General features: G+C 71.9%; 148 protein-coding genes, 11 tRNA genes, 1 other RNA gene, 3 pseudogenes and 2 riboswitches (1 of these 165 only partly in view). Of the genes and pseudogenes, 66 read left to right on the top strand and 97 right to left on the bottom strand.

The window, feature by feature from the left end:
- Positions 1-471: 471 nt before the first annotated feature.
- Positions 472-1,026, bottom strand: coding sequence for a MarR family winged helix-turn-helix transcriptional regulator (locus tag OHT52_RS15880; RefSeq protein WP_328720788.1), 555 nt, complete (start codon positions 1,024-1,026; stop codon positions 472-474).
- A 155-nt stretch (positions 1,027-1,181) separates the two neighbouring features.
- Between OHT52_RS15880 and OHT52_RS15875 the strand changes: the two genes are divergently transcribed.
- Complete coding sequence (locus tag OHT52_RS15875; protein ID WP_328723759.1) at positions 1,182-2,516, top strand: MFS transporter; 1,335 nt, start codon at positions 1,182-1,184, stop codon at positions 2,514-2,516.
- Between the two features lie 32 nt (positions 2,517-2,548).
- Here OHT52_RS15875 and OHT52_RS15870 read toward each other — a convergent pair whose 3' ends face one another.
- Positions 2,549-4,282, bottom strand: coding sequence for an ATP-binding SpoIIE family protein phosphatase (locus OHT52_RS15870; protein ID WP_328720787.1), 1,734 nt, complete (start codon positions 4,280-4,282; stop codon positions 2,549-2,551).
- A gap of 577 nt (positions 4,283-4,859) precedes the next feature.
- Positions 4,860-6,308, bottom strand: coding sequence for an NAD(P)/FAD-dependent oxidoreductase (locus OHT52_RS15865; protein WP_328720786.1), 1,449 nt, complete (start codon positions 6,306-6,308; stop codon positions 4,860-4,862).
- Positions 6,309-6,650: 342 nt separating this feature from the next.
- On the opposite strand from OHT52_RS15865, the gene OHT52_RS15860 reads away from it, so the two are divergent.
- A complete protein-coding gene (locus OHT52_RS15860) occupies positions 6,651-7,535 on the top strand; it encodes a TetR/AcrR family transcriptional regulator (RefSeq protein ID WP_328720785.1) in 885 nt (294 codons plus the stop codon).
- 299 nt (positions 7,536-7,834) lie between these two features.
- On the top strand, positions 7,835-10,165 hold the full coding sequence (locus OHT52_RS15855; RefSeq protein WP_443046588.1) for a sigma-70 family RNA polymerase sigma factor: 2,331 nt from the start codon (positions 7,835-7,837) through the stop codon (positions 10,163-10,165).
- 341 nt (positions 10,166-10,506) lie between these two features.
- On the opposite strand, the gene OHT52_RS15850 is transcribed toward OHT52_RS15855, so the two are convergent.
- Positions 10,507-12,639 carry an asparagine synthase-related protein gene (locus tag OHT52_RS15850; protein ID WP_328720783.1) on the bottom strand — a complete coding sequence of 711 codons (2,133 nt, stop codon included), beginning with the start codon at positions 12,637-12,639 and terminating at the stop codon, positions 10,507-10,509.
- Positions 12,640-14,017: 1,378 nt separating this feature from the next.
- Between OHT52_RS15850 and OHT52_RS15845 the strand changes: the two genes are divergently transcribed.
- The 4 genes from OHT52_RS15845 (at position 14,018) to OHT52_RS15830 (ending at position 19,704) form a co-directional block, all read left to right on the top strand.
- A complete protein-coding gene (locus OHT52_RS15845; protein ID WP_328720782.1) occupies positions 14,018-15,559 on the top strand; it encodes a sporulation protein in 1,542 nt (513 codons plus the stop codon).
- 109 nt (positions 15,560-15,668) lie between these two features.
- The gene (locus OHT52_RS15840; protein ID WP_328720781.1) at positions 15,669-17,039 is read left to right on the top strand and encodes an FAD-dependent oxidoreductase; all 1,371 of its coding nucleotides are present in this window, start codon (positions 15,669-15,671) and stop codon (positions 17,037-17,039) included.
- Entirely contained in the window at positions 17,032-17,946 is a 915-nt protein-coding gene (trmB, locus tag OHT52_RS15835; RefSeq protein ID WP_328720780.1) for a tRNA (guanosine(46)-N7)-methyltransferase TrmB, read from the top strand. The genes OHT52_RS15840 and trmB overlap by 8 nt, the downstream gene beginning before the upstream one ends.
- 156 nt (positions 17,947-18,102) lie before the next feature.
- A complete protein-coding gene (locus tag OHT52_RS15830; RefSeq protein WP_328720779.1) occupies positions 18,103-19,704 on the top strand; it encodes a PrsW family intramembrane metalloprotease in 1,602 nt (533 codons plus the stop codon).
- A gap of 9 nt (positions 19,705-19,713) precedes the next feature.
- Here OHT52_RS15830 and OHT52_RS15825 read toward each other — a convergent pair whose 3' ends face one another.
- The 4 genes from OHT52_RS15825 to OHT52_RS15810 form a co-directional block, all read right to left on the bottom strand.
- Complete coding sequence (locus tag OHT52_RS15825) at positions 19,714-20,661, bottom strand: aldo/keto reductase (RefSeq protein WP_328720778.1); 948 nt, start codon at positions 20,659-20,661, stop codon at positions 19,714-19,716.
- Between the two features lie 337 nt (positions 20,662-20,998).
- Entirely contained in the window at positions 20,999-22,054 is a 1,056-nt protein-coding gene (locus tag OHT52_RS15820; protein ID WP_328720777.1) for a M23 family metallopeptidase, read from the bottom strand.
- 11 nt (positions 22,055-22,065) lie between these two features.
- A riboswitch (cyclic di-AMP (ydaO/yuaA leader) is annotated at positions 22,066-22,218 on the bottom strand.
- Positions 22,219-22,534: 316 nt separating this feature from the next.
- Entirely contained in the window at positions 22,535-23,692 is a 1,158-nt protein-coding gene (locus OHT52_RS15815) for a PP2C family protein-serine/threonine phosphatase (protein ID WP_328720776.1), read from the bottom strand.
- 503 nt (positions 23,693-24,195) lie between these two features.
- Positions 24,196-24,269: transfer RNA gene (locus OHT52_RS15810), tRNA-Met, on the bottom strand.
- Positions 24,270-24,722: 453 nt separating this feature from the next.
- Between OHT52_RS15810 and OHT52_RS15805 the strand changes: the two genes are divergently transcribed.
- Positions 24,723-25,139 carry a hypothetical protein gene (locus OHT52_RS15805; protein ID WP_328720775.1) on the top strand — a complete coding sequence of 139 codons (417 nt, stop codon included), beginning with the start codon at positions 24,723-24,725 and terminating at the stop codon, positions 25,137-25,139.
- A gap of 351 nt (positions 25,140-25,490) precedes the next feature.
- Here the strand turns inward: OHT52_RS15805 and OHT52_RS15800 are convergent, their stop codons facing one another.
- Positions 25,491-26,252 (bottom strand): GntR family transcriptional regulator, encoded by a 762-nt coding sequence (locus OHT52_RS15800; protein ID WP_328720774.1) that lies wholly within the window; start codon positions 26,250-26,252, stop codon positions 25,491-25,493.
- Positions 26,253-26,359: 107 nt separating this feature from the next.
- Here OHT52_RS15800 and OHT52_RS15795 point away from each other — a divergent pair, with 107 nt between their 5' ends.
- The gene (locus OHT52_RS15795) at positions 26,360-26,773 is read left to right on the top strand and encodes a hypothetical protein (RefSeq protein WP_328720773.1); all 414 of its coding nucleotides are present in this window, start codon (positions 26,360-26,362) and stop codon (positions 26,771-26,773) included.
- A gap of 428 nt (positions 26,774-27,201) precedes the next feature.
- On the opposite strand, the gene OHT52_RS15790 is transcribed toward OHT52_RS15795, so the two are convergent.
- The 7 genes from OHT52_RS15790 to OHT52_RS15755 all read right to left on the bottom strand — a co-directional run bounded on the left by OHT52_RS15790 (position 27,202) and on the right by OHT52_RS15755 (position 32,784).
- Positions 27,202-27,456 carry a hypothetical protein gene (locus OHT52_RS15790; protein ID WP_328720772.1) on the bottom strand — a complete coding sequence of 85 codons (255 nt, stop codon included), beginning with the start codon at positions 27,454-27,456 and terminating at the stop codon, positions 27,202-27,204.
- A 304-nt stretch (positions 27,457-27,760) separates the two neighbouring features.
- Positions 27,761-27,834 (bottom strand) — tRNA-Lys (locus tag OHT52_RS15785).
- A 339-nt stretch (positions 27,835-28,173) separates the two neighbouring features.
- Positions 28,174-30,468 (bottom strand): DEAD/DEAH box helicase, encoded by a 2,295-nt coding sequence (locus OHT52_RS15780; protein WP_328720771.1) that lies wholly within the window; start codon positions 30,466-30,468, stop codon positions 28,174-28,176.
- A 322-nt stretch (positions 30,469-30,790) separates the two neighbouring features.
- Positions 30,791-31,312: a hypothetical protein gene (locus OHT52_RS15775; protein ID WP_328720770.1), complete on the bottom strand. Its 522-nt coding sequence runs from the start codon at positions 31,310-31,312 to the stop codon at positions 30,791-30,793.
- Positions 31,313-31,406: 94 nt separating this feature from the next.
- Positions 31,407-31,787 (bottom strand): fluoride efflux transporter FluC, encoded by a 381-nt coding sequence (locus tag OHT52_RS15770; protein WP_328720769.1) that lies wholly within the window; start codon positions 31,785-31,787, stop codon positions 31,407-31,409.
- A complete protein-coding gene (locus OHT52_RS31490; RefSeq protein WP_443046587.1) occupies positions 31,784-32,437 on the bottom strand; it encodes a FluC/FEX family fluoride channel in 654 nt (217 codons plus the stop codon). Before OHT52_RS31490 ends, OHT52_RS15770 begins: the two co-directional genes overlap by 4 nt.
- Positions 32,434-32,784, bottom strand: a complete 351-nt coding sequence (locus tag OHT52_RS15755) for a metallopeptidase family protein (protein WP_328723758.1) — start codon at positions 32,782-32,784, stop codon at positions 32,434-32,436. The genes OHT52_RS31490 and OHT52_RS15755 overlap by 4 nt, the downstream gene beginning before the upstream one ends.
- 163 nt (positions 32,785-32,947) lie before the next feature.
- Between OHT52_RS15755 and OHT52_RS15750 the strand changes: the two genes are divergently transcribed.
- The 4 genes from OHT52_RS15750 (at position 32,948) to OHT52_RS15735 (ending at position 34,912) form a co-directional block, all read left to right on the top strand.
- A complete protein-coding gene (locus OHT52_RS15750) occupies positions 32,948-34,528 on the top strand; it encodes a metallophosphoesterase family protein (RefSeq protein WP_443046586.1) in 1,581 nt (526 codons plus the stop codon).
- 102 nt (positions 34,529-34,630) lie between these two features.
- Positions 34,631-34,703 (top strand) — tRNA-Glu (locus OHT52_RS15745).
- Between the two features lie 38 nt (positions 34,704-34,741).
- Positions 34,742-34,816 (top strand) — tRNA-Asp (locus OHT52_RS15740).
- Between the two features lie 22 nt (positions 34,817-34,838).
- Positions 34,839-34,912: transfer RNA gene (locus tag OHT52_RS15735), tRNA-Phe, on the top strand.
- A gap of 59 nt (positions 34,913-34,971) precedes the next feature.
- Here OHT52_RS15735 and OHT52_RS15730 read toward each other — a convergent pair.
- Positions 34,972-35,742 carry a DsbA family protein gene (locus OHT52_RS15730; protein ID WP_328720767.1) on the bottom strand — a complete coding sequence of 257 codons (771 nt, stop codon included), beginning with the start codon at positions 35,740-35,742 and terminating at the stop codon, positions 34,972-34,974.
- 403 nt (positions 35,743-36,145) lie between these two features.
- On the opposite strand from OHT52_RS15730, the gene hrpA reads away from it, so the two are divergent.
- Positions 36,146-40,078, top strand: coding sequence for an ATP-dependent RNA helicase HrpA (gene hrpA / locus OHT52_RS15725; protein ID WP_328720766.1), 3,933 nt, complete (start codon positions 36,146-36,148; stop codon positions 40,076-40,078).
- Positions 40,079-40,274: 196 nt separating this feature from the next.
- Positions 40,275-40,349: transfer RNA gene (locus tag OHT52_RS15720), tRNA-Asp, on the top strand.
- A gap of 1,334 nt (positions 40,350-41,683) precedes the next feature.
- Here the strand turns inward: OHT52_RS15720 and bldC are convergent.
- Positions 41,684-41,890 carry a developmental transcriptional regulator BldC gene (gene bldC, locus OHT52_RS15715; protein ID WP_003949541.1) on the bottom strand — a complete coding sequence of 69 codons (207 nt, stop codon included), beginning with the start codon at positions 41,888-41,890 and terminating at the stop codon, positions 41,684-41,686.
- A gap of 991 nt (positions 41,891-42,881) precedes the next feature.
- Positions 42,882-43,727, bottom strand: a complete 846-nt coding sequence (locus tag OHT52_RS15710) for a hypothetical protein (protein ID WP_328720765.1) — start codon at positions 43,725-43,727, stop codon at positions 42,882-42,884.
- 173 nt (positions 43,728-43,900) lie between these two features.
- On the opposite strand from OHT52_RS15710, the gene OHT52_RS15705 reads away from it, so the two are divergent.
- Entirely contained in the window at positions 43,901-45,019 is a 1,119-nt protein-coding gene (locus OHT52_RS15705) for a Leu/Phe/Val dehydrogenase (protein ID WP_328720764.1), read from the top strand.
- 314 nt (positions 45,020-45,333) lie between these two features.
- Positions 45,334-45,585 carry a DUF3073 domain-containing protein gene (locus OHT52_RS15700; protein ID WP_328720763.1) on the top strand — a complete coding sequence of 84 codons (252 nt, stop codon included), beginning with the start codon at positions 45,334-45,336 and terminating at the stop codon, positions 45,583-45,585.
- A 260-nt stretch (positions 45,586-45,845) separates the two neighbouring features.
- Here the strand turns inward: OHT52_RS15700 and purM are convergent, their stop codons facing one another.
- Together purM and purF are read right to left on the bottom strand one after the other, a co-directional pair.
- Positions 45,846-46,919: a phosphoribosylformylglycinamidine cyclo-ligase gene (gene purM / locus OHT52_RS15695; RefSeq protein ID WP_328720762.1), complete on the bottom strand. Its 1,074-nt coding sequence runs from the start codon at positions 46,917-46,919 to the stop codon at positions 45,846-45,848.
- A 57-nt stretch (positions 46,920-46,976) separates the two neighbouring features.
- Positions 46,977-48,503, bottom strand: a complete 1,527-nt coding sequence (gene purF, locus OHT52_RS15690; RefSeq protein ID WP_328720761.1) for an amidophosphoribosyltransferase — start codon at positions 48,501-48,503, stop codon at positions 46,977-46,979.
- Positions 48,504-48,969: 466 nt separating this feature from the next.
- Between purF and OHT52_RS31485 the strand changes: the two genes are divergently transcribed.
- The gene (locus OHT52_RS31485) at positions 48,970-49,062 is read left to right on the top strand and encodes a putative leader peptide (protein ID WP_327269069.1); all 93 of its coding nucleotides are present in this window, start codon (positions 48,970-48,972) and stop codon (positions 49,060-49,062) included.
- 299 nt (positions 49,063-49,361) lie between these two features.
- Positions 49,362-50,822 (top strand): sulfatase family protein, encoded by a 1,461-nt coding sequence (locus tag OHT52_RS15685; RefSeq protein ID WP_328720760.1) that lies wholly within the window; start codon positions 49,362-49,364, stop codon positions 50,820-50,822.
- Between the two features lie 96 nt (positions 50,823-50,918).
- Here OHT52_RS15685 and OHT52_RS15680 read toward each other — a convergent pair whose 3' ends face one another.
- The 4 genes from OHT52_RS15680 to purS all read right to left on the bottom strand — a co-directional run bounded on the left by OHT52_RS15680 (position 50,919) and on the right by purS (position 55,199).
- Complete coding sequence (locus OHT52_RS15680) at positions 50,919-51,719, bottom strand: maleylpyruvate isomerase family mycothiol-dependent enzyme (RefSeq protein WP_328720759.1); 801 nt, start codon at positions 51,717-51,719, stop codon at positions 50,919-50,921.
- 296 nt (positions 51,720-52,015) lie between these two features.
- Complete coding sequence (purL, locus tag OHT52_RS15675; RefSeq protein ID WP_328720758.1) at positions 52,016-54,265, bottom strand: phosphoribosylformylglycinamidine synthase subunit PurL; 2,250 nt, start codon at positions 54,263-54,265, stop codon at positions 52,016-52,018.
- Positions 54,262-54,942: a phosphoribosylformylglycinamidine synthase subunit PurQ gene (gene purQ, locus OHT52_RS15670; RefSeq protein WP_266706269.1), complete on the bottom strand. Its 681-nt coding sequence runs from the start codon at positions 54,940-54,942 to the stop codon at positions 54,262-54,264. The genes purL and purQ overlap by 4 nt, the downstream gene beginning before the upstream one ends.
- Complete coding sequence (gene purS / locus OHT52_RS15665; protein WP_266706271.1) at positions 54,939-55,199, bottom strand: phosphoribosylformylglycinamidine synthase subunit PurS; 261 nt, start codon at positions 55,197-55,199, stop codon at positions 54,939-54,941. The genes purQ and purS overlap by 4 nt, the downstream gene beginning before the upstream one ends.
- Before the next feature lie 517 nt (positions 55,200-55,716).
- Here purS and OHT52_RS15660 point away from each other — a divergent pair.
- From OHT52_RS15660 to OHT52_RS15625, 8 genes are all read left to right on the top strand, one after another.
- On the top strand, positions 55,717-56,052 hold the full coding sequence (locus tag OHT52_RS15660; RefSeq protein WP_328720757.1) for a histone-like nucleoid-structuring protein Lsr2: 336 nt from the start codon (positions 55,717-55,719) through the stop codon (positions 56,050-56,052).
- 177 nt (positions 56,053-56,229) lie between these two features.
- Positions 56,230-56,301, top strand: a tRNA-Gly gene (locus OHT52_RS15655).
- A gap of 79 nt (positions 56,302-56,380) precedes the next feature.
- Positions 56,381-56,456, top strand: a tRNA-Gly gene (locus OHT52_RS15650).
- Between the two features lie 217 nt (positions 56,457-56,673).
- The gene (locus OHT52_RS15645) at positions 56,674-57,681 is read left to right on the top strand and encodes an ABC transporter ATP-binding protein (protein ID WP_328720756.1); all 1,008 of its coding nucleotides are present in this window, start codon (positions 56,674-56,676) and stop codon (positions 57,679-57,681) included.
- Positions 57,678-58,517, top strand: coding sequence for an ABC transporter permease (locus OHT52_RS15640; RefSeq protein ID WP_328720755.1), 840 nt, complete (start codon positions 57,678-57,680; stop codon positions 58,515-58,517). The genes OHT52_RS15645 and OHT52_RS15640 overlap by 4 nt, the downstream gene beginning before the upstream one ends.
- The gene (locus tag OHT52_RS15635) at positions 58,499-59,869 is read left to right on the top strand and encodes a sensor histidine kinase (RefSeq protein ID WP_328720754.1); all 1,371 of its coding nucleotides are present in this window, start codon (positions 58,499-58,501) and stop codon (positions 59,867-59,869) included. The genes OHT52_RS15640 and OHT52_RS15635 overlap by 19 nt, the downstream gene beginning before the upstream one ends.
- Before the next feature lie 17 nt (positions 59,870-59,886).
- Entirely contained in the window at positions 59,887-60,510 is a 624-nt protein-coding gene (locus OHT52_RS15630) for a response regulator transcription factor (RefSeq protein WP_328723757.1), read from the top strand.
- A 23-nt stretch (positions 60,511-60,533) separates the two neighbouring features.
- Positions 60,534-60,609, top strand: a tRNA-Gly gene (locus OHT52_RS15625).
- Between the two features lie 193 nt (positions 60,610-60,802).
- On the opposite strand, the gene OHT52_RS15620 is transcribed toward OHT52_RS15625, so the two are convergent.
- The 6 genes from OHT52_RS15620 to ffs form a co-directional block, all read right to left on the bottom strand.
- On the bottom strand, positions 60,803-61,717 hold the full coding sequence (locus OHT52_RS15620; RefSeq protein WP_328720753.1) for a phosphoribosylaminoimidazolesuccinocarboxamide synthase: 915 nt from the start codon (positions 61,715-61,717) through the stop codon (positions 60,803-60,805).
- A gap of 185 nt (positions 61,718-61,902) precedes the next feature.
- Positions 61,903-63,360 carry a N,N-dimethylformamidase beta subunit family domain-containing protein gene (locus OHT52_RS15615; RefSeq protein WP_328720752.1) on the bottom strand — a complete coding sequence of 486 codons (1,458 nt, stop codon included), beginning with the start codon at positions 63,358-63,360 and terminating at the stop codon, positions 61,903-61,905.
- A gap of 501 nt (positions 63,361-63,861) precedes the next feature.
- On the bottom strand, positions 63,862-65,778 hold the full coding sequence (locus OHT52_RS15610; protein ID WP_328720751.1) for a hypothetical protein: 1,917 nt from the start codon (positions 65,776-65,778) through the stop codon (positions 63,862-63,864).
- A 466-nt stretch (positions 65,779-66,244) separates the two neighbouring features.
- Positions 66,245-67,504 (bottom strand): phosphoribosylamine--glycine ligase, encoded by a 1,260-nt coding sequence (gene purD, locus OHT52_RS15605; RefSeq protein ID WP_328720750.1) that lies wholly within the window; start codon positions 67,502-67,504, stop codon positions 66,245-66,247.
- Between the two features lie 166 nt (positions 67,505-67,670).
- On the bottom strand, positions 67,671-69,980 hold the full coding sequence (locus tag OHT52_RS15600) for a DNA polymerase III subunit gamma and tau (protein ID WP_328720749.1): 2,310 nt from the start codon (positions 69,978-69,980) through the stop codon (positions 67,671-67,673).
- Between the two features lie 215 nt (positions 69,981-70,195).
- Positions 70,196-70,290, bottom strand: an RNA gene (ffs, locus tag OHT52_RS15595) — signal recognition particle sRNA small type.
- 143 nt (positions 70,291-70,433) lie between these two features.
- Here ffs and OHT52_RS15590 point away from each other — a divergent pair.
- From OHT52_RS15590 to OHT52_RS15580, 3 genes are all read left to right on the top strand, one after another.
- Positions 70,434-70,521: transfer RNA gene (locus OHT52_RS15590), tRNA-Ser, on the top strand.
- A 303-nt stretch (positions 70,522-70,824) separates the two neighbouring features.
- The gene (locus OHT52_RS15585) at positions 70,825-72,501 is read left to right on the top strand and encodes an Eco57I restriction-modification methylase domain-containing protein (protein WP_328720748.1); all 1,677 of its coding nucleotides are present in this window, start codon (positions 70,825-70,827) and stop codon (positions 72,499-72,501) included.
- An 11-nt stretch (positions 72,502-72,512) separates the two neighbouring features.
- Positions 72,513-73,238 (top strand): PaeR7I family type II restriction endonuclease, encoded by a 726-nt coding sequence (locus tag OHT52_RS15580; protein WP_328720747.1) that lies wholly within the window; start codon positions 72,513-72,515, stop codon positions 73,236-73,238.
- Positions 73,239-73,483: 245 nt separating this feature from the next.
- Here the strand turns inward: OHT52_RS15580 and OHT52_RS15575 are convergent, their stop codons facing one another.
- The 3 genes from OHT52_RS15575 to OHT52_RS15565 are packed head-to-tail and all read right to left on the bottom strand — an operon-like array spanning position 73,484 to position 76,003.
- A complete protein-coding gene (locus OHT52_RS15575; protein WP_328720746.1) occupies positions 73,484-74,278 on the bottom strand; it encodes a WbqC family protein in 795 nt (264 codons plus the stop codon).
- Complete coding sequence (locus tag OHT52_RS15570) at positions 74,220-74,888, bottom strand: YdcF family protein (RefSeq protein WP_328720745.1); 669 nt, start codon at positions 74,886-74,888, stop codon at positions 74,220-74,222. Before OHT52_RS15570 ends, OHT52_RS15575 begins: the two co-directional genes overlap by 59 nt.
- A gap of 14 nt (positions 74,889-74,902) precedes the next feature.
- Positions 74,903-76,003: a helix-turn-helix domain-containing protein gene (locus OHT52_RS15565; protein WP_328720744.1), complete on the bottom strand. Its 1,101-nt coding sequence runs from the start codon at positions 76,001-76,003 to the stop codon at positions 74,903-74,905.
- 152 nt (positions 76,004-76,155) lie between these two features.
- On the opposite strand from OHT52_RS15565, the gene OHT52_RS15560 reads away from it, so the two are divergent.
- Genes OHT52_RS15560 through OHT52_RS15540 form a run of 5 tightly spaced genes read left to right on the top strand, consistent with a single transcriptional unit; the run spans position 76,156 to position 79,183 of the window.
- Positions 76,156-76,584 (top strand): hypothetical protein, encoded by a 429-nt coding sequence (locus OHT52_RS15560; RefSeq protein WP_328720743.1) that lies wholly within the window; start codon positions 76,156-76,158, stop codon positions 76,582-76,584.
- Positions 76,585-76,592: 8 nt separating this feature from the next.
- A complete protein-coding gene (locus OHT52_RS15555) occupies positions 76,593-76,994 on the top strand; it encodes an ATP-binding protein (RefSeq protein ID WP_328723756.1) in 402 nt (133 codons plus the stop codon).
- Complete coding sequence (locus OHT52_RS15550; protein WP_328720742.1) at positions 76,991-77,461, top strand: hypothetical protein; 471 nt, start codon at positions 76,991-76,993, stop codon at positions 77,459-77,461. Before OHT52_RS15555 ends, OHT52_RS15550 begins: the two co-directional genes overlap by 4 nt.
- Positions 77,462-77,513: 52 nt before the next feature.
- Positions 77,514-78,635 carry an adenosylhomocysteinase gene (locus tag OHT52_RS15545; RefSeq protein ID WP_328720741.1) on the top strand — a complete coding sequence of 374 codons (1,122 nt, stop codon included), beginning with the start codon at positions 77,514-77,516 and terminating at the stop codon, positions 78,633-78,635.
- 5 nt (positions 78,636-78,640) lie between these two features.
- Entirely contained in the window at positions 78,641-79,183 is a 543-nt protein-coding gene (locus OHT52_RS15540; RefSeq protein ID WP_328720740.1) for an NUDIX hydrolase, read from the top strand.
- Between the two features lie 101 nt (positions 79,184-79,284).
- Here OHT52_RS15540 and OHT52_RS15535 read toward each other — a convergent pair whose 3' ends face one another.
- From OHT52_RS15535 to OHT52_RS15520, 4 genes and pseudogenes are all read right to left on the bottom strand, one after another.
- Positions 79,285-81,054: a hypothetical protein gene (locus OHT52_RS15535; protein WP_328720739.1), complete on the bottom strand. Its 1,770-nt coding sequence runs from the start codon at positions 81,052-81,054 to the stop codon at positions 79,285-79,287.
- A 75-nt stretch (positions 81,055-81,129) separates the two neighbouring features.
- A complete protein-coding gene (locus OHT52_RS15530) occupies positions 81,130-82,479 on the bottom strand; it encodes a PIN-like domain-containing protein (protein ID WP_328720738.1) in 1,350 nt (449 codons plus the stop codon).
- Positions 82,480-82,878: 399 nt separating this feature from the next.
- A pseudogene (locus OHT52_RS15525) lies at positions 82,879-83,301 on the bottom strand (site-specific integrase); the annotation flags it as partial.
- Between the two features lie 89 nt (positions 83,302-83,390).
- Complete coding sequence (locus OHT52_RS15520; protein WP_328720737.1) at positions 83,391-84,719, bottom strand: GNAT family N-acetyltransferase; 1,329 nt, start codon at positions 84,717-84,719, stop codon at positions 83,391-83,393.
- Positions 84,720-84,874: 155 nt separating this feature from the next.
- On the opposite strand from OHT52_RS15520, the pseudogene OHT52_RS31480 reads away from it, so the two are divergent.
- A pseudogene (locus tag OHT52_RS31480) lies at positions 84,875-85,276 on the top strand (phosphorothioated DNA-binding restriction endonuclease); the annotation flags it as partial.
- A gap of 362 nt (positions 85,277-85,638) precedes the next feature.
- Positions 85,639-86,064: a PIN domain-containing protein gene (locus OHT52_RS15510; RefSeq protein WP_328720735.1), complete on the top strand. Its 426-nt coding sequence runs from the start codon at positions 85,639-85,641 to the stop codon at positions 86,062-86,064.
- Between the two features lie 486 nt (positions 86,065-86,550).
- Here the strand turns inward: OHT52_RS15510 and OHT52_RS15505 are convergent, their stop codons facing one another.
- Complete coding sequence (locus OHT52_RS15505) at positions 86,551-86,682, bottom strand: hypothetical protein (RefSeq protein ID WP_328720734.1); 132 nt, start codon at positions 86,680-86,682, stop codon at positions 86,551-86,553.
- A gap of 821 nt (positions 86,683-87,503) precedes the next feature.
- On the opposite strand from OHT52_RS15505, the gene OHT52_RS15500 reads away from it, so the two are divergent.
- Positions 87,504-89,480: a type I restriction-modification system subunit M/S gene (locus OHT52_RS15500; RefSeq protein WP_328720733.1), complete on the top strand. Its 1,977-nt coding sequence runs from the start codon at positions 87,504-87,506 to the stop codon at positions 89,478-89,480.
- 150 nt (positions 89,481-89,630) lie between these two features.
- The gene (locus tag OHT52_RS15495) at positions 89,631-89,810 is read left to right on the top strand and encodes a hypothetical protein (protein ID WP_328720732.1); all 180 of its coding nucleotides are present in this window, start codon (positions 89,631-89,633) and stop codon (positions 89,808-89,810) included.
- A gap of 200 nt (positions 89,811-90,010) precedes the next feature.
- Here the strand turns inward: OHT52_RS15495 and OHT52_RS15490 are convergent.
- Together OHT52_RS15490 and OHT52_RS15485 are read right to left on the bottom strand one after the other, a co-directional pair.
- Positions 90,011-90,256, bottom strand: a pseudogene (locus OHT52_RS15490) (YdcF family protein); the annotation flags it as partial.
- 58 nt (positions 90,257-90,314) lie between these two features.
- Positions 90,315-92,252: an AfsR/SARP family transcriptional regulator gene (locus OHT52_RS15485; RefSeq protein ID WP_328720731.1), complete on the bottom strand. Its 1,938-nt coding sequence runs from the start codon at positions 92,250-92,252 to the stop codon at positions 90,315-90,317.
- A gap of 160 nt (positions 92,253-92,412) precedes the next feature.
- On the opposite strand from OHT52_RS15485, the gene OHT52_RS15480 reads away from it, so the two are divergent.
- The 3 genes from OHT52_RS15480 to OHT52_RS15470 all read left to right on the top strand — a co-directional run bounded on the left by OHT52_RS15480 (position 92,413) and on the right by OHT52_RS15470 (position 95,239).
- Entirely contained in the window at positions 92,413-93,387 is a 975-nt protein-coding gene (locus tag OHT52_RS15480) for a UbiA family prenyltransferase (RefSeq protein ID WP_328720730.1), read from the top strand.
- 128 nt (positions 93,388-93,515) lie between these two features.
- Positions 93,516-94,595: a sensor histidine kinase gene (locus tag OHT52_RS15475; RefSeq protein ID WP_328720729.1), complete on the top strand. Its 1,080-nt coding sequence runs from the start codon at positions 93,516-93,518 to the stop codon at positions 94,593-94,595.
- Positions 94,592-95,239: a response regulator transcription factor gene (locus OHT52_RS15470; protein ID WP_328720728.1), complete on the top strand. Its 648-nt coding sequence runs from the start codon at positions 94,592-94,594 to the stop codon at positions 95,237-95,239. Before OHT52_RS15475 ends, OHT52_RS15470 begins: the two co-directional genes overlap by 4 nt.
- Here OHT52_RS15470 and OHT52_RS15465 read toward each other — a convergent pair.
- The 20 genes from OHT52_RS15465 to OHT52_RS15370 form a co-directional block, all read right to left on the bottom strand.
- Positions 95,233-96,960, bottom strand: coding sequence for a DHA2 family efflux MFS transporter permease subunit (locus OHT52_RS15465; protein ID WP_328720727.1), 1,728 nt, complete (start codon positions 96,958-96,960; stop codon positions 95,233-95,235). The genes OHT52_RS15470 and OHT52_RS15465 overlap by 7 nt on opposite strands.
- 328 nt (positions 96,961-97,288) lie before the next feature.
- The gene (locus OHT52_RS15460; RefSeq protein WP_328720726.1) at positions 97,289-98,440 is read right to left on the bottom strand and encodes a hypothetical protein; all 1,152 of its coding nucleotides are present in this window, start codon (positions 98,438-98,440) and stop codon (positions 97,289-97,291) included.
- The gene (locus OHT52_RS15455) at positions 98,437-99,096 is read right to left on the bottom strand and encodes a hypothetical protein (protein WP_328720725.1); all 660 of its coding nucleotides are present in this window, start codon (positions 99,094-99,096) and stop codon (positions 98,437-98,439) included. Before OHT52_RS15455 ends, OHT52_RS15460 begins: the two co-directional genes overlap by 4 nt.
- Entirely contained in the window at positions 99,096-101,411 is a 2,316-nt protein-coding gene (locus OHT52_RS15450; RefSeq protein ID WP_328720724.1) for a beta-ketoacyl-[acyl-carrier-protein] synthase family protein, read from the bottom strand. Before OHT52_RS15450 ends, OHT52_RS15455 begins: the two co-directional genes overlap by 1 nt.
- 11 nt (positions 101,412-101,422) lie before the next feature.
- Positions 101,423-102,466, bottom strand: a complete 1,044-nt coding sequence (locus OHT52_RS15445; protein ID WP_328720723.1) for an aminomethyl transferase family protein — start codon at positions 102,464-102,466, stop codon at positions 101,423-101,425.
- A gap of 30 nt (positions 102,467-102,496) precedes the next feature.
- On the bottom strand, positions 102,497-104,464 hold the full coding sequence (locus tag OHT52_RS15440) for a GNAT family N-acetyltransferase (protein ID WP_328720722.1): 1,968 nt from the start codon (positions 104,462-104,464) through the stop codon (positions 102,497-102,499).
- Between the two features lie 66 nt (positions 104,465-104,530).
- Positions 104,531-105,052 (bottom strand): 3-hydroxyacyl-ACP dehydratase FabZ, encoded by a 522-nt coding sequence (fabZ, locus tag OHT52_RS15435; protein WP_328720721.1) that lies wholly within the window; start codon positions 105,050-105,052, stop codon positions 104,531-104,533.
- Positions 105,049-105,345, bottom strand: a complete 297-nt coding sequence (locus tag OHT52_RS15430; protein ID WP_327176689.1) for an acyl carrier protein — start codon at positions 105,343-105,345, stop codon at positions 105,049-105,051. Before OHT52_RS15430 ends, fabZ begins: the two co-directional genes overlap by 4 nt.
- 34 nt (positions 105,346-105,379) lie before the next feature.
- Positions 105,380-106,132, bottom strand: a complete 753-nt coding sequence (locus tag OHT52_RS15425; RefSeq protein WP_328720720.1) for an SDR family oxidoreductase — start codon at positions 106,130-106,132, stop codon at positions 105,380-105,382.
- On the bottom strand, positions 106,129-107,157 hold the full coding sequence (gene sbnB / locus OHT52_RS15420) for a 2,3-diaminopropionate biosynthesis protein SbnB (protein ID WP_328720719.1): 1,029 nt from the start codon (positions 107,155-107,157) through the stop codon (positions 106,129-106,131). The genes OHT52_RS15425 and sbnB overlap by 4 nt, the downstream gene beginning before the upstream one ends.
- Positions 107,158-107,234: 77 nt before the next feature.
- On the bottom strand, positions 107,235-108,248 hold the full coding sequence (gene sbnA, locus OHT52_RS15415; RefSeq protein WP_328720718.1) for a 2,3-diaminopropionate biosynthesis protein SbnA: 1,014 nt from the start codon (positions 108,246-108,248) through the stop codon (positions 107,235-107,237).
- Positions 108,245-110,548, bottom strand: a complete 2,304-nt coding sequence (locus tag OHT52_RS15410) for a lantibiotic dehydratase (RefSeq protein WP_328720717.1) — start codon at positions 110,546-110,548, stop codon at positions 108,245-108,247. Before OHT52_RS15410 ends, sbnA begins: the two co-directional genes overlap by 4 nt.
- Positions 110,545-111,777, bottom strand: a complete 1,233-nt coding sequence (locus OHT52_RS15405; RefSeq protein ID WP_328720716.1) for an aminotransferase-like domain-containing protein — start codon at positions 111,775-111,777, stop codon at positions 110,545-110,547. The genes OHT52_RS15410 and OHT52_RS15405 overlap by 4 nt, the downstream gene beginning before the upstream one ends.
- 5 nt (positions 111,778-111,782) lie before the next feature.
- Positions 111,783-112,037, bottom strand: a complete 255-nt coding sequence (locus tag OHT52_RS15400) for an acyl carrier protein (RefSeq protein ID WP_328720715.1) — start codon at positions 112,035-112,037, stop codon at positions 111,783-111,785.
- Positions 112,018-113,562, bottom strand: a complete 1,545-nt coding sequence (locus tag OHT52_RS15395; protein WP_328720714.1) for a class I adenylate-forming enzyme family protein — start codon at positions 113,560-113,562, stop codon at positions 112,018-112,020. The genes OHT52_RS15400 and OHT52_RS15395 overlap by 20 nt, the downstream gene beginning before the upstream one ends.
- Complete coding sequence (locus tag OHT52_RS15390; protein ID WP_328720713.1) at positions 113,549-114,499, bottom strand: ACP S-malonyltransferase; 951 nt, start codon at positions 114,497-114,499, stop codon at positions 113,549-113,551. Before OHT52_RS15390 ends, OHT52_RS15395 begins: the two co-directional genes overlap by 14 nt.
- A gap of 117 nt (positions 114,500-114,616) precedes the next feature.
- The gene (locus OHT52_RS15385; protein WP_328720712.1) at positions 114,617-115,408 is read right to left on the bottom strand and encodes an ABC transporter permease; all 792 of its coding nucleotides are present in this window, start codon (positions 115,406-115,408) and stop codon (positions 114,617-114,619) included.
- On the bottom strand, positions 115,405-116,361 hold the full coding sequence (locus tag OHT52_RS15380) for an ABC transporter ATP-binding protein (RefSeq protein ID WP_328720711.1): 957 nt from the start codon (positions 116,359-116,361) through the stop codon (positions 115,405-115,407). The genes OHT52_RS15385 and OHT52_RS15380 overlap by 4 nt, the downstream gene beginning before the upstream one ends.
- Before the next feature lie 216 nt (positions 116,362-116,577).
- Positions 116,578-118,314 (bottom strand): ricin-type beta-trefoil lectin domain protein, encoded by a 1,737-nt coding sequence (locus OHT52_RS15375; RefSeq protein WP_328720710.1) that lies wholly within the window; start codon positions 118,312-118,314, stop codon positions 116,578-116,580.
- A gap of 342 nt (positions 118,315-118,656) precedes the next feature.
- On the bottom strand, positions 118,657-125,547 hold the full coding sequence (locus OHT52_RS15370; protein ID WP_443046582.1) for a glycoside hydrolase domain-containing protein: 6,891 nt from the start codon (positions 125,545-125,547) through the stop codon (positions 118,657-118,659).
- A gap of 584 nt (positions 125,548-126,131) precedes the next feature.
- Here OHT52_RS15370 and OHT52_RS15365 point away from each other — a divergent pair.
- Entirely contained in the window at positions 126,132-126,725 is a 594-nt protein-coding gene (locus OHT52_RS15365) for a hypothetical protein (protein WP_328720709.1), read from the top strand.
- A gap of 180 nt (positions 126,726-126,905) precedes the next feature.
- Here the strand turns inward: OHT52_RS15365 and OHT52_RS15360 are convergent, their stop codons facing one another.
- From OHT52_RS15360 to OHT52_RS15345, 4 genes are all read right to left on the bottom strand, one after another.
- Positions 126,906-127,118 carry a DUF4287 domain-containing protein gene (locus tag OHT52_RS15360; RefSeq protein ID WP_328720708.1) on the bottom strand — a complete coding sequence of 71 codons (213 nt, stop codon included), beginning with the start codon at positions 127,116-127,118 and terminating at the stop codon, positions 126,906-126,908.
- A gap of 134 nt (positions 127,119-127,252) precedes the next feature.
- A complete protein-coding gene (locus OHT52_RS15355) occupies positions 127,253-128,707 on the bottom strand; it encodes a glycoside hydrolase family 76 protein (protein ID WP_328720707.1) in 1,455 nt (484 codons plus the stop codon).
- Positions 128,708-128,876: 169 nt separating this feature from the next.
- Positions 128,877-130,412 carry an alpha/beta fold hydrolase gene (locus OHT52_RS15350; RefSeq protein ID WP_328720706.1) on the bottom strand — a complete coding sequence of 512 codons (1,536 nt, stop codon included), beginning with the start codon at positions 130,410-130,412 and terminating at the stop codon, positions 128,877-128,879.
- 127 nt (positions 130,413-130,539) lie between these two features.
- Positions 130,540-131,661 carry a hypothetical protein gene (locus OHT52_RS15345; RefSeq protein ID WP_328720705.1) on the bottom strand — a complete coding sequence of 374 codons (1,122 nt, stop codon included), beginning with the start codon at positions 131,659-131,661 and terminating at the stop codon, positions 130,540-130,542.
- Between the two features lie 184 nt (positions 131,662-131,845).
- On the opposite strand from OHT52_RS15345, the gene OHT52_RS15340 reads away from it, so the two are divergent.
- Positions 131,846-132,631 carry a VOC family protein gene (locus OHT52_RS15340; RefSeq protein WP_328720704.1) on the top strand — a complete coding sequence of 262 codons (786 nt, stop codon included), beginning with the start codon at positions 131,846-131,848 and terminating at the stop codon, positions 132,629-132,631.
- Between the two features lie 33 nt (positions 132,632-132,664).
- Here the strand turns inward: OHT52_RS15340 and cobN are convergent, their stop codons facing one another.
- The gene (gene cobN, locus OHT52_RS15335) at positions 132,665-136,273 is read right to left on the bottom strand and encodes a cobaltochelatase subunit CobN (protein WP_328720703.1); all 3,609 of its coding nucleotides are present in this window, start codon (positions 136,271-136,273) and stop codon (positions 132,665-132,667) included.
- Between the two features lie 47 nt (positions 136,274-136,320).
- Positions 136,321-136,437: riboswitch (cobalamin riboswitch) on the bottom strand.
- A gap of 177 nt (positions 136,438-136,614) precedes the next feature.
- Between cobN and cobG the strand changes: the two genes are divergently transcribed.
- The 3 genes from cobG to OHT52_RS15320 all read left to right on the top strand — a co-directional run bounded on the left by cobG (position 136,615) and on the right by OHT52_RS15320 (position 140,222).
- Complete coding sequence (cobG, locus tag OHT52_RS15330; protein ID WP_328720702.1) at positions 136,615-137,937, top strand: precorrin-3B synthase; 1,323 nt, start codon at positions 136,615-136,617, stop codon at positions 137,935-137,937.
- Between the two features lie 99 nt (positions 137,938-138,036).
- Entirely contained in the window at positions 138,037-138,663 is a 627-nt protein-coding gene (locus OHT52_RS15325; RefSeq protein WP_328720701.1) for a precorrin-8X methylmutase, read from the top strand.
- Positions 138,664-138,710: 47 nt separating this feature from the next.
- A complete protein-coding gene (locus OHT52_RS15320) occupies positions 138,711-140,222 on the top strand; it encodes a precorrin-2 C(20)-methyltransferase (protein WP_328723754.1) in 1,512 nt (503 codons plus the stop codon).
- An 84-nt stretch (positions 140,223-140,306) separates the two neighbouring features.
- Here OHT52_RS15320 and OHT52_RS15315 read toward each other — a convergent pair whose 3' ends face one another.
- Positions 140,307-141,116 (bottom strand): cobalt-precorrin-6A reductase, encoded by an 810-nt coding sequence (locus OHT52_RS15315; RefSeq protein ID WP_328720700.1) that lies wholly within the window; start codon positions 141,114-141,116, stop codon positions 140,307-140,309.
- A gap of 14 nt (positions 141,117-141,130) precedes the next feature.
- On the opposite strand from OHT52_RS15315, the gene OHT52_RS15310 reads away from it, so the two are divergent.
- Complete coding sequence (locus tag OHT52_RS15310) at positions 141,131-142,249, top strand: cobalt-precorrin-5B (C(1))-methyltransferase (protein ID WP_328720699.1); 1,119 nt, start codon at positions 141,131-141,133, stop codon at positions 142,247-142,249.
- 18 nt (positions 142,250-142,267) lie between these two features.
- Here the strand turns inward: OHT52_RS15310 and cobM are convergent, their stop codons facing one another.
- Together cobM and cbiE are read right to left on the bottom strand one after the other, a co-directional pair.
- On the bottom strand, positions 142,268-143,017 hold the full coding sequence (cobM, locus tag OHT52_RS15305; protein WP_328720698.1) for a precorrin-4 C(11)-methyltransferase: 750 nt from the start codon (positions 143,015-143,017) through the stop codon (positions 142,268-142,270).
- The gene (cbiE, locus tag OHT52_RS15300; protein ID WP_328723753.1) at positions 143,014-144,237 is read right to left on the bottom strand and encodes a precorrin-6y C5,15-methyltransferase (decarboxylating) subunit CbiE; all 1,224 of its coding nucleotides are present in this window, start codon (positions 144,235-144,237) and stop codon (positions 143,014-143,016) included. Before cbiE ends, cobM begins: the two co-directional genes overlap by 4 nt.
- 264 nt (positions 144,238-144,501) lie before the next feature.
- Between cbiE and OHT52_RS15295 the strand changes: the two genes are divergently transcribed.
- The 5 genes from OHT52_RS15295 to OHT52_RS15275 all read left to right on the top strand — a co-directional run bounded on the left by OHT52_RS15295 (position 144,502) and on the right by OHT52_RS15275 (position 148,653).
- Complete coding sequence (locus tag OHT52_RS15295) at positions 144,502-144,933, top strand: YciI family protein (protein ID WP_328720697.1); 432 nt, start codon at positions 144,502-144,504, stop codon at positions 144,931-144,933.
- 69 nt (positions 144,934-145,002) lie between these two features.
- Positions 145,003-145,725: an HhH-GPD-type base excision DNA repair protein gene (locus tag OHT52_RS15290; protein WP_328720696.1), complete on the top strand. Its 723-nt coding sequence runs from the start codon at positions 145,003-145,005 to the stop codon at positions 145,723-145,725.
- Positions 145,722-147,266 (top strand): M28 family peptidase, encoded by a 1,545-nt coding sequence (locus OHT52_RS15285; protein ID WP_328720695.1) that lies wholly within the window; start codon positions 145,722-145,724, stop codon positions 147,264-147,266. Before OHT52_RS15290 ends, OHT52_RS15285 begins: the two co-directional genes overlap by 4 nt.
- A gap of 310 nt (positions 147,267-147,576) precedes the next feature.
- On the top strand, positions 147,577-147,873 hold the full coding sequence (locus tag OHT52_RS15280) for a type II toxin-antitoxin system VapB family antitoxin (protein WP_266706381.1): 297 nt from the start codon (positions 147,577-147,579) through the stop codon (positions 147,871-147,873).
- 180 nt (positions 147,874-148,053) lie between these two features.
- Positions 148,054-148,653, top strand: coding sequence for a LytR C-terminal domain-containing protein (locus OHT52_RS15275; RefSeq protein WP_328723752.1), 600 nt, complete (start codon positions 148,054-148,056; stop codon positions 148,651-148,653).
- Between the two features lie 188 nt (positions 148,654-148,841).
- Here OHT52_RS15275 and upp read toward each other — a convergent pair whose 3' ends face one another.
- Entirely contained in the window at positions 148,842-149,477 is a 636-nt protein-coding gene (upp, locus tag OHT52_RS15270) for a uracil phosphoribosyltransferase (protein WP_328720694.1), read from the bottom strand.
- 150 nt (positions 149,478-149,627) lie between these two features.
- Between upp and OHT52_RS15265 the strand changes: the two genes are divergently transcribed.
- From OHT52_RS15265 to OHT52_RS15250, 4 genes are all read left to right on the top strand, one after another.
- Positions 149,628-149,882: a hypothetical protein gene (locus tag OHT52_RS15265; protein ID WP_328720693.1), complete on the top strand. Its 255-nt coding sequence runs from the start codon at positions 149,628-149,630 to the stop codon at positions 149,880-149,882.
- Between the two features lie 217 nt (positions 149,883-150,099).
- A complete protein-coding gene (locus OHT52_RS15260) occupies positions 150,100-150,669 on the top strand; it encodes a tRNA adenosine deaminase-associated protein (protein WP_328720692.1) in 570 nt (189 codons plus the stop codon).
- 111 nt (positions 150,670-150,780) lie between these two features.
- Positions 150,781-151,224, top strand: coding sequence for a tRNA adenosine(34) deaminase TadA (gene tadA, locus OHT52_RS15255; RefSeq protein ID WP_328723750.1), 444 nt, complete (start codon positions 150,781-150,783; stop codon positions 151,222-151,224).
- 31 nt (positions 151,225-151,255) lie between these two features.
- A tRNA-Ser gene (locus tag OHT52_RS15250) sits at positions 151,256-151,340 on the top strand.
- A gap of 139 nt (positions 151,341-151,479) precedes the next feature.
- On the opposite strand, the gene OHT52_RS15245 is transcribed toward OHT52_RS15250, so the two are convergent.
- The 25 genes from OHT52_RS15245 to OHT52_RS15125 all read right to left on the bottom strand — a co-directional run bounded on the left by OHT52_RS15245 (position 151,480) and on the right by OHT52_RS15125 (position 178,157).
- Positions 151,480-152,958, bottom strand: a complete 1,479-nt coding sequence (locus tag OHT52_RS15245) for an aldehyde dehydrogenase family protein (protein ID WP_328720691.1) — start codon at positions 152,956-152,958, stop codon at positions 151,480-151,482.
- Between the two features lie 24 nt (positions 152,959-152,982).
- On the bottom strand, positions 152,983-153,876 hold the full coding sequence (locus tag OHT52_RS15240; protein ID WP_328720690.1) for an isocitrate lyase/phosphoenolpyruvate mutase family protein: 894 nt from the start codon (positions 153,874-153,876) through the stop codon (positions 152,983-152,985).
- Positions 153,877-153,956: 80 nt separating this feature from the next.
- Positions 153,957-154,541 carry a thiamine pyrophosphate-dependent enzyme gene (locus OHT52_RS15235; protein ID WP_328720689.1) on the bottom strand — a complete coding sequence of 195 codons (585 nt, stop codon included), beginning with the start codon at positions 154,539-154,541 and terminating at the stop codon, positions 153,957-153,959.
- On the bottom strand, positions 154,541-155,065 hold the full coding sequence (locus tag OHT52_RS15230; RefSeq protein ID WP_328720688.1) for a thiamine pyrophosphate-binding protein: 525 nt from the start codon (positions 155,063-155,065) through the stop codon (positions 154,541-154,543). Before OHT52_RS15230 ends, OHT52_RS15235 begins: the two co-directional genes overlap by 1 nt.
- A 22-nt stretch (positions 155,066-155,087) precedes the next feature.
- The gene (locus OHT52_RS15225) at positions 155,088-156,410 is read right to left on the bottom strand and encodes an ATP-grasp domain-containing protein (RefSeq protein ID WP_328720687.1); all 1,323 of its coding nucleotides are present in this window, start codon (positions 156,408-156,410) and stop codon (positions 155,088-155,090) included.
- The gene (locus tag OHT52_RS15220) at positions 156,407-157,444 is read right to left on the bottom strand and encodes a hypothetical protein (protein ID WP_328720686.1); all 1,038 of its coding nucleotides are present in this window, start codon (positions 157,442-157,444) and stop codon (positions 156,407-156,409) included. Before OHT52_RS15220 ends, OHT52_RS15225 begins: the two co-directional genes overlap by 4 nt.
- A 50-nt stretch (positions 157,445-157,494) precedes the next feature.
- A complete protein-coding gene (locus OHT52_RS15215) occupies positions 157,495-158,352 on the bottom strand; it encodes a TauD/TfdA family dioxygenase (RefSeq protein WP_328720685.1) in 858 nt (285 codons plus the stop codon).
- Positions 158,353-158,397: 45 nt separating this feature from the next.
- Positions 158,398-158,799 (bottom strand): hypothetical protein, encoded by a 402-nt coding sequence (locus tag OHT52_RS15210; protein WP_328720684.1) that lies wholly within the window; start codon positions 158,797-158,799, stop codon positions 158,398-158,400.
- Positions 158,796-160,151 (bottom strand): cation:proton antiporter, encoded by a 1,356-nt coding sequence (locus tag OHT52_RS15205; protein WP_328720683.1) that lies wholly within the window; start codon positions 160,149-160,151, stop codon positions 158,796-158,798. The genes OHT52_RS15210 and OHT52_RS15205 overlap by 4 nt, the downstream gene beginning before the upstream one ends.
- Positions 160,144-161,445, bottom strand: a complete 1,302-nt coding sequence (locus OHT52_RS15200; RefSeq protein ID WP_328720682.1) for a sulfate adenylyltransferase subunit 1 — start codon at positions 161,443-161,445, stop codon at positions 160,144-160,146. Before OHT52_RS15200 ends, OHT52_RS15205 begins: the two co-directional genes overlap by 8 nt.
- The gene (cysD, locus tag OHT52_RS15195) at positions 161,446-162,366 is read right to left on the bottom strand and encodes a sulfate adenylyltransferase subunit CysD (RefSeq protein ID WP_328720681.1); all 921 of its coding nucleotides are present in this window, start codon (positions 162,364-162,366) and stop codon (positions 161,446-161,448) included. It abuts the gene before it with no gap.
- A gap of 91 nt (positions 162,367-162,457) precedes the next feature.
- The gene (locus OHT52_RS15190) at positions 162,458-164,488 is read right to left on the bottom strand and encodes an inositol monophosphatase family protein (RefSeq protein WP_328720680.1); all 2,031 of its coding nucleotides are present in this window, start codon (positions 164,486-164,488) and stop codon (positions 162,458-162,460) included.
- Positions 164,454-165,722: an MFS transporter gene (locus OHT52_RS15185; protein ID WP_328720679.1), complete on the bottom strand. Its 1,269-nt coding sequence runs from the start codon at positions 165,720-165,722 to the stop codon at positions 164,454-164,456. The genes OHT52_RS15190 and OHT52_RS15185 overlap by 35 nt, the downstream gene beginning before the upstream one ends.
- 170 nt (positions 165,723-165,892) lie before the next feature.
- Positions 165,893-166,939, bottom strand: a complete 1,047-nt coding sequence (gene pyrB / locus OHT52_RS15180) for an aspartate carbamoyltransferase (RefSeq protein WP_328720678.1) — start codon at positions 166,937-166,939, stop codon at positions 165,893-165,895.
- Between the two features lie 297 nt (positions 166,940-167,236).
- On the bottom strand, positions 167,237-167,482 hold the full coding sequence (locus OHT52_RS15175; RefSeq protein WP_328720677.1) for a hypothetical protein: 246 nt from the start codon (positions 167,480-167,482) through the stop codon (positions 167,237-167,239).
- A gap of 60 nt (positions 167,483-167,542) precedes the next feature.
- Positions 167,543-168,415 (bottom strand): TauD/TfdA family dioxygenase, encoded by an 873-nt coding sequence (locus tag OHT52_RS15170; protein ID WP_328720676.1) that lies wholly within the window; start codon positions 168,413-168,415, stop codon positions 167,543-167,545.
- Positions 168,416-168,493: 78 nt separating this feature from the next.
- Positions 168,494-169,759 (bottom strand): hypothetical protein, encoded by a 1,266-nt coding sequence (locus OHT52_RS15165; protein WP_328720675.1) that lies wholly within the window; start codon positions 169,757-169,759, stop codon positions 168,494-168,496.
- A complete protein-coding gene (locus OHT52_RS15160) occupies positions 169,734-171,674 on the bottom strand; it encodes an alpha/beta hydrolase family protein (RefSeq protein ID WP_328720674.1) in 1,941 nt (646 codons plus the stop codon). The genes OHT52_RS15165 and OHT52_RS15160 overlap by 26 nt, the downstream gene beginning before the upstream one ends.
- A gap of 14 nt (positions 171,675-171,688) precedes the next feature.
- Positions 171,689-172,711 (bottom strand): pyridoxal phosphate-dependent aminotransferase, encoded by a 1,023-nt coding sequence (locus OHT52_RS15155; RefSeq protein WP_328720673.1) that lies wholly within the window; start codon positions 172,709-172,711, stop codon positions 171,689-171,691.
- Between the two features lie 44 nt (positions 172,712-172,755).
- Positions 172,756-173,997 carry a hypothetical protein gene (locus tag OHT52_RS15150; RefSeq protein ID WP_328720672.1) on the bottom strand — a complete coding sequence of 414 codons (1,242 nt, stop codon included), beginning with the start codon at positions 173,995-173,997 and terminating at the stop codon, positions 172,756-172,758.
- A gap of 377 nt (positions 173,998-174,374) precedes the next feature.
- On the bottom strand, positions 174,375-175,193 hold the full coding sequence (locus OHT52_RS15145; RefSeq protein ID WP_328720671.1) for a hypothetical protein: 819 nt from the start codon (positions 175,191-175,193) through the stop codon (positions 174,375-174,377).
- Positions 175,194-175,391: 198 nt separating this feature from the next.
- A complete protein-coding gene (locus tag OHT52_RS15140) occupies positions 175,392-175,547 on the bottom strand; it encodes a hypothetical protein (RefSeq protein ID WP_328720670.1) in 156 nt (51 codons plus the stop codon).
- Positions 175,548-175,723: 176 nt separating this feature from the next.
- Complete coding sequence (locus OHT52_RS15135; protein ID WP_328720669.1) at positions 175,724-176,068, bottom strand: hypothetical protein; 345 nt, start codon at positions 176,066-176,068, stop codon at positions 175,724-175,726.
- 90 nt (positions 176,069-176,158) lie between these two features.
- Positions 176,159-177,193, bottom strand: a complete 1,035-nt coding sequence (locus OHT52_RS15130) for a LuxR C-terminal-related transcriptional regulator (RefSeq protein WP_328720668.1) — start codon at positions 177,191-177,193, stop codon at positions 176,159-176,161.
- A gap of 184 nt (positions 177,194-177,377) precedes the next feature.
- Positions 177,378-178,157 (bottom strand): NUDIX domain-containing protein, encoded by a 780-nt coding sequence (locus tag OHT52_RS15125; protein WP_328720667.1) that lies wholly within the window; start codon positions 178,155-178,157, stop codon positions 177,378-177,380.
- A gap of 496 nt (positions 178,158-178,653) precedes the next feature.
- Here OHT52_RS15125 and OHT52_RS15120 point away from each other — a divergent pair, with 496 nt between their 5' ends.
- The 4 genes from OHT52_RS15120 (at position 178,654) to OHT52_RS15105 (ending at position 181,486) form a co-directional block, all read left to right on the top strand.
- Positions 178,654-178,818 (top strand): hypothetical protein, encoded by a 165-nt coding sequence (locus OHT52_RS15120; protein ID WP_266706389.1) that lies wholly within the window; start codon positions 178,654-178,656, stop codon positions 178,816-178,818.
- Positions 178,819-178,829: 11 nt separating this feature from the next.
- A complete protein-coding gene (locus tag OHT52_RS15115; RefSeq protein WP_328720666.1) occupies positions 178,830-179,123 on the top strand; it encodes a Dabb family protein in 294 nt (97 codons plus the stop codon).
- 394 nt (positions 179,124-179,517) lie between these two features.
- The gene (locus OHT52_RS15110) at positions 179,518-180,396 is read left to right on the top strand and encodes an RNA polymerase sigma factor SigF (protein WP_328720665.1); all 879 of its coding nucleotides are present in this window, start codon (positions 179,518-179,520) and stop codon (positions 180,394-180,396) included.
- A 235-nt stretch (positions 180,397-180,631) separates the two neighbouring features.
- Complete coding sequence (locus OHT52_RS15105; protein WP_266706395.1) at positions 180,632-181,486, top strand: RNA polymerase sigma factor SigF; 855 nt, start codon at positions 180,632-180,634, stop codon at positions 181,484-181,486.
- A gap of 270 nt (positions 181,487-181,756) precedes the next feature.
- Here the strand turns inward: OHT52_RS15105 and OHT52_RS15100 are convergent, their stop codons facing one another.
- Complete coding sequence (locus OHT52_RS15100) at positions 181,757-181,972, bottom strand: hypothetical protein (protein ID WP_328720664.1); 216 nt, start codon at positions 181,970-181,972, stop codon at positions 181,757-181,759.
- Positions 181,973-182,285: 313 nt separating this feature from the next.
- Between OHT52_RS15100 and OHT52_RS15095 the strand changes: the two genes are divergently transcribed.
- The 5 genes from OHT52_RS15095 (at position 182,286) to OHT52_RS15075 (ending at position 187,948) form a co-directional block, all read left to right on the top strand.
- Positions 182,286-182,807, top strand: a complete 522-nt coding sequence (locus OHT52_RS15095) for a MarR family winged helix-turn-helix transcriptional regulator (RefSeq protein WP_328720663.1) — start codon at positions 182,286-182,288, stop codon at positions 182,805-182,807.
- Positions 182,808-182,889: 82 nt separating this feature from the next.
- The gene (locus tag OHT52_RS15090; RefSeq protein ID WP_328720662.1) at positions 182,890-185,358 is read left to right on the top strand and encodes an MFS transporter; all 2,469 of its coding nucleotides are present in this window, start codon (positions 182,890-182,892) and stop codon (positions 185,356-185,358) included.
- Positions 185,359-185,529: 171 nt separating this feature from the next.
- Positions 185,530-186,345, top strand: a complete 816-nt coding sequence (locus OHT52_RS15085) for a YceI family protein (RefSeq protein WP_328720661.1) — start codon at positions 185,530-185,532, stop codon at positions 186,343-186,345.
- A 133-nt stretch (positions 186,346-186,478) separates the two neighbouring features.
- Positions 186,479-186,955, top strand: coding sequence for a PPOX class F420-dependent oxidoreductase (locus tag OHT52_RS15080; RefSeq protein ID WP_328720660.1), 477 nt, complete (start codon positions 186,479-186,481; stop codon positions 186,953-186,955).
- Positions 186,956-186,988: 33 nt separating this feature from the next.
- Positions 186,989-187,948: an NAD(P)-dependent oxidoreductase gene (locus tag OHT52_RS15075; RefSeq protein WP_328723749.1), complete on the top strand. Its 960-nt coding sequence runs from the start codon at positions 186,989-186,991 to the stop codon at positions 187,946-187,948.
- Positions 187,949-187,970: 22 nt separating this feature from the next.
- Here OHT52_RS15075 and OHT52_RS15070 read toward each other — a convergent pair whose 3' ends face one another.
- Positions 187,971-188,147 carry the 3' portion of a hypothetical protein gene (locus tag OHT52_RS15070; protein ID WP_328720659.1) on the bottom strand. It continues 42 nt past the right edge of the window, so 177 of the gene's 219 nt are visible here — the last part of the coding sequence; its start codon lies beyond the right edge, outside the window — the gene reads right to left on this strand; it ends in the stop codon at positions 187,971-187,973.

Raw genomic sequence — 188,147 nt, 5'->3', positions numbered from 1 at the left:
TCCCGTTTCACCGGGGCCCTCCGGGCGCTTCCCTTCGTTCTTGCGTTTCCGACTCTATCAGACTCTTATCGGTCCGATTCCCGGTCGAAGCGGGTCAAGCGATTTTCGCTTTCCAGTTCTTCGCTTTCGCGTTTCCCTTTCCGGCGAGTCCGACTCTATCAGATCCTTTCGGGCCTGATTCCCAGTCAGTGGGGCTTGTCGTTGCGGCTGTTGGGCCGTTCCGACGTCTCAAACTCTAGCGGTTCTTCCCGGCGACTCATAATCGAGCCTTCGAAATGAATTCCGGCATGCCGAAATTATCCCGAGTGGGGTTCGTGCAGAGTTTGTTTGCCGCTGTCCGCGGCCGGATCGGCTGCCCCGGAACCATCGGGCTCCGTGACAACTCGGAGAACTTTACGGATCGGGGAGTGCGGTGTCAACCCTGGCTGGTGGCACGCCTGCGGCTCGGCGCAGGCACGGGCCCTGGTGCGTTCAGGAGAGGTCGGTGAGCCGGCCGTCCGCGTCCGGCTGCGCTTCCTCCACCCGGCGCAGCAGCCGGAACAGCAGCTCGCTGAGGACTCCGCGTTCGTCGCCGGAGAGGTCCTGGAGAACGTCCTCCTCGAAGACGGTGGCCATGCGCATCGCTTCCAGCCACTTCGCACGGCCCTCGTCGGTGACCTCCACGATCACGCGCACCCGGTTGCTCTCGTCCCGGTCGCGAGTGACGAGGCCCTCGGCCGCCATGCGGTCGATTCGGTGCGTCATGGCCGCGGGGGTGAGCCCGAGGCGCTTCGCGAGTTCGCCGGGGCCGAGGCGGTAGGGGCTGCCGGCGAGCACGAGGGTCTTCAGAACCTCCCACTCGGCGTTGCTGATGCCCAGGGCCGCGAGTTGTCTGCCGTAGGCGACGTTCATCCGGCGGTTGAGCCGCCCCAGGGCCGATACGACCTGCTCGACCTGCGGATCCAGGTCGCTGTATTCGCGCTGGTACGCCGCGATCTGCTCGTCGAGGCTCGGCTCGTCGGGATCCAGCTCCGTGGTTTCGGACATGCCGGGCAGTATCGCACGCGACTCCATACCCTTCGAAGTCCTTCGAGGTTCATTGTTGAAGTTCTAACTTTAGTGTTAAAGTCTTCGGGTCTATGTAGTTCGGGGGCGCACTGTGCTGCCCCGTGATCATGGGGTAGGTGAGTGTGACCAGGGAGATGGGCGCAGCGCTGCGGAGGATTCAGCTGGGGAGCGCGCTGAGCGCGTTCGGCACCGGGTTCACCGTTCCGTATCTGTACGTCTATGTGGCGCAGGTACGCGGTCTGGGCGCCGGTACGGCGGGAGTCGTGCTGGCGGTCTTCGCCATGGCGGCGCTGGTCGTCCTGCCGTTCACCGGGCGGGTCATCGACCGGCGCGGTCCGCTGCCGGTGCTCATGGCTGCCTCGGTCGTCGCGTCCGTCGGCGTGGCGTCGCTCGGCTTCGCGAGCGGGGTGGTGACGGCGGTGCTGTCGGCCGCCGTGCTCGGCGCGGGTGCCGCCGTCATGCAGCCCGCGCTCGCCACCCTGCTCGTCCGTTCCTCCACCAGCACGACCCGTACCCGGGCCTTCGCCATGCAGTTCTTCCTGCAGAACCTGGGCATGGGCATCGGCGGACTGGTCGGCGGGCAGATCGTCGACACGGACCGGCCGGGGACGTTCACCCTGCTGTTCGTGGTCGAGGCCGTGATGTTCCTGGTGCTCGGTGCCGTCGTGAGCACCGTGCGGCTTCCCCACGCTCCCGCCGTTTCGCGATCCGTGGCCGGAGTCCGTACCCCCGCGGGCGGACAGCGCGCACAGGGTGGCCAAGGCGCTCGGGGCGGGCTGCGGACGATGCTCTCGCACCGGGCCATGGTCCAGCTCTGCGTCCTGGGCTTCGTGGTGTTCTTCGCCTGCTACGGCCAGTTCGAGTCCGGGCTCGCGGCATACGGCACCGAGGCCGCCGGCATCGAGCCGTCCACGTTGGGGCTCGCGCTGGCCGCCAACACCGCCGCCATCGTCGTCGCGCAGTTCGTCGTCCTGCGGTTGGTGGAGCGGCGCAAGCGCAGCCGGGTGATCGCCGGAGTCGGCCTGGTCTGGGCCTTCGCCTGGGTCGTGGCGGGTTACGCGGGCCTCGGACACGGCAGCCAGACGATGGCGACGGCCGCGATGATCTCGACGTACGCCCTCTTCGGGCTCGGCGAGTCGATGCTGGCGCCGACCGTCGCCCCGCTCGTCGCCGATCTGGCGCCCGAGTCGATGGTCGGTCAGTACAACTCGGTGTTCGCCCTGTGCAAGCAGTTCGCGCTCGCTCTCGGACCTGCGGTCGGCGGTCCGATGGGGGCCTCGCTGCACGCCCCGTACATCCTGACGTTCGTCCTGGTGTCGCTGGGGATCACGGTGCTGGCGCTGCGGCTGGGCCGGCGGCTCACCCCCGTGCAGGACCAGCCCTCGCTCGCCGCCGTGCCCTCACGGGTGGTCGCGGTGTCCGTGCCGGAGGCGGCGGTACCCCTCCCGGTGCCCGCCCCGACCGTCTGATCGACGCGGGTCCGCGCCCCCGGACGGCCGCGTCAGCGGGGCAGCGCGAACTCGCACCACACCGCCTTGCCCCCGCCCGGAGTGCGGCGGCTCCCCCAGGAGGTGGCGACCGCCGCGACGATCGCGATGCCGCGCCCCGACTCGTCCCCGGGCTCCGCCCTCCGGCGGCGCGGCAGATGGTCGTCCCCGTCCGTCACCTCGATGATCAGCCGCCGGTCGGTGCGCCGGAGTCCCAGGCGCGTGGGCGGGGTGCCGTGCTGGAGCGAGTTGGCGACCAGCTCGCTCGCCGCGAGCACACCGCGGTCGCGCAGCTCGTCCGGGAAACGCCAGGAGGTCAGCACCCCGGTGGCGAAGGCGCGGGCGCGCGGTGCCGCCTCCACGCCGCCGAGCAGATCGAGCGAGGCGTTGTGGAACAGCTCCGCGTCCGCCCCCTTGCGGGCGGGGTGCTGGACCACCAGGACCGCCACGTCGTCGTCGTGCTCGGCGGTCACTCCGAGGGAGCGGATCAGCCGGTCGCAGACGACCTGCGGGGAACCCTTCGCACCGGACAGCGCCCGGCCGAGCGCGGCCACGCCCTCGTCGATGTCCTCGCTGCGGCGCTCCACCAGGCCGTCCGTGTAGAGGACGGCCGTCGAACCGGGCGGCAGCGCGATCGTGCCGGAGGTGTGGATCCAGCCGCCGGTGCCGAGCGGCGGGCCGGTCGGGTCCTCGGCGACGCGCACCGTCCCGTCCTCGTCGCACACCAGGATCGGCAGGTGACCGGCCGAGGCGAACACGAGGTGGCCCTCGTTGGGGTCGTGCACCGCGTAGACGCAGGTCGCGATCTGGGTGGCGTCGATCTCGGCGGCCAGGCCGTCGAGGAGCTGGAGCACCTCGTGCGGGGGCAGGTCGAGGCGGGCGTACGCGCGCACGGCCGTACGCAGCTGGCCCATGACGGCGGCGGCACGGACTCCGCGGCCCATCACGTCGCCGATGACCAGGGCGGTCCGGCCGGCGCCCAGGGTGATGACGTCGTACCAGTCCCCGCCGACCGCCGCGTCGGTGCCGCCGGGCTGGTAGGTGGCGGCGATCCGCAGGTCGTCCGGCTGCTCCAGCTCCTGCGGGAGCAGCGAGCGCTGGAGGGTGACGGCCATCTCACGGTGGCGGCGTTCGCTGGTGCGGAGCCGTTCGGCCGCCTCGGCGTGGTCGGTGACGTCGGCGGCGTGCACCAGGACGCCGCCCTCGCTCGGCGTCCCGCGGTCCGGTGCCGGACCGCCGTCGGTGCCGGTCTCCCAGGGGGCGACGGGGGTGCAGGTCACGGTGTACGAGCCGCCGCCGAGGGTGCGGCGCGACTTGACCGTACGCGGGGTGCCGCTGCGCAGGACCTGGTCCATCAGGGGCAGTACGCTCAACTCGGCCAGCTCCGGCATGGCCTCGGCCGCGGGCGCTCCGCACGGCCGGGGGCCGAAGGCCGTCTCGTAGGCGGCGTTGACGTACGCGACCCGGTGGTCGGGTCCTTGGAACAGTGCCACGGGCGCGGGAAGCCGGCCGAGGATCTCGCGGGCGGGCAGGTCGTCGAGGACCGGAACCGTGCCGGGGGTGCCGCCCGGCGTCTGCGGGCCGGCGGCAGCGGGCTCGTCGGTCGTCTGCGGGACGGCCGCGGGCGCGGCGGGAGACTCCGCCTGTGCGTACTCGGCCCGGGCAGCGGGGACGGAACCGCGGTCGTCCCGGGCGGCGGCGCGACGCTGCGTTCCGGGAAGACGGGCGCTCCAGCGCGTGAAGTTCACGTATTTCTGCCTCGTGTGTCGGTCTGGTCCGCTCGGGCTGGCTGCTTCTGCTGCATCTTCTGCGTCGTGGCACCGCGTCCGCCACGTCGTCCGCTCGCCTCGTGGCGCTCGGTCCGGTCCGCCGCCTCGGCTTCCGCGTCCCTCGCCGGTGCCGGGGGCGGGGCGCGGCCCGGGGAAACTCCGGCTCGGCCTCCGCGTGCTGCCGGTGCGACGTCGCCGTGCACCGGTGACCGCGCCGGCGCCCGCCGGGGGGCGGGGTCGACGTTCACCTCTGGCCGCGGGCGATCGGGTCACTCTGTGCAGATGCGGACGTACCTATGGTCACACGTCCAGTGTGACGGAGCGTACTGACAGTCGTCATTCGGCCGTCGGTACGGGCCCGGGGCACCTCCGTGCGTCCGGGGCCTCCGGACGGGGTGGCACAGGTGCCCGCCCCAGGGCTTCCGGGGCTGAGCGGGGCGGCCGGCCCGGGTTCGTACCGTGACGGTAGGACGGTGGTACGACATCGGTACGAAGGGATCTCGTGCCTCCGCGGAAGGGGACGTGGACGGCGGGCGGCTCGTACGGGGAGGGGCGGTCAGCCCGGCGGCTCCTCCGGCTCGGGGGACTCGTCGCCGGTACCCGGGTGCCGACGGGGAGGCGGGGTGCGGTGGGGGCCGGAGCCCCCGGCCGCCAGCTCGAACTCGGCGCGGGGGTGTTCCAGCGAGCCGAGCGAGACGATCTCGCGGGTGAAGAGTCCGGACAGGATCCATTCGGCGAGAACGCGCGCCTTCCGGTTGAACGTCGGTACGCGGCTGAGGTGGTAGGCCCGGTGCATCAACCAGGCGGGGTAGCCCTTCAGTCTCCGGCCGAAGACGTGGGCGACTCCCTTGTGCAGGCCGAGGGAGGCGACCGAGCCGGCGTACGCGTGCCGGTAGTCGGTGAGCGGACGCCCTTCGAGGGACGCGACGACGTTGCCCGCCAGGACCTTCGCCTGACGGACGGCGTGCTGGGCGTTGGGCGCGGTCACGGCGCCCGGTTCCGGGGCCGTCGGATCGGGGACGGCCGCCGCGTCGCCCGCCGCCCAGGCGTGCCGGGTTCCGGCGATCCGCAGGTCGGCGGTGCAGCGCAGCCTGCCGCGTTCGGTCACCGGGAAACCGGTTGCGGCGACGAGCGGCGCGGGCTTCACCCCGGCCGTCCAGACGAGCGTGCGGGTCGGGAAGCGGGAGCCGTCGCTCAGTACGGCGACGCGGTCCTCGCAGGAGTCCAGACGGGTTTCCAGCCGTACGTCGACATTGCGTCCGCGCAACTCGCGCACCGCGTACGCGCCCATGGCCTCACCGACCTCCGGGAGAATGCGCCCGGTCGCCTCGACGAGAATCCATCTCAGGTCGTCGGGCCGGATGTTGTGGTAGTACCGCGCGGCGTAGCGGGCCATGTCCTCCAGTTCGGCGAGTGCTTCCACGCCGGCGTAGCCCCCGCCGACGAAGACGAAGGTGAGAGCCGCGTCGCGGAGGGCGGGATCACGGGTGGCCGAGGCGATGTCCATCTGCTCGATGACGTGGTTGCGCAGCTTGATGGCCTCCTCCACCGTCCTGAAACCGATCCCGGACTCGGCGAGTCCGGGGATCGGAAGAGTCCGCGCGACGGAGCCGGGGGCGAGGACCAACTCGTCGTACCGCATCTCCACCGCCCCGTCTCCGGGTCCGCCGGTGGTGAGGGTACTCACGGTGGCGGTCCGGTTCGCATGGTCGATGCGGTGGACCTCCCCGACGACGACGCGGCACAGGCCGAGGACCCTGCGGAGGGGGACGACGACGTGCCGGGGCGAAATCGACCCGGCCGCCGCTTCGGGGAGAAACGGCTGATACGTCATATAGGGATCGGGCGTGACGACCAGGATCTCGACCTCGCCGCTCCTCAGCCCGCTCTTCAGCTTCCGCTGGAGGCGCAGCGCCGTGTACATCCCGACATAGCCTCCGCCGACGACGAGAATGCGCGCACCCGGCCTGCTGCCGGGGGCCGTTCCCCGGGATTCTGGAGCCATCACCACCCCATGACGCAACGGAGTCGCGGGTTTGTCCACAGGCCCTGCAAATTGTGTGACCGGGAAGCTCCGGCGCGCGGACTCACTACCCGTCAGGAATGTCGGGGTAGCCCCGCAGGTCAGGCGGCGAGGAGGGGGGCGCGCGCATGGGCGGAAACAGGAATCAACGGGTCCTTGCTCCGATCGAGGGGCGCTCCGTGCGGAACTGCCCCTTCTGAATTGCCCCCCGCTCAACTATGTTCGTAGCCGATCGGGGTGGGGGATGGGGTAGTTCGGCACTCCTCGCTCCGGTTCACATGGTGGGGAAGTCTCCGGGGGGAGACGTCATAACCGGGGGAAGTCATGCACATTCAGGATTCGCATGGGCAGGTTGCCGTCTCGACCGAGGCCGTCGCGCGGCTGAACACGCCGGGAGGGCTCGCCGTGGTCGAGTCGTCCCGCCCGATCGGGGGAACGGACTCGCTCAGGCCGGCGGGGGCCATCGCGTCGGACGGTTCTTCCACGGGACCGGCCGCCGGCTCCGTGGACGCGTCGGCTCGTTCGGCGCCGCTGCGCGTGGACGCGCAGCGGAATCTGGAGCACGTCCTGCGCGCGGCACGGGAGGTCTTCGGTGAGCTGGGGTACGGCGCTCCGATGGAGGACGTGGCCCGTCGGGCACGGGTAGGGGTGGGGACCGTCTACCGACGGTTCCCCAGCAAGGACGTACTGGTACGCCGAATAGCCGAGGCCGAGACGGCCCGGCTGACGGAGCAGGCGCGCGCCGCGCTCGGCCAGGAGGACGAGGCCTGGTCCGCGCTCTCCCGTTTCCTCCGGACGTCGGTGGCGTCCGGTGCGGGAAGGCTGCTGCCGCCGCAGGTGCTGCGCGTCGAGGCCTCCTCGCGGGGCGATGAGGGCCTCCGCACCGCCGGAGACGGCGTGGACGGGACGTGGGTGCCTCAGCAGCGGCAGGGCGCGACCCCGGCGGACCTCCGTCTGGCACCGCTGCGGACGGGCGCGCAGGAGGCCGAGGAGCACGCGGGCACGGGCGAGTTGCTCGAGGTCGTGGGCCTACTCGTCGAGCGCGCTCGGGAATCCGGCGAGCTGCGCCCCGACGTGACGGTGGCAGACGTGCTGTTGGTGATCGCCACCTCCGCACCCTCGCTGCCGGACTCGGCCCAGCAAGCCGCCGCGTCGGCACGGCTGCTGGACATCCTGCTGGAAGGACTGCGTTCGCGTCCCGCCGCATGAGGTCGTGAGGGGCGCGGGTGGGCTGTCGAGGGCTGCCCGCGCTCCGGGAGGGGTGGGCCGGACCGGCCGGCAGCCGGAGCACCTCAGCCGTCCGAAGGCCGTGGGCGATCGGCCGAAGGCGGGCGGGGCGTCGGGCGGTGGGCCGCAAGCGTGCCCCTCCCGTTCGGATGACCTCTCGCGCTCTCATTCGGTCAAGCACCCCGGACGAGTGGAAGGTGGGCCTGAACCTGCGCGCGGCGCAGGGGGCTTGTGGCAGTGTTGCCCGGAATCGGGTTCACGGCAGGTACGGGGGCTCCGCGATGAGCGGTGACGGCACACGGGAAGAGCCGCGCGACGGCGTCTCGACCGAGGGCGGCACCGCGGAAGGCACGGTCCCCCCGCCACACGGGGCACAGGTGCCCCCGCAGGGTGGCGCGGACAGGCCCTCCCGCACCAGGGCGCCCGGCAGCGGATCGGACGGCCCGCACCCGGCCCTGGCCGGCACACCCGGCTCCGGCACACCCGACGGCACGGATACGCCCGGCCCCGATTCGCCGGGCGGCGCGGATGCGCCGGATTCCGAGCGGCCCGTCGCGGATACGCCCGGCGGCGCGGAGGCGCGGGAGGGATCGGGACGGGAAGCCCCGGGACGAGCGGAGGAACGGGGCGTACGGGAGGTTCGGGACGTGCGGGAGGCCCGGGGCGTCCCGAACCCGCGGGAGCCCGGCGAGGGGACTCCGGCAGGGAGCGGGGGCGGCACGGTGCTGCCGGGTCCCTGGTCCGTCCCTCCGCAGCGCACGGGACGAGGGGCCTCGACCGGCCCCGCCGTCTCGGACGCCGAGCTGATCAGGGGTATGCGGTCCGGTGACGACCGGGCGTACGAAGAGCTGTTCCGGCGCCACTCGGGCGCCGTCCGACGTTACGCGCGCTCCTGCTGCCGGGACGCGCACACCGCGGACGACCTGACGGCCGAGGTGTTCACCCGGACCCTCCAGGCGGTACGCGGCGGAAAGGGGCCCGAAGAAGCCGTCCGCGCCTACCTGATGACCGCGGTCCGCCATGTCGCCGCCGCCTGGACCAAGAGCGCGAAGCGCGAGCATCTGGTCGACGACTTCGCGGTGTTCGCCGCAGGGGCGACCCGTACCTCCGACTTGTCCGACGACGACACCCTCGACCTGGGCGCCGACGTCCGCGCAATGCACGAAGCCGAACAGTCCATGGCCCTGCAGGCGTTCCGCAGCCTGCCGGAGCGCTGGCAGGCCGTGCTCTGGCACACCACCGTGGAGGAGGAGTCGCCGAGCGAGGTCGCCCCGCTCTTCGGGTTGTCCGCCAACGCCACGGCGGTGCTGGCGGGAAGAGCCCGTGAGGGACTGAAGCAGGCCTACCTCCAGGCACACGTCAGCCAGGCCTTGGTGGCGGGCGGTGACTGCGCGCGGTACGCCGACCGGCTCGGGGCGTACGCCCGGGGCGGTCTGCGGACGCGGGCGGAGCGCGGACTCCGCAAGCATCTGGACGAATGCGCCAAATGCCGCGTGGCTGCGGGAGAGTTGCAGCAGGTCAACGCGGGGATTCCCGCACTGCTCCCGATCGCGGTCATCGGCTGGTTCGCCGCCGCGTACTCGCTCAAGGCGGCAGGAGTCGTGGCGGGCGGCACGCTGGGGGTGGCCGGAGCCGGGGCGGCTGCCGCCGCGACCGGCACCACCACGGGCACCACCACGGGCACGGCCGCAGGCGCTGCCGCGGGCACGGGTTCGGCGGGCGGCGCCGCGGCGGGTGGGTCCGGCGGCGGGTCCGCGGCCGGAGGCGCTGCGGCGGAAGGGCTGGGCGCCCCCGTCAAGGTGGGGATCGCGGCCACGGTGGCCATCGCGGCGGCTGCCGGACTGGTGTGGGCGCTGGCCGGCGACGACCGGCCGGAGCCGGTGGCCAAGCCTCCGGCGGCGGCGGCCTCGGTCCCGTCCGCCGCGCCCTCGCCCGAGCCGCCGGCTCCGATGCCGCCCCCTCCCGCGCCGACGCCGCCCGTCACGCCAGAACCGTCCCGGCCGGCCACTCCGAGGCCCTCGCCCTCCCCGTCCGTACCGGAACCGTCCGCGCCGAAGCCCTCGGCCGCACCCACCCCGTCCGCTCCCGCGCCCTCGTCCCCGCCCGCCGAGGAGGCTCCCGCCCCGAGCCCCGCGCCCCCGCCGGCCGAGGAGCCCGCGCCGCAGTCTCCCGCCCCCTCGGTATACCGGTTCAGCGAGCTGCGCTACGACATCACGGGCGACGGCTCCGGTCCCACGGTGCGACTCTCCGGCAGCAGCCCGCTCTGGCAGCGCCGGGGCCTGTCGATCGCCTCCACCCCGTACGCGCACGGCGTGACGGTGGGCGGCCGGTCCTCGGTCGTCGTCCGGCTGGACGGACGCTGCACGCGGTACGAGGCGATGGCCGGCATCGACGATCTGGCCCTCGGCCTGGGCGCCGTGCGCTTCTCCGTGGTCGGAGGCGAGGGCGAAGTGCTGTGGGCCTCCGGGATCGTGCGGGCGGGCTCCCCCGCCGTACCGGTGAGCGTTCCGCTGGACGGGCGGACGACGGTGCGCCTGGTCGTCGAGCCCGCAGGGCCGCTCGGCGGGGCGACGATGGCCGACTGGGCCGATTCCCGGTTCACCTGCGGGTAGCGGTGTCCGCTGGAACCCGCACCTCGCACCCCACCTCGCGCTTCCGGCCGCTGGAAGGCGGATGATCTTGCCTGGGTCACCCGGACCATCCCGAATCGCCAGTAAATTCCAATCGCCATGAACCGGTGCGAGCCGGGCGGGATCGCAAGATCTTCAGGGCACTTCCAGGGCATGTGCCGAAAGTCCCGCCTGTCCGGCGACGGCCGGCACGCACGCTCGCCGCGTGGTCGGGGCCGCCCCGACACATCCGGTATCGGGGCGACCCTCCACCGTGCGATCGCACGCACCGGACGCCGCCGGGCCCGCCCTCCGGGCGGACGGCGCTGCTTTCGCCACGCGCTTCAAGCCTGGAGCGAGCGGCGGCCGACCGGGAGAACGCCCCCGGCGACGGCCCGGCTGCGCGGTGCGGCCGTACCGGTCCAGCAGGTACCCCGGCGGCCCATCAGGCGTCGGAGCCAGAGTTCCGTGGAGGCGAGGTCCGCGAGCCCGTCGAGCGGCAGCGGTTCCCCGTCGGCGGCCGCGCGCAACGCCTTGCGGACCACGCGCGCCTCGATCAGGCCGGCGTCGGCGAGCAACGGGGCGTCGAACAGCTCCAGCAACTCGGGCAACGCCAGCCGGAGTCCGGTGCGGGTCGCCTCCGTCGACCGGGCCAGCGAGGGGGCGCCCCAGCCGGTGGGCAGTTCGTGGATGCCGGCACCCGACAGGACCCGGCGCAGAATCGCGGCGCGCGCCCCCGGCTGGACCCGGAGCGACTCGGGCAGGGCCCGGGCCGCCCGCACGACCTGGTTGTCGAGGAAGGGGGCGTGCAGCCGCTGGCTGCGGATGTCGGCGGCCTGCTCCAGGATGCGGTGGCCTGCGGCGACCCGGGCGAGGGCCGCACCCGCCCGGGCCTGACCCGGGCGCTGCGCCGTGGTGGGGCGGATCGCCGCCTCCTGGAGCCGGACCGCCACCTGGGCGAGCGCCTCCCCGGTGAGCCAGCGCGCGGCGGGCCCGGGCCGGGACCAGGTGAGGGCGGCCAGTGAGGCATCGGCGGGGGTGCCGCCGCTACCGGGACCGACGGGGTACCGGTTGGCTTCGGGCAGCACCCCGGCGGCCGTCTCCAGGCCGCTGCGGTAGGAGGTGCGGGCCAGCCGACGGGCGGCGCGGTAGACCGCCAGCGGTACGAACATCGCGTGCGCGGAGGCGCCTTCGGCCCGGGTGAGTGCCGCGACGGGTCTCAGCAGGTCGCGCCGGCGGCGGTCCATCAGGAGGTCTGCCAGGCGGGCCGGGTGGGCGTCGAGCACCTGCCGGGCTCCGTAGCCGACCAGGTGGTCCGCGCTGCCGGCGGCGAGGCGGCGGCGGTGGCGTTCGGCGACGACGAGGGAGGGCGCGGGCTCGTCGGTGATCACACCGTTCTCCACCGAGAGGTCCGCGTACGGGAGAGCCTCCTCACCCGCGGGGACCACCACGTGGTGCAGGCGCGGGTTGGCGGCGATGGCGCGAGCGCGGGCGAGTTCGTCCTCGTCGCCGCGGGTGGTGAGGTCGTTGAAGGTGACGGCGAGGAGCCGCTCCCCCGCGCCGGTGCCGTGTCCCAGGACCGTACCGGGGAGGCCGGGCAGACCGGCTGCGAGCAGGGCGAGGGTCGCGGAGGCGCTGCCACCGGAGAGGTCGGCCCCGATGCCGGGGACCGGCCCCCGGCCACGGGCCGCGCGGCGGTCGGCGGGCCCCATGCCGGGGACGGGCCCGGGGTCCTGCGGCCCGACCTCCGGGGCGTGGCGCGGCGCGGTGAGCCGGGCGCGTACGGCCTCGACGAGGGCGTCCCGTACGCCCTCCACCGCGTGCACCGGGTCGGCCTGCGGGGCGGCGACGGCGAGAGAGGCGACGGGTTCGTAGCCGGTGATCTCGCGGGAACCCTCGCGGAGGATGAGCGCGTGGCCGGGCGGGACGCGCTTCACACCGGCGTACGGAGTCCCGTCGCCCAGGGCCTCCGGGGTGTCGGGGCAGGCGAGCAGGGCGGCCAGGTGGCCGATGTCGAGCTGGGCCTCGATCAGGTCGGCGAGCGGCAGTGCGGCGGTGGCGTAGGCGGTGCCTCCGGCCCAGGGGGTGTGGAAGACCGGGCGGGCTCCGGCCAGGTCACCGGTGACGGTGATGCGCCGTCCTGTCTGCACGACGACCGTGTAACTGCCCGGCCAGGCCGTGAGATGGCGCAGCGCGCCGCCGCGCGCGGAGAGGAGTCCGACGCGGAGCTGCTCGTCGGTCGCCCCGCAGCAACCGAGTACCGCGAGCCGGGTGGTGGGCGCGCCGACCGTGGTCGCGGCGTCGATGAGGCGGATCTCGTCGGGGCGCCAGTCGCCGACCGCCCACAGCGGATCGGGGTCGCCCCACAGGAGTTGGGAGCCCACCGGATGGACCGTGCGCCCCTCGCCGCCCGCACCGACCGCACCCACCGTGCCGAAGCTCGCGGCGATACTGCTCCACCCCACCAACCAACGCATCGCCGCCTCCACAGGCTGTGGACTGACGGCGCACATGGTCCGCTGGAACGCCGCTGCGGGACATGCTGCCACGACTGCGGCGGCAGGGAGGGGGTACGCGCGGCGCACGCCGGAAGAGCATGCGCCCCTGGCACGAGCCGGAAGGCCTGTACACGGCCGGGCCGCTCAACGGAACTGACCCTTCCGGTTGTTGGGCCGATCCGGTCACGGGGAGGTCGGAAGGACCTGGGCCGGAAGGGCCTGGGCCGGGACCGCCGCCCGCACGCCCCCACGACACACTCGCACGCCCACTGCCCGCACGCCCACCGCCCCCACGACCCGCCCGCACGCCCCCGCGTCCGCACGCCTCCCACGCCTCAACGCCCCGGCGCGGCGCCGAGGGCCCGCGAAGCATCACGCCGACACCCGCCGACCCACGACCACCCGGCGCCACCGTCGCCACTGTCACCCGCGACCACCCGACCGCTACCCCCGCCGCCGCCCGCCCCGCCGACGGCGCAGGGGGAGCCGACGGCACCGACGGCGCCCCGGCGCCCGACGGGGCGCCCGCACCACCGCCACGCCCCTTCCACGGGCCCCGCCCCACCCCACCCGCGACCCCGCCCGCGGCCCCACCCCGGTCCTCGCGGAGGTCCGCCGCCGGGGCGCCGGGAGGACTCGGCCGACGCACCATCAGACATATTCAAGCCACCGGAGGAGCGCTCTCGCGGTGGTTTCCAACGGATCAGCGACCGTCGACATCCGGCCATTCTTCGGCCGCGCACCATCGGCGCACCGCCGCCCCCGCCCCGCGTCCACCGCCTCGCCCCGCCGTTCCGCGGGCCGGTCCCGTGCGCGAGCCGGGCGCACGCCCCCGGGCCGTCCACGCGCGTGCCGCGCCCCGCCGCCCGCCCCGCAGGGCCCCGGCCGGCGCTCGGCCCGGGAGATGGCACGCACCTCCCGGGCCGGTCCGCCGCCCGCGGGGAATGGGGCGGCAGGGTCCCCCAGCCCGCCGAGTCCAGTGCGGCGGGCCGACCCACGCACGCTCCATGGAAGCGCTTCGACACCGGCCCGACGAGAGCGCACGGCCGGGCGCACAGCCACACGGCCGGGGCACATCGGACACCTTCCGCCGCCCCCTCCGGCCCTCCGGACGACCCCCGCACGACGCCCGGCGCGGACCACAATCCCGCCATCCGAACCCATGCCCCTTAACGGTAGGGATGCGGAGAACTACGCTGGGTTTACCGATGGTCTCAGCACGGCGGCATATTCCTCGGGGTTCGGCCACCTGCGTGTGCGCCCGGCCGAGGAGGTCCCGCCGCGAGGAGAACACGGCACGAATGCCGCGCACCGCCTCCGGTGACGCGGCGGCTGTCTGTGTGTCGAGGGGTGGCGCATGTCCAGGGAGCAACGCGGGCCGAACGAGAAGCTCGGCACGGTTCTCGCCCTCGCGGGAATCAGCAACGCCGGGCTCGCCCGGCGGGTCAACGACCTCGGAGCACAGCGCGGGCTGACACTTCGCTACGACAAGACCTCGGTGGCCCGTTGGGTCGCCAAGGGCATGGTGCCGCAGGGCGCGGCGCCGCATCTCATCGCCGCCGCGATCGGGGCCAAGCTGGGCCGGCCGGTCCCGCTGCACGAGATCGGCCTCGCCGACGCCGACCCGGCGCCGGAGGTGGGGCTCGCCTTCCCGCGCGACGTGGCGGAGGCGGTGCACTCCGCCACGGAGCTGTACCGCCTGGACCTCGCGGGCCGCCGCGGCGGCAACGGCATCTGGCAGTCGCTGGCGGGATCCTTCTCGGTCAGCGCCTACGCGACGCCCGCCTCGCGCTGGCTGATAACCCCCGCCGACCCCTCGGTCGCCCGGGACTCCGCCGCCGCGCGGACCGCGCTCCTCGCCGGTCCTGGGACGGTACGCCCGGCGCCCGCGGGTCCGGCGCAGAACGCTCTCGTGCTGCCCGCCGGACATGGCACGGTCCCCGTGCAGCCGGGACCCGAGTCCGTGGCCGACGCCTCGCCGCTCCGGGTCGGGCACAGCGACGTCGCCAAACTGCGCGAGGCCGCCCAGGACGCGCGCCGCTGGGACTCCAAGTACGGCGGCGGAGACTGGCGTTCGTCGATGGTCCCGGAGTGCTTACGCGTCGACGCCGCACCCCTGCTGCTCGGTTCGTACAGCGACGAGGTGGGCCGTGCGCTGTTCGGCGCATCGGCCGAACTGACGCGGCTGGCCGGGTGGATGGCCTTCGACACCGGTCAGCAGGAGGCCGCCCAGCGCTACTACATCCAGGCGTTGCGGCTCGCCCGGGCCGCCGCCGACGTCCCGCTCGGCGGGTACGTCCTGGCCTCGATGTCGCTCCAGGCGACCTACCGGGGATTCGCCGACGAGGGGGTCGACCTCGCGCAAGCGGCGGTCGAGCGCAACCGGGGCCTGGCCACGGCCCGGACGATGAGCTTCTTCCGGCTGGTGGAGGCGCGCGCCCACGCCAAGGCGGGGGACGCCCCGGCGGCCGGGGCCGCGCTGCGGGGCGCGGAGAGCTGGCTGGAGCGGTCGCGGCCGGGGGACTCCGATCCCTCGTGGCTCGGCTTCTACTCGTACGACCGGTTCGCCGCCGACGCCGCGGAGTGCTACCGCGACCTCAAGGCACCTCGCCAGGTGCGCAGGTTCACCGAGCTCGCGCTGTCGAAGCCCACCGAGGAGTTCGTCCGCTCGCACGGCCTGCGGCTGGTCGTCTCCGCGGTGGCGGAGCTGGAGTCGGGGAACCTCGACGCCGCGTGCGCCGCCGGCACCCGCGCGGTGGAGGTCGCGGGGCGGATCTCCTCCGCCCGGACCACCGAGTACGTCCGCGATCTGCTGCACCGCCTCGAACCGTACGGGGACGAGCCACGCGTCGCCGAGCTGCGCGAGCGGGCCCGGCCGCTGCTGGTGGCGCCCGCCTGACGCCGCCCTCGCGCCCCGCCCGCCGGAACACGCGCCACGTCCCCGCCCCGTCCGGGGTTTGATCCGGTTGTCAGCGGGTCAGTGCACTATCGGGGTGGGAGGTGGCGTGATGAGGACGCACGCGGACTACGACTGCGACGTGCTGGTGATCGGCGGCGGGATCGTCGGTCTGTCGACGGCGTACGCGCTCACGCGCGCGGCGCCGGGGACCCGGGTCACGGTCCTGGAGGAGGCGCGGAACCCCTGCGACCACCTCGCGGGGCCGGGTGGCGGGCTGATCCACAGCGGTGTCCATCACCGCCGGAGTTCCCTCACGGCCCGGTTCGCCGCGCGCGGCGGCGGCGAGATGACCGACTTCTGCGCGCGGCACGGCATCGCCCACGCCGTCTCCGGCAAGCTGATCGTGGCGACGGACCGCTCCGAGCTCCCCCGGCTGCACGCCCTCGCGCAGCGCGGCCGGGAACACGGGCTGCCGGTGTGCGAGCTGGGCCCCGCGCAGATCGCCGAGTACGAGCCCCGGGTGCGCGGACAAGCGGCGATCCGGGTCTCCACCACCGGGGTCTGCGACGCGGCCGGGGTCCTCGCCGCGCTGACGCGCGAGGTCACCGCGGCCGGCTCGGTCGTACGGTGCGCGGCACGGGTGACCGCCGTGGACCGGCGGCCCTGGGGCGTCGCGGCCCGCACGGCGGACGGGACGGTGGTCCGCGCCAGGGCCCTGGTCAACGCCGCGGGCCCGGGGAGCGACCGGGTGGCGCGGCTCGCGGGCGACGAGCCCGGAGTACGCGTCGTGCCCGTCCGGGACATCTACTACGAGCTGCGCAGGCCGGAGCTGGTCAGCGCGGTGGTCCACCCGGTGCCGGCCGCCGGGCACCCGTTCCTCGGGGCACAGCTGATCCGGGGCCTCGTACGGTCCGTCGACGGGACCGTCCACGTGGGGCCGGTCGGCGCGAGCCCGTCCGGGCGGGCCGAACCCGTGCTCCACCCCGGAGGTCTGCTCTCCGCGCTGGCCCGGCCCGTCTCCCGGCGGACCGCGCGTCGGCAGGAGGCGTACGTACAGGACGGGGCGCGCCTCGTCCGGGCCGGTGCGGTCCCGCCGCCGGAACTGACCGGGCCTGTCGCGCGGACCGCGCCCGGAGAGCGGGCGGGACGGGCCGGGCGGTCGGAGCAGGCCGGACGGGCCGGAGCGACGGGGGCGGCGGTCACAGCCGCCCTCCGGCGGCTGCTGCCCGAGGTGACCGAGGACGACCTGCGCCCGGCTCCCGCCCGGGTGCGGGCCCAGGCGGTGCACGGCGACGGCACACCGGTCGAGGACTTCCTGATCCGCGAGGCCCCGCACACCGTGCACGTGCTCCACACCCCTGCGGACGCCGCGCTCGCCACGGCGCTGCCGGTGGGGCGGGAGATCGCCCGGCGGGTCCTCGCCCTCGCTTCGGGAGCGGGGTGGAGGCCGCCCGCCGTAGAATCGGGGCATTGTGTCTGAGCAGCCCCTGAACCCCAGCACGGAGCCCGGCGCGCACGCCGGGACCGCCGAGGCCCCCGCCACGAACGCCGAGGCGACCGCGGCCGCGGGCACCACCGAGGCGACGGCCGACGTGGACGCCGCGGAAGCCGCCGACGCCGCCGCCCGACGGGCCGCCTCCTTCGACCGGCAGCGCCGGTTGCGCCAGGAGCCGCGCTTCCCCGGTGGACCCGCCGCCGATCCGGCCGGCTCGCACCACGAGCGCCGCATCCGCAGTTTCCAGCCGCGCCGCAGCCGGGTCACGATCGGCCAGCAGGACGCCCTCGAACGCCTCTGGCCGCGGTGGGGCTTCGACATCGACGGTCTGCGCGTCCTGGACCTCGACCAGATGTTCGGCGGACTGCCGGTCGTGCTGGAGATCGGTTTCGGCATGGGCGAGGCGACCGCGCAGATGGCGGCGGACGACCCGGCCACGGGCATCCTCGCCGTCGACGTGCACACCCCGGGCCAGGGCAATCTCCTCCGCCTCGCCGACCAGGCGGGCTCGACCAACGTGCGGGTCGCCAACGGCGACGCGATCATCCTGCTCCGCGAGATGCTGAAGCCACAGGCGCTGGACGGGCTTCGGGTGTACTTCCCCGACCCGTGGCCCAAGAGCCGCCACCACAAGCGCCGTCTGATCCAGCCGGACTTCCTGGACCTGGTGTCGGACCGCATGAAGCCGGGCGCGGTGATCCACTGCGCGACCGACTGGGAGCCGTACGCGGAGCAGATGCTGGAGGTGCTCACCGCGCACCCCCGGTTCGAGAACACCCGGGCGGACGGCGGTTACGCGCCGCGTCCCGCGTTCCGGCCGCTGACCCGCTTCGAGGGACAGGGCCTGGACAAGGGGCACGTCGTCCACGACCTGCTCTTCACCAGGATCTGAGAGGTCCGGCGGACAGGATTCCGGCGAACGGGACGTCCGACGGAGCCGCACGGCTCCCATCGGCTCCCGGCGGCATCGGCCCTGCGGCCTGTCGACGACGTGGGCCGCCCGGGAACCGCCTGGTCAGTTGTCGGTCCCGCTCGTTAGGGTCGGGACATGTCCGCCGGGTCCGAGCAGCACCGACATCCGCAACCCGTCGTCCCCGTGCTCGAAGAGCGACGGCTCGGCGAGATCCTGGGCGCCGTCCCGGAGCGCGCCCACTGGCGCTACCGCCCGCGCCGGGTGGGGCTGGTGTGGCGCAGCAAGGCGTTCCGCGCGGGCGCGGTGATCGTCACGCTGGCCATCTGCGGGCTGCTCATCCTGGCTCTGGTGCGTGAGGAGACCGGCACCGAGGGGTTCCTCGTCGGTCTGGGGCTCGCGGTGCTGCCGGTGCCGCTCCTGATGGCCGCGTTCCGCTGGCTGGACCGGGTCGAACCGGCGCCCTGGCGGAATCTGCTGTTCGCCTTCGCCTGGGGTTCGTGCGCGGCGGCGCTGGTCGCGATCGTCGCGAACTCCTTCGCGACGTACTGGATCGCGAATCTCTCGGCGGACCCGGCGGGCGCCGACACCCTGGGGGCCACGGTCGTCGCGCCGATCGTCGAGGAGAGCGCGAAGGGCGCCGCCGTGCTGATGCTCTTCCTGTTCCGCAGACGGGAGTTCAACGGGGTCGTCGACGGGATCGTGGCGGCCGGCTTCACCGCGACCGGCTTCGCGTTCAGCGAGAACATCCTCTACCTCGGCAGCGCCTTCGGTGAGGACCGGCAGTTGGGGACGGTGGGGATCGTGTCGCTGACGGTCGGCACCTTCTTCGTGCGGATCGTCCTGTCGCCTTTCGCGCACCCGGTGTTCACGGCGATGACGGGCATCGGCTTCGGTCTCGCCGCGGCGAGCCGTGCGGGGGGCGGCCGGCGACGGGTCCGCCGGATCGCGCTCCCGCTGCTGGGGCTGCTGCTCGCGATGGGCATGCACGCCCTGTGGAACGGTTCGGCGACCTGGGGTCAGTACGGCTTCTACCTGGTCTACGGCGTCGCCATGATGCCCGCGTTCGGGCTGCTGACCTGGCTGGCGATCTGGTCGCGCGGACGGGAACTGCGGACGCTCGCCGCCGAGTTCCCGGCGTACGCGATGGCCGGCTGGCTCACCCCGGCCGAACCGCTCGCGCTCGCCTCGATGCGCGCCCGGGGCATGGCCCGGGATCTGGCCCGGCACTGGCACGGTGCGTCGGACCGGGCCAGGGGCCGGGCGGCGGCCCGGGCCGTCGCGGAGTACGAGTCGTTCGCGACCTCACTGGCCGCGCTGCGGCGGGACGCCCGGCGCGGCGCCGTGGGCGCGGACTTCGCGGCGCGTGAGCAGGAGTTGCTGCACCACCTCTGGGAGCGCAGGAACGTCGCCTCCCCCGCGCTGAGCCACGCGGCCCGCAGCGTGTTCCGGCCGGCCGTCCGCCGTCCGGTGCCCCACTCGTACGGCCTCGGAGCCCACGCGCACGGCGCCCACGCGGCCCACGGCGCGCACGCCCGGGGCTGGGCGCCCCCGTCACCGTCCCCGCAGCAGCCCTGGCCCGGCGCGCCCGGCGCGCAGGGGGGCCCGGCGCCGACCGGGTACGGAGACGGTCCGGCGGCCCCGTACCGCACCGGCCAGGTCCCGTCGCCGGCGCCTCAGGAGCCGCCTCCGCACCGCCAGTACGGCGGGCACAACCCCTATCTGCACCCGCCGGGGTGAGGCCTTCGCTCAGGCGGAGGCTTCGGTGAGCCGGTCCAGTTCCTCGTCGGTCAGCGTGAGCTCGGCGACCGCGAGCAGCGCCGGAAGCTGTTCGGGCGTACGGGCCGAGGCGATCGGCGCAACCACCGTGGGGCGCGACGCCAGCCAGGCCAGCGCGACGGTGGCGATCTCCGCCCCGTGCGCCTCGGCGACGGCGTCCAGCGCGCTCAGCACCTTCTGCCCCCGCTCCGACTCCAGGTGCGCTCCGGCGCTCGCGGCGCGGGCGCTCTCCACCCGCGTACCCGGCCGGTACTTGCCGGTGAGGAAGCCGGCTGCCAGCGCGTAGTACGGGACCGCGCCGAGGCCGGTCTCGGCGGCGAGGTCCTGGGCGGGGCCCTCGTACGTGTCGCGGGAGACCAGGTTGTAGTGCGGCTGGAGCGCGACGTACCGGGCGAGCCCTTCGCGCTCGGAGAATTCGAGCGAGGCGCGCAGGCGCTCGGGGCTGATGTTGGAGGCGCCGATCTCGCGGACCTTGCCCTCCTTGACCAGCTGGTCGAGGGTGGTGACGATCTCCTCCACCGGGACGCTCTCGTCGTCGTAGTGCGTGTAGTAGAGGTCGATGTAGTCGGTGTCGAGGCGCCGCAGGGACTCCTCCACCGCGCTCCTGACGTTGCCGGTGGCGAGCCCCCGGTACTCGGGGTGGGCACCGACCTTGGTGGCGACGACGACGTCCGCGCGGTTGCCTCGGGCCTTGAGCCACTTGCCGATGAGCGCCTCCGATTCGCCGCCCCGGTTGCCCGGGACCCAGGCCGAGTACGCGTCGGCGGTGTCGACGAAGTTGCCGCCGGCCGCGGTGTAGGCGTCGAGCACCGCGAAGGACTGGGCCTCGTCGGCGGTCCAGCCGAAGACGTTGCCGCCGAGGGCGAGGGGGAAGACCTTGATGCCGGACGTGCCGAGTGTGCGGAGAGAAGAAGTCATGAGGAGTTCAACGGAGCGGACGGGAGACCGTATTCCGCTTCCGGAGCTCCAGCCGCCACCCACGGGCCGCGATTCCGGCGGCGGATCCGGCCGTGATCCCGACGGTGGCTGCCGCGGCGACTGCCGCGCGACGGTTCCGGCCGGGATTCGGCAGGGATTCCGGCCGGGGTTCGGCAGGGATTCGGCCGGGATTCGGCAGGGCGAAGGGGAAGCCGGCAGCCCTGACGTCGGGGGGAAGCGTCAGGGCTGCCGGGGCAGGGGGCGCCCGAGGGCGTGTCCGGCGGGGGATACGCGGCCACCCGGGCCCACGCGGCGTGCCCGGGTGGGCCCGGAGGCGTCAGACGGTGAGGCCCTTGCCGGTCAGCCAGGCCATCGGGTCGATGCCGGTGCCGTCCGCGGTGTGGACTTCGAGGTGGAGGTGCGGGCCGGTGACGTTGCCGGTGGCTCCCACGCGGCCGATGGTGTCGCCCGTGCCGACCTGCTGGCCGACGACGACGTCCATGGAGGACTGGTGGCAGTACCAGATCTCCGTACCGTCGTCGAGCTGCAGGACCGTGCGGTACCCGTACGAGCCCGACCAGCCCGCCGACTTGACCGTTCCCCCGTGCACGGCCTTGACCGGGGTACCGGTCGGCGCGGCGAAGTCGAGACCGGTGTGCTGCCCGGAGGCCCACATCGTGCCGGCCTCGCCGAAGGTGGAGGTGATCGTGTACGCGGAGGTGGGGAGCGAGTAGCTGGCGGCGAGCTTGGCGAGCCTCTCGGCCTCGGCCTTCTTCGCCGCGGCCTCCTCCGCCGCCTTCTTCTCCGCCGCGGCCTTCGCCGTGGCCGCGTCCTGCTGCTTCTTGGCCTCGGTGGCGGCCTTGGCCGCCGCCGCCTCCTCCTCCGCCGCCTTCGCGTCCGCGTCGGCGGCGGACTGCTGCTGCTCGGCCTGCTGGAGGATGCGGGCGCGCAGCGCCTCGCCCGCGTCGGTGGCGCCCTGCTCGGTCTCCGCCGTGGTGAGCCCGGCCGTGGTGAACGGCGCGGCGGCTGCCACCGGCACGGGAGTGTCGTCGGACTGGACCGCGGTGATCAGAGCACCCAGCCCGGGAAGGGACTTGGCGTCCGGAAGGTTGTCCGCGAGCGAATCGGGAAGAGAAATGGAGACCGGCGGCTTGCTCTGCGCGGTGGCCATGCCGCCCGCACCGACGGCCGCGATGACGCCGACCCCGAGGACGGTGGAACTACGCGCGAGACCACGCTGCTTGGCGACGCGGTGCCGGCCGCGTACGGGGCGGAGGGAATCCTCGGTGGGGTTCCATTCCTCCCAGGCCCTGTCGGCGTCCCCGGGGGAGCCGAAACCCTCACGGGTGGCGAAGGGTGACGGGGCTTCGGGGGCAGGCTGGTTGGACGCCACGTGGGCGCACTCCTTTCCTTCCTTCTCGCCTACCGGGTTAGCTGACGGGTTCGGAGCAGGAAGGTCTCCTACGGGCGCCTGGTGTCTCTGTCGAGACACAGGTGTCCGATTCACCCCAAGAAGTGGTTCCCCGGTTCCCTTGCGGAATTCGGCGCTCGCGCACGGCGCCGTCTCTGACGACGGCTGGGACGACCGCGCTGCGTTATCGAACGTTAATAGACATACGGCTCCGATTCCAAGCCGTTCCCCTTGATCATTCCCGCTTCGGGCCGGGATTTACCTGGGCATTCCCCCGCCAATAGGGGCGACTTGCGGACGACCCGTACGACCGCATTCATCTGACGGTGTGTCATATGTTATCGAGCGGCACCGCCCCGCTACGGACCGTCGCCGCACCCGGGGCGACGGTCCGCGGAGCCGACCGCGGGAGCGCCACCCGGGCGTGATTCCGAGAAGTGACGCCGGCCGCCCGGAACCGCGTCAGCCGCCGCCGCGGCCCACGATCGGCACGGTGGTCCGGCGCTCCGGCTGGTCCTCCGCGGGCCGGGCCACCGCGAGCAGCGCCAAGTCGTCCGTCGAGTGGCCACCGGTGTGCAGCCGGACGTCGTCGGTGAGCGCCGAGAGCAGCTCGTCGGGACCGGGGAAGATCCTGCCGCGCAGCCGCTCCGCCGGGTCGTAGAACACGCCCGCCGAGTCGCGCGCCTCGGAGAGCCCGTCCGTGTAGGTCAACAGGGTCGCGCCCGGCGGGAAGTCCCACTCGTCAGCCTGGTCCGGCCAGGCTCCCAGCGCCATGCCGAGCGGCAGCGCGGGCGTACCGGGCCGCAGCACGTCCAGCGCTCCCCCGGCGTGCAACAGCAACGGTTCGGGGTGGCCCCGGTTGACGATCCGCAGCGTGGCGGAGCCCTGGGGGATCTCGGCGAGCACCGCGGTGACGAACCCCTCCACCGGGTCCAGGCCCCCGCGCCGCGCCGCGTCCCTGACCAGCGCACGCTCCAGCCGGTCCGCCACCCCCTCCAGCGTCTCCTCCTGCTCGGCGGCCTCCCGGAACGCGCCGATGATCACCGCCACCGCCTCGACCGCGTCGAGCCCCTTGCCGCGCACGTCGCCCAGGACGAGACGCACTCCGTGCGGAGTGTCCGCGACGGCGAACAGGTCGCCGCCGACGTACTCGTCCGCCTGCGCCGCCTCGTACCGCGCGGCGACATGGAGCCCGCCCACCCGGTCGGCCGGAACGGGCAGCACCGCGCGCATGGCGGTCTCCGCGATGATCCGGGCGGAGGCCAGCTGCTCGCTTCCGCGCCGCACCACCCCGTTGATGACGAGCGCCAGCACGGCCGTGGTGGCCACGGTGAGCGTCTCGATGATCGGAACGATCTCGCCGATGGTGCCCACGTACACCCGCATCGCGATGACGGCCGACAGCGAGGCGGCACCGATCCGGACGGTGCCGGCCCGGGAGGCGAACGGCGCGGCGATCAGAGGCGCGGCGACGAACAGGGGTACCGCCGTGAAGCGGGGCGGTGACGCGATGTCGAAGACCAGCCCGCCGAGGACGAGCAGGGCAGGCAGAATCCGCACGAATCGCCGGGCACTGACACCCCCGGACGCCCAACCGCCCCCGTACAGCCGTTTCGCCACCTCTGTGCTTCTCCTGCCCTGTCCCGCCACGGCTGCGGAACCTACCGCGCCCCGCCCGGGCCGGCCCGAACCGCGCCGTGCGGCGACTCCTCGTCGTCCATTGGGGGGAGCGCACGGCTCCCCGTCGAGCGCCCCCCACCGTCGGCGTACGGCGGGTGCACCGGTCCGGCGGAACGGGGTTCCACACCGTTCGGCGAGTGCCCGTGCGCCGCGCACGGAAACGGCGGCGCAACCGCTCCGGACGCCCGGACTCCCCGGACGCCCGGACTCCCGTCAACGCGTTCGACCTGGTGGCCGCGACCGTGCGGGTGTGCGAGGTCCCTGGATGGACCAGTTCATGCCCATTACGGCAGATCTTTACGCGCCGGTCGGACCGAGCGGGCCGAACACTCGCAGAGAACGGAGGGGCCGAACGGACGACGCTTGCGCACGCATTCCCGTGGGCGAACACGCGGGAACGACTCGGGCCCGGCACGCTGTGCGTGCCGGGCCCGGGCCTTCAGTAGCGGGGACAGGATTTGAACCTGCGACCTCTGGGTTATGAGCCCAGCGAGCTACCGAGCTGCTCCACCCCGCGTCGATGAACACAACTCTACGGCATCCTGAGCGGGCTTCGAACCACCCCGGAACCACACGGGCACGACCGAGCGGCTCTCCCGGCATCGGCGCACACGCCCAGGGCTCGCCCCCAAAGCGTTGCCGCCCGCCCGAAGAATCCCCACCAGGGGTACGGACACCGGCAACCCGCCCTTCCACGAGCCGAGTTCACCACCGCCGATCCAGCCCTGCCGTCATCCCGCGCGCAGAGCAACACAGTTAGGCCCAAAGCACCGCCACACCCACTCCAACGGTCTTTTTGCATGAGGCAGTTGCCACGCGTGCTCTTCTGGCCAAGGATGTGGATGCATCCCCCAGAACCGGCGGGCTGCCCGTGCGGACACGTGCCCCCGAGGCGGCGGAATTCGCCCTGCCCCGGCGTCGGCCACGCGCTCCCGGTCCCGCAACGCCGCTCTCTCCGGAGGACTCCACCATGACCACACCTCTCACTCCCGCCCCTTCCACCCCCTCGGACACCTCTCTGGGGGCCCGAGTGCGCACCTCGGCGGCGAGCGCGATCATCGGGGGCCTCGCCGGGGCCGTGATGAGCGCGGTGGTGGTCTACTTCATCATCGGGATGCCGGACGGCGAGGGCACCAACGCTCTGAACAACGCGATATCCGGCCTGATCAGCGGCTTCCTGGCCGGCTTCATCGGCCTGATGGTCTACCAGAGCAAGGCGGCGGCAGCAGCCCGGGCAGCCGGAGCCGCCGCCACGACCGCGCCCGCCACGCCCACGGAGGCGGCGAGACCTGCTGCCGCCGAAACCGGGGCAGCCACCGCGGAGCCGGCCACCGCGGAGCCGGCGACCGAAGAGGCGGCCGGGAGCAAGGCTCCGACCGGCGTCTGAAGCCCGCCCCGCACACGAGCGGGCACGCAGGGTCCCTGACTCCCGGGTCCCGTCACTCGGGCCCGCCCCGATTCCGCGAAGCGACCGCCCCGTCCGGCTCCACGGCCCGGCGGGGCGGCGTCGCGTCCCGGAAGCCTCACCACCAGAGGGCTGCACGACCGGAGGGCATCACGGCCAGAGCACGTCACGGCGAGAGCACGTCACGACCGGAGCACGTCACGGCCAGAGGCGGCACGCCCGGTCACTCGCCCCGGCACCCCCGTCGCGCCCCGAGACCCGTACCGGCCTCGTACAGCGTTCAGCGAACTCCTCGTACGCGGATAACCGTTGCCGCCCCCGAGGCAGCCGCCGTCACTCGCTCCGCTCGACGGCGATCTCGTACGCGACTTCCCACCGCACGTCCGGAACCACGATGTCCGCGGTCTCGACCGGGCGGCCGTCGGTGTCGTAGAAGGTGCGCTCCAACTCGGTGACCAGGCCACCGATGCTGATACCGAGGAGGTTCGCCTGCTCCTGGTTCGCGCGGGCCGGGCGCGGGATCTCGACGGCGCGCACGATGTCGACGCCGATCGACCGCATCCGTTCGACCACTCCGATCCCGGCGAGCGGGCCCATCTCGGGAAGGACGACGGGGGTGTGTCCGGTGATCGCCATCGGCTCCCAGCTCCTGGAGAGCTGGACGGGCAGCCCGTCCACGAGGAACTCGTAGTCGGTGACGACGCAGAGATCACCCGGTTCGATGTCCAGACGCTCCGCGATGCGCTCGGGCGCCGGAGTCCGCGCGGCCGAACGCGACTCCCATTTCCCCTCGTGGTCCTGGTAGTTGAGGACGGCGCGGTAGAGCGTGGCGCCGTGGCCCTCGGGAGGCCTCGTACGGATCATGCGCCGCCGCTCACGCGGCCTGCGGACGTAAGTGCCGGAACCCGCACGGCCTTCGAGGATGCCCTCGATGGTGAGGCGCTCCATGGCGCGCTGCGCGACGGACGCCCCGACCTCGTACTCCTCGGCGATCCGGGCACGGCTGGGCAACTTGTCGCCCACGGCCCACTCGCCCGCACTGATGCGGTCGCGGAGAGCGTCGGCCACCTGGAGATAAGGGGTGTCGCGAGGCATGTGCACAGCTCCCAGCGGTGGAAGTCGGACATTGACAAAGCTAACCCATCAGGTTGAAGCTGAATATTCAGCATTACGAAACGTGATCCAATCTCCAGGGGAGAGCCATGCCCTCCGTGCCGCCGCGCGTCGTCGCCCTCGCGGGCATGTTCGCCGCCGCGACCGGCTCCGAGCCGCTGGTGTTCGAGACACCCGGCGCGTTCCGGGTGGAGGCGCCTCTCCCTTCCCCACTGAGCGGCGCCATCCACAGCACGATCCTCATGACGCTGGCGCACGGCGACCGCTTCGGCCACGAGCTGGGCGCCGACGGCGTCGCCCGGGTGTGGGCCGAGATCGACCACCCCGCCCCGAGACGAAGGAGCACCGAGATGACGGAGCCGACCGGCGGCACGGCCCCCGGAGACGCCGAGTACCGCACCCTGATCACCCACACCTCGGAGTGCAACGCCTGCCGGTCGGACCGGGTGGAGTGCGAGATCGCGGACCGCCTCAGCCGGGCGTGGCGGGCGGCCCGCCAGTGACGCCCCTCATCTGCGTCGACTGCGACCGTGCCATCACGGGCCCCGCGGTGACCACGGCGGAGGGTCACTCCGCCTCCGGTGCGCGCCCCGATGCCTACGCCCACCCGCCGGGCTCCCCTGAGTGCCGTCCCCCGGCACGCAGTCGCGGCGCCCGCATCAGGAAGGCGCTCGCGGTGCGCGACCGCTGAACACCGGGCGACGACCTGAACACCGGACGTCGGCCGAACGCCGGGCACCGGCCACTGCAACCGTCCGGCGCCCAACCGGCCGCCGGACGACCGCTGAACGCCGGATGGCCAGGGGGCGCCGGGCACCCGGAGCAGGCTTCCGCACGGGCCGCCCCACCCGGGTCGTCCGCGGCGCACACACCGATGCCCATGAGCTGTCCCGTGACAGCCGATCGGGGCGGACACCCCGGACATGGGCGATCACGTCCGGCCGGCACGGTTGATCAGACCTCGGCCTCGGACGACGCCGTCGGCGGCCAGTCGTCTCCGCAGCGCGTCGGGGGCCGGCGAGGTCTCGAAGCCCTCACGGAGGCCTCGTCCCGTGTCCGCGTACTCATAGCGGACCGCGTACATCCTTCCGGCGTGATGCCCTTCGCAACGGACCAGAGGGCGCGCGAGGACCGACTCGAACCACTCCGCCGCCCGGTTCGCCTGCGGCTTCGAAGGCGAACTCATTCGCGGTCCGCTAGATGGCCAAGTCCTGGTTGTGGAGTCTGCCGCCGCCAAGAGCCCGCTCTTTCGGCCAGTACGTCCACGAACGCGCGCTGCGCGAGGTCCAGGTCGCCTTCGTCGTACTCGAACCAGGGAATCCCCGCCATGACCGCGCTCCAAGGGCCGTCCAGAAGCCGACGGCCATCGGACCGTCCACGCACGCATCACGGACCCGCGAGGCCCAGGACGACGGAGCGCCCCGACCGGCCGAAGCCGGTCGAGGCGCTCAGTAGCAGGTCAGAGGAGGTCTCCCCTGTCCTGCCTTCGGTAGGCCGTGTGGGACTCGAACCCACAACCAACGGATTAAAAGTCCGCTGCTCTGACCAATTGAGCTAACGGCCCCTACCGGATCACCCATGAGCATAGCCCGCCCGGACCCGGCGGCCGATCCGGTATCCCGTGACGGGCCACCGCGCCGGGAGCGAGGACCTTCCAGAGACTGCCGAGGGAAGAGATCGTGCCCTTGTGAACCTGCCGCTACGGGCAGGTACGACGTACCGCGGGGCAGGAACGGCGGTACGGTCCGCCCCTGGATCGCTCCCCGGGCACGCACCGGGCCCGGACGAGCGTCAGGGCCCGGACAAACACCTCTCGGTGTCGTACGGGCCCTGGCGGACGATCAGCGGCTCAGCGGGGAGCCGTCAGGTCGCGGGACAGCCGGTCGGCGGTCCGGACGACCGATCAGCCGTTGCGCTTCCAGCGGGGCTTGTCGTCGCGGCGGCCGAAGCTGCCGGTGTTCGTACCGGTGTTGCCACCGCGGTGGTCGTCGCGACGGCCCTGCGGGCGGTCGCCGGCGCCGCCGGAGCGGAAGCCACCGGACGGACGGTCGTCACGGCGGTCACGGTTGAACGGGCGGTCGCCGCCACCGGAGCGGAAGCCACCGGAGGGGCGCTCGTCGCGGCGGTCGCCGCCGGAGCGGAAGCCGCCCGAGGGACGGTCGTCGCGGCGCTCGAAGGGACGGCCACCACGGTCGCCACCACGGTCGTCGCGGCGGTCGCCACCGGAACGGAAGCCACCGGACGGACGGTCGTCACGACGGTCGCGGTTGAACGACGGACGGTCGTCACGACGCTCGAACGGACGGCCACCACGGTCGCCACCACGGTCGTCGCGGCGGTCGCCACCGGAACGGAAGCCACCGGACGGACGGTCGTCACGACGGTCGCGGTTGAACGACGGACGGTCGTCACGACGCTCGAACGGACGGCCACCACGGTCGCCACCACGGTCGTCGCGGCGGTCGCCACCGGAACGGAAGCCACCGGACGGACGGTCGTCACGACGGTCGTTGCCGCCGCGGTAGCCGCCACGGTCGCCACCACGGTTGTCGCGGCGCTCGTAGTTGCCCCGCTCGTCCCGGCGCTGCTCCTCGCGGACCGGCTGCTCCGGCACGGCGACGGCCGCCTCGACGGCGGCCTCCGCCTCGGCGACGGCCTCGGCCACCGCCTGCTCCGGGTCGTCGCCCCGCTCGCGCGCGGCACGGGCCACCAGGCGGTCGGCCTCCTCGCGGAGCTCACCGGCGCGGCGCTGGACGTGCTCCAGCTGCTTGGTCAGCTCGGCGACCTCGCGCTCGGCCTGCTTGGCGGCGTTGTTCGCGGAGTCGGCCTGGACCTCGGTGAGCGAACGCGCACCGGTGATCTCGGCGACCTCGGGCTCGAAGACGCCCGCGCCCTGGACGATGTGGCGCGAGGCGTCCACGCCCGCGTCCTCCATCAGGCGGAAGATCTGACGACGCTGGTGCGGGAGCGCCAGCGAGACGACGACACCGGACTTGCCGGCACGGGCGGTACGGCCCGAGCGGTGCAGGTAGTCCTTGTGGTCGCCGGCCGGGTCCACGTTCAGCACCAGGTCGATGCCGTCGACGTGGATGCCGCGGGCGGCGACGTCGGTGGCGACCAGGGCGTTGACGTAGCCCTTCTTGAAGTCTTCGAGGACGCGGGTACGGGCACCCTGCGTCATACCGCCGTGCAGCGCGTCGGCCTTCACGCCGGACTCGATGAGCTGCTCGGCGATGCGGTCGGCGCCCAGCTGGGTGCGGACGAAGATGATCGTGCGGCCCTTGCGGGCGGCGATGGCGGCCGTGACCGGCGCCTTGTCCTTCGGCTTCACGACGAGGACGTGGTGCGACATGGTCGAGACGTTGCCCTGGGCGCTGTCGACCTCGTGCGTGACCGGGTTGGTCAGGTAGCGCTTGACCAGCGTGCCGATCTCGTTCTCCATGGTGGCGGAGAAGAGCATGCGCTGACCGCCACCGGGGATCTGGTCGAGCAGCTCGGTGACCTCGGGCAGGAAGCCCAGGTCGGACATCTGGTCGGCCTCGTCGAGGACGGCGACCTGGACTTCCGCGAGCGAGCAGGCGCCGCGGTTGATGATGTCGCGCAGACGGCCCGGGGTGGCGACGAGGACGTCGACACCGCGCTCCAGGGCGTAGATCTGGTTGCCCATGGAGGTACCGCCGCAGACGACCTTCATCTTGAGGCCGAGCACGTCGCCGTACGGCTGGAGCGCGTCCGCGACCTGCATCGCGAGCTCACGGGTCGGCGTGAGGATGATCGCGCGGGGCTTCTTCTTCTCGGTGTGACCGCCGGCCAGCGCGGCCAGGGTCGGCAGACCGAAGGAGAGCGTCTTGCCGGAGCCGGTACGGCCCCGGCCCAGGATGTCCTTGCCGGCCAGGGCGTCCGGGATGGTCGCGGCCTGGATCGGGAAGGGGCTGGTCACGCCGTTCTGCGCCAGCTTGCGGACGATGCCCTCGGGCAGGCCCAGCGAGGCGAAGGTGAGGGTCGGCTCGGCGTCCTCGGCGGACTCCGCGGAGACGGCCTCGTCGGACGCGGTCTCGACGGGAGCGGCGGCCTCGGCGGCCTCCGGCTCGCCCTGCTCGTCCGTCACCTCGACGGTGACGGGAGCTGCCTCGGCCACGACGGCCTCGGCGACGAGCTCGGCGTTCTGCGCGAGCTCGTTGTCGATGTCTTCGGACATGACGGTGTGGTCAGAACTGGAAATTGACATGCGAAATGCGAAACCTTCCGGAGTCTCGGCACGCGCCCGTAACTCCGTGTTTTCGCAATTTCGACCGCCTCAATGCGGTCCAGCCACGGCAAGGGAGAGTACGCGCCACACGGCGCTCTTCTGTGTCGGCGCCGGGCAATGGGATCAAACGATCTACTACCATACGCACCCTCCCCCACTTTGTGCAAACCGCCCTTCTTCGACACTCCACCTGACCCCTTCTGACCTGCGGTGATGCCCGAGTCGGCCACCGACGGCCGCCGGTGCCCCGGCGGCCAGAGGGGCGTGTCGGTCACTCCACCGGGGACGCCGCGGGCGGTGTCGGTTCGGCCGGCGCGGCCGGCGATTCGGCGGGCTGCCCCCCGCCGCCCGCGTCGCCGCCCGGGGCCGGGTCGGTGGCCGCCGGCGGCGTGGGGTCGGGGGTGACGGGGACGAACGTGATGACGGGGTCCCCGGGGCCCGCCGTCGCGCCCGGCACCACCACCGCGGGCGCCCCGCTCCCGCTGGGCGTCGGCAGGCCGGTCCCCCGGCCCGCCGCCGAGGGGCTGGGGGAGGCGGGGTCACCGGACCGCTTCGGGTCGGCCTTCCCGCCCTCGGCCCGGTCCGTGTGGTGGCGGCCCGAGCCGCCGGAGCCGGAGCGGCCGGACCCGCCGGACACCCCACTGCCCTGCTCCTCCGCCTCCCCGGCCGCCCCGGCGGACCGTGAGGGGCGCGGACCGGTCTCCTCCGCGTCCACGCTCACGCATCCGAGGGAGGCGCCCAGCATCAACGCGGTGAGGACCGCCCAGCGGGCGGGAGGGGGGAACGGGCGCACGGGGCACCTCCGGGACGGGAACGCGGGAACGGGTGCGTGGTACCCAACTCCCCGGACCGGGCCGGGGACACGCCCACCGGCCGACCTGTACGCGTCAGCCGCCGAACCCGGCCCCGCCCGCCACCTCCGCGCCGAGGAACACCGCGCCCAGCCCCACCAGCAGGGAGGCAGCCACGTTGGCGCCCGCGAGGAAGGCCCGCCCGGACTCGGCCATCCGCAGCGTCTCGTACGAGAACGTCGAGTACGTCGTCAGCGCCCCGCAGAGCCCCGTGCCGAGCAGGGCGTACACGGGCGCGGAGACGGCCGCGCCGGTCAGTGCCCCGAGCAGCAGGCTGCCCGCCGCGTTGGCCGCGAAGGTGCCCCAGGGGAAGACGTACGGAAGTCCGGCGCCGTGGTACCGGCGCACCAGACGGTCCGTCAGGAGACGCAGGGGTGCGCCCACCATGCCGCCGACGACGACCAGCAGCCAGTTCACCGGGCACCACCTTCGGACCCGCGCGCGCGGGACACCGCTTTCCTGGTCGCCACCGCCGACACCCACACGGCGCCGAGCGCCGCCGCCGGCGTGAGGAAGGCGTACGCCACGGCGGTCAGCGCTTCCTGTCGTTGGAGCAGCTTGGAGACGTCGGCCGCGTACGTGGAGAAGGTGGTGAAACCGCCGAGCACGCCGACGCCGAGGAACGGGCGCACCAGGGCGTGTTTCGAAAGGGGCGCCGGTCGCCCGGAGGGTGGGCCCGGCGGTGTCCGGCGCGCGGGATCGCACGGCGCAGGGGCGCCCCGGTACCGGACGTACGGGCGGGATCGCGACAACACGGCGACCGTGCGTCGCCGGACGGGCGGGACTTTCGGCACACGCCCCGGCGGGCGGGTGACCACGGAGAGTTCGGCGGTCAGCACCATGAGCACGCCGATCAGGGCGCAGCCGGAGACGTTGACGGCGAAGACCGTCCACGGGAAGGCGCCCGTACCGGTGGGCCAGGCCAGGGTGGCCGCATAGCGCGCGGTGGCCCCGAGCGCTCCGCCGGCCGCCACGACGCCGAGCACCGCGACCTCGCGCGGCCCCGGCGGGGCGGGCAGGACGGGCGGTGCGGGCTCGTCCCCCGGGGGAGCGCCGGGCCCGCTCACGCGTAGCCGAGCGCGTGCAGCCGCGCGTCGTCGATGCCGAAGTGGTGGGCGATCTCGTGGACCACGGTGATCTCGGTCTCCGCGACGACGTCCTCACGGGTCTCGCACATCCGCAGCGTCGGCCCCCGGTAGACGGTGATCCGGTCGGGCAGGACGCCCGCGTACCACTCGCCCCGTTCGGTGAGCGGTGTTCCCTCGTAGAGGCCGAGCAACTCGGGTTCGCCGGGGTCCGGTTCGTCCTCGACGAACACCGCGACGTTGTCCATCAGCCGCGTCAGCTCCGGCGGAATCCGGTCGAGCGCCTCGCTCACCAGCTCTTCGAACTGCTCGCGCGTCATCTCCAGCACCCCGTCATTGTCACGCACCGCCGCTCCGGCGCACCCGCCCGGCCGGGCACCCGCCCCGTGCGCCCCCGTACGACCCGGGCACCCGCCCGCGCGGCGCACCCCGTACGCGGGCACGTGGCGCCCCCGCCGCATGGCCGGAGCACGGACCGGGCATACGGGTCCAATGGTTCGCGTCCCGTTCCGTCCGCGCCGTACCCCCGATGCCCGTGTCCGCCGAAGCCGAGGTGCTCGTACCGCTCCGATGCCGGCACCCGGGCTCGCGGGGTCCGGCCCCCGGCCGGTCGTGCGGGTGCTCGCGATGGTCGCGGTGGTGGTGCTGGGCGGCTGGCTCGGACTGCTGGTCGTGGGGGACGTGAAGACGCCCGTCGGCCCGATGGACACCACGATGGCGCTGCGGCCCTCGCTCACCGGGGGCACCCGGGTGGACGTGTCCCCGCTCGGCGCTCTGGAGCTGGACTCGCACGTCGCGCCCCTGCGCCTCGACGTCGACGTGGACCGCCTCGATCCCGTGCGGTCCCAGCGGCTGGTGGAGAAGCCCGAACGGTTCTCGGGGCTCCAGGACGAGGTCGCCCGGGACGTCGCGGACGGCGCCCGGGAGCTGGCGCTGCGGTCGGTGGTGGCCGTGCTGACCGGGGCGACCGTGCTCGGCCTCGTCGTCTACCGGCGCCCCCGCCCCGCACTGGCCGCCGGAGGGCTCGCGCTGGTGCTGCTGGCCGGATCGGGCGTCAGCGCGTACGCCACCTGGAACCCGAAGTCGGTGCTGGAGCCGAAGTTCTCGGGGCTGCTCTCCAGCGCCCCGTCGGTGGTCGGCGACGCCCGTTCGATCGTCACCGAGTTCGACGTCTACCAGCAGGAGCTGGCCCGCCTGGTCACCAACGTCTCCCGGCTGTACGACGCCACCTCCACGCTCCCCGTCTACCAGCCGGACCCGGGCACCCTGCGGGTCCTGCACGTCTCGGACATCCACCTCAACCCGGCGTCCTGGCACATCGTCGCCTCGCTGGTGAAGCAGTACGGCATCGACGTGATCATCGACTCCGGCGACACCATGGACCACGGCACCACCACCGAGAACGGCTTCCTCGACCCGATCCGGGACCTCGGTGCCCCGTACGTCTGGGTGCGCGGCAACCACGACTCCCAGGAGACGCAGAAGTACCTCCGGGGCTTCAAGAACGTGCGCGTCCTGGACGAGGGGAGCGCGGTGACCGTCGCCGGGCTGCGCATCGCGGGCACCGGCGACCCCCAGTTCACCCCCGACCGGACGCTGGCCCTCGGCGGGGCGGCATCGGAGCGGATGGCCGGCCTCCGACTGGCCTCCGCCCTCCGCGACCAGACCCGGGCCGGCACTCCGGTGGACATCGCGGTGGCGCACGATCCGCAGCTCGCCCGGGAGGCGGACGGCACGGTCCCGCTCGTGCTCGCCGGCCATGTCCACCACCGGGTCAACGAGCTCCTGCCGCTCGGCACCCGGCTGAAGGTGGAGGGCTCCACGGGCGGCGGCGGGCTGCGCGCCGTGCAGAACGAGAAGCCGGAGAAGGTACGCGCCTCGGTCCTCTACCTGGACCGCGCGACCCGGCGGCTCCAGGCCTGGGACGAGATCACGCTGGGCGGACTCGGCCTGACGACCGCCGAGGTGAGCCGCCATCTGCCGGAGGAGAACAGCCCCGCGGCGACCCCCTCGCCCAGCGCTCCCGTCCCCGCCGCGCCCTCCTCTCCCGGCGTTCCCAGCCCCTCCCCGTGACCCCGCCGCGACCCCGCCGGGAAACCGTTTTGGCGTTAGCTCCGAGATCCCATATGCTTCTCACGTCCCCGACGCGCTGGAAAGCAAGCCGGTGGGCCTTTAGCCCTCATCGTCTAGTGGCCCAGGACGCCGCCCTTTCAAGGCGGTAGCACGGGTTCGAATCCCGTTGGGGGCACGCTTTACCGTGTGCGAGACTTGTCTCGCACATTGCTTGGTCCTGTGGAGCAGTTTGGAGTGCTCGCCACCCTGTCAAGGTGGAGGCCGCGGGTTCAAATCCCGTCAGGACCGCTGCAGTTCTCAGGAGCTGCGTGGCTGGGTAGCTCAGTTGGTACGAGCGATCGCCTGAAAAGCGATAGGTCGCCGGTTCGATCCCGGCCCCAGCCACCTCCCGGAAGCCCCATCCACGTGGATGGGGCTTCCGCCGTTTCAGCCGACGTCCGGCGTCACCCGGCCGGGTTCCCCACCGGGGTGATGCTCTCGGTCGGAACGGCACTGCCGGTACGGGCCGTCTCGGCGGCCTCCTCGATGGCCGCGGTGAAGGTCGCGTCGGGCTGGGCTCCCGCCAGCGGGCGCCCGTTGACCAGGAAGGACGGGGTGGAGCTCGCTCCGAGTCCGTACGCCTCGGCCTGGTCCCGGCTGACCGACTCCGACGCCGCCACGCTGTCCAGGTCGGTGCGGAACTTGTCGAGGTCCTTCACGCCCGCCTCCTTCGCGAGAGCGGTGAGCCGGTCGGGGCCGAAGCCCTTCTCCTGGGCACCCTCGGCGTACGCGGCCCGGTGGAACTCCCAGAATCGCTTCTGGCGGCCCGCCGCCCAGGAGGCGCGGGCGGCGGCCTCGGAGTCCGCGCCGGAGACCGGGAAGTTGCGCCACTCGATGCGCAGGGTGCCGTCCTCGACGTAGGCGTCGATCAGGTCCGGTTCGGTGTCCCGGGCGAACGTGCCGCAGGAGGCGCACCGGAAGTCGCCGTACTCGACGAGGACGACGAGCGCGTCCGTACGGCCGAGGGCCAGCGGGTCGCCGGGCTCGCGACGGGCGAGCTTCGCGGCCTCGGAGTACTCCCCCGCGTCGGGCCGGGCCGACTCGCCGGCGGTGGCGGGGGACGGGCCGGGGGCGGTGGCGCGGTAGGAGGCGTAACCGAGCAGGACGGCGGCGACGGCGACCGCGGAGCCGTACAGCAGGGGCTTCTTCGACCGGCTCTTCTGGGGCAGGGGCATGCGGCACTCCGGGAGCGTCGTACGGATGCGGGGCGGCAGAGCGGAGGGGCTGCGGAGAAGAGGGGCGGCCGGGCCGGAGCGACGAGGCTCAGCCACCCCTGGCTATCCGGGCGGCGGTGCGCGGCCGACCGGCCTGACGGGCCCTCGGCCCTGTCACCGGGCACGTCGTACGGGACACGGCGCGGGCCCCTTCCCGGATGCCTCGAATCGGGCGACTTGCCGGAAATGTTACGGGTTCGAACCCGCCCGGACGGGCGTACCCGGCCCGGCGTACCCGGGGCAGGGACGCGCCCGGCGCCCCGCCCGCACGGGGCGTGACGGCACGGGCGGCCCGCCCACCGTTCGGGGCCGGTGCGAAATCGGTTCGCCACTCCTCGGGCGCGGGTGAGATCCTGGGGTCCGTATGTCTACTTCCTTCGCTGATCTCCAGTCCCAGCTCGGACAGCTCTCGCTCCGTGACGCGCACCGGCTCGGCCGGCGTCTCGAAGGGGCGCGTCGCATCCGCAAGCCCGAGGCCCGTCAGTCCGTCGTGGACGAGATCGCGGCCGAAGCGGGCAAGGCCGCCGAACGGCTCGCCGCGCGCGCCTCCCGGCTGCCCACCGTGTCGTATCCGGAACAGCTTCCGGTCAGCCAGAAGAAGGACGTGATCCTGGAGGCGATACGCGACCACCAGGTCGTGATCGTCGCGGGCGAGACCGGCTCCGGCAAGACCACCCAGATCCCGAAGATCTGCATGGAGCTGGGACGCGGGGTGCGCGGCATGATCGGGCACACCCAGCCCCGCCGGATCGCGGCCCGCACGGTCGCGGAGCGCGTCGCGGAGGAGCTGGACACCCCGCTCGGCGAGACCGTCGGCTGGAAGGTCCGTTTCACCGACCAGGTGAACCCGGAGTCGACCTTCGTGAAACTGATGACGGACGGCATCCTGCTGGCCGAGATCCAGACGGACCGCGAACTGCTCGCGTACGACACGATCATCATCGACGAGGCGCACGAGCGGTCGCTCAACATCGACTTCCTGCTCGGCTATCTGGCCAGGCTGCTGCCGAAGCGCCCGGACCTGAAGGTCGTCATCACCTCCGCGACCATCGACCCGGAGAGGTTCGCCCGGCATTTCGGGGACGCCCCGATCGTCGAGGTCAGCGGACGCACCTACCCGGTGGAGGTGCGCTACCGCCCGCTCCTCGAAGAGGGCGGCGAGGACGCGGACCGCGACCAGATCACCGCGATCTGCGAGGCGGTGGACGAACTCCAGTCCGCCGGCCCCGGCGACGTGCTGGTCTTCCTCTCCGGTGAGCGGGAGATCCGCGACACCGCCGACGCGCTCGGCAAACGCAACCTGCGCCACACCGAGGTGCTCCCCCTGTACGCGCGCCTCTCGCACGCCGAGCAGCACCGGGTGTTCCAGCGCCATACGGGACGGCGCATCGTGCTGGCGACCAACGTCGCCGAGACCTCGCTGACGGTCCCCGGCATCAAGTACGTGATCGACCCGGGCAACGCCCGCATCTCCCGCTACAGCCACCGCACCAAGGTGCAGCGACTGCCGATCGAGCGGATCTCGCAGGCCAGCGCCAACCAGCGCAAGGGCCGTTGCGGCCGAACCTCGGACGGCATCTGCATCCGGCTCTACTCCGAGGACGACTTCCTCACGCGGCCGGAATTCACCGATGCCGAGATCCTGCGGACCAACCTCGCCTCCGTCATCCTCCAGATGACCGCGGCCGGGCTCGGCGACATCGAGAAGTTCCCCTTCATCGACCCGCCGGACCACCGCAACATCCGCGACGGTGTGCAGCTGCTCCAGGAGCTGGGCGCGCTGGACCCCGAGGAGAAGGACGCGCGCAAGCGGCTGACCCCGCTCGGCCGCAAGCTCTCCCAGCTCCCGGTGGACCCGCGGCTCGCCCGCATGGTCATCGAGGCCGACCGCAACGGCTGCGCCCGCGAGGTCATGGTCATCGCCGCCGCGCTCTCCATCCAGGACCCGCGCGAGCGCCCCTCGGACAAGCAGACGCAGGCCGACCAGCAGCACGCCCGGTTCAAGGAGGAGACCTCAGACTTCCTGGCGTACCTGAAGCTCTGGGAGTATGTCCGCGAGCAGCAGAAGGAGCGCGGTTCCTCCAGCTTCCGCCGGATGTGCAAGCAGGAGTACCTGAACTTCCTGCGTATCCGCGAGTGGCAGGACATCTACTCCCAACTGCGCACGGTCGCACGGCAGATGGACATCAAGGTCGAGGAGCCCTCGCCCGGCGCGGGTATCCCCGAGCAGGCGGTGCACACCTCGCTGCTGGCCGGACTGCTCTCCCACATCGGGCTCAAGGACACCGAGAAGAACGAGTATCTGGGCGCGCGCGGCGCCAAGTTCGCGATCTTCCCGGGCTCCTCGCTCTTCAAGAAGCAGCCCCGGTTCGTGATGTCGGCCGAGTTGGTCGAGACCTCCCGGCTCTGGGCCCGGGTGAACGCGAAGATCGAGCCGGAGTGGATCGAGCCGGTCGCCCAGCACCTGCTGAAGCACAGCTACAGCGAGCCGCACTGGGAGAAGGACCACGCGGCGGTGATGGCGTACGAACGGGTCACCCTCTACGGGGTACCGATCATCGCCCAGCGCAAGATCAATTTCGGCCGGATCGACCAGGAGGCGTCCCGGGATCTCTTCATCCGGAACGCCCTCGTGGAGGGGGACTGGCGCACCCACCACCAGTTCTTCCACGACAACCGCAAACTCCTCGGTGAAGTCGAGGAGTTGGAGCACCGTGCCCGGCGCCGCGACATCCTCGTGGACGACGAGACGCTCTTCGACTTCTACGACCAGCGCATTCCGGAGCACGTCGTCTCCGGCGCGCACTTCGACTCGTGGTGGAAGCACAAGCGCCGCGACGAGCCGGACGCGCTGGACTTCGAGCGCTCCATGCTCATCAACGAGAAGGCCGGGGCCGTCACCAAGGACGACTACCCGGACTCCTGGCGGCAGGGGAAGCTCAAGTTCAAGGTGACGTACCAGTTCGAGCCCGGCGCGGACGCGGACGGCGTGACCGTCCACATCCCGCTCCAAGTGCTCAACCAGGTCACCTCCGAGGGGTTCGACTGGCAGATCCCGGGCCTGCGCGAAGAGGTCATCACCGAGCTGATCCGCTCGCTGCCCAAGCCGATCCGCCGCCACTACGTCCCCGCCCCGAACTACGCGGACAAGTTCCTGGACCGGGCCGTCCCGCTCCAGGAGCCGCTGCCCACGACTCTCGCCCGCGAACTCCAGCGGATGGTCGGGGTGCCGGTCACCGCGGACGACTTCGACCTCGGGCGCGTACCGGAACACCTGAAGATCACGTTCCGGATCGTCGACGAGCGACGGCGCAAGGTCGCCGAGGACAAGGACCTGGAGGCGCTCAAGCTCCGGCTGCGCCCGAAGGCCCGCCAGGCGCTCTCCCAGGCCGCCGCGGCCACCGCCGGGCCCACCGGCGTCTCCATCGAGCGCTCGGGCCTCACCGGCTGGACCATCGGCACGCTGGAGCGCGTCTTCGAGACCCGGCGGGCCGGGCAGCCGGTCAAGGCGTACCCGGCGCTGGTGGACCAGGGCGAGACGGTGGCCGTCCGGCTCTTCGACACCGAGGCCGAACAGCAGCAGGCGATGTGGCGGGGCACCCGCAGGCTCATCCTGCTGAACATCCCGGTGAACCCGGCGAAGTTCGCCTCGGACAAGCTCAGCAACCAGCAGAAGCTGGCCCTGTCGCGCAATCCGCACGGCTCGGTGCAGGCGCTCTTCGAGGACTGCGCCACCGCCGCCGCCGACCGCCTGATCGCCGCCCACGGCGGCCCAGCCTGGGACGAGGCGTCGTTCAAGGCGCTGTACGACAAGGTCCGCGCCGACCTCGTGGACCTCACGGTCCGCACGGTCGGCCAGGTCCAGCAGATCCTGGCCGCCTGGCAGGCCTGTGAGCGCCGTCTGAAGGCCACGAACAGCCTGACGCTGATGAACAACGTCGCCGACGTGACGGCGCAGCTGGCGCGCCTCGTACCGGCCGGCTTCGTCACCGCGACCGGGCTGCGCAGACTGCCGGACCTGATGCGCTACCTCGTGGCCGCGGACCGCCGCCTCCAGCAGATGCCGACCTCCGTCCAGCGCGACACCACGCGTATGGAGAAGGTGCACGAGATGCAGGACGAGTACGCCTGGCTGCTGGAACAGCTGCCGCAGGGGCGGCCGGTACCGCAGGAGGTCCTGGACATCCGCTGGATGATCGAGGAGTTGCGGGTCAGCTACTTCGCGCACGCGCTGGGGACGGCTTTCCCGGTGTCGGACAAGCGGATCGTGAAGGCGATCGACGCCGCCGCGCCGTAGGCCGTGTCCGACCGTGCGCGTCGGACCGGCGGGCGGTGCGGGAACGGTCGGACAGCCTGAGGAATCCGGCCCGCTCACCCCTCCCCCGGGGCGTGAGCGGGCCGTCACTCCAGGTGAATTCGACCTGGCCCGCCGACCTCCTGTACAGTCCTGTTTCGCAGCCGGACGAGAGTACGGAAGCGAAAAACAACAGCAAGGTCCTGTGGAGCAGTTTGGAGTGCTCGCCACCCTGTCAAGGTGGAGGCCGCGGGTTCAAATCCCGTCAGGACCGCAGCAATCGAAGGGCCCGGATCATTTCGATCCGGGCCCTTCGCGCGTTCCCGTGCCCTACGCCACCGGGGGCGAGGCGGGCGCGGCGTGCGCAGTGCAGCCGGGGGCGGGGTGCGCGCGGCCCGCGGGGCGCATCCGGTGGGCGCACGCCCGGAACGAACGGCACATGCCGTTCCCTCGGCGCGATGCGCGGGTCCCGGCCGCCGGCGGCCGCACACCCTCGGCGAGACCCGAGACCCGAGACCCGAGACCGGAACCCGCAGACCCGGGACCGCAGGCCATGGGCCCAGCCGGGCGCCCGCCCGAGCCCGTCCGAGAGTCCGCGCGGCGGCCCGACCGGCCCCGGGGCCGCCCGCCCGTACCTGCCGCAGCCCGCACCGCCCAGGCCGCCGCCCCTGTCGCCCCCGGACCCACGGCTCTCCCCGCCCCAGGAGGCTCCCCGACGGCGCCCGAAGTCACCGACGCCCCCAGGGGCTCCGACCTGCTCCCGGGCGCCGCGATCCCGTTCCCCGGGGGCCTCAGAGCCCCTTGGAGCACCCTCCGGGACCTCACCGGCACCCGGCCCCGCCTCCACGATCGGGGCGCCGCCCCCGACGCCCCGCGCCGGGGGCCCGGGAACGACACGGAGGCCGCCGGAGCGAAGGGCGAAAGCCCCCGCCCTCCATGACCATCGGCGGTGTTTCCCGCCTCCCCGTAGTGGCAGGCTGGATGTCGGCGAGCGGCCGGGAGTGTGACGGGAGTCACTCAACCAGTTTTTGGACAGGGTGATTTTACCCTCCCCATACAACCGTCGAATTTAATATGTGCAATTGCACCCTTCTACGGGGCTCCTGTGGAATCCATCCCTCCGGTTTCTCCCGGCCCGTACGGGTAGCTCCCCCGCCTCCGGACAGAGTCCTTCACCGGGTTGCACACGGAACCCCACACCTGCCCACACCCCCCACCGCGCCTCCGCCGGAAAGCGACACGGCAGGCCACACGGAGAGGCCCGGGAAACGACCGGAAGGCGCCGCGGGGAGGCGCCCGGCGTGCGCCGGAGCGGGAACCGGCGGCCCGTCAGGGCCGCACCTACCGGACGCACGTACCGGCCGGTCAGGACGGCCGCACATGCCCGCGGCCCGGCCACCGGGGCACTTCCGGGCACCTCCCGGCACTTCCGGGCACAAAAAAAGATCGCGCTGGACCCGGCGGAGTCCAGCGCGATCTTGACGACGTACCCGCATCGCACAGGTATGACGCCCGTTGGGGCGGGCGCCCGTCGTATGGAGCTATGGGTGAGCGGCTGCGGTTGGGGGGCCGTCAGCTGCCCGGTCGTGATGCGGCGACAGGGGTGTTTCAGGCCTCGCTGCGCTGCTGCGGAATACCCGCAAGCAGTGCGCGGACCTCTGCCTCGCGGTATCGGCGATGTCCACCGAGCGTGCGGATGGACGTGAGCTTGCCAGCCTTGGCCCAACGGGTGACCGTCTTCGGGTCCACGCGGAACATCGTGGCAACCTCAGCCGGGGTCAGCAGCGGCTCGGCATCAGGGGTGCGAGCGGTCATGAGCGGCCTCCTCGGGAGAACCGAACCATCTCGGTTCTTTCCTCTAAATTCTGCACCTTGGCCCACGTTGCCCGAAATGGTGAACGGGGGCCGAGTCGGTTATAGGACGAACGGCTTGTCCTCGGCACTACAACTACACCATCCGTCCAGCCGCGTCGGCCAAACCGATGGAATTGCCCTCCCAGGTGTTCATCAGCGACGGATGCCGATGGACCATGCCATAGCGGACAGTCACGCGTCAGTAACGATCAGTCACAGAGCAATCAGGAGTCACTAGACCCCCCATAGCGCGCAATGCAGAGCAATCCGCCCATAGTTGGACGGACAGAGTCCTCCCCGGACTCCTTGTCCTATTTTGGCACGAGGGGTAGGGATGGACGCAAGGGCGCCCTTAGTGCCGTCCGTCACGCTTGCGGCCAATGGACCGGTTCAGGACGTAAGACCTAGGGCGCTGGACGTAGCCTCCCGTCGCACCAGGCCCTCCCGCCCCAGGGAACGCACCCGACGGGCCGTCAGCCGGGCTGCGGACCGGCCCGGAAGGCGCCGGCCCCGCGACTCGCGCTCGCCGGATCACGTCCCGGCCGGGCGCTCCTCGGTGTTTCCCGTGGGTTCGCGCGCATGCCCGCGCGTCTCGTCGGCGATCATCGGCTCCCTCGACTCCCTCCCGGTCGCGGCCGGCCGCACGGCCGGCCTTCCTGGCGAAGAAGGCGGTTGGCGCACCTTGGCACGGTTCCATCCGGTTGGGCTGCTTGCGACCGCCTCGGCATGAGGTTGCCCCGGTTCGAACCTTTCATGCCGCCGTGTTCCGATTCGCATCCATTGGTGGTGCGGTGTGCCGACACATGTTGACGCCGGACAGCCCTCGCACCGTTCACTTCACGAAGCCGCGCCCTCCGGACAGGCCGACCGGCGGGCATGGCGGCGGGCCGACCGACGGGAAGCCGGGGCGGACCCGTGGACCGTCCCGGGCGCGATCCCCGGACCCCGCCCGTCAGTTGGCGGACCGGAGGTCCCGCACCGCGCGCCAGCGTTCCGCGAGCCGGCCGTACGCCACCGCGGCACGGTCGTTGTCGCCGTCGCGCAGCGCCCCGATGCCCTCGGCCACGTCCGCGGCCGACCGGTCCTCGGCGAGCCGCGCGGCCGGTACGGCGTGCACCAGGCCCCCGTAGTCCAGTTCGACCAGCGACCGGGGGTGGAACTCCTCCAGCCAGCGGCCCACGTCCACCAGCCCGTCCGCCAACGGACCGTCGTCCACGGTCTCGCGCAGCGTCCGCAGCCCGCGCGCCAGCCTGCGCCGCGCCTCCACCATGGGTGTCCGGTACCGCAGCGACGCCGGTCCGCCCTCGCCGTCCGGCGCCCCGTACTCGCGCTCCCCGTCGGCGAAGAGCACGAACCAGCGGACCGGTACGTGCCAGACCGCCGTCCTGATCCAGGGCCGTGCGTCCGGGTTCCGGCGCTGCCACCGCTCGTGGTCGGCGACCTGCTGGTCCCGGACCACCTCCGGCAGCACGGCGTCCAGCACATTGGCCGGAAACAGACCCTCTAGTTCCTCCAGGGCCAGCCATCCGCGCAGCCGGGTCCGCCACGGGCAGACGCAGACCACCCCGTCGACCTCCGCGACGAAGGCGTCGGCGCTCTCGTGGGGACTCACCCCGACCGGGGGAGTGGGCACCAAGTCCGCGAGCGAGCGCCGGAGTTCGTCCTGCGCGGTGGGGAACTCGGAACGTTGCGCGTAGCGCGTCCAGTGCGCGCGCTCGGCCTCCGGGAAGGCGGCCAGGGGCTCGTACACCCGCAGATAGGACGTGTAAGGGACGAGCACTGAAGACACCACCGACATGAAGCTGATCGTGTCACGCCCGTACTCCCTCGGGGGGTGATCCACGGCAGAGGGGCGATCCGCGCGGGGGCAGCGCCTACGCTCGGAACCGAACGGGCCGGCCCCGCCGGTCCGCCGGGGTTTTCCCACCCTCAGAAGGCCCCTCCGCCGCTTCGTACTTGGGAGTCACCACCGTGACCGATGTGACCGGCGCACCTGACGCACCCGCCGCCCCCGCGGACGTGCTGCGCACTCTGTTCCACTCGGACCAGGGAGGCCATGAGCAGGTCGTCATCTGCCAGGACCGGGCCAGCGGCCTCAAGGCCGTCATCGCCCTCCACTCCACCGCCCTGGGCCCCGCCCTCGGCGGCACCCGTTTCCACCCGTACGCCACCGAGGCGGACGCCGTCGCCGACGCGCTGAACCTCGCGCGCGGGATGTCGTACAAGAACGCCATGGCCGGGCTCGACCACGGCGGCGGCAAGGCCGTCGTCATCGGCGACCCGGACCTCGTGAAGACCGAGGAACTCCTGCTCGCCTACGGCCGGTTCGTGGCCTCCCTCGGCGGACGCTACGTCACGGCCTGTGACGTCGGCACGTACGTCGAGGACATGGACACCGTCGCCCGCGAGTGCCGCTGGACCACCGGGCGCTCCCCCGAGAACGGCGGCGCGGGGGACTCGTCCGTACTCACGGCGTTCGGCGTCTTCCAGGGGATGCGGGCCTCGGCCCAGCACCTGTGGGGCGATCCGACCCTGCGCGGCCGGAAGGTCGGCGTCGCCGGCGTCGGCAAGGTCGGCCGGCATCTGGTGCGGCACCTGCTGGAGGACGGGGCCGACGTCGTGGTCACCGACGTGCGCGAGGAGTCGGTGCGCCGGATCACCGACGCCCACCCCGAGGTCACCGTGGTGGCGGACACCGACGCCCTGATCCGCACCGAGGGGCTCGACATCTACGCCCCGTGCGCGCTCGGCGGCGCGCTCGACGACACCACCGTGCCGGTGCTCACCGCGAAGGTGGTCTGCGGCGCCGCCAACAACCAGCTCGCGCACCCGGGGGTGGAGAAGGACCTCGCGGACCGCGCGATCCTCTACGCGCCGGACTACGTGGTGAACGCCGGTGGCGTGATCCAGGTCGCCGAGGAACTGCACGGTTTCGACTTCGAGCGGGCCAGGGCGAAGACGGCGAAGATCTTCGACACCACGCTGGAGCTGTTCGCACGTGCGAAGGCGGACGGCATTCCGCCGGCCGCCGCCGCGGACCGGATCGCCGAGCTGAGGATGGCCGGGGCCGGCCGTCTCCCGCGCTCCTGAACGACCGCCCGCCGACCGGAACGGCATGTCCTCCCCGGTCGGCGGGGCCCGCGGGGGACCGGCGAGACAAGACTCACGCCGGTCGGCGGGTCGCACGCCGAGAAGAGGTTAAAATCGCAGTTGACCAGCGAGGACGGAGCTCCTCATTGGTCCTGCACCGAGGCGCAAGACGCGGGCGGCGTACCGTATGGCCACGGAAGCAGGTACCGTTGAAGCTCTACGGGCGCGGACTCTCATCCGAGAGGCCGTCCCGAAACATGAACGCGTGTCAAGACTCTGGGGCCGTCGAGCCCCGTCACCGAGGGGGTCGAGCCATGGGGCGCGGCCGGGCAAAGGCCAAGCAGACAAAGGTCGCCCGCCAGCTGAAGTACAGCAGCGGCGGAACCGACCTGAACCGTCTGGCCAATGAGCTGGGCGCATCACCTTCGAGTCAGCCACCGAACGCCGAGCCGTTCGAGGACGACGACGAGGACGATGACCCGTACGCACAGTACGCGGATCTTTACAACGACGACGAGGACGAGGACGAAGAGTCCGGTCCCTCGTCCCAGCGCCGCGGCGCTTGACCTCGCGCTGACACAACAACCCGGTCCGGGCCTGCCCGGACCGGGTTCTGTGCTGTCCGGTCACGATCGGGCCGTGGCGTTCGACGTCCCGTACCGCTTGTCCGGTCTCCGGGCGGGCGGTACGGCATCGTGGGATGTCCGCCGGGTGTCCGTCCGATGTTCACGAGGCATGGGCCGGACGGTCGGCAGGGAGCCGCCGCCGGGCGGGCGGGCGATCCCGGTCGCCCTGCCCCGCCCGCTCGCGGTGTGCCCGCGGGTGGTCAGCGGGCGTAGTCGCCGGTCAGCTCGGCGCCCGTGGCGTGGTCGCCGCGGGCGGTGATCTCACCGGCGACCCAGGAGTCGACCCCGCGGTCGGCCAGCGTCGTCAACGCCACGTCCACGGAGTCCGCCGGGACGATCGCGATCATGCCGACGCCCATGTTCAGCGTCTTCTCCAGCTCCAGCCGCTCGACCTTTCCGGCCTTGCCGACCAGGTCGAACACCGCGCCCGGGGTCCAGGTGGAGCGGTCCACCGTGGCGTGCAGCCCGTCCGGGATCACCCGGGCCAGGTTGTTCGCAAGACCGCCGCCGGTGACGTGGCTGAATCCGTGCACCTCGGTCGTACGGGTGAGGGCGAGGCAGTCCAGCGAGTAGATCCGCGTGGGCTCCAGGAGCTCCTCGCCGAGGGTCCGGCCGAACTCCTCCACCTGGCGGTCCAGGGTCCAGCCCGCCCGGTCGAAGACCACGTGACGCACGAGCGAGTACCCGTTGGAGTGAAGACCGGACGACGCCATGGCGATCACCGCGTCACCCTCGCGGATGCGATCGGGACCGAGCAGACGGTCGGCCTCGACCACGCCCGTCCCCGCGCCGGCGACGTCGAAGTCGTCCGGACCGAGGAGCCCGGGGTGCTCGGCCGTCTCGCCGCCGACCAGGGAGCAGCCGGCGAGGACACAGCCCTCGGCGATGCCCTTCACGATCGCCGCGACACGCTCGGGATGCACCTTGCCGACGCAGATGTAGTCGGTCATGAAGAGCGGTTCGGCGCCGCAGACGACGAGGTCGTCGACGACCATGCCCACCAGGTCGTGGCCGATGGTGTCGTAGACGCCCATCTGCCGCGCCAGGTCGACCTTCGTGCCGACGCCGTCGGTGGCGGAGGCCAGCAGCGGGCGCTCGTAGCGCTTGAGCGCGGAGGCGTCGAAGAGTCCGGCGAATCCGCCGAGCCCGCCGAGACCCTCGGTCTCGGGGCGCTTCGTCTTCTTCACCCACTGCTTCATCAGCTCGACCGCGCGGTCGCCCGCCTCGATGTCGACGCCGGCCGCAGCGTAGGAAGCACCTGTTGTCTCAGACATTGCCCGGGATCTTTCGTGTGGGAATACGGGGCTGGAGGGGACGCCGGTCGGTCCGGATCACGGACGACGCAGCGCGTCGGCCGCCGCGGTGGCGGCGGGGCCGGCGGCCAGCTCGGTCTCCAGCAGCTGCTTGCCGAGCAGCTCCGGGTCCGGGAGCTCCATCGGGTATTCACCGTCGAAGCAGGCGCGGCAGAGGTTGGGCTTCTGGATCGTCGTCGCCTCGATCATCCCGTCGAGGGAGATGTACGACAGCGAGTCGGCGCCCATGGACGTGGCGATCTCGTCGACCGACATGCCGTTGGCGATGAGCTCGGCGCGGGTCGCGAAGTCGATGCCGAAGAAGCAGGGCCACTTGACCGGCGGGGACGAGATCCGGATGTGGATCTCGGCGGCACCGGCCTCGCGGAGCATCCGGACCAGCGCGCGCTGGGTGTTGCCGCGGACGATCGAGTCGTCCACGACCACCAGGCGCTTGCCCTTGATGACTTCCTTGAGCGGGTTCAGCTTCAGACGGATGCCCAGCTGACGGATGGTCTGCGAGGGCTGGATGAAGGTCCGGCCGACGTACGCGTTCTTGACCAGCCCGGCACCGAACGGGATTCCGCTGGCCTCGGCGTAACCGATCGCGGCAGGAGTGCCGGACTCCGGTGTCGCTATGACCAGGTCCGCCTCGACGGGGGCTTCGGCTGCGAGGCGCCGGCCCATCTCGACGCGGGAGAGGTAGACGTTCCGCCCGGCGATGTCGGTGTCGGGGCGGGCCAGGTAGACGTACTCGAAGACGCAGCCCTTGGGCTTCGCTTCCGCGAAGCGGGAGGTGCGCAGACCGTTCTGGTCGATGGCGACCAGCTCGCCCGGCTCGATCTCGCGGACGTAGCTGGCCCCGCAGATGTCGAGGGCGGCGGACTCCGACGCGACGACCCAGCCGCGCTCCAGGCGTCCGAGGACGAGCGGGCGGATGCCCTGCGGGTCCCTGGCCGCGTAGAGGGTGTGTTCGTCCATGAAGACCAGCGAGAAGGCGCCGCGGACCTGCGGAAGCACCTTGGTGGCTGCTTCCTCGATGGTGAGCGGCTTGCCCTCGTCGTCGACCTGCTCGGCGAGCAGCGCGGTCACGAGGTCGGTGTCGTTCGTCGCGGCGACCTGGGTGGAGCGGCCGTTCTTGCGCGGCAGGTCGGCGACCATCTCCGCGAGACGGGCCGTGTTGACCAGGTTGCCGTTGTGGCCGAGGGCGATCGAGCCGTGCGCGGTGGCACGGAACGTCGGCTGCGCGTTCTCCCACACCGAGGCACCGGTGGTGGAGTAGCGGGCATGACCGACCGCGATATGGCCCTGGAGCGACCCCAGAGACGTTTCGTCGAAGACCTGCGAGACCAGTCCCATGTCCTTGAAGACCAGGATCTGGGACCCGTTGCTCACTGCGATGCCCGCGGACTCTTGTCCACGGTGCTGCAGGGCATACAGTCCGAAATAGGTGAGCTTGGCGACCTCTTCGCCGGGAGCCCAGACACCGAAGACGCCGCAAGCGTCCTGGGGGCCCTTCTCGCCGGGGAGCAGGTCGTGGTTGAGTCGTCCATCACCACGAGGCACGCCACCGAGTGTAGGCGAGGTCGACCACTGGTCCGAATTGGGTGGGGGTCCCGCACCTGCGGTGGGAGCCGCCCGGACGTGCGCGGACGCGGAGCGGGAAGTCCGTTTCCGGACGATCCTTTCGATCACCGGGAGTGATCTTCGTCATCTCCCCGGGCGGTGCCCGCCGAAGGGCGGAACGGCCGGATCCCAGCACTGCGGCCCCTCCGGGCCGGTGCGGGGGGCGGCGCGCCCGTCGGCGGCCCACTCCCCTCCGTTGCTCTGGGTGAGGCGGGCCCGGGGGCGGCCGGAGGCGCCCTTCGACCGCTCGTTCCGTGTCGAGCCTCACACTGCGCGGGGCGGACGGCGGACTCCGGCGGCCCCGCCGACGGCCCGAGCGGCGATCCTCGTCCGGATACCGGTACCCGAGTCCGTAGAGCGAGACGATCGTTGACACGGGCACGACCAAGCGGCAGGCTCCAGGGCCATGCAGCCCCTCGGTGATCTCTCGGTCACGCTCGTGGAGCGCCGTCACGTCGATCTGGGACGCCTGGCGAGCGCCATCTGTCGCTGCTCCTGAGCCCTTGAGCTCCTGATCGGCCGGGCCCGCCGCGCCGGCCGCCGTCCGCGCCGTGTCGCGGGTCCCCGGCCGCGCCCCCTCGGCCGCGCTTCCCTTCCGGCCGCCCACCGGGTGATCCGCGACCGCCCGTGCCTCCCGCGTCCCCCGTGCGGTCCCGTGCAGGCGCGGTCCGGCGCCGGTGCGGTGCAGGCGCGGTGTCCCCGCCTCTTTCCCTCTGCTTCCCCGTCCGTCCCCGCAGGGCTCCGGGTGCGCCTCGGCGTATCCGGCCGCCCTGCGGGAACCCCGTGCCCGGAGTCGCCATGTCTTCCGCCCAGAATCCGCATCCCCGCCCCGCCGAGCCGTCCGGCTCGTTCTCGCGCCGGGCCTTCACCACCGCCGCCGGCGCGACCGCCGCCACCGCGGCCGTGGGCCTGTCGGCCGGACCCGCGTCCGCCGCCCCGGCCGCCGCTCCGCAGAAGCCCGAGGCGCGGGAGAAGCCCTTCCGGGCGGCGCGCGGCAAGCACTCCCGCCGCCCCAACATCCTCTTCATCCTGGGTGACGACCTGGGCTGGGCCGACCTCTCCTCGTACGGCGCCCCGCACATCAAGACGCCCCACCTGGACCGCCTCGGCCGCCAGGGCGTGCGGTTCACCGACGCGTACTCCGGCTCCGCCACCTGCTCGCCCACCCGCTTCAGCCTCTACACCGGCCGTTACCCGGGGCGCACCGAGGGCGGGCTCGCCGAGCCGATCGCGGACCGGTCGGTGGGCCTGGAGCCGACGCACCCGACGCTCGCCTCGCTGCTGCGCGGCACCGGGTACGCCACCGCCCTCATCGGCAAGTGGCACTGCGGTTACCTGCCGGACTACAGCCCCACCAAGTCGGGCTGGGACGAGTTCTTCGGCAACTTCGGCGGCGCGCTGGAGTACTACTCCAAGCTCGGCCTCGGCGGCGAGTACGACCTCTACGAGGGCGACGCCGAGTACAAGGACCTCCGCTACTACACGCGCATCCTCACCGAGCGGGCGAGCGAGTACGTCCAGCGCGACCACGACAAGCCGTGGCTGCTGAACCTCAACTTCACGACCCCGCACTGGCCGTGGATCGCGGACGGCGACACCGAGGAGAGCGCCGAGGTCGTCCGGAAGATCAAGTCGGGCGACATCGCCGCCCTCTTCCACAACGACGGCGGATCGGTGGAGAAGTACAAGGAGATGGTCGAGGACCTCGACCGTTCGGTCGGCAAGGTGCTCGACGCGCTGAGGAAGTCCGGGCAGGAGGAGGACACCCTCGTCTTCTTCGCCAGTGACAACGGCGGCGAGCGCTTCTCCTACCAGTGGCCCCTCTCCGGCAACAAGAGCTCGCTCCAGGAGGGCGGCATCCGGGTTCCGGCCGTACTGCGCTGGCCTGCCCGCATCGACGCGGGCCAGGTCAGTGACCTGCCGGTCTTCTCGCCGGACTGGACGGCGACGCTGCTGGAGATCGCGGGCGCCCGCCCGGCCCCGGCGTACCCGCTGGACGGCACCAGCCTCGGCGGCTATCTGCTGCGGGGCGAGGAGGTGCCGGAGCGCGAGCTGTTCTGGCGGGTGCGCGGCGAGCGCGCGGTGCGCCGGGGCGACTGGAAGTACTACCGGGGCAAGACCGGCGGCGACCAGCTCTTCAACCTGCGCGAGGACCAGCGGGAGCAGGCGAACCGGGCTGCCGAGGAGCCGGAGTTGCTGGCGGAGCTGCGGGCGTTCTGGGAGCGGACCGACGCGGAGCTGCTGCCGTACCCGGCGTGAGACCCGTCCCGCCGCCCGCTCCTGACGACGGTCGGCGGGACGCTCCGGCCCGCGGCGCCCCGCGTCCGTGTGCCGGCGCCTCACCGCCCCGGCGCCTCACCTCATGAGCGGCAGCAGCCCCGTGAGGTCGGCCCGCTCCCCGCTCGCCGAGACCCGCGCCGCCTCCCGCTCCTCGGACCAGCCGGCCCGCCCGGTCGCCAGCCGGATCCAGGTGAGCGGGTCGGTCTCCACGACGTTGGGGGGCGTGCCGCGCGTGTGCTGGGGGCCGCCGATGCACTGGACCACCGCGAACGGCGGAACGCGTACCTCCACCGAACCGCCGGGTGCCCGTTCGGCGAGGGCGTCCGCGAGCAGCCGGGTGGCGGCGGCCAGGGCCTGCCGGTCGTACGGGATGTCCAGGCCGGTCGCCGCGTTGAGGTCGTCCGTGTGCGCGATCAGTTCGACGGTCCGGGTGACCAGGTAGTCGCCCAGCAGCATCGAGCCGGCCCGGGTCGGCAGCAGACGGTCGGCCGGGGCCGGTACCACCACCGCCTCGAAGCGGGCCGTCACCTCCTCGTACAGGGCGGCCGGATCGGGATGGGCGGCGGCGAGCGCACGGGTGTCCTCGTCGATGGCGCCCGCCCGCCCCGCCGTCGTGAAGGGCCACTCCACCGGGGTCAGTTCCGGCTTCCCGCCGCGCGGCTCCGGCAGCTCCAGGTTCCGGCAGACGACCGAGAGGCCCGTCGCCAGGTGGACGGCCAGCTCGCGCACGGTCCAGTCGCCGAGCCGCGTGGGCCGTGCGAGCTGGTCGGGGGTCAGCCCCGCGACCGCCCGCCCGACCTGCGCGAACTGCGCCAGTACGGCGGTACGGGTGCGGTCGGGGTCGTAGCGGCGGGCGCGCTTGCGGGTCGGCGGCATGCCGTCGAGCGTACGGCTCCCGGCGGGCGCCTCGCCCCGGCCCTCCGGCACCCCGGGGGCCGGCGGCCACCGGCGCCCGGGACCGCCGGATCGCCCGCGCTCACCGCCGGGCCGCGAACCCGCCGAGACCGGCCTCCAGCAGCGCGAAGCCCCGCACGGTCGCCACCCTCTCCACCGACACGGCCTGTGGACGGTCCGGGCGGCGCTGCTGCGCTGACCGTCGGGAACAGCACGACGCCCCCCGCCCGGCGGACCGGACGGGGGGCATCGGCATGGCGTGCGCCGGCGGGGAGGGCTCAGGCGAGGAGCGCCGGAATCGTTCCCTCGTGGGCGGTCCGCAGCTCGCTCAGCGGGATGCTGAACTCGCCCTGGACCTCGATCTCGTCACCGTCCACGACACCGATCCGGGTGACGGGCAGACCCCGCGCCCCGCACATGTCGTTGAAGCGGAGCTCCTCGCTGCGCGGCACCGAGACGACCGCGCGCCCCGCCGACTCGGAGAAGAGGAAGGTGAACGCGTCCAGACCGTCCGGGACGACCAGCCGGGCACCCTGCCCGCCGCGCAGGCAGGACTCGGTGACCGCCTGGACGAGACCGCCGTCGGACAGGTCGTGCGCGGCGTCGATCATGCCGTCCCGCGAGGCCGAGATCAGGATCTCGCCGAGCAGCTTCTCGCGGCCCAGGTCGACCTTGGGCGGCATCCCGCCGAGGTGCTGGTGGACGACCTCGGACCAGGCCGAGCCGCCGAACTCCTCGTGCGTGTCGCCGAGCAGGTAGAGCAGCTGCCCCTCCTGCGCGAACGCGACCGGCGTACGCCGGTTGACGTCGTCGATCACACCGAGCACGGCCACGACCGGCGTCGGGTGGATCGCGGTGTCACCGGTCTGGTTGTACAGCGAGACGTTGCCGCCGGTGACCGGGGTGCCCAGCTCCAGGCAGCCGTCCGCGAGACCGCGGGTGGCCTCGGCGAACTGCCACATGACGTCCGGGTCCTCGGGCGAACCGAAGTTCAGGCAGTCCGAGATCGCGAGCGGCTTGGCACCGGAAGCGGCGACGTTGCGGTACGACTCCGCCAGCGCGAGCTGCGCACCGGTGTAGGGGTCGAGCTTCGCGTAACGGCCGTTGCCGTCGGTCGCCATGGCCACGCCGAGGTTGGTCTCCTCGTCGATGCGGACCATGCCGGCGTCCTCGGGCATCGCGAGCACGGTGTTGCCCTGCACGAACCGGTCGTACTGGTCCGTGATCCACGACTTCGACGCCTGGTTCGGCGAGGAGACGAGCTGGAGCACCTGCGCGCGCAGCTCGTCGCCGTTCGCCGGGCGGGCCAGCTTGCCGGCGTCGTCGGCCTGGAGGGCGTCCTGCCACTCGGGCCGGGCGAACGGGCGGTGGTAGGTCGGGCCCTCGTGGGCGACGGACCGCGGCGGAACGTCCACGATCTGCTCGCCGTGCCAGAAGATCTCCAGCTGGGAGCCCTCGGTCACCTCACCGATGACGGTGGCGATGACGTCCCACTTCTCGCAGATCTCCAGGAAGCGGTCCACGTGCTGCGGCTCGACGATCGCGCACATGCGCTCCTGCGACTCGCTCATGAGGATTTCCTCGGGCGAGAGGGAGGAGTCGCGCAGCGGCACGGTGTCCAGCTCGACGCGCATGCCGCCGGAACCGGCGGAGGCCAGCTCGGACGTGGCGCAGGAGAGCCCGGCGCCGCCGAGGTCCTGGATGCCCGCGACGAGCTTCTCCTTGAAGATCTCCAGGGTGCACTCGATGAGGAGCTTCTCCTGGAACGGGTCGCCGACCTGGACGGCCGGGCGCTTCGCGGGACCGGTCGACTCGAAGGTCTCGGACGCGAGGACCGAGACGCCGCCGATGCCGTCGCCGCCGGTGCGGGCACCGTAGAGGATGACCTTGTTGCCGGGTCCGGAAGCCTGCGCGAGGTGGATGTCCTCGTGCTTCATCACGCCGATGCAGCCGGCGTTGACGAGCGGGTTGCCCTGGTAGCAGGCGTCGAAGACGACCTCGCCGCCGATGTTCGGCAGGCCGAGGCAGTTGCCGTAGCCGCCGATGCCCGCGACGACGCCCGGCAGGACGCGCTTGGTGTCGGGGTGGTCGGCCGCGCCGAAGCGCAGCGGGTCGACGACCGCGATCGGGCGGGCCCCCATGGCGAGGATGTCGCGGACGATGCCGCCGACGCCGGTCGCCGCACCCTGGTAGGGCTCGATGTACGAGGGGTGGTTGTGCGACTCGACCTTGAAGGTGACCGCGTAGCCCTGGCCGACGTCGACCACACCGGCGTTCTCGCCGATGCCGACGAGCATCGCGTCGTTGGCCGGGACCTTCTCGCCGAACTGCTTGAGGTGGACCTTGCTGCTCTTGTAGGAGCAGTGCTCGGACCACATCACGGAGTACATGGCGAGCTCGGCACCGGTGGGACGGCGGCCCAGGATCTCGCGGATGCGGGCGTACTCGTCCTCCTTGAGGCCGAGTTCCTTCCAGGGCTGCCCGGCGTCCGGGGTCTCGGCCGCGTGCTTGACCGTATCCAGGCTCATGCGTTGACCAGCTTCTTGATGATCGAGGTGAAGAAACCGAGGCCGTCCGTGCCGCCGGTGCCGATCAGCGGCTCGACCGCGTGCTCGGGGTGCGGCATGAGGCCCACGACGTTGCCGGCGGCGTTGGAGATGCCGGCGATGTCACGGAGCGAGCCGTTGGGGTTCACGTCGACGTAGCGGAACGCGACGCGGCCCTCGGCCTCCAGCTCGTCGAGCGTGCGCTCGTCGGCGGTGTACCGGCCGTCCATGTTCTTCAGCGGTACGGAGATCTCCTGGCCGTCCGCGTAGTCCGCGGTCCAGGCCGTCCCCGTGTTCTCCACCCGCAGCTTCTGGTCGCGGCAGATGAAGTGGAGGTGGTTGTTGCGCAGCATCGCGCCGGGCAGCAGGTGCGCCTCGGTCAGGATCTGGAAGCCGTTGCAGATGCCGAGGACCGGCATGCCCGCCTTCGCCTGCTCGATGATGGTCTCCATCACCGGCGAGAAGCGGGAGATGGCTCCGGCCCGCAGGTAATCGCCGTAGGAGAACCCGCCCGCGAGGACGACCGCGTCGACCTGGTGCAGGTCCTTGTCGCGGTGCCACAGCGATACGGGCTCCGCCCCCGCGACCCGGACCGCGCGCAGCGCGTCCTGGTCGTCGAGGGTGCCGGGGAAAGTGACGACGCCGATACGAGCGGTCACTTCGCGGCCTCCTCGGACTCCACCTTCACGACGAAGTCCTCGATGACGGTGTTCGCGAGGAAGGTCTCGGCGAGTTCGTTGATCCGGGCCAGGGCGGCGTCGTCGACCGGCCCTTCGACCTGAAGCTCGAAACGCTTCCCCTGGCGTACGTCGGCGATTCCCTCGAAGCCGAGACGGGGCAGTGCGCGCTGCACCGCCTGTCCCTGCGGGTCGAGGATCTCCGGCTTGAGCATGACGTCGACTACGACGCGTGCCACTGGCACTCCCAATGGTGTGGTGCGGCTGGGTCTCCGGGGGGTTCCCCAGACCCCCGCGGGTCCTGCCAGCGTACCTGGCGGAAATTTCTACGCGGGTAGACACGGATCTGGAGATCACGCGCCGATATCGATCGCCACCGTTCCGGGGAAAACTCCGGGAAAAAATCCGGATCGATTGCGGACGGACACGCGAAACAATTGCGCGGGCTTCACAATGCCGTACCACCGCTGTACAAATGATTACCAGGGAAAGCAAACGGCTCATGGAACACCGGAACACCGATGCCCGGAGCCTGTAGGAACTTCTGGGCCGGATCAGTGAGCGATGTCGCCGACGTCGACGCCGGAGGCGGAGTCGCACGACACCGCGAGCCTGGCCCGGGACCCGACACAGGACCCGAGGACCGGGCCGGAGCCCGCGAGTCCGGCCTGATCCGACCGTAAAGAACAGGCAGCCGGAAGGCCGGCGTCCGCGCACGTCAGATGCGCGGGAGCCGTCAGGAAAGGACCGATATCCGTGGCGCAGCGCGTAGTGGTCACGCTCTCCGACGACATCGACGGGGGGCAGGCGGCAGAAACGGTCACTTTCGCCATCGACGGGAAGTCCTACGAGATCGACCTCAATCCCGTCAACGCGAAAAAACTGCGGAGGACCCTGGCTCCGTACATGGCAGCCGGTCGAAAGCAGACAAATACCGGGAAACGCGGCAAGACTCCCGTTTCCTACCACCACACCTCCCTCGCCCCCGACCCGGCGGCCGTCCGCGCCTGGGCGCGGTCGCACCAGATGGCGGTGCCGGCCCGGGGACGCATCCCCAAGAAGGTCTACGAGGCGTTCGAACAAGCGAGTTGAGGGCGGGACAGCCTTTCGGGGCCGCCCCGGGGCCGGCACCGGCCCTCGGGGACGGCCCGCGCGGGAAGTCCGCCGCGACATCCGCCAGGGAGCCGACTTGCGCTGCACCCCCGCAGTTCGGATAGAGTCTGGATCACGCCAAGGGGCAAGGCCGAAAGGCCCCAACCACAGCAGCGTGCGGGTGTAGTTCAGTAGTAGAACACCCCCCTTCCAGGGGGGAGGCGCAGTGTGCGATTCCTGTCACCCGCTCTGCATCGCTTTCCGACCACTCCGGTGGATCGGGTAGAGTGATGAATGCGCCGCCCGGTGAAAGCCGAGCGGAGGCAATGCGGACGTAGCTCAGTTGGTAGAGCGCAACCTTGCCAAGGTTGAGGTCGCCAGTTCGAACCTGGTCGTCCGCTCCAAAAGAAAGACCCCGGTCGATTTCGACCGGGGTCTTTCTCGTGCGCGCTCCACGCGCTTCCCGTGCGGGCTTCTCGTACGCGCTTCCCGTGCGGGGTTTTCCTGCGCACGCCGGCGCCGCTGGTCCGGACTCCGCGCCGGGCGGTCATGACGGATGTCATGCGAAGTGGTGACGGCTCGCACTGCCGCCGGGTCCCGGCCCCGGCCAGTCTGGGGTGCATGACCAGAGACGAGCGTGACGGCGAGCCAACCCCCTCCCCTACGGCGGTGATCGAGGCACGCGCGGTGCGGCGGGTGTACGCGGGCGGCTTCGAAGCGGTCTCCGGGATCTCCTTCTCCGTGCAGCGCGGCGAGCTCTTCGCGCTGCACGGCACGAACGGTGCCGGAAAGACCTCCACGGTGGAACTGCTGGAAGGGCTCACGGTGCCGGACGCCGGGACCGTACGCGTCCTCGGCCACGACCCGTACCGCGAGCGGGCCGCCGTCAGGTCCCGGACCGGGGTGATGCTCCAGGAGGGCGGCTTCCCCTCCGACCTGACGGTGGCCGAGACCGTACGGATGTGGGCCGCGTGCACCACCGGCGCCCGGCCCGCCGGGGAGGTGCTGGAGCTGGTGGGCCTGGCCGGCCGGGCCCGGGTCCGGATCAAGCAGCTCTCGGGCGGCGAGCGGCGGCGGCTCGATCTGGGGCTGGCCCTCGTCGCCCGCCCGGAGGTCCTCTTCCTGGACGAGCCGACGACCGGGCTCGACGCCGAGGGCCGACGGGACACCTGGGAGCTCGTCAGGAGTCTCCGGAACGGTGGTACGACCGTGTTGCTGACCACGCATCACCTGGAGGAGGCCGAGGCTCTCGCGGACCGGCTGGCGATCATGCACGGGGGACGGATCGTGGCTTCCGGGACGACGGCCGAGGTGACGGCCGGCCGGCCGGCCCGCATCCGGTTCCGGTTGCCCGAGGGGGTCACCGTCGACCGGCTGCCGGTGGACCGGCACGGTCCGGGAGCGACGGCGGAGGGGCGGCAGGTGGAGATCCGTACCCGCGCTCTCCAGCAATCGCTGCACGCGCTTCTCGGCTGGGCCGCCGGAGAGGGCGTGAGCCTCGACGGGCTCGATGCCCGGTCCGGGTCGCTGGAGGAGGCGTTCCTGGAGATCGCGCGCACCGGCGGCGAGGTGGCCGGCGGGGGCGCGGAGCGGGCCGGGGCGCGACGGGTGCGGGAGGCGGCGGCATGACGCTCACCACGAAGCGCGGCGGCGGTTCCCCTGAGCACCGCCCGGCAGGCTCCACGGCGGGCTCCACGGCGGGCTCCACGGCGAGGGAACGGCTCACCGCCCTCGCCCGCGCCGAGATCACCTTGCTCGCGCGGAACAGGACGGCGGTCTTCGTCGCGCTGCTGATGCCCCTGGCGATGACGGTCGCCCTCAAGTCCTCCCTCGAACGGGTCGATCTCGGAGCCGTCGGAACGTCCGTGGCCGGGGTCGCCCTGACCGGCGGGATCGGCGCGGCGCTGATCCAGGTCGTCCACATGAACCTGGTCTCCACGTACGTCGCCCGGCGCGAGGAGCTGGTGCTGAAGCGGCTGCGGACCGGGGAGATCCGGGACCTGGAGATCCTGGGCGGGACGGCGCTGCCCGCCGCGCTCCTGCTGCTCGCCCAGAGCGCGCTGATCGTGGCGGTCGGCGGGGCCGTCACGGGGCTGGGGGCGCCGGAGCAACCCGCCCTGCTGGTGGCGGGGCTGCTGCTGGGCTGCGTCCTTCTGGCCGGGCTTGCCGCGCTCACCTCGGCGGGCACCCGCACGGTGCAGACGGCACAGCTCACCACCCTGCCGTTCTTCCTCGTCTCCGGGATGGGCTCGGGGCTCTTCGTCCCGCTCGCCGTCCTCCCGGACCGGCTGGCCGCGTTCTGCGAACTGCTGCCGCTGACCGGGGTGATGACCCTTGTCCGCGTCGGATGGCTGGGCGGCGGGTCCGCGGGCGCGCTCGTGGCCGCGGCGGTCTCGGCACTGGTGTGGACCGGGTTCGCCGTGTTTGCTGGACGGCGGTGGTTCCGATGGGACCCACGACGCTGATCGACGGCGGCGACGGCACGGAGGACGGGGAACGGGGAACGGTGATCCGGCGTACGAAGGAGTGGCGGCGCCGCTGGCACGGGCGCAGCAGGCTGCAGCGCATCGACCTCTACCAGCGGGCGACGCTGGAGACGATGCCCTGGTTCTTCCTCCTCACCTGGGGGATCACCCCGCTCCTCGCGGACCTGCGCCACGATCCGCTGCCGTGGACGCTGGGCGGCCTGTTCACCCTGGTCTGTGCCGCGCAGTGCGCGTACCTGCACCGCAACCTCCGCCCGGCCCACCGGTCGTACCTGGGGCAGGGCACCTTCCCCACCGGCCGTCTGGCCGTCCCGGGGGTGCTGCTCGCCACCGGGCTCGGGCTGCTCGTGGCGCTGGCGGCCACGCACGGGATCGACGGTGGCGGGCTGGCGATGTTCGCCCTCGACCTGCCGATCGCCTTCGTCACCCCGTACGTCCTCCTGGTGCCGGTCCGCACCTTTCTGCTGCACGGCCTGGCATACGCGGCGGTGGGTGCCGGGCTCTTCGCTGCGGCCGGGGTGCGCGGGGGGACGCTGGCCGGAGCGGCGGGTGCCGGGCTGTTCAGCGCGCTGTTGATGCTGCTGGCGGTACGGCCCTCCGCGTGGAGCCTGAGCGTGATGTGGCAGGCGGAGGAGGCCCGGGACCTCCAGGCGCGCCTGGCTGTGGCGGAGGAACGGCTCCGGTTCGGCCGGGACATGCACGACGTGCTGGGCCGCAACCTCGCGGTGATCGCGCTGAAGAGCGAGCTCGCCGTCGAACTCGCCCGGCGCGGCAAGCCCTCGGCCGTGGACCAGATGGTCGAGGTGCAGCGGATCGCCCAGGCCTCCCAGCAGGAGGTGCGCGACGTCGTCCGCGGCTACCGGGAAGCGGATCTGCGCGCCGAACTTCACGGGGCTCAGGCGGTTTTGGTGGCGGCAGGCATCGACTGCTCGATCGAGGGGGACCGGGCGTCGGACCGGCTGACCGGCGCCGCCGGGTCGGCGCTCGGCTGGGTGGTGCGCGAGGCGACCACCAACGTGCTGCGCCACGGCGACCCGCGCCACTGCGTGATCCGGCTCACCGCGGACGGGGGCTCCGTACGACTGGTGGTGGAGAACGACGGCGCACCCGACGCGGGTCCCTCCTCAGGGGGCTCGGGGCTGCCGGGACTGCGGGAGCGGCTCGCCGCGCTCGACGGCTCGCTGGAGGCGGGGCCGGCGGGGGACGGGTTCTTCCGGCTGACCGCCACCGTGCCGGCCACCTCACCGGCCGGGCGCGCGCCGGGACCCGTGCCGGGACGCTCGCCGGAACACGTGGAGGAACTCGTGCCGGAACTCGTGGAGGAACGTTGACCGCCGAACCCCTGCCGCTGTCACCGTCACCGGCACCGGTGCGTCTGCTGCTCGCCGACGACGAGCACCTGATCCGGGGTGCCCTCGCCGCGCTGCTCGCCCTGGAGGACGACTTCGTGGTGGTCGCGGAGGCCGCGACCGGGCCCGAGGCACTCGCGATGGCCCTGGCCCACCGGCCCGATGTCGCGGTCCTCGATCTCCAGATGCCGGGGGCGGACGGTGTGAGCGTGGCCACATCCATCCGGGCCGGACTGCCCGGCTGCCGCACCATGATCGTGACGAGTCACGGGCGCCCGGGGCATCTGAAGCGGGCCCTGGCCGCGGGGGTGCGCGCCTTCGTGCCCAAAACGCTCAGCGCCCGCAGGCTGGCCGAGATCATCCGGATCGTGCACGGCGGAAACCGTTACGTGGACCCGGAGTTGGCCGCCGACGCGATCTCCGCCGGGGACTCCCCGCTGACCGCCCGGGAGGCCGAGGTGCTGGAACTCGCGGCGGACGGAGCCCCCGTCGCGGAGATCGCCGCTCGGGCCTCGCTCTCGCCCGGCACGGTCCGCAACTACCTCTCCTCGGCGGTCTCCAAACTGGGTGTGGAGAACCGTCACGCGGCAGTGCGTTTCGCTCGGGCTCAGGGATGGGTATAGTTGTCATCGCGCTCAGGCGCAATGCGAACGTAGCTCAGCTGGTAGAGCGCAACCTTGCCAAGGTTGAGGTCGCGAGTTCGAACCTCGTCGTTCGCTCCACGTGAGAAGGCCCCGGTCCCCAGGACCGGGGCCTTCTTCGTACCCGGCCGCCCCTCGGAGCCGTACCCCTCCCCCGCGGCGGAACGCCGCTGCCGCCGTCCCTCCTGTGTCGGGGGCGGCGGCAGCGGTGGTGGAGCGGGCGGCGCCGGGCGGACGCGGGGCGGGACGGACGCGGGCGCGGGGCGGGGCGGGGCTACTTCCAGCTGAGGCCGGTGAGTCGCTCGTACGCTTCGATGTACTTGGCGCGGGTCGCGTCCACGACTTCCCCCGGCAGCGCGGGCGGCGGGGTCTCGCTCTTGCGGTCCCAGCCGGAGGCCGGCGAGGTCAGCCAGTCACGGACGAACTGCTTGTCGAACGAGGGCTGGGCGTGGCCCGGCTCCCACTCGGCCGCCGGCCAGAAACGCGAGGAGTCCGGGGTCAGCACCTCGTCGCCGATGACCAGCTCGTCCACACCGTCCGCACCGGGCGCGAAGCCGAACTCGAACTTGGTGTCGGCCAGGATCAGCCCGCGTCCGTGCGCGACGTCCCGGGCCCGCCGGTACACGTCGAGCGTCGTCTGCCGCAGCAGGGTGGCCGTCTCCGTGCCGACCGTGTGCGCGACCGTCTCGTAGCTGACGTTCTCGTCGTGGTCGCCCACCGCGGCCTTCGTCGCCGGGGTGAAGATCGGGCCCGGCAGCTCGGAGCCGTCGACGAGCCCCTCGGGGAGGCCGATGCCGCAGACCGTGCGCGAGTCGTCGTACTCGAGGAGACCGGAGCCGGTCAGATAGCCGCGCGCCACGCACTCGACCGGAACCATCCGCAGCGAACGGCAGATCGTCGTGCGGCCCTCCCAGTCGGCGGGGGCGCCGGCCGGCACCTCGGTGGAGATGACGTGGTTGGGCACCAGGTCGCCGAGCTGGTCGAACCACCAGAGCGACAGCGCGGTCAGCACCCGGCCCTTGTCCGGGATCTCCGTCGGCAGCACCCAGTCGTACGCGGAGATGCGGTCGCTGGCGACCATCACCAGGTCGCCGGCCTCGTTCCGGTACAGCTCACGCACCTTGCCGGTGTGCAGGTGGGTGAGGCCCGGCACCTGAACGGGCTCGGGCTTTTCTACGAAACCGGACACGCTGCCTCCGCGTAGGTTGATCCAAGGGTCGCGCATCCGATTGTCCCGTATGCCGGTACCGGCTCGCCGCGTGGGGCGGTCCGGCGGGGTCGGACACCGGGCGGGGCACCGGGCAGGACCGTCCGGTCAGGCCCGGTCGGGTTCAGTCGCACTCGACCGCACTCCCCGGTCGCGCCGGGCCGGGTTCAGTCACGCTTGCAGATCCGGTCCAGCAGATTGGCGGTGGCCCGCTGGATGCGCTCGTCCGTATGCCCCGGCCGGTCCAGCGCCGGGGACCAGGCGAACGTGCCGGAGGCGAAGACGAGAGCCCCGGAAGGCGCCTGGTAGAGCGAGGTCTCCTGGTAGCGCCGGGCTCCCTCGGAGTCCTCGTACGGCGAATGCGCGAGCAGGATGCGCTGCTCGTGCTCCGGCAGCGCGGTACGCGGGTAGTACCGGTCGGCCTCGCCCGCCACCAGCCCGGCGATCTCGTCGCCCTCCCCCGCCCCGGTACCCCGCCAGAGCCAGTGGTCGGCGTTGCGCACGATGAGCGGCGAGGGCTCGGGCACCCGGCCCGCGTACTGGATGCCGAGCAGCTGCTGCTCCGGTTTGTCGACCTCCCGCCACAACGCGGGCTTCCCCGGCCCCTGCCGTTTGCGGCAGGTGAGCAGGCGGTCGGGCACCCCGGACGGGGACGCCGCGAGGGACACCTGCCAGTACATGGTGTTGGCCGAGAGGAAGACCAGCGAGGTCCCGGTGTCCCGCGCCAGCTCCGCGGTGCGCCGCATCGGGACGGACCAGTACTCGTCGTGGCCGGGGAAGACCAGGCCCCGGTAACGGCCCGGGTCGACGCGGCCGGCGTGCAGATCGCGGGCGTCCGCGTAGGCGAGGCTGTAGTCGTACCGCTCGGCCCAGCGGATGAAGTCGTAGGCGTGACCGACGTGGAGCGGCAGCCCGGCGCCCGCGTACGGGCGGTCGAAGGAGACCGTGACCGCCGCCTCTTCCTCGCCCAGCAGTCCGCCCTTCTCGTCCCACGCGTGGTAGAGACTGGCGCCCGTCCGGCCGTCCTCGGGGTAGAGGTTGTACGCCTGCCAGGTGATGTCCGGAAGCAGCAGCAGCAGATCGGCCGGGTGGTCGTCCCGGACGGTGAACGGAACGTGCGAACGGTGGCCGTCGACGGTGGTCAGCACGGCCACGTAGGCGCCCACCCCCCAGTGGGCCGGGATCTGGAGCCGCCAGGAAAGCCACCAATGGTGGCAGGAAACAGTCTTGTCGGCGGCGAGCGGGGGAGGTTGCACGATGCCCGACTGGCGCGGACTGGTGGTGATCTTCCGGGCGCCGTCGCCGCCGTAGTGGCCGATGCGGTAGATGTCGACGTAGAACTGCTGCGGCGGGTCGACCGTGATGTGGAAGTCGATGGCCTCCCCCGGCGCCGCCGCCCCGGGCGACGCGAAACCCTTCACCTGTCGGTGCACGTCATCGGCCGTCCGCGGGCCGCCGCCACTGCGCCCCAGATCGGGGTCGGCGTACCAGGGGACGACCTGCCCCGTGTCGTTCAAGTAGTTCTCGCTCCCGCGCAGCCAGGGCAACGGCCCCTGCCCGAACGGATCGCTCACGGCGTGCGCGAGGGCACCCGACTCCCATCGGCGACTGTGCTCCGCCCCCATGACCGGCCCCTCCCTCACGTCCCCCGTACCACTCTGGTGCGCCCTGTGTCAGGGCTGATCCCAGCACATCACATAACGCATGCGGCTCGTCACCGTTCGTCGTGAATTGACGTGAACGGAACCTAGCCTTCCGGGTATTGGGCCCGCACCGGGCCCCGCACCCGCGCGCGCACGGCGGTGTGCGCCGGTCGACGGCGCGTGCGCGGGGCGCGGAACAGAGCCCTTCCGGCACCGCGTGCGCGGACCGATTGCGTACACGGTGCCATATTTCCGTATACGGAGGGCCTGTTGCGGCGGACTGGGACACATTTCCGTATCCGGGGGGCGTGTTGAGTCCGGGCGGGGCGCACGGACCGGCCCGAGCGCCGGGCTCCGACGGCGTGAGCGAGGCGGGGCGCGTCGGGAGCGGCACGGGGGCGCGGCACGGCGGGGCGGGCCTGGCACGGCGGGGGCGGCACGGCTCAGCGGGCCGGAGCCGGCCGGGCGGGATACGGGCGGAGGTCAGACCAGGCGGACCGGCTTGTCCTCCCGGATGCCCAGCTCGGAGAGCCAGGAGCGCAGCGGCGCGGCGTCCCCGTCCTCCACCAGGCTGAGCACCGGAGTGCCCAGATCCGTCCGGCGCGCCCCGTCGACCAGCAGGGCCGGGCCGTCCAGCCAGTCCAGGCCGGGTGCCGCGCCCGCCGTGTCCACGGCCGCGCAGCAGACCATCGCCGTGACGTGGTCGGCGAGCAGCTCCGTGCCCGTACGGGGCGGCTGGAGCGGGAAGAGCGGGAGCGGGCCGGGGCCCCAGAGGTCGAGCGGATCCACGGCCGGGCCGTTCCCGCCCGACGCGGCGGGCGACGCACCGGCCGACGCGGTGCCCGTCGCACCGTTCGCCGTCCCGGTGGCGGGCGTCCCGGCGCGCGCGGTGGCCCCCGCGGCCTCCTCGCGGGCGACGGCGGCCCCCACGGCAGCCGCGAGCTCCTCGCCGCCGCCCCGGGCCGCGAGGTGGTCGATGACCCGGGCCAGCGTCGGCGCTCCGGCGTCGGCGGTACGGACGGCCGGGGGGTGTACGGCGGTGGGGTGTACGGCGGTGGGCCCGGTGGGATCGGACGCGACCACCGCTCCCGGACCTCCCGCCGGGGGTACGGGACCGGGGGCCGCCGTGCCGGACGGGCCCGTGCCGGACGGGCCCACGCCGGGGGAGTCCGTGACGAGGGAGTCCATGACGCCGTGCAGCCGGGCCGCCTCCGTGCGCCACTTCCGGTCGACGACCTCCTCCGGATACCGCTGCCAGTCGACCGGCGACCACTCGCCGCCCCGGGCCGGGCCGCCGTGGAAAAGCCGCGCGGCGAGCAGGGAAGCGGCCTCGTCGGCGAGACCCGGTTCTTCGAGGAGATCACAGGCGGGGCGTTCGCCCAGGCGCGCGGCGAACCCCTCCGCGAGCCGGTCGCGCCGGGACAGCTCGGTGAGCGCGGACACCACCCCCGCGTCCAGCCGCGCCGGCCACCTGCCCATCCGCCAGGCGGGCAGCGCGACACGGGTCAGCAACCGGTCCCAGCCCGCGTAGACGAGCCCGACCTGCTCCTGCGCGACGGCCCGTACGCCGTAGTCCACGCTCTGGGCGCGCAGCGAGGCGGAGAGCGCGACGCACCGCTCCATCTCGGCGGCGTGCCCGCGACAGCCGCGGAGCATCAGCCGGGCCGCCCAACCGGTGAAGGCGCGCGGCAGCCGGCCGAGCACGCCGGAGGGCGAAACGTTTGACCGCGCGGACCCGGCTCCGGGAGACCCGGCGTCCGCGACGACGCCGTCCAGACCACGGACGAACCTGCGGGCGGCGGCTATGTCGGGGTGCGCGGCCAGGCCCGTACCGGCGACCACGGGGGCGAGTACCGCGCGCAGCTCACCGACGCGCATCCACCACAGGAACGGCGACCCGATGACCAGCACCGGCGCGGCCCGCTCGCGGTCGCGCCGCCCACCGGCCCGCTCCTCGGCCCCGGCGGCGGGCCCGCTCCGCGCCGTCGGATGGGTGCGGTCCTCCAGCCAGCTGTCGCAGTCGGGGGTGAGCGCTATCGCCGAGGGCGCGGGCACACCCATGCGGTCGGCCAGCTCGCGCACGAGCCGGTAGAGATCGGGGGCCGATTTCTCGTGCACCGCGACGGTCGGACTGAGCGCCGGTCGGGCCCGCGCGACGGTGACGGCGACCCCTGCGGCCAGCAGCAGGAAGACGACGGCTGTCACGCCCACCACCCAGCGGGCGGTGTTCCAGCCGACACCGGACAGATGCCCCTGCGCGGTGGCGGCGATCATGACCACGGCCACTGCGGCGGGCAGGATCGCCAGCGCCACCGCGCGGCTGCGGATGCGCAGCAGCGCGAGGGCCCGCGCCCGGGCGGCCCGCATGCCCAGGTCCTCACCAGTCTCCGTACCGGACACGACCGGAAGTCACCCCCTCTGCCCCCGCGACGGTGTTGCTCACTCCCCCACTGTGGCACCGCCCTCGGACATCGCAATGTCAGTGGGCCAAGTGCCGGAATCCTTGCGCCGCACCCTAGTTGGGGGTTTCTCGGGCGTCATCCGGATGGCCCAGCCGTCACCCGATGGAATGGCTTTGGGCAAAGCTGCTGACTTATTGCCATGGATGGGCAAGCCCTTCTCCCCGCGCACGCAGCGCACACGCGGGAGCGTGCTCCGGCGCACCGGAAGCGCAACCCGAGGCGCGTCCGCCCTTTCGCCTCGCCGGGCGGTCCCGTGCGGCTGGTCCCGTGCCGACGGAGTCCGCGGGGACACCGTGGGGCCTGCGGAAACGCCGGGGGCGGCCGAGATGTCACTCGGCCGCCACCAGGTCGGGCGGGCGGGCCCGGTGGCGTACGCCCCCGGGTCCGGAGAGGGGAGTCGGGGATCAGGCCCCGGCGTCCTCCGCGGCCTTCCGCGCGATGTCCGTACGGTGCTGGGAGCCGTCGAGCCGGATGCGGCCGAGGGCCGCGTAAGCGCGCTCGCGGGCCTTCCCGAGGTCCGGGCCGGTCGCCGTCACCGACAGGACCCGGCCGCCCGCGCTCAGAACCGTACGGCCGTCCGCCTTGGTCCCGGCGTGCAGGACGTACGCGTGCGGGGCGTCCTGGGCCGCCACGTCGGCGAGACCGTCGATCGGGTCGCCGGTGCGGGGGGTGTCCGGATAGTTGTACGAGGCGATGACCACCGTGACGGCGGCGTCCTCGCGCCAGTTCAACGGCGGTACCTCGTCCAGCGTGCCGTTCGCCGAGGCGAGCAGCAGACCCGCGAGGGGAGTCTTCAGACGGGCCAGGACCACCTGGGTCTCGGGGTCGCCGAAGCGCGCGTTGAACTCGATGACGCGCACGCCGCGCGAGGTCAGCGCGAGGCCCGCGTAAAGGAGGCCGGAGAACGGCGTACCGCGCCGGCGCAGCTCGTCGACGGTGGGCTGGAGAACCGTCTCCAGGACCTCGTCGACCAGCTTCGGGTCCGCCCACGGCAGCGGGGAGTAGGCACCCATGCCACCGGTGTTCGGGCCCTCGTCGCCGTCGAGGGCGCGCTTGAAGTCCTGGGCGGGCTGGAGCGGCACCACGGTGGTGCCGTCGGTGATCGCGAAGAGGCTCACCTCGGGACCGTCGAGGAACTCCTCGATGACGACCCGGTCGCAGGCGAGCGCGTGGGCACGGGCCGCATCGACGTCGTCGGTCACGACGACGCCCTTGCCGGCGGCGAGCCCGTCGTCCTTGACGACGTACGGGGCGCCGAAGGCGTCGAGCGCGTGGTCGATCTCGTCGGCGGTGGTGCAGACGTGGCTCCGGGCGGTCGGGACGCCGGCCCCGGCCATCACGTCCTTGGCGAACGCCTTGGACCCTTCGAGCTGCGCTGCCTCACCGGACGGGCCGAAACAGGGGATGCCGACGGCGCGCACGGCGTCGGCGACCCCGGCGACAAGCGGCGCCTCCGGGCCGACGACCACCAGCCCGGCACCCAGTTCGGTGGCGAGGCGCGCGACGGCGTCGCCGTCGAGCGCGTCGACCGGGCGCAGTTCGGCCACCTCCGCGATACCGGCGTTGCCGGGAGCGCAGTACAGAGCGGTGACCTCGGGGTCGAGGGAAAGAGAGCGGCACAGGGCGTGTTCGCGGGCGCCGCCGCCGATGACGAGGACCTTCACGGGATGCAGCCTAACCGCCGGGGGCGCGGCGCCTCGACGGCCGCCGGTCCGTGGACGGGAGGCTCCGGCGGCCGGGCACGCCCTCCAGCGCCTGAAGGGGCCCCGCCCGTGAGCGGGTGCCCGCTCCGGTCAACGCTCCCCGGCCGGCTCCCCCTCCCGCTCCGCGCTACTCGTTGGTGTACTCCTCCACGACCGTGGCACCGAGCTCGCGGACGATCAGCTCGTGCCCGGAGAGCGCCGAGTCCACGAGGTCGGGGTCGTCCGCCTCCGGGGTGTCGTCCTCCGGAGCGACCGTGTGCGCCGGCTCGGGCGCGGACCGCTCGTACGCCCCGGACGCGGGCCCGGAACCGCCCTGCCCACTGGGGGACTGCTGGGACTGGTGGGACTGGTGGGACGACGACGGAGGCTGGTGGGGCTGCTGAGGCGCCACAGCGGGTGCGGCCCGCTGCTCGTACGGCTGCGGGGCCGCGGCCTGGTACCCCGACGACTGGGACGCGGGGGCCGGGGACGCGGCCTGGTAGGCGGGGGCCTGGTAGGCGGGGGCGCCACCGCCGGGGCGCCCGCCACCCCCTTGGATCGGCTGGCCACCGCCACCGGAGGGATCGATGATCGCCTCGACGCGCCACTGGGCGTTGAACCGCTCGGCCAGCGCCTGCCGCAGCACCGCCTCGCTGCCACTGCTCGCGAAGGTGTCGCGGGCGCCCGCGTTGGCGAAACCGATCTGGAGCGTGGTGCCGTCGAACCCGGTGACCTGGGCGTTCTGGCTGAGCAGGATCCAGGTGAAGCGGCGGTGGTTCTTCACCGCCTCCAGGATCTCGGGCCAGATGCTCCGCACCTGTCCGGCACCCTGCGCCATGTCCTGCCCCCCGGCCTGCGCGGCGGGCGCCTGGGCGGCGGGAGCGACCGGAGCGGGCGCCGGGGTGGCCGGGCGGGGCGCCGGGGCACCCGGCGTCGAGGCGGTCGGCCAGCCACCGGGGCGGCGGGCCTGCTCCCCGCCACCGGCAGCGGCCGGTGTGGGCCAGGCACCGGGCCGCTGAGCGACGGGCGGCGCCTCGGCCGGAGGCTGCTGCCCGTACTCGGCGGACGGTGCGGCGGCGGGTGCCTGCGGCGCCGGGGCCTCGTACGGTGCGGCGGCGGGCGGGTCGTACGGGGCTGCGGGCGGGTTGTACGGAGCCGTCGGCGGGTTGTACGGAGCCGTGGCGGGCGCGGTGGGCATGGGCGGATGCGCCTCCGGCCCGGGCACGTACCCCACCGCGGGCGGGGCGGCCCGTACCGCCTGCACTCCTGCCGCCGCTGCCCCTGCCCCTGCCGCGAAGGCGCCGCCGCGCTCCAGGCGGTCCAGCCGCGCCTGGAACGACCGCTCGTCGTCGAAGGCGGCGGGGAGCAGCACCCGGGCGCAGATCAGCTCCACCTGGAGGCGCGGCGAGGTCGCGCCGCGCATCTCCGTCAGCCCTTGGTTGACGAGGTCGGCGGCGCGGCTCAGCTCGGCGGCGCCGAAGACGGACGCCTGGTCCGACATCCGCTCCACCACGTCGGCGGGGGCGTCGATGAGCCCCTTCTCCCCCGCGTCCGGCACGGCCGCCAGGATCACCAGGTCACGCAGCCGCTCCAGCAGGTCGGCGACGAACCGGCGCGGGTCGTTGCCGCCCTCGATCACCCGGTCCACGACCTCGAAGGCCGCGGCACCGTCGCCGGCCGCGAAGGCGTCCACCATCGAGTCGAGCAGCGACCCGTCCGTGTAACCGAGCAGCGAGGTCGCCATGGCGTACGTCACGCCGTCTTCGCCCGCACCGGCCAGCAGCTGGTCCATGACGGACATCGAGTCACGGACCGACCCGGCCCCGGCCCGTACGACGAGCGGCAGCACACCGTCCTCGACCGCGCTGTTCTCCTTGCCGCAGACCTCCGCGAGGTACGACCGCAGGGTCCCGGGCGGGACGAGCCGGAAGGGGTAGTGGTGCGTACGCGACCGGATCGTGCCGATGACCTTCTCGGGCTCGGTCGTCGCGAAGATGAACTTGAGGTGCTCCGGCGGCTCCTCGACCACCTTCAACAGGGCGTTGAACCCTGCCGGGGTGACCATGTGCGCCTCGTCGATGATGTAGATCTTGTAGCGGCTGGAAGCCGGCCCGAAGAACGCCTTCTCGCGCAGGTCACGGGCGTCGTCCACGCCACCGTGCGAAGCCGCGTCGATCTCGATGACGTCGATCGAACCCGGGCCGTTGCGTGCCAGGTCCTGGCAGGACTGGCACGTCCCGCACGGCGTCGGCGTCGGCCCCTGCTCACAGTTCAGGCAGCGGGCGAGGATGCGCGCGCTGGTCGTCTTTCCACAACCACGCGGCCCGCTGAACAGGTACGCGTGATTGACCCGGTTGTTCCGCAGGGCCTGCTGGAGCGGGTCAGTGACATGCTCCTGACCGATGACCTCGGCGAACGACTCGGGGCGGTAGCGGCGGTACAGCGCAAGGGACGACACAGTTACGAGGTTATCGGGACGCGCCGACAACCGGCTCCGCATCGGACCCCCGCGACCGGGGACCCTGGTCACACCGGACCGCCGGCGAACCGGCGAGATGTAGATCACACACGCGACGGGGCGGCTGGAGCACCATCCGGGGCCCGCCCCACCCCTCGGGGAAACCCCACCCGGGACGGCCTCTTCGGAGGGGCCCGCGAAGGGGCCCGGAAAACGCAAGGGCCCCCCACGCACCCGCCAGAGCCAACCTACCCTTGCTGCCTTCCGGCCCTGGGGGAGTTCAGTCAGATAGCGCCACGTGAGGGGCTGACGCCCACCTTAGCCGATCCCCACCCCTCCAGGTCCACCCGCCCGGCCCCGAGGTCTCCCCGATCCGTCCGCCCGACCCCGTCCTGACGATCTCCCCGGGAACGTGTTCGCGAGCACCCCTCAACGTCTTGTATTGTTTGCGGCGGAGGATTCGCCTAGTGGCCTAGGGCGCACGCTTGGAAAGCGTGTTGGGGGCAACCCCTCACGAGTTCGAATCTCGTATCCTCCGCCATTGCTCTCACCGGGCAATACGTCGAAGGGCCCGCAGCTTGCTGCGGGCCCTTCTTCGTTGATGGTCTCAGTTGGCCCAAGGTGACACGTCAGCTCGGTCGCTGGCCCGCGCACTACTCAGTCGCAGGCACCTTCACGTCGACGAACCAGAGCGCGCTCTCCTTGGCCACGAGAACGACATGGCTGTCGACCTCATCAGGCTCACGCGCCCGATGCTCCGCAGACGGAACAGATCACTCCGTTGAGCGCGACCGCCCCTGTGGATAACTCTCGTGGCCGAAATCCTCCCTAGTAGTGTCGAGACGTGGCCACTCCCCTGTTCTTCGAGACCGCCCTCCACACCCTTCCCTCGGTCCCCGAGGAGGCCGTGGAGCACGGCGAGGTGTTCACACGGCGCTGGGTCGTCGACCTGATCCTCGACCTCGTGGGCTACACCTCGGACAAGCTCCTCTGCGACTTGAAGCTTGTTGAGCCGGCCTGCGGCTCGGGAGCGTTTCTGGGAGCGGTGGCCTCGCGGATCAGCGCTTCCTGCCGCAAGTACAACCGCCCCATCGGTGATGCACGCGGGGCTGTACGTGCGCTCGACCTGCTGGAGCGGAACGTCCACAGGAGCCGCGAAGTAGTCGAGAAGCACCTGGTCGACGATGGCTGGGACCCAGCAGAAGCCCAGTCGGTAGCAGAGTCCTGGATCGAGCGGGGAGACTACCTGCTCCAGCCCGAGGCGATCCAGCACGCGGACTACGTGGTCGGCAACCCGCCCTACATCCGTCTGGAGGACGTCCCAGCGGACAGGATGGCGGTCTACCGTCACGCGTGCACCACCATGAGCGGTCGCGCAGACATCTACGTCGGCTTCTTCGAAGTCGCTCTCCGAAGCCTCGGGCCAGGAGGACAGTTGGGCTTCATCTGTGCGGACCGCTGGATGCGCAACCAGTACGGTCGGCGGCTGAGGCAACTGGTGACCAAGAGCTTCAGCATGGACTTGGCCCTGGTCATGCACGATGTCGACGCGTTCGACGACCAGGTTTCCGCCTACCCGGCCATCACGCTCATCAGCAATCGAGGCCAGGGCACCGCCGTAGCCGCAGACACCACGCGAGCCTTCGACGCTCCCCAAGCCACCGACTTCGCGCGCTGGTACACGAGTGATCGGACTGAAACGGTCGCGACGGAAGCCTTCCAGGCCGCTCGCATGCCGCACTGGTTCCCGGACGAGGACTCGTGGCCGAGCGCCTCTCCCGCCCGGCTGGCCGTGCTCGAAGAGCTGACAGAGCACTTCCAACTTCTCGAGAACAACGGCACCGGCACCAGGGTCGGCATTGGCGTCGCCACTGGCGCGGACAAGGTCTTCCTCACCAGCGACGAAAAGTTGATCGAGGATGACCGACTGCTGCCTATGGCCATGGTCCGTGACACCACGAGCGGCGCGCTCAACTGGAGCGGCACCTACCTGGTCAACCCCTGGTCTGCGAGTGGCGATCTGGTCGACCTCGCCGCATATCCCCGGCTCGCAAAGTATCTCGACGATCACGAAGCCGCATTGCGCAAGCGCTACGTGGCGGTCAAGCAGCCGCACCGCTGGTACAAGACCATCGACAAGGTCGATTCCACACTGGCCCGGCGGCCCAAGCTGCTGTTCCCGGACATGAAGCTGACGATCCATCCGGTACTCGATGAGGGCGGGCTGTACCCTCACCACAACCTGTACTTCATCGTCTCGGACGTCTGGGACATGCGCGTGCTGGGTGGTCTGCTGCTCTCCAAGGTCGCGGAAGCATTCGTGGAGGCGTACGCGGTCAAGATGCGAGGGGGGACCCTCCGCTTCCAGGCCCAGTACCTCCGCAAGATCCGGGTCCCCGACCCGGAAGCGATCAGCGAGCGCGACCGAGAAGCCCTGGCGGCAGCTTTCGACAAGCGAGACGTGAGGGCCGCCACGGAGGCCGCCCTGCGCGTCTACGGACTTGCCGAACTGCCTGACTAGGAGGACGAATCTTGACGGTCACCCGCCAGGATTTCGAGGATGCGATAGCGGCCTACTGGGACGCCAGGAAGCTTCAGGGCGAACAGTCTGCGATCAAGGCTGCTGTCGGAGCCGGTACAGCTGGATCCGTACGTGGCGGTAAGCACTTCGACGCGATCGCGATCCTCCTGTCGAAGTTCTTCCTCGAAGCCGGCTACCCGCCCGAGAGCATCCGGGTCACCAAGAAGCAAGGACTCGAACTTCCCGGCTACTACCGCCCCCAGAAGCAGTGGGACGTGGTGGTCGTCCACAAGGGCGTCCTCGTCGCGGCCTTCGAGCTCAAGGCGTTGGGTGGCCCTTCCTTCGGCAACAACTACAACAACAGGGTCGAGGAGGCGCTCGGCAGCGCTGTGGACCTACGCCGAGCAGTCTTGGCCGACCTGTATCCGAAGGAGAAGCCCTGGCTCGGCTACTTCTTCATCATGGAAGACCACCAGAAGTCCAGGAACCCGGTCAGGATCGCGAAGGGCGCACTGCCCATCGACTCACACTGGCACAAGACCTCTTACCAGGACCGCTTCGGGATCTTCTGTGAACGCCTCGTGGCGGAGCAGTTGTACGACGCCGCCTGCTACGTCACATCATCGGCCGAGGAGCCCAAGCCGACGGAGCTGGTGGATAGCCTCGACTGGCGACACTTCTCAGCGGCGATAAACGCCCGGCTCACGTATCTGAAGGAACTCGGGCTTCCCGGCTAGGAAAGACGAGCGGGCCCCGGCCGATCGTGTCGAGGTCCCGCATTCGAATGCCTTCGCGCATCCAGCACAGGAGCCGCGAGCCCGCGCCCAATCTCCGCGCCGAGGCAGCCCGCCTCCGAAGCACTACCGCATCAGCCTTCGGCGTCTTTTCCTCCACCGACCAACCTTCGATGTTGACCGCTGCTCTTCCGATCAGGCCGAGCCGCCCACACCGCTGATCCGGACGAAGCACAAACAGGTAGCGGTCACGCGGCGGGCACCACCAGCCCGAAGTCCGACGCGAGCAGCTGCACGCGGTCAGCGACCTCTTGCGGGCCGAGTGCCGCCAACGCCCACAGCGAACTAAGACTTCGTCCCGAAGGCCAGACGTCGGTCATCGGCGGCTGGAACGGCAGGACGCTGATGCCCTCGGCAGCGAACGGTGCCGAGTCGAGGTACGTCATGCCGCCGGTTCCGCACACGTATGCGCGGGCGCCCGTGATGGCGCAGAGATCGGTGAGCCGCTGGGAACGGCCCGGTCGGGAGGGCAGTTCGCTGCTGACGAGGATCTTGCCCTGCCAACCGAGCAGGCTGAGCAGAGCACGAGTGGAGATTTCCGCAGCAGCTGCGGTCCTGCCAGTGCCGAAGGCATCCAGTACTGGGTCCAGGGCCTGTGCGAGCGCCGGCCAGTGTGGGCTCGCTCCGTAGTGCTGGCGTAGCATCCCCGCCGTCTTTCGACGGGCCAGGCCGGGGTCGCCGATCAACGCGTCCCGGATGAGAGTTTGCCGTCCGCGGGGAAGGTGGGTGGGAACGGTGAGCCACTGCTGACGGTCCGGTTCGTCGAGGTCACCGAGGCGGGCTCGGTGCTGGTAGTCGCGGCGGGTGAACTGTACGTCGTCCAGGACGATCCAGTAGTCCGCCGCGAACAGCTTGGCCAGTGTGGTCAGTCTGGGGAACAGGTTGGGCTGATGAATAGCGCACAGCCCGCCCGGTTCTGGCAGGTCAGGAAGCGATGAGGCGGCTGGTGAAGCCGTCGTGGATGAGGGATTCGTACGCTCCATGCACATCCTCCGGGACCTGCTGCTCGATGGCGAATCCGAGCTTCGGATACTCGATGACCCGCTGGAGGTCGCCGACGAGCATGTCGAGGACGAGCTTCTCGTCGCCGATGGACTTCACGTAGTCGTCGAACTCCAGCGGCTCCGACGCGCAGAGGATCTCGACGTCGGGCCATAGCTTGCGGGCAGTCGCGAACGACCGCCGTTCCATGTAGGGCTTGGAGACCAGCAGCACCGTGGCCGGGGTGATGCCGGCGGCGGCGAGGACCTGACGGGAAAGGGTGATGTTCTGCCCGGTGTTGCCTGCCTCCGGTTCCAGCAAGATCACTTCGGCCGGGACGCCAAGACCGAGGGCGTGCTCACGGAAGTGAACGGCCTCACCGCGTGGGAAGACCTTGGCGGTGGTGGGGCTGTTGCCGCCGGTGAAGACCAGGGTCGGGAACAGCCCGGCGCGGTACAGGTCGGCGGAGTGGGTGGCGACGCCGAGGTCGTGACTGCCCAGGCCGATCGCCACGTCGACGGGGCGCAGTTGGTGGTGCATCTGGTGGTAGTCCCAGATCAGGGCGGCCCGGCGCCGCTGGTCCTCGGTGATGGCCTGCTGGTTGTCGCTCACGCATTTCTCCCTGGTCACCGTCGCCGGGGGCCGGTCGGCCCCTCGCTCATGGCCTTGATGCCCTCGATACTGCGCAGTTGGTGCACGAGTCCGTACTGCGAGGCCGTACGGGTGGCCTGATCAAGGACGAGGAGTCCATCATCTCGGGTCGCAGCGTCGGAGAGCAGGATGTGGCCATGGGCGGTGTCCAGCCGAACGCGTTGCATCGGTGAGTCGGTGGCGCCGCTGCTGCGGGCGATGTCGATGAAGTGCAGGGCTTGGCTGAGGTCGCCGGCGCCACGGCGGGCGAGGGCGAGTTTCTGGTGGGCCACCGACCAGTCGTCGGGTTCGGTGAGGTCCTCGAAGTCACGGGTCGCGGCCTGCATGACGCGGGTCGCGTAGTCGTGCCGACCGCCCTTGCTCAGCGCGGTACCCACCCACAGGCGGGCCCTGGCACGGTCACGGCGGGAGAGCCGGTCATCGACGGCGAGGGTTTCGTACTGGCGGGCAGCGATCTCCAGCTTGCCGGACATTTCGGTGACCACCGCGAGGGAGAGGTCGAGCTGGGCGACACGACGTGGGATGTCGAGCTGGGTGAAGACCGCGCGGGCTCCGGCGTAGGAGTGGTGGGCGGAGAGTGGGCCGATCACTGAGCCTTGGTCGCGTTTGAGGTCACCGAGCAGCGCGGTCGAGCGGGCGAAGAGGTACAGGCCCTTTTCGTCCAGTTTCGGGGCGTCGAACCGCACCAACCAGCGGTTGAGCAGGCTGTCGGCGAAGGCGAAGTTCTGGCGGGCGAGCGCGACCACGACGCGATCCAGGTCGTCGGCCCACGACTCGTACTCCCAGGCTCGGGGGCCGGAAGTGGTGACCCGTCGGCCAGCGCCTTGCACGGTGCTGGCCATCTCGAACAGGAGTGTCTCGAAGCGCAGGTGGGCGTGGGCGTCGGCGCGTCCGAGGGCGGTGTCGAGGATCGCCTGGGTGTCGGGTCTGGGCTCGGTTTCGGCGCGCTTGCTCTCCCACTTCGAGACCGTCGCGACGGCCACGCCGAGGTGCTCGGCAAAGGCCCGCACGCTCAAACGCAGGGCGAGACGCAGAGCCCTGGCCTCCAGGCCGGTCCACTGGTGCACGGTTGCCACGCCTCACTCCCTTCCACCGTTATCGAAGCAGATGGCTGGGGATGGCGGGACGGAAGTGGAACGGAAGTAGAACAGCAAGTGATTGGCCGGGAGTTCCGGGTCCTCCATGCTCAGGATCGTCACCCCGTGTCGACTCTTTGGACGGTCCTCGCATGGAACCCCTCACGGAACATCGCCTGGTCAGCCGCCCCGTCGTTTACGGCTTTCTGCGGCTCGTGCGGGTCTCCGAAGCCCGACAGGAGGCGCTGGCCGCCTCGCTCGCCGAGTACTGCCGTAGCCACGAACTGGAGCTGTCCGGCGTCTTCACCGAACGCGAGGCTAGTGCCGGCCCCGGCTCGGCGGCCTTCACCGGCCTGCTGGACGTGTTGGCCCTGCCGGACGTCTACGGCGTACTCGCCCCGGCCGCATCACACCTTGGCCCAAGAGCGATAGCCGCTGAACGCGATCGGTGGATCAAGGCGGCCGGCTCCCGGCTGCTGCTGGTCCGCCGACCCCACCATTCGTACAAGCCGACCGCCCCCAGCCCGGTGGCCTGCCGCCACAGCCCCGGAACCGCAAGCCTCCTGGAGACCGAAACATGAGGACAGCCATGATCGAGACGGTGCAGCGCTTCTTCACGGCCCGCCCCGAATCCGTCGGACAGGCAAGGAAATTCGCTGACGAGGCCCTGACCGAATGGGGCCTGGCGGAGCGGATCGACGACATTCGCCTCTGCGTATCCGAGCTGGCGACCAACGCGCTGGTCCACGGCACTGTCTCCGACCACGGATTCCTGGTCCGCCTCGAAATCGAGGACGACGTCGTGCGCCTGGAGGTGCACGACAGCCGCTGTCGACGCCCCCGGCCCCGACAGGCCGCCAGCACCGACCTGTCCGGACGTGGTCTCGCCCTCGTGGCCGAGCTCGCCGACGAGTGGGGAGTGCGCGACCGTGCACCGCTCGGAAAGATCGTTTGGTCCTGCTTCAAGGCCGCAGGCGGGACGACCACGTGAGCACCATCCACACGTCGGCCGGCCCTGACCTTCGGCTACTGGTTTCGCTCTCCGCCTGGACCTGGCGGGGCACCGGACCGGACGGCCGCGAACTCGCCCACATCCTGATCGCCCACAGTCCTGCTTCCACTCTTTCCGCCTCTACTGAAGCGCCGGAAGCCCGCATGCGGCGTCTCGCAGACAGCCTTGGCGGACTGGGCGGGGCGGGGGACGTGGTCCGTGATGTCGGTCGCTGCCTGCACATCGTCGGCCACCACGTGTTTCTGCACTTCCCAGGCGCCTCCCGCAGGGTGCGGCTGCCGAGCCGCCCTGACTGGGCGGCGCTGGTCGCTAGCACCGGCACAGCCGTTCTCTCACTCGGTCTGGAACCGCTGTCGCAGTCCGCCGATGCTTCTCAGCTCGACACCTATCTGAATCTCGCCAGCGCGACCGACCGGCTGCTGTTCGGACTCGCCCGCAGCCGCTGAAGCCCGGGAACTTCCTGCACGGCCCCGGTTATACGGATGAGAGGCACCTACCGTGGAAACCTTCGAACGCGCCAAGCTGGACGCATACTTCGCGCGGATCGCCGCCCAGTTCGCCCCCGACGGGCAGACCTCGTCGTTCCTGATCACCCACCTGCTGGCTGAGCGTCCCGCATTCGTCCGCGCCGTTGCCGCGATGACCCGGCTGACGGCGGTGCTGCCCAAGCCGAAGTCCGTACACCCGGCTGCCCAGCGAGAGACCGAGCGGACCGTCGTCGTCGACACCCTGACCCGCGAACTGTTCACCGACCCGGACACCGCGCTGGACTACTTCGAATCCCGGGCCGCCGGAGAATCCGTCTCCCTCCTCGATGTCGGCGGCTACTTCGCCCCCACCCTCACCGACCTCCACAGCCGCTTCACCGGGCGCCTGGTCGGTGTCGTCGAGGACACCGAGAACGGCCACCGCCGCTACGAGGCCCTCGACAAATTGCCCTGTCCCGTCGTCTCGGTGGCCCGCTCCCCGCTCAAGGACCCCGAGGACTACCTCGTCGGTCAATCCGTCGTGTTCTCCACCGAGGCCGTCATGCGCGGGCGCGGCGACATCCTCCACGGCCGCCCCGCCCTCGTGATCGGCTTCGGCAAACTCGGCTCCTCCATCGCCCGACTCCTGCACGCCAAGGGTGTCCAGGTCACCGTCTTCGACATCAACCCCGTACGCCGCACCCAGGCCCTGTCCCAGGGCTTCACCGTCGCCCGCGACCGCGAGACCGCGCTCACCGGCGCCGGCCTGGTGCTCTGCGCGACCGGCGCGGTCTCCCTGCGCGGCGAGGACTTCGCCCACCTGCGCAACGGCACCTACGTCGCCACCGTCACCTCCAGCGAGGACGAGCTCGACCTCGCCGGCCTGCCGGACGTCTACACCCGCACAGTCGTCGGCGACCACGTCACCCGCTACCAGACCACCGGCCATTACTTCTATCTGGCGAACGGCGGCAATGCCGTCAACTTCATCCACGGCGCAAGCGTTGGACCGTTCATCTTCCTGATCCAGGCCGAGATCCTCGCCGCGATCAGGATGCTCACCCGCGGGGACCTCACCCCTGGCATCCACGAGGTCCCCGCACCCGACCGCGAGGCCATCGCGGCGACCTGGCTCTCCTACTTCAACAGGTGATCACCATGCCCATCACGGCGAACCACATCCGCGCCACCATCACCGCGTACCTCGACCAGCACCCCGAGGACAAGCACGAGATCGCCGTCGTCCAGGGCCTCCTCGACGACGGTAACGACCTCACCAGTCGCAAGTCCCTGCCGGGCCACGTCACCGCAGGCGCGATCCTCGTGGGCCGCGACGGCCGCGTCCTGCACATCCTCCACAACGCCACCGGCAAATGGCTACTGCCCGGCGGCCACATCGAGCCCTCCGACGACACGCTCTTGCAAGCCGCCGGCCGCGAACTCGCGGAAGAGACCGGCATCCCGCCCTACGTCGTCACCCCGCACAGCGAGATCCCGCTGCACATTGACGTCCACCCCATCGACGCCAACCCGGCCAAGAACGAGCCCGCCCATCGGCACTTCGACTTTCGCTTCCTGTTTCGTACCACCGCTGGCATCGGGGAACTGCAGACCGAAGAGGTCACGGACGCGGCGTGGCACGCGGTGGACAGCCTCGCTGATGAGCAGCTGCAGCAACGGGTCGCCCAGGCGCTTCTCTGACCATTGAGGAACTGGCGCTCCCGAGTACGGCTGCGATGCCGTCGTACTCGGGGCCCCCGCGCCTGCGGTCAGTTGCGGCCCAGCCTCTCTCGCCTCGGGTCTTACCCGGCATCGCCGGGCAGTGCGCCGGATTCAGACGGTTCTTCGGAGCTCGTACTGGCACTCTCACCCTTCATGCCCGCCTCCAGAGAGGCGTGGCACCGCCGTTGGAGCTGAACCCTCTCGTCGTCCGGGATGTTCATCGACTCGGCCAGCACGGCGGCGAGCGCGGCCACATCAGCGTTGTCGATGTCGGAGTCGAAAACCCACCGAATGTTGTCCTCGGGCGTTATGAGGTCAATCGCCGAGCGCCCATTTCCGTCCCGTGTGGCCGGCGCTCGGACGTATCGCACTCGGTCTATCGGGATGTCATGACCGATCTCGCCTTGCCCGAGGAATGCATTCGCCTTGGCCGTGATGATGCGCCGATCCGTAACGGCGACCAAATTTCTTGCCGCCGCCTTGTCCATCGCCGGAACTACCTTCCCCTTCGCTCCGTCGAGGATCGCACCAATTCGAGCGGGGGCATCGAGGCCGAGGACGCGGAGGGTCTCACCGTCCTCGAGGAACCATCGCAGGATGCGAAGGTACCGCTCAAGATTCAGTGACTTGGGCGCGCAGACGACGGCGGGAGCTTGGAGTGGAGGGACTGGTGGATGGAGAGCATCGGCAAGAGGCTGGATCGCCTCCAGAAGATGGGCACTGGTGAGACGAGCCTTCTTCGACTCCTTCCGCTTCCCTATCAGCGGCACTGCCGCTGGTCCGGGGAGCTCGGCGATGATTCGCAGCTCCCGCGTCAGCGAGTCGAGGAGGCTCGTCGTCTCGGCTAGGGCCGAGTTGAACTCCTCGCTGGTCTCGCGCTCAATGATCTTGACGAGGCGAGCCTCGTCGGCTTCTTCGCCTCCAGCGGCCCTCGCACGCGTAGCGTGGAGCGCCTGGTATCCGGTCCATGCCTTGAGCGAAGACAGGAGGGCATGGGCGTCGAAGACGATTGCACTGGCGTTCGTCTCGAGATACTGACGTCGGTCAGGTGTGTCGAGCTGACCCAGCTGCCGGACGTGTTCGCCGACGTTCAGTCGGTACGTTTCTCGCTGCTTACGGAGGTCATCGTCTTTAGCGGCGACTTTCTCCCACTCTGTCGTCGTTACCGATCCGAGCTCTCGCGCGCGGCTAACTGCGCGATCGACGGTGTCGACGAGCGCCGTCAGGCCGGCCCACTGCCCGTGGCGCATGGTCGTGAGAACCTGACTTGTCAGCGCGATGTTGGTTCTGACGAGACCTGTGACCTGGCTCAGCATCATCTGGAGCGCGACCATGGCCAGTGCCGGCCCGATAGCAGCCGCGACCCCCGCCGCGCTCACCGCCGTCACAGGGATCCAACGGACCTGATGGACTATTTTGCCGTTGACGAACACTGCCCCGAGATTCGCGCCATCCTTGATGGCGAGCACTCCGCCGGCACTCAGATAAGCCCTCGCCGCGTCGCCGACCCTGTAGACCCCCTCCACGCTGGCGAATGCGTTTGCAAGATTGCCGCCTACGGTCGCCGTGTTGCCAATCGAGGCGAGGGCTGCCGAGATCCGCCTACGGTCGTCGACGGACACGAGCCCCAAGTCGATTGGATAGAGCTTGAGCTCCGAAATGAGCTCCTCAGGTACCTCCCCGAAGGCGACGGCAAGCCCTGGCTGCACCTCTACCATGACCGTCGATGCCGTCGTCGAGCCGCTAGCCGAGTGAGGTGCCGGAGAGTCCGTATCTCGTGAGTCGGTAGTATCGCTCCGACCGTTCCCCTCAGGCTCGTCGGTTTCTACCGAGTCCGCAGGATCCTGCATATGATCTCCTCCCCGCGGGGGCGTCCAACGCCCCGACATAAAATCTGCGTAATGCTAGGAACAGCAATAGCTCATTCAGGCCGACGACGGATTTTCGCCCAGGATTTTCTGCGCGATTGGCCGCAGCAGAGGGACCGCCTCCTGCGCGATCCGAAATCCTTTCGCCGAGACCGCATCAAACTCCCGATCATAGACGGCGAAGAACAGGCTCTCAGCGTCTCCGACCTCGATGCCATTTTCTTCGAGTCTCTTCGTCGCCGTCTTGACAGGCCGAGTAAACCCCCGGAGCATCCGCGTTTCCGCGTATCCGCCGATCTCGTAGACCGTCGCCCGGCTGACGAATCCGTCGTTCTGGACGGCCTCAAGCATGGAATACGCCTGCACGTCAGCCTGACCGAGCAAGAGATCCACCAAAGCTTCGAGTGCTTCGGAGGTCCATTCTGGACCGCTGGGGGTGGTGGTCTGCAGCTGCTCCAAATCCCTTACCGAAGCCGTCTCCACCTCGAGATCCAGAACGATACGGGCCTGCTCCAAAAGACCGCTCGGCTGAAGCATGAATAGTCGACATCCCGTGCGGCGGAGCATCTCCTGCGTTAGTTCAGGACGGGGCCTCGCCGCGATGTTCCCGTCACGTTGCTTCCACCAATCCTCTTTGCTGTCTCCCGTCACGAACAACACCTCGGATCCAAGACGCGTGGCCTCTACGAGGGTCTGCTCCCAGACGAGATAGTCCCCTGCTGCCCGTTCATCCGACTTGGTCTTGAAGTCCTCGTAGCCGGGCGGAATCTCGTGCTCTCCGCGTCGCTTCGCCTCGATCAGTGCGGCCGCGTGCTCATGGTCGGCAAGCGGAGGGCCAATCCGGCCCTGGAGTATGGGCTCCAGCCGTGCCAGTACGGGATCGGTGTTCGTGTCGGTGGCATCTGCAAGAGCGTCTTTGACGGCCTGGCCGTCGATCAAAGACTGCAGACTGAGCAGTACGGTGTCGAGCTGCTCCCGGTGTTCTGCGATCATGCCGCTGATCTCCGCGTCGTCACCGACGTGGACCTGTTTCAGCCAACGATCAAGTGCGTCGCTGGCCGAGCGGCCGGCCTTGACCAGCGCCGAGCGGACTTCCTTGGCCTTCAAGCTGTGATGGCCGAGGATCGTACTCTGTTCCCGAAGGCGCCAGAATTCGGTGAGGACCTGGTGCGGTACCCACAGACGCTCGCGCAACCGGTCCAACACTGCAAGCAGGTCGCCCCTGGTCCGCTGGTTTGACCTATAGAGGGTCAACAACACGTTGGTGTCGACCACTACGAGCCCCGTCGTGAACAGCCGCTGATAGTCCTCCGGGGAGGGCGTTCGGTATTCGGCGAATCCGTCGAAGAGTCCTCGCCCGCCCCCGGTTTCGTTGCCGTCTGGCGAGCTCGCCACCCCATCAATCACTTTCGCCCCCAAAGAAGCACCCGCTGCAACAGCCTGGCCGGCTCCGTCCCGATCATTCCGCAAGGACGCCCTCAGGATGTACGACTCGGCCAGATTGAGTTACTCCATCGCTGGACGAGGCTCCCTGGCCCGACCGTCCCTCCCATCACTGGAGCAGCCCGGTCTCAGTCCTGGTCTCATTCGGACCCGTTCGGGAGTGTTCAAACCAAGGCCGCCCGAACACTCAGCACCAGGTCAGGATGCTTACGGACCTTGCCGAACCCTTCTGCGAACATTTGGAAAGCGTGTTGGGGGCAACCCCTCACGAGTTCGAATCTCGTATCCTCCGCCATTGCTCTCACCGGGCAATACGTCGAAGGCCCCCGCTGCTTGCAGCGGGGGCCTTCGACGTTGGCGGCCCTCTTTGTCCTGGTCATTGACCACAGGGGCTGTTTCCGGGGCTCCCCGGATCGCGGCCCCGATCTTTCGGGCCACCTCCTGCAACAGGTGGTCGGGGACGTGGAGGTAACGCGCCCGCATGCGGGCGGCCCAGCCCGGTTCCCCTCCCATGATCTGGTCGATGACCAAGTCCGTTACGCCCAGCAGCATGAGGACAGTTCCTACAGTGTGCCGGGCATCGTGCAGCCGGCCAGCCCGGACCGCCGTGTCACCCAGGAGCCGCTTCCAATCGTGCTGGTCCGTGTTCGGACTCATCGGTCCGCCTGTGAGCTCGGTGAAGACGTAGGTCCGGCAGGGGTACCGCGCGACGCCCGCGCCTGACTTGGTGTTCCTGGTCTCGCGCCGCATCTGGAGGCGGTCGGGGCCCTGGTCCGCCCTCCGGCCACCACGGTGAGGCCTCCGTTCATCCGTGTTCATTTGGCCAGCCTGCCTCGCATCACGCGGGCCCGTGACGTAGGAAGCTCTCGGGCGGGTCAGCTGACCCAGATGCCATTGGGTGAGAGTCCGCGGGCGAGGTGTCGGCCAGCGTCACTGATCGGGGTCGACCAGGACACGTCGGCGACCTGGCACCCGGAATCGGATGCGAGTACTTGCACGAGCTTGGCACCGACACCCTGGCGTCGGTACGCGTCCGCCACCCAGATCAGGATGATGCGCGGACGCTGGGTGTCGTCTTCATCGCCGTAACGTGACCCGTCGATTAGATCGCACGAGCGGTGATCGCTGGTGTCATGGGCAGCCAGGTAGCCGATGACGTACCCGTTCGCCTTCAAGAGGTACGCCCTCATATTGTCCGAGGACACCTCGGGCTCATCGACGTGGGACCATGAACTGAAGTCGTAGTGGCCTTCCTGCCGCGGGATCCGCGCCATCCGGTAAGCCAGTCTCCGCCATGCGATCGATGCCTGCGTCGTCACGACAGCGCAGTCACTCCACCACTCAAGGTTCTTGGGCACCGGGACGCCGAACGCCCACGACGCGTGGTGGCTGGTGTGTTCCTTACCGCGGTCCCAGGGTTCTCCCAGTCTCATGCCGCAGGGGCAAGCGCCGCCGCTCGGCATTTGCGCCTCCTGAAACTGCACAGGCTTGGAGCCGTAGCTGAGGTCCTGGTCCCGGCCGCCTACCCAAGGGCGGAGAGGGGCATCTTCAGGCTCGGCGTACCCAGTCCAGCGATCCACCCACCCGGGATACTGCTCTGGATGCGTCTCCCGGATGAGCCTCTGGATGGGGGGCAACACGGGGCGGACCCATACGCTGCCAGCGGTCGCCCGACCGTTGAGGCGCAGTCCGCGTGTCTTGGCCTTGCCTCGCAAAAATTTCAGGAAATCGCCGGGCTGCGTATCGAAGTCGACACCTCGGACCAGCTCTCGCTCACCAGGAGCTAGCCAGTCGTCGACGGGGAGCGCCAGTCGGTCGGCGAGAGCATGAAGACCGCCGTAATCGTGGTCGAGCTCAGCTGCCCGCAGCGCTGCGATCGCGTCATCGACGTGTCGGAACTGAACGAACAGGATGACCGAACTCGGGCCAGTTCCATAAGAGAAGCCACGCGGGTAGCCGTCGTACCAGATTCTGTCGATAGCCGCGTCGCGCAGCCTGTCGACAGCTTCCGTGAAGGCAGCGGGCAGCGCAGCGTCGTGCCCCCGAGAGTTCGCGACGTAGACATACTCATCGCGGTCGAGTTCGACCGTGGCGTACCAGCGGGAAGCCCGGACCTTGATCTTTCGGGCGTGACGATCACTTGGACCGGAGTCCAGATAGGTAGTCCGCTCCGTCATGCGCTTCGCTCCGTAGGTCTGGCCCATAGGTCAACCCGATCATTGCGGCCATGCGAGACCTGGGGGGAAGAAAATCTGAAAAGAGTCATTTGCGGAGAACGGTCGATCAACTTCGCGCAAGGAAAGGTGCGTTCAGGCAGCGTCGGACACATATCGACAAGCCGCCGCTACGCTCGCCGACCATGGACCGGGTCGAACGCACCGCGCAGTTGAGGCAGCGGACGCGGAGCGGGGTGCGGGCTCCGCACAAGCCGTTGCTGCGCCTGTACGCGCTCAGCCGGTTCCAGCAGGACTCCGACGGCACGCTGCAGTACAGCGCGGCGGAAGAGGACCTGGGGCGGCTGCTCACTGAGTGCGGCCCCGGCAACCGGACAATGCCCGCCTACCCCTTCCATCACCTGGTGAGCGATGGCGTGTGGGAGGTGCGCACCGAGCGCGGGCCGGGCAGTCCCGGGACGGGGGTCAAGGAACTGCGCGCAACCGGCGCCGCCGGGCGGCTGACGCCGGAACTACGTGCGGCGCTGCGGCGGGAGCCGTCCCTTCTCCGCCGGATGACACGGGTGCTGCTCGATCTGAACTTCCCGCTTCCCGCCACGACCGCCCGGCCTCCGACCTGGCGGTCACGAGAATGCACTGGTAAGGAGCATGATACCGAGAGTATGGTCTCTTGTATGGCCACGAAGAAGGTAACGGTGACGATTCCCGAGGATCTCCTGGACGAGATCCGTGCGGAGGCGGCAGAACGGGGCATGTCGGCGTACGTAGCCGAAGCGCTGCGCTTCAAGCGCGACCGGGACCGACTGCGGGAACTGTCGGACTGGCTGCAGGAGGAACACGGTCCTCTCACCGAAGAAGAGCGCAGCACTGCGTTCGAGGAATTGGAGGACCTCGATGCCGAGCACGAGCGCCGGCGCGCCACCGGAACGCACGGCACCGGAGAAGCCGCGTGAAGAAGCGGTCCGGTGAACCCGGGCAGCGACCGCTGCGCGTCTTCGTACTCGACTGCGAAGCCCTGTCCCTGGCCGTGCGCGGCGACCGGAAGATGATCGCGTGGCTCGACCTCGCAGCCCGGGGTCAAGCCGAGGTGGTCACGTCTCCGATGACGCTGGTCGAGGCGTACGACGGCAGAACCACCGAGCAGCGCTGGGACTGGGTGCTCTCCCGGCTCAAAGTCGCCGACATCGGGAAGGACGAGGCCCGCCAGGCCCGCCGCCTGCTGGCAGACGCCAAGCTGCACGGCCACAAGTACGCGATCGACGCAATACTCGCTGTCATCGCGCGCCAGCAGAAGGGGCAGGTCACCGTCTTCACCTCGGACGTGGACGACCTGGAGAAGCTGGTCCCGGGGTCGATCGTCGTCAAGAAGGTATGACCCGGCGTTTCGGTCTCAGTCCTGGTCTCATTCACGCCCGTCCAGTGCCGTTCACCATCCACCCGACGCCCGGCTCCGCCCCAGGTCAGAACAGCCCCGCCCCACTCCGAACACCCAAGCGAACATTTGGAAGGCGTGTTGGGGGCAACCCCTCACGAGTTCGAATCTCGTATCCTCCGCCATTGCTCTCACCGGGCAATACGTCGAAGGCCCCGCAGCTCGCTGCGGGGCCTTCGACGGCCCGCGAGGCCGCCCAGGCCAGCCACAGAGGAGAGACGGTGCCCACGGACAGAGTCGTCCTGCACTCTGATCTCCGACCTCTCACGGTTCATGCTCAGCACGGGATCCGCCTCGAGCACATCCGGCAGCACCGCTCCCGCTGGGCTGGCACGTAGCGCAACAGGGTTCCCCTCAGGGGGACATGGGCGAGCAGCGCGAAGCCGGGCGACGGATTCCCGTCGCCCGGCTTCGTGAGGTGGGTACCGGCTACCACTCGTCGGTGTCGCCGCACTTTCCCGGATTCTGCGCACGGTCCACAGCCTGTGCGCAAGCTTCGACGAAGGCGGCTTCGACGGCCTCCTTGTCGGTCCCGCGCACATGGGCCTCGACCTCCTGCACCGGCCCTTCAAACTTTCACGGGTATGCCCGGTCGTCCCCATCGAACCGTCTCGGACCTGCGTACACCTCGGTTCACGATGAGCACGTACGCGTAGCCCGTCGAGGACTGCCCGCCGGGCTGCGCGTGCCGGGGAGTCGTCTCGGCCGCTCACGACGGCCCGGCAGAAAACCGATCGCAGCGCCAGGCTGTAGCCGCGCGGCTACAGATGCTCGCGCGATCAAGTAGCCGCGTAGAGGGTGAGTTGAGCAAGCCTGACAATCCAAGTGACCTACCTCACACTCGAAGCGCCAACCCGGGCGACGCCCTCCCTCCGCCACGGTCTCGGCACGTCCACCATCAGCAACTTCACCTAAAGCGCATGCGCAGCGTTGCTGCGCACACAGTGTCGGGAGCGAGAGTAGGGAAGTAACAGACACGCGCCCACCTTTGCTCACTGCTAGATTCCTACCAATCCGCCTCAACTTCAGGGTCAAGCACGGCCATCTCATAACAGGGCCCCGAGTTAGGAGGATGCGCAGCACTACTGCGCACATACCCAATCGAGAGTGGTAGGGGGCACCACAGAGTGAAGTCGTTCTTCGAGCTGTTGGGTAAGGCGATGCAGAGCACGGGCATGACGCTGCGTCTATGCCTGCTGATGGTTGTCGCCTCAACAGCGGCATACACCATCAGCCAACTGCAGTAAGTCGATGTGGAGCGAGGAGACCTGCAAGTGGGAAGCACGGAAACGAAGAGCGCGTCTGCTGACGTTGTGGACCGGCTCTGGCGGGCATACGCACCCTTCCAACGGGGCCGGAAAACGTTCGGCGACCTCACCTCCATGACCACGATCCTGCTTCTTGCAGGGTTTGTTGAGTCGGCCGGTGAACCGGAGGATGAGTTCGTCAAACGGTGGGCGCGAGCAACCGCGGAGGCCCAGATCGGCATCTCGCCGCTGGTGGACCTGCGCGCCGCCTTGAGAAGCGCGAGGAGGCATCAGCTCTTTCCTGTGCCTGACATCGACAGGCTCGACGTCGAGTTCCTCGACGGGAGTGAAGGAGCAGATGATGTTCCCTGGTCAGCCGCGTTCCTTGCTGCCCTAACGCAGGGTCCGGCGCTGGCCAAAGCCAGCCTGGCGGAAGTCTTCGAGTTGCTCCTCGAACGCCATGTTCAGGAAGGTGCTTTTCTCGCAGGAGAGTTCTACACACCGCGCGACGTCGTGCGCCTCCTTGTGGAGACCGCAGCCCCGCGGCCGGGGGATCGAATCCTTGATCCCGCTTGCGGGACCGGTGGCCTTCTTGCAGTCGCAGCGGAGCGCATCGCGGAACACGGTCGGCTGGACGGCGCTTCCTTCGAGGCTCATGCCACAGATCGCAGCAATCCACGGCTAGCAATGATGAATCTGGCCATCCACGGAGTGGATCAGCCCGTCGTAAGTGCCTCCGATCCGGTGTCGCTCTTTCAGCACCGGGGTACGGGCCTTGTCGACCTGGTGCTGAGCAACCCGCCGTTCAACCAGCGCATCACGGCTAACCACACAGTCGACTGGCCCTTCGGGCAACCGCCCGAGTCCAGCGCGAACTTTGCCTGGCTCCAGCTCGCGTGGAGCCGACTCAGCGAGGAGGGGTTCGCGGTAATGATCATGCCGCCGGGAGCCGCCTGGTCCGGCGGCCGTGAGGCGCTGATCCGCAGGAGAATGATCGCCAGTGGTGCTCTCCTCGCTGTCATTGCGTTGCCGGCGAACCTTTTCGCACCCCACACCGCCATTCCCGTGCACGTCTGGGTGTTGGCTCGCGACAAGTCCCGCCACCTGCCGGTGGGAGATGCCGAATCCGTCCTCTTCATCGATGCAAGCAGACTGGGTAAGCAGGTTCCACGGCAGCCATGCACCTTGACCACCGAGGACACTGATCGCATCAGCACGCGGTTTCACGCGTGGCGGCTGTCCCCTTCCGCAACGCCTGATGAACCAGGATTCTCTCGTTCGGCTTCACATGCCGAGATCGACGAGAACGACGGCAGCCTCGATCCGCGCCGGTACGTCCACTTCGACCCTGAGCAACAGCCGGCAGCACCAGACCTTGATCTCATGCTCGATGCCCTGCACCGGCATGACGGTGCGACGTCGAGTTCGAGCCGTGCCGTCCAGGGAAGTCTCAGCGTGTGCGAGCGATTGACTCGCAGCGGGGTCGAACTCCCCCGTGTGTCTCTTGGGCTCCTTGTGAAGGGCATTCGAGCTGACTTGTTCGAGGGATCTGAGCCCGGCCTGCTCTTCGCCGGGCCTTCGGGAAGCCTCATCCGTGCCGAGGACTACGTGGACGCGGGCATCCCCGTGGTGATGCCCAAAGACCTCACCAACAATGACATCAACACGACGAGCATCAAGTACGTCGCCGAGCGTCAGGCCAATGATCTGGAACGTTTTCGCCTCCACCTCGGCGACGTGGTGCTGGCACGTCGCGGCGAACTGGGGCGATGTGCGGTCGTCCGAGAGGAGCAACAGGGATGGCTCTGTGGAACCGGCTGCTTCGTGCTTCGGCCGCCCGCTGAGCTGAACGCTGACTACTTCGCGGCCTACATCCGCAGTACGGAGGCACGCCAATGGCTCGATGCCCACTCCACGGGGGGTATGACCATGAAAACCATCTCTCTCAATGCTTTGTGTGAATTGCCTGTTGCACTGCCAGATCTCGGAGTGCAACAGGCGGTCGCCGACGCGATGAGGCAGCTGGATGAACATGAGCGACGGCTGCAGGAGCAGCTCGCGCTCACACAACGGATCCGCCGAGACTCGCTAATGGGGCTCCTGCGAAGTTGAGACGCAAGGTGTTCCGCTCAGATCTCCCAGGCTGCCAGCGATGGCCCTGGTAGCTCCTCCTGCGCCCCTCATGCGTACTTGATTGCGCTCCTTTGCCCCGTCCTACCGTCCTGCGGCTCACGCCACATGACGTCGACGGAAGCGCAATCGGTGAACAAGGACGAATCCAAAACCGTCAGCGAGATTCTCCAGGAGCTGAGCGACGCCTTGCACGTTCAGGTCCGCTCGTCCACCGAACTCGCCGCCCACGTCTCCGAGGCCGCGGAAGACGAGGACGATTACTCTCACCGGGCAATACGTCGAAGGGCCCCGCAGCTTCTTGGGTTCTAGCGGTCCTCGCAACACCTGCATCTGTGGGAGTTGCGGGGCCCTTCTTCGTTGACGATCCAGTGTGGTCAACCCCGGGCCCGGTCGCCGGTGAATCGCGCACAGCCCGTCCGGCTCGGGCAGGTCATGCAGCGACGAGACGGCTGATGAAGCCATCACGGACGAGGGATTCGTACGCTCCGCGCACGTCCTGCGGGACCTCAGTGGACGGCTTCGCCGCGCGGGAAGACCTTGGCGGTGGTGGGGCTGTTGCCGCCGGTGAAGACCAGGGTGTGGAAGAGCCCGGCGCGGTACAGCTCGGCGGAGTGGGTGGCGACGCCGAGGTCGTGGCTGCCCAGGCCGATCGCCACGTCGACGGGGCGCAGTTGGTGGTGCATCTGGTGGTAGTCCCAGATCAGCGCGGCCCGGCGCCGCTGGTCCTCGGTGATGGCCTGCTGGTTGTCGCTCACGCATCTCTCCCTGGTCACCGTCGCCGGGGGCCGGTCGGCCCCTCGATCACGGCCCAGTTCAGGCCACTGCCGTCAGCAGGCGGGCGGCGTCGGGGGACGGGAGGGGGAAGGTGTGGGCGCAGTCCCGCAGGAGCGGGGGGATCGCGAGGTGGGCGGGGCTCGGCTCGTCGGCCAGGTTGTGGTCGAGGAGGGTGTCGAAGAGGCACTCCACGGCCGAGGGGGCGAGGCCGGTGGCGGCGCAGGCCTGCGCGATGTCGTGGACTGCGGCCGGGTGCAGTGCGAGCGTCCGGGTGAACGCCCGTGCCTCGTCGGACAGTTGGCCGTACGAGAGGGCCAGGACGGACATCAGGTCGCGGTCTGCCGTGCGCAGGAACCCGGTACGGCCCGCGCTCGTACGCAGGCGTGCCGTCACGTCCGGCACGGTCCACGACGGGCGGTCGCGCAGGCGGGTCGCCGCGATGCGCAGGGCCAGTGGGTGGTGCCCGCACAGAGCGACCGTACGGTCGAGGGACGAGCCGGCGCAGGCGTCGCCCGCGATGCGGCGGAACAGGGCCTCCGCCTCCGCCGGGGCCAGCGCGCCCAGGGGCAGCGAGAGGGCGCCGTCCGTCGCGGTCAGCTTGCGGCGGGTGGTGATCAGGGCGAGCGTGTCGCCCGTGCCGGGCAGCAAGGGGTCCACCTGCGCCGCGTCGGCGGCGTTGTCGAGGACGAGCAGGGCGCGGCGGCCCGCGAGACGGGAGCGCCAGATGGCGCTGCGCTCGGCGAGGCCGTCCGGGAGGGTGTCGGGCGCGGCGCCGTCGGAGCGCAGCAGCACACCCAGCGCCTCCTCGGGAGTGAGCGGGGCGCGCGACGGGCTGAAACCGTGCAGGTCGACGTAGAACTGGCCGTCCGGGTGGCCCGTGGTGCGGCGGTGCGCGAAGTGGACGGCGAGCGCCGTCTTGCCGATGCCGCCCATGCCGTCGATCACGACCGTGCGGGGAGAACCGGCGCCCTGGCCGTCGACGGCCCGGTCGAGCAGCGCCAGTTCGGTGGCACGGCCGGTGAAGTCGGGCAGGTCGCGCGGCAGGTAGTTCTCCTGGCCGGGGCGGACGGTCGTGGGGCGGACGGTCGTGGGGAGGACGGCCCCGGCGTGGACGGTCGTGGCGGGGACGGTCGTGGCGGGGACGGTCGCGGGGTGGACCGCGGCGGGGCGGACGGTCGCGGGGTGAGGGGTCGCGGGGCGGACCGTGGCGGGCCGGCCGGCCGCGGGTGCCTGGAGCTGCACCCGTGGGGCGTCCGCGAGGATCTCGGCGTGCAGGCGGCGCAGCCGGGGGCCGGGTTCCAGGCCCAGTTCGTCAGCGAGCAGCCGGCGGCCCTCGTCGTAGACGGCGAGGGCGTCGGCCTGCCGGCCGCTCCGGTACAGCGCGAGCATCAGGCTGCCGCGCAGGGCGTCGCGCAGCGGATGCCTGGCGGCCAGTGCGAACAGTTCGGCGACCAGCGAGCCGGTCTCCCCGGCCGCGAGCCGGAGATCCATCAACTCTTCGATGGCGCTGAGCCGTTGCTCGTCGAGTCCGGCCGCGACTGCGGTCACCGCCGGGCAGTCGATGCCGGCGAAGGCATCGCCGCGCCACAGGTCGACCGCCGCCTGCAGCTGTCGCATCGCATCGGCGTCGCGGCCCTCGCGCCGGGCGGCGCGGGCGGCACGGACCCCGTCGGTGAAGCGGTGGGCGTCCACCGCGTCGGCCGCCACGTCCAGGCGGTAGCCGACGTCCACCGTGATGAGTCCGGCCCCTTCGGAGCCGGCCAGCGCGGCACGCAGATCGCGGATCGCGTTGTGCACCTGGTGGCGGGCGGAGGCGGGCGGGTCCTGCCACAGCTCGTCCACCAGGGCGTCCATGGAGACCGCGTATCGCGCGTTCAGCAGCAGTAGAGCCAGAAGTCGGCGGCGGCGCATCCCGCGGAGCCGGACCGGCACCCCCGACTCACGCACTTCCACCGGTCCCAGAACCAGGAAATCCATTTCCCGCACCCCCGACGTTCCGCATCGTGCAGTGTGATTGCGACAGTCAGGACGCTAGGCGCGCGGGCTCCCCGTATTCAACGCGAGTACTCCCCAAGACACATGGCGTACCTCAAAAGACACACGTCGGAACCACGAATTCCCGCCTTACGTTCCCCCCATGACACAGGCCCTTACGCCTCGCCTCTCCCCCTCGTCCCCCTCCGCCATCACCGCGTTCGACACCCCGTGGCCCTCCCTCGTCTCGACGGCCCGCACCGTGCGGCTGTGCCTGCGGGAGGCGCGCCCGCTGGTACAGGTGATGTTCGTCCTGCGGTTCGTCACGGGTGCGCTGCTGACGGCGTCTGCCGCGCACCACCGGCCCGACGCCCCGCACCTGTTGGTCGGAACGGCCGCCTGGTGGGCGGCGACGGTGAGCGTCTACGTCTTCAACGGGGTGAGCGACCTGCGTGAGGACCGGGCCAACCGGTCCCAAAGACCCCTGGCAAGTGGCCGGTTGACCGAGGTGGCGGCCCGGCGGGCCGTGGTGGTGACCGCACTGGCCGGGCTGCTGCTCAGCTGCGCCGCGGGGTGGAGGGTGGTCGAGGCCACCGCTGTCTTCCTCGCTCTGGGATACGCCTACTCCGCGCCCCGGATCGCCGCCAAGTGCCGCTCCTGGTCGGCCTCCGGGGTCACCTGCGCCGCCGCGGGAACCACCTATCTCGCCGGAGTCGCCTCGTCCGGCAGCGAACTCACCGCCGAGGCGGCCGTCTTCGCCCTGGTGCTCTCGCTGGGGGTGGGGCTGATCGCGGCCGTCGCCAAGGACTTGGGCAGCACCCGGGGGGACGCACTCGCGGGCCGGCGCACCCTGGCCGTCGTCCGCGGCGATCACAGCGCCCGGCGCTTCTGCGCCGCGTCCGGCGGGGCGTTGACCCTGGTCCTCACGGCCGGAGCCCTGTGGGTACGCGAGTTGCCGCTCGACGTGGCCGCCGCCGCGTTCGCCGTGGGCGCGCTGTGCGTGGCCGGACGCTGCCTGCCGCCGCGGACGCAGGACGGAACAGCCGGGGACGGCAACATACGTGGCCCGTACCGGAGTTGGATGGCCACTCAGTACGCCGTCCACCTGGCCGCACTGGCCGCGCTGGTCTTGGCCTGAGCTTCTTGCCCCCTTTTGGGAACTCGCCTTCTGATCGTGAGCCCCTTACTATGATCGCGCCGGACGGGGGATTGTGGGGAGTCGTGCCGTCCTGGCCCTGACGACTCCTCATATCGAGGGGGCGCACCGTGGAACTCTCCGCCGACCCGGCGACCGACCGGTCCTGTCTGATCGATTCCTCCGTGGCCCGCTACGCCGACGGTCTGCGAACGGCCGCCAATCCGCTGGTCCTGCGTCCGGAGCTCTGGGTCTCCTGCGAGAGACAGGCCCGGCAGATCCTCGACGAGTGCATCGCCACCCTGCACGGCACGCCCGTACAGGTGGCGGCGGAAGCCGAACTGACCTCGATGGCGCTCGGTGTGCAGCGCTCCTTCGAGAAGGTCTCGCCGATCGACTCGGTGCACGCGGCACGCGTGCTGTTCGACGTGGCGGTCGAGACGATGACCGAGGCCGCCACCCAGCTCCCCGCCGAGGTCGCGCTCTCCCGGTTCCTGACCGCCGTACGCATGCTGCACAAAGGCATCTTCGCGCGGGTCAGCGCCGCCGCCATCGGTTACGAGTCGACGACCCTGCACAACGTCGGTCAGGCCAGCACCGCCCGCCGCCACCAGCTCGCCCGCGATCTGCACGACCACATCGGCAGCAGCATCAGCCTGGCGCTGCGCTGTCTCGACCTGTACACCATGGAGCAGGCGCGAGGGGTCGCCTCCACCCGCGACCGGCTCCAGGACGCCCGGCAGGCGCTGCGGGACGTGTTCAGCTTCACCCGCACGATGGTCAGCGGACTGCGCGTCAACGAACTGCACGACGGTCTGAAGGAGGAGATCGACGCCTACAGCGCCGCCGCCTCCGACCGGCCGGCCGAAGTCGACTCCCGTATCGACGGCGACGAGTCCTGGCTGCCCGAACAGACCCGCCAGGAGCTGTTCCTCGTGGTGCGCGAAGCCCTGCGCAACGCCTTCGCACACGCCAGGGCCAACCACATCGACATCCTCGTCAGCGTCTTCCCCGACGCGGCGCACGCCACCGTCACCGACGACGGGGTCGGGTTGCCGAACCCGCGCGACGGTGACGGCACCGGCCTGACCGCCATGCGGCAGCGGGTGGCCGCCCTCGGCGGGACGCTGGAGCTGATCAGCCAGCCCGGTCAGGGGACGCGCGTCCAGCTCCGCATCCCGCTGGACGGCACCGGGGCGGGCGACCGATGAGCGCGGGGGCGGACACCACCGGGGACATCCGGGTGCTGGCCGTGGACGACCACCGGCTGCTGCGCGAGGCACTGTGCGAACTCCTGGAGATGTACGAGGGGCTGACGGTGGTCGCCCAGGCCGACGACGGACCGAGCGGGGTACGGATGGCGGGCCTGCACCGGCCGGACCTCGTGCTGCTCGACGTGGAGATGCCGGGGCCCGGCCCGCTCGCCAACCTGCGGGGTATCCGCCAGGCGGCGCCCGAGGCGCGGATCATCATGCTGACGATGCACGACAACCGCCAGCTCATCGACTCGCTGCTGTCCGCGGGGGCCGTGGGCTACCTCCACAAGGAGGCCGACCGGGATGTCCTGGTCGCCGCCATACGCAGCGCGATGGCGGGCGGCAGGACGATGTACCTGCCGCGCACGCCGAGCGGCTCGCGGTCCGAGCGGGAGCAGGCGTCCGCGGACACCCTCACCCTCCGTGAGCGGGAGCTGATGGAGCTGGTCGCACAGGGACTGAGCAACCGGCAGATCGGCACCCGCCTGGGGATCACGGAGGGCACTGTCAAGCGCCATCTGCGGAACATCTTCGACAAGCTCGGGGCGACCTCCCGGCTGGACGCGGTCAACCGGGTCCAGCCGCTGCGTCGTTACTGAAGCGCGGCGGCCCGTGCCGCCTTCTCCCGTCGATCCGCGATCAGCAGCGCGACGGCCGGGGCGAGGGTGAGCGCGTAGACGGCGAGCAGCAGGCCGAAGGAGTCGGCGAACGCGGCCGGTACGAGCCCGTGGTGGGAGTGCGCGGCCCTGTCGAGGACGACCGTGACCACGGCGAGGGCGAAGGTGCCGCCGATCCGCTGGACCAGGTTGAGCTGGGTGGAGGCGTCCGGGATGGAGCGCGGCTCGACCGACTCGAAGGCGCGGGTCATGGCCGGCACGATGGTCAGGCCCGTGCCCAGGCCCCGTACCGCGATCGCCGCGCACAGCAGCACGTACGACGTGCTGGACGACAGGGCGGTCAGCGGCACGGTCGCGAGCATGGTGAGGACGATCCCGATGACGACGGTCGTACCGCCGCCGATCTTCTTCATGATCGGGCGGCAGGCGAGGCCCGCGACGACGACTCCGGTGCCGCCCGCCGACATCAGCAGACCCGTGGTGACGGCGCTCTCGCCGCGTGCCGACTCGAAGTACAGCGGGATCAGCATCATCGGGGAGAAGAGGACGAAGCCGAGGCAGAAGATGTTGATCGCGGCCGTGCGGTAGACGCGGTGCGCGAACAGGCGCAGGTCCAGCAGCGGTGTGGCGGTGCGCAGTTGGTGACGTACGAAGACGGCGCCGCTCGCCAGGCCCACCACCAGCGGGATCAGGGAGGCGGGGCTGGCGGACAGACCCGTCTCGGAGAAGGCGTGCACGGCGAGGACCACACCGACCGTGCAGGCGGCGGCGGTCAGCAGCCCCAGCACGTCGAGCGGGCGGCCACCGCCCGCGACGGCGGGGGCGTCCTTGCGGACGCGGCGCAGCGCCACCACCAACAGCACGGCACACAGCGGGATGTTGACGGCGTAGACCGCCCACCAGTCCCAGGCGTTGACCAGGAGGCCGCCGACGGTGGGGCCGAGCAGCGGGCTGATCAGCATGACGCTGCCGTTCAGCGCCTGGACCTGGCCGAGGCGTTCACGGGGCATGCCGCTGGTGAGCAGGATCGTGGCGACCGGGACCAGCACGCCCGCGGCGGCACCGGACAGGGCGCGCGAGGCGATCAGTTCGGGGAGCGTCGTGCTGAAGGCGCAGGCCGCCGAGCCGATCCCGAACACGGCGACGGAGGCGACGAAGGTGCGGCGGGTGCCGAAACGGGAGGCCAGCCAGCCCGCGGCCGGCATCAGGGCGACCAGGGCCAGCAGGTAGGCGGTGACGACCCACTGGACCTGGGTGATGGCACCGAAGCGGGCGGAGGTGTCGGCCAGCGAGACGTTGACGATGGTGGTGTCGAGCTGGGCGACGAAGGCGCCGCCCACGGCCACGGCGATGGTGAGGATCGCGGTGCGGGTGGCCGCGGCGGCCGCCGGGTCACGGACCGCCGCCGGACCGCCTCGGTCCGCGGCGGGAGCCGCCTCGGCCCCGGAAGGCGCCTCGGCCCCGGAAGGCGCGTCGGCCCCGGAGGCCCCGGAGGTCCCGGAGGTCCCGGAGGTCCCGGAAGGCGCGTCGGCCCCGGAGGCCCCGGGAAGCGCGTCGGCCTCGGGAGCCGGCTCCGCCGGGCCGGCGTTCGTCGCCGGGGAACGGTCCGCCGGCGGCGTCGGGTCCACCGCGGGTACGGGCTCCGCCACGGGGGTCGGGTCCGCCGCGGACGCCGGGGGCTCGGTTCTCTGGTCCAGGGACATACGGGGTCGTCCTTCGGGTGGGTGGTGGACCGGACCTCGGGTCCGGTCGGGGCAAGGGCTGGGGCTGGGCAGGTGGGGCAGGGCTGCGGCTGGGGCTTTCGTGACCGGGTGGGGTCGCCTGGGCCGGAGCGCTCGCGGCGACCCGGCAGGCGACCATGCAGGCGGTGTGCCTCAGGTCGGGGAGGAGGGCGGCCACGGCGAGGGTCAGTCGCACCGTGCCGAGGCAGGAGCGCCCGGCGGGACCGGGTCGCCCGCAGAGGCGGAATCGCCTGCCGGGACCTGGTTCGCCTGCCGGGACGGAGGCGACCGCCGGGAGCGGATCGCCGGCTCAGGCGGAGCTCAGGGCCTCGGCGACGTCGTCCAGGAGCGCCTCGGCCTTCTCCCGGGCGCCCGGCCGGTCGCGGCAGGCCAGGGTCAGCTCGGTGCTGTCGCCCACGCGGCAGGCGCTCAGGAACATCTCGGCGTACGGGACCAGCATCGGCAGGGTGCGGAAGGAGTCGGCGCGGAAGTCCGGCGTCGAGAAGGCCGACGGGTCGACCTCGCCGTGGTCGGAGATGATCGCCGTGCAGGGGAAGCTGTTGCCGTCGAACGCGCGCGCCTCGCTCAGGTTGTTGGCGAACGGGTTGTCGCGCAGGAAGTCACGGTCGAGGACGGCGACCTCGGTCTTGGCGATCAGGGCGCGCACCAGCGTGGAGTGGACGCGTTTCCAGGCGTCGTCACGGCGCAGGTCGAGTACGAGCTGCGAGGTCAGGTTCGCGGTGGAGCGCGTCGTGGTGTCGTGGCGGCGCAGGTCCACCGGGACGATCAGGCGGCCGGTGTCCGTGGTGAGGTGGCGGGAGAGCGCCGCCGCCGCGCGTGCGGTGACCCCGGACGGGGCGGCCGGCACCCGGCGGCTCAGCCACAGGGGCCGCTCGCCCGCGGGCCCCCGGCCGATGATGGCGGGCAGTCCGGTGAGACGGGTGGCCTCGGGGGCCGGGCGGACGTCGCCCGCCGCCGCGCGGAAGTGCGCGTCGTCCACCGTGTCCGGGCAGCCCGCCAGGTCCTCGTCGCGCAGGGCCCGGAAGAGGTCCGCGATCCACTGCCGCAGACCGCGCCCGTCGGTGACGATGTGGCTGGCCCGGACGACGAGCCGGGTGGTCTCCCCGTCACGGATCAGGCCCAGTTCGCAGACGGGCCCGGTGACCACCGACAGATCGCGGTGGAAGAACGGGTGGTCGAGACCGGTACCGGCGGGCAGTTCCACGACCTCGGGGGCGGTGCCGTCGGCGCGCCACAGCGGGCCCCGGCGGCGTACCGCGAGACCGGGGCTCGCCTCGGTCGCCGCGCGCGCGGCCCGGCCCAGCGCGACGGCGTCGAGTGTTCCCTCGCCCTCGATCACCATCTGGATGAGCTGCGGGGTGCCGGTCGCGGCGGCGTTGAGATATCCCCGTTCGATCGGGGAGATGCGGCGGGTGTACGGCCGCGCGGCGGTGAGGGTCATTCCTCCTCCAGGTGGTGGAAGCGCACCGGGGCCGGTGCGTCGCAGGCGAGGGCGAGGTGCAGAGGCGGTTCGTCCTCGGGCCGCAGGACGACCGAACGCACCTCGTAGGTACCGGTGTTCGTGGGCCGCCAGCCCGGCTGCCACGGAGGCAGCCGGGTTCCGGCGAAGGTCTCCTTCGTCAGGTGCGAGGCCTTGATGAGCGCCTCGCACTCGGCGAAGTCCCTGATCGTGGCCGGCTCCTCGCGCCCGAGCAGGTCACCGAGCCAGCGCAGGGCGCCCGGCCGGTCGCGCTCGTCCTGGATGTCCACGCCGATGGCGCGTCCGGCGGGCGCGAAGGCCACGGCGCTGTAGGCGCCGGCGTGCGCCACCGAGGCGGACAGGTCCAGGGCGGGCACCGACCAGCGCTTGTGGCCGTCCCGCGCCAGGTCGGCGGCGGTGATCCGGATGCCGTACGTCGTGTCGAGCGCCCCGACGATCAGGGAGCGGCCCGAGGCGGACAGGCGGTGCCCCATCCGGTCGCGGGGCAGCCCGCGGTGCCGGGAGACCAGGACGTTGATCGCCTCCCCCACCGCCTCCCCCACCGCCGACGGCCCGTCGGGCGCCAGCGTGTACCCGGTCCGTCCCGGATCGAGGAGCAGTCCCATCAGGGCGCCCATCACGCCTCCGGGTCGAGGACGGCCGCCGCGTAGCTGCCGCCGTACGCGAAGCTCGACAGCAGCACGGGGCCGGAGGTGCCGGCACCGGTGAGGGCGGCGACCAGGCCGAGGGCGCCCGCGCTGCCGTAGGTCTCGCCGAGCAGGGCCTTGGGAGCGAGGACCGGCCGGCCTTCGAGCCCGGTGTGGCGCAGGGCCGCCCGCTGGGCCAGGTCGACCAGGGGGTGGCCGGACGCGGCCGAGACGACCGTGCCGATCCCCTCCGGGCCGAGGTCCGCCTCGGCGAGCGCGGAGCGCAGGGAGCGCCCCCAGGCCGCGCCGTCCCTGGCGATGCGGCCGATACCGGCCGATTCGCCACTGGCGCCGAAGCCGCGGACCCGCGCCAGGACGTCGGCGCCCCGGTCCCGGGCCGCCTCCCGGCTCTCCAGCAGGATCGCGGCGGCGCCCTCGCTGAGGACGGTACCGGTGCGCCCGCCGGGCACGACGTGCGCGGACCGGGCGTAGCCGGGCAGCGCCGCCTGGGTGGCGAGGGCCTGCTCGGGGAACTCGTCGGCGACCACCACCATGATCCGTGCCGCTGCGCCGCGGGCGATGACCCTGGCGGCGAGCTGGAGCGCGAGCACGGAGCTGGTGCCGCCGTTGGCGATGGTCGCGGTGTAGCCGCGGAAGCGGTGGAGCATCGCGACGTGGCCGGCGGCGGCGTTGACGACGGTGTTGGCGAACAGGGACGGGTTGGCACCGGTGATGCCCGAGCGCACCACGCCCTCGTGGAACCGCAGGACCGAGGTCACCGGACCGTACCCGGTGGCGAAGACGATGCCGGTCGACTCCGCCACGTCACGCGACGGCTTGCCGTGGCGTGCGTACAGGTCGTTCACGGCGGACGCGGCGAGCAGGCTCAGCGGGTCCATGCGGCGGGCCCGGCTGGGGTTCGTACCGCGCGAAGCGGCCTTGATGTCCACCCGGCCGACCGGCACCCTGCCGATGCCCACGACCTCTTCGAAGGTGTCGAAGCAGGGCCGTCCCTCGGCGAACGCCGCGGTGATCGCCTCGGTGCCGCCGGCCGTTCCGGCAAGGCCGGCGACGCCGGTGACGACGACCTCCTGGACGGCCTCGCGGCGGGGCGGCCGGGAGCCGGTACGGCCGGGCCGGTTGATGACGACCGAGGCGTTGTTGCCGCCGAACGCGAAGGAGTTCGACACCACCACCTCGGGGCGCGCGTCGCGGCCGGTCTCCGGGATGACGTCCAGGCCGTACGGAGAGGCGACGCCCCGGGTGTTGATGGTGGGCGGCAGCGTGCCCCGGTCGATGGCCAGGGTGCTCACCACGGCCTCGACCGCGCCGGCCGCGCCGAGGGTGTGGCCGAGGATCGACTTGGTGGAGCTGGCCGCCGGTATCTCCAGGCCGAACAGGAGCTTCAGCGCCTTGGGTTCGGAGGCGTCGTTGGCGGGGGTACCGGTGCCGTGCAGGTTGAGGTAGTCCACGTCGGCGGGGGTGAGGCCCGCCGTGTCGAGGGCCTGTGCCATGGCGGCGCAGGCGCCCTTGCCGCTGGGGTCGGGCGCGGTCTGGTGGTAGCCGTCGCAGGACAGGCCGTATCCGCCCAGCTCCGCGAGGACGCGGGCGCCGCGTCCCTCGGCCCGCTCCACCGACTCCAGGACCATGAATCCGGCGCCCTCGCCGAGGGTGAGTCCGGTGGAGGCGGAGAGCGGCGAGCACGGCTCGGCGTCCAGCGCGCCGAGCGCGCTGAACCCGTAGGCGGACAGCTCCGCCAGCGGGTCGACGCCGCCGCACACGACGTAGTCGACGTCGCCCTTCCACAGCAGCTCGGCGGCGTAGCCGAGGGCGACGGCGCTGGCCGCGCAGGCGTTGGAGAGGACCACGCGCGGGCCGCGCAGGTCGAACTCCGCCGCGATGTAGTCGCCCACGCAGGGGAGTTGGGAGGCGACTGCCTGCTCGACGTCCAGCCTTCCCTCCAGGACGAAGGTGCGGTGGGTGGCCTCCAGCGTCGGCATGGCGCCGAGGCTGGAGCCCACCACGACGGCCACCCGGTCGCGGTCCACGGCCGCGAGGTCGAGGCCGCTGCCGTGCAGGGCCTCGCGGATCGCGGTGGCCGCGAGCGCGTAGCAGCGGTCCAGGTCGGCGGGCTGCTCGGCGGTGGCCATGCCCGCCCAGTCGGTGAGCAGCTCGGAGGTGTCGAAGAGGGTGTTGGTGCGGATGCCGGTGGTGCCGGCCGCGATCGACGACCAGCTCTTCTCCACGTCGTCACCGGCGCCGGTGATCAGGCCCAGGCCTGTCAGGGCGATGTTCGCAGGTGTCATGACCCGGCCTTTCAGGCGATCTTGATGGTGAGGGAGCGGGCGATGACCCGGGGCAGGGTCGCGGTGCGCACCGGGCGCTCGTCCCCGGCCCGGTCCGCGGCGGTCAGTTCCAGCCCCGGCACCCAGAAGGGGTTGTCGAGCAGGGCCAGGACCAGCTCCTCCTCCGGGTTGGCGGCCGGCGCCTGGTGGAGGACGGTGCCGACCTCCTGGCCGGCCGCGGTGACCGGGGTACCGGCTGCGAAGCGGCTGCCGACCGGGGCGACGAGTGCGGTGAGGCGGGCCTCGGACCCGGTCGGCGCGGTCAGCTCGTCGGAGCCGTGGAACTCGCCGGTCCGGCTCCAGTCGATCATCCAGGCCAGGTCGGCCTCCGCGACGCCCAGTTCGCCGAAGCCGGCGCTGTACACGCCCATGCCGGCCTCGGTCTGGACCCGGGAGAGGCCCTCCTCGCCGATCTCGGCGCCGCCCTTGTCGGCGACGCCCGCGAGCACCGCCTCGTGGGCGGCCTGCGGGGCGTCGGACAGCAGCAGGTAGCCGTACTCTCCGGTGGTGCCGACGCGGGCCAGGTGGGCGGTGGCGCCGGGGACGTCGAGGGTGGACTCGGTGACGGCGTGCAGGGTCAGGCCGGAGATGTCGAAGTCCACGAAGCCGGCCGCGACCGACCACGCCACGGGACCCTCGAAGGCGGTGGCGCCCCAGCCCTCGGGGGCGATCTCGACGGTGACGCCGGCGGACGCGTCGAACCGGCCGAGGTACTCGCCGAGTTCGACGGCGGTGACGGCGGTGCGCGGCAGCAGCCACGACTCCTCGCCGATCTCGAAGTGCAGCAGGATGGCGAACGGCGTGCCGTCCGCGTTCAGCGCCAGCACCTCACGGACCGAGTCGGGCTCCACGTAGTCGGCGGACTTGGCGAGGAAGCCGTCCAGGAAGGTCAGCCGGTCGTCACCGGTCAGCCGGACCAGTGGGGCGGTGACGCGGTAGGCGCCGACGGCGGTGCGCAGGGTGGCGTAGTCCTCGGAGGCGGTGCGGACGGCCGGGGCGATGGTGGTGGCGGTCATGATCTGTCGTTGCCTTTCGGGTCGGTGGTTTCAGAAGGAAAGGGGTACGTCGTGCACGGAGAGCAGCCAGGAGCTCTCCCGTGCGGCGGACACGCCGCCGACGAGCAGGCCCGACGGCGAGGCGCGCAGCACCAGTTCGTCGTGCGGACCGGCGGCGGGGGCGCAGTGCAGCCACCGTCCGTCGGAGAGCCGGACGGCCGCCCGGCGGGCCCACACCTGGCGGAAGTCGCCGGAGCTCAGCTCCCAGCGCTCGCCGTCCGAGTCGAGGACGACGGCCGTCTTGAGCGGTGTCTGCGGGGTGAGCCAGACCACGCTCTCGCGGTCCGTCCCGCCGGCCCGTACGTCGACGCGGATCCCGTCGCCGTCGGCGGCGATCTCCCAGTCGAGGCCGGACTCGGGGGCGTGGAAGCCGAGGGGGTGCTTCTCCTCCCAGGCACCGGGGGCCGGCACCCCCCAGCCGAGCCCCGCGGCCCGGTCGTGGCGGCTGTTCTCGTGGGTCACCCACAGGCCCGCGGACCAGTGGGGGTTGTAGCCGTAGGAGCGGGTGCGGGGGTAGGGGCTGCGCAGCACCTTGGTGGTGCCCTCCCGCCAGACGGTGACGCCTCCCGCGGCGGCGTGCGCCTCCAGGAGGCGCGGGGTGTCCGCGCCGCTCGGGCGGATGGTGGTGCGCATCCGGGCCACGCCGTCCGCGCCGGGTTCGCAGCGGCGCTCCAGGAGCGTGCTGTGGACCAGCCGCAGGGGCCCGTCCACCGGCAGCTGGACGCGTACGTCCCGCCCCCGCCAGGTCAGCTCCGCGCCCTCCGGGACGGTCCGGGAGGCGGCGACGATCTCGGATGCGTCGCGCACCCCCTGGCCCAGCCCGATCGGGTGGTCCTGTCCTTCGGCGTCGGTGAAGACGCCCTGGCGCAGGCCCACGGTCTGGAAGATCCGGCCGGTGGCGGAGCCGGTGCGGGTGAACTCCTGGAGCAGCCCGGTGCCGTCCAGGGTGAAGGTGCCGGTGACCGTGGCGTCGCCGTCCCGCTCGGTGACCCGCACCCCGCCCTCGACGGGCTCCAGGGTGAGGTCGCGGGGCTCGCCCTCGCGCCAGCCGGCCGGGCGGTCGGCCCGGCAGCTCGGCCAGGTCGAGACGAGTACCGGGCCGGGGTGCCCGGCCACCAGGACGCTCAGCGTGCCGTCGTCCCCGTCCACCTCGCAGGTGAGGCCGGACTCGGTGAACCGGTACGGCGCCACTCCGCGCGGGGCCCGCACCTCGTACGGAGGCCGGGTGATGCGCAGTGCGCGCTCCGCGCCGTCGGGCTCGACGAGGCGTGCCTCGCGCACGGCGCCCCGGTCCACGTCCACGGACGCGTCGATCCGGAACTCGCCGAGCGCCAGGCTGTAGTCGACGGTGCGGACCCCGTCCACCACCCGTACGTCCGAGCGCAGCTCGTCGTCGCGGGACTCGGTGACGGACGCGAAGCTGGTCAGGCTGCCGAGGGCCGCCGTGGCCCGCTCGCCGAGGTCGGCGAGGACGCCGCGTACGACGAGCGGGATGTAGTTGTGCAGCTCGACGTTGCCGTCCTCGCCGGGGACCGCCCGGCCCACCGACACGCAGCCGACGCGCCGGTAGAGCCGGAAGGCCACGGTGTTGGCCGGGTTGACGGTCAGCCGCAGCACGAGGCAGCCGGTGCGCATCATCCATTCGACGGCCTCGGTGAACAGCCGCCCGGTGACCAGGCCGCCCCGGTGGGCGGGGTGGACGAAGAACATGTCGGCGATGAGTTCACCCGCCCGGCCCGAGCGCCGGCCGGTGTTGTGGAAGAGGCCGAACGTACCCACGAGCCGGTCGTCGTCCTCGGCCACCAAAAACGTCGCCGTCTCCCGCTCGGCCAGCTCGCGGGCGAGTTCGGCGCCGCTGACACCCCCGGCGACCGGGTTGGGGTTGTCGCGGTGGCGGTTGTAGAGCTCCGCGATGGCGTGCGCGTCGCTCTCCTGGTACGGGCGGATCGTGAGGGCCATGACCACACCTCCTTCTGTCGGTCTTGTGGCTTGGGTTGGTCTTCTCTCCGGAGGGAGAGGGGGAGTTCAGCCCTTGCGGCCGGTGGTGACGACGAGCGTCCCGGCGGCGGCGAGCTCGGTTCCGACGGTCGCCCGCACCTTCACCTGGCGCAGGCCGCCGAGGCGCTGCCCGAGCTTGGCCTCCAGCGTGAGCTGGTCCCCGGGGACGACGAGCCGGGAGAACTTCATGTTGCTGATGGAGCCGAGGTAGCCGACGCTCTGCGAGGCGTCGTCCCCTCCCGTGCCCTCGGCGCTTTCGAGGATCTCCGCGACGTAGACGACGGCCACGAGCTGGGCCATCGACTCGACGATCATCACGCCGGGCATGATCGAGTGGTCCGGGTAGTGCCCGGCGAAGAACGGCTCGTTGACGGAGACGCTCTTGATGCCGCGGCCCGAGACTCCCGGGACGACGTCGTAGGCCCGGTCGATCATCAGCATCGGCCAGCGGTGCGGCAGCATCCGCTTGATGTCGTCGGACGAGTAGCTCAGGGCCTTGCGCACCGGCGCGGGGGCCTGCGCTTCGAGGAGTGCGGTCGCGGGGCTCACGCGCCGGTCTCCCGGTCCTCGATGAAGTCGACCAGGGAGTTGATGGAGCCGAAGGCCTCGAAGTCGTCGTCGCTGATCAGCACGTCGAACTCGTTGTTGACCATGACGACGATCTCCAGCGTGTCCAGCGAGTCCATCTCCAGGCCCCGGCCGAACAGCGGCTGGTTGTCGGAGACGACGGCCGGCTCGACTTCGAGACCGAGCCGGTCGATGATCATCGACTTGACCTTCATGTTCTTGTCGAGACGGGCCTCGGCCTGCGTGCGGATGTCCTCGAAGGTGGCGGTGGACATGTGGTTTCCTCCTGTGAATCGGTGGGTGTTGCGGTCAGTTGGGGATCATTCCGCCGTCGACGGTCAGCACCTTTCCGGTGATGTACGACGCGGCGGACGAGGCCATGAAGACGGCGGCCTGGGCGACCTCGGCAGGGGTGCCGGTGCGGCCGAGCGGAATCACCTGGAGGGCTTCCTTCAGGTGGGCCGGGGGGACCTTCTTGACCATGTCGGTGTCGATGAACCCCGGCGCGACGACGTTGACGCGGATGCCGCGCGGCGCGACCTCGTACGAGAGGGTCTTGGCCAGGGAGATCACTCCGCCCTTGCTGGCGGCGTAGTTGGCCTGGCCGGCCCGGCCGGCGATTCCGCTGGTGGAGGCGATCAGGACGATGGAGCCGCCACTCGCGTACATCTGCTTGGTGGCTTCGCGGGCGGTGAGGAAGGAGCCGGTGAGGTTGGTGCCGATGACCTCCTGCCACTTGGCGCTGCTCATGGCCGCGAGGTGGCCGTCGGCGGTCACGCCGGAGTTGAGGACGGCGACCTGGACCGGCCCCCACTCGGTGCGGATCCGCTTGAACATCGCCATGACCTGGGCCTCGTCACCGACATCGGCCTGGACGAGGAGGGCCTCGCGGCCCAGGGCGCGGATCTGCTCCGCGACCGACTCCGCCTTGGCCGCGCTGGAGTGGTAGTTGAGGACGACGTCGCAGCCGTGCTCCGCGAGCGCCAGCGCGGTGGCCGCGCCGATACCGCGCGAGGCGCCGGTGACCAGGGCCCGGGTGCCCTCGGGGAAGAGGAAGCTCATGCCGCGACTCCCGCCATGGCCGCGGTGACCCGGTGCGAGCCGGGGTCGAAGCCGTCCGCCTCGGTGCCGATGCCGTCCCGGGTGGCCGCCGTGAGGATCGCCCTGGCGACGGCGAGGTCGAGGATGCCGAGGCCGAAGGGGGAGAAGACGACGGTCCCCCGGGTCTCCGGCCCCTCGCTCCGGCCGAGCACGGTGGCTATCTCGGCGCCCACGAAGCGGCGGTGGCCCACCTCCTGCTCGGCGCGGTGCAGCGAGGTCCCCTCGCGCATCACGTGCTCGACGTCGTCGACCACGTTGTAGGCGTTCAGGACGGAGTCCGTGCTCAGGTCGCGCAGCGACAGGTGCAGGATCACCTGGCGCCCGGGGCGGTCGGGGTGGGCGGCGAGGTCGAGCCAGTAGCTGGAGTCGGTGGTGGCGACGGAGACCGTGCCGGCGCGCAGCGCGTCGTCGACACCGCCGGCCACGAAGGTGATCTCCGGCCGCTCGGCGGCCAGTTGGGCGGCGAAGGTGTCCGCGCGGCCGGGCACCGCGTCCTGGACGGTGACCGTGCGCAGCTCAGGGTGGACCAGTACCAGGAAGTCCAGGACACGCCGGTTGATGGTGCCGCAGCCGATCAGGCCGGCCGTGCGCACCGCGTGGTCACCGTGCAGCGTGCGGCTCGCGAGGGCGGCCGACGCCGCGGTGCGGGACGCCGATATCTGGCTGGCCTCCAGGACCGCGGTCGGGTAACCGGTGCGCAGGTCGTTGAGGATCTGCACCGACGAGGCGCGCTGCAGCCCCCGCTCGACGTTGGCCGGGAACGAGGAGATCCACTTCAGGCCCATGACGGGCTCGGGTCCGCCCAGGTAGGCGGGGAGCGAGATGATGCGGGAGCCGTCGTCGCCGGGCGGGCGGAGGAACCCGGAGAACGGCACCTCCGAGCGGCCCTGGCCGTGCAGCACGTACGCGGTGCGTACCGCGTCGAGCACGGCGGGATCGAGGCCGTCGAGCGCGGCGGCGACGTCCTCGCGACCGAGGATTCTCATGACTGGTCAATTCCTCTGCGTGAAGGGAAGTACGGAAGGAGAGTGGGCGGGACGCGTGGCGCGTCGCGGGCGGGCGGTCAGCCGAAGCGGGACTCCACCCAGGAATCGCTGTAGATCGTGTCGAGGTAGCGGTCGCCCCCGTCGGGGAGGATCGCGACGCAGGTGGCACCCGGCGTGATCCAGGAGGAGGCGTCCAGCAGGGCGGCCATGACGGCGCCGGACGAACCGCCGGCGAGGATCGACTCCTTCGCCAGCAGGGATCGGCAGCCGCGCACGCAGTCCAGGTCGGTCACCTTCACCACCCGGTCCGCGAGACCGGGGCGCAGCAGCGCCGGGACCACCGCCGCGCCGTGCCCGGGGATGGTGCGGCGGTGCCGGCGCTCCCAGGCCTCGGGCGGGCCGAAGATCACGCTGCCCACCGCGTCCACCGCGACCACCTGGGTGGGCAGGCCCTCGGCGGCGATGTACTCGGCGCAGCCGCGCAGCGTGCCGGTGGTGCCGGCGGCCAGGAAGAGGTAGTCGGGAGCTTCGGGGAGCGCCTCGTGGATCTCGCGCATGGTGTGCTGGTGGGCGAGGGCGTTGTACTCGTTGCCGTACTGGTTGGGCCAGTAGGCGTCGGGCAGGGTGCGCAGGAGTTCCCGCACCCGCCTGATCCGGGACGGCAGGTACTCGCCGGTCTCCGCGTCCCGGTCCACGACCTCGACCGTCGCCCCGTACGCCCGCATGATCGCGGCGTTCTGGGCGGTGGTGCGCGGGTCGGTGACGCAGATCAGGTCGAGCCGGTAGAAGTTGCAGAGCTGGGCCAGGGCGATACCCAGGTTGCCGGAGGAGGACTCCACCACGGTGGAGATGCCCGGCATCAACACCCCGGTGGACAGGGCGTGTTCGATCATGGAACGGGCCGCGCGGTCCTTGATGGAGCCGCCCGGGTTGAACCGCTCGCACTTGCCGTAGACCTGGAAGCGCGTGGGCGGGAAGAGGCGGTCGAGGGCGACCAGCGGGGTGGAGCCGATCGTTGCGATGATGTCCGGATCGCGGGGACGGGCCGCGGTTGCGGCGCGGGTCGCCGCGGCGGAGGGTGCCACGGTCATTCCGGTACCTTTCTGCTGATCTGCAGCCGGAGTTCGCTGACGTAGCGCTCGCCGTCGGCCCCCGTGAGCCAGGAGTCCCGGGGATGCGGCAACGGCTCGCTGAGGATCACGGTGGCGTCCGCGTCGAGGAGCCGGGTGCGGCGGACGAGGTTGGCGAAGGAGAGCACGAGGGTGGGGCTGGTGAAGTCGACCAGGGACGGCTTCGTCTCCTGCGGGAACTTCACGAAGGCCTGGTCGGGCAGCCCGCTCGCGCGCAGCCAGCGCCGTACGGCCAGGTAGTCGCCCGCCCGGTCGGGCTTGGCGGCGAGCGGGATCTCCGCGACCGGCACCCGCCAGGTCTCCCGGAACAGGACGAGCCCGTCGAGGGCGACGCGCGGGGCGTGCGGCCGGTCGAGCCCGATCTTGAAGGCGTCCGCGGCGATGATCGACACCGGGACGGCGAGCAGTTCGGCCATGCTCCACCCACGCCCGTCGGGCGTGGTCGCGGTGACCGTGCCGTCCCGCTCGGTCAGGGTGATCGCGGCGGCCGGGTCGATCCGCGACCGGTCGTCGAACGGCGCCCGGGTGAACCCGATGAGCCGGTCGCCCGCGCCGATGGGGGCGGGCACCATGCGGCCGCTGTTGCGCTTCCAGTCGACCGGGAGCAGCGGGACCAGGCGAGGTGCGCCGATCGCCGCGTTCACCTTGTCGCGCAGGGAGCCGGCGTCGCTGGTCCAGTCGAGGAACGGCAGGTCGCAGGTGGCGAGGCAGGCGTGCAGCTCGCCGAGGACGACGGTCAGGTCCCCGTCCGCCTCCTGGACCACCTGGAGGTCGGGGCTGTGCAGGGCGAGGTGGGGCGAGCGGACCGGGCCGGTGGCGAAGACGACGCGCGCCCGCCGCTCGATGTCGGCGACCCGCAGCGCGACCGGTTCCACGCCGGCCGGATCGAGGTCGAGGACCTCACGCCACTTGCGGGCGAGCTCCCTCGTCGCGGTGTGCACCGGCCGGGCGCCGTCGCCGCCCCAGAACAGGCCGAGCACCTGCGGCCACACGTCGGCGAGGGTGACGGGGGAGCGTCGCGGCGCGGCAGTCCGGACGAACCCGGCCACCTCCGCCTCGACCAGCTCCACCAGGCGGTTGCCGAACCAGTCCGCCGCGTCGGCCACCAGGGCGAGCGGCCGGGCGATGTCGTCCAGGAAGCCGGTGCCGACCTCGACCTGGCAGTCACGTACCGCGTCCTGGTAGCAGAGGGTGCGGCCGGCGTACGCCTTGCCCTCGTCGCGGGACGCGTCGAGTCCGGTCGTCCGGACGAAGTACGCGTCCAAGTCGTCCAGCCGTGCGGCGAGTTCGTCGGCGCCGGTGGCGGCGTCGACGGCGTCGCGGTGCCGGTCGAGTCCGGTGAGGACGGTCTCGAAGCGGACGAACAGCTCGGGGTCGGCGACGGCGGCGACCCGCCGTCGCAGGATCCGCTCGGCCCGTACGTCGACCGGGATGTTGGCGTCCCAGCTCAGCACACGCTGCTTGAGCAGCCGGGTCAGGATCTTCTCGACGCGGGGCCGTGCCCCCTCGGCGTCCCAGCCGTCCTCGCGGACGAGGGCCTCGACGATCGCCGCGCCGTTGCGCTCCCCGTCCGCGTGGCCGAGGACCTGCCGGTCCTCCGGGCGCAGCCGCGTCACGCGTCCGCCCGGCAGCAGCAGCCGGTCGCCGTCGAGGTGGATGTCGGGGCGCGGCAGCGGCGGGAACCACCAGCGGGCGCCGGGCTGAGCGGTCATCCAGTCCGCGACGGCGGCCAGTGCCCAGCGTTCGAAGTAGGTACGGCTGCGCGCGACCAGCCGGTCGCCGTGGTCCACCGCGAGGCCCCCGGGCGTACGCCCGACGGACATCCAGGCGGCCGGACCGAAGAATCCGATGGTCTCGGCCTTCGCGCAGTAGCGCAGCCAGTACATGGCCAGGGTGCGCTCCCGCTGCTTGCGCTTGGACTCCTTGCCCGTGCCGGCGGCGAGCGCGTCGAGCACGCGGTAGACGGTGCGGTTCTGCCAGGCTATGGCCGTGCGGACCTTCTCGTCTCCGGCGAGGGCGGCCAGGCGGCGCGTTTCGGCCGCGCTGTCGGCGAGGTAGGCGGCGGTGAAGCCGTCCGCGTCCCCGCGGTCGGCCGCGTCGGCCGCCGCCGGCCCGCCGAGCAGGTCGAGTCCCGAGGCGGGGAAGCCGGCGCTGCGCAGCAGTCCGACGCCCCACATGTGCCACTCGCTGTCGCCGAGGCGCCGGGTGGGCCGGAAGTCGGCCCAGTCGTGCTCGCGCAGCGCTTCACGGGTGCTGGTCACGCGACCCGCCTCCCGGGCTCCGCGCCGATGTCCCTGCCGGTACCGGACCCGGTGCCGGCCTCCTCGCCCCGCAGCGCCGCCGCGAGCCGGGCGACCCCCTCGGGGATGCGCTTGCGCGGGACGTTGCTGAAGCAGAGCCGCAGCGCATCGCCGCACTCCCCGTCGAGCCCGAAGTGGCTGCCGGGGACGAAGGAGACGCCCTGTTCGGCGGCGGCGCGCGCGAAGCGGCCGGTGTCGGCACCGTCCTCGTGCCGCAGCCACAGGTAGAAGCCGCCGTCCGGCCGCCGCCACCGCCAGGGGCCCTCGGTCCCGAGCTCCTCCTCCAGCGCGTCGGCCATCAGGCCGCACCGCTCCCGGTAGCGCTCGCGGTAGGCGTCGATCAGGCTGTCCCAGCCACCGCGGGCGTGGAACGCGGCGAGCGCGGCCTGGGCGAATGCCGACGGCGAGAGCGCCATCACCTCGGTCGTGCGGCGCAGCCGCTCCGCGACCTGCTCGGGCGCGGCGATCCAGCCGCAGCGCAGCCCCGGCGCGAAGACCTTGGAGAAGGTGCCGAGGTAGACGACGTTCGAAGGGTCGATGCCCTGGAGGGTCTGGACGGTGCCGCCGTCGAAGCCGAGCAGCCCGTAGGGGTTGTCCTCGACGATCAGCAGGTCCAGTTCCCTCGCCACGTCGGCCAGTCGGTGACGCCGCTCGACGGAGAGGGTCGCGCCGGTGGGGTTCTGGAAGGTCGGGTTGCAGTACAGCATCCGTACCCGCTGCCCGTCGGCCCGCAGCCGGGCCACGGTCGCCCGCAGCTCCAGCGGGTCGAGCCCTTCGGCGTCCTCGGGGGCCCCGTGCAGGCGCAGTCCCGCCGTACGGAACGCGGCGGCCGCGCCCGGGTAGGCGGGGGTCTGGCACAGGACGGTCTCCCCCGGCGAGGCGAGAGAGAGGCCGATGGCCAGCAGCCCCATCTGGGATCCGGCGGTCGGCACCAGGTGCGCGGCGCCGGTTCTGCCGCCCTCGCGGGCCATCAGGTCGGTGATGGCGGGGACGAGGGCCTTGGCCACGTGCGGGGTGCTGTACTGGAGCGCGATCCGGCCGCCGATCCGGGTCAGCCGGGCGAACTGCTCCGAGAGTTCCTTCAGGGGCAGCAGGTCGAGGTCCGGCAGGCCGCCGGCGAACGAGATCAGGTCACCGCCCCGTTCGAAGAGCTGCGGCATCTCGGCCGCGGGTCTTATGTCGGTCCACATGACGGTCAGCTCCCCGAGAAGGCGTGCGCGCCGCTCGCCAGCTGCTCGTGCACGAGCCTGAGCAGGCCGGCCGACGAGGTGAGCGAGAGGTCGGCGAGCGCGTCGGGGTCCAGCTCGATGCCGAACCGGTCCTCGACGGCCATCACCAGGGCGACGGTGTGGAGCGAGTCCACGCCGAGGTCCACGAGCGGCACTTCGGAGCTGGTGACCTGCACGACGCATATCTCCTCTACGAGCTGGTCAAACTGCGACTGGTCCATGGGAGCTCCCTGTGAGTGCGGCGGGGACGGTGGTGGCGGCCGTGGGGACGGCCGGGGAGGGTGCGGCGGCGCCGGCCCCGAGCAGCAGGGCGACGGCCGCGCGGTCGGGCTTGCCGTTGGCGGTCAGCGGCACGGTGTCGAGCGGAACGATCGCGTCGGGAAGGCGGGCCGGGTCCAGCAGGCGGGCGAGAGCCGTACGGACCTCGTGCGGGTCGAGATCGGTCTGCACGGCGAGCAGGAAGGGGGCGTCCTCACCGGCGGGGCGCGGGGCGACGGCGGCGTACACGCCGGGGACGCGCTCGGCGGCGAGCTCGATCTCCGACAGCCCCATCCGCACACCGCGCCGTTTGATCATGTCGTCGTCGCGGCCGACGAAGTACAGCAGTCCGTCGGCGTCGAGGCGGCCCTGATCGCCGGTGTGCAGCTCCAGGGAGCCGTCGGCGCGGCGCACGTACCGGCTCTGCCGCTCCAGCGGGATGCCCCAGTACCCGGCCATCACGGTCTCGCCCTCCACGACGATCTCGCCGACCTCCCCCGGGGGGAGGGTCCGCCCGTCCGGGCCGACCGTCCGTACCAGGACACCGGGGATGGCGCGGCCCACCGAGTCGGGATGGCGCTCGTAGAGCGCCGGGTCCAGGACCGAGATGCGCTTGCACTCGGTCATCCCGTACATCGAGGCGAAGCCGGAGCCCGGGAAGACGTCGAGCAGTTCGCGCATCACGGCCGGGCTGGGCCGTGCACCGGTGTTGGTGAACAGCCGGACCCTGGTGGCGCGGCGCAGTTTCCGCTGGAGCAGGACGAGGATCTGCGCGAGCGAGGGCACCAGCGGGACGACGGTGACTCCGTGGCGCTCGATCACCCGGATCAGGCCGAGGTCGCCTCCCCGGTCGGTGAGCACCAGGGCCGAGCCGGTCAGCGTGCACAGCAGGGCCTGGTAGAGGCCGTAGTCGAAGGAGAGCGGCAGCCGGCACAGCACCACGTCGTCGCCGCGGTAGCCGAGGGCCGCGTCGACCGCGCGGACCGCGGCCAGGACCTGCCGGTGCGGGCAGACGACGCCCTTGGGGCGGCCGGTGGTGCCGGAGGTGTAGATCAGCAGGGCGACCGCGTCGTCCGCGACCTCGGCGGTGGTGCGGTCGGCGGGCGTGTGCTCGATCTCGCGCACGGCCCGCTCCACCTCCACCGTCGTCCGGGCGCCGCCGCCCGCGGTGGGCGGGCAGACGGCGAGAGCGGCCGTGCAGTCCCGCACGATGTGGTCGATCTGGTGGTCCGTGAGGTCGGGGTGCACCGGGACGAACACCGCCCCGATGCGGAACGTGGCCCACAGGAGGGCGAGGAAGGTGCGGTCGCCGCCACCGGCGTAGACGACGCGGTCACCCGCTCCCACTCCCTGACCGCGCAGCCAGCCGGCCGCCCGGTCGGTCTCGGCGCCCAGCTCCGCGTAGGTCAGCGACCCGGCGGCGTCGACGAGGGCGAGGTGCCCGGGGCGCTCGGCGCGGGCACGTGCGAACAGCTCAGACACCGGCATGGACGAGGTCCTCCTTCCAGGCGCCTGCGGCACCGATACGGGAGCGCACCTTGTCGAGGTCCCGGGGCGCGGTGACGCAGACGACGGCCAGCTCGGGAAGCTGGCGCTTGAGGATGCCCGCGAGGGTGCGGGCGGGCGGCAGACAGACCGTCACCTCGGGTGCGATCCGGCCGAGCGACTCCAGGCACAGGTCCCAGCGGACCGGCTTGACCACCTGTTCGACCAGGCGGCGGCGGATGTCGTCCGGTTCGCGGACGACCGAACCATCGGCGTTCGACAGGAGGGATCCGGTCGGCCTCCGGAAGGTGGTCCGCTCGGCCGCCGCGGCGACGGCTCGGCGCGCGGACTCCATGTACGGGGTGTGGAAGGCGCCGGCGACCTGGAGCATCTTCACCGTGGCGGAGCGCGGCGGGGCGGCCACGAGCCGCTCCAGCTCCGCCGTGGGCCCGGCCGCGACGATCTGCCCCGGGCCGTTGAACGTGGCGGCGTACAGGTGCAGTTCGCGGATGCGTCCGAGCACGTCGGCCTCCTCTCCGCCGACCACGGCCGCCATCGAGGTGGGTACCTCGGCACAGGCCGCGGCCATCGCCCGGCCACGCACCGCGGCCAGCCGCACGGCGTCGGCGGGGTCGAGCACTCCGGCGTACACCGCCGCGGTCAGCTCCCCGACCGAGTGCCCTGCGGCCACCAGCGGGCCGTCCGGCTCGGCCAGGGTGAGCGCCTCGTGGGCGAGGAGCCCGGCGGCGACCAGCAGCGGCTGGGTGTTCTCGGTACGGGCGATCTCCGCGGCCGGCGCCTTGCCGCCGAGGTGCACGAGGTCCACATCGGCGGCCTCGGACCAGGCGCGCAGCCGCTCGGCGTGCACCGGGTCGCGCAGCCAGCCGGCCAGCATGCCCGGGGTCTGGGAGCCCTGCCCCGGTACGACGAATGCGTACATGAGTTCGAATCTCCTTTCGTAGGGGTGTCGTTGACCGGTGCGGGGCCCGGTGTCGGAGGCGAAAAGGCGGAAAGGCGGTACGGAGGAGAAGGTGGCGCGGTGAGGGGCGGCGCCGGCTCAGTTTCGGCCGGTGCTCTTGCGGAAGCGGCGTACCGCCATGAAGGAGAAGGCCACGAACCAGGCGACGGTGTTGACCACCGCCATCGCGAGGCTGGAGTGCTCACCGCTGAAGGAGTAGCCCTCGGTCAGGCTGTAGCGGGCGAGGGTGGAGACGCCGAACATCGGCGAGTAGCGGGAGATCTCCAGCATGGTGCCGGAGAGCGGGATGAAGAGGTTGCCGAGGAAGGCGAGCGCGGTCATGGTCAGACCCGGCATGTGCATCACGGTGTCGGGCTTGAGAGCGAGCCCCAGCGTGATGCCGAGGGCGGCGAAGACGGCCGCACCGAGCCACGCCACCAGCAGGGACGTCACCCACACCGTGGCCGTGGCCTCCACCCCGGTGAACACGCCGAGCACACCCACGACGGCCACCGGCACCGCCGCCATGATCACGGAGGACAGCACCTTGACGAAGAGGTAACCGGGAGGGGCGAGCGGGCTGAGCGCCATGGTGCGCATCCAGCCGGACGCCTTCTCCACGGAGATGGTGGCCGCCGAGCTGACCGCCGCGGTCGCCGCTCCGTACACGGCGATGCCGGTCATCATCCAGGCCGCGAAGTTGCCGTGCGGGAGGGTGGCGCCGTCGGGTTCGGTACGGAAGAGCGCGAGGTAGAGGACGGCCGGCAGCAGCAGCGTGAAGATCGTGGTCTGCCGGTTGAAGCGGCGGCGCAGTTCGTAGCCGATGAAGACGGAGTTGACGCCGCTGAACGGCGAGGTCCGCGCCCGGTGGGTGGCTGAGGCGGTGCTCATCGGGTGCCCCCTTCGGTACGGCTCTGGTGGGTGAGGGTCATGAAGGCCTCTTCGAGGCTGCGCGGGGTGACCTCGATGTCGGTGGCGGACGTCTGCCCGATCAGCAGGCGCAGCAGCGCGTCGGAGTCGGTGGTGTCGAAGTGGTACCGGCCGCCGCGCGGGGTGCACGAGCGGACCAGCGGGGACCGCGCGAGGGCGGCGGCGTCCTGCTCGCCGATCCGCGCCGACACGGTGCGCCCGCTGAGGGCGGACCGCACGTCGGACACCGAACCGTCGACGACGACACGACCGCGGTCGATCATCACCACCCGATCCGCGAACCGGTCCGCTTCCTCCATGTAGTGGGTGGCGAACATGACCGTCATGCCGCGCTCCGTGTCCTCGCGGACCGTGGCCCAGAACTCCCGGCGGGCGACGACGTCCATACCGGCCGTCGGCTCGTCCAGGACCAGCAACTCGGGCCCGGAGAGCAGCGCGAGGGCGAACCGCAACCGCTGCTGCTCGCCGCCGGAGCACTCCGCGACGCGACGGCCGCGCAGCTGGTCGAGTCCGGCCCGGGCCAGCACCCCGTCGATGTCGGCACCGGGGTGCAGCGAACCGAGCATCCGTACGGTGGCCTCGACGCTCAGATCGGGCAGCAGCCCGCCCGACTGGAGCACCGCGGCGACCCGACCGGAGCGCACCACCTGCTGCGGCTCGTGTCCGAACAGCCGCACCGAGCCCTCGTCGGGCCGCGTCAGCCCGAGCAGCATGTCGATGGTGGTCGTCTTGCCGGCGCCGTTCGGTCCGAGGAAGGCAACGATCTCACCCCGCCGGATGCGCAAGTCGATGCCGTCGACGGCGGTGAACCGCTCTCCCTTGGCATCGGTGAACCGCTTCACGACGGAGTCGAGCCGGACGGCATCCGAGGACGTCACCTCCTCGGTCACCTGGCGCGGTCGGGTTTCGATCATCTTCGAGTCCTCACGATCTGGGCGGGGGTGGCCTGGCAGGGGCCACTCTTCCGGGGCCGCCTATCCGCCCCTGCCCGCCGGACTATCCGGCCGCTATCGGGATGCCAGGGGCCGCTGTCGCGAAGGGGCGAGCCGCGAGCCGGCGCGCAGGCAGAAGGGCCCCGCAGCGAGCTGCGGGGCCCTTCTGCCTGCGTGGTCCCATGACGGGACCCGGCCCTATCCCAGGGCGAACTTCTGGGCGGCGGAACCGTTGCAGTCCCAGATCTGGAGGCGGGTGCCGTTGGCGGTGGCTCCGTCGGGCGAGTCGACGCACCGGCCGCTGGTCGGGTTGGACATCGAGCCGTTGGAATTGGCGACCCAGTTCTGGTAGCCGCCGCCGTTGCAGGTGGCGAGCTGGAGCTTCGTACCGGCCGCGCTGTTGCCGCCGGCGATGTCCAGGCACTTGCCCAGCGTCTGCAGGCTCTGGCCGCTCCAGGTCCACTGCTGGTCCTTGGCGGTGGACTGGCAGTCCCACAGCTGGACGGCGGTACCGTCGCCGCCGTTGTCGTCACCGGCCACGTCCACGCACTTGCCGCCCGGGCCCTTGACGGAGCTGCCGATGGAGAACTTCTGGGCGGCGGAACCGTTGCAGTCCCAGATCTGGAGCCGGGTGCCGTTGGCGGTGGCGCCGTTCGGCGAGTCGACGCACCGGCCGCTGGTCGGGTTCTTCAGGGAGCCGTCGGACTGCTTCACCCAGGACTGGTAGCCGCCGGTGTTGCAGGTGGCGAGCTGGAGCTTCGTACCGGCCGCGCTGTTGCCGCCGGCGATGTCCAGGCACTTGCCCAGGGTCTGCAGGCTCTGGCCGCTCCAGGTCCAGTGCTGGTCCTTGGCCGCGGACTGGCAGTCCCACAGCTGGACGGCGGTACCGTCGCCGCCGTTGTCGTCACCCGCGACGTCCACGCACTTGCCACCCGGACCGGTGATCGTCTGGCCGGTCACCGAACCACCTGTGTTGCCACCGCCGTTGGAGCCAGGGGCCTTGTTGTAGACGGCGACCGAGTCGATGACCAGCTTGCCGCCGGAGACCGTGGCCGCGTTCGGACCGCCGCCGAAGGCGTCGGGGAAGCCACCGCCGATCGCCAGGTCGTAGATGATGTAGAACGGGTGGTCGATCGCGTCCGCCCAGGTCGTCGCGTCCACCTGGTTGGCGTAGATCGTGTAGTAGTTGGTGCCGTCGAGGTAGAACCGGACCTGCTCCGGCGACACCGAACGGTCGATCTCCACCGCGTAGTCGTGGAAGCCGGTCTGGCACCCCGAACAGGCGCGCTCACCCGAGGTGATGCCGGTGCCCTCGTTGCACGGCCCGCCCGGACTGACACCGCAGTGGACCGCGCCGAAGACGGAGCTGCGGCCGTTGATGTCCTCCATGATGTCGATCTCGCCGGACCTCGGCCAGGTCACCCCGGACCGCAGCGGCGCACCGAGCATCCAGAACGCGGGCCAGTAGCCCGCCCCGTTGGCGGTGGTGACGTTGGGCTGCTGGAGGACGGACTCCATGCGGACGACTCCGCCGGCCGGAGCGCCGAAGTTCGCCGACTGGGTCTCCACCCGCCCGGACGTCCATCCGGCACGCGGGTCGGAACCGGAGTGCAGCGCCTGGAGCACCAGATGGCTCTGACCGTCGTAGTAGACGTTCGAGGTGCTGCTGGTCATGGTCTCGATCTCACCGGTGCCGAAGTTGCTGCCCGGCCCGGTGTCGTACTTCCACAGCCCCTGGTCGATACCGGTGCCGGACGCGCCGTTGAAGTCGTCGCTCCAGGTGAGGGTGAAGCCCGACGGGGGCACGGGTACCGACGCCTCGGCGTTCATCGTCCCGCCGACGGAGACCGCCGCCACCGTGACCGCGGCGACGGAAAGCAGCCTCAGCGCTTTCGTCCACCCGCCGCGCCTCGGTCGTGCAGAGTTCAAGCGCATATGTCCGACCTCCGGGGAAAGGCGTGCCTCCGCGTGTCCGCGCCAGGCAACTCTGACGGAACACCATCAGGTATGGACCTGAGATGTCATGGACACAGCTTGTCGATGGGTTCTGCATTCGACAAGATGCCCGACACGTCTCCCTCGCGCGCGTTCCCCTTCAAGAGTCGAAGGCGCTCGGGAAGGACGCGGCCCGACCCGGCACGCCCGCCCGCCCGCCCTGCCCGCGACTCCCCGGTACGCCGACGGCCCCTCCGGGCGGACCACGAGGGTTCACCCGGAGGGGCCGTACGCACGGTGGTGGCAGCGCCTCGCCGATGGTCCGGCGAGGCCGCGCCGCGGCTACCGCAGCCCGGGAAGGCGCAGCGGCCGGGACCAGTCCGTGGGAGGCGACCAGCCGCCGTGGGAACCGGAGGAGCCGAAGGAGCCCCCGTCGCGGCCGGTGGACCGCAGCCCGACCGTGTAGGTACGGGTGAGCGCACCGTTCGCCGAGGTCACCCGGACGGTCCGGGTGGTGAACCCGGAGCCGTTGGAGGAGAGGACCTTGCTGCCTTCGGTGACCTTCACCTTCGCACCGGACCGGCCCGGTACGGCGGTGACGGCGGGGGTCTTCGCGTTCTTCGGCACGTCCACCACGTACGTGGAGACCTCCGGGTCGAACCCGTCGATCGCCACGCCCCCGACGGTGATCGCGCTCGCGTCGGCGACCGCGGCCGCGGTGGCGTCGGCGAAGTTGGTCACGGTGACGGAACCGTCGCCGTTGACGACCACCCGCGCGGCCATGGCGGCGGCCAGGTTGATCCGCTCCCAGCTCTCCCGGTCCTCACCCGTGAGGTCGAGCGGGTAGCCGGAGTCGGTGGCGGTCTGCTCGATGATCTGCGTGCGCTGCTCGGTGGTGAGGTCCGGGAAGGCGGTGATCAGCAGGGCCGCCGCGTCGGCCGGAGCCTGGAGCGCCTGGCCGGACTTCCCCACCTGGGAGAAGCCGTAGCTCAGCCGGCGCGTGTACACGTCGACCTGCTGCTCCGTGGACAGACCGGCGTACGCGTCGCCGGAGCAGGCCGCGAGCGTGGTGCCGTAACCCTCCTCCTCGCACTTCGCGAGGAGCACGTTCTCGATCTCCGCGTGGGCCTCGGTCAGCAGCTCCTCGAACGCGGGGTCCGCCCAGCGGTGGGCCACGGTGGCCTGCGCGCTCATCCGGCCGCCCATGACGTCCAGCGGGTAGTGGAACCCGAGGATGACGCGGTTGTTGCCGTACTCCGAGGTGCGGGCGAGGATCGACGGCGCCAGCTCCGGCAGGAGGGTGGCGAGGACGGTCCCGGCCTCGTAGCCGCCGTAGGTGTGGCCGCTCGGGTAGGAGCCGCTGGTGGCCAGGCCGCTGTACGAGCCGTCCTGCGACTCGTAGATGTCGCCGCCGTCGCCGACGAAGCCGAGCCGGACGTACGGGCGCTGGTAGGCGTACAGGTTCTTCACCGCGTCGACCTCGTCGAGCCCGGCCGAGACGCGGCCGAACAGGGCGCTGGTCTTCGGCAGTCGGCCGCCGTCCAGGGCGTCGGCGTAGATCGCGCCGAGCCGGGAGCCGAGGCCGTCGGCCATGGTGACGGTGGCGCTGTGCGTCGCGTCCACCTCGGCCCGGTCCACCTCCTTCTGGGTCGCCGCGTTGTTGATGGCGACGGCGATCGTGTCGTTCTCGGCGGTCGGCGAGGTGCCGGAGGGCACCTTGGCGTTGGCACCGCGGGTGGTGGTGGAGAGGTCGTCGAAACCGCTCAGCAGGTCGTGGAAGTAGTCGGAGCCGTCACCGGTCTCCGGCCACCCGTCCGACGGGTAGCTCGCGTCCAGGGCGGCGGCCGGGAAGGCGGACGGCTCGTACGGGGTGACCGGGGCCGCCGCGGTGGAGGAAACCGTCTCCTCGGAGGTTCCGGCCAGGGTCACGGCGGTCACCGTGGCGGTGTTCGCCTTCGCCTCGCCGGTGGTGGTGAGCAGCGCGGTGTCCGCCGTGGCGGAGACGTGCGCGGTGGTGCCGTCGCCGAGGGCGACGGTGTAGCCGACGATCGGGAAGCCGCCGTCGAAGGCGGTGTGCCAGGTCACCCGGACGTGCTTGCCGTGGGTGACCACGCCGGTCACCACCGGCTTCTGCGGCTTCCCGCCGACGGTCACCACGGGCGCGGTGGCGGCGCTCGGGCGGGAGGTGCCGTACGTGTTCACGGCGCTGACCCGCGCGGTGTACGAGCGGCCGGAGCGCAGCCCGCTGAAGGTGGTGCTCCGGCCGGCCGGGTCCGCGATCCGGACCTGGTGGCCGTCGTCGAGGGTGACGGTCCAGCCGGTGACGGGCGAGCCGCCGGTGTCGGCGGGGGCGGACCAGGCGACGGTCACGCTGCTGCCGGAGGAGGTCGCCGACACCGCTTCGGGTGCGGCGGGCGCCGACTTGGGCTTGGTGGCGAGCGCCGAGACGGCGTGCCGGAGGGCGTCGTACCGTGCGGTGAGCACCGCGTCCGTGGACGTGGCGTCGGCCGTGGCCGTCTTCGCCGCGGTGAGCGCGGTGGTGAACGCCTTCCAGGAGGCGTCCGTGTAACGCGCGTTCTCCAGGGCCGAGGCGGTCCCGACCAGGTCCTCCAGGGTGAGGCGCGGCAGCGGGATCAGCTGGCCGGCGGCGAGGGTGAGGCTGCGGGTGCGGGTGTCGACTTCGAGCTGGGTCGCGTCCTCGGCGTCGACGAGGGCGCGTGCGGCGTCGAGTTCACGCCGGTACACCCCGAAGTCGATCGCGTCGTACCGGTCGGCCTGGCCGGTGAGTCCCTCGTACCGCTCGATCGCCTTGCGGAGCGCGGAGGGGTCCGTGGCCGCGGGGGCGTCGACGTGGTCGAAGGTGAGCCGGCCGATGTTCGCCACGTACGGGTGCGAGGAGTCCGCGGTGGTCACCAGGCGCAGGTGGAGGCCGTGGGTACCGGTGATCCCCTCGGGCAGCGTCAGGCTCGTCGTACCTCCGGACGACCAGGCGCTTCCCGTGACGGGCAGCGGGACGGTGGCGTACGGGGTGCCGGGAGCGGCGGTGTCGAAAGCGTCCAGGTAGATCTGGATCGCCGAACCGGTGCCGCAGCGGGCGGAGTTGTTGGCGTAGGTGACGGTGACGGTGTTCTTCGCCGAGGCGCCGAACTCGATGTCCCCGTAGTCGAGCCAGGCTCCGTCGTAGGTGCCGCCGAGGTCCGTGGTGGACCCCGCGCCGCTCCAGCCGGCCGGCTCGCTCTTGAGGCCGCCGCCGCTGTTCGAGCGGAAGGCGGTCGCGTCGACCGCCACGGGGGCGGAGACGTCCTGCGTCAGGGTCAGCGCGTAGACGTTGGCCACGTAGGGCAGGGCCGAGGTCTGCGTGCTGGAGGCGAAGACCGCGTACACGTCCTGGGCGCCCTTGAGAACGGACGGGTCGAGGCGGACGCTCGTGGTGCCGATGGTGCCCCAGCCCGAACCGGTGGAGGCGAGCGGGACGTCGACGGCCCTCGGACCGTCCTTCGAGCCGAGGCGCAGCTCGATGTGCGAGTCCGGCGCCGAGCGCGTCTGCGGCTTGTCGTAGCGGACGGTGAGGGTGTCGGCCCCGTCGTGGAGGTCGGTGCCCTTCCACTCGGCCCAGGCGCCGTCCGTCACGTTCTCGAAGATGCCGGACGAGGTCTTGAGCGGGAGCGAACCGCCGCCGGTGGAGGTGGCGTTCACCGCGGTCAGCGTGGCGAGCGTCGTCGAGGCGGACGCCGTGATCCCGTACGGCGAGAACTGGTACCAGTCGAAGTTCGACACCCACTGCTGGCCCGCGGGGGCGTGGAAGACGAAGGTCACGCTCTTCGCCGCCGGCAGGGCGTCCGGGTCGGTGACGGTCGCCTGGACGGTGTTCCAGTACTGCCAGCCGCCCGTTCCGGGAAGCTGGGCGGTGGCGACGACGGGGCCGTCGGCTCCGCCCGCGTGGACGTCGACGCTGCTCGGCTTGGCGTCGGCGGCCTGCGAGTTGGCGTACCGCACCGAGATGCTGTGCGGGGCCACCCCGCCGAAGTCCAGCTTGGTGAACCGCTCCCACGAGCCTTCGGTGACCCCGCCGAGGTTGCCGTCCGAGTTGTTGCGCTCGCTGGTGAGACTCGGGCCCTGTTTCTCGTCGGGGCTCTCGGCCTGGAGGACGGCGTAGCCGCCCTCGTCGATGGTGAGGGTGTCGGCGGCGGACCGCAGCGCGTCCTCGGCGGCCATGAGCGTGCCGGTCGGGGAGGCGGAGTCCGCGAGGACGGTCCGGGCGCGCTCCAGGGCCGACCGGAAGAGGGTCCAGGAGCCGTCCGAGTAGTTGCCCACGCGCACCGGGGACGCCTGGTCGACGAGTGCGCCCAGGCTCGCGCGGTGCACCGCCGCTGCGGAGACGGTGAGCGGGTCGGTCGGGGAGATCCCGGTGCCGCGCACCGTGGACGCCTTCACGCCGTGCGCGAAGGCCGTGTCCTGGAAGGTGATGCCGAGGCGCGCGTCGACCTCGGTGGTGCCCTTGAGGGAGAGGGTCGCGGTGTGCGCGTCGGTGACACGGAGGTCTCCGGTGACGCCGCCCGGCAGGCCGGTGACGGTCGCCGCCCCGCTCGTGGTCAGGCTGGTGCCCTTGCGGCCGGTGAACGTGGCCGGTCCCGAGAGGGTGAGCCGCACGCCGCCGTCGACGGTGCCGTCGGCCTTGGTCGCGAGGGTGGCCGGGGCTGCGTGGACGACGGTGTCGCCCTTGCCCGGGGCCGTACCGGAACCGGTGTCCCCCGCGTCCGTGTTCAGCGAGTACGCGGGCTCGGTGCCGGTGCCCCACTTCGAGGGCTTGGCGCCCATGGTGAAGTCGAGGGTGCCGCCCGCGACGATCTGCGAGTAGTCCAGCCAGGTGTTGTCGAACTTCTTGCCGTTGAGCTTGGCGCTCTGCACGTAGTAGGCGCTCGGCGAGACGCCGTTCGCCTTCACGGTGAACTCGGCGCCGTTGGCGTAGCGAATCGTCGTGGAGTCGAAGAACGGACTGCCGATCTGGAACTGGCTGGACCCGGCGGTGACCGGGAACAGGCCGAGCGCGGCGCCGACGAACATGGTCGACATGGTGCCCGCGTCGTTGTCCATGGTCGGCAGGAAGCCGTGCGGCGAGAGCTTGTAGACCTGGGTCTTCACCGGCGGGGTGAACTGGCCGCCACCGCTGGGGGCTTCGTTGGTGGAGCCGGTCGCGATGTACCGGTTCCAGGTGGTGCCGGTGTAGATGGAGCGCACCCACTTCTGCGTCAGGCTCGGCTCGCCGACGTAGTTGAAGAGGTACGGGGCCTGCAGGTCGATCTCGTTCGCGTTGGAGTGCAGCATGGTCGAGCCGTCGTCGACACGGGAGTCCTCGCCGAACATGTGCTCCACCGCGGCCTTGCCGGCCTTGTCGCCGCCCATGGCCTCGATGAGGCCGCCCATGTCGTAGGCGTCGTACCAGTGGTACTGCCAGAGCGTGCCCTGGTAGAGACCGGCCTCCTCGAACTTCTCGTAGTCGGCGGCCTGCCAGTCGCCGCTCGCGGCGCGCGGGGTGAGCAGACCGACCTCGGTGCCGTCCGGCGCCTTCCAGGCACCGGACTTCACGAGGTTGTCGATCGCCATGGTCGACTGCTCGCGCAGCTTCACCGCGTCGTCCGTCTTGCCGAGCGCGCCCGCGATGACGGAGAGCGCCCACTGGTCGTAGCCGCGCTGGACGGTCGTACCGGGGTCACCGGTGACGTACCCCTGGCGCAGCTGCGCGCCGGTGTAGTACCCGGCGTACGCCATCAGCGCCGGGTACGCCTCGTCGAGCCGGTCGAAGTTCTTGAACCCCTTCGACAGCGCGTCGGCGACCAGCACCGCCGAGCGCTCCCAGCGCACGGTCGGCACCGAGTGGGTGAGGCTGCCGAGGCTCTTGCCGGTGGCGCGGGTGTCGGCGAAGAGCTCGACGAGCGACTGCACCATGTCCCGGTAGGTGGCCGGGTCGATGTACGCCTCGACGGAGTACTTGCGGAAGTCGTCCCAGGTGGACCAGCCGTCGTAGTACGTGAAGCCGTTGGCCTGGTGCACCGCGCCGTCCGCGCCCCGGTACGTACCGCTGGTGCTGGTGGCGTTCACCGGAGCCGCGTACATGCGGTACAGGTGGGTGTAGAACTCCTTGGTCAGCGTCGACCCGGGGTCGGACTTCTCCGAGGCCTTGACGGCGACCGCGCCGAGCGCGGTGTTCCACTCGGCCTTCGTCCGCTCGCGCGCCTGCTCGAAGGTGAGCCCGCCGACCTCGTTCGCCTGGTCGGTCGCGGCCTGTTCGGCGCTGATCGGCGAGAGGGTGATCCGCAGTTCGACGTCGTCCCCGTGGGACGCGTCGAACCCGAGCACGGCGCCGGTGTCGACCCCGTCCCGCGAGGTCGCGTCGCTCAGCTTGCCGTCACCGCCCCAGCTCTTCAGCGAGGTCACCGGGACGTTGGTGGTGGCGTGGTAATACAGCTGGTACGAGGCGCCGTTGAACGATCCCGCGAGGAGACCGTCGATCGAGGTCGTCCCGTCCGGGCGCGTCGTCGCCTTCAGGGTCGAGCGGGTGCGGCTGGTGAAGTTGTTCGCGAGGTCGAGGACCAGCTCGGGCTGCGAGCCGGCGGGGAAGCTGTACCGCTCCAGCGCGGTGCGCGTCGTCGCGGCCATCTCGGCCTCGATGGTGCCCGGTTCCTCCTTGACGGCCGCCCCGGTACCGGAGAGGGCGCCGAGGCCCACCCGGTAGGAGCCGGGCGTCGCGGACTCGTCGTCGTGGCTGTACGCGTGGGCGTACGTGCTGGTGGCGGGCCGGCTGTCGTACCGCACGGAGGTCGGGACGACCAGCAGGTCGCCGCCGCCGCCCGAGCCACCGACCCCGTCGAGGTTGGTCGCGGTGAACCCGGCGATGTGGTCCTCGTCGTAGTCGTACCCGGGGTGGTTGCGGTTCGGCGTGGTCAACGGGTTGACCTTGGCCAGGCCGTGGGGCGCCTGCGCGCCCGGCAGGTCGTTGCCGTCGTCACCGGCGGTCGACACGAACGGGTCGACGAGCGCGGTCCAGTCGGTGCCGGAGGCACCGGACGTGCTCGCGCCGGGCGCGGCTACGGCCACGCCGCCGCCCGCCAGCGCGGCGGCGCCGAGCGCCCCGGCGAGCAGGACGGCGACCGCCGCGCGCAGCGGGCGGCGACGGCCGGGGGACGTACCCGGAGGTGCCTCCGGGGGTACAGCGGGATGGGATCTTGTGGACACGGGACCTCTCAGGCGTCGCACACTGCGTCGCACGGTTCGGTCTCACCAGAAGACAACGTTGTCAGCCCACGACACCGGGGTGCGACCCAGAAACAGCAGGACGGAAGTGAACACCGCGATCATCCCTGCCGTGTTCACGAACCGTCCACCATCAGACACGGAGAAAACGTACGAGGGGCAAACACATTCCGCCCGGGAGGTGGCCGTGACGGGCGCACGGACGGTCCCGCTCCCGAGGAGACCCGGCGCGGCTCCCATCGGCGCTGCCCGCACGGTGCGGTTCCGAGCGGCGGCCGGGGGTGGGCCGGTCCGCCGCACCGGAGAAATCTCCTGACATGCACCCGACCGGCTCGGTACGGTGAAGATCTTTCGACGCGTACGGAACACGGGGGCGGGGCGCCATGACGCAGGAGCCGGGCGGAGTCGGTCCACAGTCGGGCGGGACAGGTCCCCTGCCGGGTGGGCTCGGCCCACTTCCGGGCGGTACCGGCGCACACCCACCGATGCCGGCCCAACCGCCGCGCCACACAACGCCGGAGTCCCCGCAGCCCCCTCACGGGCCGCCGAGGTGGTCGTGGTGGGTCGTGGGCATCCTGGTGCCCGTGCTCGGTCTGGTCGTCACCCTGATCGTGGGGACCGGGGGCAACGCCCCGCGCGGCGTGCTCGCTCCGCCGTCGGCGACGGCCGGGGACCCGACCGCGCCCGGGGCGTCGGCCGCCACCGGGACCCCGGAGAGCGCCGCTCCGGACGAGACCCCCGCCGACGACGTCGTCACCTCGTCGTCCCCCTCGCCGTCCCCCTCCGGGACCTCGACGAAGGTCATCAAGCGGGGGGACTTCACGCTCACCGAGGGGAGCAGCGCCGACCTCGAACACGGCGCGGTCGGTACGTCGGTGCCCAACCCCGACATGGCGTGGAGCGGCGGTGAGTCGTTCTCGCCCCTGAACGGCCGCGTGGCCGACAGCCCCAGGGGCGCCACTCCCGGCGACTGCGCCCACATGCTGACCACGTTCCCCCGTGCCACCGCCGAAATGAACACCGGCGAGGAGGGGGCGTGGTTCTGCCTGCCGACCAGCGCGAACCATCTGGCCGCCGTCGAGTGGCTGGGCAGTGGGGACGGCGGCATGCGGTTCCACTTCATCGTCTGGGACACCCCCGCGCCCTCCGACGACGAGTGACGAGCAGGGCCGTCCGGCCCCCGGTCACTGCTCGGTGATGAGGAACAGGGCGGTCCAGCGGTGCTCCCGGGACGGAACGGCCACCGGGCCCTCGGTGGTCTCGACGGTGCTCCGCACGGGAGTCCTCGCGTGGGGGAGTCGGTACCTGCGCGGGCCGGTCACCGCACCGCCCTCCACACGTCAGCGGTCGGCATCCTCCGCACGCGTGTGGGCGACCAGGGCGTTGGCGTGGCCGTGCCCGAGGCCGTGGACGGTCTTGAGCCAGGCGACCAGTTCCCCGTGCTTCGTCAAGGGCGAGGCACGGATCAGTTCCTTCCATTGCGCCACGGGGCGTCCGTAGGTCTTCTCGATCGAGGGGAAGTAACTGGCAGGGCCCTTCACTGAGTTCGTCATGACCGGATAGACCCCGTGGACGCCCGGAATCCATCGCCGAGCGCGAGTGACCCGCCTCACACGCCGGAGGGGCGCGGTACGGGGCCGTGGCGTCCCCCCGTACCGAGCCCCTCGGTGCCGGGCCGGTCCCTCGTCTACTGTCCAGCCGCGTTGAGCAGGTCGAGAACGCTCTGCTGGCAGCCGTAGTCACTGCTGCCGGCGCCCCCGTTCCAGTGCGGGCCGTACTGGTCGAGGGCGTTGCGGTCCTTGGCGTAGGCAGCGTCGGCCCAGCGGTCGAGGGTCGCCGCGTACGGGTGGTCGGTCAGCTGGGTGTCGAGCCTGCCGAGGCCGCGCACGTACGCGCCCTTGAAGGACGGGCCGTCGCCGGAGCACTCGTCACCCTCGCCGGGCTCCCGCAGCACCCCGTCGGTCTGGAGCCGGACGGTGGAGGCTGCGGCGAGGGTGCGCGCGGTGGTCAGGAGCGTGGTGTCACCGGTGGCCCGGTACAGCTCGGTGAGCCCGCCGAGGACCACGCCCTGGTTGTACGTCCAGGTGGGCTGGCCGTTGTTGGCGCAGGCGTCGGTGAGCCCGTCGTTGACCATGTGGTCACCGTTGATCATCCCGCTGGCCCGGAACCAGGCCCACTCGGCCTTCGCCCGGCCGAGGTAGACCGTGTCACCCGCGATGCGGTTGTGCAGCGCCGCGTTGAGCTGGAGGAAGAGCTCGTTGGTGATGGCGTTCTTGTACGTCGTCGTCCGGTTCCACAGCACCCCGCCGCCGCAGGTGCCGTTCCAGGACGCCTGCATGTGATCGGCGTCCGCGCGGGCGGTGTCGAGGTACCGGCCGTCACCCGTGGCGTCGTAGGCGGCCACCCAGGCCAGGCCCCACCAGCCGGTGTCGTCCAGGTAGTCGTTGCGGAAGCTGCCGCCCTGGGCGTTGATGTTCTTGTCGTACGTGGAGGCGATGGCGTACTGGTAGCTCGGCATCCCGCTGAGGCGTGCGTTGTCGAGCACGGCGGTGAGCGCGTTGGCCGCCGTCCACCAGCCGTTGCCGCCGAAGAGGCCGGTGCCCCGGTCGTACGACATCATCAGCGAAGTCGCGGCGGCGGTGGAGCGGCTCCAGGCGTTCCAGTTCACCCGCGCCCAGCCGGTGCAGGTGATCTCGGGGCGGTCCCCCGCCTTGCCGCAGGCGCGCAGGGCGCCGACACCCGCGGTGTCCCAGTCGTCGACGTTGTACATCTGGGTACGCCAGCCGCTCGAACCGGCGGGCACCACCGTGGCGCCCAGCCTGCTCCCGGAGGCCCAGGTCCGGCCGCCGTCGAAGGAACGGTCGATCCAGACCTCGTCCCCGGCCGAACCGCTCTCGATCGAGGCCCAGCCCATGACATCGTTGTCGGAGAGGTGCAGCCGGACGCTTCGGCCGTAGAGGGTGCTGCTCACCGGAGTCCGGTCGGAGGTCGCGGTGGCGGGGTCGCGGGCGTCGCACTGCTTGTTGCAGAGGGCTGCCTCGACGGCTTGAGCGGGGGAAGCGGCCACCGGGAGGGCGGTGAGCAGCAGGCTCGCGAAGAGCGCGAGGACGGCAGGACGCCGGCCTCTACGGGGGGAGGGCATGCGGCAACTCCTAGCGTGTGGGGGGAACGTGCCGACCCGACAAGCCGACCCGATCCATCAGGTGCATGTCAATACATGCGACGCGTCGCCCTGATACCGCCCGGCCGGCGGACCGCGGGCCGGGCGGTACCCGATGCCCGCGCCCCGCCCGCCGGCGCCGGCTCCCGTGTCACGCCTCCAGATGCCCCAGCACCGCGCGTACCGCCTGCCGGACCGCGCGGCGGGCCGGCTCGGTGTGGTCGACCGCCTCGAAGCCGTGCCGCGCGCCCGGGACGGGGATCACCTCCAGCCGCAGATCCGTCCCCTTGGCGGCGAGCAGGAACTCCTCGACGGTGGCGTCGATCTCCGTCCGCTCCTTCTCCACCCGGCTCAGCACGAAGGGCAGCGGACCGGCCGCCCCGACAGCGTCCACAGGCCTGAACCTCCCGTCGATCCGTGGCCAGTTGGGCAGCGGGGCCAGCATCGGGTAGGTGGCCGCGACGCAGCGCAGGAACGAAGGGGGCGCCGCCAGCCAGTCGGCACTGAGCAGCGATCCGGCGGAGAAGAACCAGAGGGCGATCCGTTCCCCGTCGACGCGCGGATCGGCGCGGACCCTCTCGACCGCTTCGGCGAGGTCCTCGGCCGCCGCCGGGTAGTCGCCGAGTCCGTACAGACGGTGGTCCAGGACTGCCGCGACCGCGCCCTGACTCGCCACGAACCTGCCGTATCCGGCGAAGGAAGGCCAGTCGCGGGGCGTGGGCCGCGCATCGCGGTCCACCGGGCCGCCGTGCACGAACAGAACGGCGGGACTTTCGACACACGCCCTGGGGGTTTCGGCGTCCGGGTAGTAGAGGTCGACGCGGCCGTCACGCTCCCGTTCGCGCTCGGGCACGTCCAGCAGGAAGGGCCCCAGGTGCAGGGGCGATCCCGCCCGCGCTCCGATCCGGTGTCCCTCTCCGGCCACCGCGCGCCGCAGCAGATCGGCGACCTCGGCGGGAGCGGAGAGCATCGGCCAGTGCCCGGTGGGGATTTCGACGAGGGTGACCTCGGGGCGGGTGAGTGTCCGCACGCGTGGTTCGCCCATGGAGACGAGGGACTCGACCAGGTCCAGGGTCGAGCCGTTTCCCGAGGCCAGAACGCCCGTGTAGGGGATGCCCCGTGCGGCGCCGGTCCGTGGCAGCGGCTGCACGAGAGAGTCCGCAGGGTGCGGGACGGCCCGCCGCGCCAGCAGCTCCAGGTCCTCGGCGGACAGATCGGCCGAACCGGCCCGCCGGCGCCACTCCTCGGCCGAGGGCGGCCGGACCACCCGGGCCCCCGGCCCGTTGGAGGGATCGGCCGACAGCGACGCGGCCAGCTCCCTGACCGCCGGGTCGGGCTCGATGGCGAGGGCCGGTTCGCCGTCCTGCGGCAGGCCCGCGTCCAGGTTGACGATCCGGGTGACCCGGTCCGGCCGGACGGCCGCCGCGCCCAGCACGGGCAGGATGCCGTAGTCGTGGCCGACGAGGACCACCTCGGTCTCCGCCGTGTCCACCCCGTCGATGATCCGCACCAGATCCTCGATGTGCGTGGTCAGGTCCGGTGTCGTACCGGCCGGGTCCGCGACCTCCCCGAGGCCGGTGAGGGTGACGGGGTGAACCGTCTCCCCCGCTCGTTCCAGGAGCTCCGCGACCCGGTCCCAGATCCACCCCCCGGTGAACGTGCCCGGCACCAACAGGAAAGCCGTCATGAGCCGCCTCCGCCTCCTCGCCTCGTCGTGTGGCCGGCCCGGACGGATGCGAAGAACGCCCGGCCAGTGATCCCTACCCTGTTTCGTACAGGAGTCCCCCACTTCGTCCGACGGCACCCCGCGCGCCTCAGGCCGGGTGGCGCTCGGTGATCCGGCCGACCGCGTCGGCCAGCAGGTACCCGCTCTTCCCGTGGCCGGCGACCGTCACCCGCACGACCGGCGCGGGGCCGGCGCCCCCGGTCGTGATGTCGATGCGCCAGCTCTCGGGGGTGTCGACGCCGAGCCCGGTGCGCGCGGTGTCCACGAGTGCGGGAAGCAGTTCGTACGGGATGGCGCGCAGGCTCATCGGGAAGCCCTCGTCGGCGGAGAAGCCCTCGCTGCCCACGGCCGACATCACCTTCTCCTCGATGGTGACCCGGGTGCCCATCTCGGTACCCATGCCCGTGACCAGGGTGTTCGCCAGCCGGCGCATCTCTCCGGCGCGCAGGGTCGAGGGGGAGGAGGCGGAGCCGGTGACCGTGGTGACGGTGGTGGAGCCGGAGCTCGGTCCGGGCACCCGCGACCCGGTCGGGGAGGGGGCGGGCGCCCCGTGGCCGGACCCCTCCCACAGCTCGCCCGCGTACCGGACGAGGACGAGGGTCACCGCGACCAGCAGGCCCAGGAGCACGACCAGGCACCAGGACCAGCCCTCACGGCCTGCCTTCACCCGGGTGTGTTCGGGCGCCGTGTCGATCCGCTCCTCGGCCGCCCTGCGGGCCCACTCCGCCGTCGGCCGCCGGTCCAGCTCCACCTTCCAGGGCTCGCCCTCCCGGTACGTCACCACCAGGACGCGGCCCTCCGGATAGTCCGCCAGGTCGACCAGGTTGACGGACTCGTGGACGGCCACCCGGTAGGCGGGAGCGTCGTCGGGAGCCACCGTGAGGTCGAACCGCACGGGCACGTCCGCGAATTCGCCGTTCGTGGCCCGTCGGCTCTCGATCCGGGCGAGCGCGACCCGGGACACCGGGACGCCCTCGCGCACCCGCCGCGTCCGCGCGCGGACGGCCACCAGCAGGACGGCCGCCGCCAGTCCGCCGAGAGCCCAGCAGAACAGGGGCACGCTCTTCAGGATCAGGCTCACGACCAAGGCCGTCAGCGTGCCGCCGAACCACGCGCTCAGCACGAACCCGGACAGCAGGGAGAGGGCCTGCCGGGCGGCGGACCGCGCCGGGCGTGCGGGGCGTGCGGACGTGTCCCCCGTCGTCACCATGGCGGTGATTGTCCACGGCGCACGTGACAGCGGGAAGACCAACGGCACAACTCTGCCGGACGGTGCCGTACCGGCGTCCGGGTGAAACCGCGTTCCCTCGCGCGCAGGCACCCGGGCGCCACCGGGCCGGGTCGGCATCGTGGCCTGCGCCCCGCTCGCTCCGCCCGCCCCGATGGAGGACTCCATGCTCGGCACCGACTTCCGTACCGGATCGCCCAACTGGCTCGACCTCGGCAGCCCCGACGTCCGGTCCGCCGCCGCGTTCTACCGCGCCCTCTTCGGCTGGGAGTTCGTCTCCGCCGGCCCCGAGACGGGCGGATACGGCTTCTTCCAGGCCGACGGGAAGACCGCCGCCGCCATCGGCCCGCTCACCGAGGAGGGCGCCCACTCGGCCTGGACGGTCCACTTCAAGACGGACGACATCCACGCCACCGTCCAGGCCGTCAGGGAGGCCGGCGGTACGGTCCGGGCCGAGCCCATGGACGTCATGGGCGAAGGGACGCTCGCCCAGGTCACCGACGCGCAGGGCGCCGACTTCGCGCTCTGGCAGCCCGGGAGGACGGCCGGCCTTGAGCTCACCTCCGCCCCGGGCAGCCTGATCTGGGTGGAGCTGCACGTCCCGGACCCGGTCGCGGACATCGCCTTCTACCAGGGCCTCTTCGGCTGGCGCGCCCAGGACATGCCGGTGCCCGGAATGACGTACCGGGTGCTGAGCACCGAGGAGGGCGACCTCCAGGACACCACCTTCGGCGGGGCGGCTCCGGCGGACGACAGCAGCGGCGGCGAACAGTCCCGCTGGGTGCCCTACTTCCACGTGACGGACGTCGACGCGACCGTGGAGGCGACCCGGTCCCACGGGGGAACCGTGCTGATGCCGGCCGCCGACATGTCCGACGTCGGCCGGATGGCCTGGCTCGCGGACCCCTTCGGCGCGGTGTTCGCGCTGCTGAAGCCCGACCCCCGGACGTAGGACCCGCGCACGGGCCCCGGCTCCGGGCCCGGCTCAGTCGTCCCCGCCCTCCAGCTCGCCCTCGGTCTCCAGGAAGACCTGGCGCAGCGCTTCGAGGACGGCCGGATCGGGCTTCGCCCACATCCCGCGCGACTCGGCCTCCAGCAGGCGTTCGGCGATCCCGTGCAGCGCCCACGGGTTGGCCTGCTGGAGGAACTCCCGGTTCTCCGGGTCGAGAACGTACGTCTGGGTGAGCTTGTCGTACATCCAGTCGGCGACGACCCCGGTGGTGGCGTCGTAGCCGAACAAGTAGTCGACGGTGGCCGCGAGTTCGAAGGCACCCTTGTAGCCGTGGCGGCGCATCGCCTCGATCCAGCGGGGGTTGACCACGCGGGCGCGGAAGACGCGCGAGGTCTCCTCGACCAGAGTGCGGGTGCGGACGGTCTCGGGGCGGGTGGAGTCGCCGATGTACGCCTCGGGGGCGGTGCCCTTCAGCGCGCGGACGGCGGCCACCATGCCGCCGTGGTACTGGAAGTAGTCGTCCGAGTCCGCGATGTCGTGCTCGCGGGTGTCGGTGTTCTTCGCGGCGACCTCGATGCGCTTGTACGCGGTCTCCATCTCCTCGCGGGCCGGACGGCCGTCCAGCTCACGGCCGTAGGCGTAGCCGCCCCACACGGTGTAGACCTCGGCGAGGTCGGCGTCGGTGCGCCAGTCACGGGAGTCGATGAGCTGGAGGAGCCCCGCGCCGTACGTCCCCGGGCGGGAGCCGAAGATCCGGGTGGTGGCCCGGCGTTCGTCGCCGTGCTCGGCGAGGTCGGCCTGCGTGTGGGCGCGTACGAAGTTCTGCCCGGCCGGCTCGTCGAGCGAGGCGGCGAGGCGCACGGCGTCGTCCAGCAGCCCCACCGTGTGCGGGAAGGCGTCCCGGAAGAAGCCGGAGATGCGGAGCGTCACGTCGATGCGCGGGCGGCCGAGCTCCTCGTACGGGATGGGCTCCAGACCGGTCACGCGGCGCGAGGCGTCGTCCCAGACCGGGCGGATGCCGAGCAGCGCGAACGCCTCGGCGATGTCGTCGCCCGCCGTGCGCATCGCGCTGGTGCCCCAAAGCGAGAGGCCGACGGAGGAGGGCCAGTCGCCGTTGTCGGTGCGGTAGCGGGTCAACAGCGAGTCGGCGAGCGCCTGGCCGGTCTCCCAGGCGAGCTTGGAGGGCACGGCCTTCGGGTCGACGGAGTAGAAGTTGCGGCCGGTCGGAAGGACGTTGACGAGGCCGCGCAGGGGCGAGCCGGAGGGCCCGGCGGGCACGAAGCCGCCGTTCAACGCGTGGACGGCGTGGTCGAGTTCGTCGGTGGTGGCGGCGAGACGCGGCACCACCTCGGTGGCCGCGAAGGTCAGGATGTCGGCGACGGCGGACGGCAGTCCGGCCGCGACCCCGGCGACGGCGGACGGGTCCCAGCCGGCGTCCTCCATCGCCTGGACCAGGGCGCGGGCCCGCTCCTCGATCTCGTCGGCGGCGGTGCGGGTGGCGGCCGACTCGTCCAGGCCGAGCGCCTCGCGCAGACCGGGCAGCGAGGCGGTGCCGCCCCAGATCTGCCGGGCGCGCAGCACCGCGAGGACGAGGTTGACCCGGTCGTTCCCGGCCGGCGGGTTGCCCAGCACGTGCAGTCCGTCACGGATCTGGACGTCCTTGATCTCACAGAGCCAGCCGTCGAGATGCATGATGAACTCGTCGAAGCCCTCGTCCTCGGGGCGGTCGTCGAGTCCGAGGTCGTGGTCGAGCTTCGCGGCCTGGATGAGGGTCCAGATCTGGGCGCGGATCGCGGGCAGCTTCGCCGGGTCCATCGCGGCGATCTGGGCGTGCTCGTCGAGAAGTTGCTCCAGCCGCGCGATGTCGCCGTAGCTGTCGGCGCGGGCCATCGGCGGCACCAGGTGGTCCACCAGCGTGGCGTGCACCCGGCGCTTGGCCTGGGTGCCCTCGCCCGGGTCGTTGACGAGGAACGGGTAGACCAGCGGCAGGTCGCCGAGGGCCGCGTCCGGTCCGCAGGCGGCGGAGAGCCCGGCGTTCTTCCCGGGCAGCCACTCCAGGTTGCCGTGCTTGCCGAGGTGGATCATCGCGTCGGCGCCGAATCCGCCGTCCTCGGCGGACGCGGCGATCCAGCGGTAGGCGGCCAGGTAGTGGTGCGAGGGCGGCAGGTCGGGGTCGTGGTAGATCGCGATCGGGTTCTCGCCGAAGCCGCGCGGCGGCTGGATGAGGATCAGCAGATTGCCGCGCCGCAGCGCCGCGAGGACGATGTCGCCCTCCGGGTTCGCCGAACGGTCCACGAACATCTCGCCCGGCGCCGGGCCCCAGTGCTCCTCCACCGCCGCGCGCAGTCCGGCGGGGAGGGTGGCGTACCAGCGGCGGTAGTCGGCCGCCGGGATGCGGACCGGGTTCGCGGCCAACTGCTCCTCGGTCAGCCACTCCTGGTCGTGGCCGCCCGCCTCGATGAGGGCGTAGATCAGCTCGTCGCCGTCGCCGGAGACCAGCCCCGGGATCTCCGCCTCGGGTCCGAAGTCGTACCCCTCGGCGCGCAGCCGGCGCAGCAGGGCGACGGCGCTCGCCGGGGTGTCCAGGCCGACCGCGTTGCCGATGCGGGAGTGCTTGGTCGGGTACGCGGAGAGCACCAGGGCGATCCGCTTCCCGGCGTTCGGGATGTGCCGCAGGCGGGCGTGGCGGACGGCGATCCCGGCGACCCGGGCGGCCCGCTCGGCGTCGGGGACGTACGCCGGCAGACCGTCCGCGTCGATCTCCTTGAAGGAGAACGGCACCGTGATCAGGCGCCCGTCGAACTCCGGCACCGCGATCTGGGTGGCCGCGTCCAGCGGGGAGACGCCCTCGTCGTTCTCCTCCCACGCACTGCGCGAGCCGGTCAGGCAGAGTGCCTGGAGGATCGGTACGTCGAGCCCGGTCAGGGCGCCCGCGTCCCAGGACTCGTCGTCGCCGCCCGCCGACGCCTCGGCGGGGCGGGTGCCGCCGGCCGCGAGGACGGTGGTGACGATGGCGTCGGCCGCGCGCAGGGTGTCGATCAACCCGGCTTCGGGGGTACGGAGCGAGGCCACGTACAGCGGGAGGGCACGGGCCCCGGCGTCCTCCAGGGCGGCGCAGAGGGCCTCCACGAACGCGGTGTTGCCGCTCATGTGGTGGGCGCGGTAGTAGAGCACCGCCACCGTGGGCGCGTCTGCGGGGAGTGCGCGGGCGGTCCGCTCCAGCGGGCCCCAGGCGGGGGCCGGGGCGGGCGGCTCGAAGCCGTGGCCGGTGAGCAGCACGGTGTCCGAGAGGAACCGGGCCAGCCGGCCGAGGTTGTCCGGGCCGCCGTGCGCGAGGTAGGCGTGCGCCTCGGCGGCGATGCCGATCGGGACGGTGGAGGTGGCCATCAACTGCGCGTCGGGGGCCTGTTCACCGGTGAGGACGACGACCGGGAGACCGGCGGCCCGCACCTGGGCGAGCCCCTCCTCCCAGGCCCGTACCCCGCCGAGGAGGCGCACCACGACGAGGTCGGCGCCCTCCAGCAGCGCCGGAAGGCCGTCGAGCGGGAGGCGGGAGGGGTTGGCGAACCGGTAGCCGACCGGGCCCTCGCAGGCGCGGGCGCTCAGCAGGTCGGTGTCGGAGGTCGACAGGAGCAGGATCATGCCGAGTCAGCCCTTCCCCGGGGTGTCCACGCCCCGGGCGGTGTCGGACGGCGGGAGTTCCTGACTCGTACGGCCGGTTCAGCGGGCCGTACTCACAGTGGCGGGACCGCGCCGGATTCTCACCGGGCTTCCTCCCATGGCGCCGTCTGGCGTCGGCGGACCGAATGGTCCGCCGCGAGCATCCTAAGGGCCCGGCCTCCGGCGCGGCAGGGGGCCTCCGGGGGCGGTACAGGTCACAGGTGCGCGCCGGTGACGTTCATGGGGGCTGTCGTGTGGAGCGTGCTGGGCTCGCGGGGTCCCTGATCCAGCCTGCTCCAGACGACAGCCCCTGGGACGTGGGTATGCTCGCCGCCATGTCCGCAACCGCCGATTCGCCCGGTTCCCCGGCCGCCGTCGTCGTACCCCGGACCGGCGGCGACGCCTGTCCGGGAACGCTGCGGCTGCACCGGGCGGACGACGGTGCGCTGGCGCGGGTACGGATACCCGGCGGGGTGCTGACCGCCGGTCGGGCACGCATCCTGCTGGACGCCGCCGACCGGCTCGGCGACGGCGAACTGCACCTCACCTCGCGCGGGAACATCCAACTCCGTGGTCTGCGCGGGGACTGCGGCGGAGAGCTCGCCGAACTCCTGCGCACGGCAGGGCTGTTGCCGTCCGATCGACACGAGCGCGCCCGTAACGTCGTCGCCTCACCGCTCGCCGGGCTCGACGCTTTCGGCAGGGCCGGAATACGGCCCTGGCTGACCGAGTTGGACGCCTTGCTCTGCGCGAGCGAGCGGGCCGAGGCACTCTCCGGGCGCTTCCTCTTCGCGCTGGACGACGGACGCGGTGACGTGGACGCCCTGGGCGCCGACCTCACCCTGATCGCGCTCGACGACGAACGCGCGCTGCTGCGGATCGGCCCGGGCGCCACCGGAGCCCTCCTCCCCGTCCCCTTCGCGAGCGCCCCGCGCGCGGCGCTGCTCGCCGCCGAGACCTTCCTCGACCTGGCGGCCGGCCCGGACGTCTGGCGGATCTCGGGCCTCCCCGGTGCCGCCCGCGCCGCGCTCCCCGCCGAGGCCGCCCGCCGCGCGGGGCTCGTACCCCCGCCGGAGCCACTCGCGCACCGGGCCACCTCCGCCCCGCCCGAGCCCGGCGCGGTGACCGGCCCCCACGGCCGGACCGCGTTGCACGTCGGCGTACCCATGGGGCGGCTGACCGGCGCGCGGTGGCGGGCACTCGTGGAGACCGCCGAACGGCTCGGCTCCGGCGAGCTGCGCTGTACCCCGTGGCGCGGGGTCGTCGTCCCCGGCCTGGCCGCCGGACCAGCCCGGCAGGCGCTCGACGCGCTCGCCGGTGCGGGACTGGTGACCGGGCCCGACTCGCCCTGGGCCGGGGTCGGCGCCTGCGTCGGGCGACCCGGCTGCGCGAAGTCGCTGGCCGACGTACGGGCCGAGGCGGAGGCCGCGCTCAAACCGGTGCACGCGCGGCTGCCCGTCCACTGGTCCGGGTGCGAACGCCGCTGCGGCCACCCGCACGGGGAGTGGGTCGACGTCGTCGCCACCCCGGAGGGACACCGCGTCACGCGGGTGCGCGGGGAGGTCCGGGACACCCCGGTGACCGTCCCGGACGATCCGGCAGCGCTCGCCGCTGCGGTGGCGACGGCCCGAGGCGTCCGTACCTGACCGCCTGCACCCCCGAACACGCGTCCCACCCGCCCCACCGAACCGACCACACCCCGGCACGACGAACGCCCGTGCCCGACCGAAGAAAGCGACAGCACTGTGCATCAGTACGAGAAGGACGGACCGGCGATCTACCGCCAGTCCTTCGCCACCATCCGCGCGGAGGCGGATCTCGCCGGTCTGCCCGCCGACGTCAGCCAGGTCGCGGTCCGGATGATCCACGCGTGCGGCATGGTCGACCTCGTACGCGACCTCGCCTTCTCCCCGACCGCCGTGGCCGACGCCCGCGCCGCGCTCCGGGCCGGCGCCCCGGTCCTCTGCGACGTGGCGATGGTCGCCAGCGGGGTCACCCGCAAGCGGCTGCCGGCGGACAACGAGGTCGTCTGCACCCTCTCCGACCCCTCGGTGCCTGAGCTGGCCCGGGAGATGGGCACCACCCGGAGCGCCGCCGCCCTGGAGCTGTGGCGGGACCGGCTCGCGGGCTCGGTCGTCGCGATCGGCAACGCGCCCACCGCGCTCTTCCGGCTGCTGGAAATGATCGAGGAGGGCGCCCCGCTGCCCGCCGCCGTGATCGGCGTCCCGGTCGGCTTCATCGGCGCGGCCGAGTCCAAGGAGGCCCTCGCGGCGCACGTCTCCGGGGTCCAGCACCTGGTGGTGCGCGGCCGTCGCGGCGGCAGCGCCCTGGCGGCGGCGGCCGTCAACGCCCTCGCGAGCGAGCAGGAGTGAGCGGGACCGTGGCGGCGAACGAGCACGCCGAACGCACCCTCGCCCCCGTGCACGCCGGCGGCACCACGACCGGCCGGCTCTACGGGGTCGGCCTCGGCCCCGGCGACCCGGAGCTGATGACGCTCCGCGCGGTGCGGGCCATCGCCGAGGCCGACGTGATCGCCTTCCACAGCGCCCGGCACGGCCGCTCGATCGCCCGCTCCATCGCCGCCGCGCACATCCGGCCCGACCACCTCGAAGAGCCGCTGGTCTACCCCGTCACCACGGAGACCACCGACCACCCGGGCGGCTACCGGGGCGCGCTGGAGGACTTCTACACCGAGGCGGCGGCCCGGCTCGCCGCACACCTGGACGCGGGCCGCACCGTCGCCGTGCTCGCCGAGGGCGACCCGCTCTTCTACGGCTCGTACATGCACATGCACAAGCGGCTGGCGGACCGTTACCCCGCCGAGGTCGTCCCCGGGGTGACCTCGGTGAACGCCGCCGCCGCCCGGCTCGGCACCCCGCTCGTCGAGGGCGAGGAGATCCTCACGATCCTCCCCGGCACCCTGCCGGAGGAGGAGCTGACGGCCCGTCTGGCGTCGACCGACTCGGCCGTGGTGATGAAGCTCGGCCGGACCTTCCCCGCGGTGCGCCGCGCGTTCGAGGCGTCCGGGCGGCTGCCCGAGGCGCGGTACGTCGAACGCGCCACCATGGCCGGGGAGCGCACCGGCGACCTCGCGGACGTGGAGGCCGGCTCGGTGCCGTACTTCGCGGTCGCCGTGCTGCCCAGCCGGATCGACGCCCCCCGCCCCGAGCCGGAGCCCGGCTCCGGCGAGGTCGTGGTGGTCGGCACCGGACCGGCCGGACCGCTCTGGCTGACGCCCGAGACGCGCGGGGCGCTGGCCGCCGCCGACGCGGTGGTCGGCTACACCACCTACCTGGACCGGGTACCGGTCCGCCCCGGCCAGACCCGCCACGGCTCGGACAACAAGGTGGAGGCGGAGCGCGCCGAGTTCGCGCTCGACCTGGCCCGGCGCGGACAGCGGGTGGCCGTCGTCTCCGGCGGCGACCCCGGCGTATTCGCCATGGCCACCGCCGTCCTGGAGGCCGCCGCGCAGCCGGAGTACGCGGACCTCCCGGTACGCGTCCTGCCCGGGGTCACCGCGGCGAACGCCGCCGCCGCCCGCGCGGGCGCCCCGCTCGGCCACGACTACGCGACGATCTCCCTCTCCGACCGGCTCAAGCCCTGGGAGGTCATCGCCGCACGGCTGCGCGCCGCGGCCACCGCCGACCTGGTGATCGCGCTCTACAACCCGGGTTCGAAGAGCCGTACCTGGCAGGTCGGCAAGGCCCGCGACCTGCTCCTCGAACACCGCTCCCCGGACACCCCGGTGGTGCTCGCCCGGGACGTCGGCGGGCCCACCGAACGCGTGCGCACGGTGCGCCTCGGCGATCTCGACCCGGCCGAGGTCGACATGCGCACTCTGCTGATCATCGGCTCCTCGCAGACCCGCCGGGTGGACCGGCCCGACGGCGGCCACCTCGTCTGGACCCCGCGCCGCTACCCGGAGGCGTGAGCGGGGCGGCGGCCGGGCGAGCGGCCTGGGGCGAACGGCCTGGACTGCGTGGGCGGGACGGGCGGACTGGGCGAGGGCGCCGGATCACCCGCCCAGGCGGGCGTCGAGCCAGGCCAGGGCCTCGGCCGGGGTCGAGACCACCTGCACCCCCTCGGGGACCGGCGGCCTCTCCACGACCACCACCGGAATCCCGGCCTCCCGGGCGGCGGCCAGCTTCGGCGCGGTGGCCGCCCCGCCGCTGTCCTTGGTGACCAGCACGTCGACGCGGTGGAGCCGCAGCAGCTCCCGTTCGCCCTCGAAGGTGAACGGCCCCCGGTCGAGCAGCACCTCCATCCGCGCCGGGTACGGCTGTTGCGGCGCGTCCACCGACCGCATCAGGAACCAGAGCTCGTCCAGGCCCGCGAAGGCCGACAGCCCCGTCCGCCCGGTGGTGAGGAAGACCCGCTCGCCCAGCGACGGCAGCAGGGCCGCGGCCTCCTCCAGAGAGCCGGCCGGGTGCCAGTCGTCGCCCCGGCCGGCCACCCAGCCGGGTCGGCGGAGCGCCAGCAGGGGAACATGGGCCGAGGCGGCGGCGCGGGCCGCGTGGAAACTGATCGTTCCGGCGAAAGGATGGGTGGCGTCGATGAGAGCGTCCACCCGGTGCTCCCGCAGCCAGGCGGCGAGCCCCTCCGTGCCGCCGAAGCCGCCGACGCGGACTTCGCCCGGCGGCAGCACCGGCCGGGCGACCCGTCCGGCGAGCGAACTCGTCACCAGCGGCGGTCTCCGGCCCCCGGACGGGACTTCGACGGCCAGCGCCTCCGCCAGCCGGCGGGCTTCGGTCGTCCCGCCGAGTACGAGGACGTGCGCCGGGGAGACGGGCTCGTCCGGCATGTCGGGCAGTGGTATCGGCACCATCGAGGGGACCTTCCATGAGCGGTGAGGCGAAGGGCGGGCGCGAGGCCCAACTCAAACACACCGGCCTGCGCCCCGGTTGGACCACCGGTGCCTGTGCGACGGCGGCGACCACCGCCGCGTACACCGCGCTGCTGACGGGGGAGTTCCCCGACCCGGTGACGATCACCCTGCCGAAGGGCCGGACCCCCGCGTTCGCACTCGCCGTGGAGTCGCTGGCGGACGGCGCCGCGACCGCCGGGGTGGTCAAGGACGCGGGCGACGATCCGGACGTGACCCACGGGGCGCTGGTCAGGGCGACCGTGCGGGCGCTGCCGCCGGGCTCGGGCGTGGTGTTCCGGGCGGGCCCGGGTGTCGGCACGGTGACCCTCCCCGGCCTGCCGCTGGACGTCGGTGAACCGGCCATCAACCCGGTGCCCCGGCAGCTGATGCGCGAGCACGTGGCCCGGGTCGCGGGGGAGCACGGCGGCACGGGAGACGTGGAGATCACCGTCTCCGTGGACGACGGCGAGGAGATCGCACGTTTCACGTGGAACGGTCGCCTCGGCATCCTCGGCGGGCTCTCCGTCCTCGGCACCACCGGGGTCGTCGTGCCGTACTCCTGCTCCGCCTGGATCGACTCGATCCGGCGCGGGGTGGACGTGGCGCTGGCCGCCGGGCAGACCCATGTGGCCGGGTGCACCGGCTCGACCTCGGAGAAGACGGTCGTCGCGGAGTACGGCCTGCCGGAGATCGCCCTGCTGGACATGGGCGACTTCGCGGGGGCCGTGCTCAAGTACGTACGCCGCCATCCGGTCCCCCGGCTCACCGTCTGCGGCGGCTTCGCCAAGCTGTCCAAGCTCGCCGCCGGCCACATGGACCTGCACTCGGCGCGCTCCCAGGTGGACAAGGGGTTCCTCGCCGAGCTGGCCCGGCGGGGCGGGGCGGACGAGGCGCTGGCCGAAGCGGTGGCGACCGCCAACACCGGGCTCGCCGCACTCCAGGCGTGCGCGGCGGCCGGGGTCCCGCTCGGCGACCTGGTGGCGGTCGCCGCCCGGGACCAGGCGCTGGAGGTGCTGCGCGGGGCGCCGGTCGCGGTGGACGTGATCTGTGTCGACCGGGCCGGGACGGTGGTCGGGCGCAGCGCGGTCCGCTGAGCACGCGAACGTCCTCGCTCAGCAGGTGTGGCGGTCGCGCTCCGGGGAGTAGAGGTGGCTGTCGCGGAACTGCTCCGCGCCCAGGGTGCGCCCGACCAGGATGACCGCCGTACGGATCACCCCGGCGTCCTCCACCTGGCCCGCGATGGTCTCCAGGGTGCCCCGCAGCACGATCTCGTCGGGGCGGGAGGCCATGGCCACCACGGCGGCCGGGCAGTCGGCCCCGTAGTGCGGCAGCAGTTCCTCCACCACCCGGTCCGCGTACCGCGCGGCCAGGTGGAGCACCAGCAGGGCGCCGCTGCGGCCGAGGGTGGCGAGGTCCTCGCCCGGGGGCATGGCGGTGGCCCGCTGGGCGATCCGGGTCAGGATGACCGTCTGACCGACCGTCGGTACGGTCAGCTCCCGCTTGAGCGCCGCGGCTGCGGCGGCGAACGCGGGCACCCCGGGCACCACTTCGTAACGAACCCCGGCGTCGTCGAGCCGCTTCATCTGCTCGTTGACCGCGCTGAAGACGGACGGGTCGCCGGAGTGCAGACGGGCGACGTCGTGGCCCGCCGCGTGGGCGCGGACCAGTTCGGCGGTGATCTGGTCGATGTCCAGGCCCTGGGTGTCGACCAGCCGGGCGTCCGGCGGGCAGTCGGCGAGCAGTTCGCGGGGCACCAGGCTGCCCGCGTAGAGGCAGACCGGGCTGGCGGCGAGGAGGCGGGCGCCGCGGACCGTGATCAGGTCGGCCGCGCCGGGTCCCGCGCCGATGAAGTACACGGTCATGAGGTCTCTCCCGGGGAGTCGTGGGGCTTGCGGACGGACCACTGGGTGACGGGCATCGCCTGGCGCCAGCCGGTGAACCCGCCCACCGGGACGGCGTGGGACACAGCGAGGCGGACGAGTTCACCGCCGTGGCGCCGGTAGCGGTCGGCGAGCAGCGCCTCGGACTCCAGCGTGACGGTGTTGGCGACCAGCCGTCCCCCGGCGGGCAGCGCGTCCCAGCAGGCGTCGAGCAGCCCGGGGGCGGTCAGCCCGCCGCCGACGAAGACGGCGTCCGGCACCGGCAGCCCGGCGAGCGCCCGCGGGGCACGGCCGGGGACCACGCGCAGTCCGGGCACCCCGAGCCGGTCTGCGTTGCGGCCGATCCGGGCGGCGCGCGCCTCGTCGCGTTCGACGGTGACCGCGCGGCAGGACGGGTGGGCGCGCATCCACTCGACGGCGATCGAGCCGGAGCCGCCGCCGATGTCCCAGAGCAGCTCGCCGGGCGCGGGCGCCAGCGCGGCGAGGGTGGCGGCGCGGACATGGCGCTTGGTGAGCTGCCCGTCGTGCTCGTACGCGGTGTCGGGCAGCCCGGGTACGAGGCCGAGGCGGAGCGCCTCGGGGGTGGCGCGGCACTGGACGGCGACGAGGTTCAGCGGGTCGCCCGCCGGGCGGTCCCAGCCCTCGGCGGTGCCGTCGTGGCGGGCCTCGGCCGGGGAGCCGAGCTGTTCGAGAACGGTGAGCCGGCTCGGGCCGAAGCCGTGCGCGGTGAGCAGCGCGGCGACCGTCGCGGGGGTGGTGGCGTCGGCGCTCAGCACCAGCAGCCGGCGGCCGTCGTGCAGGGCGGCGAGCAGCCGGGCGGCGGGGCGGCCCACCAGGGTGACGGTCTCGGTGTCCTCGGCGGGCCACCCGAGACGGGCGCAGGCGTACGCCACCGAGGACGGGTGCGGCAGCACGTGCACCGCACCGGCGCCCAGCTCCTCGGTGAGCGCGCGGCCGATCCCGTAGAACATCGGGTCGCCGCTGGCCAGCACGGCGATCCGGCTGCCCCGGTGGGCGGCGAGCAGACCCGCGACGGCGGGGCGCAGCGGCGAGGGCCACGCCACCCGCGGGCCCGCGCAGACGGCGGGCAGCAGTCCGAGCTGGCGTCCGCCGCCGATCAGCACCTCGGCCTCCAGCAGGGCGGTACGGGCCGGTTCCGCCAGGCCCGCCCAGCCGTCCGCTCCGATGCCCACGACGGTCACCGGGGGCGGCGGGGGCCCGGCCGGCGGGAGAGCGGGTGATGCGGGCGGAGCGGTGGGCACGGCCGGACCTCGGTGTTCGGGGCGTCGGGTTCTCGGGACGGGGCAGACGCTGCCGCACTCTACTGTCCGGCCCCCGGGCGACGACCGGCCGGGCCCGCCGGGACCGCTCGCGCGGGCGCGCCGTCCGGTGTCCGATGGAGGAAGGAAGCGGCCCCGGACTCCCGGAGCGGGCCGCCCGGAGCGGCACGACGGAGGTGCAGGCGTATGAGGTTCCTGGTGATGGTGCAGGGTTCGCAGGCCGACTACGACGCGATGTCCGGCAGGGGGTCCGCCGAGGGCGGCCCGGCGTGGAGCGAACAGGACCAGAAGGCGATGTTCGCGCACATGGAAGCCCTCAACAAGGACCTGGAGGCCTCGGGCGAGATGCTCTACTGCGACGGCCTCACCGCCCCCGACGAGACCCGCTTCGTCACGGCGAGCGCGAACGGCGGACCCCCGGTCGTCGCCGACGCCCCGTACGACCGGACGCAGGTGCTGCTCGCCGGGTACTGGGTGCTGGACTGCGCGGGCCTGGAGCGGGCCACCGAGATCGCCGCCCGGGTCGTCGCCTGTCCGCAGCCCGAGGGCGCCCCGTACCGGCCGGTGGCGATCCGCCCGATCGGTCAGGCGCCGGAGGAGGACCTGGCACCCGCGTGACCCGACGGCCCGCGCCGAGGGCCGGCTCAGGAGTCGCCGATGCCCGTGTCCGCCGCCACCATCGGCAGTATGACCACGAGCAGGAAGAACGCCGGGGAGTCCGGCGAGAACGGCGTCCCCGGCCTCCGGATCGCGCAGCGGCCGGAAGCGGACGAGCTGCTGGCCCGCAGCCCGCTGGCCGCCCTGGTCGGCATGCTGCTCGACCAGCAGGTCCCCATGGAGTGGGCCTTCACCGGTCCGCACTCGCTGGCCCTGCGGATGGGAGCGGAGGACCTGGACGCCCGGGAGATCGCCGCCCACTCCCCCGAGGCGTTCACCGCGCTCTTCACCGGCAAACCGGCCCTGCACCGCTACCCCGGCTCCATGGCGACGCGGGTGCAGCAGCTGTGCCGGTTCCTGGTGGCGGAGTACGACGGTGACGCGGGCGCGGTGTGGGCCGGCGCCTCCTCCGGTACGGAGCTGCTGGCCCGGCTGAACGCGCTTCCCGGCTTCGGCACCCAGAAGGCGCAGATCTTCCTGGCCCTGCTGGGCAAACGGTTCGGCGTCCGGCCGCCCGGGTGGCGGGAGGCGGCGGGGGCGTACGGGGAAGAGGGCGGGCACCGCTCGGTCGCCGACATCACCGGCCCCGAGTCGCTCGCCGAGGTCCGCGCGTTCAAGCAGCAGGCGAAGGCGGAAGCGAAGACGGCCGCGGCGGCGAAGAAGGAAGCGTCCGCGAAGAAGGCGGCACCGGCGAGGAAGCCCGCACCCTCCAAGAAGGCAGCACGGAGCACCACCTCCCGGACCGCGAGGTGAGGGCCGCCGCCCGCCGCCGCGCGCTGCCGCTCGTCGCCGCGGCCGCGCTGCTCCCCCCGCTGCTGCTGGGCGCGGCGGCCCCGCCGCCCTCCGCCGGCCCCGACCCGGCCCGGGAGGCCGCCGAGCTCTCCCGGGAACTCGTCGAGGCCTCCTCCGCCACCGGCGCCTACCGGCACCTGCGTCGTTTCCAGGAGGCGGCCGACGCGGCGGGCGGAAACCGGGCGGCCGGATCGGCGGGCCACGACGCCTCGGCCGCGTACGTCCTCCAACGGCTGCGCCGGGCCGGCTACGAGGCCCGGTACGAGTCCTTCCCCTTCACGTACGCCGAGACGCTCGCCGAGAAACTGGCGGTGGTCACCCCGGAGCCCCGGGACGCCGAGGTCGAGGCGATGACGTACACCGCGTCGACCGAGGAGGGCGGGCTGACGGCCGACCTGGTCCGGGTGCCGGTGGACGGCACGACCGGCTGCGAGGCCGCCGACTACGCGGAGACCGGGGTCACCGGGCGGATCGCGCTGATCGCCCGGGGCGGCTGCTCCTTCCTCCAGAAGCAGACGGCCGCGGCCGGGGCGGGTGCGGCCGCAGCGCTGATCTCCAACAACCTGGACGGCAAGCTCACCGGCACCCTCGGCGACCCCGCGGCCGTCCGCATCCCCACCGGTGGCGTCTCCCGCACCGAGGGCGACGCGCTCGCCGCCGCGCTCGACGAGGGCAGCGTCACCGTCACCCTCGAACTCCGCGAGCGCCAGGAGAAGCGCACCACCCGCAACGTCGTCGCCCAGGCCCCGGGCGGCGACCCCGCGCACACCGTGATGCTCGGCGCGCACCTGGACTCGGTCTCCGAGGGGCCGGGCATCAACGACAACGGCTCCGGCTCCGCCGGGCTCCTCGAAGTCGCCCTGCGGCTCGCGGCGACGCACCGCACCCCGGCGAACGCCGTCCGGTTCGCCTGGTGGTCGGCCGAGGAGAACGGGCTCGTCGGCTCGGACGCGTACGTCGCCACACTGACCGCCGCCCAGCGCCAACAGATCGCCCTCTACCTCAACTTCGACATGATCGCCTCCCCCAACGGCGTGCAGTTCGTCTTCGACGGCGACGATTCCGAGGCGTCCGGCTCGGGCCCAGGACCGGCCGGCTCCGCCCAACTGGAGCGCGGGATCACCGAGTTCCTGGACCGCCGGAAGACCCCGTACGAGAGTTCCGACTTCACCGGCCGGTCCGACTACGGTCCGTTCATCGAGGCCGGCATCCCGGCGGGTGGTACGGACACCGGGGCCGAGGGGATCAAGTCCGCCACCCAGGCAGGGACGTTCGGCGGCAAGGAGGGCGTCGCGTACGACCCCTGCTACCACGCGGCCTGCGACACCCTCGACAACATCGACCGGGCCGCGTTCGAGACCAACATCGACGTGATCGCGAACGCGGTCGGCACCTGGTCCCAGGATCTGCGCCCGCTCACCGGCGCGGCCCCCGCGACGGCCGGCACGGACCGGCACGGAAGCGGACGGCTGCGCACCGGACACGGTCGTGACGCAGCGTGAGGAACGCCCGCGCGGACTCCGGTGGGTACCCCACGACGGGGGGCGCGCACCGTGTTTCCGCGCCCTTGTCCGCTCCCGGGGCCCGGGACCGCTCCCGTTCACCCCGACACCACCCACCGGCCCTCCACCGGTCGACGAGTCCGGTCGAACTCTCCCCCGTTTCCGGGGTGTCGGCGTGATGTACGCCCTCCCACACATGCTTCCGCGACGGATCACCCTTCCGTTTTCAGGGGGTTCGCTCTCTTTCGACCGGCATCATGCCCCCCTTCCCCGGCTGCGCACGGTGGTTGTTCCCCGGTAGGCTTTCCGTGTGATCTTCAAGCGCATCGGAAATGGGCGGCCATACCCCGACCACGGCCGGGAAAGCACCCGCCAGTGGGCCGACGTCGCGCCGCGTCCGGTTCGCCTCGACCAGCTCGTGACCACCAAGGGCGAACTGGACCTCGAAACGCTCCTCGCCGAGGACTCCACCTTCTACGGCGACCTCTTCGCGCACGTCGTGAAGTGGCAGGGCGATCTCTACCTGGAGGACGGGCTGCACCGCGCCGTCCGCGCCGCGCTCCAGCAGCGCCAGGTGCTCCACGCCCGCGTGCTCGAACTCGGCTGACGGCACCTCGCCCGCGCGCGGCTCCGGACGCCTCCTTACCACCACCGCGCCCCGGACTCCGGGTTCTCGGGCCTTTCGGGTGTTTTCCCGCGCATGCGGGTGCCATCGGTTGATCATTTAGTACGCATCATCGGCGGCCCGCACTACGCTGCGCACATGAGCATGCTCACTCCCCCCGGCATGGGCGGAAAGTACCGCATCACGGGCAACGCCTATCCCCGGATGCGCCGCCCTCGCCGCCGCCGCAGGCTCGCCCTCGCCGCCGCCGCCACCCTCGTGGCCCTCGGACTGGCCGGCTGGGGCACGCTGCAGCTCATCGACGTCTACTCGGGCGGCGACACCAAGGCGCAGGCGGCCGGCCACGAACGGGAGTGCGCGGTCGTACCGAAGCAGGCAGTGGCCGTGCAGGCGCTGCCCGCGCCGAACCGGATCACGGTCAACGTCTACAACGCGACCCCGCGCAGCGGCCTCGCCAAGTCCGCGGCCGACGAGCTGAAGAAGCGCGGGTTCACCATCGGCGAGGTGGGCAACGCCCCTGCCGCGTACGACAAGAAGGTCCCCGGCACCGGCTTGCTGCTCGGTCCGCCGACCGCCGCCGACAGCGCGTTCCCGGTCCTCGAGACCCAGCTGCCGGGCACCGCCCGGAAGACCGAGGCCCGCGAGAACGCGGAGGTGGACCTGATCCTGGGCACGCGGTTCACCGCGTTCTCCACCCCGCAGGCCGCCGCGGCGGCCATGTCCGCGCTGACGAAGCCGGCGCCCGCCCCCTCCGGCTGCTGAGTCGCGGGCGGGGTGCTGCCGCCGGCGCGGCTCCGCACCCGCCCGGACACGACGACGGCCGGTCACCCCACCTGTGACCGGCCGTCGCGCATGTCCTTGAGGAACCTTCCAGGGCCCTTCCAGGGCGCGTGTCGAAAAGCGGCGCCGTCCGCCCGGTCGCCGGACGGGCGGGGCTATCGCAACACGCTTCAGCCGGCCGTGCCGTACATCCGGTCGCCCGCGTCGCCCAGCCCCGGCACGATGTAGCCGTGCTCGTTGAGCCGCTCGTCGACCGAGGCGGTGACGACGGTGACGGGGGCGCCCGCCAGCTCGCGCTCCATGACCTCGACGCCTTCCGGAGCCGCGAGCAGCACGACGGCGGTGACGTCGTCGGCGCCCCGCTTGATGAGCTCGCGGATCGCGGCGACGAGCGTCCCGCCGGTCGCCAGCATCGGGTCGAGGACGTAGACCTGACGGCCGGAGAGGTCCTCCGGCATCCGGGTCGCGTACGTCTCCGCCTGGAGCGTCTCCTCGTTGCGGATCATGCCGAGGAAGCCGACCTCCGCCGTCGGCAGCAGCCGCACCATGCCGTCCAGCATGCCGAGACCGGCGCGCAGGATCGGTACGACGAGGGGCCGGGGGTACGAGAGCTTCACGCCCGCCGTCCGCGAGACCGGGGTCTCGATGTCGACCAGCTCGGTACGCACGTCCCGCGTCGCCTCGTAGGCGAGCAGGGTGACCAGCTCGTCGGCGAGCCGGCGGAAGGTCGGGGAGTCGGTGCGCTTGTCGCGCAGGGTGGTGAGTTTGTGCGCCACCAGAGGGTGGTCGACGACGTGGATCCGCATGCCGTCAACCCTAACGGCCTCCCGCGCGCCACGAGCTTGATCCCGGCGGTGACGGGTGCCGTCCGCATCCGTCCGTACGTCAGCACTGGCATCATCCACTCGTTCGGGGGGAAGGTGAGGCATACGGACCAGCCTTGGGGTGGTGTGCGGATGCCTGACCGGGAGCGGAAGCGGGACGAGCCCGCGACGCGGGGACGGATCGAACCACGCGACGTGCCGGGCGAGCGCGACGCGCCGACCGGTACGGAGCACACGCAGGAGAGTGACGCGTCCCGCCGCCGTCGCCGGGCGCAGTTCCTCCGCGAGCTGCACGAAGCGAAGCAGCTGCGGGACCGCGTCCAGCCGCGCCGGGCCCGCGCGGCCCGTATGCGCCAACAGATGCGGATGCGCACCTTCCGCTGGTGACAGGGGCTCCGACGGGCGCGTTCGTCCCTGCCCGAGTGCTCCGGAGCGGCTTCCGCCGACCGGGCCTTCCGGGAACTGATGGCCGACGCAACGTCCGAAGAGGTCTCGCTCGGCCGATGTTTCTGCCACGATGCCGATTGGGCGGGGCTCAGCGCAGTCGGACAATCGTCTGCCCTCCCGTCGGACCGATTCACCTCTGACCAGTGGGAGTGTCACGGTGTACTTCGCCGCACTGCTCGCGCGCACCGAAGACGGGTGGAAAGCGAGCGATACGGAGCTCGACGATGTGGAGGCCCTGTCCGATCTGACGGACCTGGCCCGGGACGCCTCGGTGGACGAGGACACGGTCCTCGTCTACATCGAGCAGGAGGACGCGTGGTTCGGCGTCGTCCGCGTGGACGGTGAGGAGGACCCGCGTATCTACGTCTCGGACGCGTCCGCCGCCGCCCGGTCCTCGTACGGGGAGATCCTGCTCACCGACGAACTGCTCGGCCGCGAACCTGGGGCCGAGGACGAGATCGCCGCTCTGGAGGAACTCGTCGGCCTCGACGGTACCGAGGACGACGATCCGGAGTTCGGCCACGAGAACGGCGCGACCGCCCCGCCCGCCGGGGCCGCCGACCAGGACGACGACCCCGAGGCCGTGCCCGTCGGGCCGATCGGGGACGCCTCGATCCTCGCCGACCTCGGCCTCTCCGAGCGGGCGCTGCTGACGCTGCGGACCGACGCGCTGACGGAGATCGCCGACGCGCTGGGAGCGGACGAAGTGCTGGAGAGCGTCCGCTAAGGTCCGCGGGTGACCGCGCGCCCCCCCGAAGAACCCCCGCCCCCGTCCTCCCCCACCCCTCTTCTCGCGTCCTTCGCCACCGATCCCGTACGGGACCCGTGGCGGGCCCCGATGCGCCACGCCCTGGACGAGGCGGCGCAGGCGGCGCTGGCCGGTGATGTTCCGGTCGGTGCCGTGGTCCTGGGACCGGACGGATCGACGATCGCCACGGGCCGCAACGAGCGCGAGGCGACCGGTGATCCGACCGCGCACGCCGAGATCCTCGCCGTCCGTGGAGCCGCCGCCGCCCTCGGGAGGTGGCGGCTCACCGGTTGCACGCTGGTGGTCACCCTGGAGCCCTGCACGATGTGTGCGGGCGCGCTGGTGCAGTCGCGCGTGGACCGGGTCGTCTACGGCGCGCGCGACGAGAAGGCCGGGGCCGCCGGCTCGCTCTTCGACGTGGTGCGCGACCGGCGCCTCAACCACCGCCCCGAGGTGATCCACGGGGTCCTGGAGGAGGAGTGTTCGGCGCAGCTCACGGCGTTCTTCCGGGCGCTGCAGCGATCTGATTTCTGATCCCGGGCCACGATGGTCTAAGCTCTCTCTCGGTAGCGTGTCCGAGCGGCCGAAGGAGCTCGCCTCGAAAGCGAGTGTGGGGAAACTCACCGAGGGTTCAAATCCCTCCGCTACCGCCGAAAACACCCCTCTGACCGTGGAAACACGGTCAGAGGGGTGTTGTGCGTCACGGGGGCACCGCGCCCGCCGGGCACGGTCCACGCGCGCCCGGCAGAGCGGTGACCGGCGGATCAGTGGGCGATGCGAGGCCGCGGATCAGTAGGCGATGCAGGCCGTGCGCCACTCCGTGTAGAAGTCCCACACCTGGGGCGAGCACTCCGCCGGGCCGTACTGGGACTCCTTGGCGCCGATGTGGGGCATGTGCGGATACGCCCCGACGCCCGGCCGGTTGACGTGGAGCATCCCCGCGTCGATGCGGTCCAAGGCCTCCAGGGCCAGTGAGGTGTCGCTGGTGAAGACCGCCGCCGCCATGCCGTACCGCACGGAGTTCACGATCCGCAGGCCGTCGTCGAGGCCCTCGCACTCGATCACCGAGAGCACCGGACCGAAGATCTCCTCCTGGGCGATGCGGCTCTCCGGCCGCACGCCGTCCAAGACCGTCGGGGCCATGTAGTAGCCGTCCGGTACGCCCTCGGTCAGCCGCCCGCCGCCGGTCACCGCCACGGCGCCGTCCGCCAGAGCCTGACGGGTCCCCTCCAGGCAGGCCAGCAGCCGGTCGGCGCTGACCACCGGCCCGAGCCGGGCCTCCGCGTCGAGGCCGTTGCCCACCCGCAGGGCGGCCGCACGCTCCACGAGCCGGCGCACCAGTCCCTCCCGGACGGCGCGGTCCACCACGACTCGGCTGGTGGCGGAGCAACGCTGCCCGGCCTGCCCGAACGCGCCGGCCACGATCGCGTCGGCCGCGAGGTCGAGATCGGCGTCGGCGAGCACCAGCGCGGCGTTCTTGCCCCCCATCTCCAGCTGGGTGCGCAGGAACCGGGGTGCGCCGGCGGTGTGGATGGCCCGCCCCACCTCCACCGAGCCGGTGAACGAGATACCGGCCACGGCGGGGTCCTTCACCAGCGCCTCTCCCACCTCGCGCCCGCCGTGCACCAGGTTGAGCACCCCTCCCACCGCCCCGGCGGCCTCGAAGCACTCCACGAGGAGTGCCGCCGTGAGCGGAGTGAGGGGGGAGGGCTTGAGAACGGCGGTGCACCCCGAGACCAGCGCGGGGGCGATCTTCCACGCCGGGATCGCCAGCGGGAAGTTCCAGGGCGTGACCAGGCCGACGACCCCGATGGGGACCCGCCGGGTCAGCGCCAGCGTGCGCGGGTCGTCGGCGGGGAGGGTGGCGCCGCCGAGCCGACGCCCCTCCGCGGCCGTGTATTCGAGGAGCGCGACCGTGCGGTCCACCTCGCCGAGCGCCTCCCGCAGGAGCTTGCCCTGCTCGCGGGTGATCGCCTCGGCGAACCGCTCCCTGCGCTCGGCGACGAGGCGGGCGGCCCTCATCACCGTCTCGCCGCGCCGGACGGAGCCGAGCGCCCGCCAGGCCGGCAGCGCACCGGCGGCGGCCGTGATGGCCGCCCGCACGTCGGCGTCGCCGGATTCCGGACTCCGGCTGACGACGTCCGCGAGGTCACCGGGGCTGCGGTTCTCCTGCACGCGGCCCGACTCGGCGTCGCACCACCGGTCCGCGACGAGATTGCGTACGTCGACGACGGTCCGGCCACCGTCGGTTCGGCGAGACTCCATCATGATCCTTCCCTGAGGGGGTCCGACTCAGCCGATGGCGGAGTACGTGGCGGTCAGCTCGTCGTGCCGCTTCTGGCGGGAGAGCAGCTCGTCCACGTTCTGGAGGGCGAAGACGTCCTTCAGCGAGGCGATGGAACCCTCCACCGCGTAGGTCGTACCGGCTTCGCTGATCTGCGCGAGGACGTCGCGCATCGCGCTGATGGACGCGCGCAGACCCTGGTTGGCGTAGATCACTCCACCGAAGCCGTGCTCGCCCAGCTCGGTCGCGGTGACCTGCGGGTAGGTGGTGGGCACGACGATGACGGGCAGCACGCCCCGGTAGGCGTCGCGGAAGGCGTACACCTCGTCGGCGTTGGCGATCTTGGAGTGGATCAGCAGCGCGTCGGCGCCGGCCGCCTCGTAGACGGCCGCGCGGCGCAGCGCCTCCTCCAGTCCGGCACCCGCGATGAAGGCCTCGATCCGGGCCACCACCACGAAGTCCTCGTCGGTGCGGGCTTCCTTCGCCGCGGTGATCTTCGCCGCGAAGTCACCGATCGGGGCCAGGTCCTGGTTGCCCTCGACGAAGCTGTTCATCTTGGGGAACTGCTTGTCCTCGATGCAGACGCCGGCGAGGCCCCGGGCCTCGTAGGAGCGCACCATGTGAGCGACGTTGCCGACACCGCCGAAGCCGGAGTCGCAGTCGGCCAGCACCGGGACGTCCACCGCGCCGGCTATCTCGGCGGCGGCTTCCAGGCACTCCGCCATGGACAGGATGTTGGCGTCCGGCAGGGCGCGGGCCGCCGAGATCTCCAGGCCGCTCGCCCAGATCGCCTCGAAGCCGGCTTCCTCGCCGAGCTTCGCGGTCAGCGCGCTGTGGGCGCCCATGAAGCGGGCGATGGTGGAACCGTTGAGCGCGTCACGCAGAACACGGGTCTTGGACATGGAGGTTCTCCTCGGGAAAGTGACGGGTTGGAGTATGAGCTGGTGGGCCGGGGCGTGAAGTGGCCCGGGAAAGCGGGGAGTCAGTTGACCGGCCGGTTCGCCGCCGTACGCACCCGCTCGACGATCTCCTGCGGCGTGTGCGTCACCCGGCGGCCGGGGCCGTCCGTACGCGGACCGGTGAGCGCGTGCAACAGGGCGGGACCTTCGGTCAGTTCGGCCGCACGGAGTTCGGCGGCCGTCTCGACGCGGACGGCGCTGCGGTAACCCGCCGCCAGTGCCAGCGCGACGAAGTCGGAGCGCTGCACGGTGGACTGCCCCCCGGTGCTCTCGTGCATGCCGTTGTCCACGACCACGTGCAGCAGCCGGGTACCGGAGGCGGCCACCAGCGGAAGCACGCTGAGGTTCATCAGCAGCGAACCGTCGCCGTCCAGGGCGATCACGGTGCGTTCCGGGCGGGCCAGCGCGAGGCCGAGAGCGACCGGCGCCGACATGCCCATCGATCCCACCAGGTAGAAGTTCTCCGGCCGGTCCGCCGCGTTGAACAGCTCGCGGCTGGTGAACCCGCAGGTGGAGACGATCAGAGCGTCCGGGTGACGGACGAGCATCTCCCGGACCACCTCGGAGAGACTCAGCTCGAAGGCAGGGGCGAGCAGCGGTGCGGGCATCAGATGCCTTCCCGGACGATGAGCACGCCGCAGCGCTGCTCCTTGTCCATCTGGTCGATCGCGGTGGAGACGGAACCGGCCGGGTCCGCGGGGTCGAGGACGGTGTGGGGCAGCCGGAACAGGTCGAGCAGCCGCAGCAGTTCGGCGCCGATCACGTCGTGCTCGACGGCGTCGTTGCCGTCGTGGCCCCGCCAGCTGACGATCAGCAGCACCGGTACGTCGTAGATGAGGTTGAACGAGGTGATGACGTTCAGGCAGTAGCCGAGGCCGGAGTTCTGCATGAGGACCACGGCCCGCTCGCCCGCGACGACCGCTCCGGAGGCGATGCCGACGGCACTGTCCTCACGCGGCGCGGGCACGTAGCGGAGACCGGCGAGCCGGGCGTCGTCGCCCGGCTCCTCGAGAAGCCGGAACGCGCCGTTGAGCAGGCTGCACGGAACACCCGTGGCGAGGGTGTACCCGTGGTCCACCAGGCTGTGCAGCAGGTCGCGGGCGGTGGTGGAGCCCACGGTGGTGGTGTGCATGTTGGCCTTCCGTCGGATCGGGTCAGTGGATCGAGGCGGTGAAGGGGACAGCGGCGCCGTCGTCGAGCGCCACGAACTCGGCCCGGTAGGCGGCCGTCACCCGTTCCGCGGCGGCCAGGCAGGACCGCACGTCGTCACCGGTCACCAGGAACGTCAGGACGTTGTAGGGCCGATCGGGATGCAGCTCGGCACCGGGAGCGAAACGCGTCTTGCAGAACACCAGCTCCGGGAAGGCGGCGAGCAGCTCCTCGCGGGGCGTCTGGCGCACCAGTTTCACCGCCCGCGCGGGTGGCGGGACCGCGCGGTTCAGCGCGTACCGGACGCTTCGGTAGTCGCCCTCCGCGGGGCGGCCGAGCGCGAGGCGCATGACGTCCGCCTCGACGTCCGTCCCGCTGCTCGCCCGGAGCAGGTGGCCCATCGGGCCGCCCAGCCGTGCGTTGAGCTCGATGCAGGCCGGCCCGTCCGGGGTGAGCTTGAGTTCCAGGTGGGTGGCGCCCCAGCGGATGCCCAGGGCCTCGATGATCCGGCCCGCGTGTTCGAGCACCTCGCTCTGCCGGTCCGCGGGCAGGGAGGTGGGCACCACGCCGCCGGTCTCCACGAACCCGTGCAGCGGAAGCTTGTCGGTGATCCCCACGTGCCTGACGCGGCCGTCCTCGACCAGCGATTCGACGCTGACGTAGTCGCCGAAGCCGGTGCGCCCGTACCACTCGTCGCCGACCAGGAGCTGCTCCAGGACGAACAGGGGCTCGGGGTCGAACAGCGGGGACGTCCGGTAGGCCGCGAGGGCCTCGTCCAGCCGGTCCCGCAGCTCCTCCTCGTCGTGGACCTTGCTCACCAGGAAGCTGGCGGCCCCGTGCACCGGCTTGAGGACGGCGGGGAACCCCACCTCGGCGACCGCCGCCGGTACGTCCGACTCGTCCGCGATCGCGTGGAAGCGGACCGTCTCGACACCGGCCGACCGCAGCCGGCGCCGCTGGGCGAGCTTCGACTGGGCGGTCCGGACCGTCTCCGGCGGGTTGCCGGGCAGGCCGAGGCGCTGCTGCGCCTCCGCCTGCACCACGATGAGCGGCTCACCGAAGGTGGCGACCCCGTGGACCGGCCGGCGGCGGTCGAGGTCCACCAGCAGGCCGGGGACGGCCAGGTGATCACCGGTGGTCAGCCACTCGCCGTCGAAGGACTCGCTCCACTGCGCGCGGAGCCGGTCGACGGCGGCACCGGCGGGAGCGCTCCCGTACCAGACCACGCTGAGCTCGGAGGTGACCCCCACCGCCGCCCGCAGCGCGGTGTCCGGGGAGATGCCTCCGGCTCCGAGCAGCAGGACCAGGTGGGAACCGGTGTCGCTCATCGGGCGCCCGCTTCGGCCGGTACGGGCAGCAGCACTTCGCGGACCAGGCGCTCCATGTCCTGTTCGTCGTGCGGGTCGACGAGCTGGACGCCCATGCCCCGCCCCACCCGCTCCCGGGCGGCCATCACGTTGCGGTGCGGTACGCCGTGCACCGGTGGGATGGTGATGCCGTTCTGGGTCAGCCAGGTGTCCGCGCCGAGCGAGGCCATCGTGTCGGAGGGTACGAGGACCAGGGCGCGGGCCGCGTCGACCAGACCGGCGTCGCGCAGGATGTCCGGAATCCCCGCGCCCCACAGGTCGCCGCCGAGCTCGGCGACGACCAGCTCCGCACCCTCCTCGGCCAGTCGGCCCACGAGGTGGCGGGCGGCGCCCACCACCGCCTCGGCCGAGTGCCCGTAGGTGGTGGCCAGACCCGCGTCGACGAAGTCCGCCGCGCAGTGCGCGCCGGCGTCCGCGAGGGTGAGCAGGTCGCGCAGCCGGCCGGTACCCGCCAGCTTGGTGACGCCCACCCGCATGCCGTGCCGGGTGGCCAGGTGGTTGACCAGGGCGGCGGCGAAGGTGGTCTTGCCCACCTCGGCGGCGGTGCCTCCGACGAACACCACGGGGATGCCGGTCACCGTGGGCGCGGAGCGCCTCTCCAGGCGCACCACCCGGCCGTCCGCGTCGGCGGCGAGCCCGACCAGCTCCAGGGCGGTGGCCGTGCCGAGGGAGGCCGGGGAGGACGCGGCGATGCCGATGACGCCCCCGACCGCCATCAGGTCGGCCGGCGCTCCCGCCCGGACGGGGAGGCCGCTCTCCGGCAGACCGCCGTAGATCGACGTGGTGGAGTGGCGGTCGCCCAGCACGCCGACGAGTTCGTCCCCGACGCGGATGCGGACGTCCCGCCCGTGGATGTTCTCCACCGCCTTGTAGGCGCCGACCCGCACGACGCGGGCGATGACCAGATCGCCCGCCCGGCCGGTGCCTTCGACGGAGGTAAGCCGCTCCGGGAGCGCCTGCGCTCCACGCGTACAACTCGCGATGACTCTGCTCATGTCCCGTTCCGTTGAGAAGATGTGATGGGTCGAGGTCGAGAGGGCCGCGGCTACTGGATGTTGACGCTCCAGATGGTCCGCGGATTCACCGACTGGACTCCGTCGGCGTCCGTGCGCGCGGCCACCACCTCCTGCCGGCCGTGCCCGTAGCGGTCGTTGTCCAGGACCACGACGTCGCCGGCCGCCATGACGTACACCCGCTGGACCGCGGGGTCGTTGGCGGTCTCCTGGAAGCGGGTGACCGCCTCGAACCAGCGCTCGCCGCCCTTGACCGACTCGGCGGCCTTCCGCAGCCGGCCGATGTCCTGGGGCAGGCGGGCCGCGACGTCGTCCGGGACAGCGGTGCGGCGCGGGGTGCCCGGTACGTAGAGGAAGGGCAGCTCGGAGGGGTCCTCGTCCAGGTGCGACGCGGGGAAGCTCATGGCGTGCCCGGTGAGCAGCCGCAGGTCCTCGGCCCAGTGCCGGGGGAAGCGCACGCGCAGCTCGGCGAGCACGTCGCCCCACCGCACGATCAGCGACTCGCCGTTGTGGCCGGCCCCGAAGTCCTGCCAGCCCGGGTCGGCCATCAGCATGGCCAGGTGCAGCGGGCGGCGCCGGGCGAAGGACCGGCCGGAGTGCATCGGCAGCGAACCGGCCTTCTCCTGGACCCGCTCGGCGCCCTCGGACTGCGGCGCACGGCACCGTACGGTGTTGATCGCCGGATGCAGCCCGTACGCCGCCTTGGTCGATCCGGCGGCGTAGTTCGGGCACAGCTCGCCGAGGTGCTCCAGGAGTCCGGTGTACTGCTCGACGTCGAGCGGGAAGTTCCGCAGGTAGGCGAGCCGGTGGTCGGCCACCGAGGTGACGGTGGCCGTCTCGATCTCCGCCGGGGAGAGCCCGGCGCAGTCGATGGCGATGTCTTCGAACATGGTGACAACTCCCTGGGGTGAGAACCGCGTCGGAGCGCGGGACGGTCAGTCGGTCCGGACCAGAGCGTGCTCGGTCAGCAGAGCGAGGAGCGCGTCGGCGGACGGTGCCGGGGCGTCCGGCCCGGCCGCGGGTGTCTCCAGGAACGTGGTGCCCGCCCGCAGATGGCGGGCCCTGACGTGCTCCCGGTCCGCCGGCTGCCCGGCGGGGGCCACGACCAGGGCGAGGATTCCGTGGCGGGCGAGGATCTCGGCCACCAGGCCGATCCGTTCGGCGGCGGCCTTCGGAGTCTCGCCGGGAACGGCCGCGGTCGTGGGGGTGAGCACCTCCACGCGGCGGCGGTGGCCGTCGAGCAGCCGTCGGGTGAGTTCGCCGACGGTGGCCTCACCGACACCGTCGAGCCAGAGGGTGGCTCCCGGCAGGCAGGTGCAGAAGGGAAGGGCGGTCATACGGCACCCGCTTCGACCGGGTCGGGGCGCCTCGCGCCGACGGATGGGACGGGAGGGTCGGCGCGGAGCAGCAGCCCCCGCTTGATGGCGCTCTCCAGCCAGGTGCCGGCCATCAGCGAGGTGACGATCGCGGTGAGCACCAGCGTGGTGAAGAGGGTCGCGTTCACGATGCCCGCGTCGTACGACAGCGTCGCCAGCACGATGCCCGGTCCGCCGCGCGCGTTCATCGCCACGGCGAGGTTCACCGAGTCGGTGGGCGCGCGGCCCGCCCAGCGCGCACCCGCGTACACGCTGGCGGCCTTGACCACACAGGCGAAGGCGATGAACAGCAGCGTGTACAGGGGGGCGAAGGAGTGGACGAGGTCGAGTTTCAGGCCGACGACGGCGAAGTACACCGGAATGAAGAACCCGGTCGCGAAGCCCTGGATGGCCTTCTCCGGCTCGTCCCCCGCTGCTTTCGGGGGACGTCCCCAGCCCGTCATCAGCCCGACGACGAACGCTCCGTACATGGGGGTGATCCCGAGGAAGAGGCAGCCCCCCGCGGCGGCGAGGACCATGGCGAGGCGGACCGCCACCCGGCTCGTGGGGCGGTCGTCGCCGGCGGCCCGCGGTCTCCGGGCGAGGAGCCGCCGTACGAGGATGCTCACGGCAGCCACCACGCCGAAGAAGGCGAGCGAGACCAGTGCGTGGTAGGCGGCGGCCCCGTATCCGGAGCCGACGCCGAGCAGCGAAGCGGCCCCGAACGTGTCGTGCTTGCCGCTGTTGACCATGCCGAGCGCCACCGCGATGACCACGTTCAGGACGACGTCCTCCAGGACCGCGACGGAGAGCACCACCCGGGCGAAGGCCGTGTCGGTGATGCCGAGGTCGAGCATGATCCGGGAGATCACCGGGATGCTGGTGATGGCCACGGCGCAGGCGATGACCAGGGTCAGCGCGGTCTTGTCGGCCGCCGGTCCCATCGCGCCGGACAGGTCGACCACCTGGACCAGGAGCAGCCCGAAGCCGAACGGGATCACCATGCCGACCACGGCGATGAGCCCCACCGCCCGGCTGTCCTGCCGGGAGAAGACCGTCCGCATCTGGATGCCGGCGAGGAACATCAGCAGCAGCGTGCCGAGTTGGTAGACGAGGGTCAGCCCGGCCGAGGCCGGTCCGGTCTTCGGGAACAGCCAGGCCTGCGCCTCGGGGGTGATCAGCCCGAACAGCGAGGGCCCGAAGAGGAGACCGCCGAGGATCTCGCCGATCACGGGGGGCTGGCGCAGCCGGCCGAAGAGCCGTCCCATGAAGTGGGCGGCCACCAGCAGTACCAGCAGGGAGACGAGCAGTCTGAAGAGATCGATGTCAGGCACGGCGAGCCTCGCTTTCGATGAAGGGTCCGGCCATGCCCGCGCCGCGCGTCGTCCCGTCGGCCGGATCGATCAGCAGGAAGGAGCCCGTGGTCCTGTTGTCGCGGTAGTCGTCCAGGGCCAGTGGTTCGGCGGTGCGCAGCAGCACCCGGCCCAGGTCGTTCACGTGCAGGCCGTCGTCGCCGGGGCACCGGTCGAGGGTGTCGATGTCGATCCGGTGCGGGATCTCCCTGACCACCGCGCGCACCGTGCGCGTGGTGTGCTTGACCAGCACCCTGTCCCCCGCCCGCAGCGGCTTCTCGTGGAGGTGACACACGGTCGCGTCGACGTCCTGGCCGAGCCGTGGCGGCGCCCCGGCCACGATGAGGTCGCCCCGCGAGATGTCCAGGTCCTCGGCCAGGCGCAGGGTGACCGACTGTCCGGCCCGTGCGGCGTCCGAGGCGGTGCCCAGGACGTCGACGCCCGCGACGGTGGCGCTCAGACCGGACGGCAGTACGGTCACCCCGTCGCCCACCCGCAGCACTCCGGACGCCAACTGGCCCGCGTAGCCGCGGTAGTCGAGGTACGCGCCCTGCTGCGGGCGGATCACGTACTGCACCGGGAACCTGGCCGGGTCGTCGGCCGGGTCCCCGTCGGTCCGGACGGTCTCCAGGTGCTCCAGCAGAGTCGGGCCCGCGTACCAGTCCATGTGCGCGGACGGCTCCACCACGTTGTCGCCGGCCAGCGCGGACATCGGCACCGCGACGATCGCGCGGACCCCGAGCCTTTCGGCGTACGCGGTGAACTCCGCCTCGACGGAGGCGAAGACGGACTCGTCGTAGCCGACCAGGTCCATCTTGTTGACGGCGAGCACCATGTGCGGGACGCGCAGGAGGGCCGCGACGGCGGCGTGCCGGCGGGTCTGCGCGACCACGCCGTTGCGGGCGTCGACGAGGACGACGGCGAGGTCGGCGGTGGAGGCGCCGGTCACCATGTTCCGGGTGTACTGCACGTGCCCCGGGGTATCGGCCAGGATGAACCGGCGCCGGGGCGTGGCGAAGTACCGGTGGGCCACGTCGATGGTGATGCCCTGCTCGCGCTCGGCGCGCAGGCCGTCGGTGAGCAGCGCCAGGTCGGGCGCATCCTGACCGCGCCGTCGGGAGGCCGCGTCGACGGCTTCCAGCTGGTCGGTGAAGACCGACTTGGAGTCGTGCAGGAGCCGTCCCACCAGGGTGGATTTCCCGTCGTCGACCGATCCGGCGGTCGCGAAGCGCAGCAGCGTGGTTTCCACCGGTCGCCGCGGTGTGGTGGTGGACATTCAGAAGTACCCCTCGCGCTTGCGGTCTTCCATCGCCGCCTCGCTGACCTTGTCGTCGGCGCGGGTGGCGCCTCGTTCGGTGAGGCGGGAGGCGGCGATCTCGGTGATCACCTCGGCGACGGTGGCCGCCTCGGAGTCGACGGCGCCGGTGCAGGACATGTCGCCGACCGTGCGGTAGCGGACCAGCCGGCGCTCCGTGGTCTCGGTCCGGGCGGGGCCGCCCCAGGCCCCGGGGGTCAGCCACATGCCGTCGCGGGCGAACACCTCGCGCTCGTGGGCGAAGTAGATGCCCGGGAGCTCCGTCTTCTCGCGCTCGATGTACTGCCAGACGTCGAGCTCGGTCCAGTTGGAGAGCGGGAAGACCCTGACGTGTTCGCCCGCCGTGTGGCGGCCGTTGTAGAGCCGCCACAGTTCGGGGCGCTGGCGGCGCGGGTCCCAGCCGCCGAACTCGTCGCGCATCGAGAACACCCGCTCCTTGGCCCGGGCCTTCTCCTCGTCGCGCCGCCCGCCGCCGAACACCGCGTCGAAGCGGTTGTTCCCGATGGCGTCGAGGAGCGGCACGGTCTGCAACGGGTTGCGGAGGCCGTCGGGCCGTTCGGTCAGCCGCCCGTCGTCGATGTACTCCTGCACGTGTGCCACGTGCAGGGTCAGTCCGTGCTCCGCCACCACCCGGTCGCGGTACGCGATGACCTCGGGGAAGTTGTGCCCGGTGTCGACGTGCAGCAGGGCGAACGGCACCGGTGCCGGCCAGAAGGCCTTCAGCGCCAGGTGCAGCATCACGATGGAGTCCTTGCCGCCCGAGAAGAGGACGACCGGGCGCTCGAACTCTCCCGCCACCTCACGGAAGATGTGCACCGACTCCGCCTCCAGGGCGTCGAGGTGCGTGAGACCGTTCACGGGGGTGTGCGTCACGGTGGTCACACCCGTCCCTTCTCGGTGAGCGGCGGTCGGGAGACCGGTCCGGCGACCGTGGATCCGCCCGGAGCCGCGGTGGCGGCGGTCCCGCTCCGGTTCACCGCGCCTCCTCCGGCTCCCGCGTTCCCGGCTCCTCCAGCCGGATCGCCTCGAGCAGCGCCGGGGCGTCGGCGACCTGGCAGACCAGCAGGTCGGGCAGGTAGGGGTCGGCCCGGTTGTAGCGCAGCGGGGTGCCGTCCAGGCGGGAGACGTGCAGCCCGGCGGCGAGCGCCACGGCCGCGGGGGCCGCCGAGTCCCACTCGTACTGGCCTCCGGCGTGGATGTACGCCCGCGCCTCGCCGCGGACCACCGCGGCGGTCTTGGCGCCGGCCGATCCCATGCCGATCAGTTCCGAGCCGACCCGGTCGGCGACCTTCGCGAGGAAGGCGGGCGGCCGGGAGCGGCTGCCGAGGATTCCCCGCGTGCGGGCCGCGTCCGGCGGTGCCACACCCCCGTCGGCCGTGGAGTGGGTGATGCCGAGGGCCGGGAGCGCGACGGCTCCCGCCACGAGACGGCCCTCCGCCCACAGGGCCACGTGGACGGCCCAGTCGGTGCGGCCCGTCTCGGAGAACTCCCGGGTGCCGTCCAGCGGGTCGACGATCCACACCCGTTCCGCGGCCAGGCGCGCCGGGTCGGCGACACCTTCTTCGGAGAGCACGGCGTCCTGCGGCCGGTGCCGGGCCAGTTCCGCGGCGAGGAACTCGTGCGAGCGCAGGTCTCCGAGGTCCTTGAGCGCGCGGGGGTCGCCGAAGTTCTCCTCGGTGCGCAGCCCGAGGAGAAGGGCACCGGCCTCCTCGGCGAGCCGGTGGGCCAGCGCGTGGTCGTCGGGTGCGCACCCCGTCGCGTCGTACGCCTCGAAGCGGCCGGTGACGGTCGTGCCCGCGAAGAGCCGGAGCATCCAGCGCTCCATCTCCGCCGGGTCGGTGTGCGCCACGACTCCGGAGAGCGGGAGGTTCTCGGGCCGGTAGGAGTGCTTGCGGGGCGTCCGGACGCCGACGGCCGTCATCCGGTGACTCAGCACCATCGGGTCGTCGAGCAGTCCGTCGGCGACCTCCACGGTGACCTCGGCCCCGCGGTGCACATGGCCGGGGAAGAGGAAGAAGCCGTGGCTCGGTCCGGCGGCCGCCGGACCGACGAACCGGGTGGCCAGCGCGCCCTCGATGTCCGACGCCATGTCCAGGCGGTGCAGGTTGGCGCCGGTACGCAGTTCGGTGGCGCCCACGATGTGCCCGCCGCCGCAGCGCGCCGCCACCTCCATGAAGACCGGCCCGTCCTCGGTCATGATCGCTTCGAGATGGAAGGTGAGCGTCTCGCCGCCCAGGGCGCGTACGCACCGGACCGTCCACTCGGCCAGTTCCGGGTCGTCGAACTGGACCGAGCCGAGCGGTTCGCCGTTCTCGAAGCGCAGCGGCGTCCCCACGTACCGGGACGGCTGCACCACGACGGCCTCGCCCTCGAAGAGGAAGCCGTCGATGTGGCAGATCGGCCCCTCCACGTACTCCTCCAACTCGTAGCGGGTGGCGAACTCGTCGCTCTGACCGCTCTGGGCACGGACGTGCGCGGTGGCCTCCGCGAGGGTCGCGAAGAGCCGCACGCCCTGGCTGCCGCCCTCGTCGCGCGGCTTCACGATGGTCGGGCCCTGCCAGAGCGCCGGGCCGCCGTCGGCGGTGCCGAGGGAGTCGAGGGTGTTCAGGGTGTTCGGGGCGTCGAGCGCCAGGTAGCGCGGCACCCGGACGCCGGCTTCGGCCAGCGTGTGCTTCATCGCGACCTTGTCGCGGAAGTTGCGGGCCGTCCCGGGCCCCATGCCCGGGACGCCGAACTCGGCCCGCAGCTCGGCGGCCGGGGTGATCAGCAGCTCGTGGCGGGCGATGATCCGGTCGTACGGGTCCGACTCCGCCAGCATCGGGCGCAGCTGGTCCGCGACCGGAAGCGCCGGGTCCCAGGCGAACGTCCGGCACCGGATGTGCCCGGGGATGTTGTCGAGGTAGTCCTGGGTCCCGGCGTAGGTGACGTCGTGCGCCGTGTGGTCGATGGCCTGCTCGTAGCCGAGCCTGTCAAACAGATTCTGGTGAAGGACCAGTATCCGCATCGGAGTTCTCCCTGAGGGTGAAGTGGACGACGGCCCAGGCGGCCGCGCCGCACAAGCCCATGAAGACGAAGAGCAGCCCCCGGTCGAAGGAGGCGAGCACCAGGCCGCCCGCGGCAGGGCCCGCCCCGAGGCCGAGGTTGCGCAGGGTCGCGGCGCCGAAGTAGGTGGCGCGCATGGTGGGTGGTGCCAGTTCGTCGACCACCACGCTGACCGTGGGGACCACCAGAACCTCGGCCGCGCTGACCAGCACGATGAGGACGACGAGACCGGTCTTGCTGAACTCCACGAGCGAGAAGAGCAGGCAGACGACCGTGAACACGGCGTTGCCGAGAAGCAGCGTGCGGCGGGGACCGATCCGTTTGGCGATCATGGTGGCCGGCGGCTGCAGGGCGATGACGGCGACGGCGTTCACCGTCAGGAGGACGGAGAAGAAGCGCACTCCGTCGGAGAAGCCCCTGTTGACGATCGCCGAGAGGTTCGAGTCGATCTGGCAGTAGGCCAGGGTGAACAGGATCATCGAGACCGTCAGTCCCCGGAACACCCGGTCGGAGCCGAGCACCTTGATCGCCCCGGTGAAACTGCGCCGCTCCGCCGCCCGGTCCGAGGCACCGAAGCCGGTTCCCCGGGTGAGCCACCAGAAGGCGAGGGCGAAGACGAGGTAGGAGCAGCCCGAGATGACGAAGGCCGCCCGGGCGGACGCGACACCGAGGAAGGCCCCGGCCGGCGGTCCGATGCCGACGGCGAAATTGGTCACCACGTAGCGGTGCCGGAACACCGCGGGCCGGCGCTCCTTGGGGAGGCTGTCGGCCATCAGCACCTGGGTGACCGGCCAGAAGAACGCCGACATGACTCCGTAACAGGCGTTCAGCAGGCCGAACGCGACGGGGAACAGCGCGGCGCCCCGGAACCAGGTCGCCACCGTCCAGAAGAGCAGGAACACCAGGGCGCTCCCGAAGAGCCCGATGAGGAGGACCCGTCGCTTCCCGACCCGGTCGGCGAGCACCCCGCTGAAGAATCCGGCGGTGAGCGACCCGAGCTGGCTTCCGCCGACGATGATGCCGATGACGTACGGCGGGGCGTCGACGTTCTTGCTCAGGTAGATCGTCATGAAAGGTATGCAGAGAAAAGAGACCAGTTTAAGGAAAAAGGTGCTCGCCATGGTGACCGAAACAAGCGGGTTCCGGTACGCGGCGAAATCGCTCTCCGCCTCCCCCTTGTTCGCGTCCACTTCCATGCCATTCCTCTTCCGTGTGTTTCGGCGTAAGGGCGCCGGATACCGAGAACGCCGAAGCGGGCCGGTGGTGACCGGCCCGCTTCGGCGTTCTGGGGGCGTGCTGTGTGCTGTCGCTCTTCGGCGAGGAGGCTCCTGGCGAAGAGCAGGGGTCAGAGATCAGGGATCAGACGTCAGAAGGCGACGTTCTTGTAGAACGGGGCGTCGTCCGGACCGGTGTAGTCCGGCCGGTACCAGGTCGCCGGCCGCAGCGAGCCGGGGATCGCGTCGGCCACGCCGAGCACCGAGGCGAACAGCGCCATGCGCATGGGGATACCGGCGTCGGTCTGACGGAAGATCGCCAGGCGGGGATCGTCGTTGAGGTCGGTCGCCAGGTCGTTGGAGCCCGGCCGGCCGTCCCTCGGCAGCGGGTGCATGACCACCGCGTCCTCTCGGCACACCCGGCTCACCAGCGCCTTGTCGATGCGGAACGCGTCGCTGTACGGCACCGGCCGGTCCGCGAACCGCTCGGTCTGCAACCGGGTCGTGTACACCAGGTCGGCGTCCTTCAGCCCGGTCTCCGGGCGGTCGCTCCGCTCGACCCGGTGCCCCCTGCTCTCGGCCAGCTCCACCAGCTCTTCGGGCATCCCGAGCGATTCGGGGGCGACACAGACGATCGTCATGTCCTCGTAGCGGGAGATCAACTTCATCAGCGAGTGCACGGTACGGCCGTGCCGCAGATCGCCGACCAGGGCGATCCGCCGGCCGTCCATCGTGCGGTCGGTCCGGGCGAACTCCCGGTGCAGCGCGAACATGTCGAGCAGGGCCTGCGTCGGGTGCTCCCCGGCGCCGTTCCCGCCGTTGATCACCGGGACGTTGGTGGCGGCGGCGAACTCGTGCACCGCGTCCACCTCGGGGTGCCGCATCACGACCAGATCGCAGTACCCGCTGACCACGCGGCTGGTGTCGGCCAGCGACTCGCCCTTGGAGATCGACATGATCCCCGAGCCCGTGGTGCTGGTCACCCCACCGCCCAGCCGCAGGAACGCGGACTCGCAACTGAGCCTGGTGCGGGTGCTCGCCTCGAAGAAGAGGCTGGCCATCACGGCGCCTTCGAGTACGCGGGTGATCTGGCGGCCCCGGGCCACCGGCGTCAGCGTGTCGGCCAGTTCGAAGAGCCGCTCCAGTTCTTCCCGGTCGAAGAGATCGCTGGAGAGAATGTGCTTTCCGATGAGCGACATGGGGATCCGACTTCCTCTGGACGCGCGGGTGGGTGGCGAGCGCCGACAGTGTACGGGGCCCGCTATTGGCCCGCGGATATCGGGTTTCCGCCCCTGCCGCGTTAAACGACAGGGGCGGAAAACCGGCCGTCCGCCGCGGTTCAGTGGTGAATCGCTACGGCCGGCCCGTGCGCGTCCGGCGCTCGATCCGGCCGGGAGGCCGAGCCGTGCGGCCACGCCACGAACCCGCGCCACGAAGCCGCGCCACGAAGCCGCGCCGGCCGCGCCGGGAAGCCGCGCCACGAAGCCGCGCCGGGGTCAGCTGTGGTCGAGCGCCACCAGCTGCACCGACGAGACGTTCCGCTGCTCGACCTCCTTGAGGGAGGCCACCGCGGTGTCCAGCGACTGGGCCGCGGCGTTCGTGCCGGACCCGCCGATCAGCGCGTCCAGCTCACCCTGGAGTTCGGCGCACACCGCGACCAGGTCGGCCTGCTCCCCACCGTCCACCGCGGCCGGCTCGGCCGCCTCGGCCGCCTCGACGGGCTTGTCGTCGCCATTGCTCATGTCGTCACTCTCCTTTTTCCTCCCGGGAGTTCCGGACGGGACCCCTCGGTTGTCCGTGCGTCAGTGGACCGTGACGCTCCACAGCTCCCGGTTGTTGCTCCGTGCCTCGTCGTCGACGACGTACTCCCCGACGATCTTGAGGCGGCCGTGGGCGAAGCGGTGGTTGTCGAGCAGAAGCAGATCGCCGCGCTCCAGCGGGAAACAGGCGAAGAACTGCTCGTCCGCACTGGCGTCCAGGAGGTAGTCCAGTGACTTCCGGTACGCCTCGAAGTCCGGAATCCGGTCCTTGATGCCCACGATCTTGTCCCGCAGGTCCTGCTTCAGCCGCACGCCGACGTCGTACGGGCCGCGGGCGTCCGCCAGCGGGTAGAGGAGCGGGAGGCTGCTGAGCTCCTCGCGGACGTTGTTGGCCTCGAAGGTGATCGGCGTGGCGGACAACCGGTCGAAGTGCTCCTGGAACACCTCACCGTCGCGCTCGGCCAGCCGGACGAAGAGATCGTGCCAGCTGACCACCACGGACTCGCCGCGCTCCCCGGCCGGCACCTCCCGCCAGCCCGGCTCGACCATCAGCATCGCGAAGTGCGAGGGGCGGGGGGAGCGCCAGGAACGCGCCGAGTGGGGTCGCAGGCCGCCCGCGACGTAGTGCACCGACTGGGCGCCCTCGGCCTTCTTCTTGTACTTGACCCGGTTGATCTGCGGGTGCGGGTCCGTCTTCGCCAGCTCGCTGAGCGAGGAGTAGTTCATCAGCGGCTCGCCGAACTCCCCGAGGAAGGCGAGGTAGAGGTCGGGGTCGAGTGCGAAGTCGCGGATCAGGCAGATCCGGTTCTTCTCCATGCCCTCGCGCGCCGCGGCCGCGATCTGCTCGACCGACTTGCCCGCGCCGGACACGCTCTCGTCCTGGATGACGTGGGCCAGTGCGTTCTCCGTGTACATCGTGTCGCCTCCTTGGCGATGGTCCTGCGGGAGGAGGTACGGGCCCCAGGCCCGCCCGTCCGGAAGGCCGGACGGCTCTCAGGCGGCGGTCGCCACCGAGTCGGCGGCCCGCCGCTGGAAGTCCCTGGCCTCGGCGACACGGCCCGATCGGGCCAGCAGCGAGGCGTGCGTGAGCAGGGTCAGCCGGTCGGCGTCGCGGCTCTCGGCCTCGGGGCCGAGAAGGGCGAGCGCGTCGACCGTACGGCCCTGCCCGGCCAGGAAGTTGGCGAACTCGACGCGCAGCTCGTGCTGGGCCGAGTTGGCCGCGAGGCTCTGCCGGTAGAGGACTTCCGCCAGCGCCGGATCGGCCAGCCGCCCGGCGGTCAGCCCGGCCAGCTTGCCCAGCGTGTACGGGTGGTTGGGGCGGACGGCCAGCGCGCGCAGCATCAGCTCACGGGCCCGGGCGCTGTCGTCCTCGTGCTTCGCCACGTGGAGCGCGTAGTTGCACAGGGTCCGCGGGTGCACCGGGTCCAGCCGCAGCGCCTCGCGGTAGCGGCCGCCCGCGTAGTCGGGGTCCAGCTTCTTGTGTTCGGCGTACAGCGCGAAGTTGCTGTTCACCCGCGCGTACCGGGTCTCCGCGGCAACCGGCCTGCCGGCCTCCCGCTTCTTGTCGTCCGGCACCCAGTGGATCTTCTCGGTCCAGAGGGTGAGCAGCCGCAGGTCGTTCGCGTCCTGCGGGTAGCGGTCCTGCATCTCGGCCAGCCCGATCGGGTCCGGCCGGCCGGCGAGATAGCCGAAGCGCCCCATGGTCTGCCACTCCGAGAGGGTGATCAGCTCCTTGAGCTCCTCCGGGTAGTCGGGGCGGATCTTCGTCGCGTTGATCCGGCTGCCCTCCGCGAGCACGTCCGCGTCGAACTCCTCGCCGGCCAGCTCCAGGAAGCGGGCGAAGTCCTCCCGGAGGTTCTCCTGCCGGCCGACGAAGTCGACCTCCTCGCCCGGAGCGCCCACGTACGAGGTGTAGATGTTGCCCAGCGCGCCGGGCAGCGTCGTCACGGCGCGGCGCACGAACGTCTCGAAGTCGTCGCTCTCGCAGTGCTCGTCCAGCGGGTACTGCGGTCGCCAGCCCTTCTCCATCCGGTAGGACCAGTAGGAGCGGTACCACTCCAGCGGATCGCGTACGAAGGCTCCGACGAGGCCGTACGCGGACCGGTCGAAGGCGGCGAGCAGGTCGTGCTCGCGCATCGCCGGATCGCCGACCTCCTCGAAGGCGATGCCCAGCTCCCTGATCTTCTTCCGGATCCAGGTGCTGCCCGTCTTCGGGGTCAGCAGCAGCAGCGCGTTACTGCGCGTCAGGTGAAGTGCCATGATCCGCTCCAGATGTCGGCGCCGGGGCCGCCTTCCGGCGGACGGCGCGGGGTGAGTCGAACAGCTTCACGGTGGTGTCACCCGGAACGGCCGTACGGTCCCGTCCCGGCTCCGCGGCCCCCGGCCCGCCCAGCCACTCGTCCAGGTACCGGGCGATCAGGGAGTCCAGTGCGCTCCGGTTGCCGGTGCTCACCACCTCGTGCCCCTCGTCGGGGAAGAGGGCGAGCGTGGCGTCCCGGCCTGCCTGTGCCAGGCCCATGAACATCCGGGTCGCCATCTCGGCGGGCACCCGGCTGTCCTGGGCGCCGTGCACCAGCAGGACGGGGCAGCGGAACCCCTCGGGCCGGTTCACCGGCGAGGCCTCCGTCAGCGCCCGCAGCTGCTCCGGTACGTCCGGATCGCCCACCCGGCGCCGCAGCATCGGCGCCGCGGCCTGCCAGAAGGCGGGGGGCGCCGCCAGGAACCGCACGAGATCCGTCAGGGGTGAGGTCGCCACCACGCAGCGCAGCGTCCTGCGGGTGGTCGCGGCCATCTGCAGGACGGCATAGCCGCCGTAGCTCCCTCCCAGCAGGGCGATCCGGTCCGGATCGGCGAGGCCCTCGGCCACCGCCCAGTCCAGGGTGTCCTCCAGGTCGTCCTGCATGGCCGCGCCCCACTGCCGGTCCGCGGCGTTGATCCAGGCGCTGCCGAACCCGGTGGAGCCGCGGAAGTTGGGCTCGATCACGGTGCAGCCCTGCTCGGCCAGCCAGACCCGCCGCTCGGCGTACTCCCAGCGGCTTCGCCGCCAGGGCCCTCCGTGCACCAGCAGGACCGCCGGGCCGGGGCCGCCCCGCAGCCGTTCCCGGTCTCCCCGGGTCACGTAGGTGACGGCGTGAGCGCCGTCCCGGAGCGGCACCCGGACCGGCCTGCACTCGACCGCCGCCGGGCCCTGGCCGGGCCGGGCTTTTGAGAGCGGCCAGGTGTCGTCGGTGGCGGTGTCGTGGACGAAGTACCGCGCGTCGCGCTCGGGGCGATGAGCGGCGACCAGCAGGCGGTCGCCCCGGCGGTCCAGGACCACCGGTTCGGTGCCGAGCGCGTCGCGCAGCCGCTCGATCCTCGGCTCCCACTCCTCGTCCAGCGGTTCGCAGACCCGCTGTTCCCGCTCGACGTGCACGAGGTCGGGTCTGCCGGTGTCCTCCGCGAACAGCACGGTGGAGAAGTCCCCGCCGCGCACCGCGCGCACGGTCCGCGGCACACCCGCCGGCTCCCCCGGTACGCAGCCCACCTCGGCCAGCCGGACACCGTCCGGGCCGTCGGGCAGCACCAGGTAGACGCCGGCGCCGTCGTCGGCGAACCGCAGGACCCGCACGACGAGCGCGTCCTCGTGCGGAACGCGCAGGAACAGCGCCCCGACGCCGCCGCCCGGCGCGGGGGCATGGCGCAACTCCCGTGATCCGTCGGGCGTGACGGTCTCGGTCAGCCTGAGCCGCAGATCGCGGTCGAAGTACACCGCGGAGTGGTCCGAACCGGTCATCAGCACCGTGGTAGCCCCGGTGAGCAGCGAGACCCGGACGAAGTCGCGAAGTCCTGGGCCGGCGCCGTCGGTGGAGAGCACGACCTCCGCGGGCCGCCGCTCCGAGAGCCCGGCGATCCGCGCCCGTACGGCGGAGGGGCCGCCGAGGGGCGTCCACTCGGCCGTCTCGACCCGGACCCGGTGGAGCGACCAGTTCTCCGTACCGTCCGGGTCCGCCACCACCAGACCGACGCCCGGCAGGTGCGTCCAGGTGAAGGCCCTGCACCGGGCGGCACCGACGCCCGAGCGGCCCGCCTCCCGGCGTTCCGCCAGGTCGTACAGCACGAGGCGGGGCGCCGAGGAACCGCTGGAGAGCCAGCCGGCGAACCGGCCGTCGACGCTGAGCGACGGCGGCCCGTTCACCTCCCCGGTCCCGCTCACCGGTCGGCCGCGACCCGGTGACCCGCGGCCGCGTGGACCCGGGCGACGCACTCCACCACCGCGGCGAGTTCGTCCTCGCGCGGTACGGAGATCCGCACCCCGAGCGGCCACTCGGCCGGATAGCCCTTGAGGTCGTGGAGCAGCCGGGTGCGGTAGCCGGCGGCCAGCAGCTCCTCGACGATCGCCGCCGCGTACGGGCTCTCCAGGCAGAGGTAGTTGGCGTCCGACGGCCACACCCGCAGCCCGTCGATCCTCTCCAGCCCCGCCACCAGCAGCTCGCGGCACTCCCGCGCGCGGCCGACGCTCTCGCGCACGGCGTCGGGCCGGGCCAGCAACCGCAGCGCGGTGCGCTGGGCCACTCCGGAGACGCTGTTGGGCATCAGCCAGAACCGGAAGTCCTCCCTGGCGAAGGCCTGGGAGACCGCGAATCCGATCCGCAGGTTGGCGAGGCCCCAGGCCTTGGAGAAGGTGCGCATCACCACGAGGTTCGGGTGGCTCTCCACCAGCCGCAGGGCCGAGTCCGGAGCGAAGTCCGCGTACACCTCGTCCAGGATCACGAGACCGCGGGCACGTTCCAGAAGGGCGCCGATGTCACTGACGTCGAACTGGTAGCCGAGCGGGTTGCGCGGCGAACAGAGCACGATGACCGCGTCGGGCCGGTCCAGGAAGGGTTCCAGTGCGGGAAGCAGTTCGGCGGGCTCGCGCACCGGAACGCTCCGGTAATTCCAGCCCTGCTGGCGGGAGACGGTGGCGGTGAGATGGAAGTTCGGGGTGACGTCCACCACGAGCCCCTGATAGGCGCCGCGCAGCACGGTGTCGATGAGTTGAGTGGCTCCCGCCCCGACCCGCACGAACTTCTCCGGGACGTCGAAGTGGGCGGCGACGGCCGCGGCCACGCTTTCGCCCCAGACCTCGTCCTTGTTGGTGATGTCGATGGATTCGGTGGCCGAGATCATCTCGGCCGTCTGCTCACGCGGGTCCAGGAATTGGTTGCCCGTCCAGGTCAGGTTTAGCGTCATGGAAATGCCCCGCCGAGATAGAAGTGGCTCCGAATGGTCGATGTTCAGAGCAGGAAGCGCCGCTTCTTCCCGCCCAGGGGGGTGATGCGCGCGCACCGCTCCAGTTCCGTGTCCTCCCCGGGAAGCAGACCGGCCACCACACCGCGCAGCGCGTTCTCCAGGTCGTCCGGGGCGGTGCGGGAGACTTCCGGGGCCCACCGCAGAAGCGTGCGTTCCCCATCGCCCCGGACGAACTGGAAGTCCGCGAGGCCCGGAAGGAATCCGACGGCCCGCGTCACCTCGTCCGCGGACAGCTCGGCGGTGCGGAAACGGACCGTCTCCGGCTCCCGGCCGTACAGCCGCAGGAGACGCTGGGTCCCGTCCCCTGCGGTCTCCAGCTCGGCGAAGTCACCGGTGCGGTAGCGGGCGAAGACCGTGCTCCGGTTGACCAGGTTGGTGAGGACGAGTTCGCCCCGGCCGGTGTCCGCCGTCCGGCCGCTCCCGTCGAGCACTTCGAGCCGTACGTTGTCGCCGAACACCCGGTGGACCGTCCCGTCCGGAGGGGTCGCGGCGATCAGGCCGCCCTCCGTGGAGGCGAGCGCGTCCACCACGGGCGCCCCGAAGTAGCCGGTGAGCCGCTCCCGGTCGTCCGCGTGCAGGGGCTCGCCGCTGACCAGGACCAGCTCCGGCCGCCACGGCGCCCGCTCGATGCCCAGGCCCAGCAGGGCGGCCCGCAGGTCGAGCAGATAGGTCGGCTTGCCGTAGAGCACGGGAGCCTGGAACTTGCTCAGTACCGCCGGCAGGTCCCGTGCGGAGTCGGGGAGTTGGAGGCGCAGGTAGAGCGCGTCGTCCAGCGACGGCAGCGGGCGCACGAAGCTGGGCCGCCCCGGCTTGTTGCTGACGAACAGCACGCCGGGCGCGCCCCGCCGGAACGTGGTGCGGGGCAGCTGGGCGAGCTCCCGGATCTGCTCGAAGAAGTGGTAGTTGACGGCGTACCAGGCCGAGGAGTCGAGGGTGACCTCCAGCGGCCGGCCGGTGGTGCCGCTCGACGCGAGGCGGTACTGCGGGCCGTCGGGCTCCGCCCTGAAGAGTGCGCCGTCGTCCTGGAGTTCGGACCGCCCCACGAGCGGGAGGCCGGCCGTCGCGGCCCGTTCCCGGTAGTACGGGACCGCCTCACGCAGGTAGGTCAGGAACTCCTCGTGCGCGAGGTGCGGTACGGCGGCACGGGGCCTTTGCTCCCACGCCCGCCGGGCGCGGCTGACCGCGTCCAACGAGTTCGCGATGGCGTCGTCCGAGTCAATCATCATGCGCTCCGCCCATGTACCGAGCCGACGGGAAAGGGAAATCGGGCGGCGTTACGGTGCTCCGCCGGCCGGATCGAGGTCACGGACCGAGCACGCCCGGAGAAGACAGGGACACGGGCTCGCGCGCCCGACGGACCATGCGCGCCGAAAGGGCCCTCGATGGCTGTCACGAAATTCCTGGCGGGACGACCATCAGGCCGTTCTCCGCGAATTCCGACACTTCTTCCGCCACCAAGAGCGTGACACCTCCGCGTCGGCCTGTCAACGTTCTTCATGAACAGGGGACTTGGCTGCCCGAAGGAATGCCGGAATGACCCTGCGCGGCATCAGGAATGCCATGCAGGGCCTCGGGACGAATTCAAGAACATATCGGGACCGGTTCAGCCGACGGCGAGTGCGACCAGTTCGTCGACGTCGTATTCGGCACGGGCGGGACTCCCGTGCCTCGTCAGCTTTCCCCGACTCGCCCATTTGCGGACGGTCGCCTCCGAGACTCCGGCGGCCCGGGCCGCGAGCCGCGTCGGCAGCGTGCGTCCCGTCGTCGCCGGAACGGTCCCCCCGGCCGACAGCGCTTGCCGCAGTGCCAACAGCTCCCGCTCCGGCCAGATATGTCCGGAGCGGCAGCGCACGTCGTCGGACGGTGCTCCGTCCAGGCCGGACGCCGACGCCTCCACGACGCTCGCGCAGCCGGCCCGTGGGCAGCTGCCGAGAGCGATCCGGCGCGTCCCGGGCGGCTGGAGCACCCGTCTGGCGTCCGCGACCAGACCGCCGATCTCCTCGGCGAGGTCTCCCGCGGCCGGGTGGCGGACCAGCAGGTCCATGTGCCGGAGCAGAAAGGCGACGAGCGGAGCCACCGCACGGTCGGGGGCGGGCCCCGTCCCGGGGCCGGTCACCGCGCCCGCCCAGGAGGCCAGCACACCGAGCATCGCCGCGCGTACGGCGCAGACCTCCTCGTTGAGTTCGAGCCCGACGCTCCGGCTGCCGCTGACGCGTTCGAAACGGCCGGACGCGGTCGGTCCGAGCGCGTACTCGATCTCACGGTGCAGGGCGGGCAGTTCCGCGAGGTTCCGGGCGATGCCGTCCGCACACGCCCGGCACGGACGTCCGGGGGGTGTGCGCGACGCCTCCCCGGAGGGCCCGCCCCGCCCGCTTCCGCACTGCGGCAGATGGCATCCGCCGTCGGCGACGGTGCGCTCCATGGAATCTCCTCGTTGGTGAGGCCGGACAAGGGCCTGCCTCGTACGGACGGGGGCACAGGCTGCCGGGGTTCATGACCGGTGTCCGGTGCGGCGGTGCCACGGGGACAAGAGGTACGCGCGCCGGAGCCGTTCGGACGTACCGGCCCGAAGGGCCGACCCGGCGGCCGTCGCGCGGACGCCAGGGACCGGGGACGGCCCTCAGTCCCAGCCCCAGCTGTAGGGCACGGGCTGATCCGCCACCGATGCGGCGCGGACGTCACGCGGGGCGGGCTGCTCCGCCGCCGCGGTGCTCAGGAGCACGGCGGCCAGTGCGGCCACGGAGCCGGTGATCGAGATCAGAAGACGCGTAGGCATGGCGACCCTTCAGCAATTCAACAATTCCCCTGTGCGCGTCCTGGGACCGAAGACTTCTCTTGGAATCGCGTTCTCCGTGAATTCATCCGCTGGACACACCGGCAAACATGACACACGGCACGAGCGCGCCATAGAGCCTGCTCTGGCCATAAGTTGCCCAGGCCACAAAGTGCCATTCACGCCCGGTCGCCGGCCGTGCCGACCATCCGCAGGGGCGCCACCCGGACCGTCGCGTCGCACATCCCCGCCGACCACGGGTCGACAGAAATCGCCAGATCAGCCCACATGTGGGTACCGGATATCGCCCTTCGGACCGCGCCCAGCACGCCGGCTCCCGCGGTATTCAGGGACTCTCCGGTCACGTAGAGCACGCCACTATGTCCATTTTCATTCGATCTAGGCGCGTAGATATGTTCAAGAACGCAATCATGGACCGCAGCTAATTCTTTGACGACGTCCTGGATGTCCAGTCGGCACAGGCCGGGCCCCAGAGCATTCTGTCGGATGTGGATTGCGTACATGGGAGCATGCTGGCACCGCGGTGGCCCGTGGATCCCGCTGGGCGACGGCATCTAACGGCCATGGCACGAGACTGCCACGGCCCCCGGAAGCTACATCCAGCCGGCGCGGGTCACCAGCAGCCCGGCCTCGAACCGGCTGCGCGCGCCCAGCCGGCCCAGGATGTCCGCCATCATCCGCCGTACCGTGCGCAGCGAGACACCGAGCTTGCGGGCCGCGACCTCGTCGGTATGACCGAGCTCCAGCAGCTTGAGCAGGACCAGCTCCTGCGCCGTGAGCCCGCCGGGCCCGCAAGGCTGCGCCCCGTCCAGGGGACTCGCCTGCTGCCAGGTGGCCTCGAAGAGGTGCACCAGCGCGGCCAGTACCCCGGGCGCCTTCACCACGACCGCTCCGGCCCGGCTGTTCTCCGGGTCGGTGGGCACCAGGGCCACGGACCGGTCCACGACCAGCATCCGGACCGGCAGGGAGGGGATCGTCCGGATCTCGCCGCCGAGTCCGGCCAGCCAACGGGCGTACTCGGTGGTGGCCCGGTCGTTGCGGACGCTGTCCAGGTAGAGCGTCCGGATCCGGACCCCCCTGGAGAGGCTCTTCTCGTCCAGCGGCCTGCTGGCGTCCAGGGCCTCCTGGCTCTGCGCTCCGCCCGGCATGAAGCAGAGCAGCTCCTCGCGGGCCTGGTCGGCCATCTCGGTCAGCCGCGCCCGTACCGCGGTGATCTCATCGAGCTGTTCGAGGCCCAGATTGCCCCGGCTCCCCTGCTGGGCGGAGTAGACGGCCGCCAGTTCGGCGGCCTTGGTACGCGCCGCGGCCAGCTGGGCCTGCTGGCTCTGGATCTCGGTCTCACGCCGGTTCAGCAGAGCGGCCAGGCCGATCTCGGGGTTCAGCGCGACGGGGTTCGCGGAGTACGTGGCCGGATAGAGCATGGAGAGCTCGGCCAGTTCGTCGAGGCAGGCACGCACCTGGGACTCCGCCACTCCCAGATGCAGGGCTATCCCGGAGACCCCCCACCCGGGGCGTCCGACCACGGTGCGGTAGACGTCCAGCAGCAGGTCGCTCAAGCCGAAGAGCGAGGACAGCGAGGACCATCCCGGCTCCCGCTCCGCCTCGTCGTGGACCTCGGAGACCTCCATCAGCGCATACCCTCCCCACACCCCCCGGGGCTCGCCCCGTCCCCGCGCAGATACTAGCCATCGGCCTGCCAGGATTCGTCCATGCGGGCGTAAAAAGGGGAGGGCGGCAATCCGTCGCCCGCACTACCGGCCGGGGAACGCCCCCTCGCCCCCGGCGGACGCGCGACGGACCGCCGGAGCGCGCTCAGGAGTGCGCCGGCACCCCGTCCACCAGTTCCGCCGGGCCGGTCCCGGAGGCCAGGACGGCGAGCGACTCCTTCAGCTGCTCCCAGGACGGGGGAAGCAGCAGCGCCTCGGCCTCCCGGGGCGTGCACATCCGCCACTCCGCCAGCTCCTCCGCGTCGAGCCGGACGCGCTTCAGGTCCTCGTCCGCCAGCGGCCCGCCGTCGAAGACATGGACCAGACGGGGCCGGTCGTGGGCGCGGTGCACCCAGTCGATGCCGAGCAGGCGCCCGGGAACGCACGGCAGACCGATCTCCTCCTCGATCTCGCGGACGGCCGCCCGGCGGGGCGTCTCCGTGCCGGCCTCGACCGTGCCACCGGGCAGACCCCAGTGGCACGCGTCGTGCCACGGCTGGAGCCGCACCAGCAGGACCCGGCCCCGGCCGTCGGTGAAGAGCACCCGGGCTTTGGCCACCGCTCCCGGGAGCGGTGGCCCCGGAACGGCGGTCCCGGGCGGCACGGGCGGCGCGACGCCGATGCGGAACTCGTGGCCCTCCGGGTCCCGTACGGACCGGAACCCGCCCCGGTCGTCGGCGGTCGCCACCGTGAGGTCGAAGTCGAGGCGGCCGGGGCGTGCCCCGGACGCCCCGGCCGGCCGGAAGACGAATCGGGGGGAACCCGGTGGGTCGAGGTGGAATTCCCCGTGGCCACGGCCGACCGGTGTACCGCCCAGCAGCGAGCCCCAGAAACGGACCAGGGTCTCGGGGTCGTGGGCGTCGACGACTATCTGGCGCAGATGCATGGGGGGAGCGTAGGGGCTGTCCGTCCCTGAGCAGCGGGGCCGGCCGGCATCGTGCGGGTGGGCGGACGTCCGGCACTACGACGGCCCCGGCCCTCACGGAAGAGGTGGCCGGGGCCGGAGCCGAGGCGGGGCCTCGGAGCGGGGGAGGCGGCATCGGGGGGACGAGCCGCCTCCCCCGGTGAGGACAGTCCCTACTGGTCCCGCCGCGGTCGGGGGGAGTGCCGCGGCCGGACCCCACAGAGAGGGTCCTGTCCCATGCCCTGCGGATTCCTGCCTGGTCCGCCGGGCCGTGCTTCCATCGTGCCCGTTCGCAGCGCCCGCGCGGGCCGGTGAAAGGCCTCTGTCGCCGGGCCCTTGGTCCCGGGCGAGCCGGGCACCGGCCGGGCCGCTCCCCCAGGGCGGGTTCGAACACCGATCGCCATCGACCCCCGAATCCGACCAGGTGTACGGATAGAATCTGCCGACCGCGCACGGGACCGAGGGGGAGGCAGGGGCTGTGGCGCAAGCGAGGAAGATCGCGCTCTACATCGTGGTGGTCTTCGTGCTGTACACGATCATCACGTCGCCCGCGAGGGCCGCCGACCTCGTCCAGGTAGGGTTCGAAGGCATCTCCAGCGCCGCCCAGGGCGTCGGGGACTTCATGTCCGAGCTGGTGAAGTAGGAGCCCTGCCGATGATCCGCCACCTGGTCCTGTTCAAGCTGAACGACGGCGTGGAGCGGGACGACCCGCGGGTCGTGGCCGGCGCGAAGGCGTTCCGGGAACTGGACGGGCTCGTCCCCGGGCTGGAGTTCTGGGAGTGCGCCTGGAACATCACCGACCGGCCGATCGCGTACGACTTCGCCATCAACTCCGCCGTCGCCGACGAGGACGCGCTCAAGCGGTACGTCGAGCACCCGGCGCACCAGGCGGCGGCCGGTCAGTGGCGCGAGTTCGCCACCTGGGTCATCGCCGACTATCCCTTCTGAGCCCTACGCGCCCCGGCACGCTGCCCGTTCGCGGGCCGCGCCCGGCCCGTTCGGCGCCCCCGCGCGAGCCCCGCGCACCAGGTGCGCCCCCCTGCCGCACCGCCTCCGCACCGACTTCGTACGAGCGCGACCGGCGGGTGGGGTCGCGGAGCCACCGGCCGTCGCCCGAAGCCTCTCACCTCTCAGGTGGGGGGCTTTTATTGGTTTTTAAACCCATTTGACTCCAACACGGCTATATACGGTGCTTGCACACAGTGGACATGTCTTGTGATGCTATGACCGCTTTTGATGGATGAATTGACCGCAGTTGTCCGTCACGTTGACTGTCAGTCGACCGTGCAGTCCGACCATGAAGCGTGATCATGAAGCGTGATCGTGAAGGGGTGGCGTCACCGTGCCGGCCAGTGCAGCGCCTCAAGTGCCTCCCCAGACAGTCCAGAAGGACCGGACCGAGCCGTCCGACGACATCCAGACCGAGACGCCCGACCCCTCGGCGCCCCCGGCGAGAACCCGGGGCGCCGACACCAGGGCGCTCACCCAGCTGCTCTTCGGCCAGCTCAAGAACCTCGATGCCGGCACGTCCGAACACCGCAGGGTGCGGGCCGCGCTGATCGAGGCGAACCTGCCGCTGGTGCGGTACGCGGCGGCCCGCTTCCGCAGCCGCAACGAGCCGATGGAGGACGTCGTCCAGGTCGGCACCATCGGCCTGATCAACGCGATCGACCGCTTCGACCCCGAACGCGGCGTCCAGTTCCCCACGTTCGCGATGCCGACCGTGGTGGGCGAGATCAAGCGCTACTTCCGGGACAACGTCCGCACCGTCCACGTGCCCCGTCGGCTGCACGAACTCTGGGTGCAGGTCACCGGGGCGACCGAGGACCTGACGACGGCCCACGGGCGCTCGCCCACCACCGCCGAGATCGCCGAGCGGCTGCGGATCTCCGAGGACGAGGTGCTGGCCTGCATCGAGGCCGGCCGGTCCTACCACGCGACCTCGCTGGAAGCGGCCCAGGAGGGCGACGGGCTGCCCGGCCTGCTCGACCGCCTCGGATACGAGGACCCGGCACTCGCCGGGGTCGAACACCGCGATCTCGTACGGCATCTGCTCGTACAGCTGCCCGAGCGCGAGCAGCGGATTCTGCTGCTGCGCTACTACAGCAACCTGACACAGTCCCAGATCAGTGCCGAACTGGGCGTCTCCCAGATGCACGTGTCAAGACTTTTGGCCAGAAGTTTCGCCCGACTGCGATCCGCAAACAGGATCGAGGCCTAACCGGAACGGGTAGAACGTCTCCGAGCGGTTTTCCGGCGTCCCCCACCCCCCGCACCCCCTGCTTCCTGCGCATACGCGGCGCTGACTTATCGACATGTCACTACAGCGTGTTGCCGACATGTGACATTCTGCTGGAACCGCGTTTGCCGCAGCCTCCCCTCCGGTATTCAGGTGGAGGCTGCGTTCCTCCGATGGTCGCGGCCACCGCGACCGTCCGCGACCTCAAGGGGGTGGCATGTCCGTAGACCAGGGCAGCTCGAAGGTGCTCACGCTCACGAAGAGCGCGCCCGCGCCTGCCGTGCTCACCAGCTCGTCGGAAGCCATCGACACCCGTACGCTGTCCCGCTCCCTGTTCCTGCGGCTCGCCGCACTCGGTCCCGAGGGAACGGACAGCCCGGAGCGGGCCTACGTACGCGACACACTCATCGAGCTCAACCTCCCGCTGGTGCGGTACGCGGCAGCGCGCTTCCGCAGCCGCAACGAACCGATGGAGGACATCGTCCAGGTCGGCACCATCGGCCTGATCAAGGCGATCGACCGGTTCGACTGCGAACGGGGGGTGGAGTTCCCGACGTTCGCCATGCCTACGGTCGTGGGCGAGATCAAGCGGTTCTTCCGCGACACCTCGTGGTCCGTGCGGGTCCCCCGCCGGCTCCAGGAGCTGCGCCTGGCGCTCACCAAGACCAGCGACGAACTGGCGCAGCGGCTCGACCGCTCGCCGACCGTTCCGGAGCTGGCCAAGGCGCTCGGCGTCTCGGAGGAGGACGTGGTCGACGGGCTCGCCGTCGGCAACGCCTACACCGCCTCCTCCCTCGACTCCCCGTCCCCCGAGGACGACGGCGGCGAGGGCTCCCTCGCGGACCGTCTGGGGTACGAGGACACCGCACTGGAAGGGGTCGAGTACCGCGAGTCCCTGAAGCCGCTGCTGGCCAAGCTCGCCCCCCGTGAGCGGCAGATCATCATGCTGCGGTTCTTCGCCAACATGACCCAGTCGCAGATCGGCGAGGAGGTCGGCATCTCCCAGATGCACGTCTCGCGCCTGCTGACGCGCACGCTCGCGCAGCTGCGCGAGGGGCTCATCACCGACTGACGGTCATCGGCCGCCGGGGAGAACGCGCTCACGCGCCCCGGCGGCACCCCCGTTCCCGGGCCGCGCCCGGACGTCCCCGGGTCGCGCCCCGGTCCGTCCGGCCGGTCCGGTTCTCCGGCCGGTCCGGTTCTCCGATCGTCTCCAGCCTCCGCGCACCCGCGGCCCGTGCGGCCGGGCACCCGGCGCTCCCCGCACGCGCCTCGCGCTGCCCGAAAACGCGTCGGCGGCCCCCGTCGGTACGGAGGCCGCCGCGTGGCCGGACGGTGCGGGTCAGCCGAGCGCGAGCCAGGCGACCGCGGCGAGGACGACGACGACCGCGACGACGGCCACGATCACGCCGGTCTTGGGACCGCCGGACGGGGCGGCCTGCTGCGGCCGGCGCTCCGGCTCTCCGTCGTCGACGAAGGCGCGGAACATCTGCGTGCTGCCCGCCGGGTCGTCATTGCCCGCGGGGCCCTGCTGAGGGGCGTGGGGGTTGTGTGCCATGGGCCAGGACCCTAGCGAACTCGGGCCTTCCGCCCAACCCCCGGGGGACGTGCGGGCGACGGTTCGTACGGACATTCCCCTCATCTCCACAACCCCGCGCATCGTCAACATGACGACACAGGGGGCCTCACCCTGTGGTGTGAGACACACGGATGACGCACCGGGGCCACACGCTGCGGCTTTGACCGGCAGCCTACGGAGCCTTTTGGGTTCCTTTACTTATGCAAGCCCCATTTAGTTTGCCTGCAGCAACCAACGGCTTCTATGGTTGCCCTAAGCAACAAGATGCAGAGCAGAAGTCTGGGGGTGTCCCGTGGCCGCACGGAGTCAGTACGAGGAACTGGCCCGGCACCTCAGCGCCGTGGGAGTCGTGAAACGGGGACTCGCCCGCGCACTGCCCTCCGACTGCCCCGGCGGCTCGGCGGCGGTGCTCACGCTCCTCGCCCAGCACGGCGAGATGCGCATCAGCCGGCTCGCCGAGCTGCTCTCCGTGGACATGTCCGTGACCAGCCGGCACGTCGCCCACGTGGCGGAACGCGGCTGGATAGAGCGGTTTCCCGACCCCGCGGACAAGCGTTCGCGCATCTTGCGGCTGACCTCCTCCGGACGCGACGTGCTCGCCGACCTCAGCCGTCGGAGCACGGAAGTGTTCGCACACAACCTCGCGGACTGGTCCGACGACGAAGTCGGACAACTCATCACGTCGCTGGCACGGCTCTGCGGCAGCTTCGCCGCCCGCACCCCCAGTGCGTGCACCCCCGGACGGCACACCGACGACTGTCTCGCACGCCTCACCGGGCCCACCGTCCCGAAGGTCACCGGCCCGGACCAGTAGCCCCGGAAGGGCTCGTTCCGGTCGGGCGGGACCTGACGGACACCCGTACACCTCTGTAACAGAAGCAAAGCAAAGGACATTCATGGCTACGACCACACCGACCGGTGTGCGGGGCGGCCACGCCAAGCACGGGGGCTCCGAAGCTCCCGACGGCGCGCCGATGACACACCGGCAGATCATGGAGGCCCTGACCGGGCTCCTGCTCGGCATGTTCGTCGCGATCCTGTCGTCGACGGTTGTCTCCAACGCCCTCCCCCACATCATCTCCGACCTCGGTGGCGGCCAGAGCGCCTACACCTGGGTCGTCACGGCCTCCCTGCTGGCGATGACCGCGACCACCCCGATCTGGGGCAAGCTCTCGGACCTCTTCAGCAAGAAGCTGCTGGTCCAGATAGCCCTGATCATCTACGTGCTGGGCTCCTGCGCCGCCGGTCTGTCGACCAGCTCCGGCATGCTGATCGTCTTCCGTGTCGTGCAGGGCGTCGGCGTCGGCGGTCTCTCCGCCCTGGCGCAGGTCGTGCTCGCCGCGATGATCTCCCCGCGCGAGCGCGGCCGGTACAGCGGTTACCTCGGCGCGGTCTTCGCCGTCGCCACCGTCGGCGGCCCGCTCCTCGGCGGCGTCATCACCGACACCAGCTGGATGGGCTGGCGCTGGTGCTTCTACGTGGGTGTGCCGTTCGCGATCATCGCCCTCTTCGTGCTCCAGAAGACCCTGAAGCTCCCCGTCGTCAAGCGTGACGTCAAGGTCGACTGGACCGGCGCGTTCTTCATCAGCGCGGGCGTCTCGCTGCTGCTGCTCTGGGTGACCTTCGCGGGCGACAAGTACGCGTGGGGCTCCTGGCAGACCGTCGTGATGCTGCTCGGCGTCGTGGCCCTCATCGGCGCGTTCGTCTTCACCGAGTCGAAGGCCCGCGAGCCGATCATCCCGCTGCGGCTCTTCCGCAACCGGACGATCACGCTGGCCTCGGTGGCCTCGCTCTTCGTCGGTGTCGCGATGTTCGCGGGCACCGTCTTCTTCAGCCAGTACTTCCAGCTGGCGCGCGGCAAGTCGCCGACGATGTCCGGCGTCATGACGATCCCGATGATCACGGGTCTCTTCCTCTCCTCGACCATCTCCGGCCAGGTCATCACCCGCACCGGACGCTGGAAGTACTGGCTCGTCTCCGGTGGCGTCCTGGTCACCGCGGGTCTCGGCCTGCTGGGCACGATCCGGTACGACACGACGTACTGGCACGTCGGGATCTTCATGTTCCTCGTCGGCGCCGGCGTCGGCATGATGATGCAGAACCTGGTCCTCGCCGCGCAGAACCAGGTCGCTCCCCAGGACCTCGGTGCGGCCAGCTCCGTGGTCACGTTCTTCCGTTCGCTCGGTGGCGCCATCGGCGTCTCGGCGCTGGGTGCCGTCATGGCCAACCGCGTCTCCCACTACGTGACGGACGGCCTCTCGGACCTCGGCGTCAAGAGCGCCGGCGGAACCGGCGGCGGTATCCCGGACCTGGCGACGCTGCCCGCCCCGGTGCGTGCGGTCGTCGAGTCCGCGTACGGCCACGGCGTCGGTGACGTCTTCCTGTTCGCCGCCCCGTGCGCCCTGCTCGCCTTCCTGTTCGCGATCTTCATCAAGGAAGTCGCGCTCCGGACGAACACCGGCTCCGAGACCGCCGCGGCCCCGGCGGAGGAGACCGCCGCCGAAGCGGTCGCCGCCGCGCCGGCAGCCACCGCGGTCACGTCCGCCCCGGCCACCACCGCCACGCTCCAGGCCCCCGCGGCCGACACCCTCACCGTCGAGGGCACCCCGGTGCGCGGCGTGGTGCGCGGCGCGGACGGCGCTCCCGTCGCCCAGGCCGCCGTCACGCTGATCTCCCTCGGCGGTCGTCAGCTGGGCCGCTCGGTGGCGCAGGCGGACGGTTCCTACGTCCTCGACGCCCCCGGCACCGGCAGCTACGTGCTGATCGCCTCCGCCGACGGCTGCCAGCCGCAGGCGTCCACGGTGGTCGTCGGCGACGAGCCGCTGGCCTACGACATCCTGCTCTCCGGCACCAGCGGACTGGCCGGTACGGTCCGGGCCGCCGAGGCCGGCACCCCGGTCCAGGGCGCCATGGTCATCGTGACCGACGTGCGCGGTGACGTACTCGCCACCGGCATCTCCGGCGAGACCGGCGACTTCGCCTTCGGCGAGCTGGTCCCCGGCACCGTGACGCTCGCGGTGAACGCGGCGGGTCACCGCCCGCTGGCCCTCCCGGTGGAGATCGCCGGCACGGGTGTCACCCGGGTCGAGGCCTCGCTCCAGGCCGGCGCCCTCGTCCAGGGCGTGGTGCGCGCCGGCTCCGCCGGCGGTGCCCTCGCGGACGCCCGCGTCACCCTGATCGACGCCGCGGGCAATGTCGTCGCCACCTCCACGACCGGTGCGGACGGCGCGTACGCCTTCACCGATCTGGACGCCGGTGAGTACTCCGTCGTCGCGACCGGCTACCCGCCGGTGGCGAGCACCGTGGCCGTCGCCGGTCACGGGGTCGACGGGCACGACATCGAACTCGCCCACCCCGGCGAGTGATCGAGCGATAAGCCCCCTGGCGGGACAGCGCTTTCAGCGGAGAGTCTGTCCCGGCCGGTGGAAATGGGCCCCGGTGGCGCGTGCGGCAGGCAGGGGACGGCCTGCCGCCCCGCCCCGGGGCCCGACTCGTACCCCGAGTCGTCACGTCAGTGGACAAGGAAAGAGAACGTCATGGGACTTCGCGCACAGGTACGGACGCGGGACGGCTGGGCGGTCCAGCACGCGATCGTCACGGTCACCGACATGACCGGCACCCAGATACTGCGCGCCACGGCCGACGAGGACGGCGCGACCCGCACGGAAGAGCCGCTGCCCGCCGGTGCCTACACGGTGATCGTGACCGCCGTCGGTTACGCGCCCGCCGCCTCCACCGCCCTCGTGACGGCCGGCGGCCGGATCGAGGCCGGCACCGTGGTCCTGGCCCGCCAGGGCGGCGTGGAACTCCCCCCGCCCGGCGACTGGTCGCTCGACCCCGCGCACAGCTCGGTGGCCGCCTCCGCCCAGCATCTGGGCATCTCCAGCGTGCGCGGCCGGTTCACCGAGTTCAGCGGCCGGATCGTGATCGACGAGGACGTCGCCCGGTCCCGGGTGGACGCCGTCATCGACGCGGCGAGCATCGACACCGGCAACGGCATGCGCGACAAGCACCTGCGGTCGGCCGACTTCCTCGACGTGGAGCGGTTCCCCGAACTCGCGTACAACTCCCGCGCACTGGTCCCCGCCGGCCCGGACCGCTGGACGGTCGAGGGCGAGCTGACGATGCGGGGCATCGCCCGCCCCGTCGACCTCGACCTCACCTACCTCGGTACCGGCCCCGACCCGTGGGGCGGGGTCAGGGCGGCGTTCCGCGCCACGGCCGAGCTGCGCCGCGACGACTTCGCCATGAACTACAACCAGGTCGTGAAGGCGGGCATCTCCGCCATCGGCACGACGCTCCGCGTGGAGCTGGACATCCAGGCGGTCCAGGGCGACACCCTGCCCTCCTGAACCGTGCGCGACGGGCCGGCCGCTGCGGAGGGTACGCCTTCCGCCGGTGACCGGCCCGTCGTGCGTCCCGGGGCGCCGACCGGCCCGTCCCGCGTCCCGGGCGGGTGGTGCGCAGGCCCCTTAAGCTGGGCGCATGGCTTCCCACATCGCGACCAACACCACCGCCGACCGTGACGAGTTGCTGGCGTTCGTGAGGCCCCGCCACCGGGCGCTGCTGATCACCGCACGGTCCGACGGCCGTCCGCAGGCCTCCCCGCTCACCTGCGGGCTCGACGACTCGGGCCGGATCGTCGTCTCCACCTACCCGGAGCGCGCCAAGACCCGCAACGCCAAGCGGGACGACAAGGTCAGCGTGGTCGTCCTCTCCGACGACTGGAACGGCCCCTGGGTGCAGATCGACGGCACCGCCGAGGTCATCGACGCCCCGGACTCCGTCGAGCCGCTGGTGGAGTACTTCCGCAACATCTCCGGCGAGCACCCGGACTGGGACGGGTACCGGGCCGCCATGATCAAGCAGGGCAAGTCGATCATCCGGATCACCCCGGAGCGCTGGGGCCCGATCGCCACCGGCGGGTTCCCCGCCCGGCTCGTCACCGGCACCGACGCCTGAGGACCTGCCCGCGTGCCTCCCACCGCCGCCGGCCTGCCCGGCACCGCGCTGCTCGACCGCGCCCGGCTGCTCACCGCCCCCGAGGTCACCCCGGCCGTCCGCCACGGGCTGGCGGCGGCCACCGGCCGCCCCTGGCGCGCGTACCCGGCGGACGGAGAGCCGGTCGTCGCCGCGGGCGATCCGGTCGTCTGGGTCGGGGCCTCGCGCCCGGCGGGCCCGCCGGCGGACCGGCTGCTCTGGTTCCACAGCGTCAACGCCGGTACGGACGCGCTGCTCGCCCCCGGTCCCTGGCCCGACGGCGTGTTGCTGACCCGGACGGTCGGCCGGATGGGCGAGCGGATCGCGCAGTACGTCCTCGCCTGGGTGCTGGCCGAATGCCAGTCGGTACCGGAGTTCGCGGCGCGGCACGGGCGCGAGGAGTGGCGGCGCGAGCCCTCCGAACTCGCCACCGGGCAGACGGTTCTGATCCACGGCACCGGCCGGATCGGATCGGCCGTGGCGGTCCTGCTGCGGGCCTGCGGGCTCCGTACGGTCGGGGTGGCCCGTACCGTGCCCGGCGTGCCGCCGCCCGGTTTCGAACGGGTGGTGACCGCCGGCGGGGACGCGGAGCGCCAGGCGCTCGGCGAGGCGCGCTGGGTCGTCGCGGCACTGCCGCTCACCGCCGCGACCGGGAACTTCTTCGCCGCGGAGCGCTTCGGGCATCTGCGGGGAGCCTCGTTCGTCAACGTGGGACGCGGGGCGACGGTGGACCTGGCCGCGCTGGAGGCGGCGCTGCGGGCCGGCTCGGTACGCCGAGCGGTGCTGGACGTGCTGCCCTCCGAACCGGCCGTCCCCGGCGATCCGTGCTGGCGGCTGCCGCGCACGGTCGTCACCGCGCACTCGGCGGGCATCACGGCGGACGAGGACGTCGTCGCCGACTTCGCCGCCTGCTGGGCGCGGTTGCGCGCGGGACGGCGGCCGGAGCTGGCCGTGGACGTGGACCGCGGCTACTGACCGGCCGCCCCCGCGCGGCTGTTCAGCAGGCCGGCATCTTCTGGACGGCCTGACGGCTGACGCCCGGTTCACGGGCGATGTCCGCCTGGGAGACTCCCTGGCCGATGAGGCCCTGCATCAGGTCCCGGCGCTCGACGGCGGACTCCCTCGCCGGCCGGGTGTGGTGGACGGCCCGGTCCCGGGCCTCCCGGACGCGGTC

Source organism: Streptomyces sp. NBC_00247 (genome assembly GCF_036188265.1).
Classification (GTDB): Bacteria; Actinomycetota; Actinomycetes; order Streptomycetales; family Streptomycetaceae; genus Streptomyces.
This window is presented reverse-complemented; position numbering and strand designations above follow the sequence as displayed.

Bases quoted from the DNA above. Each gene is read 5' to 3' on its own strand.
- OHT52_RS15880 (WP_328720788.1), bottom strand. From the start codon at position 1,026: ATGTCCGAAACCACGGAGCTGGATCCCGACGAGCCGAGCCTCGACGAG.
- OHT52_RS15875 (WP_328723759.1), top strand. From the start codon at position 1,182: ATGGGCGCAGCGCTGCGGAGGATTCAGCTGGGGAGCGCGCTGAGCGCG.
- OHT52_RS15865 (WP_328720786.1), bottom strand. From the start codon at position 6,308: ATGGCTCCAGAATCCCGGGGAACGGCCCCCGGCAGCAGGCCGGGTGCG.
- OHT52_RS15860 (WP_328720785.1), top strand. From the start codon at position 6,651: ATGCACATTCAGGATTCGCATGGGCAGGTTGCCGTCTCGACCGAGGCC.
- OHT52_RS15855 (WP_443046588.1), top strand. From the start codon at position 7,835: ATGAGCGGTGACGGCACACGGGAAGAGCCGCGCGACGGCGTCTCGACC.
- OHT52_RS15850 (WP_328720783.1), bottom strand. From the start codon at position 12,639: ATGCGTTGGTTGGTGGGGTGGAGCAGTATCGCCGCGAGCTTCGGCACG.
- OHT52_RS15845 (WP_328720782.1), top strand. From the start codon at position 14,018: ATGTCCAGGGAGCAACGCGGGCCGAACGAGAAGCTCGGCACGGTTCTC.
- OHT52_RS15840 (WP_328720781.1), top strand. From the start codon at position 15,669: ATGAGGACGCACGCGGACTACGACTGCGACGTGCTGGTGATCGGCGGC.
- OHT52_RS15830 (WP_328720779.1), top strand. From the start codon at position 18,103: ATGTCCGCCGGGTCCGAGCAGCACCGACATCCGCAACCCGTCGTCCCC.
- OHT52_RS15825 (WP_328720778.1), bottom strand. From the start codon at position 20,661: ATGACTTCTTCTCTCCGCACACTCGGCACGTCCGGCATCAAGGTCTTC.
- OHT52_RS15805 (WP_328720775.1), top strand. From the start codon at position 24,723: ATGACCACACCTCTCACTCCCGCCCCTTCCACCCCCTCGGACACCTCT.
- OHT52_RS15800 (WP_328720774.1), bottom strand. From the start codon at position 26,252: ATGCCTCGCGACACCCCTTATCTCCAGGTGGCCGACGCTCTCCGCGAC.
- OHT52_RS15795 (WP_328720773.1), top strand. From the start codon at position 26,360: ATGCCCTCCGTGCCGCCGCGCGTCGTCGCCCTCGCGGGCATGTTCGCC.
- OHT52_RS15790 (WP_328720772.1), bottom strand. From the start codon at position 27,456: ATGAGTTCGCCTTCGAAGCCGCAGGCGAACCGGGCGGCGGAGTGGTTC.
- OHT52_RS15780 (WP_328720771.1), bottom strand. From the start codon at position 30,468: ATGTCCGAAGACATCGACAACGAGCTCGCGCAGAACGCCGAGCTCGTC.
- OHT52_RS15750 (WP_443046586.1), top strand. From the start codon at position 32,948: ATGGTTCGCGTCCCGTTCCGTCCGCGCCGTACCCCCGATGCCCGTGTC.
- OHT52_RS15730 (WP_328720767.1), bottom strand. From the start codon at position 35,742: ATGCCCCTGCCCCAGAAGAGCCGGTCGAAGAAGCCCCTGCTGTACGGC.
- hrpA (WP_328720766.1), top strand. From the start codon at position 36,146: ATGTCTACTTCCTTCGCTGATCTCCAGTCCCAGCTCGGACAGCTCTCG.
- bldC (WP_003949541.1), bottom strand. From the start codon at position 41,890: ATGACCGCTCGCACCCCTGATGCCGAGCCGCTGCTGACCCCGGCTGAG.
- OHT52_RS15710 (WP_328720765.1), bottom strand. From the start codon at position 43,727: ATGTCGGTGGTGTCTTCAGTGCTCGTCCCTTACACGTCCTATCTGCGG.
- OHT52_RS15700 (WP_328720763.1), top strand. From the start codon at position 45,334: ATGGGGCGCGGCCGGGCAAAGGCCAAGCAGACAAAGGTCGCCCGCCAG.
- purM (WP_328720762.1), bottom strand. From the start codon at position 46,919: ATGTCTGAGACAACAGGTGCTTCCTACGCTGCGGCCGGCGTCGACATC.
- OHT52_RS31485 (WP_327269069.1), top strand. From the start codon at position 48,970: ATGCAGCCCCTCGGTGATCTCTCGGTCACGCTCGTGGAGCGCCGTCAC.
- OHT52_RS15685 (WP_328720760.1), top strand. From the start codon at position 49,362: ATGTCTTCCGCCCAGAATCCGCATCCCCGCCCCGCCGAGCCGTCCGGC.
- OHT52_RS15680 (WP_328720759.1), bottom strand. From the start codon at position 51,719: ATGCCGCCGACCCGCAAGCGCGCCCGCCGCTACGACCCCGACCGCACC.
- purL (WP_328720758.1), bottom strand. From the start codon at position 54,265: ATGAGCCTGGATACGGTCAAGCACGCGGCCGAGACCCCGGACGCCGGG.
- OHT52_RS15645 (WP_328720756.1), top strand. From the start codon at position 56,674: ATGACCAGAGACGAGCGTGACGGCGAGCCAACCCCCTCCCCTACGGCG.
- OHT52_RS15640 (WP_328720755.1), top strand. From the start codon at position 57,678: ATGACGCTCACCACGAAGCGCGGCGGCGGTTCCCCTGAGCACCGCCCG.
- OHT52_RS15635 (WP_328720754.1), top strand. From the start codon at position 58,499: ATGGGACCCACGACGCTGATCGACGGCGGCGACGGCACGGAGGACGGG.
- OHT52_RS15615 (WP_328720752.1), bottom strand. From the start codon at position 63,360: ATGGGGGCGGAGCACAGTCGCCGATGGGAGTCGGGTGCCCTCGCGCAC.
- OHT52_RS15575 (WP_328720746.1), bottom strand. From the start codon at position 74,278: ATGGAGCGTACGAATCCCTCATCCACGACGGCTTCACCAGCCGCCTCA.
- OHT52_RS15560 (WP_328720743.1), top strand. From the start codon at position 76,156: ATGGAACCCCTCACGGAACATCGCCTGGTCAGCCGCCCCGTCGTTTAC.
- OHT52_RS15555 (WP_328723756.1), top strand. From the start codon at position 76,593: ATGATCGAGACGGTGCAGCGCTTCTTCACGGCCCGCCCCGAATCCGTC.
- OHT52_RS15540 (WP_328720740.1), top strand. From the start codon at position 78,641: ATGCCCATCACGGCGAACCACATCCGCGCCACCATCACCGCGTACCTC.
- OHT52_RS15535 (WP_328720739.1), bottom strand. From the start codon at position 81,054: ATGCAGGATCCTGCGGACTCGGTAGAAACCGACGAGCCTGAGGGGAAC.
- OHT52_RS15520 (WP_328720737.1), bottom strand. From the start codon at position 84,719: ATGGGCCAGACCTACGGAGCGAAGCGCATGACGGAGCGGACTACCTAT.
- OHT52_RS15500 (WP_328720733.1), top strand. From the start codon at position 87,504: ATGACCACGATCCTGCTTCTTGCAGGGTTTGTTGAGTCGGCCGGTGAA.
- OHT52_RS15485 (WP_328720731.1), bottom strand. From the start codon at position 92,252: ATGGATTTCCTGGTTCTGGGACCGGTGGAAGTGCGTGAGTCGGGGGTG.
- OHT52_RS15480 (WP_328720730.1), top strand. From the start codon at position 92,413: ATGACACAGGCCCTTACGCCTCGCCTCTCCCCCTCGTCCCCCTCCGCC.
- OHT52_RS15470 (WP_328720728.1), top strand. From the start codon at position 94,592: ATGAGCGCGGGGGCGGACACCACCGGGGACATCCGGGTGCTGGCCGTG.
- OHT52_RS15465 (WP_328720727.1), bottom strand. From the start codon at position 96,960: ATGTCCCTGGACCAGAGAACCGAGCCCCCGGCGTCCGCGGCGGACCCG.
- OHT52_RS15460 (WP_328720726.1), bottom strand. From the start codon at position 98,440: ATGACCCTCACCGCCGCGCGGCCGTACACCCGCCGCATCTCCCCGATC.
- OHT52_RS15455 (WP_328720725.1), bottom strand. From the start codon at position 99,096: ATGGGCGCCCTGATGGGACTGCTCCTCGATCCGGGACGGACCGGGTAC.
- OHT52_RS15450 (WP_328720724.1), bottom strand. From the start codon at position 101,411: ATGACACCTGCGAACATCGCCCTGACAGGCCTGGGCCTGATCACCGGC.
- OHT52_RS15445 (WP_328720723.1), bottom strand. From the start codon at position 102,466: ATGACCGCCACCACCATCGCCCCGGCCGTCCGCACCGCCTCCGAGGAC.
- OHT52_RS15440 (WP_328720722.1), bottom strand. From the start codon at position 104,464: ATGGCCCTCACGATCCGCCCGTACCAGGAGAGCGACGCGCACGCCATC.
- OHT52_RS15430 (WP_327176689.1), bottom strand. From the start codon at position 105,345: ATGTCCACCGCCACCTTCGAGGACATCCGCACGCAGGCCGAGGCCCGT.
- OHT52_RS15425 (WP_328720720.1), bottom strand. From the start codon at position 106,132: ATGAGCTTCCTCTTCCCCGAGGGCACCCGGGCCCTGGTCACCGGCGCC.
- sbnB (WP_328720719.1), bottom strand. From the start codon at position 107,157: ATGAGAATCCTCGGTCGCGAGGACGTCGCCGCCGCGCTCGACGGCCTC.
- sbnA (WP_328720718.1), bottom strand. From the start codon at position 108,248: ATGACCGTGGCACCCTCCGCCGCGGCGACCCGCGCCGCAACCGCGGCC.
- OHT52_RS15405 (WP_328720716.1), bottom strand. From the start codon at position 111,777: ATGTGGACCGACATAAGACCCGCGGCCGAGATGCCGCAGCTCTTCGAA.
- OHT52_RS15400 (WP_328720715.1), bottom strand. From the start codon at position 112,037: ATGGACCAGTCGCAGTTTGACCAGCTCGTAGAGGAGATATGCGTCGTG.
- OHT52_RS15395 (WP_328720714.1), bottom strand. From the start codon at position 113,562: ATGCCGGTGTCTGAGCTGTTCGCACGTGCCCGCGCCGAGCGCCCCGGG.
- OHT52_RS15390 (WP_328720713.1), bottom strand. From the start codon at position 114,499: ATGTACGCATTCGTCGTACCGGGGCAGGGCTCCCAGACCCCGGGCATG.
- OHT52_RS15385 (WP_328720712.1), bottom strand. From the start codon at position 115,408: ATGAGCACCGCCTCAGCCACCCACCGGGCGCGGACCTCGCCGTTCAGC.
- OHT52_RS15380 (WP_328720711.1), bottom strand. From the start codon at position 116,361: ATGATCGAAACCCGACCGCGCCAGGTGACCGAGGAGGTGACGTCCTCG.
- OHT52_RS15375 (WP_328720710.1), bottom strand. From the start codon at position 118,314: ATGCGCTTGAACTCTGCACGACCGAGGCGCGGCGGGTGGACGAAAGCG.
- OHT52_RS15360 (WP_328720708.1), bottom strand. From the start codon at position 127,118: ATGACGAACTCAGTGAAGGGCCCTGCCAGTTACTTCCCCTCGATCGAG.
- OHT52_RS15355 (WP_328720707.1), bottom strand. From the start codon at position 128,707: ATGCCCTCCCCCCGTAGAGGCCGGCGTCCTGCCGTCCTCGCGCTCTTC.
- OHT52_RS15350 (WP_328720706.1), bottom strand. From the start codon at position 130,412: ATGACGGCTTTCCTGTTGGTGCCGGGCACGTTCACCGGGGGGTGGATC.
- OHT52_RS15345 (WP_328720705.1), bottom strand. From the start codon at position 131,661: ATGGTGACGACGGGGGACACGTCCGCACGCCCCGCACGCCCGGCGCGG.
- OHT52_RS15340 (WP_328720704.1), top strand. From the start codon at position 131,846: ATGCTCGGCACCGACTTCCGTACCGGATCGCCCAACTGGCTCGACCTC.
- cobN (WP_328720703.1), bottom strand. From the start codon at position 136,273: ATGATCCTGCTCCTGTCGACCTCCGACACCGACCTGCTGAGCGCCCGC.
- cobG (WP_328720702.1), top strand. From the start codon at position 136,615: ATGCTCGCCGCCATGTCCGCAACCGCCGATTCGCCCGGTTCCCCGGCC.
- OHT52_RS15315 (WP_328720700.1), bottom strand. From the start codon at position 141,116: ATGGTGCCGATACCACTGCCCGACATGCCGGACGAGCCCGTCTCCCCG.
- OHT52_RS15310 (WP_328720699.1), top strand. From the start codon at position 141,131: ATGAGCGGTGAGGCGAAGGGCGGGCGCGAGGCCCAACTCAAACACACC.
- cobM (WP_328720698.1), bottom strand. From the start codon at position 143,017: ATGACCGTGTACTTCATCGGCGCGGGACCCGGCGCGGCCGACCTGATC.
- OHT52_RS15295 (WP_328720697.1), top strand. From the start codon at position 144,502: ATGAGGTTCCTGGTGATGGTGCAGGGTTCGCAGGCCGACTACGACGCG.
- OHT52_RS15290 (WP_328720696.1), top strand. From the start codon at position 145,003: ATGACCACGAGCAGGAAGAACGCCGGGGAGTCCGGCGAGAACGGCGTC.
- OHT52_RS15275 (WP_328723752.1), top strand. From the start codon at position 148,054: ATGGGCGGAAAGTACCGCATCACGGGCAACGCCTATCCCCGGATGCGC.
- upp (WP_328720694.1), bottom strand. From the start codon at position 149,477: ATGCGGATCCACGTCGTCGACCACCCTCTGGTGGCGCACAAACTCACC.
- OHT52_RS15265 (WP_328720693.1), top strand. From the start codon at position 149,628: ATGCCTGACCGGGAGCGGAAGCGGGACGAGCCCGCGACGCGGGGACGG.
- tadA (WP_328723750.1), top strand. From the start codon at position 150,781: ATGCGCCACGCCCTGGACGAGGCGGCGCAGGCGGCGCTGGCCGGTGAT.
- OHT52_RS15245 (WP_328720691.1), bottom strand. From the start codon at position 152,958: ATGATGGAGTCTCGCCGAACCGACGGTGGCCGGACCGTCGTCGACGTA.
- OHT52_RS15240 (WP_328720690.1), bottom strand. From the start codon at position 153,876: ATGTCCAAGACCCGTGTTCTGCGTGACGCGCTCAACGGTTCCACCATC.
- OHT52_RS15235 (WP_328720689.1), bottom strand. From the start codon at position 154,541: ATGCCCGCACCGCTGCTCGCCCCTGCCTTCGAGCTGAGTCTCTCCGAG.
- OHT52_RS15230 (WP_328720688.1), bottom strand. From the start codon at position 155,065: ATGCACACCACCACCGTGGGCTCCACCACCGCCCGCGACCTGCTGCAC.
- OHT52_RS15225 (WP_328720687.1), bottom strand. From the start codon at position 156,410: ATGAGCGACACCGGTTCCCACCTGGTCCTGCTGCTCGGAGCCGGAGGC.
- OHT52_RS15220 (WP_328720686.1), bottom strand. From the start codon at position 157,444: ATGAGCAGAGTCATCGCGAGTTGTACGCGTGGAGCGCAGGCGCTCCCG.
- OHT52_RS15215 (WP_328720685.1), bottom strand. From the start codon at position 158,352: ATGTTCGAAGACATCGCCATCGACTGCGCCGGGCTCTCCCCGGCGGAG.
- OHT52_RS15210 (WP_328720684.1), bottom strand. From the start codon at position 158,799: ATGACCGCCCTTCCCTTCTGCACCTGCCTGCCGGGAGCCACCCTCTGG.
- OHT52_RS15200 (WP_328720682.1), bottom strand. From the start codon at position 161,445: ATGTCCACCACCACACCGCGGCGACCGGTGGAAACCACGCTGCTGCGC.
- OHT52_RS15190 (WP_328720680.1), bottom strand. From the start codon at position 164,488: ATGCGGATACTGGTCCTTCACCAGAATCTGTTTGACAGGCTCGGCTAC.
- OHT52_RS15185 (WP_328720679.1), bottom strand. From the start codon at position 165,722: ATGGAAGTGGACGCGAACAAGGGGGAGGCGGAGAGCGATTTCGCCGCG.
- pyrB (WP_328720678.1), bottom strand. From the start codon at position 166,939: ATGTCGCTCATCGGAAAGCACATTCTCTCCAGCGATCTCTTCGACCGG.
- OHT52_RS15175 (WP_328720677.1), bottom strand. From the start codon at position 167,482: ATGAGCAATGGCGACGACAAGCCCGTCGAGGCGGCCGAGGCGGCCGAG.
- OHT52_RS15170 (WP_328720676.1), bottom strand. From the start codon at position 168,415: ATGTACACGGAGAACGCACTGGCCCACGTCATCCAGGACGAGAGCGTG.
- OHT52_RS15165 (WP_328720675.1), bottom strand. From the start codon at position 169,759: ATGGCACTTCACCTGACGCGCAGTAACGCGCTGCTGCTGCTGACCCCG.
- OHT52_RS15155 (WP_328720673.1), bottom strand. From the start codon at position 172,711: ATGACGCTAAACCTGACCTGGACGGGCAACCAATTCCTGGACCCGCGT.
- OHT52_RS15150 (WP_328720672.1), bottom strand. From the start codon at position 173,997: ATGATGATTGACTCGGACGACGCCATCGCGAACTCGTTGGACGCGGTC.
- OHT52_RS15145 (WP_328720671.1), bottom strand. From the start codon at position 175,193: ATGGAGCGCACCGTCGCCGACGGCGGATGCCATCTGCCGCAGTGCGGA.
- OHT52_RS15140 (WP_328720670.1), bottom strand. From the start codon at position 175,547: ATGCCTACGCGTCTTCTGATCTCGATCACCGGCTCCGTGGCCGCACTG.
- OHT52_RS15135 (WP_328720669.1), bottom strand. From the start codon at position 176,068: ATGTACGCAATCCACATCCGACAGAATGCTCTGGGGCCCGGCCTGTGC.
- OHT52_RS15130 (WP_328720668.1), bottom strand. From the start codon at position 177,193: ATGGAGGTCTCCGAGGTCCACGACGAGGCGGAGCGGGAGCCGGGATGG.
- OHT52_RS15125 (WP_328720667.1), bottom strand. From the start codon at position 178,157: ATGCATCTGCGCCAGATAGTCGTCGACGCCCACGACCCCGAGACCCTG.
- OHT52_RS15115 (WP_328720666.1), top strand. From the start codon at position 178,830: ATGATCCGCCACCTGGTCCTGTTCAAGCTGAACGACGGCGTGGAGCGG.
- OHT52_RS15105 (WP_266706395.1), top strand. From the start codon at position 180,632: ATGTCCGTAGACCAGGGCAGCTCGAAGGTGCTCACGCTCACGAAGAGC.
- OHT52_RS15100 (WP_328720664.1), bottom strand. From the start codon at position 181,972: ATGGCACACAACCCCCACGCCCCTCAGCAGGGCCCCGCGGGCAATGAC.
- OHT52_RS15090 (WP_328720662.1), top strand. From the start codon at position 182,890: ATGGCTACGACCACACCGACCGGTGTGCGGGGCGGCCACGCCAAGCAC.
- OHT52_RS15085 (WP_328720661.1), top strand. From the start codon at position 185,530: ATGGGACTTCGCGCACAGGTACGGACGCGGGACGGCTGGGCGGTCCAG.
- OHT52_RS15080 (WP_328720660.1), top strand. From the start codon at position 186,479: ATGGCTTCCCACATCGCGACCAACACCACCGCCGACCGTGACGAGTTG.